The 230,686-nt window shown below is 47.7% G+C and carries 212 protein-coding genes and 4 pseudogenes (2 of these 216 only partly in view); 144 read left to right on the forward strand and 72 right to left on the reverse strand.

Going from position 1 to position 230,686, the window contains the following annotated elements; translation table 11 throughout:
- Positions 1–1,014: the 3' portion of an SGNH/GDSL hydrolase family protein gene (locus ACFQ3J_RS16705; RefSeq protein WP_251583078.1), read on the forward strand. 120 nt of this gene lie to the left of the window's left edge; 1,014 of the gene's 1,134 nt are visible here — the last part of the coding sequence; its start codon lies beyond the left edge, outside the window; its stop codon occupies positions 1,012–1,014.
- A 79-nt stretch (positions 1,015–1,093) separates the two neighbouring features.
- On the opposite strand, the gene ACFQ3J_RS16710 is transcribed toward ACFQ3J_RS16705, so the two are convergent.
- Together ACFQ3J_RS16710 and ACFQ3J_RS16715 are read right to left on the reverse strand one after the other, a co-directional pair.
- On the reverse strand, positions 1,094–1,711 hold the full coding sequence (locus tag ACFQ3J_RS16710; protein ID WP_091159999.1) for an acetate uptake transporter: 618 nt from the start codon (positions 1,709–1,711) through the stop codon (positions 1,094–1,096).
- A 127-nt stretch (positions 1,712–1,838) separates the two neighbouring features.
- On the reverse strand, positions 1,839–2,750 hold the full coding sequence (locus tag ACFQ3J_RS16715) for a phosphatidate cytidylyltransferase (RefSeq protein WP_091160000.1): 912 nt from the start codon (positions 2,748–2,750) through the stop codon (positions 1,839–1,841).
- A 267-nt stretch (positions 2,751–3,017) separates the two neighbouring features.
- Here ACFQ3J_RS16715 and ACFQ3J_RS16720 point away from each other — a divergent pair, with 267 nt between their 5' ends.
- The 6 genes and pseudogenes from ACFQ3J_RS16720 (at position 3,018) to ACFQ3J_RS16745 (ending at position 8,060) form a co-directional block, all read left to right on the forward strand.
- Positions 3,018–3,563 (forward strand): hypothetical protein, encoded by a 546-nt coding sequence (locus ACFQ3J_RS16720; protein WP_091160002.1) that lies wholly within the window; start codon positions 3,018–3,020, stop codon positions 3,561–3,563.
- Between the two features lie 84 nt (positions 3,564–3,647).
- Positions 3,648–4,112, forward strand: coding sequence for a DUF6944 family repetitive protein (locus ACFQ3J_RS16725; protein WP_251583077.1), 465 nt, complete (start codon positions 3,648–3,650; stop codon positions 4,110–4,112).
- 340 nt (positions 4,113–4,452) lie between these two features.
- Positions 4,453–5,208, forward strand: coding sequence for an SDR family NAD(P)-dependent oxidoreductase (locus tag ACFQ3J_RS16730; RefSeq protein WP_091160004.1), 756 nt, complete (start codon positions 4,453–4,455; stop codon positions 5,206–5,208).
- Between the two features lie 231 nt (positions 5,209–5,439).
- Positions 5,440–6,162, forward strand: coding sequence for a YdeI/OmpD-associated family protein (locus ACFQ3J_RS16735; protein ID WP_251583076.1), 723 nt, complete (start codon positions 5,440–5,442; stop codon positions 6,160–6,162).
- Positions 6,123–6,308, forward strand: a pseudogene (locus ACFQ3J_RS16740) (LLM class flavin-dependent oxidoreductase); the annotation flags it as partial. The gene ACFQ3J_RS16735 and the pseudogene ACFQ3J_RS16740, both read left to right, overlap by 40 nt.
- 189 nt (positions 6,309–6,497) lie before the next feature.
- Positions 6,498–8,060 (forward strand): histidine kinase N-terminal 7TM domain-containing diguanylate cyclase, encoded by a 1,563-nt coding sequence (locus tag ACFQ3J_RS16745; protein ID WP_251583075.1) that lies wholly within the window; start codon positions 6,498–6,500, stop codon positions 8,058–8,060.
- A 3-nt stretch (positions 8,061–8,063) separates the two neighbouring features.
- On the opposite strand, the gene ACFQ3J_RS16750 is transcribed toward ACFQ3J_RS16745, so the two are convergent.
- The gene (locus tag ACFQ3J_RS16750) at positions 8,064–8,954 is read right to left on the reverse strand and encodes a diacylglycerol/lipid kinase family protein (protein WP_091160008.1); all 891 of its coding nucleotides are present in this window, start codon (positions 8,952–8,954) and stop codon (positions 8,064–8,066) included.
- Positions 8,955–9,153: 199 nt separating this feature from the next.
- On the opposite strand from ACFQ3J_RS16750, the gene ACFQ3J_RS16755 reads away from it, so the two are divergent.
- Both ACFQ3J_RS16755 and ACFQ3J_RS16760 read left to right on the forward strand, forming a co-directional pair.
- The gene (locus ACFQ3J_RS16755; RefSeq protein WP_251583074.1) at positions 9,154–9,957 is read left to right on the forward strand and encodes an alpha/beta fold hydrolase; all 804 of its coding nucleotides are present in this window, start codon (positions 9,154–9,156) and stop codon (positions 9,955–9,957) included.
- A 269-nt stretch (positions 9,958–10,226) separates the two neighbouring features.
- Positions 10,227–11,441, forward strand: coding sequence for an MFS transporter (locus ACFQ3J_RS16760; protein WP_251583073.1), 1,215 nt, complete (start codon positions 10,227–10,229; stop codon positions 11,439–11,441).
- A 163-nt stretch (positions 11,442–11,604) separates the two neighbouring features.
- Here the strand turns inward: ACFQ3J_RS16760 and ACFQ3J_RS16765 are convergent, their stop codons facing one another.
- From ACFQ3J_RS16765 to ACFQ3J_RS16780, 4 genes are all read right to left on the reverse strand, one after another.
- A complete protein-coding gene (locus ACFQ3J_RS16765; protein WP_251583072.1) occupies positions 11,605–13,536 on the reverse strand; it encodes an FtsX-like permease family protein in 1,932 nt (643 codons plus the stop codon).
- Positions 13,533–14,288, reverse strand: a complete 756-nt coding sequence (locus tag ACFQ3J_RS16770) for an ABC transporter ATP-binding protein (RefSeq protein ID WP_251583071.1) — start codon at positions 14,286–14,288, stop codon at positions 13,533–13,535. Before ACFQ3J_RS16770 ends, ACFQ3J_RS16765 begins: the two co-directional genes overlap by 4 nt.
- A 103-nt stretch (positions 14,289–14,391) precedes the next feature.
- On the reverse strand, positions 14,392–15,396 hold the full coding sequence (locus tag ACFQ3J_RS16775; RefSeq protein WP_251583069.1) for a sensor histidine kinase: 1,005 nt from the start codon (positions 15,394–15,396) through the stop codon (positions 14,392–14,394).
- A complete protein-coding gene (locus ACFQ3J_RS16780) occupies positions 15,393–16,082 on the reverse strand; it encodes a response regulator (RefSeq protein WP_091160015.1) in 690 nt (229 codons plus the stop codon). The genes ACFQ3J_RS16775 and ACFQ3J_RS16780 overlap by 4 nt, the downstream gene beginning before the upstream one ends.
- Positions 16,083–16,385: 303 nt before the next feature.
- On the opposite strand from ACFQ3J_RS16780, the gene ACFQ3J_RS16785 reads away from it, so the two are divergent.
- Entirely contained in the window at positions 16,386–16,517 is a 132-nt protein-coding gene (locus ACFQ3J_RS16785; RefSeq protein WP_280142877.1) for a hypothetical protein, read from the forward strand.
- 70 nt (positions 16,518–16,587) lie between these two features.
- Here the strand turns inward: ACFQ3J_RS16785 and ACFQ3J_RS16790 are convergent, their stop codons facing one another.
- On the reverse strand, positions 16,588–18,003 hold the full coding sequence (locus ACFQ3J_RS16790; RefSeq protein ID WP_251583067.1) for a multicopper oxidase domain-containing protein: 1,416 nt from the start codon (positions 18,001–18,003) through the stop codon (positions 16,588–16,590).
- A 191-nt stretch (positions 18,004–18,194) separates the two neighbouring features.
- Positions 18,195–18,257, reverse strand: coding sequence for a hypothetical protein (locus ACFQ3J_RS27090; RefSeq protein WP_449290101.1), 63 nt, complete (start codon positions 18,255–18,257; stop codon positions 18,195–18,197).
- 236 nt (positions 18,258–18,493) lie between these two features.
- On the opposite strand from ACFQ3J_RS27090, the gene ACFQ3J_RS16795 reads away from it, so the two are divergent.
- The 4 genes from ACFQ3J_RS16795 to ACFQ3J_RS16810 all read left to right on the forward strand — a co-directional run bounded on the left by ACFQ3J_RS16795 (position 18,494) and on the right by ACFQ3J_RS16810 (position 22,531).
- A complete protein-coding gene (locus ACFQ3J_RS16795; RefSeq protein ID WP_091160019.1) occupies positions 18,494–19,861 on the forward strand; it encodes a leucine-rich repeat domain-containing protein in 1,368 nt (455 codons plus the stop codon).
- Between the two features lie 241 nt (positions 19,862–20,102).
- Positions 20,103–21,566: a copper amine oxidase N-terminal domain-containing protein gene (locus tag ACFQ3J_RS16800; protein ID WP_251583065.1), complete on the forward strand. Its 1,464-nt coding sequence runs from the start codon at positions 20,103–20,105 to the stop codon at positions 21,564–21,566.
- Between the two features lie 166 nt (positions 21,567–21,732).
- On the forward strand, positions 21,733–21,987 hold the full coding sequence (locus tag ACFQ3J_RS16805; protein ID WP_251583063.1) for an alpha/beta hydrolase-fold protein: 255 nt from the start codon (positions 21,733–21,735) through the stop codon (positions 21,985–21,987).
- 148 nt (positions 21,988–22,135) lie between these two features.
- On the forward strand, positions 22,136–22,531 hold the full coding sequence (locus ACFQ3J_RS16810; protein WP_091160024.1) for a rhodanese-like domain-containing protein: 396 nt from the start codon (positions 22,136–22,138) through the stop codon (positions 22,529–22,531).
- Positions 22,532–22,638: 107 nt separating this feature from the next.
- Here ACFQ3J_RS16810 and ACFQ3J_RS16815 read toward each other — a convergent pair whose 3' ends face one another.
- Positions 22,639–23,019: a winged helix-turn-helix transcriptional regulator gene (locus ACFQ3J_RS16815; protein WP_251583061.1), complete on the reverse strand. Its 381-nt coding sequence runs from the start codon at positions 23,017–23,019 to the stop codon at positions 22,639–22,641.
- 48 nt (positions 23,020–23,067) lie between these two features.
- Here ACFQ3J_RS16815 and ACFQ3J_RS16820 point away from each other — a divergent pair.
- Positions 23,068–23,268 (forward strand): annotated as a pseudogene (locus ACFQ3J_RS16820) (aldo/keto reductase); the annotation flags it as partial.
- Between the two features lie 284 nt (positions 23,269–23,552).
- Complete coding sequence (gene rlmN, locus ACFQ3J_RS16825; protein WP_091160026.1) at positions 23,553–24,641, forward strand: 23S rRNA (adenine(2503)-C(2))-methyltransferase RlmN; 1,089 nt, start codon at positions 23,553–23,555, stop codon at positions 24,639–24,641.
- 115 nt (positions 24,642–24,756) lie between these two features.
- On the opposite strand, the gene ACFQ3J_RS16830 is transcribed toward rlmN, so the two are convergent.
- Together ACFQ3J_RS16830 and ACFQ3J_RS16835 are read right to left on the reverse strand one after the other, a co-directional pair.
- A complete protein-coding gene (locus ACFQ3J_RS16830; RefSeq protein ID WP_091160028.1) occupies positions 24,757–24,966 on the reverse strand; it encodes a hypothetical protein in 210 nt (69 codons plus the stop codon).
- A gap of 251 nt (positions 24,967–25,217) precedes the next feature.
- Positions 25,218–26,708, reverse strand: coding sequence for a peptide MFS transporter (locus tag ACFQ3J_RS16835; RefSeq protein ID WP_251583059.1), 1,491 nt, complete (start codon positions 26,706–26,708; stop codon positions 25,218–25,220).
- A gap of 521 nt (positions 26,709–27,229) precedes the next feature.
- Between ACFQ3J_RS16835 and ACFQ3J_RS16840 the strand changes: the two genes are divergently transcribed.
- Positions 27,230–28,138, forward strand: coding sequence for a helix-turn-helix transcriptional regulator (locus ACFQ3J_RS16840; RefSeq protein ID WP_251583058.1), 909 nt, complete (start codon positions 27,230–27,232; stop codon positions 28,136–28,138).
- Positions 28,139–28,223: 85 nt separating this feature from the next.
- On the opposite strand, the gene ACFQ3J_RS16845 is transcribed toward ACFQ3J_RS16840, so the two are convergent.
- The 4 genes from ACFQ3J_RS16845 to ACFQ3J_RS16860 all read right to left on the reverse strand — a co-directional run bounded on the left by ACFQ3J_RS16845 (position 28,224) and on the right by ACFQ3J_RS16860 (position 33,113).
- Complete coding sequence (locus tag ACFQ3J_RS16845) at positions 28,224–29,420, reverse strand: M20 family metallopeptidase (protein ID WP_285850149.1); 1,197 nt, start codon at positions 29,418–29,420, stop codon at positions 28,224–28,226.
- A gap of 80 nt (positions 29,421–29,500) precedes the next feature.
- Entirely contained in the window at positions 29,501–30,856 is a 1,356-nt protein-coding gene (locus ACFQ3J_RS16850; protein ID WP_251583057.1) for a helix-turn-helix domain-containing protein, read from the reverse strand.
- 169 nt (positions 30,857–31,025) lie between these two features.
- Entirely contained in the window at positions 31,026–32,072 is a 1,047-nt protein-coding gene (locus ACFQ3J_RS16855) for a FecCD family ABC transporter permease (RefSeq protein WP_091160036.1), read from the reverse strand.
- Positions 32,073–33,113: a FecCD family ABC transporter permease gene (locus ACFQ3J_RS16860; RefSeq protein ID WP_251583056.1), complete on the reverse strand. Its 1,041-nt coding sequence runs from the start codon at positions 33,111–33,113 to the stop codon at positions 32,073–32,075.
- Positions 33,114–33,302: 189 nt separating this feature from the next.
- On the opposite strand from ACFQ3J_RS16860, the gene ACFQ3J_RS16865 reads away from it, so the two are divergent.
- Positions 33,303–34,100: a hypothetical protein gene (locus tag ACFQ3J_RS16865; protein ID WP_251583055.1), complete on the forward strand. Its 798-nt coding sequence runs from the start codon at positions 33,303–33,305 to the stop codon at positions 34,098–34,100.
- Between the two features lie 31 nt (positions 34,101–34,131).
- On the opposite strand, the gene ACFQ3J_RS16870 is transcribed toward ACFQ3J_RS16865, so the two are convergent.
- A complete protein-coding gene (locus ACFQ3J_RS16870) occupies positions 34,132–34,989 on the reverse strand; it encodes a helix-turn-helix domain-containing protein (protein WP_251583054.1) in 858 nt (285 codons plus the stop codon).
- A gap of 216 nt (positions 34,990–35,205) precedes the next feature.
- On the opposite strand from ACFQ3J_RS16870, the gene ACFQ3J_RS16875 reads away from it, so the two are divergent.
- The 6 genes from ACFQ3J_RS16875 to ACFQ3J_RS16900 all read left to right on the forward strand — a co-directional run bounded on the left by ACFQ3J_RS16875 (position 35,206) and on the right by ACFQ3J_RS16900 (position 47,559).
- Positions 35,206–36,087 (forward strand): sugar phosphate isomerase/epimerase family protein, encoded by an 882-nt coding sequence (locus ACFQ3J_RS16875; protein ID WP_251583053.1) that lies wholly within the window; start codon positions 35,206–35,208, stop codon positions 36,085–36,087.
- A gap of 16 nt (positions 36,088–36,103) precedes the next feature.
- Positions 36,104–37,120: a Gfo/Idh/MocA family protein gene (locus tag ACFQ3J_RS16880; protein WP_091160044.1), complete on the forward strand. Its 1,017-nt coding sequence runs from the start codon at positions 36,104–36,106 to the stop codon at positions 37,118–37,120.
- Positions 37,121–37,485: 365 nt separating this feature from the next.
- Entirely contained in the window at positions 37,486–38,406 is a 921-nt protein-coding gene (locus ACFQ3J_RS16885) for a macrolide 2'-phosphotransferase (RefSeq protein ID WP_251583052.1), read from the forward strand.
- Positions 38,407–38,600: 194 nt separating this feature from the next.
- Entirely contained in the window at positions 38,601–43,790 is a 5,190-nt protein-coding gene (locus tag ACFQ3J_RS16890) for a rhamnogalacturonan lyase family protein (RefSeq protein ID WP_311286835.1), read from the forward strand.
- Positions 43,791–43,978: 188 nt separating this feature from the next.
- On the forward strand, positions 43,979–46,072 hold the full coding sequence (locus tag ACFQ3J_RS16895; RefSeq protein WP_251583051.1) for a catalase: 2,094 nt from the start codon (positions 43,979–43,981) through the stop codon (positions 46,070–46,072).
- Positions 46,073–46,440: 368 nt separating this feature from the next.
- Positions 46,441–47,559: a mechanosensitive ion channel family protein gene (locus ACFQ3J_RS16900; protein WP_091160049.1), complete on the forward strand. Its 1,119-nt coding sequence runs from the start codon at positions 46,441–46,443 to the stop codon at positions 47,557–47,559.
- A 125-nt stretch (positions 47,560–47,684) separates the two neighbouring features.
- Here the strand turns inward: ACFQ3J_RS16900 and pepT are convergent, their stop codons facing one another.
- Entirely contained in the window at positions 47,685–48,914 is a 1,230-nt protein-coding gene (gene pepT, locus ACFQ3J_RS16905) for a peptidase T (protein ID WP_251583050.1), read from the reverse strand.
- A gap of 236 nt (positions 48,915–49,150) precedes the next feature.
- Here pepT and ACFQ3J_RS16910 point away from each other — a divergent pair, with 236 nt between their 5' ends.
- Positions 49,151–49,564, forward strand: coding sequence for an SRPBCC family protein (locus ACFQ3J_RS16910; protein ID WP_251583049.1), 414 nt, complete (start codon positions 49,151–49,153; stop codon positions 49,562–49,564).
- Between the two features lie 5 nt (positions 49,565–49,569).
- The gene (locus ACFQ3J_RS16915) at positions 49,570–49,911 is read left to right on the forward strand and encodes an ArsR/SmtB family transcription factor (RefSeq protein ID WP_251583048.1); all 342 of its coding nucleotides are present in this window, start codon (positions 49,570–49,572) and stop codon (positions 49,909–49,911) included.
- A 60-nt stretch (positions 49,912–49,971) separates the two neighbouring features.
- On the opposite strand, the gene ACFQ3J_RS16920 is transcribed toward ACFQ3J_RS16915, so the two are convergent.
- From ACFQ3J_RS16920 to ACFQ3J_RS16935, 4 genes are read right to left on the reverse strand one after another with little or no spacing between them, the layout of a single operon-like run.
- Entirely contained in the window at positions 49,972–50,928 is a 957-nt protein-coding gene (locus ACFQ3J_RS16920; protein ID WP_251583047.1) for a DNA-3-methyladenine glycosylase 2, read from the reverse strand.
- Positions 50,888–51,436: a methylated-DNA--[protein]-cysteine S-methyltransferase gene (locus tag ACFQ3J_RS16925; protein ID WP_251583046.1), complete on the reverse strand. Its 549-nt coding sequence runs from the start codon at positions 51,434–51,436 to the stop codon at positions 50,888–50,890. Before ACFQ3J_RS16925 ends, ACFQ3J_RS16920 begins: the two co-directional genes overlap by 41 nt.
- A gap of 35 nt (positions 51,437–51,471) precedes the next feature.
- On the reverse strand, positions 51,472–51,681 hold the full coding sequence (locus tag ACFQ3J_RS16930; RefSeq protein ID WP_379293470.1) for a helix-turn-helix transcriptional regulator: 210 nt from the start codon (positions 51,679–51,681) through the stop codon (positions 51,472–51,474).
- Positions 51,666–52,043, reverse strand: coding sequence for an Ada metal-binding domain-containing protein (locus tag ACFQ3J_RS16935; protein ID WP_379293472.1), 378 nt, complete (start codon positions 52,041–52,043; stop codon positions 51,666–51,668). The genes ACFQ3J_RS16930 and ACFQ3J_RS16935 overlap by 16 nt, the downstream gene beginning before the upstream one ends.
- A 256-nt stretch (positions 52,044–52,299) precedes the next feature.
- On the opposite strand from ACFQ3J_RS16935, the gene ACFQ3J_RS16940 reads away from it, so the two are divergent.
- Positions 52,300–53,361, forward strand: coding sequence for an LCP family protein (locus ACFQ3J_RS16940; protein WP_251583044.1), 1,062 nt, complete (start codon positions 52,300–52,302; stop codon positions 53,359–53,361).
- Positions 53,362–53,467: 106 nt separating this feature from the next.
- Here the strand turns inward: ACFQ3J_RS16940 and ACFQ3J_RS16945 are convergent, their stop codons facing one another.
- The gene (locus tag ACFQ3J_RS16945; protein ID WP_251583043.1) at positions 53,468–54,298 is read right to left on the reverse strand and encodes an AraC family transcriptional regulator; all 831 of its coding nucleotides are present in this window, start codon (positions 54,296–54,298) and stop codon (positions 53,468–53,470) included.
- A gap of 205 nt (positions 54,299–54,503) precedes the next feature.
- Between ACFQ3J_RS16945 and melA the strand changes: the two genes are divergently transcribed.
- On the forward strand, positions 54,504–55,802 hold the full coding sequence (melA, locus tag ACFQ3J_RS16950; RefSeq protein ID WP_091160064.1) for an alpha-glucosidase/alpha-galactosidase: 1,299 nt from the start codon (positions 54,504–54,506) through the stop codon (positions 55,800–55,802).
- Positions 55,803–55,910: 108 nt separating this feature from the next.
- On the opposite strand, the gene ACFQ3J_RS16955 is transcribed toward melA, so the two are convergent.
- Positions 55,911–57,371, reverse strand: a complete 1,461-nt coding sequence (locus ACFQ3J_RS16955; RefSeq protein WP_251583042.1) for an alpha-amylase — start codon at positions 57,369–57,371, stop codon at positions 55,911–55,913.
- A gap of 270 nt (positions 57,372–57,641) precedes the next feature.
- Between ACFQ3J_RS16955 and ACFQ3J_RS16960 the strand changes: the two genes are divergently transcribed.
- Both ACFQ3J_RS16960 and ACFQ3J_RS16965 read left to right on the forward strand, forming a co-directional pair.
- Entirely contained in the window at positions 57,642–59,048 is a 1,407-nt protein-coding gene (locus ACFQ3J_RS16960; RefSeq protein ID WP_251583041.1) for an MATE family efflux transporter, read from the forward strand.
- 303 nt (positions 59,049–59,351) lie between these two features.
- A complete protein-coding gene (locus ACFQ3J_RS16965; protein ID WP_251583040.1) occupies positions 59,352–60,530 on the forward strand; it encodes an acyltransferase in 1,179 nt (392 codons plus the stop codon).
- 227 nt (positions 60,531–60,757) lie between these two features.
- Here the strand turns inward: ACFQ3J_RS16965 and ACFQ3J_RS16970 are convergent, their stop codons facing one another.
- The 3 genes from ACFQ3J_RS16970 to ACFQ3J_RS16980 are packed head-to-tail and all read right to left on the reverse strand — an operon-like array spanning position 60,758 to position 62,693.
- Positions 60,758–61,432 (reverse strand): hypothetical protein, encoded by a 675-nt coding sequence (locus ACFQ3J_RS16970; protein ID WP_091160070.1) that lies wholly within the window; start codon positions 61,430–61,432, stop codon positions 60,758–60,760.
- Entirely contained in the window at positions 61,432–62,325 is an 894-nt protein-coding gene (locus tag ACFQ3J_RS16975; protein ID WP_251583039.1) for an ABC transporter ATP-binding protein, read from the reverse strand. The genes ACFQ3J_RS16970 and ACFQ3J_RS16975 overlap by 1 nt, the downstream gene beginning before the upstream one ends.
- Positions 62,326–62,327: 2 nt before the next feature.
- Positions 62,328–62,693: a GntR family transcriptional regulator gene (locus tag ACFQ3J_RS16980; protein WP_091160071.1), complete on the reverse strand. Its 366-nt coding sequence runs from the start codon at positions 62,691–62,693 to the stop codon at positions 62,328–62,330.
- A 333-nt stretch (positions 62,694–63,026) separates the two neighbouring features.
- Between ACFQ3J_RS16980 and ACFQ3J_RS16985 the strand changes: the two genes are divergently transcribed.
- From ACFQ3J_RS16985 to ACFQ3J_RS17005, 5 genes are all read left to right on the forward strand, one after another.
- On the forward strand, positions 63,027–64,484 hold the full coding sequence (locus tag ACFQ3J_RS16985; RefSeq protein WP_379293478.1) for a circularly permuted type 2 ATP-grasp protein: 1,458 nt from the start codon (positions 63,027–63,029) through the stop codon (positions 64,482–64,484).
- Complete coding sequence (locus ACFQ3J_RS16990) at positions 64,485–65,486, forward strand: alpha-E domain-containing protein (protein ID WP_251583038.1); 1,002 nt, start codon at positions 64,485–64,487, stop codon at positions 65,484–65,486.
- 7 nt (positions 65,487–65,493) lie between these two features.
- Entirely contained in the window at positions 65,494–66,372 is an 879-nt protein-coding gene (locus tag ACFQ3J_RS16995; RefSeq protein ID WP_251583036.1) for a transglutaminase family protein, read from the forward strand.
- Positions 66,373–66,459: 87 nt separating this feature from the next.
- Positions 66,460–66,600, forward strand: a complete 141-nt coding sequence (locus tag ACFQ3J_RS17000) for a hypothetical protein (RefSeq protein WP_251583034.1) — start codon at positions 66,460–66,462, stop codon at positions 66,598–66,600.
- Positions 66,601–66,716: 116 nt separating this feature from the next.
- Positions 66,717–67,325, forward strand: a complete 609-nt coding sequence (locus ACFQ3J_RS17005; protein ID WP_251583032.1) for a TVP38/TMEM64 family protein — start codon at positions 66,717–66,719, stop codon at positions 67,323–67,325.
- Here the strand turns inward: ACFQ3J_RS17005 and ACFQ3J_RS17010 are convergent.
- Together ACFQ3J_RS17010 and ACFQ3J_RS17015 are read right to left on the reverse strand one after the other, a co-directional pair.
- The gene (locus ACFQ3J_RS17010) at positions 67,301–67,822 is read right to left on the reverse strand and encodes a cupin domain-containing protein (RefSeq protein ID WP_091160081.1); all 522 of its coding nucleotides are present in this window, start codon (positions 67,820–67,822) and stop codon (positions 67,301–67,303) included. The two genes, ACFQ3J_RS17005 and ACFQ3J_RS17010, sit on opposite strands and share 25 nt — an antisense overlap.
- Before the next feature lie 137 nt (positions 67,823–67,959).
- Positions 67,960–68,112, reverse strand: a complete 153-nt coding sequence (locus ACFQ3J_RS17015; RefSeq protein WP_170862523.1) for a hypothetical protein — start codon at positions 68,110–68,112, stop codon at positions 67,960–67,962.
- Positions 68,113–68,296: 184 nt separating this feature from the next.
- Between ACFQ3J_RS17015 and ACFQ3J_RS17020 the strand changes: the two genes are divergently transcribed.
- From ACFQ3J_RS17020 to ACFQ3J_RS17060, 9 genes are all read left to right on the forward strand, one after another.
- Entirely contained in the window at positions 68,297–68,761 is a 465-nt protein-coding gene (locus ACFQ3J_RS17020; protein WP_251583030.1) for a DIP1984 family protein, read from the forward strand.
- Between the two features lie 871 nt (positions 68,762–69,632).
- Positions 69,633–70,067 (forward strand): DUF1641 domain-containing protein, encoded by a 435-nt coding sequence (locus ACFQ3J_RS17025; protein WP_091160084.1) that lies wholly within the window; start codon positions 69,633–69,635, stop codon positions 70,065–70,067.
- A gap of 36 nt (positions 70,068–70,103) precedes the next feature.
- Positions 70,104–71,285 (forward strand): NAD(P)/FAD-dependent oxidoreductase, encoded by a 1,182-nt coding sequence (locus ACFQ3J_RS17030; RefSeq protein ID WP_091160085.1) that lies wholly within the window; start codon positions 70,104–70,106, stop codon positions 71,283–71,285.
- Positions 71,286–71,590: 305 nt separating this feature from the next.
- Entirely contained in the window at positions 71,591–72,235 is a 645-nt protein-coding gene (locus tag ACFQ3J_RS17035) for an SDR family oxidoreductase (RefSeq protein ID WP_251583028.1), read from the forward strand.
- A 50-nt stretch (positions 72,236–72,285) separates the two neighbouring features.
- Complete coding sequence (locus tag ACFQ3J_RS17040; RefSeq protein ID WP_251583026.1) at positions 72,286–73,002, forward strand: response regulator transcription factor; 717 nt, start codon at positions 72,286–72,288, stop codon at positions 73,000–73,002.
- The gene (locus ACFQ3J_RS17045; protein WP_091160090.1) at positions 72,999–74,369 is read left to right on the forward strand and encodes a sensor histidine kinase; all 1,371 of its coding nucleotides are present in this window, start codon (positions 72,999–73,001) and stop codon (positions 74,367–74,369) included. The genes ACFQ3J_RS17040 and ACFQ3J_RS17045 overlap by 4 nt, the downstream gene beginning before the upstream one ends.
- Before the next feature lie 78 nt (positions 74,370–74,447).
- Positions 74,448–75,227 (forward strand): PepSY domain-containing protein, encoded by a 780-nt coding sequence (locus ACFQ3J_RS17050; protein ID WP_251583024.1) that lies wholly within the window; start codon positions 74,448–74,450, stop codon positions 75,225–75,227.
- Between the two features lie 166 nt (positions 75,228–75,393).
- Positions 75,394–76,005 (forward strand): PepSY domain-containing protein, encoded by a 612-nt coding sequence (locus ACFQ3J_RS17055; protein WP_251583022.1) that lies wholly within the window; start codon positions 75,394–75,396, stop codon positions 76,003–76,005.
- 256 nt (positions 76,006–76,261) lie between these two features.
- Positions 76,262–77,875 (forward strand): alkaline phosphatase family protein, encoded by a 1,614-nt coding sequence (locus ACFQ3J_RS17060; RefSeq protein ID WP_251583020.1) that lies wholly within the window; start codon positions 76,262–76,264, stop codon positions 77,873–77,875.
- A gap of 1 nt (position 77,876) precedes the next feature.
- Here ACFQ3J_RS17060 and ACFQ3J_RS17065 read toward each other — a convergent pair whose 3' ends face one another.
- Positions 77,877–78,911: a Leu/Phe/Val dehydrogenase gene (locus ACFQ3J_RS17065; RefSeq protein ID WP_251583018.1), complete on the reverse strand. Its 1,035-nt coding sequence runs from the start codon at positions 78,909–78,911 to the stop codon at positions 77,877–77,879.
- A gap of 239 nt (positions 78,912–79,150) precedes the next feature.
- On the opposite strand from ACFQ3J_RS17065, the gene ACFQ3J_RS17070 reads away from it, so the two are divergent.
- The 8 genes from ACFQ3J_RS17070 (at position 79,151) to abc-f (ending at position 86,396) form a co-directional block, all read left to right on the forward strand.
- Positions 79,151–79,666, forward strand: coding sequence for a DUF2179 domain-containing protein (locus ACFQ3J_RS17070; protein WP_091160098.1), 516 nt, complete (start codon positions 79,151–79,153; stop codon positions 79,664–79,666).
- A gap of 273 nt (positions 79,667–79,939) precedes the next feature.
- Positions 79,940–81,373 carry a pectate lyase family protein gene (locus ACFQ3J_RS17075; protein ID WP_251583185.1) on the forward strand — a complete coding sequence of 478 codons (1,434 nt, stop codon included), beginning with the start codon at positions 79,940–79,942 and terminating at the stop codon, positions 81,371–81,373.
- Between the two features lie 216 nt (positions 81,374–81,589).
- On the forward strand, positions 81,590–82,357 hold the full coding sequence (locus tag ACFQ3J_RS17080; RefSeq protein WP_251583016.1) for a glycerophosphodiester phosphodiesterase family protein: 768 nt from the start codon (positions 81,590–81,592) through the stop codon (positions 82,355–82,357).
- 330 nt (positions 82,358–82,687) lie between these two features.
- A complete protein-coding gene (locus ACFQ3J_RS17085; protein ID WP_091160101.1) occupies positions 82,688–82,891 on the forward strand; it encodes a cold-shock protein in 204 nt (67 codons plus the stop codon).
- Between the two features lie 124 nt (positions 82,892–83,015).
- A complete protein-coding gene (locus ACFQ3J_RS17090) occupies positions 83,016–83,231 on the forward strand; it encodes a cold-shock protein (protein WP_091160102.1) in 216 nt (71 codons plus the stop codon).
- 141 nt (positions 83,232–83,372) lie between these two features.
- Complete coding sequence (locus tag ACFQ3J_RS17095) at positions 83,373–84,371, forward strand: glycosyltransferase (protein WP_251583015.1); 999 nt, start codon at positions 83,373–83,375, stop codon at positions 84,369–84,371.
- Positions 84,372–84,480: 109 nt separating this feature from the next.
- Entirely contained in the window at positions 84,481–84,621 is a 141-nt protein-coding gene (locus ACFQ3J_RS17100) for a hypothetical protein (protein ID WP_251583013.1), read from the forward strand.
- A 116-nt stretch (positions 84,622–84,737) separates the two neighbouring features.
- Positions 84,738–86,396, forward strand: a complete 1,659-nt coding sequence (gene abc-f / locus ACFQ3J_RS17105) for a ribosomal protection-like ABC-F family protein (RefSeq protein ID WP_379293489.1) — start codon at positions 84,738–84,740, stop codon at positions 86,394–86,396.
- Positions 86,397–86,538: 142 nt separating this feature from the next.
- On the opposite strand, the gene ACFQ3J_RS17110 is transcribed toward abc-f, so the two are convergent.
- Positions 86,539–87,438 carry a DUF6612 family protein gene (locus ACFQ3J_RS17110; RefSeq protein ID WP_251583011.1) on the reverse strand — a complete coding sequence of 300 codons (900 nt, stop codon included), beginning with the start codon at positions 87,436–87,438 and terminating at the stop codon, positions 86,539–86,541.
- A gap of 125 nt (positions 87,439–87,563) precedes the next feature.
- Positions 87,564–88,013 (reverse strand): DinB family protein, encoded by a 450-nt coding sequence (locus ACFQ3J_RS17115; protein ID WP_251583009.1) that lies wholly within the window; start codon positions 88,011–88,013, stop codon positions 87,564–87,566.
- 250 nt (positions 88,014–88,263) lie between these two features.
- Here ACFQ3J_RS17115 and ACFQ3J_RS17120 point away from each other — a divergent pair, with 250 nt between their 5' ends.
- From ACFQ3J_RS17120 to ACFQ3J_RS17130, 3 genes are all read left to right on the forward strand, one after another.
- The gene (locus tag ACFQ3J_RS17120) at positions 88,264–89,211 is read left to right on the forward strand and encodes a nucleoside hydrolase (protein ID WP_251583007.1); all 948 of its coding nucleotides are present in this window, start codon (positions 88,264–88,266) and stop codon (positions 89,209–89,211) included.
- A gap of 114 nt (positions 89,212–89,325) precedes the next feature.
- Complete coding sequence (gene lspA, locus ACFQ3J_RS17125; RefSeq protein WP_251583006.1) at positions 89,326–89,826, forward strand: signal peptidase II; 501 nt, start codon at positions 89,326–89,328, stop codon at positions 89,824–89,826.
- A gap of 181 nt (positions 89,827–90,007) precedes the next feature.
- Positions 90,008–90,922, forward strand: a complete 915-nt coding sequence (locus ACFQ3J_RS17130; protein WP_091160111.1) for a prenyltransferase — start codon at positions 90,008–90,010, stop codon at positions 90,920–90,922.
- A 108-nt stretch (positions 90,923–91,030) separates the two neighbouring features.
- Here ACFQ3J_RS17130 and ACFQ3J_RS17135 read toward each other — a convergent pair whose 3' ends face one another.
- On the reverse strand, positions 91,031–91,555 hold the full coding sequence (locus ACFQ3J_RS17135; RefSeq protein ID WP_251583005.1) for a nucleoside 2-deoxyribosyltransferase: 525 nt from the start codon (positions 91,553–91,555) through the stop codon (positions 91,031–91,033).
- A gap of 419 nt (positions 91,556–91,974) precedes the next feature.
- Here ACFQ3J_RS17135 and ACFQ3J_RS17140 point away from each other — a divergent pair, with 419 nt between their 5' ends.
- The 10 genes from ACFQ3J_RS17140 to ACFQ3J_RS17185 all read left to right on the forward strand — a co-directional run bounded on the left by ACFQ3J_RS17140 (position 91,975) and on the right by ACFQ3J_RS17185 (position 102,859).
- The gene (locus ACFQ3J_RS17140) at positions 91,975–93,183 is read left to right on the forward strand and encodes an ABC transporter substrate-binding protein (protein WP_379293608.1); all 1,209 of its coding nucleotides are present in this window, start codon (positions 91,975–91,977) and stop codon (positions 93,181–93,183) included.
- A 19-nt stretch (positions 93,184–93,202) separates the two neighbouring features.
- A complete protein-coding gene (locus ACFQ3J_RS17145) occupies positions 93,203–94,069 on the forward strand; it encodes a carbohydrate ABC transporter permease (protein WP_091160114.1) in 867 nt (288 codons plus the stop codon).
- On the forward strand, positions 94,069–94,899 hold the full coding sequence (locus ACFQ3J_RS17150; RefSeq protein WP_091160116.1) for a carbohydrate ABC transporter permease: 831 nt from the start codon (positions 94,069–94,071) through the stop codon (positions 94,897–94,899). Before ACFQ3J_RS17145 ends, ACFQ3J_RS17150 begins: the two co-directional genes overlap by 1 nt.
- A 412-nt stretch (positions 94,900–95,311) precedes the next feature.
- On the forward strand, positions 95,312–96,205 hold the full coding sequence (gene trhO / locus ACFQ3J_RS17155; protein WP_091160117.1) for an oxygen-dependent tRNA uridine(34) hydroxylase TrhO: 894 nt from the start codon (positions 95,312–95,314) through the stop codon (positions 96,203–96,205).
- Positions 96,206–96,246: 41 nt separating this feature from the next.
- Positions 96,247–96,873 carry a helix-turn-helix transcriptional regulator gene (locus ACFQ3J_RS17160; RefSeq protein WP_251583003.1) on the forward strand — a complete coding sequence of 209 codons (627 nt, stop codon included), beginning with the start codon at positions 96,247–96,249 and terminating at the stop codon, positions 96,871–96,873.
- A 416-nt stretch (positions 96,874–97,289) separates the two neighbouring features.
- Positions 97,290–98,339 carry an ABC transporter substrate-binding protein gene (locus ACFQ3J_RS17165; protein WP_251583002.1) on the forward strand — a complete coding sequence of 350 codons (1,050 nt, stop codon included), beginning with the start codon at positions 97,290–97,292 and terminating at the stop codon, positions 98,337–98,339.
- Between the two features lie 99 nt (positions 98,340–98,438).
- Positions 98,439–99,362, forward strand: a complete 924-nt coding sequence (locus tag ACFQ3J_RS17170; protein WP_379293610.1) for an ABC transporter permease — start codon at positions 98,439–98,441, stop codon at positions 99,360–99,362.
- On the forward strand, positions 99,362–100,156 hold the full coding sequence (locus tag ACFQ3J_RS17175) for an ABC transporter ATP-binding protein (protein ID WP_091160123.1): 795 nt from the start codon (positions 99,362–99,364) through the stop codon (positions 100,154–100,156). The genes ACFQ3J_RS17170 and ACFQ3J_RS17175 overlap by 1 nt, the downstream gene beginning before the upstream one ends.
- Positions 100,157–100,284: 128 nt before the next feature.
- On the forward strand, positions 100,285–101,457 hold the full coding sequence (locus tag ACFQ3J_RS17180; RefSeq protein WP_251583000.1) for a winged helix-turn-helix domain-containing protein: 1,173 nt from the start codon (positions 100,285–100,287) through the stop codon (positions 101,455–101,457).
- 61 nt (positions 101,458–101,518) lie between these two features.
- Complete coding sequence (locus tag ACFQ3J_RS17185) at positions 101,519–102,859, forward strand: MFS transporter (protein ID WP_251582999.1); 1,341 nt, start codon at positions 101,519–101,521, stop codon at positions 102,857–102,859.
- On the opposite strand, the gene ACFQ3J_RS17190 is transcribed toward ACFQ3J_RS17185, so the two are convergent.
- Positions 102,837–103,091 carry a hypothetical protein gene (locus tag ACFQ3J_RS17190; RefSeq protein ID WP_139237006.1) on the reverse strand — a complete coding sequence of 85 codons (255 nt, stop codon included), beginning with the start codon at positions 103,089–103,091 and terminating at the stop codon, positions 102,837–102,839. The genes ACFQ3J_RS17185 and ACFQ3J_RS17190 overlap by 23 nt on opposite strands.
- A 297-nt stretch (positions 103,092–103,388) precedes the next feature.
- On the opposite strand from ACFQ3J_RS17190, the gene ACFQ3J_RS17195 reads away from it, so the two are divergent.
- From ACFQ3J_RS17195 to ACFQ3J_RS17210, 4 genes are all read left to right on the forward strand, one after another.
- Positions 103,389–105,317 (forward strand): DUF6385 domain-containing protein, encoded by a 1,929-nt coding sequence (locus ACFQ3J_RS17195; protein WP_251582997.1) that lies wholly within the window; start codon positions 103,389–103,391, stop codon positions 105,315–105,317.
- An 84-nt stretch (positions 105,318–105,401) separates the two neighbouring features.
- Positions 105,402–107,588: a TPR domain-containing glycosyltransferase gene (locus ACFQ3J_RS17200; RefSeq protein WP_251582995.1), complete on the forward strand. Its 2,187-nt coding sequence runs from the start codon at positions 105,402–105,404 to the stop codon at positions 107,586–107,588.
- The gene (locus ACFQ3J_RS17205) at positions 107,581–109,404 is read left to right on the forward strand and encodes a glycosyltransferase (RefSeq protein ID WP_251582993.1); all 1,824 of its coding nucleotides are present in this window, start codon (positions 107,581–107,583) and stop codon (positions 109,402–109,404) included. Before ACFQ3J_RS17200 ends, ACFQ3J_RS17205 begins: the two co-directional genes overlap by 8 nt.
- Before the next feature lie 17 nt (positions 109,405–109,421).
- Positions 109,422–111,401, forward strand: a complete 1,980-nt coding sequence (locus ACFQ3J_RS17210) for a tetratricopeptide repeat-containing glycosyltransferase family 2 protein (protein WP_251582991.1) — start codon at positions 109,422–109,424, stop codon at positions 111,399–111,401.
- Positions 111,402–111,441: 40 nt separating this feature from the next.
- Here ACFQ3J_RS17210 and ACFQ3J_RS17215 read toward each other — a convergent pair whose 3' ends face one another.
- The 5 genes from ACFQ3J_RS17215 to ACFQ3J_RS17235 all read right to left on the reverse strand — a co-directional run bounded on the left by ACFQ3J_RS17215 (position 111,442) and on the right by ACFQ3J_RS17235 (position 116,545).
- Positions 111,442–112,092, reverse strand: a complete 651-nt coding sequence (locus ACFQ3J_RS17215) for a class I SAM-dependent methyltransferase (RefSeq protein ID WP_091160134.1) — start codon at positions 112,090–112,092, stop codon at positions 111,442–111,444.
- A complete protein-coding gene (locus ACFQ3J_RS17220) occupies positions 112,089–113,432 on the reverse strand; it encodes a glycosyltransferase family 4 protein (RefSeq protein ID WP_091160136.1) in 1,344 nt (447 codons plus the stop codon). Before ACFQ3J_RS17220 ends, ACFQ3J_RS17215 begins: the two co-directional genes overlap by 4 nt.
- A 2-nt stretch (positions 113,433–113,434) precedes the next feature.
- Positions 113,435–114,184 carry a glycosyltransferase gene (locus tag ACFQ3J_RS17225; RefSeq protein WP_091160137.1) on the reverse strand — a complete coding sequence of 250 codons (750 nt, stop codon included), beginning with the start codon at positions 114,182–114,184 and terminating at the stop codon, positions 113,435–113,437.
- Between the two features lie 11 nt (positions 114,185–114,195).
- Positions 114,196–115,392, reverse strand: a complete 1,197-nt coding sequence (locus ACFQ3J_RS17230; protein WP_251582990.1) for a hypothetical protein — start codon at positions 115,390–115,392, stop codon at positions 114,196–114,198.
- A gap of 193 nt (positions 115,393–115,585) precedes the next feature.
- On the reverse strand, positions 115,586–116,545 hold the full coding sequence (locus ACFQ3J_RS17235; protein ID WP_091160140.1) for an MraY family glycosyltransferase: 960 nt from the start codon (positions 116,543–116,545) through the stop codon (positions 115,586–115,588).
- 427 nt (positions 116,546–116,972) lie between these two features.
- Between ACFQ3J_RS17235 and ACFQ3J_RS17240 the strand changes: the two genes are divergently transcribed.
- The 7 genes from ACFQ3J_RS17240 to ACFQ3J_RS17270 all read left to right on the forward strand — a co-directional run bounded on the left by ACFQ3J_RS17240 (position 116,973) and on the right by ACFQ3J_RS17270 (position 125,354).
- Positions 116,973–118,286 carry an ABC transporter substrate-binding protein gene (locus ACFQ3J_RS17240; RefSeq protein WP_251582989.1) on the forward strand — a complete coding sequence of 438 codons (1,314 nt, stop codon included), beginning with the start codon at positions 116,973–116,975 and terminating at the stop codon, positions 118,284–118,286.
- Positions 118,287–118,384: 98 nt separating this feature from the next.
- The gene (locus ACFQ3J_RS17245; protein ID WP_091160143.1) at positions 118,385–119,263 is read left to right on the forward strand and encodes a carbohydrate ABC transporter permease; all 879 of its coding nucleotides are present in this window, start codon (positions 118,385–118,387) and stop codon (positions 119,261–119,263) included.
- Entirely contained in the window at positions 119,263–120,144 is an 882-nt protein-coding gene (locus tag ACFQ3J_RS17250; protein ID WP_379293503.1) for a carbohydrate ABC transporter permease, read from the forward strand. Before ACFQ3J_RS17245 ends, ACFQ3J_RS17250 begins: the two co-directional genes overlap by 1 nt.
- Positions 120,145–120,661: 517 nt before the next feature.
- Positions 120,662–122,179, forward strand: coding sequence for a DUF4127 family protein (locus ACFQ3J_RS17255; protein WP_251582988.1), 1,518 nt, complete (start codon positions 120,662–120,664; stop codon positions 122,177–122,179).
- Positions 122,180–122,209: 30 nt separating this feature from the next.
- Positions 122,210–122,929 carry an N-acetylmannosamine-6-phosphate 2-epimerase gene (locus ACFQ3J_RS17260; RefSeq protein ID WP_091160148.1) on the forward strand — a complete coding sequence of 240 codons (720 nt, stop codon included), beginning with the start codon at positions 122,210–122,212 and terminating at the stop codon, positions 122,927–122,929.
- A complete protein-coding gene (locus ACFQ3J_RS17265) occupies positions 122,907–123,731 on the forward strand; it encodes a MurR/RpiR family transcriptional regulator (RefSeq protein ID WP_251582987.1) in 825 nt (274 codons plus the stop codon). The genes ACFQ3J_RS17260 and ACFQ3J_RS17265 overlap by 23 nt, the downstream gene beginning before the upstream one ends.
- Before the next feature lie 36 nt (positions 123,732–123,767).
- On the forward strand, positions 123,768–125,354 hold the full coding sequence (locus ACFQ3J_RS17270; RefSeq protein ID WP_251582986.1) for an FAD-dependent oxidoreductase: 1,587 nt from the start codon (positions 123,768–123,770) through the stop codon (positions 125,352–125,354).
- Positions 125,355–125,474: 120 nt separating this feature from the next.
- Here the strand turns inward: ACFQ3J_RS17270 and ACFQ3J_RS17275 are convergent, their stop codons facing one another.
- Genes ACFQ3J_RS17275 through ACFQ3J_RS17285 form a run of 3 tightly spaced genes read right to left on the reverse strand, consistent with a single transcriptional unit; the run spans position 125,475 to position 128,564 of the window.
- Positions 125,475–126,302 carry a carbohydrate ABC transporter permease gene (locus ACFQ3J_RS17275; protein ID WP_091160153.1) on the reverse strand — a complete coding sequence of 276 codons (828 nt, stop codon included), beginning with the start codon at positions 126,300–126,302 and terminating at the stop codon, positions 125,475–125,477.
- 15 nt (positions 126,303–126,317) lie between these two features.
- Positions 126,318–127,259, reverse strand: a complete 942-nt coding sequence (locus ACFQ3J_RS17280) for a carbohydrate ABC transporter permease (RefSeq protein ID WP_251582985.1) — start codon at positions 127,257–127,259, stop codon at positions 126,318–126,320.
- A gap of 45 nt (positions 127,260–127,304) precedes the next feature.
- Positions 127,305–128,564: an ABC transporter substrate-binding protein gene (locus ACFQ3J_RS17285; protein ID WP_251582983.1), complete on the reverse strand. Its 1,260-nt coding sequence runs from the start codon at positions 128,562–128,564 to the stop codon at positions 127,305–127,307.
- 406 nt (positions 128,565–128,970) lie between these two features.
- On the opposite strand from ACFQ3J_RS17285, the gene ACFQ3J_RS17290 reads away from it, so the two are divergent.
- The gene (locus ACFQ3J_RS17290; protein ID WP_251582981.1) at positions 128,971–129,729 is read left to right on the forward strand and encodes a GTP cyclohydrolase II; all 759 of its coding nucleotides are present in this window, start codon (positions 128,971–128,973) and stop codon (positions 129,727–129,729) included.
- Between the two features lie 111 nt (positions 129,730–129,840).
- On the opposite strand, the gene nagE is transcribed toward ACFQ3J_RS17290, so the two are convergent.
- Positions 129,841–131,316: an N-acetylglucosamine-specific PTS transporter subunit IIBC gene (gene nagE, locus ACFQ3J_RS17295; protein ID WP_251582979.1), complete on the reverse strand. Its 1,476-nt coding sequence runs from the start codon at positions 131,314–131,316 to the stop codon at positions 129,841–129,843.
- A gap of 332 nt (positions 131,317–131,648) precedes the next feature.
- On the opposite strand from nagE, the gene ACFQ3J_RS17300 reads away from it, so the two are divergent.
- A complete protein-coding gene (locus ACFQ3J_RS17300; protein ID WP_091160161.1) occupies positions 131,649–132,215 on the forward strand; it encodes a glycerol-3-phosphate responsive antiterminator in 567 nt (188 codons plus the stop codon).
- Positions 132,216–132,230: 15 nt separating this feature from the next.
- The gene (gene glpK, locus ACFQ3J_RS17305) at positions 132,231–133,724 is read left to right on the forward strand and encodes a glycerol kinase GlpK (protein WP_251582978.1); all 1,494 of its coding nucleotides are present in this window, start codon (positions 132,231–132,233) and stop codon (positions 133,722–133,724) included.
- A gap of 516 nt (positions 133,725–134,240) precedes the next feature.
- Here the strand turns inward: glpK and ACFQ3J_RS17310 are convergent.
- The 6 genes from ACFQ3J_RS17310 to ACFQ3J_RS17335 all read right to left on the reverse strand — a co-directional run bounded on the left by ACFQ3J_RS17310 (position 134,241) and on the right by ACFQ3J_RS17335 (position 139,063).
- A complete protein-coding gene (locus ACFQ3J_RS17310; protein WP_379293510.1) occupies positions 134,241–134,477 on the reverse strand; it encodes a hypothetical protein in 237 nt (78 codons plus the stop codon).
- Positions 134,478–134,652: 175 nt separating this feature from the next.
- Positions 134,653–135,666: a tyrosine-protein phosphatase gene (locus ACFQ3J_RS17315; RefSeq protein WP_251582977.1), complete on the reverse strand. Its 1,014-nt coding sequence runs from the start codon at positions 135,664–135,666 to the stop codon at positions 134,653–134,655.
- Positions 135,667–135,710: 44 nt separating this feature from the next.
- Positions 135,711–136,550, reverse strand: coding sequence for a phosphonate ABC transporter, permease protein PhnE (gene phnE, locus ACFQ3J_RS17320; RefSeq protein ID WP_251582976.1), 840 nt, complete (start codon positions 136,548–136,550; stop codon positions 135,711–135,713).
- Entirely contained in the window at positions 136,547–137,338 is a 792-nt protein-coding gene (gene phnE, locus ACFQ3J_RS17325; protein ID WP_251582975.1) for a phosphonate ABC transporter, permease protein PhnE, read from the reverse strand. The genes phnE (ACFQ3J_RS17320) and phnE (ACFQ3J_RS17325) overlap by 4 nt, the downstream gene beginning before the upstream one ends.
- A 1-nt stretch (position 137,339) precedes the next feature.
- On the reverse strand, positions 137,340–138,107 hold the full coding sequence (phnC, locus tag ACFQ3J_RS17330; RefSeq protein ID WP_091160169.1) for a phosphonate ABC transporter ATP-binding protein: 768 nt from the start codon (positions 138,105–138,107) through the stop codon (positions 137,340–137,342).
- 35 nt (positions 138,108–138,142) lie between these two features.
- Positions 138,143–139,063 carry a phosphate/phosphite/phosphonate ABC transporter substrate-binding protein gene (locus ACFQ3J_RS17335; protein WP_251582974.1) on the reverse strand — a complete coding sequence of 307 codons (921 nt, stop codon included), beginning with the start codon at positions 139,061–139,063 and terminating at the stop codon, positions 138,143–138,145.
- A gap of 237 nt (positions 139,064–139,300) precedes the next feature.
- Between ACFQ3J_RS17335 and ACFQ3J_RS17340 the strand changes: the two genes are divergently transcribed.
- From ACFQ3J_RS17340 to ACFQ3J_RS17350, 3 genes are all read left to right on the forward strand, one after another.
- A complete protein-coding gene (locus ACFQ3J_RS17340; RefSeq protein WP_251582973.1) occupies positions 139,301–139,957 on the forward strand; it encodes a GntR family transcriptional regulator in 657 nt (218 codons plus the stop codon).
- Positions 139,958–140,236: 279 nt separating this feature from the next.
- Positions 140,237–141,892: a glycerol-3-phosphate dehydrogenase/oxidase gene (locus ACFQ3J_RS17345; protein WP_251582972.1), complete on the forward strand. Its 1,656-nt coding sequence runs from the start codon at positions 140,237–140,239 to the stop codon at positions 141,890–141,892.
- A 364-nt stretch (positions 141,893–142,256) separates the two neighbouring features.
- Positions 142,257–143,237, forward strand: a complete 981-nt coding sequence (locus ACFQ3J_RS17350; protein WP_251582970.1) for a Gfo/Idh/MocA family protein — start codon at positions 142,257–142,259, stop codon at positions 143,235–143,237.
- Positions 143,238–143,411: 174 nt separating this feature from the next.
- Here the strand turns inward: ACFQ3J_RS17350 and ACFQ3J_RS17355 are convergent, their stop codons facing one another.
- The 4 genes from ACFQ3J_RS17355 to ACFQ3J_RS17370 all read right to left on the reverse strand — a co-directional run bounded on the left by ACFQ3J_RS17355 (position 143,412) and on the right by ACFQ3J_RS17370 (position 145,563).
- Positions 143,412–143,723, reverse strand: coding sequence for a winged helix-turn-helix transcriptional regulator (locus ACFQ3J_RS17355; RefSeq protein ID WP_091160177.1), 312 nt, complete (start codon positions 143,721–143,723; stop codon positions 143,412–143,414).
- Between the two features lie 150 nt (positions 143,724–143,873).
- Positions 143,874–144,410 (reverse strand): AbrB/MazE/SpoVT family DNA-binding domain-containing protein, encoded by a 537-nt coding sequence (locus ACFQ3J_RS17360; protein WP_091160179.1) that lies wholly within the window; start codon positions 144,408–144,410, stop codon positions 143,874–143,876.
- A 111-nt stretch (positions 144,411–144,521) separates the two neighbouring features.
- Positions 144,522–145,196, reverse strand: coding sequence for a CidB/LrgB family autolysis modulator (locus tag ACFQ3J_RS17365; RefSeq protein WP_251582967.1), 675 nt, complete (start codon positions 145,194–145,196; stop codon positions 144,522–144,524).
- The gene (locus tag ACFQ3J_RS17370) at positions 145,132–145,563 is read right to left on the reverse strand and encodes a CidA/LrgA family protein (RefSeq protein WP_311286773.1); all 432 of its coding nucleotides are present in this window, start codon (positions 145,561–145,563) and stop codon (positions 145,132–145,134) included. The genes ACFQ3J_RS17365 and ACFQ3J_RS17370 overlap by 65 nt, the downstream gene beginning before the upstream one ends.
- A gap of 167 nt (positions 145,564–145,730) precedes the next feature.
- Here ACFQ3J_RS17370 and cidR point away from each other — a divergent pair, with 167 nt between their 5' ends.
- From cidR to ACFQ3J_RS17390, 4 genes are all read left to right on the forward strand, one after another.
- Entirely contained in the window at positions 145,731–146,618 is an 888-nt protein-coding gene (cidR, locus tag ACFQ3J_RS17375; protein WP_091160185.1) for a cidABC operon transcriptional activator CidR, read from the forward strand.
- Positions 146,619–146,698: 80 nt separating this feature from the next.
- Positions 146,699–147,553 carry a carbon-nitrogen hydrolase family protein gene (locus ACFQ3J_RS17380; protein WP_251582965.1) on the forward strand — a complete coding sequence of 285 codons (855 nt, stop codon included), beginning with the start codon at positions 146,699–146,701 and terminating at the stop codon, positions 147,551–147,553.
- Between the two features lie 21 nt (positions 147,554–147,574).
- Positions 147,575–148,237 (forward strand): GNAT family N-acetyltransferase, encoded by a 663-nt coding sequence (locus tag ACFQ3J_RS17385; RefSeq protein ID WP_251583182.1) that lies wholly within the window; start codon positions 147,575–147,577, stop codon positions 148,235–148,237.
- A gap of 71 nt (positions 148,238–148,308) precedes the next feature.
- On the forward strand, positions 148,309–148,980 hold the full coding sequence (locus ACFQ3J_RS17390; RefSeq protein WP_091160189.1) for a GNAT family acetyltransferase: 672 nt from the start codon (positions 148,309–148,311) through the stop codon (positions 148,978–148,980).
- A gap of 145 nt (positions 148,981–149,125) precedes the next feature.
- Here ACFQ3J_RS17390 and ACFQ3J_RS17395 read toward each other — a convergent pair whose 3' ends face one another.
- A complete protein-coding gene (locus ACFQ3J_RS17395; RefSeq protein ID WP_091160282.1) occupies positions 149,126–151,024 on the reverse strand; it encodes an LTA synthase family protein in 1,899 nt (632 codons plus the stop codon).
- A 306-nt stretch (positions 151,025–151,330) separates the two neighbouring features.
- Positions 151,331–151,813, reverse strand: coding sequence for an antibiotic biosynthesis monooxygenase family protein (locus ACFQ3J_RS17400; protein ID WP_091160191.1), 483 nt, complete (start codon positions 151,811–151,813; stop codon positions 151,331–151,333).
- Between the two features lie 273 nt (positions 151,814–152,086).
- Here ACFQ3J_RS17400 and ACFQ3J_RS17405 point away from each other — a divergent pair, with 273 nt between their 5' ends.
- A complete protein-coding gene (locus ACFQ3J_RS17405) occupies positions 152,087–152,914 on the forward strand; it encodes a glycerophosphodiester phosphodiesterase (RefSeq protein WP_091160192.1) in 828 nt (275 codons plus the stop codon).
- A gap of 184 nt (positions 152,915–153,098) precedes the next feature.
- Positions 153,099–155,420, forward strand: a complete 2,322-nt coding sequence (locus ACFQ3J_RS17410) for an ATP-dependent DNA helicase (protein ID WP_091160194.1) — start codon at positions 153,099–153,101, stop codon at positions 155,418–155,420.
- On the opposite strand, the gene ACFQ3J_RS17415 is transcribed toward ACFQ3J_RS17410, so the two are convergent.
- Together ACFQ3J_RS17415 and ACFQ3J_RS17420 are read right to left on the reverse strand one after the other, a co-directional pair.
- Positions 155,401–155,673, reverse strand: coding sequence for a hypothetical protein (locus ACFQ3J_RS17415; protein ID WP_091160195.1), 273 nt, complete (start codon positions 155,671–155,673; stop codon positions 155,401–155,403). The two genes, ACFQ3J_RS17410 and ACFQ3J_RS17415, sit on opposite strands and share 20 nt — an antisense overlap.
- Positions 155,663–156,445 carry an MBL fold metallo-hydrolase gene (locus ACFQ3J_RS17420; RefSeq protein WP_251582963.1) on the reverse strand — a complete coding sequence of 261 codons (783 nt, stop codon included), beginning with the start codon at positions 156,443–156,445 and terminating at the stop codon, positions 155,663–155,665. The genes ACFQ3J_RS17415 and ACFQ3J_RS17420 overlap by 11 nt, the downstream gene beginning before the upstream one ends.
- 350 nt (positions 156,446–156,795) lie before the next feature.
- Here ACFQ3J_RS17420 and uxaC point away from each other — a divergent pair, with 350 nt between their 5' ends.
- The 5 genes from uxaC to ACFQ3J_RS17445 all read left to right on the forward strand — a co-directional run bounded on the left by uxaC (position 156,796) and on the right by ACFQ3J_RS17445 (position 163,106).
- Positions 156,796–158,223 (forward strand): glucuronate isomerase, encoded by a 1,428-nt coding sequence (gene uxaC / locus ACFQ3J_RS17425; RefSeq protein ID WP_251582961.1) that lies wholly within the window; start codon positions 156,796–156,798, stop codon positions 158,221–158,223.
- 262 nt (positions 158,224–158,485) lie between these two features.
- The gene (locus tag ACFQ3J_RS17430; protein WP_091160200.1) at positions 158,486–159,121 is read left to right on the forward strand and encodes a MarR family winged helix-turn-helix transcriptional regulator; all 636 of its coding nucleotides are present in this window, start codon (positions 158,486–158,488) and stop codon (positions 159,119–159,121) included.
- Entirely contained in the window at positions 159,118–160,845 is a 1,728-nt protein-coding gene (locus tag ACFQ3J_RS17435) for an ABC transporter ATP-binding protein (protein WP_251582959.1), read from the forward strand. The genes ACFQ3J_RS17430 and ACFQ3J_RS17435 overlap by 4 nt, the downstream gene beginning before the upstream one ends.
- Positions 160,842–162,695 carry an ABC transporter ATP-binding protein gene (locus ACFQ3J_RS17440; protein ID WP_285850144.1) on the forward strand — a complete coding sequence of 618 codons (1,854 nt, stop codon included), beginning with the start codon at positions 160,842–160,844 and terminating at the stop codon, positions 162,693–162,695. The genes ACFQ3J_RS17435 and ACFQ3J_RS17440 overlap by 4 nt, the downstream gene beginning before the upstream one ends.
- Positions 162,696–162,731: 36 nt before the next feature.
- Positions 162,732–163,106, forward strand: coding sequence for a DUF2750 domain-containing protein (locus tag ACFQ3J_RS17445; RefSeq protein WP_091160205.1), 375 nt, complete (start codon positions 162,732–162,734; stop codon positions 163,104–163,106).
- A gap of 143 nt (positions 163,107–163,249) precedes the next feature.
- Here the strand turns inward: ACFQ3J_RS17445 and ACFQ3J_RS17450 are convergent, their stop codons facing one another.
- Positions 163,250–163,777, reverse strand: coding sequence for a hypothetical protein (locus tag ACFQ3J_RS17450; RefSeq protein ID WP_091160206.1), 528 nt, complete (start codon positions 163,775–163,777; stop codon positions 163,250–163,252).
- A 176-nt stretch (positions 163,778–163,953) separates the two neighbouring features.
- Between ACFQ3J_RS17450 and ACFQ3J_RS17455 the strand changes: the two genes are divergently transcribed.
- Together ACFQ3J_RS17455 and ACFQ3J_RS17460 are read left to right on the forward strand one after the other, a co-directional pair.
- Positions 163,954–165,303 carry a serpin family protein gene (locus ACFQ3J_RS17455; RefSeq protein WP_091160208.1) on the forward strand — a complete coding sequence of 450 codons (1,350 nt, stop codon included), beginning with the start codon at positions 163,954–163,956 and terminating at the stop codon, positions 165,301–165,303.
- A gap of 124 nt (positions 165,304–165,427) precedes the next feature.
- Positions 165,428–166,327 (forward strand): diacylglycerol/lipid kinase family protein, encoded by a 900-nt coding sequence (locus ACFQ3J_RS17460; protein WP_091160209.1) that lies wholly within the window; start codon positions 165,428–165,430, stop codon positions 166,325–166,327.
- Positions 166,328–166,337: 10 nt separating this feature from the next.
- On the opposite strand, the gene ACFQ3J_RS17465 is transcribed toward ACFQ3J_RS17460, so the two are convergent.
- Positions 166,338–166,955: a TetR/AcrR family transcriptional regulator gene (locus ACFQ3J_RS17465; RefSeq protein WP_091160211.1), complete on the reverse strand. Its 618-nt coding sequence runs from the start codon at positions 166,953–166,955 to the stop codon at positions 166,338–166,340.
- A gap of 70 nt (positions 166,956–167,025) precedes the next feature.
- Between ACFQ3J_RS17465 and ACFQ3J_RS17470 the strand changes: the two genes are divergently transcribed.
- The 20 genes from ACFQ3J_RS17470 to ACFQ3J_RS17565 all read left to right on the forward strand — a co-directional run bounded on the left by ACFQ3J_RS17470 (position 167,026) and on the right by ACFQ3J_RS17565 (position 186,999).
- Positions 167,026–167,178 carry a hypothetical protein gene (locus ACFQ3J_RS17470; RefSeq protein WP_170862529.1) on the forward strand — a complete coding sequence of 51 codons (153 nt, stop codon included), beginning with the start codon at positions 167,026–167,028 and terminating at the stop codon, positions 167,176–167,178.
- Positions 167,179–167,269: 91 nt separating this feature from the next.
- Complete coding sequence (locus ACFQ3J_RS17475) at positions 167,270–168,223, forward strand: nucleoside hydrolase (RefSeq protein ID WP_091160212.1); 954 nt, start codon at positions 167,270–167,272, stop codon at positions 168,221–168,223.
- A 238-nt stretch (positions 168,224–168,461) separates the two neighbouring features.
- On the forward strand, positions 168,462–169,184 hold the full coding sequence (locus ACFQ3J_RS17480) for a hypothetical protein (RefSeq protein ID WP_251582957.1): 723 nt from the start codon (positions 168,462–168,464) through the stop codon (positions 169,182–169,184).
- A 518-nt stretch (positions 169,185–169,702) separates the two neighbouring features.
- Positions 169,703–170,047, forward strand: coding sequence for a hypothetical protein (locus ACFQ3J_RS17485; RefSeq protein ID WP_047911316.1), 345 nt, complete (start codon positions 169,703–169,705; stop codon positions 170,045–170,047).
- A gap of 219 nt (positions 170,048–170,266) precedes the next feature.
- Positions 170,267–171,307 carry an ABC transporter substrate-binding protein gene (locus tag ACFQ3J_RS17490; protein WP_251582955.1) on the forward strand — a complete coding sequence of 347 codons (1,041 nt, stop codon included), beginning with the start codon at positions 170,267–170,269 and terminating at the stop codon, positions 171,305–171,307.
- Between the two features lie 86 nt (positions 171,308–171,393).
- Positions 171,394–172,335: a nucleoside hydrolase gene (locus ACFQ3J_RS17495; RefSeq protein ID WP_251582953.1), complete on the forward strand. Its 942-nt coding sequence runs from the start codon at positions 171,394–171,396 to the stop codon at positions 172,333–172,335.
- The gene (locus ACFQ3J_RS17500; protein ID WP_091160218.1) at positions 172,336–173,157 is read left to right on the forward strand and encodes an ABC transporter permease; all 822 of its coding nucleotides are present in this window, start codon (positions 172,336–172,338) and stop codon (positions 173,155–173,157) included.
- A 5-nt stretch (positions 173,158–173,162) separates the two neighbouring features.
- Positions 173,163–173,951, forward strand: a complete 789-nt coding sequence (locus ACFQ3J_RS17505; RefSeq protein WP_091160220.1) for an ABC transporter permease — start codon at positions 173,163–173,165, stop codon at positions 173,949–173,951.
- A 21-nt stretch (positions 173,952–173,972) separates the two neighbouring features.
- The gene (locus ACFQ3J_RS17510; RefSeq protein ID WP_251582951.1) at positions 173,973–175,034 is read left to right on the forward strand and encodes an ABC transporter ATP-binding protein; all 1,062 of its coding nucleotides are present in this window, start codon (positions 173,973–173,975) and stop codon (positions 175,032–175,034) included.
- A gap of 243 nt (positions 175,035–175,277) precedes the next feature.
- Entirely contained in the window at positions 175,278–175,547 is a 270-nt protein-coding gene (locus tag ACFQ3J_RS17515; RefSeq protein WP_251582950.1) for a hypothetical protein, read from the forward strand.
- A 196-nt stretch (positions 175,548–175,743) separates the two neighbouring features.
- Positions 175,744–177,450 carry an adenine deaminase gene (locus ACFQ3J_RS17520; RefSeq protein ID WP_091160283.1) on the forward strand — a complete coding sequence of 569 codons (1,707 nt, stop codon included), beginning with the start codon at positions 175,744–175,746 and terminating at the stop codon, positions 177,448–177,450.
- A gap of 428 nt (positions 177,451–177,878) precedes the next feature.
- Complete coding sequence (locus ACFQ3J_RS17525; RefSeq protein ID WP_251582949.1) at positions 177,879–178,631, forward strand: HAD family hydrolase; 753 nt, start codon at positions 177,879–177,881, stop codon at positions 178,629–178,631.
- Positions 178,632–179,124: 493 nt separating this feature from the next.
- Positions 179,125–179,604, forward strand: coding sequence for a Dps family protein (locus ACFQ3J_RS17530; protein ID WP_091160226.1), 480 nt, complete (start codon positions 179,125–179,127; stop codon positions 179,602–179,604).
- Positions 179,605–179,778: 174 nt separating this feature from the next.
- Positions 179,779–180,945, forward strand: coding sequence for a nitric oxide synthase oxygenase (locus tag ACFQ3J_RS17535; protein ID WP_251582948.1), 1,167 nt, complete (start codon positions 179,779–179,781; stop codon positions 180,943–180,945).
- A 167-nt stretch (positions 180,946–181,112) separates the two neighbouring features.
- The gene (gene rocF / locus ACFQ3J_RS17540; RefSeq protein WP_251582947.1) at positions 181,113–182,018 is read left to right on the forward strand and encodes an arginase; all 906 of its coding nucleotides are present in this window, start codon (positions 181,113–181,115) and stop codon (positions 182,016–182,018) included.
- Positions 182,019–182,322: 304 nt separating this feature from the next.
- Positions 182,323–183,459 carry an ABC transporter ATP-binding protein gene (locus tag ACFQ3J_RS17545; protein WP_091160231.1) on the forward strand — a complete coding sequence of 379 codons (1,137 nt, stop codon included), beginning with the start codon at positions 182,323–182,325 and terminating at the stop codon, positions 183,457–183,459.
- Positions 183,449–184,270: an ABC transporter permease gene (locus tag ACFQ3J_RS17550; RefSeq protein WP_244533508.1), complete on the forward strand. Its 822-nt coding sequence runs from the start codon at positions 183,449–183,451 to the stop codon at positions 184,268–184,270. The genes ACFQ3J_RS17545 and ACFQ3J_RS17550 overlap by 11 nt, the downstream gene beginning before the upstream one ends.
- Entirely contained in the window at positions 184,257–185,060 is an 804-nt protein-coding gene (locus ACFQ3J_RS17555; protein WP_091160232.1) for an ABC transporter permease, read from the forward strand. Before ACFQ3J_RS17550 ends, ACFQ3J_RS17555 begins: the two co-directional genes overlap by 14 nt.
- The gene (locus ACFQ3J_RS17560) at positions 185,057–186,127 is read left to right on the forward strand and encodes an ABC transporter substrate-binding protein (protein WP_091160234.1); all 1,071 of its coding nucleotides are present in this window, start codon (positions 185,057–185,059) and stop codon (positions 186,125–186,127) included. Before ACFQ3J_RS17555 ends, ACFQ3J_RS17560 begins: the two co-directional genes overlap by 4 nt.
- Positions 186,128–186,381: 254 nt before the next feature.
- Entirely contained in the window at positions 186,382–186,999 is a 618-nt protein-coding gene (locus tag ACFQ3J_RS17565) for a nitroreductase family protein (protein ID WP_251582946.1), read from the forward strand.
- An 86-nt stretch (positions 187,000–187,085) separates the two neighbouring features.
- On the opposite strand, the gene ACFQ3J_RS17570 is transcribed toward ACFQ3J_RS17565, so the two are convergent.
- The 6 genes from ACFQ3J_RS17570 to ACFQ3J_RS17595 form a co-directional block, all read right to left on the reverse strand.
- A complete protein-coding gene (locus ACFQ3J_RS17570; RefSeq protein WP_091160238.1) occupies positions 187,086–187,268 on the reverse strand; it encodes a hypothetical protein in 183 nt (60 codons plus the stop codon).
- Positions 187,249–188,409, reverse strand: a complete 1,161-nt coding sequence (locus ACFQ3J_RS17575) for a hypothetical protein (RefSeq protein ID WP_251582945.1) — start codon at positions 188,407–188,409, stop codon at positions 187,249–187,251. Before ACFQ3J_RS17575 ends, ACFQ3J_RS17570 begins: the two co-directional genes overlap by 20 nt.
- Before the next feature lie 18 nt (positions 188,410–188,427).
- On the reverse strand, positions 188,428–189,624 hold the full coding sequence (locus tag ACFQ3J_RS17580; protein ID WP_251582944.1) for an MBOAT family O-acyltransferase: 1,197 nt from the start codon (positions 189,622–189,624) through the stop codon (positions 188,428–188,430).
- A gap of 388 nt (positions 189,625–190,012) precedes the next feature.
- Positions 190,013–190,942 carry an aldo/keto reductase gene (locus ACFQ3J_RS17585; RefSeq protein ID WP_251582942.1) on the reverse strand — a complete coding sequence of 310 codons (930 nt, stop codon included), beginning with the start codon at positions 190,940–190,942 and terminating at the stop codon, positions 190,013–190,015.
- Between the two features lie 154 nt (positions 190,943–191,096).
- Positions 191,097–191,618: a hypothetical protein gene (locus ACFQ3J_RS17590; RefSeq protein WP_251582940.1), complete on the reverse strand. Its 522-nt coding sequence runs from the start codon at positions 191,616–191,618 to the stop codon at positions 191,097–191,099.
- A gap of 261 nt (positions 191,619–191,879) precedes the next feature.
- Positions 191,880–192,188, reverse strand: a complete 309-nt coding sequence (locus ACFQ3J_RS17595) for a hypothetical protein (RefSeq protein ID WP_251582938.1) — start codon at positions 192,186–192,188, stop codon at positions 191,880–191,882.
- A 257-nt stretch (positions 192,189–192,445) separates the two neighbouring features.
- On the opposite strand from ACFQ3J_RS17595, the gene ACFQ3J_RS17600 reads away from it, so the two are divergent.
- On the forward strand, positions 192,446–193,477 hold the full coding sequence (locus ACFQ3J_RS17600) for a helix-turn-helix transcriptional regulator (protein WP_251582936.1): 1,032 nt from the start codon (positions 192,446–192,448) through the stop codon (positions 193,475–193,477).
- A 116-nt stretch (positions 193,478–193,593) separates the two neighbouring features.
- Positions 193,594–194,387 (forward strand): annotated as a pseudogene (locus ACFQ3J_RS17605) (SDR family NAD(P)-dependent oxidoreductase).
- Positions 194,388–194,493: 106 nt separating this feature from the next.
- Here the strand turns inward: ACFQ3J_RS17605 and ACFQ3J_RS17610 are convergent.
- The 4 genes from ACFQ3J_RS17610 to ACFQ3J_RS17625 form a co-directional block, all read right to left on the reverse strand.
- The gene (locus ACFQ3J_RS17610) at positions 194,494–195,717 is read right to left on the reverse strand and encodes an NAD(P)/FAD-dependent oxidoreductase (protein WP_091160245.1); all 1,224 of its coding nucleotides are present in this window, start codon (positions 195,715–195,717) and stop codon (positions 194,494–194,496) included.
- A gap of 81 nt (positions 195,718–195,798) precedes the next feature.
- Positions 195,799–196,758, reverse strand: a complete 960-nt coding sequence (locus tag ACFQ3J_RS17615; protein ID WP_251582934.1) for a DUF4097 family beta strand repeat-containing protein — start codon at positions 196,756–196,758, stop codon at positions 195,799–195,801.
- On the reverse strand, positions 196,759–197,406 hold the full coding sequence (locus ACFQ3J_RS17620) for a DUF1700 domain-containing protein (RefSeq protein WP_091160248.1): 648 nt from the start codon (positions 197,404–197,406) through the stop codon (positions 196,759–196,761). It lies immediately after the preceding gene.
- Positions 197,403–197,729, reverse strand: a complete 327-nt coding sequence (locus ACFQ3J_RS17625; RefSeq protein ID WP_091160249.1) for a PadR family transcriptional regulator — start codon at positions 197,727–197,729, stop codon at positions 197,403–197,405. Before ACFQ3J_RS17625 ends, ACFQ3J_RS17620 begins: the two co-directional genes overlap by 4 nt.
- Before the next feature lie 204 nt (positions 197,730–197,933).
- Between ACFQ3J_RS17625 and ACFQ3J_RS17630 the strand changes: the two genes are divergently transcribed.
- Positions 197,934–198,314: a YrhK family protein gene (locus ACFQ3J_RS17630; RefSeq protein WP_091160251.1), complete on the forward strand. Its 381-nt coding sequence runs from the start codon at positions 197,934–197,936 to the stop codon at positions 198,312–198,314.
- 169 nt (positions 198,315–198,483) lie between these two features.
- Here ACFQ3J_RS17630 and ACFQ3J_RS17635 read toward each other — a convergent pair whose 3' ends face one another.
- On the reverse strand, positions 198,484–200,040 hold the full coding sequence (locus ACFQ3J_RS17635; RefSeq protein WP_251582932.1) for an FAD-dependent oxidoreductase: 1,557 nt from the start codon (positions 200,038–200,040) through the stop codon (positions 198,484–198,486).
- Positions 200,041–200,126: 86 nt separating this feature from the next.
- Positions 200,127–201,377, reverse strand: a complete 1,251-nt coding sequence (locus tag ACFQ3J_RS17640) for a DUF418 domain-containing protein (protein WP_251582930.1) — start codon at positions 201,375–201,377, stop codon at positions 200,127–200,129.
- A gap of 278 nt (positions 201,378–201,655) precedes the next feature.
- Here ACFQ3J_RS17640 and ACFQ3J_RS17645 point away from each other — a divergent pair, with 278 nt between their 5' ends.
- The 14 genes and pseudogenes from ACFQ3J_RS17645 to ACFQ3J_RS17710 all read left to right on the forward strand — a co-directional run bounded on the left by ACFQ3J_RS17645 (position 201,656) and on the right by ACFQ3J_RS17710 (position 219,364).
- Entirely contained in the window at positions 201,656–203,284 is a 1,629-nt protein-coding gene (locus tag ACFQ3J_RS17645) for an extracellular solute-binding protein (RefSeq protein ID WP_251582928.1), read from the forward strand.
- Between the two features lie 132 nt (positions 203,285–203,416).
- On the forward strand, positions 203,417–204,340 hold the full coding sequence (locus tag ACFQ3J_RS17650) for an ABC transporter permease (RefSeq protein ID WP_091160934.1): 924 nt from the start codon (positions 203,417–203,419) through the stop codon (positions 204,338–204,340).
- 11 nt (positions 204,341–204,351) lie between these two features.
- Positions 204,352–205,233, forward strand: coding sequence for a carbohydrate ABC transporter permease (locus tag ACFQ3J_RS17655; protein WP_091160933.1), 882 nt, complete (start codon positions 204,352–204,354; stop codon positions 205,231–205,233).
- 32 nt (positions 205,234–205,265) lie between these two features.
- Positions 205,266–206,387: a glycoside hydrolase family 88 protein gene (locus tag ACFQ3J_RS17660; protein WP_251582926.1), complete on the forward strand. Its 1,122-nt coding sequence runs from the start codon at positions 205,266–205,268 to the stop codon at positions 206,385–206,387.
- 224 nt (positions 206,388–206,611) lie between these two features.
- Complete coding sequence (locus tag ACFQ3J_RS17665) at positions 206,612–208,948, forward strand: helix-turn-helix domain-containing protein (RefSeq protein ID WP_251582924.1); 2,337 nt, start codon at positions 206,612–206,614, stop codon at positions 208,946–208,948.
- 15 nt (positions 208,949–208,963) lie between these two features.
- Positions 208,964–210,613, forward strand: coding sequence for an extracellular solute-binding protein (locus ACFQ3J_RS17670; RefSeq protein WP_251582923.1), 1,650 nt, complete (start codon positions 208,964–208,966; stop codon positions 210,611–210,613).
- A 134-nt stretch (positions 210,614–210,747) separates the two neighbouring features.
- Positions 210,748–213,171 carry an EAL domain-containing protein gene (locus tag ACFQ3J_RS17675; RefSeq protein WP_251582922.1) on the forward strand — a complete coding sequence of 808 codons (2,424 nt, stop codon included), beginning with the start codon at positions 210,748–210,750 and terminating at the stop codon, positions 213,169–213,171.
- 121 nt (positions 213,172–213,292) lie between these two features.
- Positions 213,293–213,481, forward strand: coding sequence for a hypothetical protein (locus ACFQ3J_RS17680; protein ID WP_251582921.1), 189 nt, complete (start codon positions 213,293–213,295; stop codon positions 213,479–213,481).
- Positions 213,459–213,653, forward strand: coding sequence for a hypothetical protein (locus tag ACFQ3J_RS17685; RefSeq protein WP_251582920.1), 195 nt, complete (start codon positions 213,459–213,461; stop codon positions 213,651–213,653). The genes ACFQ3J_RS17680 and ACFQ3J_RS17685 overlap by 23 nt, the downstream gene beginning before the upstream one ends.
- Positions 213,584–213,868, forward strand: a pseudogene (locus ACFQ3J_RS17690) (DUF350 domain-containing protein); the annotation flags it as partial. The gene ACFQ3J_RS17685 and the pseudogene ACFQ3J_RS17690, both read left to right, overlap by 70 nt.
- 208 nt (positions 213,869–214,076) lie before the next feature.
- The gene (locus ACFQ3J_RS17695; protein WP_091160922.1) at positions 214,077–215,033 is read left to right on the forward strand and encodes an aldo/keto reductase family protein; all 957 of its coding nucleotides are present in this window, start codon (positions 214,077–214,079) and stop codon (positions 215,031–215,033) included.
- Positions 215,034–215,184: 151 nt separating this feature from the next.
- The gene (locus tag ACFQ3J_RS17700) at positions 215,185–217,041 is read left to right on the forward strand and encodes a spore germination protein (protein WP_251582918.1); all 1,857 of its coding nucleotides are present in this window, start codon (positions 215,185–215,187) and stop codon (positions 217,039–217,041) included.
- A gap of 1 nt (position 217,042) precedes the next feature.
- Positions 217,043–218,257, forward strand: coding sequence for a Ger(x)C family spore germination protein (locus ACFQ3J_RS17705; RefSeq protein WP_170862564.1), 1,215 nt, complete (start codon positions 217,043–217,045; stop codon positions 218,255–218,257).
- A 3-nt stretch (positions 218,258–218,260) separates the two neighbouring features.
- On the forward strand, positions 218,261–219,364 hold the full coding sequence (locus ACFQ3J_RS17710) for a GerAB/ArcD/ProY family transporter (RefSeq protein WP_251582917.1): 1,104 nt from the start codon (positions 218,261–218,263) through the stop codon (positions 219,362–219,364).
- On the opposite strand, the gene ACFQ3J_RS17715 is transcribed toward ACFQ3J_RS17710, so the two are convergent.
- Complete coding sequence (locus ACFQ3J_RS17715; RefSeq protein WP_251582916.1) at positions 219,281–219,604, reverse strand: hypothetical protein; 324 nt, start codon at positions 219,602–219,604, stop codon at positions 219,281–219,283. The genes ACFQ3J_RS17710 and ACFQ3J_RS17715 overlap by 84 nt on opposite strands.
- A gap of 161 nt (positions 219,605–219,765) precedes the next feature.
- On the opposite strand from ACFQ3J_RS17715, the gene ACFQ3J_RS17720 reads away from it, so the two are divergent.
- From ACFQ3J_RS17720 to ACFQ3J_RS17775, 12 genes are all read left to right on the forward strand, one after another.
- Positions 219,766–220,161 (forward strand): Fur family transcriptional regulator, encoded by a 396-nt coding sequence (locus tag ACFQ3J_RS17720; protein ID WP_091160915.1) that lies wholly within the window; start codon positions 219,766–219,768, stop codon positions 220,159–220,161.
- Positions 220,140–220,952: a response regulator transcription factor gene (locus ACFQ3J_RS17725; RefSeq protein WP_170862563.1), complete on the forward strand. Its 813-nt coding sequence runs from the start codon at positions 220,140–220,142 to the stop codon at positions 220,950–220,952. Before ACFQ3J_RS17720 ends, ACFQ3J_RS17725 begins: the two co-directional genes overlap by 22 nt.
- 256 nt (positions 220,953–221,208) lie before the next feature.
- Positions 221,209–222,672 (forward strand): catalase, encoded by a 1,464-nt coding sequence (locus tag ACFQ3J_RS17730; protein WP_091160911.1) that lies wholly within the window; start codon positions 221,209–221,211, stop codon positions 222,670–222,672.
- 183 nt (positions 222,673–222,855) lie between these two features.
- Positions 222,856–223,272: a BlaI/MecI/CopY family transcriptional regulator gene (locus ACFQ3J_RS17735; protein ID WP_091160910.1), complete on the forward strand. Its 417-nt coding sequence runs from the start codon at positions 222,856–222,858 to the stop codon at positions 223,270–223,272.
- Complete coding sequence (locus ACFQ3J_RS17740; protein WP_091160909.1) at positions 223,272–224,144, forward strand: M56 family metallopeptidase; 873 nt, start codon at positions 223,272–223,274, stop codon at positions 224,142–224,144. Before ACFQ3J_RS17735 ends, ACFQ3J_RS17740 begins: the two co-directional genes overlap by 1 nt.
- 26 nt (positions 224,145–224,170) lie before the next feature.
- Positions 224,171–224,584 (forward strand): DoxX family protein, encoded by a 414-nt coding sequence (locus ACFQ3J_RS17745; protein ID WP_170862562.1) that lies wholly within the window; start codon positions 224,171–224,173, stop codon positions 224,582–224,584.
- A gap of 186 nt (positions 224,585–224,770) precedes the next feature.
- Positions 224,771–226,444 (forward strand): spore germination protein, encoded by a 1,674-nt coding sequence (locus ACFQ3J_RS17750; protein WP_251582915.1) that lies wholly within the window; start codon positions 224,771–224,773, stop codon positions 226,442–226,444.
- A gap of 8 nt (positions 226,445–226,452) precedes the next feature.
- A complete protein-coding gene (locus ACFQ3J_RS17755; RefSeq protein ID WP_251582914.1) occupies positions 226,453–227,634 on the forward strand; it encodes a Ger(x)C family spore germination protein in 1,182 nt (393 codons plus the stop codon).
- A complete protein-coding gene (locus ACFQ3J_RS17760) occupies positions 227,631–227,858 on the forward strand; it encodes a hypothetical protein (protein ID WP_091160904.1) in 228 nt (75 codons plus the stop codon). Before ACFQ3J_RS17755 ends, ACFQ3J_RS17760 begins: the two co-directional genes overlap by 4 nt.
- 23 nt (positions 227,859–227,881) lie before the next feature.
- Positions 227,882–229,063 carry a GerAB/ArcD/ProY family transporter gene (locus ACFQ3J_RS17765; RefSeq protein ID WP_251582913.1) on the forward strand — a complete coding sequence of 394 codons (1,182 nt, stop codon included), beginning with the start codon at positions 227,882–227,884 and terminating at the stop codon, positions 229,061–229,063.
- A gap of 145 nt (positions 229,064–229,208) precedes the next feature.
- Positions 229,209–230,030: a uroporphyrinogen-III synthase gene (locus ACFQ3J_RS17770; RefSeq protein WP_251582912.1), complete on the forward strand. Its 822-nt coding sequence runs from the start codon at positions 229,209–229,211 to the stop codon at positions 230,028–230,030.
- Between the two features lie 262 nt (positions 230,031–230,292).
- Positions 230,293–230,686 carry the 5' end (the start) of a hemolysin family protein gene (locus ACFQ3J_RS17775; protein WP_091160899.1) on the forward strand. The gene runs 938 nt beyond the window's last position, so the window shows 394 of its 1,332 coding nt (coding positions 1–394); its start codon is at positions 230,293–230,295; the stop codon falls past the right edge of the window.

Raw genomic sequence — 230,686 nt, forward strand, 5'->3', positions numbered from 1 at the left:
GAATTGAATAGCACAGGCTCCGAGCTCTGGCTCGAAGTCGAAGTGGATTACAGCCAGCATGAACAGTGGATCTCTATTCTGATCAACGGGGTACCGGCAGCGAGACAGATGCTCACGTATGGCAGATACTGGATCTGCTTATTCAGAGGCATGAATGATAATACGGTCAAAAATATGCGAATCATCAAAGAGGTTCAGGCTATGAGTGCTGATCCGGATGCCCTGCTGCAATTTCATGCTGTCAAGGGCGATGGCCAGTTTATGCCTGTCCCAGAGCGGGCTTTGAAGCTGGAATTTATCGGCGACAGCATTACTTCCGGGGAAGGGGCTGTTGGCGCAAAGTCGGAGCAGGACTGGATTCCGATGTGGTTTAGTGCTGTCAGCAATTATTGCGCGATGACTGCAGCAGCGCTCAATGATGCGGAATACCGTATCCTGTCCCAGAGCGGCTGGGGTGTGCTCACAAGCTGGGATAACAATCCGAAGGCCAATATGCCCCGGTATTACGAGCAGGTCTGCGGCCTCCTTCCAGGGGAGAGGAACCGGGAGCTTGGTGTGCAGGAGCAGAACGATTTTGCCGCATGGCAGCCGGATGTCATTGTGGTCAATCTGGGTACGAATGATGGAGGTGCCTTTCACTCTCCTGAGTGGAGGGATGAAGCAGGTAGAAGAAGCCACAAGCAGCGGTTGAATCCGGATGGTAGCTATCATGAAGAGGACTTACAGGCATTCGAAAACGCAGTAGAGCAGTTCCTTGTCACCCTTCGAAAGAACAATAAGAATGCCCATATCGTCTGGGCCTACGGCATGCTCGGAATACCGATGATGCCGGCGATTTATCGGGGAGTGGATGCATACATATCGAGGTCGTCGGATCGCAAGGTATCTGTCTTCCAGATGCCGAATATGACGGAAGCTGCCATGGGTGCGAGAAGTCATCCCGGCGCATTAGCTCATGAGGAAGCAGCCACAGCATTAGCGGGTTATATTAAAGGCATCCTTCAATCTGAATAGCAGGATATAAACAAACAGGCCGTCTCCCTTATATCGGGAAATGGCCTGATGCACATGGATTTAAATCGACGGCAGCTTATTATTTTGTGAAAATGCCAAATGCTCGTCCTACAGGCAGGAAGGTCCGCCCAAAGTGCGTGTTAAGCACGGCGGCGCCCGCTCCATATAAGGATAGAAGTCCGATACCCAGCTCTGCATAGGCTGCCAGCGTGTGGAAGACGTGTGGCGCAATGCCGAACGCATCCAGCGTCAGACCGAGGAAGAGCAGGTCGATCAGAACGAAAATAAAGAACAGCACTTTATGCGTCTCCATAGCTCCAATGGTCATAAACAGACTGAAGATCAAATAACCGGCAAAAGCAAAGCCCAGCTGTCTGCCATCTGCTGCACCTGCAAGCGCCTCCCCGAACACGCCCATGTTCGTCAGCCAGCTGGCGGCTGTAGCGAACCAGAAGAAAGCGTAAGCTCCAAAGGCGGTCATGCCGAAGGTGTTATTGTGTTTGGCGTCCAGCATGCTTGCGAACAATTGAGCGAATGCTCCTAGAAAAATAGCCCATGGGATGACGAGGCTAAGTCCCTCGGTCAGGCCCAGCTTCTGGGAAGAAGCGACCAGTGTAACAATAGCCAGGCCGAATAGGCCGATACCGCTGGGATCAGCCGTCACGATCTTAATTTGAGTCGATGATGTATTTGACATGTTGTTTGTTAAAGCCTCCAGTAATCTAATATATGGTGCATCCATTTGATCTATTTCTGAAAAGTTATGAAAAAGATTCATGCTGAATCATTTTAGCGCATCATGACAATTTAATCTACTACAAATGTTACATGAAATCGAAGAAATACCGGATAAAGTGAAACAGAACCGGAGAAGTGTAGGTTAAGCTGTCGATTTGGCTGAGATAGCCTTTTTTTGGTGCCTCCGGCTTGTCATCACCGAGCAGTAAATCCCGCTTAAGCACAGAAATCGTCAAGCTGCCGAAAAATCCGCTGAGGCTGATCAGCATCCCTGTAATAAGGCCGAACTTCAAATCGAACGGCGTCAGGTGCGGATAGGCAAAATAAGCGGCGGCTGTCGTTACGAGAAACGCGCAGGCAAACCCTTCCCAGGTTAAATAGGGATTGGATGTGGGTACAATTTTCCGCTTGCCAAAATAAAGAGATGCCAAATAATGAACGACATCACCGAGCTGTGTCAGCAGCACGAGATACAAGACGATTCCAGCTCCATATTCGGGTGCAGCGAACTGGTAATAGGCCAGGTGACTGAGACCGAACACCATCAGCATAAGTCCCCACTGGGTAGAGCTGACACTGCGTACAAATCCAATGGTGCCTTTGTTGATCAGTCGCGGCAGCGGAAGGAAGAGAAACACATACACGGGAATAAAAATAATAAACATGCCGTACCAGCCAATGTAAATCCAATAGAACTGTACCGGAATCGACAAATACGCCCATAGAAACAGTCTGCGGTCTGCCTTTCTCGTCTTGATCATGGAGAAGTATTCCCTCAGTGAGAAAAAACAGAGCACCATAAGCGATAAGAGCGAAACCGCTGGGGTGAACAGGGTTGCCAGACAGAAGATGAAGAACATGCCCCACCAGGTCTTGATACGCTGGCCGATCGCCTTATAGTCCTTGTCAGGCTGAACCTTGCCGATGATATGATAGATAATATGAATTGCAACTAACAACGTAAGAATAACGATAAGGGTATGTAAAGAACTGCTCAATGTGATGTCACCAACTTCTTCATATTCTCGAATATAAGGAATGAAAACTACGGACAGAAGGAATCAATTTCATATACATTTAGCTGCTTAAATCAAGAGTATATATAGATCAAAATGATTTAATTTGTCTATATATAGTTTCGAATACACCTTTTTAATGAGTTATGAAATTGATTCAGAAGACCTTGATTATTCTAAAATTCCACCATTAGGATCATATGTTATTATGAAGGAACAGGTCAATCTTGATAAGGGGAAATTTGAAAAATGGAAGCTTCGCGTTCAGTTTATATATTGCTTACGAATACAGGGACGCTCTTTACGAAAATGATCCAGAGTTATACAAGGGCCCCCTATAATCATGCCTCCATTTCGTTTGATCGGGAGCTCTCAGAGCTGTACAGCTTTGGCAGAAAGCATCCGAACAATCCGCTGAATGGCGGATTCGTCAAGGAGGATATTAAGACCGGTACATTCAGCAAATATCCCAATACGACATGTGTTCTATATGAGCTAAGGGTCACAGACCGAGAGGTAGTGAAGATGAAGAGAGTGCTGCAGATCTTTATTCGCAGTCATCGTAAATATATTTACAATATCCTTGGCGTAATTGGTATTACGCTCAAAGAGCCGGTGGAGTTCAGCAACTCCTATTTTTGTTCCCAGTTTGTCGCTGAAATATTGCAGCGGTCCGGAATCAAGCTATGGAATAAGCTGCCTGCACTAGTGACACCGGATGATTTTCGCCAATGTGATCGGCTGAAGCTGATCTATGAGGGCAAGCTCAGCGAGTATGAACCTGACAAAGGTTGAATTCTATCAATATAATGATCCTTGTGGACACGACCTACATATACTATAAAAACGACAGTATTCAGAAGAAAGCAGGGATGTACTGTGCCCGCTAAGCGACAGCAGCAGAAGCGGCTGGAGCGGCGCCAGCTTCCACGGCAGAAGAAGAAGCTGCCACAGCCGAGCAAGCGGAACAAATTCAATAAGTCCCCGCAAAAGAGGCAGAAGGGTCAGCAAAACCAGGCTAACAAGCAGTCTCAGCAGCTCCAGCAGGATATTAATGTACAGCTTGCTATCTATACATGGCTGCAGGCAATCGGCACGAACATCGCAGCCATCGGACAGACCAAGATCCTATCCAAAAGCACGGAGACACAAGACGAGGGACAGAATCTCGTTATTATAGGCAACTATATCCAGTCGATTGCCAATGGGGTCCAGGCGGAGCTTACCTTGCAGCAAACTCCCTTTGTCACGAACAAGAGCGCCAACAACTGGAATGCCTTCGGTAACTTGCTGCAATCGATCGGGAATTCAATAGAGGCGATCGCGACAGAAGCGTCAGATTAAGAAATAACATAACCATAGAAATAGATAAGAGCATAACGACAGAATGGAGCAGGCGGATCATTGATCCGTCTGCTCTTGGTGCTTCACGTACAAAAGAGTTCAATATTACAGTCACACCATTGATGTAACGTTTGGCTTGTCTGCACAGTATTAAGGTAAATGAAATTGCCCTAATTGGAGAACATATAAACAATAGGGCTGCGTTCATGACTTTAGTCACGAAGATTCCAACTAATAAAGTTCGACTATATTTGACAAAACTGTGACATGGAAGTATAATACAAATAGTTAGTAACTATATTAAATATACTTAATTTTATATGCAAAGGAGTCCAGAATTATGTCTGAATTAAACGGAAAAGTGATCGTCGTTACAGGTGGAGCAAGTGGTATCGGCAGAGAAGCTTCATTGCAGTTATCGGCTAAAGGGGCAACGATCGTTGTCGCCGATTTTAATGAAGATGGTGCAAAGAAAGTAGTATCCGAGATTGAAGCGCAAGGCGGTACAGCGGCTGCATACAAAGTAGACGTATCCAAAGGCGATGAGATCAAAGCGTTGATCGATTTCACGGCTGAGAAATTCGGAACCTTCAGCGGTATTTTCAATAATGCGGGTATTGGGCTTGTCAAACCATTCCTTGAAATGGATCCTGCATCCTATCATCGTGTAATTGATGTTGATCAGCACAGCGTATACTACGGTATGTATTACGGTGCTAAGAAAATGGTCGAGCTTGGCGTAAAAGGTACAATCGTGAATACAGCTTCCATCTATGGAACGATTGCTGCAGTCGGCAGCTTCAACTATAACGCAGCCAAAGCTGCTGTGGTGATGATGTCCAAATCCGGTGCGCTTGAGCTGGCTGAGCATGGAATCCGTGTAGTGGGTGTTGCTCCTGGGTTCATTAATACGCCGATTCTTGGTGAAGATGAAGCAGCGAAGAAATTCCTTGCTGAACAGCATATGCGCGGCGAACTGATTGAGCCGGCGAAAGTAGCGAGCGTTGTAACCTTCCTGTTTACCGATGCTGCTTCTGCGATTAACGGAACAACGCTTCCAGTAGACGATGGTTTCCTGAGCTTCAAAACAAAATAAGAGCAGCCTCAATAGCTTGCACATGGATCGGTGTATAGACGTTAAGATCGTTTATGCGCCGTTTTTTTAATTTGACCCAGAATGAATCAATCTCAACATACCTGAGTTTCTTTAATAAAGAGTAGTTGATTTTGTTTACTCGTGTTTATGTATTTCGTTCGATATAATCTCTAGTGAAAGTTTTTGCTGCTTTTTTTTCACAGAATATAAGAATGGATAGGTGAACTGAAGATGACTAAAACAATCGTTCAAAAGCTGAATTTACATAACTTTACCCGTAAGGCTGTGCTGAATTTGCCTGCAGACATCGATTATTTTGCAGAGCTTGGGGCGTATGATCATGAGCTGACAGAGAGCAAATATGATCTCATTTTTGCCTTCGTGCTGGATATGGAGCAGATGAAGTCACAGGTGAGAAGGGTAATCGAGGAGGATTTACTGGAAGAGAAGGGTTACCTATTCTTTGCTTATCCCAAGAAGGGCAACAAGGTATACTCTACATACATTCACCGTGACGAGATCTTGGGAGGAATAGGGACAGACGAGGACGGCTATGTAGGGACAAGCAGCATCAAATTTGCACGTATGGTGGGCATGGATGACGTATTTACCGTGGTAGGGCTTAAGAAGGAACAGCGGAAGAGCAAGGAGACCTCCAGAGCAAGCCAGAGAGTGGAGGATTATGTCGCCATGATTCCAAATATTGAGCAGGATTTACAAAATGAGCCGGAGCTGCTCGCCTTCTACCTTACCCTTACACCGGGATATCAGAAGGACTGGGCGCGCTACGTATACAGTGCCAAGCAGGAGCCAACGAGGGAGAATCGGCGGGAAGAAATGAAAATGATTCTGGGAAAAGGGTACAAGAGCCGCGAGCTGTACCGCCAGGATCAAGGGCAGATGCGCCGCAAGGCTATGATGCAGCCCGCAGTCTTGAAGGGGCTCTATGTGTAGGTGACCCGGATACGGTGAGCGAGAAAATCGTGTATTTACGTAAAAATGTCGGCCCCCTTGGAACAATACCGCATGGGGAGTTCATGACGGCCATTGAGCTGATCGGTACGAAGGTTAAATCAGTGAGATTGTTCTACAGTGATTGATCATATAAGATCTTCAAGCCTTCCCTGAGTGTAAGGAGTGAGGATCTTTTTTGCGTTACAAAAATAGCAATCTACGACTAGTCCTATCATGATATAGTAGAATAAAGTCGTTTTATGTAGATTTATGGCTAGAGAACCGAAACAACCTGTTTTATAATTTATAAAAAAGCAACCATGGAGTAGATGAAGATGGCAGAAGAGCTGCGCATACCGGTATTCATGATTACGGCTGGCGGCAGTATAAGTATAATTTTATGCATATACGGATTGCTGAGACTTAAGAATGCACCTGGCGGGATGTACTATGTCTGGATGACATTTATGGCATCCCTTTTTTCATTTGCCTATGCGGCGGAGCTCACCAGCACGACATTGATGCAGATCAAGTTCTGGATCACGGTCGAATATATTCCGCTTCCGCTTATTCCTGCATTCATGCTGCTGATGTGTACACAATATGTCGGCGTGGCATTAAATAAATGGGTTTATTATTTCCTGTTTGCGATTCCAGTGACGACGACACTTATACAAAGCACGAACGAGCTGCATCATCTGTACTACACCTCCGTGACGCTCCGGGAGAACGCTCCTTTTCCGATCGTAGAGCTCACTTATGGACCGTGGTTCGCGGTGCACTCGGCTTATCTGTACGGATGCATTATCGCGAGTGCTGCAATTCTGCTTGTACAATGGGGCAAGGCAGCGCCTGCCTTTCGGAGGCAGATTCTTACGATGGCGGCTGGGAATCTTGTGCCGATTATCGGCGCTTTTTTCTACTTGGCTGGTATGAGTCCTTACGGGATAGATCTCGGGCCTGTCTTTATTAGTCTGTCCTTTGTATTTCACAGCATCGCCCTGTTCCGGTTTCAGATGTTCAGCGCAGTACCTCTGGCCAGAGAGATGGTGTTTGAGCATATGAGGGAAGGGGTTGTCGTCTTGGATGACAAGGACATCATCGTTGATTACAACCAAACGGTACTAATCGTGTTTCCACGAATGACCAAGGAGGTCATAGGGCAATCGGCATCGGCAGCGCTTCAGGATTATCCTGAGCTGGAGGAGTCGGTTCGTCGTGGACTGGAGTTTGACTATATGCTCAAAGTAAATGGAATGAATCAGCATTTTCACGTCAGATTTACGCCGATGATGAAGCAAGGGATGCAATTTGGCCGCATTATTACCTTTGTAAATATCACAGAACGCATTCATATGCAAGAACAGCTCAAGAAGCTGGCAGATACGGACGGATTAACCCAGCTCCTGAACAAAACAGCACTATTGAGAGAAGCGGATAAGGTCATTCGTGAGTACACCCAGCATGGGGGGGAGCTCTCCGTTATAATGTTCGATATCGATCTTTTCAAAGAAGTCAACGATACATACGGTCATGAAGCGGGAGATATCGTGCTGACTCATGTGGCGGATGCGATTCATTCGACACTTAGAGGTGTAGGCTTTGCGGGTCGTTACGGCGGAGATGAGTTTATTCTGTGGCTTCCGGATACCTACCTGACTGAAGCGTGTGAGCTCGCGGAATCGATTCGTGAGAATATTGCTGGACGCCAAATGCTCGTAGAGGATCAAGAAGTTCGTGTAACCTCCAGCTTTGGTGTAGCTCATGCCGGTATCGTCCCTGGCGAAGGACAGCATTCCACTCAGTCCCTCATGAGGGAAGCAGATAAGGCACTGTATACCGCCAAGAAATCGGGGAGAAACAGTGTTTATCCGCTTAGAAAATGGATACAAGTATAGAATCTAATCTTCCTCCGGAACGATCACATCAATATGACGGGATAAAATACGCAGATGGAGGGGCAGAGAAGGACCGACTTCACCATCTATATTGGTGGACAGCGACTCCTCGGATCGAACATGAACTTCCTTCGCTGTAAAATACACCACGTCGGAATGCTCCTTTAAATTCCCGAGCAAGAGCGAAGTGCCGACAGAAAGTGTGTTAAAGACATTTATATCTTTGATGATGAAGCAGTGAATTAGTCCATCATCCACGGAGGCATGAGGCACCATCTTTTCAAATCCGGCGACAGAGTTGGTTAATGCAGCCACGAACAAGGGGGATTCACCCACCCATGTTTCATCATCATGCTCAATAATCAGATGATTGGACGGGCTGTTCACGAGGCGTTTAATGCCTTCTTTGTAATAAGCGAACGCACCGAGCTTCGACTTTTGCTCTGAGCTCACATCAGCCAAGACTTCGGCCAGCATGCCGACCGCAATGACGTTGGCAAAAATGCGATCATTGATCAATCCGATATCAATCGGCTTCAAGCGGGTGGAACGGAGCGTACGGATCGCCTCAGCCGGATCAAGCGGGATATGAAGCGCTCTGGCAAAATCATTGACAGTGCCGAGAGGGACAATACCAAGCTTGGGCCTGTGTGCTTGATCCATGTAGCCATTCAGGGTCTCATGCAGGGTACCGTCTCCTCCAATGGAGACAACCAGATCATAGCAGTCCTCACAGGCAGAGATGCAGAATGCCGTTGCATCATGTTCCTTCGCCGTTTCATTTACGGCAGTCTGATAGCCCTGCTCCTCCAAGACCGCCTGTACATCTTTGAGATAGGCAAGTGCTTCTTCCTTACCGGATGAAGGGTTGATAATAATCATAGCCTGCTTCATATCGTTATTCCTTCCTTGGTTATCATTTTGATAATCTTTACCCGAAGAACTCCCCTAGTGAATACTCTCCAAGCAGACATCCGCAAAAAATAAGAAAAAATCGTCCGAATACCTTCTATTTTTCACAAAAGCATTTGCCGTTATCATCATATATAGATTAAGCCATGCTGTTTGCGAATAATAAGAGAGGTGCGTTGATATGACTACTACTTCTTTAACGGATAAATATATAGATTCCTGCACTGCCGTCACAGGCTTTCCTCCGATACCAAACCAAAAGATGCTGTCCGATTACGACAGCCATTCCATAGCTCCACCTGGAGAGCTTGTTCAAGTGGGAGATCGCTTTCTTCACACACTGATTACAGGGTCGGGCGATCAGACCATCATCCTGGAAGCGGGTATGGGCGGCTGCTCACAAGATTGGTCATGGATACAGCCTGAGCTGTCCAAACATGCGGTGGTGCTCTCCTATGATCGTGCAGGATTTGGCTGGAGCAAGGGAGAGATGAAACAGCGGAGCTGCCGAGATGATGTAGAGGAGCTGCGGGCCATATTGTCTGCCAAGAAGCTGAAGCCTCCCTATGTTCTCGTTGGAACTTCGTTCGGCGGAATGACGATAAGGCTGTTTGCTTCCATGTATCCGGATGAAGTGACTGGATTGCTGCTCGTTGATTCGATGCATGAGGGCATGAATATCAAGACTGTATCCCCAGGATATCGCCGTACTGCATTTGGAGCCGACCCTGAGCTTTGTTATGCTCGTGAAAGTGCCCTCCAGCTGTATAATGCAGCTCCCCTTCGACCATCCATGCCTGTCATCGTACTGATTGCGGGCAAGCAAACGGAAGAGTGGAGGGACAGTCAGCAGGCACTGTATGAACTGACCAATTGCACAATACCGTTAACCGTTCAGGACAGCGAACACGACATACAGATTCATCAGCCGGAAGCGGTCATTGATGCGGCGCTCTCCCTCGCTATACTCGGGCATCGTGGATAGTGAGAATGAACTGAGTTTCTTCAAGTAAGTAAGGATTCCTGCACCCATAATGGGATGTAGGAGTCCTTTTTTGGTACACCGCACACACCTGGACATATGTAAAAAAGTACATTATAATAATTATGTAATATAGTTACCGAAGGTAACTATATAGTGTTTTTGATGAACCCGGCCTTTTGTATCTAAAGAGAAGCTTATTTGCAAAGGACCAGACTTGCACCTATGCGGGAATGGTCTTTTTTTGTGATCTATAGAAAGGGGTTATTGTAATGAAACAGACGGTATCAAAGGACCGTTTATGGACAAAGGATTTCTTCATTGTTTTCGGAGTGAACTTTTTATTATTCCTATGCTTCTATTTGCTTGTCGTTATTATGCCATCTTACGCAATTAACGAATTTGGGGCATCGGAGAGCATGGGTGCATTTGCATCCAGTATTTTTGTGATTGGTGCATTGATTGGCCGGCTGGTTGGTGGCAGCACGATTGAGAAGGCGGGACGGAGACGGATGCTCTTGACCGGGTTGATTTCTTTTGTCATATTGACCTTCCTTTATTTTGTCACCCCCAATTTGGGCTTGCTCCTGATCGTCCGCCTGCTGCATGGGATTGCCTTTGCGCTAGCTTCTACAGCGACAGGGACCATATCGGCGAGCCTCATACCTCATTCAAGAAGAGGAGAAGGAACCGGATATTACGGTGTCAGCATCATTATTGCCTCTGCCATTGGTCCGTTTATCGGATTGTTGGTCAAAGAACACGGCAGCATCACATTAAACTTCATTCTATGCGCGGTTCTTGGCGTGTTATCCTTGGCCTCCTCTTTCCTGATGAAGGTTCCTAAGCTTACACTGACAGCGGAACAACAGAAGGATCTAAAAGGCTTCAAGGTATCCAACCTGGTTGAACCGAAGGCTATTCCGATCTCGATCATCAGCTTCGTCATGGCGTTTGGATATTCCAGCATTCTAACGTATCTCACCTTGTTTGCCGAAAAAATAAACCTGGTGGAGGTCGCAAGCTTCTTCTTCATCGTCTATGCGATCGTCGTCATTCTGACCAGACCCTTCACAGGAAAATGGTTCGATAAGCATGGAATCAACGTGGTCATGTATCCCGCCATTATGCTGTTTGCCATTGGTCTCGCTATTCTGAGTCAGGTGCACAGCGGTCCATTACTGCTGCTATCCGCTGTTTTTGTCGGACTGGGCTACGGAACGACGCAGGCCAGCGCTCAGGCGCTTGCCGTCAAGAGATCTCCGGTTCACCGGATTGGGCTCGCCACTTCGACCTACTATATTTTTGTTGATGTCGGGATCGGCGTCGGGCCTTTTATTCTCGGGTTCCTCACACCGGTCATCGGCTACAACGGCATGTATATCACAATGGCGGCTCTAATGATTGTTGGATTTGTCCTTTATTATGCGCTGGTCGGCAGAAAAGAAGCTGCAATGCAGAATTCGGAGCTGAAAATTTTGAATTAACTCTTTCAGTTCATTGGTACCTGCAGGAATTCTGCGATAAGCTTCTGGCTTATAAAAATACTCCCTGCCGTATTTGGCAGGGAGTATTTTTAATGATAGTGCATTTTGGCTCGACACTATTTCTTGTATGGCAAATATTTTATTGCTGGCTGCTACGTTTTGTTTACAGCGAGCCTTTGATCACCCGTTTGTAGTAATTGACAGACAGAATGCCAAAGATCGAATAGAGCACGGTGTACAGCCCCATCACGATCAGCATCGGCGCCATGAGCTCGGTACCGAAGAGGAACCAGCCTGATTTGACAGCGAAGTAGCTGTGGAACAGACCGACAATGAGCGGAATACCGAAGTTGAACAGCTGCTTGAACCGGATGCCGCGCATCAAGTTGCTCTCTGTAAAGCCCAGCTTGCGCAGAATTGTGTAGTTTGGACGTTCCTCTTCACTCTCATCCATCTGTTTAAAGTACAGAATACAGCCGGAGGTAATAAGGAATGTCAGTCCAAGGAAGCCAACGATGAACATGATTAGTCCCATGTTATTACGCTGATTGATGAGAAGCTCATATTGGGAGAAGCTTGGAGCGGATAGCTCCATGTCCGTGTAAATCTCATATGCTTCTGTGACCTGTGAGCGGTCCTTGAGCTGAATTCCGTAGTAATCTGAACGTTCATCAGTTTGGAGCTCAGGGTCCAAATCTGAGCGAAGCTGCTGATATACAGTATCGTCTACAATGACAGTGGGAAAGCCGCCGCCGTAATAGTAAGACAGCACCGAGTCTTCCTTGCTTCCGATCAATTTTTGATGAATTTCCGCTCCGCTTCCTCCAATAAAACTGAATTCACCTGTACTCGCAATAGTCATGAAGCCTGATAATGCATCATCGTATCCCATGAATAGAGCTTCACCAGTTTCAAGCTCGACACCTTCAACCATCGCTTCACTGAGCACAGGTGTCTGAATTGCTTCATCGGCAAACGTACTATTTGATATGAGTTTACTTGCATCTATCTCAACTTCAATCGGCTGTCTGTGAATGACTTCATAAGCAATCAAATGTGAGTCTAGCTCGGATATGAATTCCTCTTTGACTTGCTCATCTGCAAAGGAGAAATCATGAGGCACACTGTTCGTGGCACTCGCTCCAGCAGAATAATAAGAGATATAGCTGAGTGACAGCAGGCCGATCGCGAGCGCCGAGACCGTCGTGATGACCGTGAGAAGCATGGCATTCGATTTCATCCGAAACATGATCGATGAGAGCGACAGCACCTCGCCGATGGACAAGTACCCATTCTTGCTCTTGCGGATCGCGTTGAATATGAAGCTGACCGAGCCTTTATAGAATAGATAGGTGCCGATAATAACCGAAGCCAAAATAAAGATCATGGCCCACATCAGTTCGTTCATTTCCGTAAATTGTCCCCCGAATAATTCAGTGGATACATAATAGCCGCTTAGAATCAAAGCGATCCCCAGTACGCCAATTAGTATTTCGAACAGTGACATCTTACTCACCCGCTGCTGTGCGATGGATACGACCCGGAACAGGGAGAGTATGCTCTGTCTGACAATGAACAGATAGTTCATGATCATGATCAGCACGTAGATAAGCCCAAATACAATAACGGTCTGCATGAGAGCCTCCGGTGAAAAGCGAAGGGCTGCCAGCTCATCCACACCCAGTATTTTGAACAGAATCATGAGAATAAGCCGCGAAGCGGCAAATCCCGCTGCAATACCGATAACCATGGAGCCAAAATACAGAATCAGGTTCTCTGCCGTCAAGATTCGGAAGATGCGGCCTTTCGTCAGTCCAATCAGCTGGAACAGTCCGATTTCCTTGCTCCGGCGTTTGATGAAGATCGTATTGGCATAGAGCAGGAAGACAGCGACAATCGCAACGAGCAGAACGGAAGCCGCTCCCAGCGCAGCCGCCCCTTTGACCGTACCCTTGGCTTCATCCATGGACGGATCGTACTGCAGCGTTACGAAAGAGAAGTACAAGCCCACGCTGAAGATAAGAGCAAATACATAAAGATAATAATTTCGTAGGTTCTTCTTCAGGTTTCGAAAAATAATGGTATTCAGATTCACGCTTGAACACCGCCCAGCACGCCTTGGGTTTTCATAATATCGCTCAGGAAGGAGGATCTTGGCTGCTCGCCTTTATTCAGCTGCGAGTAAATCTGTCCGTCCTTGATGAAGATGACCCGGCTGCAGTAGCTTGCCGCTACGGGATCATGCGTCACCATAATGATCGTTGCCGCATGCTTCTCGTTCATGTCATTTAGCTTATTCAGCAGATCTGATGCGGATTTTGAATCGAGGGCCCCTGTCGGCTCATCTGCAAAAATAATGCCTGGATCATGGATGAACGCTCTGGCAGCAGAGGTACGCTGCTTCTGTCCGCCTGAAATCTCACTTGGGTACTTATCCGCCAGCTCGTAAATGCCAAGCTCGGATGCGACGGCCTTGAACTTCTCAAGCGCTGCCCGCTTGGATACTTTCTTAATGGACAATGGAAGGAGCACATTTTCCTTGACCGTCAGCGTATCAAGCAGATTATACTCCTGAAAAATAAAGCCGAGATGGTTCTTGCGGAATTCAGCGAGATCCTTCTCCTTCATGCCTGTAAATTCCTTGCCCTCAATCTCAATCGTCCCCTCGCTCAGCTTGTCGATGGAGGACAGCACGTTCAAGAGGGTGGTCTTGCCTGAGCCGGAGGCGCCCATGATGCTGACAAACTCTCCTTTGTTTACTTTAAGATCGATACCTTTCAGCACTTCCTGCTTATTGAATTTGTTGCCGTATATTTTGTGAATTTTGTTTGCTTCCAATATAACCACAGGTTTCCACTCCTTATGTTCTTTATGAATCCATCATACCTGGCTCACGTAAAATTCTCCTTCGATTCAGCGAACAAAGCACAAGAAGCATGTGACAATATTGTCACATGCCTGCAAGGTGATCAAAATCATTAGGAACAGGAAAGGTAAGATAGAAGGCCGTGCCATGCCCTACAGAAGACTGAACCTCTATATGAATCAGAAGGGATTCGGCCGATTTCTGTGCCAAATACAGACCCATTCCCGTGGCCGCGCTTTCCTGATGCCGGGTCGTTGATGTGAACCCCCGATCAAAAATGCGGGGCAGATCCTTCGGATCAATGCCGCGGCCAAAATCCTGGATGGTCAGAAGGACATGTCCGTTCTCTTGCCGGCTCTCTACGATAATATCGGAAGCTTCGCAGTATTTGACGGCATTGGTCAGGATCTGCCTGAGGATGAAGCCGAGCCATTTGGCATCCGTGAGCACCTTAGGCTCTTCCAGTGATACGTCAAAGCCGATTCCTTTTTGAATGCACCATGATTTGAGGTCCCGAATCTCCTTGTAGATAATAGGTTCAAGCGAAGTCTCCTCAATATACAGATCATTCTCGATAAAAGGAATCCGCTTCTGATGAAGCTGCTGATCCAGGAGGTGGTGAATCCGCAGCCATTCGAATTGAAGCTGGTTCTTGAGCGCATCGTCAGGCAGCCGGTCAATCATGAGCCGCATCGCGGTCAGCGGTGTTTTGACCTCGTGAATCCACGAGAGCAGTTCATCCTTCTCCTGCTCAAGGAGCAGAAGACGGCCGGATGCTTCTTTTTTATAATGCAGGGTCTGCATCGTCACTGCATCCTCCACAACCTGCTCGAAGGGACTCTCGGCGCTCTTGAAGGCTGCAAGATCATAGGTGTGATTCCAGGCCTGCACCTGCCGGAAGAACTTCGTTTCCTTATGATACCGAATAAAGAAGAACAAAATACAAAGCATGGAGGACAGCAGTGTAATATACAAAATTGGCAGCAGTGGAACAGAGGTATCGATATAGGCGACAAACAGCGTCAGCAGCTGCAGGACGAGGATCATCAGCAGCCAGCTGCGCCGTTCAATGATGAACTTGCGAATCATGGGGCAGCCTCTTCCGTTGCCATATAACCCTGTCCAACTTTGGTTTCGATATAAGCACCAAGGCCGATCGTTTCGAGCTTCTTGCGCAGGCGGTTCACATTAACGGTGAGCGTGTTGTCGCTCACAAAATGCTCGTTGTCCCATAGGCTCTTAATCAGCTCTTCCCGGCCGATGATTTGGTTCTTCTGCTCAATCAGCATCTTGAGGATGAACATCTCATTTTTCGTCAGCTCTGCTGTACCCTGATCATTTGAAATGGTGTTCTTCACATATTCTACAGCTGCTCCCCTCCAGGTCTTAAGCTGGATCGGCTCTGTATTGTAATTGTAGACACGGCGGAGCGTGGCCTGGATCTTGGCGATCAGGACATCGAAATGAAACGGCTTCTGAATGAAGTCGTCAGCGCCGAGCTGCATGGACATGACCATATCCGTCGGATGGTCACGGGATGACAGAAAGATGATGGGAACGTTGGAGTGGGCCCGAATCATGCGGCACCAATGAAACCCGTCGAATTTGGGAAGCTGGATATCGATAATGACAAGATCGGGCTGGGTATCTGCAAACTCCTGCATGACTTTATCAAAATTTTGTACACCGTATGTATTATAAGACCACTGCGATAAGCGGTTCTTTATTTCCTGAAACAAGGTCAGATCATCCTCGATGAGCATGATTGTGAACATAAGACAAGCCACCACATTTCTATATAGATTACTACAGTCAGTGTATAGGAAATTCTTTACTGATTAAAGATACTATAATTGAAGTGCAAATGGATATCCTTAAGTCAATTGAGAGAGAATTAACACAATCTACTTCTCCTATTTATCAAGCCATCTTAACTCTAAAGTCAGCTGATCATGTGTATGCTGATATTCAAAATCAAACGAGAGAATATTATGAGGCATACTCAGTGCTAGGTTCAATATACTGTAAAGGGTTAATAATGAGCATACGCACAACTTTACAGAAAAGAGGGCTGCATCATGGTAAATAAAGATACCCAAAATAATGAAGAAGACAAAGCCATCCGTGATGATGAACCGGACCAATTCGAGAAGACCGGCAGTAGGACGGGCGAGGACGACGAAGAGAAGTCGGAGCAAAACAACGCGTAAGCCAAAGACCAAACACCCTTTCGTGGATAAGACGAGAGGGTGTTTTTATTAAACGGCTTTATTCTGATCCTTACTCCACAATAACGCTGGCTTCCATACTCGGATGCGTAGCACAATAGTATTTATAGGTACCTTTCTCATGGAAGGTATAGCTGAATTCCTCCCCAGGTCCGAGATGGCGGCTGTCGAAGGCACCTGCCAAATTTGTCACCGTATGAAAGACAGGATCCTGGTTCTCCCAGGTTACGGTTGTTCCGGCTTTGATTCGAAGCTCCTTGACTGAATACTTCATGTGGCTGATCGCTACCATAACTTCTTCCCGGGCCTCTTCTGAGGGGGAGACAGGAGCCATGATTGCACCTGTTATGCTGCTATGCTGTTCTTGCTCTTTATGATCCCCATGCCCCTCATGTCCTGACGCAGGTCCTTTATCACCGATAATGACCATCGTATGCATGCCGCCGGGATAGGCTCCATTGTTGGTATTGTCGACAACGTTATGGCTGTGGAAGGGGTAGGTGCCTTCCTGAATGAATGTAATGAGCAGATCGTATCGCTCGCCTGGTCCAACATTTACAGTGTCCTTCTCAAGCGGGGCAGGCAGCGGCCTGCCGTCGGATGCGATGACCTGAAAATGATGCCCGTGCAGATGCATGGCATGAGGCAAGTATCCGGAATTGATGATGCGGACGAGCACCCGTTCCCCAAGCTTGCCTGTGATCACCGTACCTGGGTCCTTCTCGGTGTCAGGATAGGCCTTGCCATTGATTGTAAAATAGGTAGGCTTGAAGTCGGTACGGTCATACTTTTTCCCCTCCTGCACGGCCTTATGCCACACCGGGTCAATCTCGTTCAGTACGAAAGAGTATTCTTTATCGTATTTCGGACCACCAGTCCATGCCTCATTAGCTCCATTCTTTGCTTTGACAATAAAAGCGCCGGTCATCCCCATCTGGAGATGCTCGATCGTATCGACATGACAGTGATAGAAGTAGGTTCCTGCATGCTCGGCCTTAAATTTGTAGGTGAAGCTGTCTCCGACCAGCAAATCTTTAGAGGTATGCGGTACACCGTCGTTTGCCTGATCCGTATCGAGCCCATGAAAGTGAATCGTATGCGCCACCTGTTTGATTCCCTTCTGGGAGGTACCTAGATTGGTTAAGGTAACCTCTACTTGATCTCCTTCATTAACGGTGAGGGTAGGGGCAGGATATCCGGCAGACCCCTTTTCTCTTTGCTCACTATAACCCCACACGTACACAGATGTGTCATCCGGGAGCTTGAGAGTGCCGTCGGTAGCATAGAGGTGGAAATGCTTGGTCGCCTGAAGAGACGTATTCTTCTCGCTTGGGATATGAGAAGCAGCCGCTGCAGAGATACCAGGCTCAGATCGGAGCATTATATTTATATTTGAAAATAAAAACATAACCATGAGCAGGATTACGACTGTACGGAACAGAAGTGCTTTTCTGGATGAATTTATCATATATTGTTCCTTTCCCCTTGAAATTGGGTACATGTAACAGAGATATTGAACACTCCCACCATGAGGCGGGGGATTCTTGGATTGTCAAACCCATCGGTTTGAAGTTGCCCTGCTTGTGTCATCCCGATCATGGCACGTCCTGCAGGATGGACAACTCCATTCCCGTATAGATAGAAGTTTGACCTCTGGATTCACACAAAGCCGCAAAGATGGCAGGCTTGGCTTGTGGGTGCGATCGTGTCCGCAAATTTCAAGGTGCGTTCATACCATTTCGCTTTATAAGTAAGCGTTCAAACTCACCCTTGCAAGCCTTTTTTACCAACATGCCTAAATCGAAACATTTGATCACGCTAAGCGTCTATATATTTAGGATACTGGCATGCAGTTTAAGTCAAAACCTTCTTTAGATTATTTGTTAGGATGATCGAATTTATGAGTTCTGCTTGAAAATAGATAGCCGCAAGGATTTAACAGGGGAGGAATATGCGCAGTGGGGAAATACATATCCATAATACTTATTTTCTTAATCATCAGTATGAGTGTTGCCGGACAAGCCTCCTTTGCCAAAGCGTACAACGAAGAGATATTTATTGAAGATGAGGCACTATCCTATGGGTTAAAGTCCATTCTTAATAAGCCGGCAAATGAGCCGCTCACGGCAGAAGATTTGGCCTCCTTGACTGTTGTTGATCTGCGGAGCCTGGGAATCAAGAGCCTGGCTGGACTGGAGCATGCGGTAAACATGACTCATCTGAGGCTCTCCGGCAATGAAATATCGGATCTTGCACCCATAAGTGAAATAGAGACACTGCGGGAAGTGGATGTAAGGAATAACTATGTCACTTCAATCGAGGAGTTAGCAGGGCTTACGGATTTGGGAAGACTGTACATAAGCAATAATGGAGTTGCATCAATTGAGGCCGTCAGGAACTTTCCCCGGTTACATACCCTTCTGATCAGTGGCAATCCGGTACAGAGCCTGAACGCGCTGGAAGAAGCCAAGGCATTAAGCTGGCTGGAAGCGACAGACAATGGAATTACAGATATTTCAGTGCTCGCTGAGCTTCCAAGCCTTCGGTATATTCAGCTGGACAATAATCATATCGAAAATTTGTCCCCTCTTGAGCATCTGACAGAAACGCTTGAGGGAATCAGTATGAACAATAATGAAATCACCGATATAGCACCTCTTGCAAGCCTGACGAGCTTAAGGTCGATTAAGCTGGCCAATAACCAGATCTATGATCTGGCACCTCTGGAGGATTTGGCAGAGCTCAGTGAACTGCAGCTATCAGGCAATCGAATATGGGATATTTCGCCCCTTGCAGATCATGACTTTATTTATTTTCCGGCAAACAGGAATGGAAACGTACAAGAATACTATTCCTTGGGACTCGCTGACAACTATTTGGACTTAAGCGAAGGAAGCGATACATTAGACATTTTTGAGAAAATAACGGCGAATGACAGAGACAAACGATCTCAAGGCGAGCTGCAGCGCTTAATCATCGGATCAAGCACAGCCTACGCCGGAAGCGTGGGGTTTCCTTTGGAAAGCGCCCCTTACATAAGCGACAACCGCACCTACGTGCCGCTTCGTTTTGCAGCAGAGCAGCTGGGGGCTGACGTTGAGTGGAATCAAGATTTGAGTGAAGTTACGATTCAGAACGGAGAAACAACGATTCGCTGGAGGGAAGGGAGCAGGCAAGTGGATGTGGATGGAAGAATTGAACGGTATGATGTGCCGCTGATGAAGCAGCATGGCAGTTTGTTCGTTCCTGTCCGCTTCATATCCGATCAGCTGAATGCAGACACGGCTTTTATCAACAAAACGAAGACGACGCTTATTTTTGACTGATGAAAATATTAATATATCCGTGAAAAGTAGAGCTATAGAGCGGATTTATAGCTAATCAATGTCTACTGTCATCATTTCTCAACAATTGATGTACAAGGATATTTATGCATTTCTTATAAAAATAGGTTTACATATTTTCCCTCTAAATATAGTATGAAGGAGTACGTCCATAACATTTAAGGGGGAGAGCAATATTATTAATCGTAAATCTTTTAAGTGGCTTGCCGCGCCACTTATTCTGATGCTGGTCGTATTAACCGGCTGCCAGTCAGTAGGTGGATTTGATGTCAATTCAGCAATACTAGGAAGCAAGGATAAATTATATCAGCCGATGGAGTCTCGTGAGACGCTCGAGCTGGAAGTTACACCGTCTGCAAATGCAACTGCAGAAGACAAAGAAATGATAGATTTATTAAACTCCATATCTGTACATATTGATAGCGCGAAAACGGAAGATATGGATAATGCTTCGGTTACAGGCTCTGTATACTATTTGGATAATGAAATCCCGTTCCTCTTTAGCATGGATAAAGCAGGGTTTGCTCTAGATATTGAGGGTGCGGAGAAGCCGGTCTACTTCTCATTGGGGGAAGAGACAGAAACACCAGAGATGACAGAATATTATGAGCAGGTAGAGGATGTAACCTGGCAATTGGCAAGCTTCTTAGTGAAGCATTTGCCTAATCCAGACACGATCTCGGTTGCGAAGGCACAAGAGACGGTTAACGGGGAACGGCTTGATCTCACTCATCTTCACGTGGAGATCAGCGGCACGGAGATGGTCGAGCTTATTCGTCCTTTCCTGGCCTCTGTTGCTGAAGATGAGGAGGGCTTGAAGCAGCTTATCGGCAATCTCTACGATGCGATCTCGGTCATGTTTGTTGCGATTGAAGCAGAAGATGAGTCGCTTGAAGGAGCTTCGGAATTCCTGTCTCCGGAATCCAAGGATACGACTGTAGCGATGATTCATGGTGCGATTACAGGGTATCTGGATGAGCTCCTTGTGGATTATGATCAGGAAGTTGAGAAATTGTTCAATGAAACACCAGAGCTGAAGACAGTATTCGGCGATGATACGAATCTTACAGTAGATTATTATTTCGACAGCGAGCTGAATGCCCGCAAAGCAGCTGCAGAGCTGAAGGTAGCCATTCCGGCATCGGATGAACTGCCTATCAGTGAAATTAAGCTTGCAAGTACCTCTGAGATATGGAACCACGGAACAGAAGTCAAGGCGGATAAGGTCGACACTTCAAATGGCGTTCTTGATGTGATGTATGGTGAAGCAACTACAGGCGAAATCCTGCGTAATTTTGAAGGATCCGCGCCGGTGCATGAGCTGCTGATGAACTCCGGCATGACCAGCATGTTCACTTATCTTGATCCGGAAGACGAGTACTACGGAGTGGTGAATAACGACGGTACCGGGTTCGTAGCCCTTCGTAATTTCGCAGATCAGTTTGAAGCGGATGTGAAATGGACCAAAGGTTCGAATCAAATTGTAGTTACAAATGACCTGACGCTTGAGCAGTCCACTTATACGCTGGGCTCCGATCAAGCTGTCGTCAATGGAGAGACGGTAACCCTGCCTTCTGCGCCTTATATGGAGCATGGGATGGTCTATGTTCCACTGCGTTCCATTGCAGAAGCATTGGATGCAACGGTTACGTTTGAAGACGGCTGGTATACCGTAGAACGCATGTAATAGCATGGTATTGTAAAATGAGCACATAGCTGATCAATGCTGCCGATGGCGGTATTGATCAGCTTTTTTAATATTCAGCTCAAGAAAAGTCTGAGAAGGAAAAAGTCCATGTTTTGTCCGGGTCGAATACTCTATAATGGCTAGGCAAGTAGGGAGGAGGAGAGGTATGGAGACAGCTTCAGTGATGCAGGTCACACTTTCTGCAACGAAAGAATGGATCATGCATTCCCGATTTAACGGACAGGACTATCGAATTTGTGTGTATTGTCCAGTAGAGGAGCCTCCAGCAGAAGGCTTTCCTATCATTTATACACTGGATGGCAATGCGACCTTTGCGATGACATCGGAAATGATTCGCATTCAATCGGTGAGACGGGAGAAGACGGGGGTCGTTCCAGCGATTGTGGTCGGTATTGGCTAATAGGGACAGGGGTAGTGCAGGGCTCCTGTCCTTTTTTATAAGCCCATCGGTTCATTCATTTCGCATAATTGAATCGTGCATGATAGAATGAAGAAGGCGCTAAGTTATGACGTGCCAATCCCCATACGGAAAAAGGAGTGTATGACGAATGGCTTTGACATTTAAGAATATGATTGAAGAAGCACTGAAGCATGTATCCGGGGTTAGCTCCCAGGAAGCAAAGCAGCAGATTGCTGACAAACCGAACACACTGGTGATCGATGTACAGGATGCGGCTGATGCCGGTGCTTGCGGCCTGATTCCGAGCAGTGTCAACATCTCTCTTGGTATGCTGCCGATCCGTGCAGATCTTGAGCTGCCAGCCGAGCTTCGTGATGAGCGTCTATCTGATCGCAGTCGTCCTGTCCTTGTTACCTGCGGTGCAGGCGGACAAGCTACTCTAGGTGCTTATATTTTGCATCAAATGGGCTTTACTGACGTTCATTTTATTGATGGCGGTACAGCGGCCTGGAAACAAGCAGGCTTTGATGTAGAAGCATTGTAAGAGATGTAGACCTATCGATCACATAAAAGTAATAAGAAAGAACGCCGGGCACCCTTTTTCTAAGATGGGCAGCCGGCGTTCTTTTGCGTTCTTTTATCAGGAATAGACTAATTGACCGAATGCTCTTCCTTCTTGTTCAAAATGCTGTCCTCCAGCATGCCGGATAGACTGCCATGCTCTTTGATGATGTGGCATTCTCCCCAATTGCACATGGAGTCCAGAATCGGTTTGAGGCTCCAGCCATACTCGGTCAGCTCATATTCCACCCGCGGCGGGACCTCGTTATAGCTGATACGGTTTACGATACCGTCCTCCTCAAGCTCACAAAGCTGCTGGGTCAGCATTTTTTGCGTAATGTTGGGCATCAGCCTGCGAAGATCACTGGTTCGCTTCCTGCCGTGAGTCAGATGACAGAGAATGACGCTCTTCCACTTTCCACCGATGACCTCAAGTGTTGCTTCCACAGAGATGTTATATTTCTTAGTCATGTACTTCTCATCCCTTTCCAAAGGCACTAAAAAGTACCTATAGTACTTGGCCGTTCAGCAGCACAAGTCATCTTGCGCTGGGATCTTCAGCATGGAATTGTCACGATTCCAAAATCCACGAAAGAGCACCGGATTATAGAGAATGCCAACGTATTTGACTTTACACTGTCTGATGAAGAGATGGCACGGATAGATCAGCTGAATCAAAATCACCGGGTTGGTCCGGATCCCGATCATATTGATTTTTAAAACATCAAATTAAGGCGGTTCCTAATCTTATAGGAGCCGTCTTTTTTAAGTTCCAAGGATTAAGCCTTGTTTAAACGTGAAAAGTTTGGGACAATAATAAACGGATTACGCATGAATGCAGAGTCAAACTGCAGGTTGTTTGGACCTGATTGATAGTTTGTCTGTACGGGCATTTCAAATTCATCGTTTTAATGATCGCTTAAATATATTGAAGTATGAGGATTCTGCTTAAATAACACGGAATGATGCAAAATCCTGGTATGTGAAAAGAGGGCATAAGATTCATGATTAAACCATCCATCTATGGATTAACACTTGATCAAATGGGAGCCTGGCTCGAAGAGAAGGGTCACAAGAAATCCCGCGCCACCCATGTATGGGAATGGCTCTATAGAAGAAGGGTTACAGAATTCGACCAAATGGAAGAAGTCAATAAAGACTGCCTCCAGCTGCTGTCAGATCACTTCTCTATTCAAACATTAACGGAGCATACACGTCAGGAGTCCATCGACGGGACGATTAAATTCTTATTCCGTTTGTCCGATGGCAACTTGATTGAAACCGTGCTTATGCGCCACAAATTTGGCTTGTCCGTCTGCGTGACAACGCAGGTTGGCTGCAACATCGGCTGCAGCTTCTGTGCGAGCGGATTGCTCAAGAAGAGCCGGGATCTGAGCAGCGGCGAGATTGTGGAGCAGATCATGAAGGTGCAGCTGCACCTCGATTCGCTGGGTACGGGTGATAGAGTAAGTCACATCGTCGTTATGGGGATCGGAGAACCGTTTGATAATTATAAGAATATGTCTGATTTCATTCGTGTCGTGAAGGATCACAAAGGGCTTGCGATCGGAGGACGGCACATCACGGTTTCAACCAGCGGACTGGCTGGCAAGATCAAGGAGTTTGCGGATTCCGATCTGAACGTCAACCTTGCGGTATCGCTGCATGCACCGAACAATGATCTAAGAACACGTATTATGAAGATTAACAAGGCCATCCCGATTGAGAAGCTGATGGACGCTCTTGAGTATTACTGGGATAAGACCAATCGCCGGATCACGGTCGAATATATTTTGCTGAAAGATGTGAATGACCAGCCGGAGCATGCATTGGAGCTGGCAGAGCTGCTGAAGCATAGACGAAACCTTGCGATCGTCAACCTCATCCCATATAACCCTGTAGATGAGCACAGCCAGTATCAGCGGAGTGAGAAGGACTCGATCACTTCCTTCTACGATACACTCAAGAAGCAAAATATTAGCGTAAGTGTGCGGCTGGAGCACGGAACCGATATTGATGCAGCTTGCGGACAACTGCGCAGCAAGCAGATCAAGAAGGACATGGACGGCAGCCGGGAGAAGGTACTCTCTTAAACTTGTAATCAAGATCCTATGTGATGACATAGGGTCTTTTTTTATGCTGCAGACAACGAGGCTGCACCAAAAAAAGAAAGGGATTTCTCCCTTTCTTACGGCAGTACGTATTATATTAGCTTGAGCTATGTTTTCTGCTCTTGTAATAAGAGGAGCCATGACGATTGTGTCTGTGCTTGTAATCGGACGAGGAGCCTCTGCGTGAATAACGATGAGAGCTGCTCGAGTAACGTTTACGGGATTTTCGGTCTGAGCTGCTGTATCGTTTACGTCCATGACTGTGCGAAGTGGAGTGAAGAACCTTGTCGATCAATTTTCTAAGCATAATAAACACCTCTTTTATCGAATAGCGTATTCGCATCCTTGACGGGATATGATGAATAATATAACCCACTCGGGCCTTCCCCTAAACAGAGCGAAATTTGCTAAATACCATTTTATTATAGGTGACCAAGCTTAATGCACCCTTAAAATAATGTAATCGCTATGTAAAATTTAGTATGTGTCGGGTAGTATAAAAAAAGCTGTCTCAAGTCAATAAGATGACTGTAGACAGCTCTTTATTTATGATAATCGTTATCTAACGCCCTTCATTGCACGCTGGATGATCGGTGAAATAGCGAACAAGATAATCGCGAGTACGATGGAAATTGCCCCGATAATACCGAAATAAGCCATTTCAGACTCAGGAGAGTATAGCTTTACGACCTGAGCATTGATCGCCTGAGCAGCGGCATTCGTCAAGAACCACAGACTCATCGTTTGAGCCGAGAAGGCGGCAGGCGCTAGCTTCGTTGTCGCGGACAGACCGACCGGTGACAGACACAGCTCACCAAGCACGACGATGAAGTAGCTGAGCACGAGCCACAGCGGATTTACCAGAGTATCGCTTCCGCCGAAGTAGGCAGGCAGGAGGATGACAAGGAACGATAGACCTGCGAACAGAAGCCCGAGCGAGAACTTTTGCGGAATCGACGGCTGACGGTCTCCAAGCTTAACCCACATCCATGCGAATACCGGTGCCAAGATAATGATAAACAGCGGATTCGCTGATTGGAACCAGGCTGGTGCAATCGTAATACCTGCGAATTCCAGCTGAGTCCGATTATCTGCGTAAGAAGCAAGAATAGTTGAGCCTTGCTCCTGAATGGCCCAGAACATGACAGAAGCAATAAAGAGCGGAATGTACGCGAGTATACGCGAACGCTCTACCTTGTTTGTTTTGGGACTATTGTACATCACAACAAAGTAAGTAGCTGGAATCAGAATACCGAGAATCCCGACGATGAAAATAAAGGAGTCGAACGTAAGGAGACCGGTCTGAATACCTGCAACCGCAATAATAACAACGACAATAACTCCGATCAGAATTGAGCTATACAGCTTTTTCTTCTTTTCAGGAGCGATTGGGTTAGCTACCACTGTACCCGCAAGACCGAGGTTCTTCTTCTTGGTCAGCATAAATACGACGAGACCAAAGAACATACCTACTGCTGCAACACCAAAACCAAGGTGATAGTTGTACTCACCCAGCGTACCTACGATTAGCGGAGCAAGGAAGCCCCCCAGGTTGATCCCCATGTAAAAGATACTGAAACCGGCATCGCGGCGATCGTCATCCGTCGCATAAATATCGCCAACGACACTCGACACGTTCGGCTTCAATAAACCGGTACCGAGTACAATCAGTACCATAGAGCCAAAGAATGTGGCCACACTGCCTGGAATCGCAAGCAGGATATGACCGAACATGATAAGTATACCGCCGTAGAAGACAGCCTTGGACGTGCCAAATACCCGGTCGGCCAGCCAGCCGCCTATAATTCCGGACATGTATACGAGTGAACCATAGATAGACATGATGGACAACGCAGTAGATTCGGCAATGCCAAGTCCACCGTTTGTTACCGTATCGTACATATAGTAGAGAAGGATTGCTCTCATTCCATAGTAGGAGAAGCGTTCCCAGAACTCTGTAAAGAATAAGGTGAACAACCCTTTAGGATGTCCAAAAAATCCTTTCTGCGGGACACTGTCGACAATGTCCTTTTTCGTGATGTCTGACATGAAATAACCTCCTGTGACTTTTGCTAATCATACCGTTAGATGTTTTTACCTGTCAAAAGCTTTCCAGGAGGTAATATTAAGCATCTACCTGCCAATAATCATGAACAAAGTAAAAAAGGACTGAATACTTCCTGAAATAACAAGTAAAAATTCAGCTAACGGTGGTTTGTCTCCTATGTAAACGAGAAAGGTATACCCTTCCGTTTATTTATACCCATGTGCAGTAAAAAATTAACAAAGCAGCCGAATCTATTTCATAATAACGTTAGATTCATCCAATGAATTAATTTCATATGACATTACCATATAATGTGCCACCGACAGCACCAAACAATGCAGATTTGCTTAATCTCTGGATTGCTTTGTAACTTTAATACACAAAAGCTAAAATAGGATAAAAAAGTCCATGTCATCTCAATCCGTCTATTGTCATTATCAATAATACGGTTTAAAAGGCATGAAACTGGGTTCTCAGACAGGGCCCGTAAGCTTCTGAAATCAACAAAGGTGGAGGTATGCTGATGAATCGCAGAAGACTTGCCATCATGAGATTATTGAATTCTCGCAAGAAATATACGGCCCGAGAGCTCGCGCAGCGGTTTGAGGTCTCTATCCGTACAATACAGCGGGATCTGACTGCTCTGCAGGAGTTAGGGATGCCTGTGTATACCGAGGTCGGAGCCCATGGCGGATATCAGGTCTTGCAAAATGGTATTTTACCACCTCTTCAGCTTCGTTTACAGGAAGCATATGGAATCTACCTGATGATGGAATGGTTGGAAAAGATTCAGGACATGCCTTACGGCAGTATTAGAGAGGCACTGTCTGAATATTATGCGCATGACCTTCCCTCTGAAGTTCAGGATAGAATTGACCGTACAAAAGAGCATATCATGTTCATCCCGTCCGTCAAGGCGAGGCCAGCTCCATATACGACGGAGGTGCTGAATGCAGCAATAGATAGAAGGAAGCTGAAGTTTACTTATGCCGGAAGAACAGGCATGAAGCAACACGAGGTATTCCCGTTAGGACTGTACTACGATCATGGCTTCTGGTATATGCCGGCACAGAAGGACGATGGGAAGACGCTGCTGTTCAGGTTGGATCGGATGGATGCGGCCGAGATGCTGGAGGAGAGAGGTGGAGCGGTTCCTTCCTTGAAGGAGTGGTTTCATCGAAAAGAACGGCCTCAAGGGCATGCTGCGGTTATTGTCTTTACGGATATCGGACAGAGGCTGGCTGAGAATGATCCCATATTCGCGGACTTGAAAGAAGGGGTATGGAGAGGGGAAATCCCGGAATCAGAGCTGGCCTATACTGCGCGGCGATTGCTGTCCTATGGTCCCGAGGTGAAGGTGCTTGAGCCTGATCCGCTTAAAGAACAAGTCCGATTACTACTAATACAGAGCTTGAAGCAATATGAAGAATAGCCGCTATACCAGCGGCTATTCTTCATAATTATATTGACGAATCTGAAGATTAATTGTTCCAATGCAGAGAGGTTATATCATCATATCAAGTCCATCTCAGCAGCTTCTCGGCTGTTCTGACAAACACCTGAACTCCATACCCGAGCGCGTCATCGTCTATATTAAAGCGGGCATGGTGATGAGGATAGATAATGCCCTGCTCTTCATTACGGGAGCCCACTCTGAAGAATACACCAGGGGCTTCTTGCTGATAAGCTGAGAAGTCTTCCCCGCCCATCGCAGGTCGGATCATAGAGATACGCTCTGGACCGAACAGCTCTTCGGCAGCCGTCTGCACGACTTGAGTCACCTCTGTTTCATTCACGACGGGATGGTAGCCGTACTCATAGTCGAGTTCATACTCGGCATTATGGGCTTCCGTTATTCCGCGCAATATTCGATGCATCAGCTCCGGAACCTCACGACGCACTTCAGGAGTGAAGCTGCGAACCGTTCCAGCAAGTTCAGCAGAGCCGGGAATCACGTTATATGCGGTGCCGCTAATAAATTTGGTGACAGAGACGACCAGATGATCGATCGGGTCTATGTTACGTGATGCGATATGCTGTAGATTGGAAACGACCTGTGCTCCGACAGCAATAGGATCTACCGTCATATGAGGATAGGCTGCATGCCCGCCTTTGCCGGTGATGATGAGACGGAACGTATCGGGTGAAGCCATGGCCGGGCCATAAATAATGCCAATCTGACCGGTAGGGAGACTCGCATCCAAATGGCTGCCAACGACATAATCAACACCTTCCATCACGCCGGCCTTGACCATCTCCTGTGCTCCGCCCGGCAGCAGCTCCTCCGCATGCTGGAACAGAAACCGGATTTCGCCATGGAGGGAATCCTTACGCTCCGCGAGGATCTTCGCAACTCCGAGCAGCATGGCGGTATGACCGTCATGTCCGCACGCGTGCATTACACCTTCATGAATCGAAGCAAAGGGGATGTCATTCTCCTCCGTAATCGGCAGGGCGTCCATATCGGCGCGAAGTGCCAGTACTTTGCCCGGGAAAGGCCCAATCAGCCTTGCCATCACGCTTGTAGGCGTTGGTCTGCTCAGTTCAAGACCCGAAAATTGGCTGAGTGTATCAAATATGAATTGTGAGGTTGCGAATTCTTCAAAAGAGAGCTCCGGGTGCTGGTGCAAATGTCTTCTCCATGTAATAATTTGCTCCTTCAGCTCTCCAGGGAGAGCACTGGACATACTGTGTGATACCGCATCAGTGGACATAGAAGATCCTCCTCCATTTATCAAACGATATCTATATTACATTCGCGCTCTCTTGCTGCACACCTTCTTCACTTTAGATGTTAGGTAGAGGGCACCTCAGAAGTTACCGCTGATAAATGGATCGAGTAGATTTTTTTGGGGCGACCCCGCAGTTTCTCCTGCTTCTTGTTAGAGAGCGACGCAACGCCTTTCTCCACAAGCTTACTTAATATACGGTTTGCGCTCCGCACGGTGATGCCTAAATGATAGGCCATATCCTCCGAAGTGAGCTCATTCGTGTCCGTCTTGGCCAGTACTCCCCAAATCTTCTGCAGCTGAAGAGGGGAAATGCCTGTAGAACGGCTGATATCCTCAATGTAAGGAGCAAGCTCACTTGAATAGGATAAATGGCTCCCCGACCCGAGCGGACCGATGACGTGCCCATTTGCCTGAAGGACGAACGTCCCTTGGATGAGGCTCTCTGCAGACTGCTCGCTGGCAATCATCGCGTTTTTTCTTGCTCGGTACATCGTATCTCCGGTACCCCATCCCAGATTAACCCGAAAAGGCAGGTTATCTTCAAGGAAGGACATGAGCCGGCAGTTTGTAAAATTATCGGTGATCATCTGCAGGTCTTTGAGCGAGCTGATACACTCAAGTCCGTTACCTGTTTTTTGAATGACGAGCGGAATTTTGGCTTCGATGGTAAACTCCAGAACGCTTTTGTGCAGCAGCATAAGCTGCAGCTCCCGCTGCTCTTGCGGAGTATCCTCGGGCGAGGGATTGGTGAAGCTCAGGTGACCTATAACAATTTGATTATCTGCAAGCTGAATCATCTCAATCTCGGTAATGATCTGCTTAATCTGCTGGGAAATGGATTTCTCAGAGGGCACAAGGTAGATGTGGGGAATCCCGTTCTCCCGCAGAATCGGAACGATATTACCGAACCGGGTAATGCTGAAGTCGATCTGTCCTTCATGCCATAAGTTAAGGTGCCTTGCGGCAATTTCCTTGTAGACATGCTGGTGAGAAATCTCTTTCTCCAGCTGCATGTAAGGAACGGTGATTGGAAAGTCCGTATCGGATACCACATGACGAAGACCCAGGTAATCATTTTCCTCCCATACAAAATCAATCAGCACCCGTGAGAACTGCAGATCAGGCTGACTCAGGCTGATTTGGAACAGGCATTTATATAGATCAGTTTCACTGATTTCATAGCAAAAGGTGGGGATGGTGAAGCCGCCCCATTTGCCTTCCAGGTACATATAAGCAAGCTCCGTAAGCACGATACCGTCAGATAGAGCACCAACCTTAGGATACAGCTCAAGCAGCTCTGACAGCTTGCCGTAGGTATGAAGATGGAGCTCGCAGGTGCCATTCTGCTCCAGGCGGTACTTCATATTCTGCATCTGTGAAAGAAAGGGCTCGGCGATAATGACGCCTAAACGAATCAATAGTGACAAACCTCCTCGTCCATGACTTGACTAGCCTATATTATACGCTTCTATGGAAAGCATTCACAATGATACGGATGGCTTACTGGCTTCAAAGAAAAGATAGCTTGATATAAAAAAACAGGCATGAATCATATGGCGATTCATGCCTGCTGTTTGTCCCGGATGCTTACATTCTCGAACGCGAAAGTAAGTATAAGAAATAGGGAGCCCCGATAATGGCGACCATGATCCCTGCATGGATTTCTGAAGGCTGGAGGATGGAGCGTCCAAGTGTATCGGCCACCAGCAGGAGCAGCGCTCCGCCGAGTGCCGAGGCTGGGAGCAGCATGTTATGGCTTGGACCAACCAGCCTGCGGGCCAGATGAGGGGCAATCAGCCCGACAAAGCCGATGCCTCCGGTAAAGGCTACACAGGATGCAGCAAGCCCTACAGCGATCAGGATAAGAAACAGCCTTTCCTTGTTCAGTCCGACACCAAGAGACATCGCCACATGCTCATCCATCGACAGGGCATCCATCATTCTGGAGCGAATGAAGGCAATGATAATGAGCATGAGCACCCAAGGGACAAGGACAATGACCTGATTCCATGTCGAGCCCCAGATGCTTCCTGCAAGCCAGCTGGCGATGATGTCATACTTCTCTGGATTCAGCCTGAGCATCAGCACAATCATGAGCCCGTTCACGGCTGCGGTAATGGCAATACCGTTAAGCACCATACGGTTGGGATTGAGGCCGTCTTTTTTGCTGTATGAGAGGGCATAGATGATCGCCGCTATCATGAGTCCTCCGATGAGCGCAAGGATGGGAAGAAGAAAGGCAGGCGCATCTGAGTTGCTTGAATAGAACGATACATAGATCACGACAACGAAGCCTGCACCTGTGGTAATGCCGAGTATACCGGGATCAGCCAGAGCATTGCGGGATACCCCCTGCAATATACATCCGGAAACGGCAAGACCTGCGCCGACCAGCATCGAAATAATAATCCGCGGCATACGGAATTCAAATAGGATGAGATTCTGTTTGGCCGTGCCGTTTCCCAGCAGCGTATTTAGAACCTCAACCGGAGTCAGTTTGGAAAATCCGGTATTTATACTGATTAGCGTAAATACGATTATGAGCAGAGAGAAGCTGCTGAGTACGATCCATTGCTTCGTCCTTTTCTTATTCTTACTAGATTGAATTTGCTGTCTAAGTGATTCCTTGACCATTTATAGTCCCCTCCCTGTTTTGCGTGCGATGTATAAGAAGAAGGGAACGCCGACGAGAGCGAATAAAGCACTGATTGGTGTTTCGTGAGGAGGATTAATAGTTCGTGCGCCGATATCCGCGAGGAGCATGAGCAGTCCGCCCAAGACAGCCGAGCACGGGATGATATAGCGATAATCTACCCCTACGATATAACGTACCATATGAGGCACGACCAGACCGACAAAGCCGATCGGACCGGCAACGGATACGGAAGCTCCCGCGAGAATAAGCACAATAATCCCGCCGAATAGCTTGACGAGGCCTGTTTTTTGACCAAGACCGGAGGCAATGTCGTCTCCTAGACTGATCAGTGTGATGGATTTGGAGATCAGCATTGCACCGATGAGCGCCCCGACAATCCAGGGAAGTACCCCGATGAGCTGGGACATCTTGATGCCTGCTACACCGCCCGCAACCCAGTAAGCGAGATCCTGGCTTAATCTGAAGTGAATCGCAATTCCTTGGCTGAGTGCCGTTAATAATGAGGTTATCGCAGCACCCGCCAGCACGAGACGTACAGGTGTAATCTTGGCCTTGCCCAGATAGCTTGTCCCATAGATCAGACCGGTCGCCATAGCCGCTCCAACAAAGGAGAAAAGGATGGTTCCTCCATACGACATGCTGGGGAAGAAAGCGAGCGACAGAGCAATCATAAACGTAGCACCGGCATTGATGCCAAGAAGACCAGCGTCTGCGAGCGGATTGCGCGTCATTCCCTGCATGACCGCTCCCGATACAGCGAAGGCGGCGCCGATAAGCACATCTGCCAAGGACCTGGGAATGCGAAGCTCATGAATAATATTATGCTGAGTAGAATCAGGATCAAACTTAATGATCGCATCAACAACAGTCTGCAGATGAATATCGGCTGCTCCAACAGCAATAGATACCCCAATGAATAGAATGATGGCTGCCAGGCCGAGGACAATGGTGAGCAATGCTCTGACAGGGCGCGCTTGAATTTTAGGTTTATTCGGAGGTTCAGTGGTTTTTTTGTACACGTTATATACTCCTATGTTATCATCAATAATGAGTATCATTATCAATTAAAGATCTTAAGTTCACTCTATATAGTTATATAGGAAAAAATAATCGAGTTCCATGGACTATTGTAACTATAGCACACCCCGCACTTTTTATGAAAACCTACATATAGTATATAGAATACGTGGCAATAAGGAGGGCTTGCAATGCCTGTTGTATCAACAATGAATGTATTAAATCAAGTGGTACAAGGTGTCCGGCCTTATAGCCAAGCACTCATTAAGATCATTAACAACGACGATTCAGCAGGAACCTGCTACCTGACGGGAGCGGTGAACAGTACGGGAATCCAGGGATTATTTGCAGAAGATCTGTTCCTCATCAACCCGGGCGAAATTGTAAATAGGACGTACCAAGTGCCCTACGATTTCTTTCAATTTGATGTTACATGCTCACTGCAGGGGATAGAAGTAGCCATATACGGAATTAGTCCGGACAGCTTCTACAGTCCGCTTTCTTTGCGGGAGCTTAATATAAGCCGAATTACATCGGAGATTCGCTCTGATTTCTCGGTAGCGGATGCGTATTTCCCGGCAATCAGCTTTCAGCGCATACCTTCCTTTGCCTTGCCTGAAGGAGTCGCTGCTGCCGTGTATCCACAGAGCTTTGATATTCTGTCCAAGCAGCCCGTCCGCTACATGCTGGTCGAGGGAGGAACGATGGACGGGTCCTTTGTCAATTTCCCTACATCGACAACGAGTATACCGACGAACGATACCGTGCTTCAAGTGAACACAACAGCCACGACAATTACCGGCGGAAGAGTGCTGACACAGGGAACCTCGGCAGGCTTGTCGGGTGCGTATGCGAATACGACGGTTTATTTTCCGGCTCAGGATCTCGCATATGCGCTGAATTCGGGTATCATTCTTACTTTGGTTGTCAGCTCGTTGACGGGCAGTGATGATTTGGTCGTTACTTTTCGAATGCAAGAGGAATGGTAGAGAAGGGCGTATACTTTTATCCGTGAGAGGTTCATACCGATTTCATTTTGCGGACATCCGATGGGGGGATGTTCTTTATTTTTTTAAAGATCCTCCCAAAGTAAGTTAAATTTGAGAAGCCGACCGCTTCTGCAATTTCACTGACCCGATAGTCGGTCGTAAGCAGCAGCAACTCGGCTTCCTGGATACGCAGCGTATGCACGTATTCCTTCAGGGTCTTTCCAGTCATTTTTTTGAACACGCTGCAAAAATAGTTCGGACTCAGGTTTACCTGCCTGGCGGCCTCCGTTACGGATATATCATCACGATAATGCTCGCGCAGCAGCTCTAGTAAACTAGATAGATTATGGGTATCCCGCTGGTGGAACATTCGGATCTGTGATCCTTCCTGCTGGGCATGGCGGAAATACCGTCCAAAAATATGGAGAAGCTCACTCTTGACGATAAGCTCATAGCCAGGCTGTTTATTCTCAAACTCCTCAATAAGTCTCAAGAAGGACAAGCTGATGGGCTGCATGCAGCTCTCCTGATTTCTTACAATTCTAGGCCACTGATGCTTCAGATGCAGATAAGGAAGAAAGTAGTGATGCTCGGTGATGTCCAGACCATTCCCTCTCACGAGTGCCTCATTAAACACAATACATACAAGCTGGGTGTCTGGTTCAAGCTGTTCAGCTCTATGGAGCTGTTTGGAATGAACAAAGGCCAGATCCCCTTGCTCCAAAATATCGAAATCACCGTCGATCTGCAGCCGTACTCTTCCTTTCTTTACGTACACCCATTCCAAATGATCATGCCAGTGCAAATAAATGTCATTCACAAAAAATACATTGATCGGAAACGTTCGATCGGGTATCCAAGTATTTTCCTTATGCGGATTTGTCGTCATCGGATAGGCCTCCTAATTTAGAGAGTTACCAGAGGGTGCGGAGCATTCAACCATTTCTCTCAATATAGGTAGCAAAAATACCTATGTCAACGTTCTCATGAAGTAAAATTGCGTAAGATTGTGCGAATATATCGTTAATTAGGATATAGCAGAGGCAAGGCTCCATTAAGTACCATAGTACTCAGTTGAAATCCTACTTTAATGGAGGTTACTCTAATGCATCATATTCGAATTGGAACATTGGTTAACGGAGGGGATGCAGTACGTGTACTGCCTCAAATTATCCCTCACGGGTTTGAATCCTTTTCGCTCACTTTCTGGCAGACAACTGCCGGGACCGATGTAAAGGAGCTTGCCAAAGAGGTGCGGGAATTGCTAGATGCACATAATATTCCAGTTACGAGCTTATCCATATTTGGTAATCCGCTCACTGGAGAAGGAAAGAATGCGGATACACTGGCTAGTTGGAAGCGGCTGATCGAGCATGCCTCCGACTTTGGCACAGATCTTGTTACTGGATTTACCGGTCGTATGCCCGGCGCAATTGATGAATCCATACCGCGGTATGTAGAGGTGTTTGGTGAGCTGGCCCGTTTTGCTGAGAGCAAGGGAGTTCGCCTAGCCTTTGAGAACTGCAGCATGGATGGAGATTGGAAGAGTGGAGACTGGAACATTGCCCATCATCCGGCAGCATGGGAGCTTATGTTTAACGCTCTGCCGATGGAGAACATCGGACTGCAATGGGAGCCCTGTCACCAGATGGTCGGCCTGATTGACCCAATTCCGCAGCTTAGAAAATGGGTAAGCAAAGTGTTTAATGTACACGGCAAGGATGCTACCATTGCCTGGGATGTCATTAAGGAGCATGGAATTCATGGTCCGGAGCCTTATGTATGGCATCGCACGCCAGGCTTTGGCGATACCAACTGGACCGATGTCATCATGATCTTAAGACAGGCAGGCTACACAGGCAGTATTGATATTGAAGGATGGCATGATCCGGTATACCGGGGAGAGCTGGAGATGACCGGTCAGGTTCATGCACTCCGGTATTTGAAGCAATGCCGCGGGGGAGACTTCGTGACGAATCCGGTATAGAGGGAGGGAGAGTCTTATGTCCAAGCACAAAATCATCGTTGCGGGATGCGGCGGGATGTCCAATACTTGGCTTGATTATGCTGCAGAAAGAGAGGATGCGGAGATTGTTGGGCTGGTTGATCTATATGAAGACAGTGCAAAGAAAATGGCGGAGCGAAGGAATTTGCAGGTGCCGACTTTTACCGAGCTGTCAGCCGCTCTTCAAGCGACCGATGCCAATCTGGTGTTCGACTGCACCATTCCTGCCAGTCATAAGGAGATCGTTACCCGCGCGCTGAAAGCAGGCTGTGATGTGTTCGGCGAGAAGCCGATGGCGGAGAGCTTTGAAGATGCAAAGGAGATCGTAAGCGTTAGCAACGAGACGGGAAAACGGTACTCCGTCATGCAAAACCGCCGGTATTTAAAACAAATCAGGACGCTTCGCGATTTCGTGCACAGCGGTAAAATCGGCCAGCTGGGTTCCATACATGCCGACTTCTTCCTTGGACCGAGGTTTGGCGGATTCCGCGATTTGATGAATAGTCCGCTGATCGTTGATATGGCGATCCATACCTTTGATCAGGCCCGTTTTATTACAGGAGCAAAGCCGGTGTCAGTATATTGCCATGAATATAATCCGGAGGGATCGTGGTACCAGGGAAATGCATCTGCTATTTGCATATTTGAAATGAGCGACGGTTCGGTATTCAGCTATCGCGGCTCCTGGTCGGCCATCGGACTGAATACATCCTGGGAAGCTGATTGGCGGGTGATCGGAAGCCAAGGATCTGCTCGCTGGGACGGGATTCGGATGCCGGTCGGTGAGTATATGAAAGACGAGGGCGGTACGGGCTTTTTCCATGATGTAGAGCATATCGATCTCGAAGGAAGCTGGACCGGACGTGAGGGTCACGCTGGCTGTCTCGACGAAATGTTCTTGGCACTTTCGGAGGGAAGGCCGGCTGAAACAGATTGCACCGACAACATTTACAGCATGGCCATGGTATTTGGTGCGGTCGAAAGTGCAAACACGGGAAATAAAGTTTATCTATAGGGATCTGGCTTAGATTGATTTAAACTGTTTTTTACTGCGAAAGGGCTTGTCTGGGCGTTGTTATCTTCCGAATTGCATGCTAATCTTGGAGTAACTTGAATTGGAACGGAGGGTTATGTGTGCTGATTGCTTATATCCGCTTGAGAAATGCTCGGTGCTAAGATGAAGCGGGATAAGTATGTCCACATGTAGATAACTCCTAATGAAAGTGTATGCCGCAGGAATGAGACATGGATTCGGGTTAGCTTTGCCCCGCATCTAGAGCTTATATGTGGTGTGCTCATGAATGCAATCTATCCCATCATCGAACACAGGCAGCAGGTTGTCTGTGTTTTTTTATTTTCATAACTCAGGAGGGAATGTAAATGACAAATGGATACGGAGAGCAGCAGCACGAGGGAGTGGCTAAGGAGCTGCTGAGTCTTGCTCGTCAGCATGGATTACAGTTTGCTTCAGACGAAGCTAAGGTAACAGAGTCTGGGATGGACTTTCAAGTAGCGATGGCAATGGATACGTCGAATGTAGACTGGGTGATTCGCAAGCCAAGAAGGTCAGATGTACTAGAGCGTGCGGTGAATGAGAAGAAGGTGCTTGATTATATCAATGGCAGACTGCCCGTGAATGTTCCGGAATGGCAAGTATTCTCTGACGAGCTCATCGCTTATCCAAGGCTTGATGGCATCCCTATGGCTGACGTATCGACAGCGGGTTATGATTGGAATATAAATCATGAGGAATTAAAGGACGAATTTGTGCGATCTTTGGCAGAGGCGCTTGCAGCCCTGCATGCGATAGACGGGACTCAGGCAGCGGCAGCGGGACTACGTGTGAAGACACCGGAGGAAGTAAGAAGCCATTATGCCTCCCAGGCACAGGAAGTGAAGGAGAAGATCGGGGTGAAGGAGGAGCTGTGGGACCGATGGCAGGCCTGGCTCTCCGATAAGACGTATTGGCCTGATACATGCGGACTGATCCACGGAGATCTTCATCCGCCTCATATTCTGCTGGATGGTGAACAGCGGGTTACCGGACTGATTGATTGGACAGAGTCTGAGGTGGCTGATCCAGCTACGGACTTTACAATCTACTATGCAATTTTTGGCGAGGACGAACTTCAGCGAATGTTAACTAATTATGCAGCAGCTGGAGGTAAGGTATGGCCGAGAATGAAGGAGCATATTGTGGAGCGTTACGCGGCCTACCCGGTTCTAATGGGACAATTTGCTCTACTATCAGGAGATGAAGGGATTATGACGATGGCGCGAGGTGCACTCGGCTTGGATTAAAGACCTTTTGACAAAGATTCCTGAGACACTTCAACACCGCAAGTCTTCCGAAATGGAGACTTTGCGGTGTTTTTTTACGTAGATGAAAACACTGATTTTTGTGTAAAAAACACTGTTTTTTAAATGTTAAATCACCAGACGGAGCGCTAATATGAAAGGGATTATATTCCATTCTCAAAGGAGGCCGCGTTTAAGTGAACGGGAAGAGCAAGCACCGAATCGGTAAACGGCGTTTTTTTATTATTTTTCTAGTCATGATGATGGTGCTGTCCACGATGATTACACCGGGTGAATGGGGGGGTCAATACGTGCAGGCCCAGGAAAGGAATGAAGATGCCTCAAATACAGCGCCGGAAGGAACGGAGCAAGGCGAGGAATTGCCAAATGGGGAAGTGCCTGAGGTAGAAGTACCAAGCGAGGAAGCACCGGGTGAAGAGACAGGGGGGGAAGAAGGAACTAACGAAGCAGGGCAGGAAGAAAGTGAGACAGAGGAGGGCTCATCGCAAGAGGAGGGCATTAATGAGGAAGGAGCTCCAGCTGAGGAGCCGAATGGATCAGAACCATCTAATTTGCAAACGCTTACGGAAGGGTTGTACCGTTTTGATTTTGGGAATGGAGCAGGAGCAGAAGGTTATACCCAGGTTGCTGAGCCGATTGCCTACACATCAGAAGCGGGATACGGATTTAATGATCCTTCGCAAGTCACGATGACAGACCGGGACGGAGACGATGCAGTCAGATCCGATTATGCCCTCATTCAGGACGGCGGCCAGTTCCAAGTCGATTTACCAAATGGGGATTATACAGTATCGCTCATAGCGGGTGACGCTGCAGAAGTGTCTGAGATTGCTATGGCTGTAGAGAGCATGCAAAAAGTACAGCTGACACCAAAAGGGGCTGGAGCGTTCCTTGAGATGAACTTTGACATTGCTTTGGTTGACGGTCAGCTAAATTTTGGATTCAGCGGGTCAAGCGCCAAGCTGAATGCTCTGGTAATTACGAAGCTGCCAGACCGCACAGCAAGCGAGTATCCATTGGTTTATATCGCGGGTGATTCTACAGTGCAGACCTACGATCCTTACTGGAAGCCGGAGGCGGGTTGGGGACAGATGCTGCCACGGTATCTAAGTGAAGAGATCACAGTTAAGAATCACGCGATCGGGGGGCGAAGCACCAAGAACTTTATTGCGCAGGGGCGGCTTGATGAGATTCTACGGGTTATTCGTCCATCCGACGTGCTGCTGATTCAGTTCGGTCATAATGATGCGACAATTTCAATTCCGGACCGTTATGCTTCGCCTGAGGATTATAAGGTGTATCTCAAGACGTATATCGACGGAGCAAGGCAGCGCGGAGCAGAACCGATTCTGGTGACTCCGGTAGGACGCAGGGACTTTAATTCGGATACGGGCAAGTTTAATGTAAGCTTCCCGGAATACGTACAAGCCATGAAGGAAGTGTCTGAGGAGCAGAACACCCTGCTCATTGATCTCAGTGCGCTGAGTGTCGCCTATTATGACTCCATTGGGCCTGATGAGGCCAAGTCCGTGTTCTTGCATGTGGAGCCGGGTGTATACGAAGCCTTTCCAAATGGTGCGGAGGACAATACGCATTTTCAGGAGTACGGTGCAATTCAATTGGCAAGAATGGTTGCCGAAGCGATTCAGGAATTGAATATTCCTATTTCTGCATTTGTACAGGAGCAAGCTCCACCGGAATCTGTGCCAGGGCAGCCGACAGGGCTTGCTGCCGGGAATATTAGCAACAGCGGTGCGATGCTGAAGTGGAACGAGGTTCAAGGCGCCGATATTTACCGGATCTATGTGAAGGGAGCGGAGGAGGCAGAAACGGCTTATAAGCTGGCCGGAACCGCCACGATACCCAGCTATAATATAAACGGCCTCCAGGAAGGGGCGGCTTATACGGTAAGAGTTACTGCGGTGAACAGCAGAGGAGCTTCCGTGCCGTCGGAGGAGCTTGCGATCGGAACCAAATCAGCAGCACTCCGATATGACTTCGGACCTGTAGGTTCGCCTGTTGCGGAAGGATATACCGAGGTCAATCAGAAGGTGTTGTATACCGCTGAAACAGGGTACGGTCTCAAGCTGCTTGAAGGTGCATTTGCAGATCGGGATCGCGGAGGTGCGACCGATGCGCTGCGCCGGGACTTCATCATTAACTTTGGCGGTCGATACGAATTCAAGGTGGATCTGCCGAACGGAACATACGCGGTTAAGACGTATACAGGCGACTGGATTGGTTCGGCAAGAACCAATATAAATATTGAAGGCAAAGATTACGGGACAGCCAGCTCGGGTAAGGAGACGATTGCGGAGAAGGTTCACAGCCCGATTACCGTGTCGGACGGACAGCTGAATGTGCTGATATCGGGACAAACCGCTCATCTGAACGGTATTGAGATAACGCCGCTGCTGCTCGGGCCAACAGGATTGCAGCTGGAGAAGACGGACCTGGAGAGCGAGCCTCCATCAGCACATCTTAGCTGGCAGCGTTTAGAAGAAGCCGCGCTCTATCGCTTGTATCGTCAGGCGGAAGGAGAAGAGAAGTCCTCATTTATCGCTGAAACGAGTGAACGCTCCTATATCGATCAGGGTATTGATATCGGAATGAATTATGTGTACACCGTCACGGCAGTCGATGGAGCAGGTCTGGAATCGGTACCCTCGGCGGAGCTGGCGGTATCGATGATAGATCCTGGTGTAGAGCAGGCTGGCACTCCTCAAAATCTCCGTGTGGATGCGATTCATAAGAACGAGGTTTCACTGTCATGGAGCGCCCTGCCGGCAGCAAAATACTACAATGTATACCGCTCGAAATCAGAGGATGGGGAATATGCCCTGATTGGACAAACCAAGGATCCCTTATATACGGATAAGGATATTCTTAGCACAATACCTTACTACTACAAGGTTGCCTCTGTGAACGCAGGCGGCATCTCCGAGCCGTCCGATGTGCTCTCCACTCCTGCTGTGACGACACTGTATCGCCAGATGGAGAAGCTCGATCGTGCACCGGTAGCGGTGCAGACGGAGGAAGGTGTGCTTGTCAGCTGGAGGATGCTCGGACTTGATCCTGACTCTATTGCTTTCAACGTTTACAGGGACGGTGTACTCATTACGAGTAATCCGCTGGCAGATCGCACGAACCTGCTGGATCCTGAGGGTAAGGTGGATTCCGTATACAGAATCGAACCCGTGCTGAACGGAGTAAAGCAGGAGAGCATTGAGACGGCTGAGGTATGGCAGAATGGATACAAGAGCATTCCACTGGATAAGCCGCAGGATGCCTATACAAAAGACGGTCAGCCTTATTCCTACTATGCCGGAGATGCAAGTGTAGGTGATCTAGATGGAGATGGACAGTACGAGATTGTCATGCTGTGGTCACCAACAAACGGCAAGGATAATTCTCAGGCAGGTTACACGGGCGAGGTGTTGATGGACGCCTACAAGCTGGATGGGACCAAGCTGTGGAGAATTCAGATGGGGCCTAACATTCGGGCAGGAGCGCATTATACACAATTTCTTGTCTATGACCTGGATGGCGATGGAAGAGCAGAGATTACGATGAAGACAGCCGATGGTACAAGGGATGGAGCTGGACAAGTGATTGGTGACGGCTCGCTGGATCACCGGAACAGTTCTGGGTATGTGCTTCTCGGTAATGAGTACCTGACGGTGTTCGAAGGGTTGACAGGAAAAGTAATCAACACCGTACCGTATGATCCGCCGAGAGGCGACGTCAATTCATGGGGGGACGGATATGGTAACCGGGTAGACCGCTTCCTGGCTACTGTTGCGTATTTGGATGGAGAACATCCAAGTGTTGTCTTTTCTAGAGGATATTATACGAGAACGGTGCTGGCAGCTTATGATTTCGCGGGTGGTGAGCTTGTAAAGCGCTGGCGCTTCGATACGAATGATGAAGGCCTCGGCAGCTATGCTGGGCAAGGTAACCATAACTTGTCGGTCGGTGATGTAGATAATGACGGCAAGGACGAGATCCTGTTCGGCGCAATAGCGATCGACGATGACGGAACACCGCTGCACAATACCGGACTCGGGCATGGCGATGCAATGCATTTCGGCGACTTGAATCCAAATCGTGAAGGCCTTGAAATCTTCAGTGTGCATGAGAATGCAGGCGCAGCCTACGGTATGGAGGTTCGGGACGCACAGACAGGTGAAATTCTGTGGGGCATTCCAATGGGAAGGGACGTCGGCCGAGGGATGTCCGCCGATATTGACCCGAATTATCCGGGTGAAGAGGTGTGGGCTGCCACAATTACGAATGAGCAGCATATTCCGCTCAGCCCGCTCTACAGTATTACAGGCGAGCAGATATCAAGTGAAATTCCTTCCTCCACGAACTATGGAATTTGGTGGGACGGAGATTTGCTGAGAGAGCTTCAGGATGATATTCGTATCGACAAATGGGATTACGAGAATCAGACGACGGTGAATCTGCTGACGGCAGAAGGAGCAGCGTCGAACAATTCGACCAAGGCAAACCCGAGCCTCCAAGCAGACCTGTATGGAGATTGGCGGGAAGAAGTCATCTGGCGCTCCAGTGACAGCTCTGAGCTGCGTATTTATACGACAACGGATGAAAGTGAGCACCGGATTCGCACGCTCATGCATGATCCAATCTATCGACTTGGTGTTGCTTGGCAGAATGTCTCTTACAATCAGCCGCCTCATACCGGATTCTATCTGGGGGCAGGGATGGAAGAGCCCGCCGCTCCGAACATCCGTTATGCAGGAGCGGAGGAAGAAGGACTTGCCAAGGGTAAACCGGGAATTCCAGTACTGTCAGATAATAACGGACATGACCATGGACTTCTGGACGGAGAGTACACCATTACGATGAATATGTGGTGGGGGGATAACGGAACCCGTTATAAGCTATACGAGAACGGGAAGCTCATCTATACCGAGCTTCTATCCGATCACACCCCTGGGGCTCAGAGTATCCAAGTACCGTTATCCGGAAGAGGGAATGGAACTTACACGTATACCGCAGAGCTGGCTAACCAGCATGGGGTAACGAAATCAGCGCCGCACACGGTAACTGTCAGAGATGCCGCACCTGGCAAGCCGAGCATTTCTAGTGACAATTGGGATGGAGACGGCAGCTACGCCATTACGATGAACATGTGGTGGGGCGTTAACGGGACAACCTACCGTCTCTATGAAAATGGAGAATTGATAGATACGCAGGAGCTTGCTGCCCATACACCGAATGCACAAACGGCATTCACCGAAATATCAGATCAGGCGGCAGGAACCTACGAGTATTACATTGAGCTGGTAAACGAGCATGGCAGCACAAGAAGTGAAGCAATCCGCGTAGAAGTGAAGTAACAATGAAATAAAAATGAACAAACCATGAGAAAATGATGATCATTTTCTCATGGTTTTTTTGTTGGTGATGAATCCGTTTGACGGTATCCTGCTTAGGGTACTTATTTAGAAGTTTAGAGCTTTGGATTTGCGTAAATTTCGAGGACATCTTTTTTGACGATTAGATAATCAAGAGGAGGACGACCAGGATGAGTAACGAAGAAAAGCGCATGAATGAAAACGCCAAGCAGGAGCAGCTGGATTCTTTTCGCGTAAGTAATGACGGAAAGAAGCTGACCACCAATCAGGGACTGAAGGTATCTGAAGATGAACATTCCTTGAAAGCAGGAGTCCGCGGTCCGACCCTGATGGAGGATTTTCATTTCCGTGAGAAGATGACGCATTTTGACCATGAGCGTATTCCGGAGCGGATTGTGCATGCCCGCGGATTTGGCGCACATGGTTACTTTCAGGTGTATGAGCCTTTGACCTCCTTTACCAAAGCCAAATTTTTGCAGGATCCTTCTGTAAAGACGCCTGTATTTGTCCGTTTTTCCACAGTGGCTGGCTCCCGAGGCTCATCTGATACGGTGCGCGACGTCAGGGGCTTCTCGACGAAATTTTATACAGAGGAAGGCAACTATGATCTCGTAGGAAATAACATACCGGTATTCTTTATTCAGGATGCAATGAAATTTCCTGATTTTGTGCACGCCGTCAAGCCTGAGCCGCACAATGAGGTGCCGCAGGCTTCTTCTGCACATGATACTTTCTGGGACTTTATCGCTAACAATCATGAATCAGCGCATATGATGATGTGGGCGATGTCTGACCGAGCATTGCCGCGGAGCTATCGCATGATGGAAGGGTTCGGTGTACATACTTTCCGTCTGGTGAATGAGGAAGGGGTCGGCCACTTCGTCAAATTCCACTGGAAGCCGGTACTTGGCGTTCACTCCTTGGTCTGGGATGAGAATCAGAAGGTAGCGGGTAAAGATCCGGACTTCCATCGCAGAGATTTGTGGAATGCGATTGAGACCGGCAATTATCCGGAATACGAGCTTGGACTTCAGATTATTAAGGAAGAGGACGAGTTTTCATTTGACTTTGATATTTTGGATCCGACTAAAATTTGGCCAGAGGAGATCGTCCCTGTGCGCAGAGTCGGCAAAATGACGCTTAATCGCAACACAGACAATTTCTTTGCGGAGACGGAGCAAATTGCCTTCCATCCGGGCCATGTTGTGCCAGGGATTGATTTCAGCAATGATCCCCTTCTTCAAGGGCGCCTCTTCTCCTATACCGATACGCAAATCTCAAGGCTCGGCGGCCCGAACTTTCCGGAAATTCCAATCAACCGTCCGGTTGCACCAGTGCATAACAACCAGCGTGATGGCATGCATCGCATGACCATCAACCAAGGTCCGGTGAGTTACCATAAGAACAGCATTGCGGGTAACACTCCTTCGCCTGCTTCCCCGCAGGAGGGTGGATACCAGCATTATGCGGAGAAAGTGGAAGGGCACAAGATCAAGGCAAGAAGCAGCAGCTTCGAAGATTTTTACAGCCAGGCTCTGCTCTTCTGGAACAGTATGTCAGAGCCGGAGAAAAAACATCTCATCAGCGCATTCCAGTTTGAGCTTGGGAAGGTGCAGCGGATGGAAGTGCGTCAGCAGGTGATTCATCTGCTGATGAACATTGCTCCCGAGCTGGCTTCTGCCGTAGCTCCTAAAATTGGTGCCCAGCTGCCAGAGTCTGCCGAGAATCCAGCCAAACCGCCGATGATTCCATCTTCACCAGCTATAAGTATGGCGAATACGATTCATTCCGCGAAGACTCGTAAAGTGGCTGTACTGGCCGGAGACGGTTTCGACCAGCATGTGATCACCTTGATTAATGCTCTGACCGAAGCAGGCGCTATGGCCGAAGTGGTCAGCGATCATCTTGGCCCCGTTTCGGGACAAGGAGGGGTGAGCATTGAAGCAATGCATACCTTCCTCACGAGCGATTCGCTTCTATTTGATGCGATCTATGTTGCAGGCGGTGAACAAAGTGTACAGGCTATTTCAGCCGATCCTAATGCGGCGGAGTTTATTAAGGAAGCATACAGGCACTACAAGCCAATCGGTGCGGTAAATGAAGGTGTTTCCTTCCTTGTGAAAGGTCTGGGTATGGCATCTGATTCTGCTGCTGCCTCAGCTCCGGGAATCGTAACGGCTGCAAGTGGAGAAGAGCTGGGAAGCTTCGCTGAGAAATTCCTGAATGCTGTAGCAGCGCATCGATTCTGGGATCGAGTGGTTTAATGCATTGAATATATAAGGAAAATTACGATAAATAAGATTACAAGACAAGCAGAAGCAGCTGATCGTCGGCAGCGGTGAGATCTGCTTGTCTTGTTTGTTTTTGTAGTATTCAGCAACTCAGGGTACTATTCAATTGATTCACATAGATGAAATAATCGGTCTTTTGTTCGAATACAATAATCATGTTACAATAGCCTCAATTTCATAACTTATCAAAAGTGTGGACTTGAAACTATATAGACAAATAAAACCATTTTGATCTATACATACTCTTGATTAAAGCAGCCAATGGTATTATGAAATTGATTCAATAGCAAAAAGTTTTTAACGGCTATGTGCTGTAATAAGTGGTAAAGGTGTGTCAATTTTTGAATTTAAACAGTATTACTGAATTTGTAGAAGGTATTAATTGGATTCGCTTAGCATTAGCCATATTGTTCCTTCTGGTCTTCACCATATTTAACAAATGGACATCAGCTCGTTTGTTTCGTTTGCTGAAGCGCGTATTCGGCCAGAAGTGGGATAACCTGTATCTCACGCTCCGTAATCCCATACGTGCCCTCATGATTTTGATTGGTATTTATGGTGCGGTTCTGTTTTACTTTGCTGGAGGCGGTCAGTGGCCTTTGTTCTCTCATCTCATCCGTACGGGCTTTATCGCTATTATCGGTTGGGGGCTGTATAATCTGTCCGGTCGATCTTCTCGTTTCTTTACTGGACTCAGCACCAAGTGGGGCGTAGAAGAGTCGGATATGATCATTCCCTTCTTGTCCAAAGTACTTCGGTTCTTGGTCATTGCACTGACACTGACAATTATCGCAGCAGAGTGGGGTTACAGTATTAATGGTCTAGTCGCAGGACTAGGACTCGGAAGCCTTGCCGTCGCGCTGGCGGCTCAGGATACACTCAGCAATCTGATTGCAGGGGTCATTATCGTTACGGAGAAGCCCTTCTCCAAGGGTGACTGGATAAGTACAGATGTGGTAGAAGGTACGGTAGAGGACATCTCGTTCAGAAGCTCGAAGATTCGTACTTTTGCGGATTCTGTTGTCATCATCCCGAACAATATTCTTGCCAAGGCGGCGATTACGAACTGGAGCCGGATGGGTAAGAGACGGATCACGTTTGATCTGGGTGTAGCAATTGATACAGATCAGAAGAAGCTTGCTGCAGCCGTTGAACGACTTCGTGAGTATATTGAGAATCACCAGGAAGTCGACAAGGATATGATTATGGTACGTGTCAAAGGGATGACAAATGATCAGATTACAATCTTCTTCTACTTCTTCACGTACACAACCATCTGGGTGGAGCATATGCGGGTGCTGGAATCGATTAATTTTGAAATTTTAAACATTTTGGAAGAGGAAGGCATCAAGCTGGCTATGCCGGCACAGCGCTTGTTCGTAGAGAAAAACATGAACCTAGAGATGGATACAGATGCCGAGAACGAACGTCTCTATGCACGCAGTAAGATGTACGAATAAGCCGAATGTTATATGTAATTCTACAGTATGACAAAAATGGAGCGGTCCTGTTCTGTCTTTAGGTGACAGAATGGGCCGCTCTTTGTGTTAAACTGCTAAGCTAATGAGCAGATAGAGGCGAATCTTTAGCGCTGTTCAAACCGCTCGATGATCCCAATGATCACCTGCGTTGCTTTGACCATATGATCTACTGATACATATTCGTAACGTCCATGGTAATTCTCGCCGCCGGTAAAGATATTCGGTGTCGGTAGTCCCATATAGGAGAGCTGCGAACCGTCGGTGCCTCCACGAATCGGAACAATATGAGGCTGAATGTCGAGACTCTTCATTGCTTCGCCTGCAATATCGACAATGAATTTGACGGGTTCAATCTTCTCACGCATGTTGTAATATTGGTCGCGCAGTGTAAGATGGACGCGGTCCTCACCGTATTTAGCCTGAAGCTCTCCGGCGATACGTTCCATGTTTGCTTTTCTGGCCTCAAAGCTGGCACGGTCAAAGTCACGGATGATAAAGCTGAGCGTTGTCTCCTCCACGTCTCCTTGTACAGCGTTCAGATGATAAAAACCATCGTAGCCGTCCGTATGCTCGGGCGCTTCCTCTACAGGGAGCAGGCTGTTAAATTCCATAGCGATTTTGGCGGAGTTAACCATTTTATTCTTGGCAGTGCCGGGATGAACGTTTTTGCCCTTGAAGACGATCTTGGCCGCCGCCGCATTAAAGCTCTCGTATTCCAGCTCTCCAAGTGGTCCACCGTCAACAGTATAGGCATATTTCGCGCCAAAAGCTTTGACATCAAAAAGGTGAGGTCCACGTCCAATCTCTTCATCTGGCGTGAATGCGACGCGGATCTTGCCGTGCTTAATTTCCGGATGGTTCAGGAGATAGTCCATGGCGGTGATAATTTCGGCAATGCCGGCTTTGTTATCTGCACCGAGCAGGGTTGTCCCGTCCGTTGTAATCAAGGTGTGTCCTTTATAGTTCGCAAGCTCCGGAAAATCTTTGGGTGACAAAATGATATTCTGCTCTTGGTTCAGCACGATATCGTTACCATCGTAGGATTCGATGAGCTGAGGATTTACGTTCTTGCCTGTGAAGTCGGTTGCCGTGTCCAGATGGGCTAAAAAGCCAATGACAGGAACTTCCTTGTCCGTATTAGCAGGCAGGGTTGCCATGACATACCCGTTGTCATCCATCGTGACTTCTTGCATACCGATATCCTGAAGTTCCTCCACAAGCCTGCGGCCTAGTTCAAGCTGGCCCGGCGTAGACGGACAGGTCTCGCTGTTCTCATCCGACTGTGTATCCATACGTACATAACCGGTAATGCGCCGAATCAGATCTTCCTTCATATGTTCCTCATCTCCTTATTATGGCGGGATGAATTATCCCTTGTTCAATATTCCCATTTTATCATGAACGAACAAGGATTCATAAACGAACAACTGATGTGAGATAGATTTAATCATCTAAAAAAGGAAACCTTTAGGTTTCGCTTTACATGAAACCTAAAGGTGTCATATAATCGTGAGAGAAATTGAACACACTTATAAACTACAAATAAGATTTTCGAAGGAGAAGAGAATAGATGACACAAACATTGCCGGATATTCAGAAGACGATCGTCATTGATGCGCCCATCGAGAAAGTATGGAGTACAGTGGCTACCGCTGAAGGTATTGCCGCCTGGTTTATGCCAAATGACTTTGAGCCGGTGCTTGGGCATGAATTTCACCTGCAGGCAGGTCCATTTGGAAATTCGCTGTGCAAAGTGACCGAGCTCGATCCGCCTCATCGGCTCTGCTTCAAATGGGATAAGGATTGGATCATTACGTTCGAGCTTGCAGAGAAGGATGGACGGACGGAGTTTACACTTACACATGGTGGCTGGAGTATAGAAGAGAAGACTTCCTTCGGCGAAGATCACAGCGTTGTACGCGACCGGATGTCGGGCGGCTGGACTGGAATCCTCAGCAAACTAGCAGCGCAGTTTGGAGCGTAGCATTCATGTCAGCTGCACCTAAGCATGATGTCTTTCAAGCTATCGCAGATCCTACCCGCCGGGATTTGCTTCAATTGCTAAGCCATGGGGAAATGCCGGTTGGTGCCATCAGCGAGCGTTTCCCCATAAGCCGAACGGCCGTATCCAAGCACCTGCGCGTGCTGTCTGATGCGGGACTGGTGAAGGACCGTAAAGTGGGACGCGAGACCAGGTATCGACTCGATACCGAGCCGCTGACAGAGCTTAAGCGCTGGCTGTCTTACTATGAACGGTTCTGGGACAACAAGCTCATGCTGCTGAAGCGAATTGCTGAAGAGAGTGAGAGCGATGGAAATTCCGCAGAATGAAAAAGAACGGAGAAGCGACAGCCGGTTGCCGTTTCGGTCGTTTCCTTACATGCATTCTCACTACAACGTGAGACTCCTCCATAAATAGAATACGGCATAAGCTTCATAGCCTTCCCAAGGCTTGAATACCTCACGGATCCGGTCAGGAGCGGGCTTCACGCTGAGCCCTAGCTGCCGCTTCAGCGCAGCATGAAGTCCAGCATCACCGATGGGGAAGGCAGCGGGATCACGCAGGCAGCGCATCAGCACATAATGTGCCGTCCAGGGACCGATCCCGCGAATCCGGGTGAGCGCCTCTTCGGCTTCGCGGAAACCTGAAGCAAGAAGGATGCTCTTCTGGAGCACGCCGCTGTCGAGCCGCCTGGCCAGATCCAATATATATTCGCTTTTTTTGCTCGTAATCTGCAGCTGCTTCAGATCCTGGACGGATGCTGTCAGCACCGATTGGGGTGTTGGGAAGAGGTAGTATGTCCGCTCTCCGAATGAATGCTGCTCCCCATAGGCCTCGATAAGCCGTCGTTTTAATGTATACGCAAACGTCAGATTGATCTGTTGTCCGAGCACAGCCCAGCATAAAGCCTCGAATAGATCAGGCACACCAACGATACGCAGACCCCTTAATGAGTCGGAAAACTTCGAAAGGATAGGGTCCGCTGTTACACGTGCTTCCACAGGAGAGAGATCTCTGTCCAGATCCAGCCATTCTGTTATATAGGTGACAGCTGCTTGGCATTCATCAGCACGGAGTGGTTCTTCAAGCAGGGAGCGGACAACCAGTGCATGTGCCTCTTGATTATACTCCAGTTGAAGCGGGATCGCGGCTTCATTCACTTTGATCAGCTTATATATCCTCTCATGATCCACTTGATGCAGACATTCGAGCTTGGACCGGTTCAAATAATACAGAATCTCGTCATAGTTAAACAGCTCAGGCAGAGACAGCTTGAAGCTGTTGTCTGCTGAATTAAAGTCTATTCTAGAATTGGAACCGGGCATGTCCTGCTGCGGTATATCCATGGTATCCCTCCAAGTTAAGAAGCGCTTCCTTTACTTTCAATCCGCCTGCAAATCCCGTCAGTGTGTTGTTCTTACCAATGACGCGGTGGCAAGGGACGATGATGGGCACAGGATTTGCCCCGTTAGCCGTACCAACGGCACGCACGGCTTGAGGGTGGTCAATCCCATACGCAATGTCTGAATAGCTGCGTGTTTCGCCAAAGGGAATTTGCTGCAATTCCCGCCATACTTTCGTCTGAAACGCTGTGCCTCTCAGGTCCAGCGGCAGACTGAAGCTCTGTCTTGCTCCGTCCATATATTCGATCAGCTGAGTGAGATAGGGCGCGAGCTTCTCGGGATTCTCTATCATTTCTGCTCTTGGAAAACGGCGATAAATCCAGTTCATAAGCACCTCCATTGAATCCGTGGGCCAGGTCACTTTGCACAGCCCATTCTCTGTTGCTGCTATATACATCGTCTGATTCTGAAATAAGGAATGTCTGAGCTCTGCCCAGTACACGGTCTCCATGCTGCATGCCTCCTATCTATTAGAATGAATAACCTCTATGTGATATCCCCTTTGCGGTACTGCTGGGGTGTAACACCTGTTCTTTTTTGGAAAACACTGATGAAGTGTGAGACGCTCTTAAATCCTACGATTAATGCCACATCCTGAATTGATGAATCAGACATCTTCAGCTGTTCCTTCGCATGTTCAATGCGAACATGCTGCAGCTGCTGAGCGGGCGTGGTCTCGGTTACTCTCCTGTACACCCTCTGCATGTGATATGGGCGATACTGAGGGTTGAAGCAATCCGCTCAAGGGTAAGCGGCTCTCTGTAATGAGCGTAAATATAACGGGTAACCCGTTCTGCAATATCAGCATCAGGGTTAATGAGCTCCTGTTTATTCGGCTGGCACCTCTTGCAGGCCCGATATCCGCTGCGCTCCGCCTCATGGGTGCTGGCATAGACAATGACATTTTCCGGCTTCGGCGTTCTGGAGCGGCAGGAAGGTCTGCAATAGATACCGGTCGTTTTGATCGCAGAATAATAAATGCCGTCATAGCGGTCACTCCGCGCAAGTATTGCGGCATACACTTTGTCAAACAGCTCCTCATCCCTCACTTCTACCATCCTCCATATCCGAATTTTCGTTCGAGAAGAAATTGTTCTTCCTAAATCACATTATAGGCAACATTGCTCCTAAAAGGCACGTTATAGAAATAGGAAAGCAAGATTTCGACATTCTGTGAAACGCATATTCCTCAATATGGAAATATGTAGTATATTAGATGAGTTATCGAATTAAAATCTGACCAAAAACATCAAATTTTATTAAAAATAAGATAGATTGCGTCGACATAAAAGATAGTGAGGAAAGGAGAAGCTGATGAGCGATCTTGAATACCCGTTGACACGGAGCAACCGGAAGAAAGCCGGCAAGAAGAAAAAAGCGAAAAAGAAGACGAAAAAACCATTAATAATATCCTTCATCACCCTGCTGCTAGTGGGCTCATTTGCTTATATTTTTCATAAGGAACTGGGATGGGCAGCGCTGCAGCTGTTTGTAGAGAAGCCGTTCAAGACGGCACTCGATGATTCCTATGAACCACTTGATGAAGTCACCGGACCTGCAGTGGCAGAAGAAGAGAAGGATCTGGACCCGTTCAGCATGCTTCTCCTTGGCGTAGATGAGCGTGAAGGGGATGTCGGCAGATCTGATACGATGATCTATGCGGTATTTCGTCCAGAGGATCACCGGATGCTGCTCTTATCAATCCCAAGAGACTCCTATGTCCAGATTGCCGGGAGAGATAGAAGAGATAAGGTGAATGCAGCTTATGCCTATGGTGGAGCCAGGATGAGTGTGGAGACGATTGAACAGCTCTTGGAGACAGACGTAGATTACTATGCGAAGGTGAATTTCAACGCACTTATTGAAGTGGTCGATGCACTCGGCGGCGTCGAGCTGCCAATCACAGAACCGATTCAGAACAAGTACAAATACCATATTCCCTTATACATTGAGGCAAACAAACCCATCTACACTGGGGAGGATGCACTCAATTATGTCAGATACCGTGAGGATTCCGACTTCAAACGGACGGAGCGTCAGCGTATCTTTCTCAAAGCTGCAGCAGAACGGATGCTGCAGATCGGAAACATCGCCAAGATTCCAGAAATTCTGTCCATTGCGAGCAGCAATATGAAGACAGATATGACCTCAGACTTCATCATGGATCTGGGCAAGCTGTTCTATGATAAGGAAGCTGTTCCGCAGATGACCAGCTATATGCTGGAGGGAAGCGGCAAGAGCGATGGAGCCTGGTATTACATGCTGGATGAAGATAAGCTGGAATACGCGCAGCAATTAGTCGACAACTGGACGGATGCATCCATTACAAGTGATCGGTTGATGGATCCGGAAAAAGAGGAAGAGCCAGCACAATAATGTGAAGGGCCTGTCTGATAGGACAGGCCCTTTTTGTGATACTGACACAAGTGAAATGCCGTTTCCATAGTGCTCAGGAGCTGCCGGACATGTGACTATGCCCGGCTCAGAGGAGCTGCCGGTAATGGCGCGGAGAATGTCCCTGGTTCTTCTTGAACATCTTGGAGAATAAGAATGCATCGTTATAGCCTACGGAGTGAGCGACATCACTGATTGACAGCTCCGGATTGCGTAGCAGCTCTGCGGCCCGTCTCATCCGGTATTCAAGCAGATAGGACTGAAGCGATACGCCAAAATGCTCCTTGAAGAGACCTGATAGATACGTACGGTCAAGGCCTACGGCCTCTGCAATATCCTGAATCGTCATCTTCTGACTGTATCCGTTCTCAATGAAGCGGAGGGACTTCCGAATATAGCTGTCCCGTGAAGGGGAGGACATAGTGTATGCAGCCGGAGCGGGAGCACTGCGTATGAGATCACCCAGCACTTTATATAGAATGCCCAGACTATGAATATCTCCACCGGCATGATGACGAACATGAATGAGATCGTTATAGAAAGAAGAGAAACAGGTTCCGGGTGCAGCGGAATAGATGGGATGCTCGGGCGTACAGCTTCCGCGTTGCAGCAGGGATTTGGCATATATTCCTCTGAAACCGATCCAGGAATAAGTCCAGGGGTCCTCTTCATCGGCAGTATAATGAATGCGTTCATCTGGGAAAATGACAAATCCCTGTCCGGGTCCCAGCCGAGTCCACTGATCTTCATAACGAAAGCTTCCATGACCCTTATGTACGTAATGGAGAATGTAGGCATCCCGCAGTCCGGGACCCCAGCTGTGCCCTGGTTCACACTCCTGAAGGCCGAAGAAATCCATACGCAGCTCCATCTTCTCCTGCGAATCCTGAAGGGTTAAATGGACTTCATTGATTGGCATAGTGAATATCCCCTTTTGCACGTATATAGCTGTATTATAGCAAAAAGAATTGGTGATTCGCCTATAATTGTACGGCTGTCTCTAATCGATCAACTGGGATTATGACATGTTTATCTTGGACTATTCCATGTTCTCACACCCTTGGTGAAGCGTATAGTTAGGCTGTATTTAATACAGCGGTTGCTGACTATGGGAGGCAGAAAAAATGTCCAAAATTACATTCATTGGTGCGGGGAGCACAGTTTTTGTCAAAAATGTACTTGGCGATGTGATGACAACCCCGGCTTTGCAGGATTTTGAGCTTGCTTTGTTTGATATTGATGAAGAGCGGCTGCGGGACTCCGAGCGGCTGCTAAACAGCATAAAGGAAACGCTCGGCAGCACCTGCCGAATCACAGCTTATCATGACCGTAAAGAAGCGCTTCGCGGTGCGAAATATGTCATTAATGCAATTCAGGTCGGCGGCTATGATCCGTGTACGATCACCGATTTTGAAATTCCGAAGAAATATGGCCTGCGCCAGACCATAGCGGATACGCTTGGAATCGGGGGAATCTTCCGCAATCTTCGGACGGTTCCGGTGATGCTGGATTTTGCCCGGGATATGCAGGAGGTCTGCCCGGACGCCTGGTTCCTGAACTACACCAATCCGATGGCTGTGCTTACGAATGTGATGAATACGGTAGGCGGAATTAAGACCGTTGGGCTCTGCCACAGTGTGCAGCACTGCGTCTCTGATCTGTTCCGCTCGCTTGAGATGGATACAGCGGGAGTAGAATCGAAGATTGCGGGCATCAATCATATGGCCTGGCTGCTTGAAGTGAAGAAGGACGGCAAGGATCTGTATCCGGAGATTAAACGCCGGGCGGCCGAGAAGCAGAAGGAGAAGCATCATGACATGGTGCGCTTTGAGCTGATGCTTCGGTTTGGCTATTATGTAACGGAATCTTCGGAGCATAATGCAGAATATCATCCCTACTTTATTAAGAAGAACTACCCTGAGCTAATCGACAAATACAATATACCGCTTGATGAGTATCCGCGCCGCTGCGTCAATCAGATTAATGGCTGGAAGGAAATGCGGGACAAAATATTTGCCAGCGAAAGTATTGAGCACACACGATCTGCCGAGTATGCCTCATACATTATGGAAGCGATGGAGACAGGTAATCCGTTCAAGATTGGCGGCAACGTCATGAACACCGGACTCATTACGAACCTTCCGAAGGAAGCCTGTGTTGAAGTGCCGTGTCTGGTAGACCGCTCCGGTATTACGCCGACCTACGTCGGGGATCTGCCGCCTCAGCTTGCTGCACTGAACCGTACAAACATCAACACCCAGCTGCTGACGATTGAAGCGGCGGTGACCCACAAGAAGGAGCATATCTATCATGCAGCGATGCTTGATCCTCATACAGCTGCCGAGTTGTCCTTGGATGATATTACAGCCCTGTGTGATGACTTGATTGAGGCTCATGGTGACTGGCTGCCGAAATTCAAATAATACGGAAAGATTGCCTGCCAAAAATAAATAATAAAATCCCCTGCCGCTCATATTGTTAGAGGGCAGGGGATTTGTGCTTCGGTATAATTTTTCGGCTCAATGACGAGCTTAGTCTTTTGATTGCTGAACCCATACCGATACGCTTCCACCGTTCACAGGGAAGTCGGCAAAGCCGTCTTTGCCAATCTTGATCTGATCTGTCCGGTTGCCCGTAATATCAATATAGGTCTGCCCAGCCCGTTCTGATCCGACTTTCATGCGCTTCTTGCCTACTTCACCATTACCGATAACGACGGCACATCCGGAATGAGGGAACTCAGCCACACCACGTCGCACCCAGCCAATCGTATTCGGGTGGTCGAAATAGTCCTCCTGAGGACCGTAGGCGTAATGATATCTGGCGTGAAGCAGAGGATCGATCGCATCCTTCTTCGGAGGAATCGGGTGGTCACCGGATATTCCATAATAATCACCGTAAAATACACAAGGATAACCACCTTGACGCAGCAGAATCAGCGCATAAGCACTCTGCTTGAACCAATCATCAATCCATGATTCCAGTGCCTCTTCTGGCTGAGAATCATGATTATCTACGAAGGTTACAGCATGGGTCGGATGAGTATTGACGAGTGTATCCTGGAAGATTGTGCTGAGATTGAAGTTCTTTCCAGCCTGGGAGGCTTCATGCAGCTTATAGTGGAGAGATACGTCAAACAGGTCAATCTGATAATCGACAGTGTCCAGAAAATCCTGACAAGCCGCGAGATCCGGCTTCCAGAACTCGCCGACAATATAGAAATCCTGTCCTCGTTTGTCAATCATCTCTTTGGCGAATTCCTTGATGAATTCATGGTTGATGTGTTTAATGGCATCGAGGCGAAAACCGTTGCACTGTAAAGTGTCAATGAGCCATTTACCCCAGCGGATCATTTCCTCTCTGACTTCAGGGATGCTGTAATCAATGTTAGCGAACATGAGATAGTCATAGTTACCGAATTCATCGTCTACATTTTCGTTCCAGGCTTTGTCTTCCCCCGCCATGCGGAAAATGCCGGTCCGATTGGTCTTGGCATCATAATCCGTGCCGTTGAAATGGGTATGATTCCATTTGAAGCTGGAATACTTGTCTCCCCGTCCAGGGTAGTCGAATTTGGTCCAGCCTTCAATTTCAAATGGCTTGGAGATGTCCTTGGTACGGTTGTTAGGGTCCACTTCAATCACTTTGAATCGTTCCGTTGCATCGGCTCCAGCCTTATGGTTCATGACCAGATCGACGTATACGGCAATGCCGTTCTGCATACAGACAGCCAGTGCTTCGAGCAGCTCCGCTTTGGTTCCGTATTTGGTTCGAACGCTCCCTTTTTGATCAAATTCACCGAGATCGTATAAGTCATATACTCCATATCCCGTGTCTTCAGGCGAAGAGCCTTTCGTTACCGGGGGGATCCAGACGGAGTCAATTCCTTGTGCCTTCAGCTCGGGAGCCTTTTCGGCCAGTCGTTTCCAATGGGAACCGTCCGGTTCAACATGCCACTCAAAAAACTGCATCATCGTATGATTTCGTTTCATGGTATGTTCCCCTCTCCATATTAAAAATCTCGTGCATCCTATATGTATTTCTTAAGATCGCCGGAAAGGCGGAACTCCAGAACACATAAATGCTTTTATTGTAGAAATAACCCTGATAAACCTATGACTAAACGAGGTCCCATAAAAATATTTTTGTTTATAGGTGATCAAATGAAAATTCTATGATAAGATACCTATGTTTTTCATCACTTCCAGAAATTTTTTGAAAGCTGGTTTTTCTTAATCTATTGAGTCAGCAAGGGAGAAATTATGACGACAACAGCAACAGGTGGAGGCGCCACCGAAACTAATAATCTTAAGCTTTTTGCCTTAACTTGGCCCATTTTTTTAGAGCTGCTTCTGTTCATGCTCATGGGTACCGTCGATACATTTATGCTCAGCGCGGTATCCGATGAAGCCGTTTCAGCCGTCGGTACAGCGAATCAAATCGTAATCATCGCCATTCTTATTCTTGAGGTCATCGGTAATGGAGCAGCCATTGTCGTTGCCCAGTATATCGGTTCAAGGAAGCTGGCAGAAGCATCAAGAGTATCCGCCATCGCAATTACCCTGAATTTGTGTGTTGGGCTTGCGATCAGTATATTGTTTGTATTTGGAGGGCGCTCCATACTACAAGCGATGAATCTTTCGGGTGAGCTTCTTGCGCTCGGTCAGGCTTATTTAACCATTGTGGGGGGAGGGATATTCCTCCAAGCCTTGATTAATATTCTTGCTGCCATCATTCGGACATACGGATATACGAAGCAAACGATGCTGGTCTCCTTAGTGATGAATGTTATTCATCTTGTCGGTAACTACGCGCTTATATTTGGACATTTTGGCTTTAGTCCGCTGGGTGTTCAAGGTGCGGCAATCTCGACCGTATTCAGCCGTTTAATCTGCGTCGTCATCTTTTTCTGGCTTCTATATCGGGTGTTGTCTGTTCGTATCGAGTGGAAGCATTACTTCACCATTTCCAGGAATTATGTAGGGAAGATTCTGAAGATCGGCATTCCGTCGGCTTTTGAGCAGATCATTTATCAGGTCTGTCAGCTTGTCTTCTTATATTATGTCACTTATCTGGGTACGGAATCCCTGGCCACAAGGCAATATGCTGCTCAAATTTCACACTATATCTATTTGTTCAGCATGGCGGTCTCGATTGGTACCTCCATTCTCGTGGGGCGCTTCGTCGGTGCAGGGAATCCGGAAGAAGCTTATGCCCGTCTACGAAAAAGTGTCAAGATCGGGCTCACCTCTACGATCATTATGGACTTAATCATTATTGCGCTGCGGGAGCCGCTGCTTGGGATCTTTACGGATAGCGCCGAGATCATTCGTCTTGGATCTCAGGTGATTTTGTTCAGTATCGTGCTGGAGACAGCCAGAACCTGCAATATGATTATGATTAATTCGCTCCGTGCTGCTGGAGATGCGCGTTTCCCGGTTTATATGGGTCTCATTTCCATGGTCGGTATAAGTCTTCCGCTAGGATATGTGCTCGTATTCACTCTTGATATGGGCTTGCTGGGTGTATGGATGGCAAATGCAGTGGATGAGTGGATCAGAGCGATCATTATGCATTTCCGCTGGAAGAGTGGTGCTTGGCGCAAGCATGCGTTGGTTGAGCATTCACCTATACAAGAACAAGCACAGCCTGCATCGACACATTCATGAAAGATGTCCACGTTGATTGCGGTTCCATGCAGCTGGCACCAATCCAAAAATAGCTAATATTTAAAAAAGCCGCCAATAGGTGGTTTTTTTACTAACAAAAATACAAATAAATCATGTTATCATATACAATAGATTGGGCAGAGCGATATGGACGTTTATCCGGCTTTAAAAATAGATTAAGAGATTCTTAAGGTATACAGATCATAAATGATCTATGATAGATGAAGCGCTGCGAGTCGGCAGCTCCTGTTCATGATAACAGGCTGCTGAACTCTATCATATAGAAACAAGGAGTTTTAAGTGATGAGTCAAACACTATTAGAAAAAAGGGAACGCATTCCCGAGCTGAACCTGGTACGATGTATGGCGATTCTCGGGGTATTGACTGTGCATTCGTCTTCATTTGCTACATTAAACATGATTGATTCCGGCATGTACGGTGTATACAACTTCTTTAATATTTTCATGAAGTTTGGTACACCGACATTTATTTTTCTAAGCAGCTTTGTATTGTTCTACAATTACTACACAAGACCGCTGGACAAACAGCTGGTATCAGGCTTTTATAAGAAACGGCTGCTCTACATCCTGATCCCGTATTTTATGTTTTCTCTCTTTTACTTTGGGATCCTGCATGTGACGCATTACCCGGACCGTTCCTTTGCTGATACGATAACAAGCTTCATTGACAAGCTGTTAACAGGTAAGGCATATACGCACTTATACTTCGTCTTTATTAATATGCAGTTCTATATTTTATTTCCGCTTGTGCTGTGGCTGTTCAAGAAGGTGCCGTCGCTTGTCAAATGGGCAGTCCCAATCGGTCTCGCTATTCAATGGGGATTTATTCTCATGAACAAATACGGAGTGATCTCTGTTGCGAATAAGGGAAGCTGGTCGCCGTCTTATTTTGCTTACTTTATGCTGGGTGCATTCCTCGGCGTATATTTCCCTAAGATCAAACAGTGGATTGTGATGAAAAGAGAGCATGCCACGCCGGCCAAAATTACCGCCTGGATTGGTTTGTGGGTGGTTTGGCTGGGTGCAGGGATTGCCCATGCGCAAATTTGGTACCTGAACCGTAAAGGAATCGCGGTATATGATTCGCTCTGGTACGAATTTTTGTGGAACCTGCACACATTTGCAGCTGCTCTGGTGCTCTTCCAGATCGCCTTCCTGCTATATAACCGTGGTCAGAACACCATTGTACGTGGGATGTCTCGGATTGGGGGACTGTCCTTCGGGATCTACTTGATTCACCCGTTCTTCCTGCTGATCTACCGCGAGTTCCCGCCTCAGACGGGGATCTCCATGCTGCACCATCTGTGGTACGTCGGCGGCTTCCTAGTGGCACTGATCGGTTCGTATATCGTCGTGACGCTGGCTTCTCGAATTCCACAGTCGTGGATTCTGTTCGGTAACCTGCCGAAGCCGAAGAAGAAAGAACGTCCAGTCGGGGAGAAGAGAGACCTGCCTGCATAATTTATGTTTACCCATATAAAAAGCATGCCGTGTGATTTAGCGGCATGCTTTTTATATGTGCTAAACTAACCATGGTCGATTGACTTGATGAAGACCATGATATCTTCCCACCCCAATCTGAATTTTTAGAGAGCGGATCAAAAAATGTAACGACCAGAAGCTAATTAAGAAAATGAAGCTCTCGATCTACGTCGCAACCGGAGAGAGCCAGCCAAAAATGGAGCGGCTTACTTGACAGTCGACCTGCGCAGCAAGAGATAGGCAATGGCGGCAAACAGCAGTGTGAAAGGAATCAGGTACCATATCGAATCCGTCTGATAAGTTGCAAAGAATCGGCCGACTTCATCCCACAGTTCATAGAACGTAACGAGCACGCTCGCAATTCCCAGCACAACGAACATAAGTACAAGCAGCGCAGCCAGCACAAGGGCACCGAATCTGCGGGCGATGCTGGGGAGTAAGAAGCCGAAGAAGCAGAAGAATGTGAAAACGACAAAGTTAAGTGCGAGAAACTCCAGGAAACCCAGCTCGTTAGTAAAGGGAAAGTTAAAGAATCCAAGCCCAGTCCCCCAGGAGGTGGCCTTCTCTATTTCTCGCAGCACAGCGAGAACGATCGAGGCGACGAGCATATGGACGGTCAACCAGATAACGGTGCCTGAATAGTAATCTTTTCTTCTGACACCGAGGCCAAGCAAGAACGAGAAGTTCATGGGCACGGTTATTATTCCAAGCGTCATCATAAACACATAAATGCTCATCACACCTCCAGACGTATAGGGTCCGGTAAAGGTGCTAACGATTAAATTCGTCAAAAAATTAAATATCATAATCGTATAGGGCATGTAAACCCACAGCCACCGATCCACATGGTGGGTTCTAATGACATTGCGTATACCTGGCATTATAGAATCACCTCTTCCTTTTGAGGGTTTTTGGTCAAATGCACAATTAATTGCTGAAGAGTGACTGGGGTTACGTCCAGATGTTTGCTCTCGGCTTGTTTACGGAAGTCCAGTATCCCTTCACTTCGCACCGTGACTTGAAGCATAGAACCTAGCGTCTCGGTGTGAAGGACCTTTTTGCCTTGAATGAATGCTTCCACATCCTGCTTCTTCCCTTTGATCGTATAAGCAGCTCCTCTTAGCTTCTCTGCCTCTTCACTGAGCAGAATTCGGCCGCCATCAATGACGATGACATGCTCAAGCATGGCGCTGATCTCATCAATGAGATGGGTTGATAAAATAATGGTGCGAGGATGCTCCATATAATCTTGAATCAGCCGGTCATAGAACATTTGTCTTGCGGTGGCATCCAGTCCGAGATAAGGCTCATCGAAGATGGTGAGCGGAGCACGGCTGGCCAGCCCGACCACGATACCTACGGCAGAGAGCATCCCCCGGGACAGCTTCTTCACTTGACGTTTCAGGGGAAGATTGAACTCAGTAAGCAGCGTGTCTGCGAGCTTCTGGTCCCAATTCGGAAATTGGTAGGAAGCGATGGATATTACATCTCTGATCCGGAAGGAATCCGGATATTTCTGGCTCTCTTTAATAAAGCACGTTTGATTCAGTACCTTGGCATTCTCGTAGGGCTCCTCACCAAACACCCGCATTTCGCCGGACGTGGGGAATAACTGTGCAGTCAGGATGTGCATCAAGGTCGTTTTACCGGCTCCGTTCCTGCCCAGAAGTCCATATATTTTGTTTTCATCTATTTTCAGACTAATGTCATTTAACGCGGTAACATCTTTTCCGAAGCTTTTGGTCAGATGCCGGATTTCCACTATCGTCGTCATTATCACTTCTCCTCCCTTTGAATCATGATGGACAGCTCTTCTTTGCTAATACCGAGCTTGTGTGCTTCCTGGATCATCTTCGTGACATACTGCTCATAGAATTGCTCTCTGCGTTTCTCCATAACCATCCCCCTCGCGCCTTTGGCTACAAACATGCCGATTCCTCGTTTCTTGTACAGCACGCCTTGATCGACCAGCAGATTGACGCCTTTGGCGGCTGTGGCAGGATTAATCTGATAAAAAGAAGCAAACTGATTCGTTGAAGGGACCTGAGCTTCTTCTTCCAACCCACCTTCAATGATGTCGTCTTCGATTCGTTCTGCGATCTGTATAAAAATGGGGCGGTCATCATCCATTTGCAGTCCCATGTGCCACCTCTCCTCATTGGTTAGTTACTCTTGTAATTAACCATACAAGCAACAAGGTAAGAAGTCAACTATTTTACAAAAAATAGGCATTGTGTTGTCACGGTTGGACTTCATTCCATTCAAGTTATCGTTTCGGATTACAAAATTTAGGTGTAATATAATCTAACGTATTGTATAATGATTAACACAAATCAACTGATTTCAAGTAATTAGTCACACTAATTTCGCAGAAAATATTACATTATTCATCATGAAGCCTTAGTAAATACGACGTTGTTCTGCTTCAATAGGCAGCTTCCCTGACATGAGAAAAAGACAAAAGGGGATGACGCTGTGCTGATTCCGTATCCAACGGATCCGTTTTTTGATGAGATGTTTATGAAGGCAGGTGAGCCAAGGCTTCATTATGCCGAGTTCTATCGCAGACTAAGGCGTTTTACAGCCGAAGAGCTGAAGGAGAAGCATGAAACTGCACAGCTATCTTTTCTAAGACAAGGAATCACTTTTACGGTATACAACAATGAGATTGGTACCGAACGTGCGATGCCTTTTGATTTCATTCCCATCATCATTCCCCCTAGAGACTGGGAGCTGATTGAGAGGGGAATGATTCAGCGTACAGAAGCCCTCAACCTCTTTTTGGAGGATATCTACGGAGAACAGCACATGATTCGCGACCGGCTCATTCCCAAAGAGTTAATTATGAACAACCCCTACTATTACCATAAGCAAGTGAAGGGAATTGACATTCCACTGAACAACCATATCTTCCTCGCGGGTATTGATCTGATTCGTGATGATCAGGGGAAATATCATATTCTCGAGGATAATCTGCGGAATCCATCCGGCATGTCCTATGTGTATCAGAACCGCTACGTGATGCGTCAGGTTTACCCTGAATTTTTTGCGCGGCACTCGATTCACCCGCTTGAACATCAGCTTGTTCATCTATATAAAGCTCTGCTCGACCATACACCGCAGTCTTTCGGCTTCTCCTCCTCTCCCTGTGCGGTGCTTCTGACTCCAGGCATGTATAATTCGGCTTATTATGATCATGTGTTCTTAGCCCAGCAGATGGGTATTCCATTAGTAGAGGGAAGAGACCTTACGGTGTTGGATGATATCGTATATATGAAGACGATTCGCGGACTTCGAAGGGTTGATATTATATATCGCCGCATCGACGATGATTTTCTCGATCCGCTTCATTTTCGCAAGGATTCTGTCCTTGGTGTTTCGGGTCTGCTCTCCGCTTATCGCAAAGGCAATGTTGCCATATTAAACGGCATTGGAAACGGGATTGCCGATGACAAAGCAATCTATGCCTACGTCCCAGATATGATTCGTTATTATCTAAACGAAGACCCTATTCTGTCGAATGTTGAAACGTATCGTCTGACCGAACGCTCGGAGCGTGAGTGGGTGCTGGACCATCTGGAGGAGCTGGTCGTCAAGAACGTCGGTGCCTCCGGCGGCTATGATATGCTGATTGGTCCGCATGCTACAGGCGAAGAGATCGATAGGTTCAGGTTAAAAATTATGCAGCAGCCTCATCAGTATATCGCCCAGCCCACCATTCGATTGTCCAGAGCACCGTCCTTTCAGAACGAACGTTTTTATCCGTGTCATGTCGATTTACGCGTATTCGTCATTCGGGGCCGGAACACGCATGTGCTTCCCGGCGGACTCTCGCGAGTTGCCCTTAAGGAGGGATCGCTTATAGTCAATTCTTCGCAAGGCGGCGGGGGAAAGGATACATGGATTCTGAGGAGAGAGGGAGGAGAGGTGTAGATGCTGAGCAGGGTGGCGGATTGTTTATATTGGATGTCTCGTAATATTGAACGGGCAGAGAGCAACGCGCGTATACTGAATGTACAATTCATTCAGATGCTGGAAGCCTCAGAGGAAGAGATTCTTGCCAAGCATGACTGGGAGATGATCTTCGAAATCTGTGCCCGGACCGATCTGTTCCATGAAGCGATGCAAGAGCGGATGGGGTCCGATCAAGCATTTATACAACAGCTCGTATACGCAAGGACCAATGCTAATTCTGTCGTGAACTGTGTCCAATATGCAAGGGAGAATGCGAGAATGACGAGGACCCAGCTCCCGGACGACCTATGGGAGATCTGGAACGACGTTTATTTGGATATGAGCAGCATGAACAAAGGGGAAGATATCGATAGCAGAGATGTGAAGCGCTGCCTTGAGCGGACGAAGATTGCTTCCCTTACGGCCAGAGGAATTATCGAATCTTCGATGTCACGCGGACCTGCCTATCATATGATCAACATCGGCAAATGGCTCGAACAAGCAGAGAAGACAGCTCGAATTCTGGATGTGGTGAGCAGCTATATCTATGCAGATCCGGCCTGCAGAGGACAAGGAGAATCGTATTACTGGCGTCTTGCCCTGCAATTCGCAAATGGATATGAAGCATTTCTGAAGCGTCATCCACCGGCCATGGAACCGGGTGCGATTCTCGGCTTTCTCGTCGCGGATGATGCTTATCCCAAATCGATTCGTTACTGCATAAGCCAGGTGCGTGAGTCTGTTCAAATTCTGGAGTATGGCAGAGTATCTCATTATTCTTGGGAGATGTATGCTTCCCTCGATGATCTGCTGGGCATGCTGGATGAGGTCAGTATCACTGAACTGAGAGGACCGGAGCTGGACTTCTTCCTCAGCCAGTTTCAAGAGAAGTGCAGGGAGATCGGGCATGTGTTCTCGAAGACTTATTATTTAATAGATACAGGAGAGCGGCAGTTTCAATTACACTACGCAGGAGACTAGAGAAGTGATGAAATACAAAATTGTGCATACCAACACGTTTAAATATGACGATCCGGTGGATCAAAGCATGAATACGATCCGGCTTCGTCCGCTTGAGGATGAGTGTCAGCAGTTGATATCGTACCGCACAGATATCCATCCTCTGGCAGTGACGAAGGGGCATGAGGATGTGTGGGGAAATTATGTTGAAGAATTCTTCATCGCGGAACCTCATTCTTCTCTGGAAGTCATAACCACCTCCATTGTGACGGTGCAGCGGAGCCCTTTTTTACAAGAAATTCGGTATTCCCCTGACATGAAGGCGTTATTCGAGTCTCCATTATATAAAGAGCATTATGCTGCTTATCTGGCGGAGACGGCTTATACGAAGCTATATATGGAGCAGGTTCAAGCGGCTCAGAAGGAAGCAGGCAGCATGAAGGATCCGCTCAGCTATGCAATACAAGTTATGGAGTATCTGTACAGAAGCTTCACCTATGACAAAGACTTTACCAACGTAGAGACAACGGCAGAGGCTGCTTTTGAACACAAAAAAGGCGTTTGCCAGGATTTTTCCCATGTCATGCTGGGTATTCTGCGAGCTAGCGGCATTCCATCACGTTATGTGAGCGGCTATTTGTACGTAGGTGAGGATTCGGCGCTGAAGGGAGATGCTGCATCACATGCCTGGGTCGAGGTGATGGTGCCTGGCATAGGCTGGGCGGGTCTTGATCCGACGAATAATGTGGAGGCTCTATCTAATCATATAAGAGTAGGCACGGGCCGTGATTATGCAGATGTAAGTCCCTTGCAAGGGAAGTATCGGGGAGGCGAGTCCATACTGGATGTTCGTGTTTCTGTGCAGCGGCTGGATGCAGACGAACCGATTGAAGAGCTGCAGGGCTGAAGCGAGAAAGAATCGTTTCGTGAGGATGCATCACGGTTAATAAGAGGAGGATATGAAAGGTACAAATAGAGAATAGGTGATAACTTGATGAAATGTCATATTTGCGGTAAATCATTAAACGATGTATTGGAGCATGTTGAACATATATTGCATGAGTGCAGCCAGATCCAGGAGGATCAAACGTTGCAAGCGGATCATGAGCAGGAAGCGAGATATGATCGAGCTTAGGATAAATAAAATTAGAACCTGCCATGGGCAGGTTTTTTAATGGGCAGCGATGTTTTAATCGCTGTGATTGAGCTATACTATCCTTAAATTACCAGAATACCTGGGAGGCTTCCTCAATGTACAGTTGGTCCATTACGGATATCATGTCTTATTTCACGGAAGAGAATATTATCATGCTGCTCGAACGATTCCGTTCCTACGGACCGCTGCCCGGCATTCTAATCACATTCTTGAAATCCTTTATCCCACCGCTGCCAACCCTGCTGATCGTAGGAGCGAACGGCGTTGTTTATGGCTGGGCTGGATTCATCTACTCGTGGATTGGCCTGGTGGGAGGCAGCTTCCTGACTTTTCTGATCATTCGCAGAATTGCACTGACTTCCTACATCCAGCGCTGGACGCAGAAGCCCAAGGTTCAGAAGAGCTTGCGATGGATACGCCGTAATGCGTTCAGTTACGTATTCCTGCTCGGGATGTTCCCGATGGGACCGTTTGTACTGGTGAACATGGCGGCAGGGGCAGCTCAGATGCGTCCCGGATTATTCCTGCTCGCGGCAGGGGTCGGCAAAGGAATCATGATATTTTATGTGACCTATATCGGCACCAATCTGGAGGAGATTATCCAGCATCCCCTCATTCTGGTTGGCGTCGTGCTGTTTATCATTTTGACCATTGTGGCAAGCAAGAGAATAGAAGCTTATTACACTGAATCTTCTAATCGATAATAAGTGTGGAGCGGTCCGTTGATTCCGAATACGGGATCTTGATCAGGCAGAGGAACTTGCTTGATGTCCTGAAGAACCTTGGGCCGCTCTCCTGCTTCGCCTGTATAGGTATCATATTCGATTCCATCGGGATAACCGCCCACCACCTGAAAATCGCTGCTTGCTTCAATCTTCTTGTGGCCGGTGCCAGCAGGAAGAACGATGACATCTCCAGCAGAAGCAGTAACCATGATGCCTTTCTCCCCGCCGAGATGCAGCTTGACTGACCCGCTGATTACACCGAGGACCTCATGTGTATTGCTGTGATAATGATGATAGGGAAATACGCCGCCCGTCCAGGTATTCTGCCAATTGTGGCTGTTGAATATGGATTCCATCTCCTGTTCTCTGCCTCTTAGAACGCCAGGATATAATAGAACAGGTAAATTCGGGTGGTTTGGAATGATGCCATCATCCTCGAAGCGATAAGCCCGTGTCTTGAACTGTGTTTGTGCCATTTGAGATGTCCTCCTTCTATTTACTTGTTGAAGGCCTTATATTAAACAAGCCATGAACAAGGGATAACCTCTGATCATGGCTCGCAGCTGTGTCACATAACGTTACTGCAGCTTATTTTTGGCCTGTTCTATTAGAATTATGACTGCTTCAGATTATCCTCTGATCGAGGATTCCAGTTCTCGGCTTGAGGCTCCACGTCCTCATGCTTTTTCATTTTGTCTACTTGCTCCTTGGAGTCTTTCTCCTTGTCCGCTTGATTGCGTACCTCTTCGCTTGATGGTTGTTTCATCGTGAATGCCTCCTTATTCGAATTGGATATAGTTATTACATACCCGGTTTGTAGAAAGGCAAACATGATGCTGAACAGGGCTTTACTAGGCTTGAGGGATAAATTAATATATTAGGAATTACATATGGAAAAATATAACTAAAGAGGATACAATAGCGGAGATACTTAACTGTGGAGGTACGTTATGAAACTCGCAGAAGCACTTATATTACGTTCGGATATACAAAGAAAGATACAACAATTAAGATTTCGTCTGGAAAGTGTCGTTAGAGTACAGGAGGGGGAGGATCCAGCAGAAGACCCTGCTGAGTTGTTCGCTGAGCTGGAGGATTGCTTGACTCAATATACGAAGCTGATTCAGGATATCAATCGCACCAATGCGAAGACTATGCTCGAACCGGGTCTTAGTATTGCGGATGCACTTGCTCTTCGGGAGACTTCTGTGAAGCATCGGGATGTGCTCTATGATGTTATCAGGCAAGCTACCATTCGTCTTGAGCGGACGAGCAGATCCGAGATCAAGTTCGTTACCACCGTTGACAACAAGAAGCTGCAGAAGCAGGTTGACGAGCTCGCGAAGGCTCACCGCGTGCTCGATACGAAGATCCAGGAGAAGAACTGGACGACGGATCTAATCACTGCGCCTTAATTACGAATTTAGAATAGTAGATCAAGATCTCGGTTAGTTGGTAGCCTGCCTGAAGAAAGCGAGCATTAGCCTACCAAGACAGGCAAGGTCTTGGAACCCATTCGAATATTAAAATCGTCGAGAGCCGGGGACTCCATTTATCACAATTTATCCTCAGTACAACGTACATATCACATGTAACAAGTTAATGTTATGACCAAATGCTGATTTTTCAGGTACAGGCGAGGGTGGGCCAGGGGACATTACCGAGATTGCAAGACTGCGAATGCAAGAAGGCATTGCAGTCTTTTTTTATTGGGATTGAGAGGACTTTGCATGATAGGTAAATCCATTCATAACAAAGGTTGAAATGGATTCATGCAGTTAAAAATTAACAAGAGTGAGAATAAAACTTTATGGAAATTTTAAGTGTATACGTTGATACATATAGTAATCAGTACGCTCTTTGACACCGTATATAGTATCGAATAACGGAGACAGGCTATTCTTGGATTGATATGAGGCCTTTACTCGTCGTATTGACAAAAAAGGTGTATTTGTTACAATGTTCACAAGGTATTCACAATTGCCAAAATATTTATTTCATGTTCACGTGTAACAAGTGTAATATTAGGGTATAGGATCCGTTTTTATGACCTGTTCGGTAAGTTTGTTATTGCGATAGAATGATCATATTCATGTCAGCAATAGATCCATGGAATACATCACACTTCTACTGTAGAGCTGCCTGAGCCGCCCTTAGTGGCAACGGCTCTTTCTTTGTGTGAAAATTGTTACATTACAATTATGTACTTCCTTGATCGACTAGATTGCTTAGCAGAAATGTCAGGCGAGCGGGCTTATAACCCAAAGTAAAGGAGGACGTTCTCTTATGTCACAACCGACGCAACAAGAAGTACCTGCTACAGGTGCTCCTCAAGCACAAAATGATGTGCTCGATCAATTGATGAAGCCGGAGGTTCAGGAGTCTCTTACTGTTCTGGTTGAGAACTTGCCTAAACTGGCTGAAATGGTAACAGCAATGACTACAGCTTACGACTTTGCTCAAGGGCTGGCGAAGGACCAAGTATTCGTAAACGACATGAAAGTTGCCTTTGGCGAGTTTACTACTCCAGTAGTAGAAAAAGCAAAAGGTGTTGCTTCTGCAGCCATCGAAGCTGGCGATCGCGCTCAAGCGGAACAGTCTTCTGTTGGCTTGTTCGGCATGCTCAAAATGCTGAAAGACCCTAACGTACAACACACGCTTCGTTTTGCCCAAGCTTTCTTGAGCATTTTGAACGAACGTCAGCAAAACAAACAAGACTAAGATTTTTTCATACGAAAGTAAGAACGGAGGATGGATATGTCGAAGCAAATTTTGATCCTGGGCGGCGGCTACGGCGGATTGCTTAGCGCACTTGCAGCGCGTCAATACCTGTCTGCTGAAGAAGCAACGATTACGGTTGTGAACCGCTTCCCGACTCACCAAATCATTACAGAATTGCATCGTCTGGCTGCAGGTACGATTAAAGAGAAGGCTGTTGCTCTTCCACTTGAGAAGCTGCTTCGCGGTAAAGACGTGAATCTTAAAATTGATACGGTTGCCGAAATCAAGCCTGACGAGAACAAAGTCACAATGAAGAGCGGAACCATCTATAGCTATGACTACCTTGTTGTTGCATTGGGTAGTGAAACAGCATTCTTCGGTATTCCAGGACTTCAAGAGTACAGCTTTACGCTGAAATCGGTTGAAGAGGCGAACAATATTCGCGCTCACGTGGAAGCTCGTCTGGATGCATACAAGAAAACAGGCGAGAAAAAGGATGCTACCATCGTTATCGGCGGCGGCGGCTTGACAGGTATCGAGCTTGTTGGTGAGTATGCAGACGTGCTTACTGAAGTTTGTAAACAAAAAGGCATCAACCGCAGCGAAGTGGAGCTCTACAGCGTAGAAGCAGGTCCTTCGATCCTGGCAGGATTCCCGCCAGAGCTGGTTGAGCGCGCTCAAACAAGTCTTGAGAAACGCGGCGTGAAATTCATCGTTGGCGTAGCGATCACAGAAATGCAAGAGCATACGGTATTCCTGAAAGACGGCAGCTCCATCGAGACAAGCACTCTGATCTGGACTGGCGGCGTTCAAGGTAATAGTGTAGTCGCAAACTGCGGTATCGAAGTGAACCGCGGACGTGCAACTGTAAAAGAAACACTGCATTCCACATCCCATGAGAATGTGTTCATCGCTGGTGACAGCGCAGTTGTTATTCCGAGCGAAGGCGCTCGTCCTTACCCTCCAACAGCACAGCTTGCTTGGCAGATGGGTGAGACGATCGGACATAACCTGGCAGCTACCATCAAGGGCGGCGAGCTCGAAGTCTTCACTCCTGTCTTCTCCGGTACATTGGGAAGCCTTGGACGTAAAGACGCGATCGCAATGCTTGGAGGAAGCCAGACTCGTCTGAAAGGTCTTCCTGCAACACTCATGAAAGAAGCAAGTAACATCCGTTACCTGAAACATATCGAGGGTCTGTTCGCTCTGGCGTACTAAGTTCCTCATTTACAAGGCGTCCCTCAGGGGGCGCCTTTTTGCATATCATCATGTTGTAAGTACGGAACTGCATTACATCATTTCACGATTTTGCATAATCGGGGTCATGAATCAGCCTGTAGTGGACCAGCCGGACAGAGTTCTGTATATTCATCTTAGGTAAGAGGCCTTGATTGATTCATAGGTTACAAGGCGACTAGGGGATATAACGGATGCAATACGTCGTTCAGATTGGGTAAATAGATAGGACTACCTTTGTATAGCATAAGGGTATGCATAATTGAATCGAAGGGAGCTATTACATCATGAATGTACTCGTAATTGGAGCCAACGGCCAAATTGGAAGACATCTAGTATCTCAGCTGAAAGAGAACCCGGGACATACCGTTAGTGCTATGGTTCGTAAGCAGGAGCAGTTAGAGGCGCTCGATAAATCAGGTGTAGAGGCGGTGCTTGCCGATCTGGAAGGCACGGTAGAGGAGCTGGCTGAAGCCATGAAGGGAATTGATGCTGTTATCTTCACTGCCGGGTCAGGAGGAAACACAGGTGCAGACAAGACCTTGCTCATCGACCTGGATGGTGCGGTGAAGACGATGGAAGCGGCAGAGAAGGCGGGCATCTCTCGTTACATTATGGTGAGCGCCCTATATGCAGAAGACAGAACCAAGTGGCCTGACTCCATCAAGCCATACTATGTGGCCAAGCACTATGCAGATAAGTGGCTTGAGAGTTCATCCTTGAATTATACGATTATTCGTCCTGGAGGGCTTAAGAATGAGCCGGGCAATGGCAAAGTGACTTTAAATCCGGAGGCAGGAGAGAGCAGCATACCTCGGGAAGATGTAGCTGCTGTCATTATCGCCGCGCTGGATGCGGACAACACATACAGAAAGGCATTTCCGCTCGTATCCGGAACAGAACCCATTAACGAGGTGATTGAACAAATCTAGTCAATTTATTGTTGATTATATTCATATATGAATGAAGCGGGGGAGTCGTCATGAGTGCATCTATTCTCATTGTTGAGGATGAAGAAAAAATCGCTCGATTGCTTGAAATCGAGCTGGAATACGAGAATTATAAAGTGCATAAAACGACGAATGGCACAGAGGGGCTTACTGCATTTCAACAAGGGGGATATGATCTCGTTCTGCTCGATGTAATGCTGCCGGGACTCAGTGGAATTGAGGTGCTGCGCCGAATTCGCAGTCAGGATGAACATACGCCGGTTATTCTCTTGACAGCTAAGGGATCTGTGGAGGATAAGGTGTCCGGGCTTGATCTGGGGGCAACGGATTATATAACCAAACCGTTTCAGATTGAAGAATTACTTGCTCGTGTACGGGCTGCGCTGCGTCTGAGCAGTAAGATGCAGCCGCAAACGGCAGCAACTTCTAACTCCGGAGAGTGTGAGACGTGGCTCACGGCAGGTAATCTGCGTGTGAATGAAGCAACTAGAGAGGTCAAACGCGGGGATGGCTCTATTGAGCTCACTCCCCGCGAATTTGATCTGCTTGTCTATTTGCTGCGCAATCAGCGCCAAGTCTTAAACCGCGAGCAGATTCTTGAAGCCGTGTGGGGTTACGACTATTTGGGAGATACCAATGTAGTGGATGTCTATATTCGTTATGTCCGCAAGAAAGTGGATCACGGTCATGAAACAGGACTTATACATACAGTGCGCGGTGTCGGTTACGTGCTTAAGGCGGACGCATGAAGCTGAGAACGACGATTTACGTTTATACGTCCGTATTTTTTATGATACTTCTTCTGTTGATCAACGCATTTATCTATATCCTGTTTGATCGAATGTCGATCAACACGCAGACGGAGCGGGCCGAAGCAGAAGCAGGTGCGATTGTAGAAGGGATAAGGAGCGCAGCAGAGAATGTTGCCCCGGATGATCTCCTTCGTGCTTATGTTCCGACAGATGGTATGCTCCGTCTTGTTCGGATGTCGGGTGAGGGGCCAGTCGTGACGTCTCAAACACAAAAGCACTTAGGTAATCTTGAAGTAACATACCATCCGAACAAAATATCACAGGTCACTGAGGTCGAGGGAGCAAGGTACGTATTTGTATCAATGCCGGTCATCTGGGTTGACGGTGAGGTCGTGAATATACAAATTACCGAAAGTCTGGCAAGTGCAGATAATAATCTGCGTGTCCTGCGCAACGTACTATTCTCCGTCTCTGTTGCAGCGCTGATTGCTGTCATTATTTCCAGTCGTCTGCTCAGCGGGATCATTATCAAGCCGATATCAAGGATGATCGACACGATGAAAAATATTGAACAGGGCGGCGGCTTCAAATCCATCAATATGGAGAAGAAATCCAAGGATGAGCTGTTTGAGATGGGCAATACGTTCAATCGCATGATTGACAGGCTGGAGATGAATTATGAGAAGCAGGAGCAATTCGTATCCAACGCCTCCCATGAGCTGAAGACGCCTTTAACCGTTATTGAGAGCTATGCGAGTCTGCTTAAACGCAGAGGAGCAGAGCGGCCTGATCTGTTTAACGAATCGGTTGAGGCCATCCATTCTGAGGCGGTCAGGATGCGTGAAATGACAGAGCAGCTGCTGCTCATGGCAAGGCAGACTGAATCTGCAGAAGTGAAGCTTGAACCCTGCAATATCGCAGATATGACGCGGGATGCAGCCCGGTCCTATCAAACGGCCTACCGCAGAGAGGTGAATGTGCACACTGAAGCAGCTGATGAGCAAATGTTCGCGATCACGGATCTCAATAAAGCCAAGCAGCTCCTTATTCTGTTCCTCGATAACGCGAGGAAATACAGTGAAGAGCAAATCGATATCCATGTTGAGAAGGAACAGGGTTATATTAAAGTCTCGATTAGAGATTACGGCATTGGCATGTCGGAAGGTGAGCTTGCCAAAGTATTCGACCGCTTCTACCGTGTTGATCAGGCCAGAACACGCAAGCAAGGCGGATCAGGGCTTGGACTGTCGCTGGCCAAAGAAATTGCCGGCCATATCCAGGCAGAGATTGAGCTTAGCAGCCGTAGTGGAGAAGGCACAACAGCCATACTGCGCTTCCCCTCGTTTCTCAGCAAATTCTCATAAAGCTCCGCTATAATGGCTCTTTATAAGCCATATATGGCTGTCTTGTGATATGAAACTTAAAGAGGAGGTGTTCTCCTGGTGAACGTTAAAAAGTGGGGTTTATATGGCGGTGTGGCAGCCATTCTGGTGCTAGCGATAGGTCTTTATTATTTTCAGCCATGGAATAAATCAGATATATTATCGGCTGAGACGGTATCTGAGAGCGTGCTTCAGCAGTATCCAGACTCCAAGATCGAGGATAACCGATTGCAGGGGAGCGAATATCACCTTCGTCTGGTTACAAAGACGGGTGGTGAGTACCGTTTAACGGTAGATGCCGAGAGTGGGAGCATTCAAACGATTGAGCAGATTTCACAGAGCGAAGTGAATACACCGGTAATGCAGAGCAGAGAAGATATTAAAAAAGTTGTTCTGGCTGATACTCCAGGAGATCTGCTGTTTCTGGAGCTCGTTCCTGAATCCTCAGGAGGGAAGCGCTACAGAGCAGAGGTACAGACAACGGATCAAATTGTAGAATTACAGCTTGATCCGTACAGCGGAGAGGTTCTGTCACGATCTGAGCTGAAGCCTCAGGATCCGAATACAGGCAGTGGACAGCCGGCTGATCCACAGGAGCCAATCCGGCTCATCAGTGAACAGGATGCCATTGATATTGCCTTAGCTGAGGTGAATGGAGAATTGGAGGACATTGAGCTGCGTGCCAGAGAATCGGATATTCCGTATTATCTGGTTGAAATTGAGGATGTGAGCGGTGAGGAGATGATCGTTCAAGTGCTTGCCATTACGGGCAAGGTCAAATCTGTTATGCATGAGGATGCTTTTGATGACAATGATGATCAAGAAGATGAGAATGAATAATCATTAAAATCAATATCATTAGAACCAATATCATAAAGATGTGAAACCACTTCATTTTCTCATCAAATTCTAATCTTGCTCTTTCTTTGTTCTCATTTTGCGGGAGTAAGATGGTGTTGTAAGGGAGAACAAACAACCCAATAACATGAAATGGAGCTGATGAGTGATGAAGAAGCAAGTCGTATTGAGCGGGGTGTTGGCTGTAGGTTTGATCGCTGGAGGAACGGCAATTTTCGCCGCAAGTAATAGTGAAGCAGCAACTACAACGGGAAACAGTGAAGTATCCTCTGCTTCCTTTAACCCGGAAACGATGATTAACTTCGGTCAGGCGAAGAAAGCGGCGCTTAAAGCCGCGGGGAACAAAGGTCATATCGATGATATCGATTTGGAGAGATACAATAACAAAGCCTTCTATGATGTAGAGATCGAGCAAGGCGACAAAGATGTCACTGTTCATATTGATGCTTATACTGGAAAGACACTCGATGTATTCACGCATGATGATGATCGTTATGATGATGACCGCTATGACGATGATGATGATCGTTACGAGTCTGAAGCCATCGCTTCGGTGAAGCTGTCTGCAGCAGATGCGGAGAAGATTGCGATTAAGCAGTTGAGTAACAGCAAGGTGGTACAGATTGAGCTGGACGAGGATGACAATCGGCTTCAATATGAAGTAGAGGTCGTTAACTCCAAGTATGAAGCAGAGGTTGAGATTGACGCGAACACCGGCAAGGTGCTGTCCATAGACAAAGATGATCGTGACGACGATTAATCGTTAACAATAGCATTCTAATTGATGACATTAAGTTAATCACACACACCCAAATAGCCATAGATGCATGATTAGAAGGCCCTCATGAGAGAGGGTCTTTTTTTGATGTCATGAGAGGTATAAGTGTGACCGCACTAATTTACATAATATGCTAGTAAGATTCTTTTGCTTAAGGATCACTATAACTATAAATATTCCAATGCTTGTCCTGGTTTAAAAGGATCGATATCTGACAGATGAGAGGGTGCGCACTTACATGATTAAAATAGGATACACATTGCTGCTAATCATCCTCATAACATGCTTGGCAACAGGGTGTCAGTACCAAAGCTCGCAATTCGAGGATCAAGATCTGCTGCACGTGAAGTCTGCGAACAGAGATCATTCCAAGAAAGTCATGTTCTTGCTGGTCGATTCGTTAATGGCAGAAGCCATTGATCAGGGAATCCGGCAGGGTGAGCTGCCCAGCTTCAAATACTTAATCGATCACGGTCAATATTACAGAGATATGGTTACCTCCTTCCCTACGATGTCTGTGTCTATCGACAGCTCTTTGCTGACCGGTTCATATCCTGATGAACACCAAGTTCCAGGGCTCGTATGGTATTCTGCACAGGAGAAGAAATTGATCAATTATGGATCCGGTCCTATGGAGATCTGGAAGCATGGCATTAATAGAACGCTGTCCGATGCTATCGTGAATTTAAACGGTAACCATCTGAGTCCGAAACGGTCTACAATCTACGAAGATTTGGCACGAAAAAATCTAAAATCCGGTTCAATAAACGGGTTGATCTATCGCGGTCTGTCAGATCATACGCTTCAGCTTCCCGCCTGGGTGTATGGTCCGTCATCATTACCGCAGAAAATCCATGTCAAGGGTCCAGATTTGCTGGCTCTGGGCTCAATGGCTAATCCATTAGAGAACGCGTCTGAGGATGCGTCCACGCATAATCTGCCTGATGGTCTTCCCGATCGGATGGGCCTCACGAACAAATACTCGGTAGAAGCAGTAAAATATTTGGTGAAGCAAAATAAACTGCCTGATTTCTTATTTGCCTATCTACCGGACCTGGATCAAAAAATGCATAAGAGCGGCCCGCCTGGACTGGAGGGAGTCAAAGAAGTGGACAGGCAGCTTGAGGAAATGCTGCAGGCTTTTGGATCGAGAGAGACAGCAGTGGATAAGACGGTTTTTATTATTGCTGGAGACAGCGGGATGACGAGGCTGCTACCCGAGGATCAGAACGCTGTGATTGATCTTCCTGATCTGTTCACAGATTATAAGGTATTGCGTGCAGGTGAGGAAGTCACAGAAGAGACAGATATCATTCTCGCTGTGAATGAAACAATGGCTTATGTGTATCCGAACAATACGGCGAAGCCCTATGAAGAATGGGCTCGTGTGATGACAGCAGACCCCCGTATCGATTTTGTATCCTGGAAGGAGGGTGGATGGATCCATGTACTTCAAGGGGAGACGAACAAACGGCTGATGTACCGAGTTGGCGGGGGCCTTGTCGATCCCTACCAGCAGAATTGGACGATTGAAGAGGCGCCGGAGGTGCTGGATCTGAATATAGATCAAGGGAGTGGATCGCTGAAATATGGTGACTATCCTGATGTGCTGCGGCGATTATCTAGTGCGCTTCACTCCCATCAAGGAGATTTCCTAGTTGTCACAGCAAAGCCGGGATATGAGTTAGCGGATCGCAGCTCGCCGACACATCATGGTGGGGGCGGACATGGGTCCATTCGTAAGGACGAGTCTCTTGTCCCTCTGATTATTTGTGGAACGGATCAGCAGCCGCCCAAAGATTTAAGAATCATTGATTTAAAGCTGTATCTGCAGAAGCTGCTCAAGGACTGATTCAAGCGAATTTCGCTTCGGCAATTGTATCCGCTGCTGAAGCAGTTGTAATGCCATTCTTACGAGCATACTCGTACAGATGCTTAAGGGTACCTGGTATCTTCTCAACCGCTGCTGTGGCTCCTCGGGCCCCGGTTCCGGCAAGCTCTGCGCCAGTACTGAGAATTCCACCTGCATTGATGGCATAATCAGGGGCATACAGAATATTTCGCTGTTCCAGCATGTCACACAGCTGTTCATCAGCTAATTGGTTGTTGGCTGCACCGGCAACAATCCCGCAGGACAATTGGGGAATGCTCAGATGAGTGAGCGTTCCGCCCATAGCGCAGGGAGCATAGACCTCACAGCTGTGCAGATGAATATTCTCGGATGAGACGGGTAATGCATTAAATTTTTGCACAGCTTGGCTTATTTTTCCCGGATCAATATCAGATACAATCAGCTGAGCTCCAGCCTGATGAAGACGTCTTGCCAAGGCATATCCGACTTTGCCAAGCCCTTGGAGCGCGATTCGAACTCCTTTCATATCGGTCAGCCCATATTTGCAGGTTAACGAAGTCTGTATGCCAAGAAATACACCATAGGCAGTCATTTCGGCAGTGAAATTTCCGGTTGCTCCCAGTGTTCCGCTCTGATCGGTCACATGCCTGGTTTCACGGTTAATCTGGTCCATATCCTGTGGAGTCGTTCCGAGATCGACCCCGGTAATATATTCTCCATGCAGCCTCTCTATGAATCGACCGAGTGCAGCAAATGCCGCATCCCGCTTCATACCGACATGCTTCAACACCACGGCCTTGCCCCCGCCGTATGGCAGGCCAGATATAGCTGCCTTATAGGTCATGCCTTTAGCAAGCTTCATGGCATCTTCAATGGCTTCCTGTTCCGAAGCATATGACCATAAGCGGCAGCCCCCCAAGGCAGGTCCCAGCTTGGTACTGTGCAAGGCGATAACGGCTTTGAGACCGCTCTTCTGATCCTGACAAAATATGAGCTCTTCCATCCCGTGGTCCTGCATTGCCCTCCAGACATCCATGTCTGATGCGCCTCCTCCATTATTCTATATCCATATATTTGTCTAATATATTCGAATCGTCTCTTGAAAGCGCATGGACAGATGTACTGATTATTGGTGCATCGCAAGAAATGGCTTGTTTCAGTATAATAATACAGGTGTAATACAATTGGATATGCTGTATTTAGGAACATTCGGATGAGGCGCCAGATAAGAAGAGCGTTTGGTGCTAACAGCTTGGCAGATAGGAGTGTGATGACATGGGCACAACGTTGCTTTTTATTTTTGCGATCCAGATTGTATATGTATCAGCTTACACGCTGCGAATGATTCTGACGCTGAAGGGCCAGAAGTATATCGCGGCACTGATCAGTATGATGGAAATCGTCATTTACGTGCTTGGCTTAAATCTGGTGCTTAGTTATTTGGATCAGGCTGCCGCCTTGATCGTATATGCGCTCGGTTATGGTTTAGGTATCCTGATTGGAGCTTGGATTGAGGAGAAGATCGCGCTCGGTTATGTGACGGTCAAAGTGATCTGTGATCAGGCAAGAGGAACGATAGTAACCACACTTAGAGAAAAAGGCTACGGTGTTACCTCATGGCTCGGCAATGGCCGAGATGGTGACCGGCTTGTAATGGAAATACTGGCAAAGCGCAAAAATCAGAAGAGGCTGTATCAGTCCATTCTGGAGCTCGATCCCAAAGCATTTATTATAACGGTGGAGCCTAAGCAGTTCCATGGCGGCTTCTGGACAAGATCCATTAAGAGATAGCGGAGAATAGCTTCATCCCAAAAAAGATTCGATAGAAATGAGATAATGATTGTAAGTTCTTAATGATCTAGTAGTCCAAATAATCTAAAAGAGCCTGGCGAGCACCCTAGCGGCGTGAGCGGGCTCTTTTTCTATTGCAGAGCATGTGAAGAAATGATTATTGTCTTGCCGAGTGAGTGCATTGTTCAGCTCACAGCTGTTCTGCTGATTATTGCTGTAATCTATTCCATTGATTAAATTGAGAGCAATTCGAAACAGAGGAGGCGATGAATGATGAAAAGAAAGCACAAACCCTGGAGTACACTGTTTGCAGCGGTGATTAGTCTCGCGCTTGTCATAACGGTTGTCCCTCTACAGCAGACGGTTGCCGCAGGAAATGCAGATTATAACCTGACAGGATTCTCGGCCGGTAATGCGGGAGGAGGCATTGTCAGCGAGACCGACACAGCGAAGTATCGGAAAGTTTATAATGCCACAGAACTGGCGGCCGCATTAAAGAAAGGCTCTGGCGTAAAAGTAGTAGAAATCATGAACGATCTTGATTTGGGCTGGAACGAGCTCCCTGCCGCTGCCCAGAAGTCGCCTTTTGCCGAGCATAATGATGCCCTAACACACCCGGTTCTGAAGCAGACAGGTGTCAGCAAGCTGACCATTGACGGCTTTAACGGGCTTACGATCTTCTCTGCAAATGGAGCCGCCATCAAGCATGCAGCCATCAGCGTGAAGCGCAGCCAGAACGTGATTATTCGGAACCTTGAGTTTGATGAGCTGTGGGAGTGGGATGAGTCCTCCAAGGGAGATTACGACAAGAATGACTGGGATTACATTACCCTGGAGGAGACCAGTAAAGTGTGGATTGACCACTGCACGTTTCATAAAGCCTATGACGGGCTGGTCGATGCAAAAAAAGGAACGAATGGTGTGACGATCTCGTGGTCTGTATTCAAGGGAGATGACAGAAGTGCAAACAGCTGGGTTACACAGCAGATCAATGAACTGGAAGCAAACCGTTCATCCTATCCGATGTACAACTATTTGCGAAGCACCGCCGTAGGTCTGAGCAAGGACGATATTATTGCGATTGCTGCCTCTCAGAAAAAAGGTCATCTCGTCGGCTCCACCTCTTTTGATTCAGGAAACCCGAGTCTGTCCATTACAGTACACCATAACTACTACAAGGATGTTCAGGACCGTCTGCCGCGCCTGCGGGGCGGAAATGCGCACGCCTACAACATCGTTATGGACAGCGGGGAAGCGAGGCTTGCCAAGCAGCGAATTACACCGGCGATGGCTTCCGCTATTTCATCCAAAGGCTATAAGTTTGATGTAACGAGCAATGGAGCCATCTCAACAGAGGGAGGCGCCGTATTGGTTGAGAAATCAAGCATTATCGGCATCCAGTATCCGATGCGCAACAACCAGACGGACCCATCCGACGCTTCATACACCGGTAAAATTCGAGCTGTGGACACGATGTATTCGCTAGACGGCTCCTCGTTCCGGGGCAGCAGCGATACGGCAGGTAGTCCGCTCGCACCTGTACCTGCGGTAATCATCCCGTTCAGCTGGAGCGGTATGAGCTCGCTGCCTTACAGCTATACGATGGATGATCCTTCGACGCTCCAATCAAGACTCACGGGAGCGGCAGGAGCGGGAGCAGGCATACTGAGCTGGAGCAAGGATAACTGGCTGAAGACAGCGTACTAAATGTAGTGTCACTCCATATTTGTTGAGATCATACAGCCCAGTGAGCACCGCTAATCAGAGCTCGCTGGGCTTTTTTTGTTAAGTTATACATGGATCCTTCTCCATAACTCATTTAAATGATGACATATATTTCACACTCCGTTAACAGTCTCCTTTAAAAATCATCGTAATATGTAATTTAAGACCTAGATGTTGATAAGGAGGTTATATACAAAGATGATTGAGCAACTGGAATCCATAACAGGCATGGTCGTGGCAGGACATCGGGGTTATAAATCGGCTTACCCGGAGAATACGCTGCTATCCTTCAAGCGCGCTATCGAAGTGGGTTGTCACATGCTGGAGTTTGATCTGCGCATGTCGAAGGACCGTGAGGTCGTCGTTATTCACGATGCAACAGTGGACCGCACGACGAATGGCAGCGGTGAAGTGAGGGAGAAGACGCTCGCGGAGCTGAAGGAGCTGGATGCCGGAGGCTGGTTCGCTCCGGAGTTCGAAGGACTTAGAATTCCTGCATTTCAAGAGCTGTGCCAGCTGCTTGCCGGATATCCGGACATGTTGCTGAACGTGGAGATCAAATCCAGCGCGGATGCGAAGGACACAGCCGATGCTGCAATAGAGCTGCTGCATGAGCATGGTCTGTACGAGAGGTGTGTCTTTACCTGCTTTGATGCTGATATTATCGCTTACCTGTATGATCAATACGGAGCCAAGACCCAAGGATTTAAGGGTGAGGTTATGCGTAATTTTGTTCCAGGAGAGGACGGTACTTACTCCAAAATGTGGGCTCTAGCGATGGAGCTGGCGATCCTGAATCGGGAAGATGTACAAGCATTCCGGAATATGGGGCTGCAGGTGTGGAGCTACTGTCCAGACACGAGTGACAGTGTACTGTATGCAGTCGGCTGCGGAACGCAGATGATGACCTGCAACGACCCACTTCCTGCTTTGCGCATTAAACAGCGGCTGGAAGGCACAGCTTAAAAATATGCCAAATGCTGTGGTATGCCGAAGCCTGAACTGGGGAATAATGAAGAGGCGGGGAATGTCAGAGGCATGCCACAGGCATGCCACAGCTTACTTTTTTAAGCCAGCATCATACGTCAAATATAAGAACAAACAATTTAGTTTGGTAAATAAAGTAATTTTTTCTTAATTTCTATTGCATTGTTGATTTAAATATGATAAGGTATATGAAACGGTGTAATTCACATTTTGGAAAGAGCTTCATTTCGAAATGGCACTTTTTCCAATATGTGAATTTTTTTAAATGAAAATAACCATATTAATATAGTGTAAAGGAGAATGACCCTAATGCAAACAGGTACAGTTAAATGGTTTAACGCAGAGAAAGGCTTCGGTTTCATCGAAGTTGAAGGCGGAAGCGACGTTTTCGTACATTTCAGCGCAATCACTGGCGACGGTTTCAAAACCCTCGACGAAGGACAACGCGTTGAATTCAACGTGGTAGAAGGAAACCGCGGACCACAAGCAGAGAACGTAGTAAAAGTATACTAAGCCGACCTGCTAAACTGCCTTTAACTGACAAGTTGAAGGCAGTTCTTGTTTTCACTCCAAAATAGCGAATGCGGGATAGACGGAATAGAGCCGTTTATTTGCGTAGATAGGAGGGGAAGTATTCATGTACAGACGTCAAGTAACAGAGGAAATCCCCGAGGAAAACACAAAAGTGTGGTCATGTACCAATGATGACTGCAAAGGCTGGATGAGGGACGACTTTACGTTCGAGAGCGAACCAAGCTGCAGTCTATGTTCCTCGCCAATGGAGCGGCAGATGAGAATGTTGCCTATACTCTCCAACGCAACCAGTGATCTGAAAGCAATGAAAAAAGGTTAGTTTTTTGTATGTTGATACAAATGGAATACAAGAAATAGCATAGCTCTGTAAGTGTACCGCGATAAGGTAAGGTTACTCCTTCCCCTATGGCGGTTTTTTCTATATTATATTTATCCATATGACGATAAGGGGAGAAGGTTATTGGATAAGGTTGGACTCGTGATGCGCAAAATTCAGTTTACCGAAGCACAGGGACCCCGGGTGTTTGCAGACAGGCTGCAGAGCATCGGACGGGAGCTGGGTGTCGAGATCGTGTTTATATCGCCGGAGCGGCATGTCAGCGGATATGACTGGGTTCCAGGCTATGAGCACGAGAAGGGAGATCTGGTTAATTACGATATCGTGCTGGATCAGATCTATTCTCAACATATTGAGCATGTCATTTATACCGTATCCGGATTTACTTTTCTGAAAATGTTTCTGGAGAACAGCGTGCTTTTCCCGCACAGCTTCCCCGATCCTGCTCTGACCGGCTATGAGATGATGAAGCCATTCTATTCGATTGTGGACAAGGCGATCGTGCAGACGGAATTTCTGAAGCGGGAAATGAGCTCGAATTTCGGTGTTCGGGACATTACCGTCATTCCGATTGGATTCGATGAAGAGCTGGCGAGGAAGCATTATGATCCGTCTGCCGTCGTTGATAACCGGGTCATGTGGATTGGCCGGGATGAGGCCAATCGCAGGCCGGATCTCGTGCTGGAGTATGCGAGACAGAATCCGGACAAGGAGGTCTTCATGGTGTTCGGTGGAGGCCGGTATGAGGAGAGCATGAAGAAGTATGATATTCCGGATAACATCAAGCTTCGCTTTGCTCTGACCCAAGATGAGGTGTTCGAGCTGATGAATTCCTCCAAGGTATACTGGAGCTCTTCTCGCTTTGATACGTTTGCGATGCCGCTGACAGAAGCGCTGGCGATGGGCAAAATGGTAGTGAAGCCCGAGCATCCCTGCTACGGACATATCAATTCTACCCATGCCTTCAGCGGAAATGATCGCAACTTCTTCGAGCTGGTGAACATGGCTTGCGCCTCTCCGCGTAGAACGTCTGAGGAAAATCGCGATTATGCCTTCAGTGCATTTTCCAGAACGGTGATGAAGGAAGGTTATCACAGGTTCTTTGAAGCATGGCTTAAGTAGTTGGCTTGGTAAAAAACAGCTATAGACATTTTTTCCGCACGAGCCTGGTGTGGTAACAATCCTTTTTATGGTATAGTAACAGTAACTTTGATGAGAGGAGGTGAGGTAGGTGAATTTCGAATGGGTAAACAACCGCTTGAGCCAGCTGCCAATGGTGCTGTCTGGCATCTTTTTCAGAGGTTTCGTAATACGGGAGAAGTCTGTCCAATTGTCCCATATCGTTACCCATTCGAGAAGATGCCTGCCATAACCTCTAGGAACGGATCAGTAGTTGTTTCCGAAGAAGGGTCACGGGGCTTGTTCCCGCGGCTCTTTTTTTTTGCGGCTAAGGTCAGGGTCTTCTACACCATAGGAGGATCCATAGAAATGATTATAATGAACGGTCAAAACATACAAAAATATCACGGTGCCAATCGGGTACTGGCAGACGTAACTATTGAAGTGCATGAAGGCGAGAAGGTAGGCCTTATCGGTGCGAACGGAAGTGGCAAATCAACGCTGCTGTCACTCATTGCAAGATTAGAGAAGCCGGATGACGGTATGCTTACGGTGAAAAAGGAAGCCCGCGTCGGGTACTTACCGCAGATTCCCGTTGCATTTGAGAAGCTGACGGTTTACGAGGTGCTGTCGCATGGCTTCAGCAGACTGGCTGACTGCCGGCAGAAGATGTCCCGGATGGAGCAGCGAATGAGTGATCCGGCTGCAGCAGCTGATCCAGACTCACTTGAACGGCTGCTGCATAAATACGCTGTGCTTCAGGAGGAGTATGAACGAGGTGGAGGCTACGAGATCGATGCAAGCATTGATCAGGTGGCGACAGGGCTCGGCATTATGAAATTTATGTATACTCGGCCATTCGACACACTATCCGGCGGGGAGAAGACCCGGATTGTGCTCGCATCTCAGCTGATTATGAAGCCGGAGCTGCTGTTACTCGATGAACCGACCAACCATCTGGATCTGAAGGGGATGGAGTGGCTGGAGCAATTTTTGCGGCAATATTCAGGGGCGTGCATTATTGTATCGCATGATCGCTTCTTCCTCGATCGGGTTGTGACCAAAATTGTTGAGATAGAAGATGGTGAAGCGAGCACATTCCTGAGCAGTTATACAGGCTATGTCCGTATGAAGGAGGAGCGTGTACTGCAGCAGTTTGCCGAATATCAGGAGCAGCAGAAGCAGGTCAAGAAGATGAAAGAAACGATTCGTCAGCTCGAGGAATGGGGACGGATTGGCGGGAATGAGAAGTTCTTCAAACGTGCAGCCTCCATCCGTAAAGCGCTGGCTCGAATCGAACAGGTGAAGAGGCCGGTGCTGAATCCCAAGCATGCTTCCTTTGATCTGGGGACGAGAGATCGTTCCGGACAGGTCGTGTTACTATTTGAAGCGCTGTGTAAACAATTCGCGGATAAACGGATTCTTCAGGATGTGGAGGGAATGATTGAATTTCGGGACAAAATTGCCCTGCTCGGCACCAATGGCTCTGGCAAATCGACCTTCTTCAAGCTGCTGCTCGGTGACGAACAGGCAGATGAGGGATATATTGAATGGGGCAGCGGAGTTACGATCGGCTATCTTGCTCAGCAGGAAGAGAGGAAGGCGCCCAAGAAGACGGTGCTTGAATTTTTTCGGGAAGAGGCAGGTATGGAGGAAGGCGCCGCAAGAGGAATCCTTGCGAAGTATATGTTTTATGGACCTGATGTGTTTCGGGAGATCGGCAAGCTGTCAGGCGGAGAGTGGTCGAGGCTCAGGCTCGCCGTCCTCGTGAATAATAAGCCTAATGTTCTGCTGCTCGATGAGCCGACCAATCATCTGGACATTTCTTCAAGGGAAGCGCTTGAGGAAGCGCTCGAGGATTACCAAGGGACCGTGCTGGCTATCTCTCATGATCGTTATTTTATCAATCGGCTAGCGGGGAAGGTATGGGAGCTGCATGAAGGGGCTCTCAAGGTGTATCTTGGCAACTATGATTACTATGCAGAGAAGAAAAAAGAAAAAGAAGATGGTGCATCATTTGTAACTTAAGCTGAGCCATTCAGGTTACAGCACAAAAATACACCTTCAAAGCAGGCTTCCGGCAAAGCAGCTTCAAATGCTGACTTTGCCGGATCGCTCTTGTATAGAAGGTGTTTGTTCGCTGTTTTTTCAGAAATCTAGCTTACCGACATTACTGTGCTGCTGGAGCATCAAGAACTTCTTGTGGAATTTCAATTCCATCCAGTTCATTATACTCGGAGAAGGAGCCGTCCATTGCCATAACGATGGTTACATTTTGGCCTTCCATTTCCATGCTCATCTCCATGTTGTAGGTCATATCGGCAGGATAATAAGTCTCCTTGTTTACACTGTAGGATAGATCAATGCTCTTAATATCCATCTGCTCCATCATGGCTGCCATTTGCGGATCAGCCGCACCCTGCTGTGCAATCATTTCTTGAGCCAAGTCCTTAACGCCATCGCCAGATAGATTTGCTTTTAACCAATACACATCTCCCTCTTCCGTCACCTCGATCTCGCTTGCGATGGAATTCAGCTGATCATACTGTTCGGCAGCACTACCTTGGGCCTTAAATTGCTCGACTAATGGGCCAATGGACTCCTGAGGGAGCTTCATCCATGAACCATCCACTTGTGAGTAGATCGCGTCCTCCGTTATGTATTGCATAATCTCTTGATCGCCGCCTAGTTCTGGCATAGAGGTGGTTATTTCTTGATAAACCGCTATTGGCGAGAGAACCATGTCCTGCTTCATGTTCATTTCTACATCTTGAGACTGCTCTTGACCTTCGACAGCCATCGTAATATTTTGAGTGATATTTGTATCCATAGAGTAGCTCTGAATACTGCTGCTGGACTCAGACACTTGCTTCAGAAGCTCTTCAGCTGTTGGGATTTCACCTGACGCTTCTTCTACGGGCGGTTCTGTTGATTCCTCGATGTTATCTACACCTGTTGTCGCTCCTGTGTCTGCTTCATCCGTAGGTGTGACTTCCTGATTCTCTGTGCCGCAGGCAGCCAGCATAAGGACGAGGATCATCCCGATGATTGAACATTTCCATTTCTTCAAAATATGAGACCTCCCAGAAAGTTGGTCTCCATATTTAACCATAAAAAAGGTATGTGAATCAGTCAATATAACAATATCCGAGTCGAATGACTCGGATATTGGGTGAAACACATAACCTATTAAATTTACATGAAGAAAGGCAGCTCTTTAACGCCTGCAATTCGCGCATACGTTAGTAATTGACCCTTATGGTGAATCTCGTGATCCAGCGCATTACTTAAGAATACATGAGCTTGCGCAGTCTTACCGAAGAACGAAATTTCTGCTTCCAGCTGCTCGTCTGTAATGGACCCAAGAAGCTCCTTCGTCGCTTCCGTGTACTCATGCACAAGACGTTGTACGTCTTCGAGCGTACTCCATTCATCTTTGTTCTGAGAAGGAGTGAATTCTCCTTTGATAACCATATTCGCGAATATCTGCGTAGAACTGGCGATGTGCAGGGCAAGAGTTCCGTAGCTCATTCCACCTTCCCATGGGGTAAAGTGAACAAGATTGGCTTGATCCAGAGTGACCAGCTTATGTAGGACCTCACGATGGGTCAACCAACGCCGTGTATAGCTATCCATATTTAACATACAAAAACCTCCAATTTATAAAAAAAATGATTTATGTGATTCTATTTCATAGTTCATCAAAAAGGTGAGTCAAATCTATTATAGATATTAGCGATTTAAACTTCTAATTGCAAACTTACCTGATTGAAGTCATTTGTGTGTGGGAGATGCTATGAAGCATACGTTATTTTTAGCTTGCAGGCCGTGACGTTATAATGGTTCAATAATGAATGGCGGCAACATGAACAAGACACGTGAGGGGGAATTACATATGAAGAAAGTAATTATTGATACAGATACTGCTGGAGATGACACGATTGCGATTCTAACGGCTCTTCGTTATTTTGACGTGCAGGGAATTACGATTACGGGCGGGAATGTTGAATTCAATCAAGAGGTCGAGAATGCGCTGTACACAGTTCAGGTTGCGGGCAAAGGCGGCCAAGTGCCTGTATATAAGGGCTATGAGCGTCCAATGCTTACACTAGGCTCAGGACAGCATCGTTATGTCGATGATGTACACGGAGATGACGGAATGGGAGGGGCACATTTTCCACTAGCAGAACAGCGCCCCGAAACAGGACATGCGGTAGATTATATCATTGAAACGGTGCATGCGAATCCGGGGCAGATTCATCTTCTCGCCATCGCGCCACTGACCAATATTGCGATGGCTATTCAAAAGGACCCGAGTATCGCTCCCTTAATTCCTCATATCTATATTATGGGCGGAGCCAACAATTCGCTGGGTAACATCACGCCTGCAGCAGAGTATAACTTCTATACAGATCCTGAGGCAGCTCGGATCGTGCTGCATTCCGGTATTCCTATGACGATGGTAGGCTGGGAAATGTGCACTCGTTACTCGATCATGGATGATCAGGATCATGAGGAGATTGCGGCACTCGGTACTTCCGGGGCTCGATTTTTTAGCGATATTAACAAGGTCGTTATGCAGTTCAACAAGTCGGTGCACAGGCTTTCTGGAACGACGCACCCGGATACGCTGCTAATGGCCGCTGCTGCAGACGAGTCGATCATGACAAGAACCGGCCACTACTTTGTAGATGTTGAAGTGGGCGGTCAGTATACAAGAGGATACAGTGTGGTAGATATTAATGGACGGCTGGGGCAGGCAGCGAATGTACGTGTATGCGAAGAGATTGATCGCGAAGCCTTCAAGCGAATGCTGCTAGATGTGCTCTCATCCATTAAATAAACAAATAGGTGACCAGCAGGAAGGGGCTTCCCATAACTTTTAGAAGAAGCCCTTTTTTGCTGTGAGTAAAATGGATGTGCAGAATTTGGATATGCACAGACTGGCTGTGTTAAAGTGAAGAAGGCAAGAGATGAGAAGAAGGTGGAAAATCATATTATTTTATATTACGGCAATCCTTATATTGATAATAGATCAGGCCAGCTATGGGTACGAACGTATATGGACATTGGCGAAGTGATTCCTGTCGGAAAGCTGGTCTATCAATTCGAGCATTATGAGAACTCGGGAATGGCATTTAGCTTGTTTCAGGGGTATGCGCGATTATTTGGTGTAGTTGCTCTTGTTTTTATCCTATTGATTCTGTATTACAGGCATAAGGGAGAGATTCAAGGTCGGCTGATGAATGTAGGTGCGAGCTTTCTGGTCGGAGGGGCGGCTGGGAACATGGTAGATCGATTCCTCCGAGGCACGGTAACCGATTTTCTTAAATTTTCGGAAGAGGGAGGAATACTGAACTTTGCAGATGTGGCCTTAAATGTGGGTGTGCTGCTGTTTATCGCAGGAGCCGGACTTGACTGGCTGAGATCCCGGAGGGTGCAGCGACCACACTTTTGACGCTTGTGCTCACACAGGACTTCTCCGATCAACTAAACGCAAGCCCTGCCTTCCCAAAGTACCGAACCGCAAAATTTTCCGCTTACAACTCCGCTAATTTGGTGTATAATCAAACATTGTGTGAACGTTGTCACAAAGTGTTGAGATTATTGTCATATTTAGGAGGCTCAAAAAATACATCATGAGTAACTGGACTTTTTTTAGAAGAATGACCCGATTTTTTTCAGTGACGGTCATGATTGTTCCTGTTGTTCTTGGCACGATTACAGCCTATGCGTTCGATAAGGAATTCAACTTCCTTTTGTTCTTACTGACCTTGGTCGGGGCTGTATCTGCTCATATATTTTCGAACATGGTTAACGATCTGTGGGATTACCGCAACGGAACAGATACGGAGGCGGCTGAAACGGAAGGTGCGATTTCGACGAATTCTGGATTCCTGACTACGGGTACGATGTCTGAGAAGAGGTTTGCCGCAATTACATGGGGATTTCTTATTCTGGCTGCCGTGTGCGGGCTGATTCTGACCCTTGTCAGCGGCTGGCCGATTCTGGTACTTGCACTGATTGGTGCGCTCATCGCTTACTTCTATGTTGCACCTCCGATTAAATTTGGATACCGCGGCAAAGGCTACAGCGAGATCGGTATCTTCATTTCATTCGGGGTACTGCCTGTGCTTGGGGCTTATTATGTACAGACAGGTGAATTTGCGGTTGCACCACTGCTCTTGTCACTGCCTGTCGGAATGCTGACCACGATGCTGCTGTTTAACCATCATTTTCTGCATTGGCGTGCGGACCGTGAGATTGGCAAGAAAACGCTGGTCGTGATGTGGGGGGAAGAGCGTGCGCTGCGACTGTCCAAAATAATGACAGTTCTAGCCTATGTACTATTAATTGTAAGTGTCGTGTTTGGTGCATTGCCTGTGTATGGACTTCTAGCCATTGTCTCTGTCATCCCTATGTACAAAGTGTATAGATCCTTGGGTAAAGTAAATCCGTCTGAGGCCTACCTTCCGCTTATGGGGGCTTCTCAGCAATCCTCTGTGTTCTGTGGTCTGATTATGTGCATTGGACTATTGATTTCAGGAATATAATATAGCCATATTGTCCGGTTCTTGGCTGATATGATGACAGCTAAATAAAAAAAGAACGTTCATGACGAACGTTCTTTTTTTTGACTCTGAAAGATATAGAGAGACGACTCAGGTATCCATATCCAGATCTGCGCGCAGTCTCTTCAGTGAATCCTCTAATGTCCCCTCGACAATGGTAACGGGAATGCCGAGCATCAGGTTATTCGGCAGATTGAAGTTCTCAATCGTCATACCGTCTTCGTATAGTCCTGTCGCAGGATCTGTCGCAGGCGCCAGCTTCTCTCCCATTGTGCGTCCATCAAGAACATGAGCATACAGCTTCTTGCCGAGTCCGTATCCAAGCCCACATTCAAATACCGTGCCGGAGTCCGGCTCCTGTCCGCGGAAGGGATTCAGATTGGCGATGATGACATCGCATTTTTCAATCAGTCTCACATTACCTTCAAATATAGCGACCGCAGTCTCATGCCGTGTAGGCTGGGGCTTAATATCCTTGTCTAGCGGAAAAATACCTTCAAATCCATATTCAGCACACAGTGCCTTCATCTGTAGTCCCAGCTCGGAAGCATCGGTACGGAATACCTCAAAGCCAGCCATATAAATACGAAGAGGTCTTGTTTCTACGGAGTTCATGTTCTTGTTGCACCTTCACTTTCTTCATCAGACGTTGGGAATGCTATAGAACCAATTATATCACCCCTCTGATGGGTGGAGCTGCTGAATATATTATTTCAGAAAATTGGGCATTAGTTAGTTATGAGTGGATAACTTGTTTCATGGGAATTTATACAAAATTATCACCCCTGTGTTTAAAAGGGGGAGCAGGCTGTTTAATAAATAGCACTCGTTTTTTTTCTTGTCAATCGAAATCGGTTTCGATTGATAAGACTTCAATGGAACGATATACATAAATTATAAAGTTAGACATTTATAGACATTGGTTATTAAAAACGAGTATGCTATGCTTTACACCGAGTGGAAATGTAAGCACTTTTATCAGAACAGGATAGAGGGGGTACACCATGAGATTTCAATGGCTTAAGCGTTGTAAAATGCTCCTCATTGCCGGTGGAGCAGCGTTAATGCTTACCGCATGCGGCAACAGTGAAGGGGCATCTGGCAAAGTCCAAATTGAATTCTTCCAGAACAAGCCTGAGGCAAAAGAATCATTCGACAAGCTTGTCGAAAAATTCAATCAGGAGCAGTCTGAAATTGAAGTGACGCAGGTCAATCCACCAGATGCAGAAACGGTGCTGAAGACCCGGCTTGTAAAGAATGATGTTCCGGATATTATGGCGCTGGGCGCTACGGATACATTCTCCATGCTGTCTCAGAGCGGTGTGTTCATGGAACAGACCGATCAGGAAATGATCGACTTGATCAATCCGAGCTATATTCAGATGGTTAAAGACGTAAGCGGTCTTGAAGAGCTTACAGGGATTCCATTTGCAACAAATGCAAACGGTATCATGTATAACAAGACGCTGTTCCGCGAGATGGGGCTTGAGGTTCCGAAGACTTGGGATGAGCTCATCGCGACAGCTGAGACAATTAAAGCTGCAGGAAAAGTACCTTTTTACCTGACTTATAAAGACGACTGGCAGACGAACCTTGCTTTTAACTCACTTGCACCGAACTTGGAGGGGATTGACTTCTATCTGCAGCGCAGAGAAGGTGAAGTTACGTTCCAGGAGCGTTACCGCGAAATAGCTGAGAAGCAGCTGAAGATTCTCGATTACGGGCATAGTGACAACTTTGGCAAGACCTATGCGGACGGCAACCGTGCCTTCGCGAACGGAGAGGCCTTCATGTATATCCAAGGCACATGGGCCATTCCAGAGATACGCAAGGCCAATCCGGATATTGAGATCGGCTTCTTCCCTTTCCCGACCGGGAATGACCCTGAAGAGATCAAGCTGGTTAACGGAATTGACACGCTGCTTACGGTCTCTGAAGATACAGAGCATCAGGCTGAGGCCGTTGAATTTATCAAATTTCTGCTGCGCGAAGATAACATGAAGCAATATATTGACGAGCAGAATTTGTTTGCGGCAGTAGAAGGAGTAACGCAGGATGATCCGAGCGTAGCCGAGATTCTTCCTTATATCGAGAGCGGCCAGGTCACCGACTTTGCTGACCATTACATTCCATCTGCTGTACAGCTGAATTCAATCGTACAGGAGTTTTTGCAGGTGGGGGACATTGATGCTTATCTTAATAAGCTGGACGAAGAGTGGGATAAGGTAGCAAATCGAAGATAGGATACGAGGAGGAACAAACATGAAGAATCGGCTTACTCCGTTCTACTGGATGACATTGCCGGCCGTAGCACTGTTCTTTGTGTTTATGACCCTGCCTGCATTGCAAGGGTTGTATTACTCATTTACGAACTGGAACGGCTTCGGCGATCAATATGATATGGTTGGATTTAAAAATTATATTAATCTGTTTGCAGATGAGAACGTGTGGAATGCTTACGGATTTACCATTAAATATTCTATTGTGGCGACCATCTTCATTAACATTATCAGTTTGCTGATTGCGCTGGGATTGAATGCAAAGATCAAATACCGAAATTTCTTTCGGGCGATTTATTTCCTTCCCAACATTTTGAGCATTCTGATTGTCGGATATATTTTCAATTATCTGTTCTCGAACGTATTCCCAATCTGGGGCGAGAACTTAGGACTTACCGCTTTATCAACCAATATTTTGGGTAGTCAGGACCTCGCTTGGGTTGGAGTGGTCTCGGTTGCGATCTGGCAAGGGATTGCATTTAACACCATTTTATATCTTGCCGGGCTGCAGACCATTCCTACGGACCTGTACGAAGCGTCCAATCTGGACGGAGCCAGCAAATGGCGCGAATTCTGGAGTATTACCTTCCCGCTCATCGCTCCATTCTTTACGATCAACATGGTTCTTGCCATGAAGAACTCTCTTATGGTCTTCGATCTCATCGTAGCCATGACGAACGGGGGGCCAGGACGGGCAACACAATCCATCGCGCACTTAATCTATACCGGCGGTTTCGAAGGCGGCGAATTTGCTTATCAATCAGCGAACGCCATCATTTACTTCATTCTGATTGCCTTTATCTCGATTATTCAGCTTCGATTCCTGCAGAGAAGGGAGAGTGACATGTAATGAAAAAATCACGCTCACGCACCAATTGGCCGATCACGCTGCTCGTCGCGCTCGGTACGATTGTGATCCTGTTCCCTCTCTACATGACGTTAACGATTGCGATCAAAAATCCGGAGCAGATGCGTCAGTCCGTCTTCTCCTTTCCCGCAGATATCCAGTGGGATAACTTCTCTCGTGCCATCGAGATGACAGGCTTCTTCAATGCACTGGGCAACAGTGCGATCGTGACGATATCGACAGTCGTCCTAACCCTGCTGACCAACTCGCTCGTAGCCTATGCGATTGCGCGTAACATGAACCACAAATTTTTTAAAGGGCTGTACTTCTATTTTGTCAGTGCGATGTTTATTCCATTCCAGATTATTATGCTGCCTGTCGTTAAATTAACTTCTAATCTCGGGATGACCAATCTGGTAGGACTTATCCTGCTGCATACGGTATATGGGCTGGCTTTCAATGTATTTATCTATGTAGCCTATATCCGCTCTATTCCAATCGCTCTGGAAGAAGCAGCCAAGGTCGATGGAGCAACGACATGGGGCACATTCTGGCGGATTATCTTCCCGCTGCTTGCTCCGATGAGTGCAACGGTCGGAATTCTGACCTGTTTATCCACCTACAACGACTTCCTGCTGCCGCTCATTATGATCAGCGACCAGGATCAATATACGCTGCCGCTTGTGCAGTACATCTTCCAAGGACAGTTTAATACCGACTTCAACCTGGCGTTTGCTTCTTACCTAATGGCGATGCTACCGATGATCCTCATTTATATTTTCGCACAGAAATGGATCATCAATGGTGTAACTCAAGGCTCGGTCAAAGCTTAATTCACAATAAGAGCACCAGCGGAATCACATGATTCCCTGGTGTTTTTGTATGTTAGGATTTTGCAACATCCTCATGTGTATGAAGAAAAAAACGGATGCTCTTCCAGCAAGCTTTATCCCCCTTTTGATACATAAATATTGACTAAGCTTCGCTGTTTTTATAGACTTAATATATAAATTGCCCGAGAACTGACGGTAGCGGCGGAAGGGAATCCCTTTTTTGCGGCTGCTTCTTGTCGTTTACAATAGACAGGATGAAATGATCCGGGTTAATTAAAATCCAATTCAAGTTTTGGATTTTGCATAATTCGGTTTGTATGATCGATTGCTTGTTATGTTTTGAGATTTATGCAAAATCCTCGTCTAATTCATAGCTTGGAACTATAAATAAAGACAGGTGGAAATGAAGAAAATGAGTAATTCTAATTATCGTGTATTGTTGTACTACAAATTTGTCCAGATTGAAGATCCTGAGGCTTTTACACAGGAACATTTAAAATACTGCAGAGACCTTGGTCTCAAAGGGCGGATTCTGATTGCCAAAGAAGGAATTAACGGCACTGTATCCGGTACCTACGAGCAGACCGAGCAATATATGAACGACATGAAAGCCAATCCGCTGTTCAGCGATATTTGGTTCAAGATTGACGAAGTCGAAGGGCATGCATTCAAGAAGATGTTTGTTCGTCATAAGGAAGAGCTCGTTACCTTCCGTTATGAAGAAGAACTTGATCCGAATGTGATCGGCGGCAAACGCCTCAGCCCGAAAGAATTCTATGAGCATCTTCAACGCGATGATGTCGTCGTAATCGACGGCCGCAATGATTATGAGTATGAGATCGGCCACTTCCGCGGTGCGATCCGTCCAGACGTCAAGTCCTTCCGTGAATTTCCGGAATGGATTCGCGAGAATCTGGGCGATATCAAAGACAAGACCGTCATCACTTACTGCACAGGCGGTATCCGCTGCGAGAAGCTGACCGGATTTCTCATCAAAGAAGGCTTCGAGGATGTAGCACAGCTTGAGGGCGGTATTGTGACTTACGGTAAAGACCCGGAAGTACAAGGCAGATTGTTTGACGGAAAATGCTATGTATTCGACGAAAGAATATCGGTGCCGATTAATCGTACGGAAGAGGATATTGTCATTGCTTCCTGCTACCACTGCGGAACAACGCATGACCAATATGTGAACTGCCCGACATGCAATCTCCAGTATGTATCTTGTGAGGCATGTGAAGAAGAGCACCAGCATTTCTGCTCCGATGCTTGCCGGGAAGAGGCGCACGCGAAGGCTATATCTTAATCAGATCGGCACCTTCACTGACATGAAAGCAGGTGGTTGTAATGCGCGTGCCAAAAGAGAAGTCCACACGTCAGCGAATCCTTCATATGCTGAAGGTTCAAGGTCCCTTAAGTGCTCGTGAAATTACAGCTGAACTGGGCATTACGGAAATGGCCGTCCGCAGGCACCTGGCGACACTCGAGAAGGATGGACATATCGCAACTAACGAAATTCGGCAGACTGCCGGTCGTCCATCCGCAGTATTTGGTCTTACCGAGCTTGGAGAGGGGCTGTTTCCGAAGACGTATCCGAAGATAACGCTTGATCTGCTGGGAGAGCTCACCGAGGAGTCGGGTGAAGAGATGATCGACCTGTTGTTTGAGCGGAGAAGAAACAAGCTGTACCAGCGGTATGCCTCTGAGATGAAGGGCAAGGACCTGGCTGGCAGGGTTCAATCTCTTGCTCGCATCCAGAATGACAACGGCTATATGACCGAGCATATGGAAGAGGAAGAGGGCTTCGTGCTGAAAGAATATAATTGCCCTATCTCTGAAGTGGCAGATGCCTACGGGCAGGCCTGCCGCTGTGAATTGGAGCTGTTCCAATCCCTGCTTGAGGTTTCGGTCTCCCGTACGGAGTGTCTTGCCAAGGGCGGCCGATGCTGCACTTATAAGATTGGGATGTCTTAATATCGATACTTAGGCTGACTGGCCGAAGTATCTTAGAAGGATGATAAGCTTATTGAGGAAGCGTTTCGGCGGAATTGCCCGCCGGATGCTTCTTTTTTTACATGACAGAATCAATTTCATCTTTTAAATGAGTTATGAGATTGATTCGCAGTAAAAGTATTAATTGACGAATAGTACAAGCGCCCTTAATATTAGGGAAAAGTTATATCGACCGCACGTCAATTATATCCATAATCCAGCATGTTCTGCGTTTAAATACTTTAGTGCAGTTAAATATAAAAGCGCTAATGCTATTATGTGACACTGCATGTTAGAGGAATAATATGGAATTAAAATGTGCGAACAAGAAGCTGGAATTGGAATGGGTCTAATGAAATGTAGGACAGAGAATGTGAATGAAGAGAGGGGAAGCAGGAATGAGCAGAAAATTGTGGATGTCATTATTGGTAACGGCTTCAATTGCGCTGGTAGCGGGATGCGGTAACGATCCTGAGGGTACTTCCGGTTCAGCAGGTACTGGAGGCACTGGGGGCGGAGAGGAAGCAGAAGGGAAAACATATTCCATATCAATCTCTCAATATGTGGAGCATCCGTCACTGGATGCAACACAAGAAGGCTTTATCGCAGCACTGAAGGATGCAGGGCTTGTAGAGGATGAGAATCTAAAGATTGATTATAACAATGCACAGGCGGATGCAGCGAATAACAACTCCATTGCTCAGAAGATCGCAGCTGACAATAGTGATCTTGTACTCGCCATTGCCACACTTTCCGCACAGGCTGTTGTAAGCCAGGTGAAGGACAAGCCGGTATTGTTTGCAGCTGTAACTGATCCGCTGGATGCCAGACTCGTATCGGACCTTAAGAAGCCGGGCGGTAATGTAACGGGTGCATCAGATACGAACCCGGAGGCGATTGTGAAGCTGGCTGACTTTATCGCGGATCAATTACCGGATATCAAATCTGTCGGTCTCGTGCTTAATGAGGGCGAGCCGAACGCTGTAGTTATGGCTGATAATGCAGAGAAAGCACTTGCTGCACATGGCATTGAGCTGGTGAAAGCAGCAGTTACGAATACTTCCGAGGTTCAGCAGGCTGCCGCCTCGCTTGTAGGCAGCGTTGACGCATTATATATTACGCTGGACAATACGGTCGTAAGTGCGGTGGATACTATTATCAAGACGGCAAATGACAATGACATTCCGTTCTTCTCCAGTGACCGGGATACGGTAGAGAAGGGCGCCTTTGCTACAGTTGGCTTCAAATATTATGATCATGGCTACCAAGTAGGGGAGATGGCGGCGGATATTCTTCAAAACGGAACGAATCCGGGAGATCTTGAGGTTACCGTGCCAGACAAGCTTGATCTTATTCTTAACCTTGCAGCTGCTGCAGAACAAGGAATTGAAGTGACGGATGAGATGAAGGCAGCGGTAGAGGATCAAGAGAACAACATTATCGAGTAATATATTTTTTACGCTAGTATGCTGAATGCTCGGAAACAGGGTGGACGACATACCACCCTGTTTTTTTGGTAAATAGGAGGAAAACACATGTTGGAAACGATGCTTAGTCTGCTGAAATCGACTCCTGGAGCCATTGAACTGGGACTCTTGTATGCATTAATGGCTCTTGGTGTATACATTACGTTTCGCATTCTTGATTTTCCGGATCTTACGGTGGATCAGAGCTTTACTACGGGGGCGGCAATCGCTGCCATTATGATTACGAATGACTTCTCACCTTGGCTTGCGACACTCGCAGCCTTTGGAGGAGGGCTGATCGCCGGGGCATGTACAGGTCTCTTGCATACAAAGGGTAAGATCAACGGTCTCTTGTCCGGGATTCTAATGATGATTGCCCTGCATTCGATCAACATGAGAATCTTGGGTGCACCGAACATATCTCTGCTAAATATCGATAATATTTTCTCGAGTATGTCTGTTCTACTGTTCATGTTTATTGTGGCGTTCGTTATTAAGGTGCTGCTTGATGTGTTCTTCAAAACAGATTTGGGTCTCGCTCTCCGCGCAACAGGAGACAATGAACGAATGATTCGCAGCTTTGGAGCGAATACCGATACAACCAAGCTAATCGGTATTAGTCTGTCGAATGGACTGGTGGCTTTATCTGGTGCCTTTCTCGCGCAGCATCAAGGGTTTGCGGATATAAGCATGGGAATCGGGATGATTGTCGTTGGACTGGCATCGGTTATTATCGGGGAAGCGATCGTGGGCAAGCGAAGCATCTTTCTTGCGACACTGTCCGTTATCATTGGCTCCATTGTATATCGTATCGTCGTTATGATCGCCTTGAGAGTCCCTGGATTTGAGACTTCGGACTTGAAGATTATTACGGCTGTCATCGTTATTCTGGCGCTTCTTATTCCTTCTGTACAGCGCAATATTCGCCAGAAGAGCATGGCGCGGCGAAGAACGACAGAGCTGTTGTCAGGCACTGGTGGAAAATCAATGGGAGGTGACCTGTAATGCTGCATATCAATCACGTGTCTAAGCTGTTTAACCCAGGTACCGTGGATGAGAAGGTTGCGCTTATGGATGCCCATTTAACCTTGTATGAAGGAGATTTTGTCACGGTAATCGGCAGTAATGGCGCAGGTAAGTCCACTCTGATGAATATTATATCGGGTGTCATGAAGCCGGATGCAGGCGAGGTGCAGATTCGGAATCAGACGATCAGCCAGCTGCCTGAATACAAGCGCAGTCAGTGGATCGGCCGGGTGTTTCAGGACCCGATGGCGGGGACCGCACCGATGATGACGATTGAGGAAAATTTGGCAATGGCATACCGGCGCGGGAAATCCCGCGGCTTGTCCTTTGGCATTAACCAGAAGACCCGGGCACTGTTTCAAGAGCAGCTAGAGAAGCTCGGGATCGGTCTTGAGAACCGCGTACGAGCTAAGGTTGGCTTGCTGTCCGGGGGTGAGCGTCAGGCGCTCAGCCTGCTCATGGCGACATTCACCCAGCCGGAAATTCTGCTGCTGGATGAGCATACCGCTGCGCTTGATCCATCAAGAGCAGAGCTGATTACGAATATTACCGAATCGCTGGTCCGTGAGATGAATCTGACCACACTGATGGTTACCCATAATATGGAGCAGGCCATCAGGCTTGGCAACCGGCTTATTATGATGGATAAAGGCCGGATTATCCTTGATGTCGATGCGGAACGCAAGAAGACATTAACCGTACCGGAGCTGCTTCAGGAGTTTGAGAGAATCAGCGGAACGAAGCTGTCAGATGACCGGGTTGTACTCGGTTAATGATATATGTATCAGATCTCTCTTATGCCCCCTCACGCATCGATCGTGCAGGGGGTTCTTGACGTGCGTGCAATTTTTGGCTCGCCCGATATACAATAGAAGCAGCTTCAGGCAAGGGGTGAACGAGCATGGCTCACATTTATTTTCATGAAGGAGATTATACCGTAAGTGGTCCAGGTGGAAAGGCTGCCTTGTTGTCCAAGGAGTTCGCGCTTCTTTATTTTCTGTATCGGAACCAGGGGAAGACCTTTACACGGGAGCATTTGCTGGACCAGGTATGGCCGCTTGAATATCCCGGAGAACGAACGGTGGATGACCACATCTACAGGCTGCGCAAGAAGCTCTCCTTCATCCCGGAAATTAAAATACATACCGTTAGAGGCTTGGGATACCGTCTTACGGCTGCCCAGCATTCCTTAAATGCCCTCAATCCTTCGATGGCAGATTCGGAGCTCCAGTCGGCGGTCTATAGTTTATTTCAAAAGTATCATCTCTTCGGTCAAGGCAAATCCATCACCACGCTGATCGCTCAGCAGGAGGCGCTCGGGATCAAAGTCGCCCCTTTCTACGAGAACTATTTGCACTTTCTGGGTGGTGATCTCAGTTGGTTTATGAGCCGTGATGACCTTAAGGCTGAAGACAGGCTGTACTGGCTCCTAATCTTGTATGGCGTGATTGCGTCCCCTCAGGAAGGGCTTCAGCTCTGCCAGAAGGCGCTGTTGCATTCCAGACTAGAGCCAGCATATCACAGGGAAATGTACTATTTAAATATCATTGATCTCTATGCCGAGAATGGCATGTATTCCGAAGCTGAAGAACGAATTGCGGCTTCCTACCGACTGCTTGACGAGCAGGACGACTTGGAGAGCTTTCGTATTCCACTCATGTTATCTGAGCTGCTCCTGTATATTCATGAAGCGGATTGTGCCAGAGTCGAGAACAGTATCCAGGAGATCAGCCGATCGCTCAAACATAAGCCCTACCTTCGGGAAATTTGTAGGTTTCACTATATGCAGGGAATGTGGCATTACCGACAGGGACGCATCAGGGAGGCCTCAGCAGCGGTGGACGATGCGCTTGAAATTTACAGTCAATCCGGTTTCGTGCCTCACATTCTGCTGTCTGTGCGTCAATTCTTGTATTATATGGAATTGCATCCTCCTGTTCAGGCGGATAAGGCGGTTACAGGTCTAACATCCAAGCTGCTGAGCATATTTCAAGATCTGGACAATCAGCACCACTATACCTCGCGAAAAGAAGCCTGCTTCTACCTAATTCAAAGTTTGCTGTCTTCTGTCTGATATTCCTCTGATATTCCCCCGTTATGCTCGGATGTAAATCCAATTATAGCGGGGGAACGTTATGCTACAAAAACGGTTGAATATTAAATTGCAGAGCCGAGGCCTGCTCTCAAACAAGATATTTAGAAGGCTGTTCTGCGCCTATGCGACAGCTTCCTTCGGCGATTGGTTTGATGCCATTGCCATCCAGGTGCTGCTCGTATATCGGTGGGGCGTAACCCCGATGACACTGGCAATGGTTCCTGTCACCATAGCGCTTCCGGGTCTGTTACTCGGTTCTCTCGCAGGTACGATTGCGGATCGAGTGCCCAAGGTAAGACTTATGCTGCTGTGTGACTTATTAAGCGCTGTTCTGACACTGTGCCTGCTCGTTGCACCGAGTATCTACTGGATTATCCCGATTCTCATGCTGCGGTCTGCCGTGTCGACCTTCATGATGCCAGCCCAGCAGGCGATGACTAGACAGGTCGTTAAGGATGAGGAGCTGCTACAAGCGACGTCGCTTAACGGGCTGGTCAATCAGCTCTCCAAAATTGCGGGCCCGCTTCTCGGCGGTGTGATTCTCGTGGTGTTTACACCTCAGATATGTATTCTAATAGGCGCAGCAGGAAGAATGGCCTCCTGTGTTATGCTCTGGACGATTCGGTATGCTTCAGATGATGTGAAGAAGGCGGAGCCGGTAGCGGAGCCATATATGGAAACGGTAAGGTCCAGAGGAGCCAAGGGAAATCAAGTCCAGAGAGGATCTGTCTGGAAAGAGTGGAAGGAAGGCTGGAAGTATCTAATGCAGCATCGTATATTGCTGCATACGATGATCTATAGCTTTTTTGGCCTGACGGCCTTGTTGATGGTCGATTATCAGTTTACTGTTTTGCTGCGGGAGATTGCCCCTAATCAAGAATCGTTGCTGGGCATATTGGTAGCTGCAATTGGGCTGGGTGCTGTTATAATGTTGCTCATTGTGAACAGGCAGGAGCATATGGAATACCGGTTTGGCCTTGGTGCAGGTGCGATGGGAATTGGCCTCGGGATTGCCGGGCTTGGACTTATTCCAAGCGGCAGTTCTTCGTGGGTTATCACCGGACTTTCACTCGTTATTGGGCTGGGAAATGGCCTGTACATGGTCACGAATCAGACGATTATGCAGAAGGAGAGCAGCACAGAAATGGTAGGGCGCGTATTCGGCATTAGTAATACGTTGATGAGTGTTGCGCTCGTCACTGCGCCTTTGGCAGGAGGGGCGATCATTGAGCTGGCAGGTGTCGGGAGTGCCTTTTTCTGGATTGGATTAATCGTCGCCATCATTGGACTCATGGGTTTGCTGTTCGGAAGGAAGTGGTGGAGAGTTCACCAAGTGATAAGCGAGGAGCAACATGAATCTAAGCAGGCAGCATTACATTAAGGACTAAGCCTCCCACCACATCACGTTGGCTGTAGAAGCGAGCCGGGTTAACGACTTGAAGCAGCAAGTTAGCGCCTCCGCCACTGACATTACCTGTAGTAAGTGTAAACAGCCTGCCGGCAGAGGCGGCGCTGAGATCAGGCATAAATTCAGTAGCAGGAGACACATATGTGTTGGTCTGCTGTACATAAATGGGCTTGTTGGCTGTATTGAATACAGAGTAATACATCATGTAATCCTCCTCCCTCGCATTTTTGAACAATTCAGTGATAGAGCAGCTGCCGTTCACGACTAACTTGGATTATATATAAGCGAAGCTTGACGGACGGGTTTGGGTTGTCTCTCTAGATGGCGAAAGAGAAAATGATGTAGATGTTAAAATAAGTTGATAGTTGTCCTCGATGATGAATGGGTTAGGCGTGCTATTTCTGCTTGTGCCGTTACCGCGTGTCCTCCATTTGCATACTGTACGGTAGCACTCTATATGTGTGAACCCTTGGTTAAGCGATAAGGAGGTGCAATGTGAGAAATGCCGAACTTTTCAACCTTTAATTTGAATCCGGATAATTTGAGAAGTTTAATTTACGGGACTGATGATGCAAATGTCAGCCATCCGGTCCGAACGGATACAAGTGGGAACCTGATTGGTGTTATATTGGACGGAACAATCAGCAATATGCCGAGCATATCGAACGTAACAATCACGGCCGGAACACTCACAAGCCTGCTGGATGGAACCATCTCAAATGTGATGGGAGCGACCATTACAGCGGGAACGATTACGAGCGTACTTGGGGCGACGATCACGGCAGGTACAATCACAAGCGTACTGGGAACAACAATTACCGCCGGAACACTGACGAACCTGCTGGATGGAACGTTGACCAGTGTACTCGGGGCGACGATCACGGCAGGTACAATCACAAGCGTACTGGGAACAACGATTACCGCGGGGACACTGACGAACCTGCTGGATGGTACGTTGACCAGTGTGCTCGGGGCGACGATCACGGCGGGTACAATCACAAGCGTACTGGGAACGACGATTACTGCCGGAACGCTGACGAACCTGCTAGATGGAACGTTGACCAGTGTACTCGGAGCGACGATCACGGCAGGTACAATCACAAGCGTATTGGGAACGACGATCACCGCCGGAACGCTGACGAACCTGCTGGATGGGACGTTGACTAGTGTACTTGGGGCGACGATCACGGCAGGTACGATCACAAGCGTACTGGGAACAACGATCACCGCCGGAACGCTGACGAACCTGCTGGATGGAACGTTGACCAGTGTACTCGGAGCGACGATTACGGCAGGTACGATCACAAGCGTACTGGGAACGACGATCACCGCCGGAACGCTGACGAACCTGCTGGATGGAACATTGACGAGTGTGCTCGGGGCGACGATCACGGCAGGTACGATCACAAGCGTACTGGGAACAACGATTACTGCCGGAACGCTGACGAACCTGCTGGATGGTACATTAACGAGTGTGCTCGGGGCGACGATTACCGCGGGGACACTGACGAACCTGCTGGATGGAACGTTGACCAGTGTACTCGGAGCGACGATCACGGCGGGTACAATCACAAGCGTACTGGGAACGACGATTACCGCGGGGACACTGACGAACCTGCTGGATGGTACATTGACGAGTGTGCTCGGGGCGACGATCACGGCGGGTACAATCACAAGCGTACTGGGAACGACGATCACCGCCGGAACGCTGACGAACCTGCTGGATGGTACATTAACGAGTGTGCTCGGGGCGACGATTACCGCGGGGACACTGACGAACCTGCTAGATGGAACGTTGACCAGTGTACTCGGAGCGACGATCACGGCAGGTACAATCACAAGCGTATTGGGAACGACGATTACTGCCGGAACGCTGACGAACCTGCTGGATGGGACGTTGACCAGTGTACTCGGGGCGACGATTACGGCAGGTACAATCACAAGCGTACTGGGAACGACGATCACCGCCGGAACGCTGACGAACCTGCTGGATGGAACGTTGACAAGTGTGCTCGGAGCGACGATCACGGCAGGTACAATCACGAGTGTACTAGGCACAACGATCACCGCCGGTACACTAAGCAGCGTTACCTCCATTTCACAAAAGAGCTTCACAGAAACTCAGGTGCTTAGCATTCCTACAGCGGATGCGTTCACTCCGCTGGGTCCGGTAAGCACCAGCGTATTCGGAACGTACTCCTTCTTCGTATATAATGCAGGCCCTGCGAACAGTGTGGATGCAAGGGTAGAGATCAGTGCCAACGGAACAAACTGGTTTGCCGATGTCGATACAGTTACCGGCATTGCTGCAGGGTCGGTAGACGTGCTTGTGCCCCAGCGCTTTCTCAAATACACCCGGCTTGCCTATCGTTCAAGTACACCGGGTGCTGCAACGACAATTGATGTGTTTTTCAACGGACAAGGAACATAAGACAGCCGTATTTCATATAGGTACAGGGAATCTCTATATACGGGGAGCCTGTACCTTTTTTGCGTGTGAAGGAGGAAAGACAAGATGAGACGGCCTACACTAGGTGTTCACATGATTATACGTAACGAGGAAGCACGCCTTGCAAATTGTCTGGCATCCATTCAGTCGATCGCGGATGAGCTTGTTATTGTGGATACTGGGTCTACGGACAGATCTATTGAGATCGCCAAGCGGTTCGGGGCCGTTGTCGTATGCAGCACCTGGCAGGAGGATTTCTCAAAGGCACGGAATGAAGGGATATCACTGGCGGGGACCGATTGGATTCTAGTGCTGGATGCAGATGAAGAACTGTCGTATGGCCAGGATGAGATCAGGGCTTTTTTACAGGAGACACTTGCTGATGTGTGTACCATACAATTGGAGAATTGGACGGGAATGCAGCCCGAAGATCGGACGTTCTATGAGGCGGAGCGATTGTTTCGCAATCGATGCGGTTTTTATTATAAGGGAATAATTCATGAACAGCTTATTCGTGATGACAACATGAGGCCAGAAGGAGTAGCCGACCCCCGTATCGTCAAAAGTCCGATTCATGTGCGGCATTACGGCTATCTTCCAGCGGTTCTTCGGGAGAAACGAACAGTTAGGCGAAACCATAGCCTCATTCAAAAAGCATTGGAAATCGATCCGAAGGATTCGTTCCATTTCTATAACCTAGGGGTCACCTGCTGTCAGCTTGGCATGTGGGAACAGGCGAAGGAGGCCTTTGGGAAATCACTGCAGGACTGCCCATTAGCAGCGCCTTACCGTGCAACACTGGTTCGTGATCTTGCCAAGCTGCTGCAAACACTGGAGCTATACGACGAGGGGAGAGCTTTGTTATTGACGGAGCTGTCTCATTATTCGGATTATGCGGAGCTGCACGTTGTGCTCGGGATGATCGAACAGTCACAAGGCATGATGGATCTCGCCTATGCGTCTTTTCAAGCGGCGCTTGAGGTAAAGCCAGCTGGCTCCTATGTTACTGACGCGGGAATGAACAGCTATGTGCCGCAGGTACATATGGCAGATATAGATAAGCACAAAGGGCGATGGACGCAGGCTGAAAGGCGATATTGTTCCAGTCTTCAGGATTGCCCGGGATACATGCCTGCAGCGCTTGGCCTTGCGGATCTTCTACATCTTCAAGGGGAAAAAGACGCAACGATTGCTCATCGCTTACTGCAGCTGATGACGCCGTCGGATCCGATAATGCTATACAAAGCAGCCTATGCCCTGAGCCTGTGTGGAGCGTATGAAGCTGCATTGTCCATTCTGCCTGAGGGCAGCACTCAGGCAGGTGATGAGGCTTGGGTGCGTTTATGCCTCATGCAGACAGAGCGTTACCCGTGGTCAGCCGGGCGTGCGCAGCAGCACATCAACTTACTGCAACAAGCACAAGCACAAGCTGCAGATCATAAGGAAGCCGAAGATACGGTTACGTTCGGAACCGAAGGGAAGAGAGAAGCAGAGGCAAAGGCATTGGCAATGGAGCTGGCGGTAATGGATTGGAGTTTATCCGAATGGATGCTTGGGGCGAGATTGCCGGAGACTCTTGTGAGTGTGCTTGCTGCACAATCAAGAGAGTATCTTCAGATTGAAGCCCGATTGTTTCCCTGCGAGCAGCAGACTGATCCGAGCGGCGAAGGCGGACCCGATGTGGATGCTGAGCATGCTGCAACGGATGCGGGTGCAGCTTATGTAAAATTCGAGGGAGCTTCAACGAATTCACCCGCTCTGGCTGCTCTAGCTGTCTGCTTGTGTGAACGGGCGGCGGAATGCGGATTGAAGAAGTTTGTTCTTCAAATGAAAGATGCCGGACTTATCACATCAAGACAGACCGCAGGCATCCTGTATCGTTACGGCTACCGCTGGAGTGCGGTAGACCAGTATCTGGAGCTGCTGGCTCAAGACCAGCTGGATGCAGATGGAGGGTTTGAGCTCGCTGAATTTATGTACGATCAGAAGCTTTATGCCAAATCGGCGGCATTGTTCGATAGAGCAATCCAGCTAAATCCACAGCATCAAAAATCCCGTGCCGGTGCAGCAGCGAGTTACTTGCAGCTGGCCCACACCACTGCAATCCAGACGCTGCACTCAGCAGGGCGGCTCCCAGGAGCTTCAGGGCTGCAGAACGATGCTCAGAAACTGAGCGATTCTATTGCTCAAATCATGGATCTGGGATGGCAGACGCGGCGATCCGGTCGGGAGCGGAGGAATGAACATGTCTAATGGCCGAGTCTCCTTATGCATGATAGTCAAGAACGAAGAACGCAGCTTACCTTCTTGTTTGAATAGTGTAAGAGGAGCGGTCGATGAGGTGATCGTGGTTGACACCGGATCAACCGATCAGACGGTACAGCTTGCAAGGCAGCAAGGTGCTGCTGTAATTCCATTCAATTGGTGTGATGATTTTGCTGCCGCCCGCAATAGGGGACTGGCGGCTGCAACAGGGGATTGGATTCTGTTTCTGGATGCAGATGAAATTTTGGATGACAAGGCGAGGGTGGAGCTTCCATTATGGAGCACACAGAAGGGAGTAGACGGATTTTTTCTGCAAATTCACAATTACACCGGCAACGGATCAGGCGGTGTCACCATTAATCCTGTATTGCGGATGTTTCGCAATCATCCGGAGCATCGTTTTTCCGGCCGCATTCATGAGCAAATCGCTGAATCCATTGTGAGCCATAATCCGAAGGCGCATTTTCATATGACAGACATGATCATTCATCATTACGGCTACAGTGAAGAGATCGTGCTGGAAAAAGACAAGGTCAGCCGAAATACACGCCTTCTTCAACAGGTGATTGCTGAGGACCCGGATAATCCTTTTCACCGTTATAACATGGGGGTTGAATGGCTGAGGATCGGCCGATTGGAGGAAGCATTAAGCTCTTTTCGCCAATCGTGGAATGGCCTTGATCCGATAAAGGCGAGCTATGCGCATTTGGTGCTTAAATACGAGATACGATGTCTGCAGGCGCTTGGCAGATGGGAAGAAGCGGAAGCGCAGATTATGGAGGGACTGCAGCTGTATCCGGATTATACCGACCTATTGCACTGCCGAGCGTTGACCGAGGAGGCGTTCGGCAGGGAGAAGCAGGCGGAATCTGCCCTCAGGGAAGCACTGCGTATAGGCCCGGCACCTGATCTATATCATACGGAAGAGGGAATCGGCACCTATCAGACGTATTACCTGCTGGGATTAAATGCAGAGAAACGGGAAGCACTGGATGAGGCAGTTGACTGCTATGTGAAAGCCATTCGCTGCAAGCCAAGCTTAACTCCGCCGCTCTATCGGATATTTCGGATTATGCAGGCTGCACTTCAAGAAGAACACATTCCGGAACTGCTTCAGGCGAGGTTTTCATTCTCGACACCGGAGAGCACATGGAAAGTGATTCACATTCTGAAGGAATGCGGCTGCTATTCGTCAGTGATAGATATACTGCATCAGATGGAGCGGGAGAGTCCTCCGCATGCTCGAAAGCAGATTCGTGTCCATCGACTGGAAGCCATGTGGAAAGCGGGGGAATGGAAGCAGGCCGGGCGATTGCTGCGCAAAGCCCAAATCCCGTCCTCCTCTTCTCTATCTGAGCTTATGAACTGGAGTATGGACATACGAAGTAAGGATGAGGCTTATCAAGATCCAGCCATTCAGCTGCTTCGGAATAAGCTTTCCCTATCGGAAGCATTGGGCGGCAGAGCCGAACAAGGTGTACCTGCGGGCACCCATCGGGAGAAGCAGCCGCAGATATGGAGTTCACTGGCGAGCTTGTGCCAGGCGGCGATGAATGCGGAGAGGCAGGAGCTGTACTCATCGGTTCTAGAAGGCTGGATCGAAGCGGTTGACCAAGGCTTACAAGAGAGCGAATTAAATTCTATGTCCGGGGTCAATATGCTCCTCCATACGATGATCAGCGCCGCGGACCATCATTTGGCCCATATGACCACACTTCAGCGCGGGCAGGAGCATCGAGGCAAGGACTGGCGAATCATCCAGCGACTTCGACTTACAATGCCATGGAGCGATGGTCATCATTGATGAGGAGGGCGCGGGGCATGAATAACAAATTACCTATTTCCTTATGTATGATTGTTCGTGATGAGGAGCTGTTTCTGGAGCAGTGTCTGGCTTCGGTAGCGAGTGTCGTCTCCGAAATGATCATCGTCGATACCGGGTCCACCGACCGGAGTATCGATATCGCTAGAAAGTATGGAGCAACGGTTGTCCTTATGGAATGGAAATCGGATTTTGCTGCAGCACGGAATGAATCACTTCGCCATGCGACACAGCCCTGGGTCTTGATCATGGATGCGGATGAACAATGGGCTGAAGGTCAACAGAACCGGCTCTTTTCATTACTCGAAGCAAGTGAAGAGATATATGGATTTGAGGTGGAGATCAGGAGCCTGCTTGGTCGTTCTGGAGAGGAGTCCGTAACGGACAGTGCCTGCCGGCTCTTCCGGAATGATACGAGAATTCAGTTCAAAGGCCGTATTCATGAAGAAGCGGTCACCTCTATACTTGCACTCGGAGCAAATGCGCTAAGAACCTCAGGGCTTCAGCTCCTGCATTATGGGTATCTTGATGAGATCATTAAACGGAAGAATAAAAGCGAACGAAATTTCCAGCTCATTAACGAAGCTTTGCTGCAGGAGCCGGACAGTGCAGTATTGCAGTATGCTCTGGGTACGGAATATTTTCAGCTGGGAGATTATGATGCTGCCGTTCGCATACTGGAGCCGCTTCTGGATGAGGTGCCGGCGGAGAGCGGATATGCTTCGGATGTATTTCTTAAGACGATGTTTGCTCTACGTGAGAAGGGAGAGCTGCATCAAGCGGTAAAGAAGGTGGAAGAAGGGATAGCCAGGTACCCGGGGTTTGCCGATTTACAGGAGCTGAGGGCCGTTCTGCTTATGGATCTGGGGAGAGACGATGAGGCGCTGGTTGTACTGTCTAACATAAGTCGAAGCAGGGAATATACCTCCGTGTCAGGCGCAGGTACCTATCGTTCCTCTTATCTTACAGGGATCGTCTATGAGCGTAGGGGGGAATGGAAGCTTGCTTGTGAAGCTTACGAGAAAGCCGTGGAGGCAAACCCTGATTATGTGCCGGCTTGGCAGCGCTGGATTCCGCTTGCTGTATGCAGCGATGAGCTCACTAAGGTAGAGCATTGGATTGGAAAAAGGGGACTTGCAGCGAAGGTGCAGCATGTTGTTCTATATCAGATGCTTGATATGCAGCAATCTGTATGGATATTGAAACAGAAATCCTGGCTGCAAGAAGCCTTTATAACCACGCCTTGGGCAGAAGCCATCCTACTGGCTCAGCTTGGGGAGCGGCGTGTTGCGGCAAGGATGCTTCAACCATGGCATACTCATCGGGACATGGCGCAAGAGATAGGCATTTATCTTCAAGCGCTTTGCCTAGATGCTGCTGGCAGAGGGCAGCTGCTCAGCTGCGATCCTGGCCTATCCGTTACAGTGGATAATAGTCGTTGGATGGGGGAGCAAGCCGAAGCATTCATCCGGCTGGGGGCATGGACTGGATTCACTGTCTGGCTGCAAGAGGTAGAGGAGCCGGCTGCTGTGCTGGCTCAGCTGTCTCCTTCTGCAAGATCAGGACTGCTGCATGCCCCGCTGTCTGTCCGCAGGAAGCTCTATTCCTTGCTGCAGGAGCCAGGTGGTGACCGAGAAATGATGGAGATGCCAGCCGGATCCGAAGCAGCATACATGGAGGGGGCGTCAGAACATCAATCCGGCGCCGCTGAGCAGGAAGGAGATTCACCTGACCGAGCGGTGCAGCGCATACAGCTGTTTATGAGGCTTGCCCTGAGAGCCAGCTTCATGGAGAAGGGGGAGGAGGGTGCAGGTCTCTCGAACTTTGAGCAGGAGGCAGCCCAGATTCTGAAGCATAAACCCGCATCTCCTATAGAAGCAGCCCAATACGGATGGAACGCATTAGAGCTAGTCATGAAGCAGAAGCTTCAGCGCGCTGAAGCCAGATTCCAAGCAGCAACACAGCTTATGCTGATATAAGCCGGTCATTTGCGGACGGTCTGGCCACCACAAGTGACCGTTATGCTCTCTTTTTGATCAGAGCCCGGAAGCAGTAGATGGCTGGACCATACATGGTTGTGTATACAGCATCTTCAGGCCGTTCGGTGCTCAGCGGACCATCTATAGCCAGATCTGCTTCGGATAGGAGAGTGGTAAGCTGTTCCGGCTCAATTTCAGGCACATCAAAAGTGAGCACGAGTCTGCCGTCAGGTCTCAGAACCCGGGCAAATTCCTGGAGCGATTTCAGCCGTGTGGAAGGATCTAAATGCTCCAGTACAGAAATGCAGTAAACTGTATCAAATTGCTCATCCGGATAAGGCAGTGCAGCTAAATCGGCCTGGGCCCGTTCAACATTCTCGATGTAATGCTCTGGCAGAATTCTCGATATTTGAATGCCAAAATCGTCCGCGACTGCGGATCGGATCGCTTCATTTGATAAGATTCGCGGGTCCAGATCACAGGCGTATACTTTACGCACACGGTCGACGAGCCAGAATTTGAAAGGATGAGGAATGCCGGAGGCAGCGTCCAGTACAGTATCTTCCGCATGAGCGAATTGACGGGCCCAAGCATATTCATATGGTCTGCTCCACCAGGCTGGATGCAATGGAACAAGAACAGTATCCATCCGCCCATCATCACGCCGTATATATCTTGAGTCGAGTGTCATCGCAGCAGTATACGCTCCTTCCGGGCCTTGCGGCTGAGGTGGTTTTGAAGCACCGTTTTCCAGGCAAGTTCCCACTTGCGATCATCATAAGCAAGTGCAGTTTGTCTTGCCTGATTACCCATTCGATGTCTGAGCTCATCATCATCGATCAGCCTGCATATGGCGGCTACAATGTTCTCTTCTACCGGAGGAACAGACAGTCCATTTAGTCCGTCCTGGACGATATCATTTAATCCTCCGACATTGCCTGCGACAACGGGGAGCCCGCAGCTCATGGCCTCAAGACAGGCATAGGAGGTTCCTTCTGAGAAGATCGTCGGAATCACTGCGATATCCGCTTGCTGATAAGTCAGCAGCATTTCATCAAATGTGTACCTTTTCGCAAATATACGATCTTTGTGCGGATGATGCTTTCTCCATATCTCGAATGTCTTTCCTATCGTGCTGCCCTCAACCCGCTCGCCTGCAAATTCAATGACGAGAGAGGGATAGGCGCCTAGCAGACGATCACTGGCCAGCATCATAGGAATGATGCCTCGTTCCAGGCTGATTCTTCTTGGGAATAAGAGCCGGATGCTCTTCTGGTTAGAGGCAGCGTCAGCAGCCTGCAGATCCGATGCTTCTATCGCAGCGTTGAAGTCAGCGGGAAGATGGAAGTCTTCATTGAGATCATTATCTTGGAGATCTTCGTCTTGCTCTTCGTCTACATGATGAAGGTAGGCAGTCCGGCCCTTTACTTTTTTGCGCAGTGCTTCTTCATCAATCGCCTTGTCCTCTTCGGCGTCTCCGTGCATTAGGTGCACAGGCTTGAAATAATGGGTATCTACACTGTTCGGAATGAGCACAACCTGATGGGGATTCTGATAGGTGCATGCGGCGCGACAGTAGGTAAGAAAGTGCGAATCAACCGACACAAGGGTATCGAGCTGGTCTAGAGCCCTTTGAATGGAGCCGGCAATCTCACTTTTGGCAGTTGCCGGCAGGTTATGACGATCCCAGTTAATGCCGTGGCAGATACCCAGGCTGCCCGGAGCATAGTTCAGCGGGTGCCATATGCAGCTAGCATAGATGAGCGGACCGCGGGCGCGAGAGGCCATCTCGTCAAAAGCTTGTGGTATATGGTCCGGATCATAGGGGTAACCGAACACCTCGATCTCTTCTATGGTTTTGTGGAATGCTTCGTAGTAGGAGAGCTGGTGCACTTCCGGGACATGGCCGATATCTCGAATAACCTGACACAGCCGAAAAATGTACCGTTCCAGCCCGCCGCCAAACAGCCGCTCGAAGTCACGATTATAGCCATCTGCGAAGCTATGCGTAAGCACACTAATATACCCCATGCTTAGATCTCCTCCTTCCACTCCACGAGGCTTGGGGAAAGATCCAGAATGGATTCATACTGCGCAGTATTCCCCCATTTGCCTTCTGGATCGAGCTTTTTGTAACGGATGTACTTCTGAACGCGCTCCTCAAGTGGTCCTGCCCAGCCCAAATGCTTGATCCGCAGATCTGTCGTTAATCCCTGCAGAGCAGCGCAGGTGGATGGCAGACGGGGAACATGATGCGCCCTTTCGGGATAGGGATAAGGGAAGCCTGGAAAATAGCGGACAAGCGTCATGGTCTGCCGGCGATGCGCCTGCCACAGCTCATCCTCCCGATAATACTGCCTGCTCCCCCACAGATCATATAATCGGAAGCTGACCCAATCGTACCGATCCTGATTAATCAGGTTTCGAATACTCCGCTTCGCACGTTCTTCATATAGCTCGTCGGCATCAACGGCAAGTATCCAGTCGGGTGAAGTAGAGACCGTGGTCTGCCACAGGATTGAGCGGAGCTTCCACTCCTCATCAAACAGAGACGCTGCCAGAGTAACCAGCTTCTCTACCTTGGCGCAGGATTTGCATATTTCAAGTGTGTGGTCTGTGCTTGCATCGTCTACAATCACGATGTTATCCACGAAGGTAGAGAGATCCTCAAGCACTTCCTCCAAATAGCGGCCGCCTTCATTACGAACTTGAAGCATGGCCGTCAACTTATTGTTTTCCTTTTTCCGGACAGGCGATATAGGTGGTGAATTGGATATTGTCATCGTCTCTAGGCTCAGCTCCCTTGCTCCAGAATTCGAAGCTCCTCATCGAGCGCATCCAGTGCCAAAATTTGCACGAGCGCATCCTCATCGCTCTCGGCAGCTTCCATGAACAGGCGGATTGCGGTATGCCGGTCACCTCTCATTGCTTCTACACTGCCTGACAGTATGCGGAATTCCCTTCGGTCCTGCTCGGTTTGCAGATCGGAGGCTGCAACCTCTCCGAGTGCTTTTTCCAGGCGGCCTGTTTCCCGGTACAGCTGAAAGGATAGATGTCTTGCATTTTGCTCCGGCAGCAGGTCCAGTATGGATAAGGCTGCGCGATAATCATCATTGAATCGATAGATATGGAACAAGGCAGCCGTTTCTTGCCCATCGGCCATTAACTGAAGAAGGGAATGATATTTATTCATGTCCGCATCACTATAAGCTGTAATTCCGTAAGTGTTGACAGCCTGACGAAGATTGCCCTGCTGTGCATAGATGGCCGAGATAAATCTATAGTGTGTAATCAGAGCGTTATTTCTGCCCTGCATGACAGCCTGCAGGAAGGCCTCCTCTGCATAGCGAAGGGACTTCTTATCCTCCAGTAAGTACATATAGACCGACAACAGGAAGGAGACCGTCTCATGAGGACCGGATTGTTCTCGTAACGATTCATAATAAGCAGCTCGCTCCGACCACTGACGACGATGCACCGCTGTGAGTGGACTGCCTGTAAGCTCATGAACGGCTTCCTGAAAAAGCACATCATAGACGGTCGATTCCTCCTGAAGGAGCAATGCGGAGAAACCTCGGAAGGACCAGTCCAGACATTTCATCTCCGAAGCAGAGCATATAAGCTGGGATAACGCCGTCAATTGCTGCATACATGCTATATAAAGTCCTTCATCCGACTTATCAAGATGGGCAGACTCATATGTAATAATGTGCTTCGGATGCAGGGAGGCCACTGCATGGACCCAGTATGGATGGGCCACGAATGCAATGGTATTCTCATTCCAGAGCTGTGCCAGCTCGCTCCTGAGTACATAATTCAATGCCTCGGGCCAAGCTGGCTGCCCCGGTTCGGAGTGTTCATGGAATTCCACTTTGGATCGGCTTGTAACATAGTATACAGGGGCTGACTCACAGAGAAGGGCTAGAAGTCGCTTCAGTATCAGATCTGCTGTGTTGGGTGGTGGAAATATGACAAATTGAAGAGTGTCCAACTTCATCCGCTCCTTAAATAGTTATACTGATACGTAGGCTGCTGCCTGCATCTATATACTGTATGGGAGCAGAGGGAGGTTCATGAACAATTTCTTATGCTGCGCATTAGGAGCGGCGGCTTCCAAGTACACAAAAAAAGCATGATCTGAGTGAAGACTCAGGGACCATGCTCTTGTTGATATGAACTTATGCTTAAATCTGTACCAGCATCAGAATGATCGAGGACAAGCACAGACATACACTCACGAGACATAAGACTGCCAGGGTCTGCTTATGGGTCAGGCCTGCTCTCAATAATCTGTAATGAGCCTGGCTCGCATCTGCCTGATAGATCGCTTTTCCTTCCAGGAAACGCTTGATGACGACAAACAGGTTATCGAAGATCGGAACACCTAATGCCAGAATCGGAATAAGGATGGATAGAATCGTTGCCTGCTTGAATGCCCCATCCAAGGCGATGACGGCGAGAATAAACCCGAGGAACGTCGCTCCCGCATCTCCCATGAACACTTTGGCCGGCGGTTTGTTGAATTTTAAGTAGCCTGCAGTTACACCAACAAGTACGATTGCGAGCATGGCCGAGTGGCTCTGTCCCATTGTTAATGCCACGATAAACAACGTCGTCCCCGAGATCGCTGATAATCCTCCCGCAAGCCCGTCCATCCCATCGGAGAAGTTAATGACCGTGGTGACGCCGAAGATCCACAGAATGGTCAGTGTAAATTGAAGCCAAACAGGAAGAGAGATATATTCCTCGCTGAAGGGGTTATAGAATCCGGTAAAACGAATACCTGCAAAATATACAATGACAGCAGCCGACACTTGAACGAGCATTTTGGGCAGAGCAGGAAAGTCCTTGCCTCGGGTCTTGTACCAATCATCGACAGTTCCAATGACGAGCAGGAGCAGTCCTCCGGTAAACAAGGCTGCCGTCTGCCAAGTATATTCGCCCGAGAATAGCAGATAGGTGATGAAAAATCCGGCAAAAATCGCATAGCTTGCGGTAAGCGGGATTGGTTTCTTGTGCAGCTTGCGCTCCTCATTCTCTCTTGGCTTGTCCACGAAATCAATCTTAAGAGCGATCCTTCCTAGCGGAGGAATAAGCAGCACGACAATGAGCAGGGATACGATAAAAGCACCAGCGTACAGCATAGAACAGAAATCACCACTTTTCAGCATTTTTTTGACAGATCACTAGATGTATTATTCATCCATTGAATCAATTTCATAATACCTTTAGTTGCTTAAATCAAGGGTTAGATCAAAATGATTTTGTTTGTCTATATATAGTTTCAACTTCACCTTATTAATGATTTATTCAAATTATAGCTGTTTGTTTCGGGAATTGTCGATTGTTTTCTTCAGCCGCTTATATTCCGAGTAACAAGAGCGTGTTAGTACAAAAGAAAAAATATTCCGCTTTTTAAATAAATTTAGGAAAAAATCTTTTTTATTTTGGTTTTGTTTGCTATAATTTCCCACAAAGAGAAGCGAAAGGTAAAACTTCCGTGCTTTTATCACATCATCACGTCTTTCTCTTCGCAAATGACTCTTGTCTACTATGAAGGGGGAAAAAGGAATGAGAAGAAGCAGAAGAGGTTTCAAGCTGTCGTGTTTAACCCTGTTGTTGCTATCGTTATTGCTCAGTGCATGCAGTGGTGGAGGCGGAAATAATGGAGCTGACCCGGCGCCTGCTGATCCTGGATCAGGAGGAACGGAAGAAGCCAGTGAGCCGATTGAGCTTGAATTCTGGACCATTGCCCTTCAACCTACGTTTAACGACTATTTTAACGGATTGATCGAGGAGTACGAGGCAGCACATGAGAATGTGACGATTAAATGGAGTGATTTTCCGTTTGATGCGATCACGCAGAAGCTGCTGACGACGACAGCGAATAATGAGAGTCCGGATGTCGTGAACCTTAACACCGAATTTGCCAGTCAAATGGGTACCAAGGGTGCGCTGGCTGACCTGAACGAACACCTCACTGATGAAGAGAAGGCCGTATATTTCGACGGAATCTTCAATTCCACCATCATTAATGACAAAGCTTATGCTCTCCCATGGTACACCGGTACCGAAGTGCTGTTCATGAACAAGAAAATAGTGGAGGAGGCTGGACTCGATCCGGCAAATCCGCCGCAAACCAGAGAGGAACTGGCAGAGTGGGCTCGTACGGTTAAAGAAAAGACCGGCAAAGCCGGATACGCTGTGCAGCTCGTCTCGAAGCTCCTGCCGATCGACGGTATTCAGATCCTGAACGAAGACAAGACCGCAGCTGCGTTCAACACGCCTGAAATGGTGGCTATGATCGAGAACCTGCAGGGGTTGATGGAGGAAGGTCTGGTGGTGAAGGAGGATGCTGAATTCTCCAAACAGATCCAGTTCTACTCGGCAGAACAGACCGCTTTTGTACTCGCCGGACCAACCTTCATCAATTTTATCAAAACGTCCGCACCTGATGTATATGAGAACACGATTGCTGTATCTTTGCCGACAGGCAAAGCAGGCCTTAGATTGTCCAACTCCATGAACATTGTCGTACCTTCCAAGACCGAGCATCCAGAGGAAGCGGCTGAGTTTGCCAAATTTATTACCAATGCAGCCAATCAAACCGCCTTCTCCAAAGTAGCCAATACACTGCCTTCCACGAAGGAGTCCGTTGAAGATCCATTCTTCAAGGAATCCGATGGATCGCTTGAAGCCGAAGCGAAGCTGGCATCGAGCCAAAGCCTCACGGAAGCGACAGACTATATGGTCGGCGTACCGAATGCAGGCGATATCAACTCTGCGATTGCACGCGGACTGCAGGAGATCTTGCTGAACGGTAAAGAAATTCAGGCCACACTGGATGCAGTTGAGGCCGAAGTGAACAATATCCTGAAGCAGTAGCAAGCAAGGAAGGGCAGGCATAAGAACAACTGGAATGACGTTAAGTGAGGCAAGGAATGTGTTTCTTGCCTCATCTAATTCACAAGGGGGGAATGCAAATGAGGTGGGTTCGTTCTGAATCTTTTGCAGCCTGGGCATTCATGACCCCAGGTTTACTCATTATTGCCGTGTTTGTATTTTGGCCGATTATTTATGGAATACCACTGTCCTTAACGAATTATTCCGTCATTGGGGAAACAAAGTATATCGGTTTGGACAACTTCAAGAATGCATTCCTGGATAAGAACTTCACCATTTCCTTATGGAACTCACTGCTGTACGTCATCGTGGTTCCGTTTATTCAGATTTTTTCTATATTAATGGCGATTCTCGTGAACAGTCGAATTCCTGGGATTAAGCTCTTCCGTGCGGCTTATTACATTCCTGTTGTCACCTCTATGGTTGCTGTAGCCCTGATTTGGAGCTGGCTGCTGAGCAGCAATGGGGTCGTCAATTACCTGCTGATGAAGGTGGGAATCATTAGTGAGCAGGTATCCTGGCTGTCAACCAGCGAGACGGCACTGGCTACGCTCATGTTTATTACGATGTGGAAAGCACTCGGATATTACATGATGCTGTATCTCGCAGGTCTACAGGGCATTCCGAATGACCTCTACGAGGCAGCGAGAGTGGATGGAGCGAACCGAATGCAGCTCATTTGGTCGATTACATTACCACTCCTGCGGCCACATATCTTTTTCTGTTCCTTGATCTCCGTGATGGGGGCGGTACGTGTATTTGACGAGGTATATATCTTGACCAAGGGCGGACCGGGAACCTCGACGCTGGTATCAAGCGTGTATATTTTTGAAAAAGGACTGGAGCAATTCAATTTCGGCTATGCCTCTGCGCTGGGACTCATTGTGAGTGTGCTGATTGGCGGACTTAGTGTCATCGTGTTTAAGCTGAACCAGAAGGGCGGTGTCAATTCATACTGATGGAGACCGTTAAGTTAATCGAAGCTGACAAGTTGATGGAGACGAGCAGGCGCAAGAAAAAGACTGCACGGTTCATCCGCATGGCCATTACGTACCTGATGCTGTTCCTCCTGGCTATCTTTATGATGGGACCGTTCTTATGGCTGCTGAGCGTGTCGCTGATGCCCGGCCGTAATATTTTCTCGTCACCACCAGCCATCTTTCCGACCTTTATTGATTTTGAGAACTATGTACAGGTATGGCAGTTCATGAACTTCCCGAGGTATATGTGGAACACGGTTGTAATTACAGTGCTGGGTGTGGTGTTCAATATCATTTTGTCATGCATGACAGGGTACCCGCTCGCTGTATTCCGATTTAAGGGGCGGAACTTCGTGTTCGTTACCTTGATTGCAACGATGATTATCCCATCCTCCACCGCGATGATCGTGCATTACCTGACCATTCAGGATTTGGGACTAGGCGGCTCATACATGGGTGTTGTTCTGCCTGCGGCGGTGTCTGTCTTCAACATCTTCCTAATGCGGCAGACATTCCTGAACATCCCGATTGATGTGCGCGATTCTGGAAAGATCGATGGCGCCTCCGAATTTCGTATTTGGTGGCAGCTGATATTGCCGCTGGTGAAGCCAGGGATTGCCGTTATTGCCCTGCTGGAGTTCATGTCGTTCTGGAATAGCTTCCTGTGGCCCATGGTCATTCTGGATGACCCATTGAAATATCCGCTAGCGTCTGCATTGACAACGCTGAACGGTCAGTTCTCGTATAACTTCGGCTGGATCGCCGCTGGCACGATGATCTCGGTAATTCCGATCATCGTCGTGTTCCTGTTCACCCAGCGATACTATATGGAGGGAATCGCCGGAGCGGTGAAGGGTTAGAAGCTGCCTCTGTCCCGAAGGAAGAGGGACAGAGCCACGCCGAAGGCTGCAGGGGTTCAGAACTTCTCTGTCCCGTGAGGGAAGACAGAGCCATGCCGAAAGCTGCAAGGGTTCAGAACTTCTCTGTCCCTGTAAGGAAAGACAGAGCCACGCCGAAGGCTGCAGGGGTTCAGAACTTCTCTGTCCCGTGAGGGAAGACAGAGCCATGCCGAAGGCTGCAAGGGTTCAGAACTTCTCTGTCCCGTGAGGGAAGACAGAGCCATGCCGAAGGCTAAAAGGTTTTCAAGTATTCTTAATCTTTCATCTCTTAACTAACTAATATCAGGGCAAGGGTGAGGCGAAGCCAACCCGCCACACCTTAGCGCCAAGCGAGTGTTCTGGATTCTGAGCGACTTTTGGCTTTGAATGCATGAACAACTCCGAAGCCATGACTCCGCATTCAAAACAAGTCGGAGCGAAGAAGTCAGAACAGGAGCGTCCAGAAGTCAGAATACGAGCGTTCAGGAGCGTGAAAACTATGCACACCATCTTTGTCCCACTCGACGAAAGGCCATGCAACTATGAATTTCCGTACATGCTGGCAGAGGGCACGGAGCTCACAGTAGAGCGGCCTCCACTGTCCATGCTCGGATTGAAAAAAAGACCGGGCGATATTGAACAGCTGTGGACCTGGCTTGAAGAGAAGGCCAAGGGTGCAGGAGGAGCTGTCATCGCACTGGATACCCTTTTATACGGAGGAATAATCCCTTCCAGACTTCATGAATTTACGGAAGATGGGCTCATTGCAAGGCTTACAAGGCTGCGCAAGCTCAAAGAGCAGCATTTGAATCTCAAAATTTTCGCATTTCAGCTCATTATGCGCTGTCCGCAGTATTCCATATCGGATGAAGAGCCGGATTATTATGCGGATTGGGGACGTGAAATTTTCCGCAAAGGCTATATTAGTCACCGAGAGGAGCTGAATATAGCCACAGAGGAAGAGCTTGAAGAGCTCAAGGATATTAACAGCCGCCTTCCAAAGGAGGTGCTGGATGATTATTTGGGAAGAAGAAGCATCAACATCCAGGCTAACCGGGCAGTACTGGACTTGGTGAAGGATGGGGTCATTGACTTCCTCATCTTCCCGCAGGATGACTCAGCACCGTATGGATATACGGCGAAAGATCAGCAGGTGGCGAGACAGCGGATCAGTGAGCTGGACCTGGAGCTAAAGGCTTATATGTATCCTGGGGCTGATGAAGTCGGCTGTACGCTGATAACTCGGATGTTAAACGAGGCTAAGGGAGTAAAGCCGCTTGTATACCCTAGACTATCCTCTATTCAAGGTGCATTTGTTACACCGGTATATGAAGATCGATTTTTCTACGAGACACTAAAGTATCAGATCACAGCAGCAGGAGCTTTAATTGCGTCCAGTGCGAGTGAAGCGGATCTTATTCTGCTTGCCAGCACACCGGGTGAGACGATGATGGAGGCAGTGTCGCAGGAGCATCCATTTTTTAGCTATGATGTCTACCGCAATTTAATGGAGCTGATCGAGTATGGAGCCTACATGATGAAGGAGCAAGGCAAAGCTGTAGCCGTTGCAGATGTGGGCTATGCGAACGGTGCAGATCTCAAGCTGGTCAAAATGCTGCGTCAAAAAGGCATTCTGTTTGATCTGGCAGGCTATGCAGCCTGGAACACCAGCTCGAATTCGCTTGGAACCGTCATCTCGCAGGCTCTCATTTATACAATGTACGGGCGAACTCAGGAGCATCTTGATTTCCTCGCGCTTCGTTATGCGGAAGATGCATGCTACTGTGCTGCGGTTCGCAAGGAAATGAATGCGGGAGTTGTGGAAGAGATGGGCTACAACAAATTTCTGTTGGATGGTCCGCGGGGCAAGGTGGCAGAACGCGTCGAACAGCGGCTTGCTCAGGTATTGGAGGAGAAGATCAACGGTCCGGAGGGCCGAATTGAGATTATGGATTGTTACATGCCGTGGAATCGTACCTTTGAAGTTGGACTGAAAGTGAAATATCATGCCGTATGAATCAGGCAGGAGTAACCAGGAAGAGGGTGTATGCTAGTGAATCCCGTATTGGAGCAAATACGATATGGACTGATTGCATCATGCCAAGCTTTACCGGGTGAACCGCTTCATGGTTCGGAGACGATGGCGAAGATGGCCAAGGCAGCAGAAGAAGGAGGGGCAATCGCAATTCGCGCGAACAGCGCTGAAGATGTAAGGGCGATCAAGCAGGCGGTGAGCCTTCCTGTCATTGGAATCGTCAAACGAGATTATCCGGATTCGGAGGTATATATTACGCCCACGACGAAAGAAGTCGATGAACTTATTGAGGCAGGGGCGGATATGATCGCACTGGATGCTACGCGAAGAAAGCGGCCGGGTCAGGTCACGCTGGAGACGATGGTGGAGTACATGAAGTCTCGGGATATGCCAGTGATGGCCGATATCTCAACCTTGGCAGAAGGGCTGTACGCCGCGTCCCTCGGTGTCAGCTGTGTGTCAACCACGTTGTCGGGTTATACTCCCTACTCTCCAGACCTAGCAGGTCCTCATCTCGAATTGGTTAAGGAGACTGCTGAGCGGCTTGTCATTCCGGTGATCGCGGAGGGGAGGATCAGTGAGCCGGCTCAGGTGGAGGAGGTGCTTCGGCTCGGCGCATATGCCGTCGTGGTCGGTTCCGCTATTTCCCGTCCTCAATTAATAACGAAGCGGTTCGCGGAAGCCGCACGGAAGGCAGTGATTTCAATCCATGGAAATGAAAGATCGCATTAATACCTACTATCCTTCGCTGACCAAGTCGGAACAAAAAGTAGCAGAATGCGTACTGCAGAATGCCGATGATCTAATGTATTACTCCGTCACAGAGCTGGCCGATTATGCTGGAGTTGGGGAGACAACGGTCATGCGTTTTTGCCGGAAGATTGGATTCAAAGGTTATCAGGATTTCAAGCTGTCGCTTGCTCAGAATGCAGGGGCAAAGAAGCCGGGGGAACAGGACGAGGACAGCAAGGATTTTGTCCGTATGGTCTATGAGAACAACATCGATATCCTGCACTCGAGCATGAGTCTCTTGAACAGGAGTAAGCTGGAGCAGGCGATCGAATGGATCGACCAGGCGGGCAATGTGCAGTTCTTTGGCGTAGGTGCTTCCGGCATTACAGCGCTTGATGCCAAGAACAGACTGCTACGGATAGGCAGACGGTCTGAGGCGGTTGCAGACAGTCACATTCAGGCGATGATGGCGGTCAGTATGAGGGAAGGGGATGTCGCATTTGGAATTAGTGTATCCGGCAGTACCCTCGACACCAACGATATGCTGCTCAAGGCGAAGCAGAACGGAGCGAAGGTCATTGCCATTACGAACTATGCGAAGTCGCCGATTACTTCCATTGCTGACCTGGTGCTGCTGACGGCCGGCAAAGAAATGCCGCTCGAAGGGGGTTCAATTGGAGCTAAGATTTCGCAGCTGTTCATTATAGATCTTATCTGTGAAGGACTTGCAAGAACAAACATAGTAGAAACGAAGAGAATGAAGGAAAAGACAGCAAGGTCCGTTATTGATCGAAGCTATTGATATTTATGCGGGGCCTTGAGGAGAGGAGACCAGGAAATGACGTTAGTATTGCATGCAGATGTCATTGTAGTTGGGGCAAGTCTCGGGGGAACGATAGCAGCAAGAGCAGCAGCAAGAGCAGGTTTGAATGTTATTATGACAGAACAAACGGATTGGATCGGGGGACAGCTTACCTCGCAGGCCGTTCCGCCGGATGAGCACAGATGGATCGAATCCTTTGGCTGTACAGCGAGCTACCGGGAGTTTCGGGACCGGGTGAGGGAGTACTACAGACGGAATTATCCTCTGAACGATGTGGCCATGAATGATCCTGTTCTAAACCCGGGCAATGGATGGGTGAGCCGGATTGCTCATGAGCCGAAGATTGCCTTAAGGGTACTGGAAGACATGATGGCAGCATACATCAACTCAGGCCAAATTCGTATCTTATACCATACGGTGCCGAATGGAGCCGATTGTAAGGGCGACCATGTGCAGAGCGTCAGTGTAAGACATGTGCACACCGGCGAGGAACTCGTGCTGACAGGCGAATACTTTCTGGATGGTACCGATAACGGTGATTTGCTTCCAATCGTGGGCGCAGAATATGTAGTAGGTGCTGAATCGGGTGAGGAGACAGGCGAGCCGCATGCGCTCTTCAAGGCTGACGCCTGTGATATCCAGTCTATTACACATGTCGCAGCGCTGGAATATGTGGAGGGCGGCAATTTTATGATTGAACGTCCTGCATCTTATGATTTCTGGAAGGCTTATACGCCACTGCCGGATCGGATGCCTTTGTTCAGCTGGTTCGCAGGAGACGCGAATGACACAACGAAGCAGAAACAGTTTACGATGTTTCCCAATGACCAAGGAATAACTCCGTTATGGACCTATCGCCGAATTGTAGACCCGTCCATATGGCGGGAAGCGCTGCCGACAGGAGAAGTGACGCTGCTCAACTGGGCACAGAACGACTATTATTTGGCGCCGATCATTGGTGTTGGGTCGCAGAAGCAGCGGGAGCATGAGGAACAAGCACGAGATCTGACACGCTCGCTCGTCTACTGGCTGCAGACAGAAGCACCGCGCTTGGATGGAGGCGCAGGCTATCCCGGAGTCCGGCTGCGCGGAGATATTCTGGGGACAACCGACGGTCTGGCCAAAACGGCATATATAAGAGAGTCACGAAGAATCAAGGCACGCTACACGGTTACCGAGCATGATGTCAGCAAGGAGCTGCGTGGCGATCAGGGCATCAAACAGTACAGAGACAGCGTCGGCGTCGGCAGCTATCATCTGGATCTGCATCCGACAACCAAATCGCTGAGATCCTTTTACATACCTAATTATCCTTATGAAATCCCGCTCGGCTCACTCATTCCGATTCGTATGAAGAACCTGCTTCCTGCCTGCAAAAATATTGGAATGACCCAGATCGCGAATGGCTGCTACCGTCTTCATCCAACGGAATGGAACATTGGAGAGGCAGCGGGCTATCTGGCGGCTTATTGCCTGAGACACGGCATCCAGCCTGCTCATGTACTTGATTCAAGTGAGCATCTGGAGCAGTATCAGCTTCTGCTTACTCATCAGGGCGTCGAGCTGCACTGGCCGGATGAGGTGTATGATACGATGTACTAATAGTGACGAAGCAAGTGACAAATAAATTAGCGACCCCATTAGCGGAAATGCCGTGGGGTCGCTTTTTTGAGTTAGGACTTTGCCTAATTCGGTTCTACTAAGTTAAGAAACGTGATCGGGTTAGTCCTTGATCGCCCCTGCGGCAATGTCTGAGATGAACTGCTTACTGATAAACAGGAACAGGATAATGAGCGGAATAATCGCCAGCAGCGTTCCGGCAATGATCATGGCATAATCTGTGTTGTACAGTCCGTTTAGCTGGGACAAGGCGATCTGAAGGGTATACCTGCTCTCGTCAGTCAGCACGATGAGCGGCCAGAGATAGTCGTTCCATACCCCAATGAAAGTGAAGGCACCGAGAAAGGCGAAGGCAGGACGCAGAATCGGCAGAGCTACATTGAAGTACAGTCGGAAGAAGCCGGCGCCATCCATCCGTCCTGCATCAAGCAGCTCCTTCGGGATCGAGCCTTCCGCATATTGCCGAATCCAGAAGATTCCGAAGGCATTGACCATGCCGGGAACAATGAGTGCCTTGTAGGATCCGACCCAGCCGAGCTCAGCCATTATAACGAAGGATGGTACGAGCGAGAGCTGGGATGGCACCATCATGGTGGCGAGCAGAAGAACGAACAGCCACTTTTTACCCGGGAATTCAAATTTGGCAAAGGCAAAGCCGGCGAGTGAATCGAAGAACAATACGAGTATTGTGACGACAGCAGAGACAAACAAGGTGTTAAGAAAAGCTCCGACAAAATCAATCTGTTCCATGACTCTTGTGAGATTGTTCCAGAACTCTCCCCCAAACCACAGCTTTGGCGGGAAAGAATAGATGTCTGCAGTCGTTCTCGTCGACATGACAATCAGCCAATAGAAGGGGAACATCGAGATAACGAGACCAATGGCTAAGCCGACGTATAGACCGATGGATTTGAGTCTTGCCTGTATCATGAAGCCTCACTCCTTCTAATTGGATGATTTGCCTTGAACGAGCTTCCAGTTAAGAATCGAGAACAGTGCAATAATGATGAACATGCCCCAGCCGATAGCTGCACCATATCCAAAATAGTTGTTAATGAAGGATTCACGGTACAGATACAGAACAATCGTCATTCCTGCTCCACCGACCCCGCCATCATTGCCGAGCAAGATTTGCGGTTCGGTAAACAGCTGCATACCGCCGATCGTGGAGGTGATGACCGTGAACAGAATTACAGGACGGAGTAGTGGAATCGTAATGCGGAAGAAGGACTGAGCGCCGGTAGCGCCGTCAATCTTAGCTGCTTCGTACAGATTCTGTGGAATGGCTTGAAGTCCGGCCAGATAGATGACGGCATTGTAGCCTGCCCAGCGCCAAATGACCATGGAGGCAATCGCCGTCTTAATTCCCCAGCCTGTATCTAGCCATTGCACCATGGGAATCCCGAAGAGATTAAGAATATAGTTGAATATGCCGTAATTGTTCGAGAACAGGGCAGCAAAGATAATCGATACGGCAACAATGGACGTGACGTTGGGAAGGAAGAAGCCGACCCGGAAGAAGGTCTTGAATTTGACGAATGGAGCGTGAAGCAGGAAGGCAATGACAAGGGCGATGAACAGCATTGGAACGGTGGAATAGATCCAGATAATGAAGGTGTTCCCAACCGCTTGCCAAAATTCCGGATCCGTCACCAGGTAGCTGAAGTTGTTCAATCCGTTATACGTCATTTCACCGATGCCGTCCCATTTCTGGAAGGCAAGATATAGAGAGAATCCGATCGGGAACAGACCGAATATGGCAAACACAATATAGAAGGGAGAAATGGCAGTGTATACGGCTCGATTTTTCCAGATTTCCGACCATAGCGATTCTTTTTTGGCTGTAGGCACATAGGATGAGCCTGTTTTCGGTTCCAGAGATTGCATATCGGTAGCCTCCTTTTGTAAGTGAGGAATACGTGCAGGTGGTTCCTATCGCTTCAATTCCCGTTCGATCCTTTGCAGCGCTTCATCAAAGGCTGTTTCCTGATTCAGATTGGCGATGTTCTTCAGCCAGCGGGTCATGATGCCATGCACGGCAGGGTAACGTTCGCCGAAGAAGGAGACTTTAACGTTGCTCGCCGATGCTGCAAATACTTCTCCGGTAACCTGACCGCCAAAAAATTCTTCTTCCTTCTGAACCGTTTCGCTGTCAAATACACCCGGTGTAGACGGGAAGAGGTTGAGATTGGATAGCGCTGTCTCTTGGTTCTCTGGGCTTTGCAGCCATTTGATGACCTCGAAGGCCTCCTGCGGATGCTCACTGGATTTAGGGATGGCGAGGAAGGAACCGCCGACATTTCCATCTCCGCCAGGTGCCCTTGCTACCCGCCATTTCCCTGCACTGTCTGGAGCCGCTTCAAGCAGTGGCTGCTTCATCCATACGGCACCGACATAGGAAGCGATCGTTCCTTTGTTAATTCCCGCATTCCATTCGGGTGTCCAGTGCTCAGCGTTTGCAATGAGGCCGTTATTGGAGAATGCAACAGCTGTATCCCATGCGTATTTGATCACCTCGTTCTGATCCCCGATGTACTGCCCATCCTCCGTAAAATATTTTTGCTCACTTTGCGAAATGATCTGATTGTAAACGTTATCAATATTGTCGGTCATAAATACCTTGCCATCAAAGGTCTCCTTGACCTTCAGGCCTGCATCAATATAGTCTTCCCAGGTAGACAGGGCCTGGCTGACCTCATCCGGATCGGTTGGCAGTCCGGCCTGCTCAAATAGATCTTGGCGATAGAAGAGTGCGGTGGGACCGGTATCCATCGGAAACGCGATCATTTTGCCGTTTGGCGTAACTCCTTGCTGCCATTTCCAGTCAAGATAGAGGTCTTCAACTTCGGCAGCTCCGAGCTCATATAAATCGTAGAATCGGTCCTCACTCGGAAAGAGCTCCATGACCCAGTCGTTCAGGGCAACGATATCGGGCTCTCCGGATTTGGCGGCAAGCGTGGTTTTCAGCTTCGATTTGAAATCACCGCCGATTTTTTGAGTGACCAAATTAATGTGTGGAAATTGTTCCTTTGCTTTTGCAAGAAGCCCATCATCAATACTTCGATTCCAATACCATAATGTAAGCGTTATCTTTTTGCTGGATACGGAAGAATCCTTAGATGCACCAAAGCTGCAACCGCTCATGACAAGCACAAAAATGAGACTGACAATAATCAAGGACGTCCGTTTCATAGATTTTCCCCCTTGGTAGTCTTCGTTTGTTACTCGCATAACTATGGATATGAGACAAGAAGAAAGATATGAGGTTTTTCTGTAGAATCTAAGATGTTTGTTACATAATACCATAAAATCCCCGAATTGTTAGTCGCTGAATCAATTTGGTATTTACATTTTAACGGCTGAGGAAATTATTCTAGTGGATATTGGTTTTATTGGTTTTCTGTGAATTAAGCATATACAAATAATTATTATTCTTAGTTGTTTACTCTGTTTTATATTGACAGGTGTGACTAATCTATTTTATAATTACTTACGTAAAGTAACTAAAGGAAATATGGCACATACCTTGTGGCAATTAATACGATAAATATATGGTTCCATATAGCGTACAAGTAAGACCTGAATTGGGGGAGCATAAATGATCACGAACGAAACGATCCAAACATTGAAAAATAAAATAAAGACGATCGGCGGCGATGAAGGCGAGAAGCACATCTATCTGGTCGGTCCTGTACATCTTTCGGTGAACATCGAGGATAATACATTAGAGTTCAAGTGGTATAGCTGGATCACCTCAGAGAAGCAGATGGATGAGCAGGAGCTCATCGCCTCCCTTGCAAATGCGCAGCTTGCTGATCAGCAGCAATCGAGTGTACTGGTGTATGGGGATTTTGATAACCATCCGGATGCGATGATACGGATGCACAGCATCTGCCATACGGGTGATATCTTTGGAAGCAAGCGCTGTGACTGCGGCTTCCAGCTGCAGGAGTCGATGAAGATGATCGCTGCTCACGGCGCAGGTGCAGTCTTCTATCTGGCCAATCACGAAGGACGCGGTATTGGCTTGTTCAGCAAGACGATGGCTTACCTGCTTCAGGAAGAGGGTTATGATACGGTCGATGCCAATCTGGCGCTTGGCTTTGCCGATGATCAGCGGGATTACAGTGAGGCCATCCGTGTGTTAAGAGCGCTGAGGGAAGAGCCGGTACGCCTGATTACAAACAATCCGCGCAAGCTAGCATCTCTGCAGAAGGCGGGAATGCTGGTAAGCGGCAGAGTTCCGCTCTGGGGTGATCGCTCGGCCTATAACGACAAGTACTTGAAGACAAAGGTGAGTCGATCGGGGCATTTGGAGGAAAATGCGGAATGGGTTCGAGATGTACTGCTGTCTTAATCAATCCTATCATGCTTCGAATGAAGAAAACCTGCTGAAAATTTCAGCAGGTTTTCTTATATCATGCTCTATTTGAAAGGAGGGCTAACTTGAATCAAATCATCAATTGACTTACATTTTCTTCTTGATCTCATCCTTGAGCGCTTCGGATTGGGTACCGAAGATAACTTGGACCGCACCGTTGCCTAGACGCATAATTCCCGCCGCACCCAGCTTCTTAAGCCCAGCGTCATTCACAACCTTCTCATCGCGAACGACAAGCCGCAGTCTTGTAATGCAGGCATCAATGCTCTCGATGTTATCAGCGCCGCCGAGTTGATGAAGCACTTTATCTGCCTTTGTGTCTCCTTCTGCAGAGTCAGAAGGTGCTGCAGGCTTATCAGAGGCATCTCCCGTTCCCGTACCTTCTACAAGTTCATCATCATCTTCTCGTCCTGGTGTCTTCAGGTTGAATTTGACAATAACGAAGCGGAACAGGAAGTAGTATACCACCCCGAACGCAAGCCCCACCGGTATGAGGAGCAGCGGATTCGTTGACAGCTTCATGTTGAGCAGGTAATCAATTAAGCCTGCGGAGAACGCGAAGCCCAGCTTGACGTCCAGCATATACATAATGAATCCGGATAAACCGGTCAGAACGGCATGGATGACATATAGTACTGGTGCCAGGAACATGAATGAGAACTCAAGCGGCTCTGTAATCCCTGTCAGGAAGGAAGCAATGGCCGAACCGATAAAGATCGAGCCTACCATTTTTCGCTTGGACGGCTTCGCGGTATGAATCAGCGCGAGCGCTGCTGCCGGCATGGCGAACATCATGATCGGGAAGAACCCGGACATGAACATCCCTGCTGTTTTGTCTCCTGCAAAGTAACGTGTCAGGTCACCGTGCACAACTTCTCCTGCCGCATTCGTAAAGTCCCCGATCTGGAACCAGGCGATCGAATTCAGAACATGGTGCAGACCGATCGGTACAAGCAGCCGGTTGGCCGTACCAAAGATAAATGCACCGATACCTTCAAGACTAACTACCCAATTACCAAACGCAGCAATCGCATCCTGAATTGGGCTCCATATCATACCGAGCAGTACGGCAAGCACAATAGTTGCGATTGAAGTAATGATGGGAACAAACCGCTTACCTGAGAAGAAGCCCAGCCATTCCGGAAGCTTGAGCGTATGGAATCGTTTATATAAATACGCAGCCAGCAATCCGGTCATAAATCCGCCAAGCACGCCTGTATCGAGCACAACATCATCCGGGATATATCCGAAGACAAGCGGAACCTGCTCCAGAACTTTTACCAGAATGAGATAAGAGATGACGGCAGACAGCGCGGCTACGGCATCCCCTGCGAGACCAATGGCAACACCGACGGCAAAAATAATTGGGAGATTGCCGAAAATCGTTCCTGCACCCGCATTCAGAAATGGGGTGATGAATTGGTTAATGAAACCGCCTACAGCTCCGAGCGGAATATCCTGTTGGTAGTCTATTAAAGCAAAAGCTTGGAGAATACCTGCTGCAGGCAGAGTGGCGACCGGAAGCATCAGCGACTTGCCGAGCTTTTGAAGACCTTTTAACATGCTTACTGCACTCCTTTTTGATTAGGATTTTTGCATAGTCGATTTAGCTTTCTTTTTGGGTTTTATGCAAAATCCCTAAATAGATGAAAAAAGTTTTCGTTAAATTGGTATAAAAACAGAAAAGTATTTTTGCGACACTTGCTATTATAACTATATTTGCGGAAGATGGAATAGGACTTTTGCATCTTGCATGTGCCCTGTATTGACTTCTTCACTTCAACCGGATAGATTAACTATGAAAAAGATCACTAAAATCAAGACTTTACGCCCGTTTTCTTTGAAAGCGCTTCATACGTATATGACAACAATTACCTTTATTAGGGGGAGGGCATATGGCTTTTCATTCGCTGCCTATTTTACCTGCCGTCAAGAGTATAAAAGAGCTGGAACGAGTATTAAACAGTCCTTATATGTATATCGTTCTTCTCGATTCTCATGTCGCTCAGCTGAAGCATATTGTTAAGCTTGCAGAGCAGCATGGCAAAAAGATACTTCTTCATGCCGATATGATCAATGGGCTCAAAAACGATGAGTACGCTGCCGAGTTTCTATGCCAAGAGATTCGTCCCGCCGGTCTCATTTCGACCCGTGCTGGGGTCATACGCGTTGCCAAGCAGAAGGGATTGATCGCGATTCAGCGCGTCTTTTTACTTGATACCATTGCACTTGAGAAGAGCTACGCACTGATCGAGAAGACTCAGCCCGACTATATTGAAGTTCTTCCTGGTATTATGCCCCATATTATCAAAGAAGTTTCATCCAGAACCGGAATACCGATATTTGCGGGCGGCCTGATCCGGACCGTAGAGGATGTAGATAATGCCATGCAGGCGGGAGCCACATTTGTAACCACATCAAATCATGAGCTTATCGCTCACTATCAAAATAGCGCCGTTTAACAGGAGGTAGAGCAGATGGAACAGTACATCATGTCATTAGATCAAGGAACAACCAGCTCGAGAGCCATTCTATTCAATAAAAAAGGGGAGATCGTATACACCGCTCAGCGGGAGTTCCCTCAATATTTCCCACAGCCCGGGTGGGTTGAACATAACCCCAGTGAGATCTGGAGCTCGATTCTCGCTGTCATTGCGACTTGTCTGGCAGAAGCGGAGGTGAAGCCTTCCCAGATCGGCGGAATCGGAATAACGAATCAGCGGGAGACAGCGGTCGTGTGGGAGAAGGACACCGGTCATCCGGTGTATAACGCGATTGTATGGCAATCCAGACAGACGGCGGATATTTGCGCGGATCTAAAAGCCCAAGGACACGAAGATATGATTCGTCAGAAGACAGGGCTGCTCATCGATCCTTACTTCTCCGCAACGAAGGTCAGATGGATATTAGATCATGTGGAAGGTGCAAGAGACAGAGCAGAGCGGGGCGAGCTGCTGTTCGGGACCATAGACAGCTGGCTGATCTGGAAGCTGTCAGGCGGTACAGCCCATGTAACCGATTATTCAAATGCTTCCCGCACCATGATGTATAACATTCATGAGCTGGAGTGGGATCAGGAAATATTGGATCTGCTTGATATTCCAAGAGCGATGCTGCCCGAGGTGCGCGGATCTTCCGAAGTGTATGCACATACGGTTCCGTATCATTTCTTCGGCTCACAGGTCCCGATTGCAGGTGCTGCAGGAGACCAGCAGGCTGCACTGTTTGGTCAGGCTTGTTATGAAGAAGGCGCAATCAAGAATACTTACGGTACAGGCTGCTTTATGCTGATGAATACGGGAGAACGGGCCATTAATTCACAGCATGGACTCATTACGACGATTGCGTGGGGGATTGATGGCAAGATTGAATATGCTTTGGAGGGCAGTATTTTTGTAGCGGGCTCGGCGATTCAGTGGCTGCGAGACGGGCTTCGCATGATTAAAGACTCCAAGGACAGCGAGCTGTATGCCTCCCGTGTGGATTCAACGGAAGGCGTATATCTGGTGCCTGCCTTCGTTGGACTGGGGAGTCCGTATTGGGACAGTGAGGTTAGAGGTGCCGTATTTGGGCTGACACGTGGAACGAGCAAAGAGCATTTTATTCGTGCCACGCTGGAATCACTGGCCTATCAGACGCGGGATGTACTGAATGCGATGCAGCAGGATTCCGGAAATACCCTTGCTAAGCTTCGAGTCGATGGTGGAGCGGTGAAGAACAATCTGCTGATGCAGTTCCAGAGCGATATTCTGGGTGCCCCGGTAGAACGGCCGGTCATCAGTGAGACAACGGCGCTCGGAGCGGCTTATCTTGCTGGCCTTGCCGTTGGATTCTGGAGCAGCAGGGAGGAGATATGTGAGCAGTGGGCATCGGAGCGGATATTTGAGCCGGGGATGGCTGAAGAGCAGAGAGAGCGGCTGTATGCAGGCTGGCAGAAGGCTGTGGAGGCTGCGATGGTATTTAAGGTGTAGATGTATGAGATGACGGTGAAAGAAAAGATGGAAGAGATGTAGTGCAGGACCGTTCCTGTGCTGCTCCGGTAGTGAATATTCCGTACGATCGTTCTTGGACAGGAATGGCAGTGAACTAGGTTATAAGGAAGCCATTCCTGTCCAAATACGACCGCTGTCGCTTCTTCCTGAATTATTCACTTCCTCCGCAAGTGGAACCGTCTATATGGAGCAATCCCCTCCTCAAACTGGGGGAGGGGAAAGTTAGAGTCCGGCTCGGCAATTCGCGGCCGGACTTTATTTTTGGTAGGGTTCATTTGAGCTGCTCCGGTAGTGAATAATCCGTACGATCGTTCTTGGACAGGAATGGCAGTGAACTAGGCTATAAGGAAGCCATTCCTGTCCAAATACGACCGCTGTCGCTTCTTCCTGAATTATTCACTTCCTCCGCAAGTGCAACCGTCAGTAAGCAGCCCCCCCTCCTCAAACTGGGAGAGGGGAAAGTTAAAGTCCGGCTTGGCAATTCGCGGCCGGACTTTATTTTTGGTAGGGTTCATTTTGACTTGCGTAATGAACTAGAACTAGAGCTGCAAGAGCTATAGAGTAGAGAGCTAAAAAAGAACTAAGAGCGATGCCAGAGAGGGACGGTTCTTGAGCTGCTCCGGTAGTGAATAATCCGTACGATCGTTCTTGGACAGGAATGGCAGTGAATGGGTTATAAGGAAGCCATTCCTGTCCAAATACGAACGCTGCGCTTCTCCCTGAATACTTCACTCCCTCCGAAAGTGGAACCGTCAGTAAGCAGCACCCCCTCCTCAAACTGGGAGAGGGGAAAGTTAAAGTCCGGCTTGGCAATTCGCCGACCGGACTTTGTTTTGGCTCTGGTTCATTTGACTGCATAATGAACCAGAGCTAAAAGATGGGGTATGTTTATTGTTTGTTGAATGGTTTACACCAAGTACTTGTTCTTAAGCTGTGTTCTTTCTTCCTCTGTAATGCCAAGGCCCTTGTGGAGGTAGTTCTCGAATGATCCATAGTTATCGTCGATGGCCTCCAGTGAAGCCCGTATGAAAGCTGCCTTCATCATCTCCGGTACTTCTCCGTTCCAGTCTTTCTTCATCTCTTCAGGCAGTTGATCGATATGATCCTTGTTATTTCCGGAGAGGAAACGCTGCAGGAGTCCATCTATCGCTAGATTGGTCAGCTCGTAATCTTCAATGACGACCTCGCGAGGTACGCCAAGCGTCAGAAGAATCAGTGCGCATACGACTCCAGTACGGTCTTTACCGGCCGCACAGTGGAACAAGGAAGTACCACGATCTTCTGTTAGAAGCTCATGCAGAATGAGGGAGCATTTGTTAGTGTTCAAGATCATCGCCTTATAGCCTGCATTCAGATCAAGTCCAATCTTCTGCATCTCTTGCGGACTCGCTTCCGCCATGAAAGGGATATTGGTGTTGATCGCTTTACCAATTGCAGGACTCGGGCGGCTCGCGACTTCAAAATCACTGCGAAGATCACAGATCCAATCGATTCCCAGCGCATCTGCGGTCTTCAGATCCTGTTCACTTAGTTCATGCAGATCTGCGGAACGCAGGAGCATTCCCCAGCGAGTTGTCCGTCCATCTTCTGTATGATATCCCCCCATATCACGGAAATTAACGACGCCATCGGTATGAATCATCCGGTCGGTTACGGTCGTAACGGAGCCGTCGTTAAACTTCACATGATAATAGCTTCGCCCAGGGAGTGGTGTTCTTGTAAAGGATGCACCTACCGGCTCAATCTGAACCTCAAGCGGTGTGCTATTGTTCTCATCAAATTCAGGACTTGCAGAGAGGTAGATCGCTTCAGCCTCAAGGCTCTCTGGCATATTCCAGGCGAGTGTAATGATATTATTGCTGGTGTATTTCGCTTGCACGATAGGTCCTTGCTCTAATGAGGGGTTGAATGTTGACATCATAAATCCTCCTTCGGATTTCACGTTAGTATCATTAAACAAATCTGCTAACTCTTACGTGTCTTAAGCTTCATTTTGTACCGGTTTGCAATAAATTCCACGCTGAACACCATGACGAAGACGACCAGGCCGACAAACAAAGCTGCCGCAAAATTGTACGATTTCATCGCATGCGTCATTTCAAATCCGATCCCGCCGGCACCGACTGCACCGAGGATGGTGGATTCAGCAATACCGCCTTCGAGCTGAAGCACACACCAGGCAATGAACGCCGTCTTCACAGTCGGCAGGATTCCTTGCATTACGATCTGGAGCCAGCTGGCACCGGTTGCCCGCATCGCCTCAAGTACGCCCTTGTCGATCTCCTCAAGCGACTGTGCGAATACCTTGACGAGCATGCCTGCGGCAGAGACGGCGATGGCCAGTACCCCTGGAAGCGGACCAAGTCCGACAGACACGATGAATATGAGTGCCCACACAATAGTAGGAATCGCGCGCAGCAGGGAGGCTGCGCTTTGGATCACCCATGCAAGCAGCGGATGAGGTGTAAGGTTGCTCGCCGCGAGAAAAGACAGGAAGAATGCAATGACAATGCCAAGCACTGAGCCGATAATGGCCACCTGCAGTGATTCTACTGCAGCAAGCAGGACATGCTTCCAATCGGAGAAGTCAGGAGGGAACATCGTTCCCATATAACCCCACAGCTTCGTGAAGCCTTCGGCGATCTTGGCGTAATCGAACTGCAGCTGCAGGAGACTGAATACAAACAGTATAGCAACCAGCGGAAGACCGATCACAAGCAGCTTGTCTTTCTTCGGCTTCGGCGGCTCGACGGCCGATGTCATCACCGTAAAGGATGATTTATGTTCGTTTAGCTGCATACTCATATGATCCGCTCCCTTACGCGATTGGTAATCGTTTCAACGATAAGGACGATGACGAGCACGAGCAGAACGGCCATGCTGGCTTCCTGGTACTGAAACAATTTCAATTTCGATTGCAAAATAAATCCGAGACCTCCTCCGCCGACCATGCCGACGATCGTGGAGGCGCGTACGTTAATTTCAAAGTTGTATAAGGTCCAGCCTATAAATCCGGGCAGAAATTGCGGAACAACGGCTTGAGACAGCACTTGAAAATAGCTTCCGCCAGATGCACGGACGGCTTCAACCTGTCCCATATCAATCTCTTCAAGCACTTCGGCGAAAGAGCGGGTCAGCATCCCGATCGAGATCAGGATCAGCGACATCGTTCCTACGACCGCACCGAGTCCAAACGCAGCGACAAGCAGGATGGTCCAGATAATAACCGGAATATTCCGGAAGAGTGAAGTCGCCGCTCGAACGAATACTTGCAGGTAAGGATGCGGACTCGTTGTGGCAGCAGCCAGGAAGGACAATAGTCCAGCAACAACAGATCCGATAACCATCGCAACGACGCTCATATATAATGTCTGCAGAGCAGGCTCGACGAGCTGGGACAGGGATGAGAAGTCCGGCGGTAAAAAGTCGAAAAAGATAAATCGGAAGCTCTCGCCAACTCCTGTAAACAGAGCTCCCAGTGTAAACTCAGCACCGATGGAGGACCAGATGATGAGCGCAAGCAGCACGATGACAAACAGTATCGTTTGGGTGCGTTTCATTTTACGGGCAGATTGCATTTGTGCCGCATTCATGTCAGGCGGTCTCCTTCACTTGGGGATTGGTCTGGTTGTAGATCAGCCGGATCATATCATCCGTAAGCTCATCTGGTGTTCCATCGAATACTTTGGTTCCTTTATGGATGCCGATAATACGGGATGCATATTTCTTCGCAATGTCTACCTGATGCAGATTGCATAGACAGGCAATGCCTTCCTCATTACAGATCGTGTACAAATAGTTCATGATCGTTTCCGATGAAGCGGGATCAAGACTCGCGATAGGCTCATCTGCCAGAATCAAATCGGGTCTTTGCGCAAGTGCGCGGGCAATACCTACCCGCTGCTGCTGTCCACCGCTCAGCTCGTCGGCCCGCTTGTACATCTGTTCGAACAAACCGACGCGCTGCAGCATTTTTTTCGCAGCTTCTGTATCTGATTTGGAGAAGAGGCCAAGGGCTCCCTTGAACGCATTCATGTAGCCCAATCGGCCATGAAGCACGTTTCTTAGTACGGACACACGGGTGACAAGATTATATCCTTGAAAAATCATACCCATATGACGGCGCAATTCGCGCAGCCTTTTGCCCTTAATCCCCATGGTCTCGCTGCCTTTAAACTGAATTTTGCCGTTTGTTGGCTCAATCATGCGGTTCAGGCTGCGAAGCAGGGTGCTTTTTCCTGCTCCGCTCGGCCCGATGACGACAACGAATTCTCCTGGATTAATCGTAAGATCGAGGTTATCAAGCGCCTTTGTTCCGTCTGGATATACTTTGGATAAACCTTCCACTTGTAGTAGTGTCATATTAAAAAATCCTCCTCACGTTTCAAATACTCCGCTTATTTGCTTAACAGTTCTTCTGGAGACATATCAAGAGCCTCTGCTACATCACGAATCGGATCAAAATCGCTGTCACTGCCTTCTACAAAACGAGCAGCACCCACACTTTCCAGGAAGCTAGGGTTTTTCTCATGATAACCTACCATAAGCTCACGCAGCTGTGTTACTAGTTCTTCAGGCAAATCGTGACGATATAATAGCGGTGCTCCGCCGACAATCGGCTCTGATTCAGCAATGACACGGAAATCATCTTCATTCACAAGACCGGATTCTGCCATCATTGGCACCATGAGGCTTGAAGTACCGATCGCATCTGCATTGCCGTTAGCCAGCGCAAGCAGGGACTTATCATGTCCGCCGGAGAAAGCTACACTGCCGAAGAAGGAATCCAGTTCTTCATTCGTCAGGCCAAGCTCTTTCATCAGAGTTGCACGCGGGTACAGATTTCCGGATGTGGAAGCCGGATCAGCAAACAAGAAATCTTTTCCTTCGAGATCTTGTACCGTTTGATAAGGGGAATCCTTCTGAACCAGGATCACGGTATTTGATGGTTGATCACTTTCTGAACGGACAAGCAGCTTGGCATTAGCACGTTCCGTAGCAATGATATATCCGAATGGGCCGATCAGCCCGATTTCAATTTTGCCTGCACGCAGTGCTTCAATAACCATGTTGTAATCTTCAGCCACAAAAATTTCAGCAGGAATGCCGGTTGCTTCTGTAATGTCTGCGGCTAGCTGATCCTGCGAACGGTTCATCTCGCCTTCTTCACTTGGCATCATGCCGATTCGAATCACTTCAGGCATCCCTCCCTCACCCTCAGCAGAGGTTGAGCCTGCTTCGGCTCCGCAGCCGGACAGAATAACGAGCATAAGTACAAGTGATACGATCAAGCTTTGACGACCCCTATTTTTTAACATGATATATCCTCCCGATTTTGAAGTTCATATTCTGTGGTACACAAGTAGGATACAAGTTGAATGTAAGAGGAATGTCTTGGCAATTTTGAGGATTTGTAAAATATTTGGGAGGGTTGCGGCAATTCTACGCATACTGTTAAGATGAGGTAAAATGATTCATATATAATAGATATTTTGTTCGAATTATGATAACAATCGAGTGTGAGTATAAGTCATGGGCAGAAAGGGACTACATAAATGATGAAGAAAAACTCGCTGGTTGATACGGCATACACGCTGCTGCGTGATCAAATCGTCCGAGGTGAATTAATGCCGGGTACACTGCTGTCGGAGAATGAGCTGTCTGTAGAGTTTCAGATGAGCCGGACGCCTGTCCGTCATGCGATTGCTCGTCTCGAATCGGAAGGATATGTAACAGCACTGAAGAATCGCGGAGTGCTGGTCAGGGAAATCAACAGCAAGGAGTTCATTGATTTGAATGAACAAATTCAATCCATGCTCTTCTACTGCTTTCAAGTGATGAAGGACCGCAGCAGAGATATTTATATAGATCTTGAATCACTGGCTGCCCATGTAGAGGCACAGCGGCTTGCAGAACAGAATAATGATTATGCGACTTATATTGATCATCATTTTCTGTTCATGAGGGAGATCGTAGAGTCGATTGGTAACAGCGTAATGCTGAGTACCTTTGACTCCTTCAAGGATAAACTAGGTATGTATGCCATGGTTCGGTTCAAGCTTACACCCAACATTAAGCATTATAGTGCGATTGGAATTAATCGGGATACACTGAAGGTGATAGCGGAGCAGGATTATGATGCTGCCCAGGCGGTTGTGCTGTCGCTGGGCCGTTTGTCGAGGGAGCGAATGCTGGCTACTGGACAGTTCTAGTGAAAGAGAGCAGAGCATTCTTTTTCGTCAATGGAGCAAGAATGGACACACTTTCAAACAAAGGCCAAAGAAGGCCAAAGGCCGCAATATAAAATGTCATTTACCAGTTAGAGGTTTGCATAACGGGTAACCCGTGTTATGATAGTCGTAACAAGTTAATAGTTGTCAGGAGACGAGGAGAGACCGCGATTACATTTGAAGGCGCTATGCCGATAATGTTTATTTCGTGGTCTCTTTTTCTGTTTCTGTTTATAAATACAAGAAGCGGAGGTCATACGCATGACAGGATTTGCTGAACTGAACAGAACGGACGCCATAGCGGCGATGGGTAAGGATCAATTTGATTTATTGATTATAGGAGGCGGAATAACAGGGGCTGGTATCGCACTGGATGCCGTGACTCGGGGGATGAAGGTCGCTCTCGTTGAGATGCAGGATTTCGCTGCAGGCACATCCAGCCGTTCCACCAAGCTCGTGCATGGAGGACTGCGTTATTTGAAGCAGCTGCAGATCGATGTTGTGGCTGAGGTCGGCAAGGAACGTGCCATTGTATATGAGAATGGACCTCATGTGACGACGCCCGAGTGGATGCTGCTCCCCTTCTATGAAGGGGGGACATTTGGCAAGTTCATGACCTCCATTGGGCTTCGTGTCTACGATTTTCTGGCTGGGGTGAAGCGAAGCGAGCGACGGGTCATGCTCAGCAAGGAGAAGACGCTCAGCAAGGAGCCTTTATTGAAGAAAGAAGGAATGCTGGGCGGCGGCTACTACGTGGAATACCGGACGGATGATGCGAGACTGACGATTGAAGTCATGAAGGAAGCCGTGAAGAACGGTGCTCTCGCTGTCAACTATGTCAAGGCGAACTCGTTTGTTTATAAAGACGGCAGGGTGTGCGGTATCCATGCGAAGGATCTGATCGGAGGCTCCGACTTCACCATTCATGGAGCTAAGGTTGTGAATGCGGCTGGACCATGGGTCGATGAACTGAGAGAGAAGGATCAATCCAAGCAAGGGAAAGTGCTTCAGCATACAAAAGGCATTCATCTTGTCATCGACCAAAGCCGGTTTCCACTGAAGCAGGCGATCTATTTTGATACACCGGATGGACGAATGGTATTTGCCATTCCACGTGACGGCAAGGCGTATGTAGGTACGACGGATACCGTATACAAGGGTGAGCTCGCGAATCCCGTGATTGAGAGAGAAGATGCCGAGTATGTCATTAAAGCGATCAACTACATGTTTAGTGATCTGGACATTACGATTGATGATGTCGAATCCGGCTGGGCGGGTATTCGTCCCCTTATTTTTCAGGAAGGGAAGAGCGCCTCGGAAATATCACGGAAGGACGAAATTTGGCAGTCTGCTTCGGGCCTCATTACGATTGCAGGAGGCAAACTGACCGGTTATCGCAAGATGGCGGAGAACGTTGTGGATTTGACCGCGAAGTTGCTGCATAACGAAGGAAAAGGGCCTTTCAAGGCATGTCAAACTATCCGTATGCCGATATCGGGCGGCCAAGTCGGCGGAAGTGCAGGCTATCCTGCGTATGTTCAGCGTATGACGGAAATCGGTATGCGGCATGGACTGACACATGCGGATGCGGCACGGCTGTCACAGATGTACGGGGCGAATGCAGAACGGTTATTCCAGCATACAGAAGGAAGTGAATATTCTCTTGGCGTAAACCTGCCGATTGAGGTGCTCATGCAGCTGAATTATGCAATGAAGGAAGAGATGGCCGTAACGCCAGCCGACTTTTTCATCCGCCGCACAGGAGCGCTCTTCTTCCATATGGATTGGGTTAAGAAATATAAGACTCCCGTCATTGAATACATGGCGATGGTATATGGATGGACAGATGTCGAGCAGCAAATCTACACACAGGAGCTCGACCAGCTTATTACAGAGGCCAAGCCGGCAGCAGGCTAAAACCATCAGACCATATGAGCAATCCAGGATAATGTGACTCTGTCACACTTATCTCATGTCTCATGTCTCATGTCATATGCCGCAGTGCACCCATGCCAGCCGCTTATACACAATAGCGGTGATTAAGATGCCCTCGAAAAAAGGGCGTTTTTGTATCAATACTAGCGTATATCTAGTTGAAGCGTTTCAATGCTGCTAGTGCAGCAGGTTATCCATTGTTCACATAGAGATCAGAGCCTAAATTTGTTATCCTTAATAAGGAAATGATGATAACATACGGAGGCGTTTCATGGGTTGTCTAGGCTGACTGTTTGTACCGATCATTGTGTAATCGCTATCTTAACTTGAAAAGGGGAATTTGAAGATGACACTCAGAATTGGAATTATAGGCACAGGCTGGTTCAGCAAGGTGCACGCCGGGATTCTGCAGCAGATGGAGGGCGTTAAAGTTCAGGCAATCCTTGGGACAAGCTTGGAGAAGGCAGACCGAATGGCAGCAGAATATGATGCAAATGGATACGATCAGCTTACGGACATGCTGGATGCTGAACAGCTGAATGCGGTATATATTTGTGTTCCGCCAATGTCTCATGGTGAGATCGAGCTCGCACTTATTGAACGAAACATCCCGTTTCTGGTTGAAAAGCCGCTGGCGACCGATCTTGCTCTGCCACAGAAGATGGATGCTGCCATTCGGGAGAAGAGGCTGCTGACATCGGTGGGCTATCATTTCCGTTATCAGGAGACAGTGGAACTGCTCAGGAAGGATCTGGCCGGGCAAACCATCGGCATGGCAAGTGGAGCATGGAATGGAGGCATGCCGGGAGTAGCTTGGTGGCGGCGCCAGGAAGGATCAGGCGGACAATTTATTGAACAAACGACGCATATTGTGGATTTGCTGAGATATGTAGCCGGAGAAGTAGTGGAAGTCCAGGCAATGTACGCAAACCGGAGTCTCCACGAGCTGCATGAAGGTGTAAGCGTGCCTGATGTAGGAACGGTCAATTTACGGCTTGGTAACGGTGCGGTAGCGAATATTTCCAATACATGTATTCTGCCGGATGGTGTGCCGGGTAGTAGCGGGCTGACCTTCTATTCATCTCATGGTGTATGGGATTGGAATCCGGAGAGGCTGCAAATTGCTCAGCCCGAACCTGCAGGAATGACGACAGTAGAGAATAAGGGTAACGCATACCTGCTGGAAAATGAAGCCTTCATCCATGCACTGCGCACAGGCGATCGAAGCCGTATCCGCTCGGATTATTCGGACGCGGTTCGTACTCAAGCGGTCACTGTTGCTGCCCTGAAGTCTGCGGAAACAGGGGAACGCGTATCACTTCTATGACCTTCAGTGTTCAGTGAATGTACTTTCGACATATCGAACAGCCCTGCGCAGATACAAATCTCATTCATTCCGCACAGGGCTGTTCTTCATCAATCTATCAAGAGCAGCCGAGAGTACTCCGGCTTCTATAAGCGGTGAGGTGAATCGGCAAGCGTTGATAAGTGGCGGGAGTATTCATATAATCCACTGGGTGGACCATTCGTAAATTTCTTTAATGACAGGCTCAATTGCGAGGCCCTTATCCGTAAGCTCATATTCGACACGGGGAGGGATTTCCGGATACATTTTGCGGGTAACAATACCGGTCAGTTCCATCTCCTTCAGTCTCTCGGACAGCAGCCTTCCGCTGATGGCCATAGCAGCTTCCAGCTCCGTAAAGCGTTTCGGACCAGATAGCAAATGATACATGATGAGGACAGCCCATTTCTTGCCTAAGAGGTTCATCGCCTGGGTAATCGGGCATAGCTCGTTGTTTTGGGGCTCCATGAGATCACCTCGAATTTTGTTAGAACAGGTACTTATAGATACATATAACTCTATTATACTAGATAATCCGTTTCGGTGGGAAAGTCGGAATAAACGAAACCCTCCCGATATTACCGAGAGGGTCATTGTGATTCATAGGGCTCATTATAATTAGAGAAGCTTCTTGAGCTGAGATACACGGCCTTGACTAATTCCTAATTTCTCAGCGATTTGATTTTGTGAAATACCTGGATTGCCCTCTATAATTTCTTTCATCCTGCGAAGCATCTGGGCTGTCTTGGGACGTACATCACGGGCAAATTCATCCGATCCAGTAGAATAAAGATGTTTATGTACAGCTGATGACCCTGCGTATTTCGGATCTGTAAACTGGGATAAGCGTTGCTCTTGATTAGAATTAGTCGAACTTTGTCGATTTGATAGAGGCATGTCCACCGAATGATCCGTAAACTTCAGTTCCCGGGCACAGCTCTTGCAAATAAATTGTTCTTTGAAATACATCTCCGTGTCCACATTTCCACAAAAAATGCAAAGAGTGGACTTGTATTTACGAAGAATCAATTCTTTACCTTCAATAAAAAACTCCAGCGGATCTCCGATATCGATCTCCATTGTATCGCGCATTTCCTTTGGAAGAACAATACGGCCAAGACGGTCGAGCGCTCTTTTCATACCGGTTCTTTTCATGGGTAATCTCCCCCGCTAATCAGCAGATATTATCATTTCTTCATTTTAAGGGAAGAATGTACTGCAATACAATAGGTTTTTTCAATAATTAGCCAGTAATATAGATTAATATTATAGAAATACCGAAAATAAGGGGGAGACCATGAGTGTAACGAGAGCGGCGAGAACCATGGAAATGCTCGATATCGTTCCTGTCAGCGGGCTGTATTCAAATGCTTTGGAAGTCCCAGTACCGTGCGCACTTGTGCCATAAGCGATTCCTCTAGCAATTTCTCCATCGATTTTCAGCCATTTTACCACATTGGGTCCGATTAGCATTCCGGTGAGACCTGTAATGACAACGAAAACAGCTGTTATTTGCGGAATACCGTCGATCATTGTCGAAATATCCATTGCTATCGGTGTTGTGATGGAGTGAGGGAACAGACTGGATTCCAGCTCAGTGCCCAGATTAAACAATCTCGCTGTAATCAAGGTGGAGATGATTGCTGTGAGCGAGCCGAGTGTAACCCCAACTGCAATCTCTCGCCAGTTCTTCTTCAAAGCTTCAAAGTGCTTGTAGAGCGGTATCGCAAAAGCGATGGTCGCTGGCTGAAGCAGCAGTGTAATCAGACTGCCTCCCTCGTTATATGCCTCATAAGGAGTGCGGGTTAGAAGCAGAACGACCACAATCACCGCAGGTACAATGAGCAGTGGAGAGAGGTAGACCTTAGGGAATTGTTTATACATTTTTTTGGCCAGCAGATATATGGCTATTGTTAACAGGAGACATAACAGGGCTGTCATACCGAGCAGCCTCCTTTCTTCTCGTGATGGCTTGAGCTGCAAGTCCAGAGACGGCCATGACGATAAATGTGCTGATGAGAATGACGAGCAGAATGCTGAGACCGCTCTGCTTCATGAGATTCAGATGATTCATGATGCCGACAGCGGAAGGAATGAAGAATAGCAGCATTTCAGCAAGAAGCCAGCTGGCACCGGCCTCGATCCAGCGCAGCTTAACGATACCTGTCTTCAATAACAGGAACAGCAGCAGCATGCCGATGATGGAGCCGGGGATCGGTAGCTGCAAGAGCTGTGCGATCCCATTTATCAGAAGTGAGATGAAGAGCAGAACCACGACTTGAGATACGATAATTACCGTTTGTTTCATGAGATGAGTCCGCCTCCTTTATATTAACGATGTCTTCAATTCGTTGTATATCATCTTAGAATGTATCTTAGTGGTTACTGAAATTTTACATGATTCATTTTCATGAGTAAAATGCATAATAAGCATGCCTACCATTCCATTTTTCTATAGAAGGAGATCTTAATTCGATGGATATTCGGCATTTGCAATATTTTCTCGAGGTGGCAAGACAGCACAGCTTCACGAAAGCGGCTCAGGTGCTGTTCATTACGCAGCCAACCATCAGCAAGACGGTCAAGAGCCTTGAGGATGAGCTCGGTGTGACCTTGCTTGACCGTTATGGCAAGAACGTGAAGCTGACCGATGCAGGTGAGGTGTTCGCCCGACAAGCCCAGGAGATTGTGACTTCATTCCACAATTTGTCTTCCGAGCTGGATGACCTGATGAATTTGAAAAAAGGGCATATTCGCATTGGGCTCCCGCCCATGATCGGCGCTTCTTTTTTTCCAAAAGTGATTGGAGCATTCTATAAGCAGTATCCGAACATTACAATCCAGCTATTTGAGGATGGGGGAAAGAAGGTCGAGAATGACATCCTTACGGGCGCACTGGACGTGGGGGTAACAGTACTGCCTGCAGATGAGTCTTTGTTTGATAGTTATATCTTCGTTGATGAGTCGCTGCGGGCTGTACTTCACCCATCGCATCCATTGGCAGAACAGGATGAAATTGGGCTTACCGAGCTTAGCGAGGATGGATTTATTCTGTTCCGGGAGGATTTTACACTGCATGACCGGATTATTGGAGCTTGTCAGAAGGCAGGATATCAGCCGCGAATTATTTATGAGAGCGCACAGTGGGATCTGATCAGCAACATGGTTGCCGCCGGACTTGGGGTTGCTCTCCTGCCGGAGACGATATGCAGGGAGCTTCGCCAGGAGGAGGTAAGGATACTCAAGCTGAGGGAGCGGATTCCGTGGGATCTCGGGATGGTGTGGCGCAAGGATCGCTACCAGTCATTTGCGGTACGAGAGTGGATTGCTTTCTCGGAGAAAATGCTTAAGCCCAAGGACTAAACAGAAGGTATATTCCCTGATACAATGACTTTGAAGTAAAGAATAAGAAATAATCAGATATTTTAAGGAGGAACGCCTTAATGAAACTGCGTGTATCTGCAGTGCAATACAAGCTACAGACCATTACCAGCTTTGAGCAGTTTGCAGCCCAAGTAGAGCATTATATAAAGACTGCTGAAGAATTTGATGCCGAGTTTATCCTGTTTCCCGAGTTTATGACAACACAGCTGATGTCCATCGGAGATAAGGACGGCAATGCACTTGGTATCGAGGATTTGCCGAATTTTACGGAGGCTTACGAGGCTTTGTTTACGAAGCTCGCCAAGCAGTACAGTGTTCATATTATCGCAGGCACCCATGTCATCAAGAAAGATGACAAGCTGCTGAATACTGCACATCTATTTTATCCGGATGGTCGAATCGGCCGGCAGCCGAAGCTGCATATCACGCCTACGGAAGTGAAGGAATGGAATATGGGAGCGGGCGAGGGACTAACGGTATTTGAGACGGATAAAGGAACGATTGCCGTGCTGACCTGCTACGATATCGAGTTTCCTGAAATTGTCCGTATGGCCAAAGCCAAGGGAGCGGATGTGATCTTCTGTCCTTCTTGTACGGATGACCGTCACGGATTCTATCGCGTACGATACACAAGCCATGCGAGAGCTGTAGAGAACCAAGTATATGTGGTTCTGACCGGAACCGTTGGAAGCCTGCCGACCGTTGACTTCATGCGGGCCAATTATGGCCAGGCTGCGATTATTACGCCGAATGATATTCCGTTTCCACCGCGTGGAATTATGGCCGAGGGGGAAATCAATGGCGATATGATCGTAACTACGGATCTGGATCTTGATCTGCTCTATGAAGTGCGGGAGCGCGGAGCGGTTACAACCTGGCGTGACCGCCGGGTGGATCTGTACCCGGACTGGTAGAGAGGGCAGGTGAGCTTGGCGGTGTATCGTAAAGAAATGTATATTCTAAGTGAGGGTAAGCCGGTTCCTGTCGTAGTTCGGAATTACACCGAGACCGACTTTGATGAGCTGATTGCTATCCAGGCAGAATGCTTTCCGCCGCCATTTCCATCAGAGCTGTGGTGGAGCAAAGAACAGCTGAGCAGCCATATTACCTTATTTCCACAAGGTGCGCTTACGGTTGAGGTGGACGGCATACTAGCCGGTTCAATGACGGGGCTTCGCACGAGGTTTGACCAGGCACATCCTGAGCATACTTGGGCAGAAGCAACCGATGAAGGTTATATTCGAAATCACCAGCCTGATGGTGATACATTATATGTCGTAGATATAAGCGTCCGTCCTGCTTATCGCAAGCTCGGAATTGGACAGCTGCTTATGCAATCCATGTACCATGTCGTTATACAGGAAGGCGCTCTGCGACTTCTGGGAGGCGGCAGAATGCCTGGGTATCATATAGTAGCGGACAAGATGAGTGCTGCGGAATACCTGTCTGCGGTCGTTGGCGGTGAGCTTCGTGATCCCGTCATTTCTTTCTTGCTGCGCTGTGGACGGACACCTGTGGCCGTCACCGAGAATTACCTGGATGATGAGGAATCTTGTCACTATGGAGCACTGATGGAATGGCGTAATCCGTTTAAGTAAAACGGAATTGATGCCAAGCCTGGAATTGAAAATTTGGCCTAGTAATCAAACTGAATGAGGAGGTAGTCATTATGGAATATATTCGTATTGTCTCTATCAAGGATCCGCTCTTTGCACAAATGCATGAGCTGATGCAGGAGGTATTTCCCCCGGAGGAGGTGCTTGAATTCTCGCTGTGGGAAGATCCATTAAAGGATCCGGGTATCCGGGTATTCGTTGCGGTGCTGGATGACAAGGTGGTTGGAGCAACGGAATACCGCTATTATCCGGACTGGAATGTAGCTATGACCGATTTTACGATCATCGGGCGTGATGGACTCGGGATCGGACCGTTTCTGGCCAATGCGCGCCGGCGCGATCTGAGAAGCCTGGCACAAGCGGAAGGCAAGGAGCTCTTCGGCATGTTTGCCGAGATCTATAATCCCTATATATCGGATGAGCATGAATTTGGGGGCATCAAGTCGATGAATCCTTATGTCCGTAGAGAAGTGCTGTCGCACTTGGGTTATAAAAAGATTGATTTCCCTTATGTCCATCCTTCATGGCAAGGTGATGGACAGGCGGTCGGCGGGCTTGATCTGTGCTTCATGCCGACCGACGATACACTAAAGGCAATATCCAGCAAGCTGGTAGCGAACTTCCTGAAGCGTTATTACGCAGTGCTGCCTGTAAAGCCGGCTGAGTGGACATCCATGGTGGATAAGCTGGATGAGCAGGAGGAGCTGGCGCTGCTTCCGCTCTAAATGGCTTCCATAGCGAAGCTGAATGATATACGGACAGATATTATGCTTAGCTTGAAGCAGATATCTGGGATGAATATAGAATAGAAATAAGCCTTCTGCTGCTGGCAGAGGGCTTATTTCTTATTATTATATTATTGTATATTTATCATTCCTCTGTTTGAGTGCGCTCAGGCAGCTGTGTTACATAGCTGTATGAATAATGAACTAAGGCAAGGGCTCGTTCGTATTGATCTTGGCTTACGTCAGGGAGCCCTGTTCCCGACACTTCCTTCGCTAGTAGAGGATCTTCAGGCAGCTGAAGGGAATCTATAAATTCCTTGGATGCTGTTTCTTCAATCTCGGGCAGCTTATGCTGCGTGCCATCTTCAAATCCACTGCCGGGGATGAACATTCCCTCCTGGCTGATGAATGATCCGGTCGGCAGATAATAGCGTTCAGGCAGCAGATTCGGCTGTCCGCTCAGCAGATCCTGACCGAAATGAATATAATCGTCCATCGATATGCCCAGCAGGCTTGCAACCGTAGGCACAATATCGACTTGACCGCCAAGCTGATCGACTCTAGCACCATCAATGGCACCAGGGACAGAAATAACAAGCGGAATATTGATCATGTCTGCCTTGGAATATTCGCGTCCGTATATTTCCTTCATCAGTGCTTTGTCATCGGATTCAAGCGAGTAAATTGGCAGACCCAGATGATCGCCATACACAACGATGAGGCTGTTATCCCAGACGCCATTCTTCTTCAATTGATCTATAAACAGGCCGAATTCATAATCGGCGTAATTCTGTGCGCGAATATAATTGCCTACCAGTGTATCCTCGAAACGATCCGGCAGGTCCATCATGTATCTGTCCTCAGGCAAATGGTATGGATGATGGGCAGACATGGAAATGACCTGTGAATAGAAAGGCCGCCCTTCCTCCTGCAGTGCTGCGAGCTCCTCCGCGGTCTTGCGGTACAACACAGCATCTGATGCCGCAAATGCAATCATATCCTCTTCCCCGAAGAAGTCATAATCGTAGTAATCTCCAAAACCGAGAGCAGAGTACATCTCCAGCCGGTTCCAGAATTCTACATGGTTCGTATGGAAAGTGGTTGTATTATAACCGTTCTCCGTAAGCAGTCTCGGCAGACTTGGCACTTCATAATCCGCATACTCCTGCGATGCTGCTCCACGTGGAGGAATGTAATAGGAGGAATTGACGACAAATTCGGCGTCAGATGTATTCCCTTGGCCGACCTGCTGATAAAAATGCGGAAAATACAAGCTCTCCTGCGCCAATTTATTCAGATTGGGTGTAATTTCTTGGCCATCAATATTCAGCCCGACCAGGAAATTCTGGAATGATTCGAGCTGTATGATAATCACATTGCGGCCCTTGGCAGCATCCCAGTAGCTGGATTGGGCAGACTCTGGTGAGTTGATGCCCTTAAGCTCATTAATGTTCTCTTGTGTAATCTCTTTCTGAGGCACCGGGTCTTCGGGTCTGTCTGAAGCAATCAAGAATGCTTCGTAATTGAGTATACCCATAGATTCCGCTTGATTCAGCTCATTCATACTCGCCCGGTTCGGCCAGATATTAAATACCGTGATTAAGGCCGAGACGACGAATATCCCAGCAGCGGTTCTCCTCCCCAGTCGAGGCAGCTTCTGCGGTGTGTAGAATATCTGCTTATTCTGACGAATGCGGCGTTGAATGAAATATACAAGCAGTACAATAATATCCACAAAAATAAGCAGATAATAAGGAGCGAGCAGCGAGAAAATACTGCTGTTGACCGAAGTAACCTGATTCACCTGGGCAAGAGCATGGTAGGTAACAATGACTCCATAATATTTGTAATACATAATAGCAGCAAAAAAGATGATCGTTATGATGAGATTCGTGAGCATATAGTAACCGATTTTTCTCTTGTCTGCGAAGCGTTCAATAACAGCAAAAATCAGCCATACAAAAGGGATCTCGGTTAAGAGGGGCTGCCAGAATGGGATATTATCAAATATAGCATACCAGGTAAGGTAGCACTTGATCAGCATGATTATGGTAAAGAAAACAAACGGCTTGGTCACGAATGTCCTCCATGCGAAGCGTTCCAAATGTACCGCCTTCCTTCCACTTGTAAGCAGTCTGAAATGTAAAATAATGGTATTAGTATACAATAAGATGGGGTGCTTGTTACAGCACAATGCAATATAATATTATCCTATGGATTTAAAAAATTGTCAAAATCGGTCAAAAGGGAAGTGGACGTGGAATAGCCCGCATCCACAAGGTCCTGAAGATCAGGATCAGGCAGAAGCGGGTATACATTAAACATTAAGTCACAGTTAATCGTTCGTTAGTTATTCAACTGTGTAAGTAGTAATAAACGAAGGACGGGCAAAGATCGAAGTCGCCTGAGCCTTTAGCCCCTCTTCACGCTTCTGATGCGCATGTGCAAAGGCTTGGGATTGCTGCCAAGTCTCAAAGCTTGCTTTGGAATCCCATGCGGTAAGAATAACATACGTATCGCTGTTCAGCGGGCGTAGCACGCGGATACCTGCAAAGCCCTGCTCGTCTTCTACTTTCCGTGCACGGTTCATAAATCTCGCTTCAAACGCTTCCCTTCCATCCTCTGTGACAGGGATGTTGTTCATGACGATGAACTTGCTCCCGGTAAGGCTCCCGCTTGCATCAATCGCTTCATAGGCAGGAATGGCCGGGTCGTTGTCGACCATAGTATCCAGTTCTATCACATATCGCGTATCTTCTTCATTCTGAAGCGTGAAATAAGGGTGCTCCTTGAGTGCGTCCGAAATGGGTGATGACAAAAAGTACATATACATAACGCAGACCTCCTGTTACTTGATTTTTGTAAATCCAATATAGCCATAACTTGTTCTCTCCTCTATTTTACTAAACAGATCAAAGGAAACAAAAACGATGCCGATCGCATGAAGCACATTTCGGGTGAATCCGTTTCATCACTCAAGGTACTGTGAAACTTGATTCCGGGTATATAACAGTAAACTCAAAATCTTTACACTCACATACAGCAGTTAATGATAGGTCTTTACATTCTCTTGTTATGTTGAGGTAAAAAGGAGAGATGAGTAGACGTGGTCAAAACCTTGAGAACTTTGCTAATCGCTTCCATTATCGGAATTGGTGGAGATACGGATCATATTGCCGCTGCGAACTCCGCTGAGACCGTAGTCGTCGCACATCGGGGAGCTGCGGGGTATGCACCGGAGAATACGATGGCTGCTTTTGAATTGGCATACCGGATGCAGTCGAGCATGATTGAGCTGGATGTACAGCGAAGTCTGGATGGAGAGCTCGTCGTTATTCATGATCTCACATTGGATCGGACAACGAGCGGGACAGGGGAAGTGAGAATGCATACGCTGGCGGAGCTGAGGAGCCTGGATGCGGGAAGCTGGTTCGGAGGAGAGTATAGCAGCCAGCAGATTCCCGCGTTTGAAGAGGTTCTGGCACATTACAGCGGCAAGAATATCGGATTTCTAATAGAACTAAAAGCACCTGAGCTGTATCCGGGCATCGAGAGACAAGTGGCGGATTCCTTAATAAAGTACGGATATGACAAGATGGGACCCGGGCAGGTTGTCGTTCAGTCCTTCAACCATGAATCCATGTCGACATTTCATGACATGCTGCCTGCCGTACCAACGGGCGTGCTGATCGAGGACCCTGCAGATCTGGAGAATGAGAAGCTGGATGAATACCGTACCTATGCTTCGTATGTTAATCCACATATCTATACGGTGGAGCATTCCCTCGTTCGACAAATCCATGCTAGAGGAATGAAGATTTATGCCTGGACACTGCGCAGCCGTGAGGAAGCAGACTATCTGCTTGATCTAGGGGTAGATGGAATTATTACAGACTATCCTGATTATGTGCCTTACAAGGAAGCAAAAAAATAAGTTCGAGCATTTAGTTCATAGCGTTTAGTGCATAGAAGCCCCTATCAGGCTGCCGCGTTCATGTGGTCTGAGAGGGCTTTTTGTAGTTATTTTAGGGAATCGGATGAGCTATTGAAGAACTGGTATCTTCACCTTCATTTTGTTAAAGTGGAAAGACGAAAATGAACAGGAACGGGTGAAGCGCATGCCATATGAAATTTCTATATCCGTCAGACCTCTGGTGGAGTATGTATATCGGAGCGGCAGCATCACGGGTGGATTCCGGACGAATGCCACGATGCACGAAGGGACCCGGATTCATCAGAGCATTCAGAAGACCTATGCAGATACGGATCAAAAAGAAGTGTTCCTCAAGGGTGAGATCCCCTACGGAGATCTTCTATTCAAGGTGGAAGGCAGATGCGATGGACTTATTCAGCTGGATGGGGCATGGACAATTGATGAGATCAAATCGACAGCAGCTCCGCTTGAGGACCTGGAGGGCGGGCTTCCGGTTCACTGGGCACAGGGTAAAATGTATGCATACATGTACGCCAAGGCAGAAGGGCTCTCAAGTATGCAGGTCCAGCTGACCTATGTACGAACAGGCAGCGGAGAGCAGAAGAAGATGCTCGTTACCCACTCTGTGGAGGAGCTTGAGACTTTTGCACACGAAGTCATTGAGGCCTATGCGCCTTATGCCGAGATGCTGAGGGAGCATGAAGAGAAGCGGCAGCCGTCCATTGAAGCACTCGGCTTTCCTTTCCCGTCTTACCGTGCGGGACAGCGTAAGCTGGCTGGCGCCGTATTCAAAACGATCTCCGAGGGTGCCGGGCTGATGGCGAAGGCGCCGACAGGGATTGGAAAGACGATGTCGACTTTATTTCCGGCAGTCAAGGCGGTTCACGCAGGACATATCAGCAAAATTTTTTATTTGACAGCACGGACGACGACTCGGGCAACGGCAGAGGAAGCCTTCGCGCGAATGCAGGCTCAGGGGCTGTATATGAACTCAGTGACGATCACCGCCAAGGACAAGATCTGCTTCAAGGAAGAGGAAGCATGCGATGCCAGGCAGTGCAGGATGTGCGAAGGATATTACGACCGGATCAACGGGGCGGTACTGGATATCATGAAGCACGAGACCATCATGACTAGACCGGTCATTGAAGCGTATGCCCGCAAGCACCAGGTCTGTCCTTTTGAATATTCGCTCGACATTGCTTACGCCGCTGATGCGGTTGTCTGTGATTATAATTATATTTTTGATCCGCGAGTATCCTTGAAGCGATTGTTTGAGGATCAGAAGAAGAAGACAGCCGTGCTGGTCGACGAGGCTCATAACCTGGTCGATCGAGGCCGGAATATGTTCTCGGCTGAGCTCGTCAAATCCGTCTTTCTCGGGATCAAGGATGAGTACAAGACGGCAAATGAAGGGGTATCCCGTGCTGCCGGAGAGGTTAACTCCTTCCTGTATGCAGTCAAGAACAATTGCAACAGTGAGGGACGTATCATTCAGTCTGAGCTGCCGGAGGAGCTGATCAAGCGGCTTGAGAAGTTTGTGGAGGCTGCAGAAATAGAGCTGGTCTCCGGCTCTTCTGCGGACCGGGTCAGTATTGAAGCGCAGGAAGAGCTGCTCGGTACGTATTTTGCCTCACAAAACTTTATTCGGATGGCCAAGCTCTATGATGATCATTACCTGACATATGCGGAGATCATTCGCAGCGACTTTCGAATCAAGCTGTACTGTCTCGATCCTTCTGAGCAGCTTCGCCAGGCAGGCAAAGGCTATCGATCTATCATTCATTTCTCTGCCACACTGTCACCGATGAATTATTACCGGGATATGCTGGGTGCTGGAGAAGAAGATTACACCCTTAGCATTCCTTCGCCGTTTAGCAAGGAGCAGCTTGATGTGCAGCTGGTGCCGCTGTCGGTCAGATACAACGACCGGGAGAGGTCGAGAGGAGCGATCGCAAGACTTCTGCAGCGGGTCGCTGAGGAGCGGCCGGGGACGAATCTGCTCGTATTCTTCCCGTCTTATTCCTATATGCAGGAAGTATATGAAACCTATATTCAGGATGAGGGCAAGGGTGTCGATGCAATCATACAGCAGTCTTCCATGAGTGAGGAGGAGAGGGATGCCTTTCTGTCTGGCTTCCAGCCGAACCCCGAGCGCACTCGGCTTGGGTTTGCGGTGCTTGGGGGCGTATTCTCAGAAGGAGTTGATCTTCCCGGTGACAGGCTGAACGGTGTAATCGTCGTGGGTACCGGTCTTCCTCAGATTGGACTGGAGAACAATATGCTGCGTGATTATTTTAACCAGACCGGGCGGAACGGCTTTAACTACGCCTATGTTTTTCCGGGAATGAACAAAGTGCTTCAGGCAGGGGGAAGGCTCATCCGTACAGAGGAGGACGAGGGCGTGCTCGTGCTGGTCGATGATCGTTTCGCACAGGAGCCTTACCGCTCCTTGCTGCCTGAAGAGTGGAGGGAGTACAAGCAGATTAACCCTGCTTCGATCTAGTATAGCTTCGGACGAGCTTGATGAAGTAGAAGAGGAAGATCCAGGGCAGGATGTATTTCGTGAGCCATTCAATACAGTTCATTAAGATTGTGAGGATCACTGCAATACTTATGCCACCTATGCCTGCAGAGGCGATGAATAAAAGAATAAAGATCATGACGATGTAGAATGAGTTCTTAGCGAGAAGATTTGAAATCAGGCCTGTTGAAGTATGCTTCTGATCGACGGAGTGCTCCTCCGGATTATTGTTCATGCAGCCGAATCACCTCCAGTGGTTGTACGAGCTTGGACACGGCACTCTGGTTGAATTGCTCACGGGCGTCAGAAGACGCATAGCCGTCGTGGTAATGCATGAGCTGGATTTTGGCCTGGATCGGCAGCGGAAGAGACTTGATATCGTCCAAATGAGTGTGTGATGAGATGGTCACGTCCTGCAGATGGCACTCATAGAAAATAACCTGCACCTCGTCAGCAATGTGCTCAAGCAGCTCGGAATCCATCGTCGCATCTCCGCTGTAATAGAAGTACCCCGGAGCATACAGGCCGCAGCTCAGCATGCCGGGTACATGCTTCGTCAGTGTAAGCTCATATGTAACTCCTCCAATGCTGAAGGGCTTCTGTTCACGCAGCGGGATCAGCTCGAAATAATCTTCAAAGACCCGCTCTCCCTGTACGGTATAACGCATGCCGGGCTCAAGTGAACGCCAGAGCGGTTCAATTAACTCCTCATGAATGTAGAGCTTGGGTTTCTGGTTGCCAAATACTTGTGCATAATAACCGAGCTGCTGCAGGCCATTGATGTGATCATCATGCAGATGGGTTATAAACACATCCTTGATCTCATTCAGTTTGATTCCCATATGATGCAGCACCTTTGCATTCGATTCAGGAAAATCAATAATGAGCCGGGTGTCATTGTATAGGATCATCGCGCTGTTGTGGTCTTGTTCGAAGCTGAACATATCTCCGGTTCCTAGGAATGTAATTTGCATTTGTACGATACACCTCTTTTTCTTTTTCCTCAATTATACCCTCCCCAATATAGAAGAACGTCAAAATTCAGAAAAAGTTGCCTCCCGTAGACCAATGTGATCATTCACCTGCGTATTGGATATAATTCTTGCCATCTAGAATCCACCCTGTTCAAATCCCTTAATTGAATTCTTCTGCTAATAAATGCAGATATGCCAGTCAACAGTCATTTACTTTGCTGAACGCGCGAAATTTGTCAGTGAGAGGACGCATATCCATCGGGAGAACATTTTTGATAGCGTTCTCATTTTGTTGTTGAACTTTTAATGGAAAGGGTGTAGCTTAGAATTTGAGAATAAACCTGAACGAACCAAAATCAACCTAAAGGGAGTGGGTAAGGAAGATGAAGTCTTTTTTGGATGAGCAATTTCTACTTACGAATGATACAGCGGTTGCGCTGTACGAGAAGTATGCGAAGGATATGCCGATTATCGATTATCACTGCCACCTGAGTCCCAAGGAGATTTATGAGAATAAAACGTTTCGCAACTTAACCGAAGCCTGGCTGTACGGTGATCATTACAAATGGCGGCTGATGCGGGCAAACGGGGTTGAAGAGAAGTATGTAACAGGAGGCGAGGGAGTCAGTGACTACGATCGATTCCTCGCCTGGGCAAGAACGGTGCCGATGACGATCGGCAATCCGGTCTATGCGTGGTCACACCTGGAGCTGCAGCGATTCTTCGGCGTCTATGAGCTGATTAATGAGAAGAATGCACCGATTATTTGGGAGAAAGTAAATGCCAAACTGAACGGCGAAGGCTTTGGCGCGCGTGATCTGATTACGAAGTCGAACGTAACCGTAGTCTGCACGACAGATGATCCGGCTGATACGCTGGAATATCACACAGCTATCCGGGATCTGAACGATTTTGATACAGCGGTACTCCCTTCATTCCGTCCTGATAAGGGTCTTGAGATTAACCGCGAAGGGTTCGGTGAGTGGCTCTCCCGCTTGGAGCAGACCGCTGGGCGCTCGATTACGAGCTACGACACTTTTCTAGAAGTGCTGGAGGCAATGGTGGATTACTTCCATTCCGTTGGAGGACGTGTATCCGACCATGCGCTCGATTATGTACCGTATGCGGAGACTACGCGAGAGGAAGCGGCCGGCATCTTCGCCAAGGTGTTGAATGGTGAGCGCGCGACGCTGCTGGAGGAGCAAAAATATAAGACGTATACACTGATATTCCTCGGTAAGCTGTACGCGGCGCGCGGCTGGGCAATGCAGTACCATATCAATGCAGCAAGAAACAATAACTCCCGTATGCTCGGTCTGCTTGGCCCGGATACCGGCTATGACTCCGTGAATGACAGCCCGCTTGCCGGTCCGCTTGTGAAGCTGCTGGATGGACTTGCTAGTGAGGATTCGCTGCCAAGAACGATTCTGTACTCGCTTAATCCTCGTGACAATGAAGTGCTGGCCGCAATCGCTGGCAGCTTCCAGGGCGACGGTATTCCTGGCAAAATTCAGCTTGGTGCTGCATGGTGGTTCAACGATACCAAGGACGGCATGCTCGCCCAGATGAAGGCATTGTCCAATGTGGGGCTGCTCAGCCGGTTTGTCGGCATGCTGACCGATTCGAGGAGCTTCCTGTCCTACACAAGGCATGAGTACTTCCGCCGATTGCTATGCAATCTTCTCGGAGAATGGGTTGAGGACGGAGAGGCGCCGCATGACCTTGAACTGCTCGGCAGTATCGTGCAGGGTATATCTTACGAGAATGCGCGGACTTATTTTAACTTTGAGAGTGCTTATAGCAAGGTATAGCAAAGTGTGTGTGACGGCACTGGATTAATCTGCGACAAGAAGAGTTAAGAATAATAGATTTGCGATGGGCGGCTGTGACTATAGAGTCACGGTCGTCTTTTTTTATATAGATTACGAGAATGTGACGGTCCAAGAACAGCCAATATATAGATTAAGGGTTTTGCTAAAAGGTTCCGGTTTGACACTTAGGAGTGTAAAGGCATATAATCTGCATGGATTTATAATTAATTAGGAGACCTAATTAATTCGAAAACATCGCAATATGGTCATTAATCGCAATATGGTCATTATTAGTGTTCAAATAAAAAAAGTGGGTGAGGCATTGAAAGAGAAGGATATACTAGCGCAAAATTTGCTCATTGCATTCATGAGATTTAACCGAAGCAATTGGAAGCAGCCTAAGACGGAAGGGCGCAATCCGAGCGAGATTGTGCTTCTGGTTACATTAATCCGAGGGAAGGAAACGACTGAGAAGCACGATCCTGCTGTGGTTGGTCGTATGATCAGGGATTTTCAGGAGAATGGCCCGACGACGAAGGATCAGCTTGAAGGGCTTAAGATATCCGAGATCAGTGAAATTATGCGGGTCAAGGCACCGACTATTACTCCTGTCATTCAGGGGCTGGAGGAGCAGGGGTTAGTCGAGAGAAGAATGGACCAGTTTGATCGCAGAGTGATGCGGATAACGATAACGGAAGCAGGGCGAGAGGCCGTCCGGGACGTTCACCGCGAGCTCATGAGCAATATGAAGGAAATGATTGAATATCTAGGTGAAGAGGATAGTATTCAGTTAGCCAAACTGCTGACTCGGGTGTACGAGTATAAGGAACAGAAGCGGACAAGTGCTGAACAGCACTGTAAAGACAGATTTTCCCCAAAAGGGAGTGATCATACATGATGAAACTGCTGCGGATGCTGAATCCGTACAAGGCGGGTGTAGCTCTCGTCGTTTTTTTACTTCTGCTGCAATCGTTGTCTGATTTATTCTTGCCTACACTGATGTCCGATATCGTCAACTTTGGAATACCAGAGGGTGATGTTCCTTACATATGGAAAATCGGCGGTGTAATGCTCATTGTTGCTCTACTGGGTACATTGTGCTCTATTCTCGTGAGCTTCCTGTCCTCCCAGGTTACTGGCAAATTTGCACGTGATCTTCGCAGCCGGTTATTTAGACATGTAGAGAACTTCTCTCTTCATGAATTTGACCAGGTGGGAACGGCTTCACTCATCACCAGAACGACGAATGATATTACTCAGGTTCAGAACGTACTGCTGATGATGCTGCGGATGATGATCAGTGCGCCGCTGATGTTTATCGGCGGCCTTATTATGGCCATATCCCAAGATGCCAAGCTGTCTGTTGTTCTTGTTGTGTCCCTTCCGATACTCGCAGGAGCCATTGCGCTGATTGCCTTCAAGGGGCTGCCGCTCTTTAAGGCCATTCAGAAGAAGCTGGATCGTCTGAATCTGGTCCTGCGCGAACAGCTGACTGGTATTCGGGTCATTCGGTCATTTAATCGTACCGGCTATGAGAAGGAACGCTTCACAGAGGCGAACGGCGATCTCACCGATACCGTGATCAAGGTGAATAAGATCATGGCCTTCATGATGCCTGTTATGATGCTGGTGATGAATTTCTCCGTCATCGCTATTATTTGGTTCGGCGGCCTTCGCATTAATACAGGTGAGATCCAGGTAGGGAATATGATGGCGTTTATTCAATATGCCATGCAGATCATGTTCTCTCTGCTGATGGTGTCAATCATCTTCGTTATGCTGCCGCGGGCAGCAGCTTCTGCAGCTCGGATCAATGAAGTACTGACGATGAAGCCAGAGCTTGCAGATCCTACAGTGTCCAAGCCAGCCGGCAAGCTGCATGGGACTCTTGAATTCGACAACGTGTCCTTCAAATATCCGGGTGCTGAGGAATATGCACTCAAGGATATTAGCTTCACGGCACAGCCGGGAGAGATTACCGCCATTATCGGCGGGACAGGGTCGGGCAAATCGACGCTGCTTGCGATGATCCCGCGATTCTACGATGTCACTGAAGGCAACGTTCGCGTCAATGGCATGGATGTAAGAGATGTCGCTCAGCAAGAGCTGCGCTCGAAGATCGGATATGTTCCACAGAAGGCGGTACTATTCACAGGTACAATTGCGGACAACATACGCTACGGCAAAAAGGATGCTACAGAGGAGGAAATCCGGCATGCCGCTGAGGTCGCTCAGGCCGCTGAGTTTATCAGCGGGATGGAGGATGGATATGAGAGTATGATCTCGCAAGGGGGAAGCAATGTATCTGGCGGACAGAAGCAGCGTCTGTCCATAGCGAGAGCCCTGGTGCGAAGACCGGAAATCTATGTGTTTGATGACAGCTTCTCGGCCCTTGATTATAGGACGGATGCTAAGCTCAGAGCCGCGCTTGTAAACGAAACCGTCAACTCAACGGTCATTATCGTCGCACAGCGCGTAAGCACAGTAAGAGATGCGGATCGGATTCTGGTTATGGATGAAGGCGTAATTGTAGGCAGCGGAACTCACGACGAGCTGCTCCGAAATAGTGAGGTATACCGAGAAATTGTGTTCTCACAGCTGTCAGAGGAGGAGATTGCATGAGTCGTAAAAATAAAGCTTTCCAGAATCCGGCTAGTACGGCAGGGCCGAAGCATCCGGGCGGTCATCTCGGCCGTGGACCGGTTGAGAAGGCCAAGGACTTCAAAGGCACGATGAAGAGGCTGGTCCGTTATTTGAAGCCGCAAAATACAATACTGGTCGTTGTGTTTATTATGGCTATTCTGAGTACCGTGTTTACCATTGTTTCACCTAAACTGTTGGCGGTGGCAACGAATATTTTATCCGAGCCGCTGTTTGATCCGAATGCGACGATTGATTTCGTAGAGATTGCCAGAATCCTGATGTGGCTTGGCGCGTTGTATCTATTAAGTTCGCTGTTTGCCTATATACAGCAATATTTAATGGCCGGCGTCTCGCAGCGTGTTGTATTTGACATGCGGGAGCAGATTAATGGCAAGCTATCACGGCTTCCGCTCAAATATTTTGATGGAAAAACTCACGGCGAAATTCTTAGCCGGGCTACGAATGATGTGGATAATATCAGTAATACGCTGCAGCAGAGTCTCGCGCAGTTCATTACTTCATTTGTAACATTGGTGGGTGTCATCATCATGATGCTTACCATCAGTCCATTGTTGACACTGATAACGGTTCTTACGCTCCCGCTTAGTCTCATTGTGGTTGCACTGGTCGCTTCACGTTCACAGGGTTATTTTGTCGGTCAGCAGAAGAGACTCGGGGAACTGAATGGTCATGTTGAAGAGATGTATACCGGGCACAATGTCATTAAGGCATTTGGGCGGGAAGAACAATCGATCCAAGACTTTGACAAGATCAATGAGGAGCTGTATGAGACCGGCTGGAAGGCCCAGTTCATCTCAGGTCTGATTATGCCGCTCATGATGTTCATTGGTAACATTGGATATGTACTGATCTGTGTGGTTGGCGGGATACTCGTATCGACCCGGACATTGAATGTCGGCAGCATATTGGCGTTTATCCAATATTCCCGTCAATTCTCCCAGCCGATTAATCAGCTGGCTAACATTGCGAATGTCATTCAATCCACGGTGGCTTCTGCAGAGCGGGTGTTTGAGCTGCTTGATGAGAAAGAAGAAGTGGCTGAACAGAACACAGCGAATATCTCAAGTAAGGTGCAGGGTGCAGTAACGTTTGAGCATGTGAAATTCGGCTATAGTGAAGACAAGCCGCTCATAACCGATTTGAATGTCGATGTGAAGCCGGGTCAGACCGTTGCCATCGTAGGACCGACGGGTGCGGGCAAGACAACACTCATTAACCTGCTCATGCGCTTCTATGAAGTACAAGGCGGCGCCATTAGAATTGATGGTGTGGATATTACAGATATGCCGCGAAGCAGATTGCGGAGCATGTTCGGGATGGTGCTGCAGGATACATGGCTGTTTAACGGAACCATCTATGACAACATTGCATACGGCCGCGAGGGAGCGTCAGAGACTGAGGTTCGGCAAGCGGCGGCAGCAGCAAGAGCAGACCACTTCATCCGCACATTACCGGATGGATATCAAACGGTGCTCAATGAGGAAGCATCCAATATATCTCAAGGCCAGAAGCAGCTGCTGACTATTGCCCGTGCTATTCTTGCGAATCCTTCCATCCTTATTCTGGATGAAGCGACAAGCTCGGTGGACACCCGGACAGAGACCTTGATTCAGCAGGCCATGAACGAGCTGATGAAGGATCGTACAAGCTTTGTTATCGCGCACAGACTGTCTACGATTCGGGATGCAGATGTGATTCTGGTCATGAACCATGGGGATGTAATTGAGAAAGGAACCCATGAAGAGCTGCTTATGGCAGGAGGATTCTATGCTGAGCTATATAACAGTCAGTTTACCGAGGTAGGCTGAGCTAAGGATGTAAGATAATAAGTTCGAGGTCGACATATGAATAATAAAGAGTTTGAGGCTGTAATTAAATTACCTGCAAATGTTCGATATGAATATTTTATTAAAAGAATCGCTGACGCTGAAGAAGTATGGGGTCTGTATGATAACGGATGGGCTGTAACAGCTGATGAGAGGGGAAACCTATTACTTCCCTTTTGGCCGAAAAAAGAATTCGCAGAGGCATGTGCTATTGAAGATTGGAAGAGTTATAAAGGGAAGTTAATTGATCTAAGTGAGTTTGTAGTTGAATTCCTGCCCCAGCTTAAAAAAGATGGTATAAGACCCTCTATCTTTTTTAATAATGAAGATTCTGCTGTGCTGGAAGTGGATATTCTAATAAGAGATATAGAAGCTGAGCTAGAAAATTATTAGTCAGGTTCGAACTCTCTAAAATAGTTCCACAATAATAAACACCGTATTCTCTCTTAGCTGAGCAGGAGTGCTCCTCTCAAGAGAATCCGGTGTTTTGTTATTCTAGCCAATGGATCAGTAATCTTTGAATGGTCGTTATCCGCTTATACCTTAACCGTATCTTCTACAATAACGGCATCGGCTGGTATTTCCAGTTCTTTCGCTCTTCTCTGCTCGATCAGCTGTCTCGCGACGTTATAGCAGTCCTCTACATGTTTATTGCCTACGTAACGCATGGCAGAGAAGCTTAGTGCCGCGGAGAGGGCGTGACCGGCGATGGGGATTATGCGAGCCGCTTGTTTGGCCGCCATCCGTACACCAACCTTCTGTAGAAGCTTGATGACCAGTTCCCGGGTGATGAGTTTACCAATCACCGCGCTCCCCATGGACATTACCAGTCCGTACACCGCAGCTTTGGATTCCGCATCCATGCCGCCGAGCTGCTTCTCGGACAAGCCGAATTTATCGTTAATGGCAGGCAGGAGCTGCATCAGCATGCCGACATCCGCGACAACATCCGTTCCGGGAATGGGTACAAGCGCTGTGCCGCCTGATGCGAAGGCTCTCGTATTCACCATGGAACGGCACTCGCGCCGAATGGCTTCTAGTTCTTCAAGCGTTGCTGGAATCATAGGTACACTCCTCCTAGTCGTGGATATCCATTTTACAACTTCATTACCCCATCAAGCGATCTAAGACACGTTGGAATCCAATAAATATAACACCATTTTTGTAAATTTATATCCAATTCATTGGAACAATCCTGTGAGTGTGTAAGTCTACCTTTGTAAAAGAAGGGGGAATACTTATGAATTCGTTGAATTCGCCGAGCAATAGAGGGGCAGCAGCTAGACACAATAGAGGGATGGCAGTTACTCATAAGCAGCTTCTTGCCATCGCTCTGATGCTCGGCTTAAGTGCTTGTGCACCACCGACAGGCAGCGATGCAGAGATTCCGCACAGTTTGTCCACGCTGCCTGCCCATATGGAGCAAATCAGCGATGAGGAGCGCTCAAGACTTGCTGCAACATTGGATTCTGCACTGATTGAGTCTCAGAACACTCTCGGTATCCAACTGATGGATGAGCTTCGTAATAAGGAAGGAGCACACAAGAATATATTTTTCTCACCTTACAGCATTGCTTCTGCATTAACGCTCACTTATAACGGTTCAAAGGGTGTGACGGAGCAGGAAATGGCGGAGGTACTTAGGCTCACAGGCTTAAGTATGGAGGAGGTGAATGAGGCCAGCCGGATTTATATGCAGCTGCTGAACAGTCCGGGCCAAGGTGTGGAGCTGCTGACAGCGAACTCGGTCTGGGTAGATGCAGAATACGCATTAAAACCCGCTTTTCTTGAAACGGCAGGAACCAGCTATGGGGCAGAGATCTTGAAGGCAGAGCTGTCTTCTGCAGAAACGATGGATTCCATCAATGCCTGGGTCAGTGAGAGAACAAAGGGTCTGATTAAAGAGATACTGAACAAGCCTCTGGATAGCGCGGTGAGGGCTTATTTGCTGAATGCCTTGTATTTCAAAGGAACCTGGCTGCACACCTTTGATGAGAATCTTACACAGGATGGTGTTTTTACAACCGAGGAAGGTACTAAGCTGAATGTGCCGATGATGCACGATACCCATCTGTATGGATATAAGGAGACAGGGGAGTGGCAGGCAATACGGCTGCCTTATCGTGATTCAAGCATGAACATGCTGGTAATTCTTCCGGCTGAGGGCACGAGCTTGGCTGATATAGAGAAGCATTTGATGCAGGACCCTGCGGCATTCAATGGTCCATTTGAAGAGAATATGGTTCAGTTGTCCATGCCGAAATACAAGGTCGAATACGAAGCAGGGCTCGTAGACACGCTTAAGCATATGGGGATGAAATCGGCATTTGGTGAGGGGGCTGACTTCTCTCGGATGTCAACGGGGAACTTATTCATAAGCGACGTACAGCATAAAGCCGTACTCGAAGTGAATGAGCAGGGCTCCGAGGCAGCGGCAGCAACTTCCGTGGCTATGCAAGAGTCATCGTTAATGATTACAGACAATAAGGTGATGAATATCAATCGGCCCTTCTATACGGTCATTGAAGATGAGGTTACGGGAGCCTGGCTGTTTATGGGGTCCATTTATGATCCAGCAGGTGCACAATAATATGTAAGCTAAGACTATTGGTTTTTTACCTCCATCCACTCTAACGAGCCAGGCTTGTTTTATTTCTTCCGCTTTTCGGGTAGATATAGGAGTAAAGACTTGATTTGGTGGGGAGGAGATCAGAATGGATATTCAAAAAGCACTCCTCATCCATAACGAAGCAGCGGGAGCGGCTGTAAGTATGGTCGGCGGAGCTGTGTCTGCGCTGGCACCTGTTATTCCAGAGCTTGTTGTCCTCAAGACTCAGGCAGCGGGCGATGGTGAGAAGATATGCCGTCAGCGAGGCGAAGATGTGGATGCGGTCTTTATTCTTGGCGGTGATGGTACCGTCCATGAATGCATTAATGGGCTGGCACAGCTTGATCATCCGCCAGTAGTAGGCATTTTGCCGGGTGGTACCTGTAATGATTTTGCACGAACGCTGGGTATTCCGATGAATGTGCCGGAGGCGGCGGAAGCTTTGATCAATGGAGACGGGGCATCCGTGGATCTTGGAATGGCCAATGATCGGGTATTCACGAACTTCTTCGGTGTTGGGATTATAACGGAGACCTCTGAAAATATTGATCCTGCACTGAAAGGATCGCTCGGCAGACTCAGTTACTTCATCAGTACACTGCAGACCATTCGTGCTGCCAAGCCTTTTCGTTATCAGCTGAAGACGGAGAGCATACAGATCGAAGATGAGGCTGTCATGATCTATGTATCAAATGGCAGATCACTAGGCACCAGCACGCTGCCATTTGCCAAGGATTCACTTACGGATGGACAATTTGATGTGCTCATCATACGCCAGGCCGGCATCCCTCTTCTGCGGGAGCTGCTGGCCCGGAAGCCGGAAGGCAGGTGGGAGCCGCATAACGATAGTCTGAAGTACTTTAAGGCGAGTCAAATTCATCTGCAGACAGAGGAAGAGATGCCGGCAGATACGGATGGAGAAGTCTATCTCTCTGCACCGGCAGAGATAAGAGTACTTGAGCGCAGACTGAAATTTCTAATGCCAAGGAACGGAGACTCGCTGTGAGCTCCGTTCCTTATTGCTGTGCAGCGCCTTGCAGGAACAATTGGACCAGCACTTGGGCCAGGTCAAGCGGGGCGGGATACTGAATTCTTGTGTCTTCCCGATTCCCAAGCATCAGCATCGCAGTGAAAGCCTGAGCGAGAAGAATGGCATTGCCTTTCTTAAGCACACCTTGTTCCATCGCCTTCTCAATATGAACTGCCATCACCTCATAGATGCGGTACTCTGCATCTCGAATTTCCTTAATCTGCTCCGGGCTTAAGAATGCTTCGGCTTCACGCATAATTGTCTCCATCTCCGCGTGAGGTCTTGCGATCTTGGCCTCGGCCACACGAAGCAATCCTTGTTCAAACGTATCGGCCTCTTCGAGGAATCTTGCCGTATGCTTGTACCCATTCGTCAGCATGGTCGTCACAGATATTTTGAAGAGTTCAGGCTTACTTGTGAAATGATAGTAGATGGATGCTTTGGTCACATTGCATATTTTGGCGATTTGAGCAAGCGATACCGGTTCATAGCCGTTCTCCATAAAGAGCATGGAAGCCGTCTTAAGTATCGTCTCCTGAATCGGAATTTGATCATTGGTTTGCTTGGGTCTGCCCGGAGTTCGCGGGCTTCTTGTATTTTTCATATGAATCCTCCTGTGAACATTTTATGACAAGATGCGGATTTTATCAAAAAATAGGAGTGGACTATAATGCATGAATCCGGTCCGGATTATAGTTCCGCTGCATGAGCTGCCATCGCCGGCACTGAATGCCCAGCTGTCGGAAGACCGCAGCACGGTGCATGTTAGCAGAAGCATGGAAGCTAAGGTGCCCTTTTACATACGTAAGGAGATGAATATCACCTGAATGGTTGCATTCGCAATAGGATAAGACTTAAGATGGATGAAGTTTAACCAGATATTATGCATCAGACTAGATAAGCAGGGGGATTAGCAACATGACAAAGAAGGCAAAAGTATATCTTAACCACGACGGCGGTGTCGATGATCTTGTTTCACTATTTATGCTGCTGCAAATGGATAATGTAGAGGTAACCGGCGTATCTGTCATCCCGGCGGACGGCTATTTGGAACCGGCAACAGATGCAAGCCGCAAAATTATAGATCGATTCAGCACATATCCGGTGGAAGTGGCGAAATCGAATTCACGCGGTAAGAATCCTTTTCCAAGCGACTGGAGAATTCACTCTTACTTCGTTGATGCACTTCCTATTCTGAACGAGTCAGGCACCATGGAAGCCCCGTTGTCGGAGCTGCCAGCACACAAGCATATCATTGAGACGCTGAAAAATACGGAAGAGAAGACCGTACTCCTATTCACAGGTCCGCTTACCGATCTGTCACGTGCTCTTGAGGAAGCACCGGAAATCCAAGAGAAGATTGAGCGTCTGGTTTGGATGGGCGGTACGTTTGAGAACGGGAATGTCCAAGAGCCTGAGCATGACGGAACGGCGGAATGGAACGTGTATTGGGATCCGGAAGCCGCATACCAAATCTGGCAGACCGACATTGAGATTGATCTTGTGGCGCTGGAGAGTACGAATAAGGTTCCTCTTACCCCTGCTGTACGTAATCTGTGGGCTAAGGATCGTAATTACGAAGGTGTGGACTTCCTGGGTAACTGCTATGCAGGAGTGCCGCCGCTCGTTTACAGCGAGACGAACTCTACTTACTATTTGTGGGATGTATTAACAACAGCTGCCGTCGGTCGTGAAGATCTGGTTACACGGAAAGTGGTTCATTGCACAGTGATTCCTGACGGTCCGAGCCAAGGGCGTACAGTGATCGATCCGAACGGTAAGCCGGTGAATCTGGTATACGATACGGATCCGGCCGCCTTCTTTGCCTATCTGGTAGAGCTTGCGAAGAAAGCAGCGCCTAAGCGTTACTAAGATCTTATATCTATAAGATCAGAATATGAGTGCTGATGTTTCCGGGCTGTTCCTGGGTTGGAATCATCCGCACTTTTTTTGTGCGCGACTTGGCCCAAGCTCCTCTTATACGTTTTCACATAAGGCGCTGTTTTGGTAAAATGAGAGGATGCGTCCAAATCATCCACGGCAGAATTAAGCATGGAGCTGAGGACGGGAAGTCACCTTAAGGTGTTGACGAGAAAGGATATTTTACAAAATGAATGATAAGCTAGTTATATGTATTCCAGGACAGTGGAAGGATCGGGACAAGCTGAAGCGTTCGGTTCAGAAGAAGAGCCGGGGTGAATATGTGCTGGCTGAAGATTTGCTGATGGACACGAAGCACAATCGCGCGTTTGAGATTCGATTCCAGGAGCATGATGCCAAGCTGTCAGAAGCCTTCTATTATTCGGAAAGAGGCATGATGAACGACAAGGCACTGCACAAATTGAACAAGCATACTCATGTGTTGTGGCTAATGAGCTATATGGGCAGCTTGGATTCTGTACAAAAAATAGTGCCGGCAGTGCAGCTTCTGCTGAAGAGCGGCGGGCTGGCTGTGAAGATTGAAAATTCAGGTAAAGCCTACACATCCGAGGAATGGGACAGGCTGACAAGTGAAGCCCGGGTCGATCAGCTGCTGCATACCTTTGTCAGTTATCGGCAGAATGAGCAATACTACTATTCCTGCGGGATGCAAATGTTTGGCCTTCCCGAAGCAGCGATCAGCATGGAAACCGATCCGGATGCTTCAATGCAGGTCATGTCACAATTCTTGTATGGCCTACTGACGCATGTTGAGGATCAGGGCAGCGCAAGCCAAGGCTTCAAGATCTATGGAAAAACGTATGCAAGTCAGCTCGAACCAGAATGTTTTAATGAAGAAGAACCTTATCTGCACAACCCAAGCGGTATGTACGTGCTTACCGAAGTAGTGTAGGGGAGTAAGAATAAGTGCATAGATAAATACAGTCTCCAAGAGCTTCTTGGAGGCTTTTTTATGTCTTTTTATAGATCAATGTAACCAGTCGTACGAGACCCGGCTCGTCTGTGTAAAAAAAGACAGTGTTTTTATATAAAGAAAGCTAACAACAGGGATTGAATGTCCATTGAAAATGTCGTACATGCATCTCAAGTTATCATGAAATGATTCATTAATTATGAAATTAATTCCGTTAAATTAATGAAAACCTTCGCTTAGTGGCAAACTAGATTTGGCGGCGCTAATGGGAGCTTATCTTGGTCTTGGCGAGAACCTATATATGTCGGCATATATAACATAATCAGGCGGTTCCGAATAAAATAAGCGAAAGACCCTTGATAATGTTCGTGTTTTATTAAACATTTATGTAATATATTCCTTATCTCTTGCCTGTATCCGAATGATTATGTATAATCAAACCTGTGAGATGTCCGAATGTACGGTAGTATCTTTCGAATAGTAAAGGTGGTATCTGAATGCAGCTGGACACGAACGAGAACAAGAAGAAGATGTGCCAGATTTATAATGAAGTATCCAAGGAGCTATTCGGATTCGGCACGACCCTCCTGAAGGCTAGTGTTGACGATCGGATAGTTACCTTCTATGCGAAGCACCGCCGTTCACCGCGTTCGGCTGCTCTTGAAGGGGAAGCCCCTGAACTCAAGCAGGAGGTTGATTTTCGAATGTCTCTTCTATACAAGAAGATATTTCGGGACAAGCTTGAGGAGCAGATGAACCTTGAGATAGAAGCATTGCTGAGAGATTATGACGCTCCGACACAGATTGCGATTACCACGCTGATCTTGCGCGAAGAGTCCTGACCATAGGGTGAGATCGGGTTTATAACTCTATCAAGCCCCACATATGACGGCAATCAACTTCGGATCAACTCTGGAGGAGAACCAGTGAATTTATAAGCGGGTGTCGCTATTTCTTTGTTTACGAAGAAAAGTGTTCTTGTACAATACAAGGATGCTTTTCTTTTTTTGTTTCATATTGGGTATTAAAAAAAACAAAAGATTCTAAGGGGGATATTTACAATGAAAAAGGTACTGACAGGAATAACAAGTGTTGCACTAGCTTCCATGCTGCTGGCTGGCTGCGGCGGCGGTGAAGGCACGGCGAAGGACAAGCTGGTTATCTCGACTTGGGGCTTCTCGGAGGAATTCTTCAATGAACAAGTGTACGCCCCGTTTGAAGAAGAGCATAATGTTGACATCGTAGTCGAGGTCGGCAACAACGCAGAGCGATTGAACAAAATTCGTCAAGGAACTTCACAAGTCGATATCGTATTCCTGTCCGACTATTATGCACAGCAAGGCGTTGCAGAAGGCTTGTTTGAAACAATCGATCGTGCGAACATCCCGAATATCGAACAAATCTATGATTCTGCGAAAGCACCGCTTGGTGAAGATTACGGGCCGGCCTACACGGTTGGACAGCTGGGAATCGCCTATAATCCGAACCTGATTACAAATGAAGTTACGTCCTGGAGTGATCTGTGGAGCGAAGAATTCGCCGGAAATCTGACTCTGCCGAACATTACAGCGACAGCAGGCCCTATGGTGCTTGATGCAGCATCCACAGTAGCAGGCAACACTGCATTCAATGAGGATGCCGCTTTTACTGAGCTGGCTAAGGTGAAGGAAGGCGTGGTGAAGTTCTACAGCCAAACATCGGAATATGTGAACATGTTCGCCCAAGAGGAAATTGCCGGCGGTCCGATTATGGAAATGTACTTCAAGGATATCCAGGCTGCTGTGCCTGAAGCGAAGTTCGTAACACCTAGTGAGGGTGCTTATGCCGTAATGAATACAGTGAATGTTGTCAAAGGAACGAAAAATAAAGAGCTTGCTGAAGAGTTCATTAACTGGCAGCTGAGCGAGGAAGTGCAGACCGCTTCTGCCAAAGCAAAGGTCGATTCCCCGGTTAACGTGAACGTTGAGCTGACAGAAGAAGAAGCCGAAGGCATTACTTACGGTGCAGACGTCGTAGACCAGCTGAAGCTTCTGGACATGGAGTTTGTAAACAACAATGCAGCTGTATGGACAGACCGCTGGAACCGTGAAATTGCAAACTAAGTCAACTGATTATCGAATCGAACAAATAGCAAATAAATAATAAGTGCAAATAGATGACGCGAACAAGCAAAAAGGAGACTCGTACGATGAATCCTATTCTTCTGGATGTAGACACAGGAATCGATGATGCGCTCGGAATCATGCTGGCGGTACAGACTCGCTTCGATGATATTGCGTGCATTACGACCGTATGCGGCAACGTATCATTGGATCAGGCTACAGAGAACACGTGTAAAATACTCGAGTTCATGCAGGCAGATCAAATCCCTGTATATCGCGGCTCCGAGAGCCCGATTATCCGCAAATCGCATTATGAGCACCGCGTGCACGGACAGGATGGTCTGGGCGGAGCACTCAAGGGTTATACCGCGAAGAAGCAGGCAGACAGCGGATTTGCCCCAGACCGCATCATCGAGACGGTGATGGAGAGACCGGGCGAAGTGACGCTGATCATGACAGGGCCGCTCACCAATCTGGCGCTTGCTCTGCTGAAGAAGCCAGATCTCGTTAAATATGTGAAGGAAGTGATCTTCATGGGCGGGGTTGTAAAGGGCATGGGTAACATTACACCCGTCGCCGAGTACAACACGTACGCCGATCCTGAAGCTGCACGCATCGTACTGCATGCCGGGTTCCCGAAGCTCACTCAAGTGGGACTGGATGTAACACGCCAGACGCTGCTGACCGAAGCTCATATCGAGCGACTCACGACGCCTGCCATTAAGGAATATGTTGCTGAGAGCACAGCTATCTATATCAAGCGCTATGAACAAATGAACGGTGTGCGCGCTTGTGCTCTGCACGATCCGCTCGCTGTAGGGGTGGCGCTGAGCCCTGACTTTGTAACAAGAAATGCGTATTACGTCGATGTAGAGACGGCAAGCCGCTTGTGTGACGGCCAGATGGTTTGCGACTTCCAGAATCGGCTGGGGCGTGAAGCGAATGTACTGGTCTGCGAGGAAGTGAATCAGGCTGCTTTTCTGGATCATTTTATTGAAGCACTTAACAAACCCATTGGAGCCTCTTAAATGAAGAATAAATACGCTTATTACCTTCTCTTGCCGGGGTTCCTGTTTCTGACGCTGTTCATGGTGGTTCCGATCGTGCTGACGATCGGCTCTACCTTTGTGCAGGACGGGAGCCTGACACTTGAGGGGTACCAACACTTTTTACAAGACACTTATTTTCTGAAAATATTGTGGACTACGCTGCAGGTCAGTGTGCTGACGACGGTGTTATGTATTTTGCTTGGATTTCCGACAGCCTACTATATCGCCAAGCGCAGCGCTCGTAAGAAATCCATCCTGATTGCACTGGCGATCTTTCCCATGCTGACAAGCCCGGTTGTTCGTTCCTTCAGCTGGATGATCATTCTGGGCCGCAAGGGACTCGTCAATAATGCACTGATAGGTATGGGTCTCATTAATGAGCCGCTCGATCTGCTCTATACGCCGATTTCCATTACGATTGGTCTCTTGCATCTGTTCCTGCCGATTATGATTATTTCACTGGTGGGTGTGCTGGAGAATATTGATACGGATCTGATTAAAGCAGCGGAGAGCCTTGGCGCTTCCCGGTTTACGGCGTTCAGACGCATCGTGTTCCCGCTGGCGGTTCCGGGTCTGGTGCTGGGTTCAACGCTTGTGTTCGTCGGCAGCTTGACCGCCTATACGACACCTGCGCTGCTGGGAGGGAAAGAACGGGTCGTTTCCACGTTCCTGTACCAGAACGCAATGACGCTGAACGATTGGTTCCTGGCGTCCGTTATCGCAACGATTATGATCGTCATTACGTTTATTGTCGTCGGTCTGATGAACAAGGCGGCGAACAAATTAAATCCGAAGGGGTAAACAACATGCGGGAGAAAAATATCGGGCTCAGCCTGATCAGTCTTGTGGTCTTCATCTTTCTGCTGGGCCCGCTTCTGATTATCGCTGCCAGTTCATTTGAGCCGGGGACGGTGCTGAAATTTCCGCCGGAGGGCTTTTCCCTGAGGTGGTATGAAAATATTTTTGAGCAAGGAAGCTTTGTACGAACCTTTATGATCTCAGTCATCATTTCGCTGGCGGGCAATGTGCTCGCGCTGCTCATCGGCGTGCCAGCTGCTTATGCAATCAGCCGTTTTCGGTTTAAAGGCCGGGATGCGCTGAATGCGATCTTTTTGTCCCCGGTGCTTATACCGGGAATTGTGCTTGGCTTTACACTCATGCGTTATTTGATCGTTGTATATCAGCTGCCGCTGTATGCGGGACTGCTTATCGGTCATGCCGTAATCATGCTGCCATTTATTATCCGGGTGATCGGCTCAAGCCTGTCGAACTTCGACTTTGCTATTGAAGAGGCGGCACTGAGCCTGGGTGCAGGACGGGTTGCGACCTTCTTCAAGGTAGTCCTGCCGAACATTAAATCCGGCATTATCGCCGCAATCTTGATCGCCTTCTTGGAATCATTTAATAACGTTGACATTTCCGTCTTTATGACCGGTCCGGGGGTAAGCACCCTGCCGATCCAGATGCTCACATATGTAGAGAATTATTTTGACCCGACGATCGCGGCGATATCCGTGCTGCTGATGGTCGTTACCGGCGCATTTATGTTCTTGATTGAACGGATGATGGGTCTGTCCTATTTCACGAAACGCTAATGACAGGAGGCACTTAAGATTATGGCATTGCTAACTTTGGACAAAGTCTCGGTGGCCTATGACAACAATTATATACTCAAGGATTTTGATCTGGCGCTTGAAAAAGGACAGCTCATCTCCCTGCTCGGCCCGAGCGGCTGCGGCAAAACAACAACACTGCGTCTTATAGCCGGCTTCCTTGAAGCCAAAGACGGCAAGTTTACATTTGACGGTAAGGATTACACACGGGTGCCCGTGAACAAGCGTAATTTCGGCTTTGTGTTCCAGAGCTATGCGCTGTTCCCGCATTTGTCGGTGTATGAGAATGTCGCGTTTGGACTAAAAATGCGGAAGGTCAAGGATGATGAGATTAAGAAGCGCGTGCTGCGTATTCTTGAGGTGGTCAGCTTGGCTGGCTTTGAAAAAAGGCTGCCGCAGGAGCTGTCGGGTGGTCAGCGCCAGCGGGTGGCGATTGCCCGTGCGCTCGTAATTGAGCCGGATCTGCTCTTGTTCGACGAGCCGCTGAGTAACCTGGACGCGAACCTGCGGGTGAACATGCGGGTGGAGATTCGCCGTATTCAGCAAGAGCTTGGTATTACGACGGTGTATGTATCGCATGACCAGGAGGAGTGCTTCTCGATCTCTGACCGTGTCGCAATTATGAATAAAGGAAATGTGGAGCAGCTAGAGCGCCCGGAGACAATCTTTAAGTATCCGGCGACCGAGTTCGTCGCACGGTTTATCGGCTTCCACAACTTTGTAGAGTTTGATGAGCGCAGCGAGCAGGATGGAATGATTGCGCTGCGTGTCGGCACTCGTTCGTTCACCGCGACGAAGAACCCGGGCACACTTACGCCGGGAGCACGTAAAGGGGCCATCCGCCCGGATGACATGATCGTAACGGCAGCGGATGACGGTGATGTGCCTGCAAATGCACTGCCGGGTGTAGTGAAGGTGAGCACGTACCTTGGACGCAGCTACCAGTATGTAGTGGAGACCGAGTTAGGAGACTTTACCGCGAACCAGGAGATGGAGAGCGCGTACCTGAGCGGTCAGCGGGTGAACCTGATCTTCCCGCCAGAGAAACTCGTACTTGTACAGTAATTCTTAGAGTTTAAGCTTTAGCATATTTTTATTTTTTATCTTTTTCTTTTATGCTATTGTTTTTTGTTTTTTATCTTTTGTCTTTTGTCTTTTGTCTTTTGTCTTTATGTCAGTCGCAAGACGAAGGAATACCGCTGACACGCCAAAGCAAGCGCATCGCGAAGGCAAGAGGTCTTTTCCGCAGCGAGCGAAGCTTCGCTGGCCCTCGCCGGAGCGGGCGAAGCGCGAAGGCAAGAGAGATCTTTGCCGAACTTAGGGACAGTCGAGCGAAGCTTCGCTGGCCCTGGCCGGAGCGGGCGAAGCGCGGAGGCAGGAGAGATCTTTGCCGAACTTAGGGACAGTCGAGCGAAGCTTCGCTGGCCCTGGCCGGAGCGGGCGAAGCGCGGAGGCAAGAGAGATCTTTGCCCGCGCTTGGAGGACAGAGAGCGAAGCTTCGCTGGCCACCGCCGGAGCAGACGAAGTGCGCAGGCTAAGCGCCTCTACGCACAAGAGCCATGCGGCAAAGCAGCCTGACGGATAATATTCGTCAGGCAAGCCGCATCGCGGCTCCACGCGCAACCGTAACCATAGCAAGTTTGAACAAAACTAATGAACCGCCAGTTCCGGGTGTCCAGAGGGCAGAGCCCTCTGGGGCCCTCCCTGTCAGGGAGGGTTTGGGAGGGTGACCTTCCGGTTTGGAAGGGTGTTTTTAAAGGAGCTGATTCCTGACGTGAGAATAGATCAATTGATCTTGAATGTAAAAATTTACAATAGTTACTATAAAATGTTTGAAGAAGGCAGTGTTGCGGTATGCGACGGACGGTTTTTATACATCGGACCTCGCGGGGAAAAAATGTTCACTGCGAACGAAATTGTAGATGGACGCGGTCATTACATGATTCCTGGGCTGATCGATATTCATCTTCACATTGAGAGCACGATGGTGACACCGGCGACGTTCTCCTACGGGCTGCTGCGCTGTGGGGTAACAACCATTGTCCCTGAGCCCCATGAGATGGCGAATGTATTCGGCATTGAGGGTGTGCAGCAAATGATGGAAGCGAGCAAGGAATGCACGGTCGATATGTTCTATGCCATTCCAAGCTCGGTTCCGGCTACACCGATGGAAACGACAGGCGGAAGCATTGAGATTGAGGACATGGACAAGCTGATGGCAACAGGCGAGATTATCTGCCTGGGCGAAATCATGAACTATGTGGATGTCATTAACAAGCCGGATAGCAAGACGAACCGCATTCTGAAGCATATGAAGAAGAACTATCCCAAGCTTGTCATCGAAGGTCACACGCCGAAGCTGATGGGCCTTGATCTGCACCGGATGATCTATGCAGGTGTAGACTCCGACCACACGCATCAAAGTATCGAAGGTATGAAAGCCCGTATCGCCGCAGGCATGTTCATCGAGCTGCAGGAGAAGTCCATGACCCAGGAAGTGATGGACTACGTGATTCATCATCCGGTATCCTCCCATTTCTGCTTTGTCACAGATGATGTCATGCCGGATTCGTTCGTGGAAAAAGGACATCTCGATCATATCGTGCGTAAGGCGATCCGGATGGGCATGAAGCCAGAGGATGCCATTTTTGCGGCAACCTATACGCCTTCGAAGCGGATGAAGATGGATGACCGGGGCAGCATCTCACCAGGTAAAGTTGCGGATTTTGTACTCGTATCTGACCTGTACCAGTTTGATGTCAAGCAGGTGTACAAAGGCGGGAAGAAAGTATTTGATCTATATGAGCATGATGTGCAGAAGAGTGAGACAGGTGCGTTTCCTGCTCATTTTTACAACAGTGTGAAGCTTGCACCACTCTGCCATGAAGACCTGACGGTGAAGGTGGATGTTCCGGACGGTCCTCACCAAGCACGGGCCATGATCGTCAAGAATGGTTCGACCTTCACTCAGGAAGCGCATGTCGATGTGACTGTTCAAGACGGAGTGCTGCAATGGGAAGATTCAGGCTATGGTCTGATTGCCACGTTTGAGCGCTACGAGAAGAACGGAAATCATGCATTCGGACTCATTGGAGGCGATACGATCAAGCGCGGAGCAATCGCAACAACGTATTCTCATGACAACCATAACTTGCTGATTATCGGTCGTCACTGGGAGGATATGCTGCTCGCAGCGAACACGGTCATCGAGAGTCAAGGCGGGTTCTGCGTGGTGGAGAATGGAGAAATTCTGTCCCATGTGGAGCTGCCGGTCGGGGGAATCCTGACGGAGGAGCCGCTCCATATTGTCGCGCATCAAGTAAAGGAGCTGCGTGAAGCGATGCAGTCGCTCGGATATGTACACTATAACCCAATCATGTCGCTCAGCACGCATTCGCTTGCGGTCAGCCCGGCTTTGAAAATTACCGATCATGGACTTATTGATGTAAACGAAGGTGAAATCGTATCTTTGATTGTTTAAGCATCTTGCAACATCAGATGGTATAATATGGTTTGCACAACGGTATCGGCTATAAGGCGGTCGGCTAGTCTCCTTTCTAGGAGGTGATGCTTGTGGAGGTTAAGGAAGCTCTGGCATTATTGAATGCAATTCCGCTAGTTTATCGTAGCGTTAATCAGATCAATCATCAGTATTGTCATTCCCATTGTAAACCGAGACAAAAAGAAATAGACCGCCCTTTCGTGAGGTGAACGGTCTATTCTTTGACATATAACCTAATGCCGACCGCTCTTACAGCGGTAAGTTGTGCAGGGAGTCGTGTGTAGGAGCACGGCTCCCTTTTCCTATTCTTATCTTAACTTATCCATATTTTAGACTTCAATAAACAAAAACACTTTTGCTATGATAATCTCATACAAGATATTAACGATATGGAGGGACAAGCATAGATGGAACATAGCAGCACGAGAGCAGGAACAAACGCTGCAAGCACAGCGGTATTCTTCGACGTTGACGATACTTTGTATGACCATCTCGCTCCACTACGAGAGGCTTTAATGCAGAGGCTTCATCTGCCGGGAACACTACCGTACGAGGAAATCTACCACCGATTCAGGTACTACAGTGACTTACTATCTGCGGAAAAGAACTTATCTGCCGTACCTGCACCGGAGGAAGTGGCAGACATGCGCAGACGCCGGTTTATGCTCGCTCTAGCGGAGTTCGGCATTTTTATTAACGAGGAGCAGGCAGAAGCAGCGCAAGCGGCATATCTTGATATGCAGTTTAGAATTAAGCCTTTCCCAGGTATGGTTGAGATGATTCAGCATTTAAGAGACCGCGGAGTGATCGTCGGCCTGATTACGAATGGACCGGAAGAGCATCAGATGGCGAAGATTAAAGCACTTCAAATGGAAAGCTATGTGGATCAGAAGCTGTTCTTTGTCTCAGGCGGAGTAGGCTACGCCAAGCCGGATGCCCAGCTGTTTCAGTATGTGAACAAGGTAACGGGAACGGCTCCAGAGAACTGCTATTATGTAGGCGATTCATGGAGAAACGATGTGGTAGGAGCGCTGGCTGCGGGCTGGACCGTACTATGGTTTAACCACCGGAGAGCAGAGCCAGAGTCAGAGCATAAACCTCATTCTATTGCTGAAAATGTGGAGCAGCTTGAAGCCATACTAATGAAGCTGATGGTCTAGATTTGATTGAATACAAATGATAAGAATTTATAAACATCGGGATCTCGCTAAAGAAAGGTGCGGGAATGACCGATGTTTTTTTGTATTGCGGCAAGGGGAATGCCTAGAAAAGATCCCAAGAAAAAATAATTCTAAATTACATGAATCAATTTCATAACTCATTAAAAAGGCGGAATCGAAACTATATATAGACAAATTAAATCATTTTGATCTATATATACTCTTGATTTAAGCAACTAAAGGTATTATGAAATTGATTCACATCATTAATTTTCAAAAAGCTATTTCTTTTTCTGGATAACATGTTATAATCATATCAGGATTTAGATTAAGTCTAAATCAAAGATAATAAAGTCATCATGATCATCGACACCAAGGAATCCAACTTGTAATTTTTATTTAAGCGAATCAAGCTCATGAGGATTATTCAGTTATGAAGTTGATTCAGTAAATGATTCGTTAATAAAATTCCAATTTAAAAGGAGAAATAAATATGACAACAACTCAAACAAACCAAGCTAACCAAGTAAAAGATGAGCAATTCCTGCACAGCTCCCTGAACCGCCAAATTGCCGGATGGTCTGTGCTTTATACGAAGCTTCACAATTTCCACTGGTATGTCAAAGGACCTCACTTCTTCAAACTGCATGAGAAATTCGAAGAGTTCTACAATGAAGCAGCGGAGAATCTTGATGTTGTGGCTGAGAGACTGCTAGCCATTGGCGGACGTCCAGCAGCTACCATGTCTGAGTATCTGAGCCTGTCCCCTGTTGAAGAAGCAGCTCAAGGCCTGAGCGCAGAGCAAATGGTTCAAGCGATCGTGGAAGACTATACGACAATGGTTGAAGCGATGGTGGAAGCACAGGAAGCGGCAGAGGCACTTGAAGATCAAGTAACAGCGGATATGCTGATTGGCATGCAGGCATCTCTGCAAAAACAAGTATGGATGCTGAATGCTTTCTTGGGTAAATAAGCAGGACCCTGCTCAACAAATAGACACATGGAAGTGTCCAACTGATGAACTTCCTCTTGCTCATGTAGTTTCATGAATTCTGGATGGGTATAATGGAACTAATTCAAAAGTCACGCTTGCCAGTAAAGTGTTAAATGGGAAGATGACGGAGAGAACGAGAGGTCGGCAGGAAGTATGACAAATAAGTCTGCACTTATTAAAGAAGCTGAATCGTTTATATATACAAGCTATGAAGAGCTGGGTCTGAGCCGTGATACGGCAAAGGCCCGGTTTGTTCGCATTCGTGAAGATATCGAAATAACAGGCACTTATGTACATACGAAGCAGGAGCTTGAGTATGGCATCAAGCTGGCTTGGCGCAACAGCAACCGCTGTATTGGTCGACTGTTCTGGGAAACGCTGCGCCTTGTGGATGCACGTGACGCCACCACAGCGGAAGAGGTTGCTGAGCTGTTATTTTCTCACATTCGGCAGGCAACGAACGGTGGCAAGGTTATTCCTATGCTGACTGCCTTCAAGCCTATGGATGCAGCCGGACGGGCTCCGGTTCGGATATGGAATCACCAGCTTATCCGATATGCAGGTTACGAAACGGAGCGGGGGGTCCTCGGTGATCCCGCTTCGGTACAGCTGACCCAAGAGGCGCTGCGGTTAGGCTGGCAAGGAGAAGGGACCGCATATGATGTGCTCCCTCTTATTATTGAGATCCATGGTGAGAAGCCGCAGCTCTTTGCAATTCCGAAGGAGCTGGTACTGGAAGTGCCGATCCGGCATCCGGAATATTCTACATTTGAAGAACTCGGCATGAAATGGTATGCGGTTCCGATGATCTCGGATATGCGGCTTGAGATTGGGGGCATTCATTACCCGGCGGCTCCGTTTAACGGCTGGTATATGGGAACCGAGATTGGAGCACGGAATCTGGCTGACGAATTTCGTTATCATATGCTGCCTCAAGTAGCGCGGCTGATGGGACTGGACACCTCATCTGAACGAACGCTGTGGAAGGACAAGGCTCTAGTCGAGCTGAATCTGGCTGTGCTTCATTCCTATAGGCTAGACGGGGTTAGTATGGTCGACCATCATACGGCGGCGAATCAATTTGCCAAATTCGAAGAACGGGAAGCAAATGCAGGACGGCAAGTCACAGGAGATTGGACATGGCTTATTCCACCCGTATCGCCAGCGACGACGCATATTTTTCATAAGTCCTATAACAATACAACGCTTACGCCGAATTTCTTCTATCAACAGGCTCCCTACCCTGCAGATAGGGAATTGGCAGACGATACAACGCTGCTGCAAGAGACCGTCCCTTCGGTAAAATGCCCTTTCCACTAGGCCCGGGCTAAATCTCATAAATAATTAGAACCGTCAGGCATGTTCCTGGCGGTTTTTTTGTGTGTTCATCTGTGAGTCACGGACGGAAGCATGTCATTCATACAGCAGTTCTGGAATAGATATAGTGAAAAGCTCTCGAATGATGATACACGAGGGAGGGGCAAGGAATGGACAAAAGCCAGTTGATTTCTCTGATTAAAGTGCCCTTTGGATATGGTGCGGGCCGAATGGGCAGTGAGCTTGGACCTGAGCGTCTGCTTCGATTGGGTCTGTTGGAACAGTGGAAGGAGCTTGGGTATGTGCTTGATGAGCCTTCCCGTATTATACTGAAGGATCAATGGAGCGATAAGGCAATGAGCGTGCACATGAAAAATGCGGCTAAGGTGTTGTCCATATGCACGGCATTAGCCAGTGAGGTTAAATTGAAAAGAGCCGAAGGGCATTTTCCATTCATCCTCGGCGGGGATCACAGCATTACGATGGGCTCACTTGCCGGATTGACAGCGGCTGGAGCGAGGCTTGGTGTCATCTGGATGGATGCCCACTCCGATCTGAATACAGAGGAGACGACCCCTTCAAGGAATATGCATGGTATCCCGTTAGCTGTCGGACTCGGCAGGGCAGCTCTGAAGCTGTCAGATATCTATGAAGGTGCTGCAGATATTGATGCCGCAAAGACCGTGCTGATCGCAGCCAGAGAGCTGGACCCCGGTGAGAAGGAGCTGATCAAGGAGCTGGGGATCCATTGTTACACGATGCATGAGATTGATAAGCTCGGCATACAGAAGGTGATCGATGAGGCGGTCGATATCACTAGCAGCGGAACAGACGGTGTTCATCTCAGCTTCGACATTGACAGTCTTGACCCGACAGAGGCACCGGGTACAGGTACGCCGGTTCAAGGCGGATTATCTTATAGAGAGGCCCATTTTGCCATGGAGCTGTTGTATGAAGCCGGAATGATCACTTCTTGCGACTTTGTGGAGGTTAACCCGCGGCTGGACCGGATGAATCGGACTTCAAAGCTTGCTGTCGATCTTATCGGGTCGTTATTTGGCAAACGGATATTGTAAGCTCGGATGTAGGTGGAGTAATGTGAATAAAGTTTTTGATACAGCATCTCATGGAGATCGTCATTCATGAAGGTGCTTTTTTTCTGATATTTGAATCCATTTCATCAATCGGATTTTCACCATTTAAATGATTTATGAAATCGATTTTCTGAAAAAATGTCAATCAGTTTAAAAAAAGAGGTTTGCGCATTGGAGTGTATTCTATATAATAGTTTCGATATGTGCCCGAACGAATATAATGACATATGTAAAACGAAATCGAAGGCGCAAGGCATATCCCCTCAAAAAAGGAGGTTTTCATTACATGACAAATCAGGAGTCAATCATCCGGTTTGAGAACGTCACGAAACAATATGATAGCGACGATCCGATCCTTAAATCGGTCAGCTTTGAAATTGAGAGAGGTAAATTCTACACCCTGCTTGGACCTTCCGGCTGCGGAAAGACGACGATTCTTCGTCTCATTGCCGGCTTTACCGAGCCGTCTGAAGGAAATATTTATTTTAACGGCAGCATTATTAACCGGGTACCGGCGCATGAACGTCAGGTTAATACGGTGTTTCAGGATTATGCACTGTTCCCTCATTTGAATGTGTATGAGAACGTGGCGTTTGGTCTTCGGATCAAGAAGATGAAAAATGCACAGATCAAGGAGAAGGTCAGCGAAGCACTTCGCTTCGTCAACCTGGCAGGATATGAGAACCGGGAAATTACGGAAATGTCCGGTGGTCAGCGGCAGCGTGTGGCGATTGCCCGTGCGATTGTCAATCAGCCGGAGATCATACTCTTGGACGAGCCTTTATCGGCTCTCGATCTGAAGCTTCGCACTGAGATGCAGTACGAACTGCGTGAGCTGCAGCAGCGGCTCGGAATCACTTTTATTTTTGTAACGCATGACCAGGAAGAAGCGCTTGCGATGTCGGATGAAATCTTCGTCTTGAACGAGGGAGTCATTCAGCAGAGCGGAACGCCGATCGATATTTATGATGAGCCGATTAACCGGTTTGTCGCTGACTTCATCGGAGAATCCAATATTGTGGCAGGAAAGATGAAGCAGGACTATTTGGTAGAATTTGCAGGCAAAACTTTCGAGTGCGTAGATAAAGGGCTGAAGAAGGACGAGCCCATTGAGATTGTCATTCGTCCAGAGGATCTCGAGATTACAACGGCAGACCTCGGCAAGCTCCAGGTGCGTGTAGATTCTCAGCTGTTCCGCGGGGTTCACTATGAAATCTCCAGCTATGATGATGCAGGGAACGAGTGGCTTGTTCATTCCACAAAACGTGCGGTGGTTGGAGAGACGATCGGGCTCTATTTTGATCCAGAGGCGATCCATGTTATGCGTTTTGGCGAGACAGAAGAGGAATTCGACAAGCGGCTTGAATCCTATGGCGAACTGTCAGAAGGAATTCAAGGACAAGGAGTAAGCCATGAATCGTAGCATGGGAACCCGCAACTTCTACCTGATCCCCTATATGCTGTGGATCGTGTTGTTCGTCGTTGCGCCGATTCTGCTGATCCTGTACTACTCTTTCTTTAATGTTGAAGGGCAGTTTACATTTGAGAATTATGCCAAGTTTTTTACACCGGTTTATTTGAAAATGACGCTGAGCTCGTTCTGGTATGCGCTGCTCATTACGTTCTTCTCGCTATTGATTGCTTACCCGACCGCGTATTTGCTGACTCGGACCAAGCATAAGCAGCTGTGGCTTCTGCTGGTTATTCTGCCGAGCTGGATCAACCTGCTGCTGAAGGCGTATGCGTTCATCGGGCTGTTCGGAACGTATGGATTCGCCAATGCGCTGCTTGAGACGATCGGAATTGGAACCCAGCAAATTCTGTTTACGGATTTCAGCTTTATATTTGTCTCGGTATATATCTTTATTCCGTTTATGATCCTGCCGATCTTTAACGCGATAGAGGAGCTAAATCCGTCCCTCATCTATGCAGCAAGGGATCTGGGGGCATCGCCCTTTACCACGTTCCGGCGGGTGATCTTTCCTCTGACCTTCAGCGGGGTGAAGGCTGGGATACAAGCCGTCTTTATTCCGGCGTTATCCCTGTTCATGATTACAAGACTGATTGCAGGTAACCGTGTCATCACGCTGGGTACTGCGATCGAGCAGCATTTTCTCGTGACACAGGACTGGGGAATGGGAGCCACCATTGCAGTCTTCCTGATCATTATTATGATCGCGATTATGTTCATCAGCGGTCAAGGAAAGCGGGGGGTGCCTCATGGGAAGAAATAGTAAGCTGTCCAATCTATATCTGTTTATCATCTTCGCCATTTTGTACCTGCCGATCTTCTATCTGATCTTCTACTCCTTCAACAGCGGTGGAACGATGCAGAACTTTGAAGGCTTTACTCTCGAATGGTATGAAGAAGTATTCGCAGACACAAGGCTGCTGATTATTGTACTGAATACTTTTGTTATAGCGCTGTTGTCCGCAGTAGTATCCACCGTATTGGGTATTGCCGGCGCACTTGCCATTTATCAGGTTCGGCGCAAGCGCAACAAGAACACCTTGCTCTCACTTAATAATGTGCTTATCGTGAGCCCGGATGTTATTATCGGTGCCTCCTTCCTGATCTTCTTTACGATGCTGGGCATACAGCTTGGATTCAGCTCGGTACTGCTGTCTCATATTGCCTTCAGCGTACCCATTGTCGTCTTGATGGTGCTTCCTAAGCTGCAGGAGATGAGCCCGACGCTGATTGATGCAGCGAGAGATCTAGGAGCCTCCGGCTGGCATGTGCTGACAAGAGTCATTCTGCCGTTTGTTAAACCGGGGATTTTTGCCGGATTTTTTATGGCTTTGACTTATTCGCTTGATGACTTTGCCGTGACGTTCTTTGTTACAGGCAATGGCTTCTCAACACTCTCGGTTGAGATCTACTCACGCGCAAGGCAAGGTGTGTCGCTGTCGATTAATGCATTGTCGACGCTGCTATTCCTGCTTACCATTGTGCTGGTCATTGGTTATTACTTCATTAACAGCCGGCAGGCCAAGCTTCAAGGAAAGGGGCTGAGACCATGAAGCAGCTGGTACAGACGTTCAGTGTCGTACTGATCGTCGCATTTCTGCTGATGTATCTTACATCGGTTCTCAACTCCAGTGAAGGTTATTCTGGCGGCAATACGCTTACAATCTATAACTGGGGCGATTACATCGATCCTGATTTGATTACAGAGTTTGAAGAGGAGAGCGGGCTTAGAGTCATTTATCAAACGTTTGATTCCAATGAGGCGATGATGACGAAGATTCAGCAGGGAGGTACGACGTATGATATCGCGATACCTTCTGAATATGCCATCAGCAAAATGAAGGAGGATGATCTCCTTCTTCCGCTGGATCACTCTCAAATACCAAATTTACAGTATATAGATGAGCGTTTTATGGATTTGTCCTTTGATCCCGGCAACGAATACTCCATTCCTTATTTCTGGGGAACGGTGGGCATCGTGTTTAATCCGGAGCTGACAGATCTCACCTTCAAGAGCTGGGACGATCTATGGGATCCAAGTCTCAAGAATCAGATCCTGCTTCTGGATGGGGCGAGAGAGGTCATCGGGATGGGACTTAACAGCTTGCATTATTCACTGAATGATACCAATGAAGACCATCTGCAGGAAGCGCTCGCGAAGCTATCCACCCTTACTCCCAACGTCAAGGCTATCGTAGGGGATGAGATCAAGATGCTCATCGCCGGCGAGGAGGCTGCGGTGGGTCTTGTCTGGTCCGGTGACGCATCCGAAATCATGAGCGAGAATGAGAAGCTCGACTATGTTGTTCCTGAAGAAGGCTCAAACCTCTGGTTTGATAACATGGTTATCCCGAAGACAGCGAGCAACATAGAGGGAGCACACCAGTTTATCAACTTCATTCTTGATCCTGAGAATGGGGCAAGAAATGCGGAGTACGTCGGTTATTCCACGCCGAATGCGGCAGCGCTTGCCCTGCTGCCTGAGGATATTTCTGGGGATGAGCGCTTCTATCCGAATGAGGAGCTTACCGAAAAGCTGGAGGTCTACGATAACCTGGGCAGACGGATGCTGTCCCATTACAATGATTTATTCCTAGAGTTCAAAATGCATCCAAAATAAGCATCGTCTTGAAGACTCGTTGTCCACATGTGGATAAACGAGTCTTTTTTCTTATTACCGGCTGAATATTTATGCAGTGGCTGTATATGTCAATTTTAGAAGCCTCTATTTTGATGGATAGCCTTATATCATTGTTATTAATTCAGCAGTAGTAATGTATTTTACATACTTATTTTCACTTACTAAATAATATATAATAAAGTACAAGCTTGTGGATACATACGAATCATATTTAAGAAGGTAGGGTTAACACAATGGGAAATTTACAGACGGTAATTAAAGAAAGGCGTTCCGCGATGAAGTTTAAGGAAGGAGCAGTGATTAGCAAAGAGGAGCTTGAGAAGATGTTTTCGCTGAATAAATATGCTCCTTCCGCGTTTAACCTGCAGCATGCGAATTATCTGGTGCTACAGAGTCCGGAGGACAAACAGAAGGCTTATGAGGCATCTGGTCAATATAAGACTTTGACCGCATCAGCAGTTATTATCGTGCTCGGGGATACCAAAGCATACCAGCAGGTGAAACGGCTGTACGAAGGTATGCTTGCACTTGGAATGATGACTCAAACCGAATACGACTTGGAGACAAGCAGTGTAATCGAGATGTACGAGACTAGAGGTCCTTCCTTCCAGCGGGATGAGGCAATTCGTAATGCGAGCCTGTCAGCGATGCAGCTTATGCTAATTGCGAAGGACATGGGATGGGATACCTGTCCGATGATCGGTTATGATGATCAGCAGCTAGTATCGCTGTTACGTATCCCAGAGGACCTTATACCCGTTATGATGATTACGCTGGGTAAAGCGGACGAGGAGAACTTAAGACCACGTGGATACAGAAAGCCTGTGGATGAATTTGTGAGTATCTATTAAGTTAAACTGTGGTATTTCCCTTAATGATGGGTTATCCACATGAGAAAGGTCTGACCTCTGCGTAGTGCAGTGTCAGACCTTTGTTGTTAAAAATTCATATAAATAAATTCCGTTGATTCTCCCGAGAAGAAGATGATCCCCAGCACGACGGCGATGATCACAAGCGCACCTGCAACGGATATCAATCCATAAGCCGCGATTCGAGCTACACGAGGTATCATATCAAAGAGATCGGGCTCTGTCCGCATTTTACTGCGCTGTAATTCCATATTGCAACAGCCTTTCGTATAAGATTTCCCCAAAGATTCGGCTTCCTTCATCTACCATGTGGGAAGAGTCGTGATAGAATTCATGCGGTATCAGGTTGCTCCCCCCTGCATTAAATTCAATGAAGGGATAGCCGCGGGATTCAATTAACTTCTGGTAGGCCCCCATAACGGAGAAATAGTCTGTCCAGTTCAGCATGTTGTGCCGTGTAATGAGGTCCTTGTCCAGTGGAGCCGTATAGAAGACGGCCTGCTTATCATGCTTGTCCACCAAATCAAGGGTCTTGTTCATCATGGTCAGTCCGAAGCTGCTCTCAGCATCAAATGGCCTGCTCCACGTATATAGCTTGGTAAAATGCCCAACGATACCCGCCTGCTGTTCAGCCGTAAGCTGGTCATAAGGTGTATAGGGGGGCGTGTAGGCAGTTATAATGCCTTGTCTCTCATTACGCTTCGCGGTTACTTCCCGGCGAAGCTTCTCAAGCGATGTACGAGTGGATAACAGCTGATAAGTCAGTACATCGCGGTCATGATACAGCGGCCAATGGCTCAGTATTTCGGTCGTCACGAAATCATGGACGGCATTCGGTACGGACTCCTCATTCTTGGCAGGAGAATGGCGAAGCCACGATTTTGGAATATTTTGATCCAGCTTGCTGAGTAACGAAGGGTATACGGATACCTCTGGATCGTTATCCGTAAGTGGAAGTATGCCGTAATTAATCTCATAGACGACATAATCGACTTCATCAATGATAGAGGCAAGGATGGCATACGTCTCGGCCAATCGAGCTCCCGTTAATCCGAGATTCAGCACGCGCTTGTCGCTTAGGTGAACCTGCAGTACGCCGGAAGTCGTGTTGCTGCTGTCTTTTACCGTTGTCCCATACACAGTGGAAGCTCCGAACAGCCCAATCCATGGCTTATGGTCATCCGGCTGGGCCTGTAAATGCTCAATCCACAGCGGTGTATATACAATGGAATCATAGGCAGGCACCCTCAGCTCCTCTTCTGCGTAGGAAACGATCTCCTGCTCTGACTCTTCAACAGCATGACCAGCCCATAAGGTTATAGCGCATAGACCAAGGACAGCGAGGGTCAGCATCGCCATTGTCAGTTTTTTAATAGGAAGCTTGTTTAACATGATCTTACATCCTCACTCTCAGGAGCCAAGACCAAATAGTCTTAGCATTAAATCCATTCCATCCGATACGGGCAGCACGAAGAACACCCGGCTCAGGGTGACGCCAAAAAAAGTAATGCCGACGGCAAGCAGCGTCGTTCCAGGTTTAAGCCAGACCGGCACGGGCCTCACAAGGGGCTTGACCTCCTTGATAAAGAAACGATGAATACAGAGCATCACGCCGTGAAACATTCCCCAAACGACGAAGTTCCAGGCTGCACCATGCCACATTCCTGACACGGTCATTGTGCACATCAGGTTTAAATAAATCCGTGCTTTGGATACGCGGCTTCCCCCGAGCGGAAAGTAGACGTACCTAGTCAGCCAGGAGCCCAGTGAGATATGCCAACGATTCCAGAACTCGGCAATGCTGCGTGCCAGATAGGGATTGCGGAAATTCTCTGGTATTACGATGCCGAATAAACGTGCTGTCCCGATTGCAATATCCGAGTAGCCCGAGAAGTCAAAATAAATAACGAAGGTGTAGGCGATCAGCGATACCCATAGTGTCCATGTGTCCGCACCGCTTATTCCCTCAGGTGAATAAACAGGCTGAGCAAGGATGTCAAGGGAAGCAGCCAGCACCAGCTTTTTGAATAAACCAAACCCGATACGGAGGATGCCGTTTCGAACATTGCTCCATTGAAAAGCTGCCGTCAGCTGAGGGTAGAACTGTTGAAACTGTTTGATGGGGCCAGCCACCATCGTCGGAAAGAAGAAGAGAAACGCCAGGAAGCTCACAGGCTTATGCTGTGGCAAATTCCCTCGTTTCTTCTCAACGACATAATGAATCAGCTCAAAGGTAAAATAAGAGATTCCGAGAGGCAGTATGAGATCATCTACGGTGGGAAGGGAAGGCTCATTTATAAATCCGAATAAGCTGTTCACCATGCTGCCCAGCCGGCTGCCGTATTTATAATATCCGAGCACTAGGACGATTAGAATTATGGTCGCAGGATAGACCCAGCGTTTACCGCGTTTGATAGATCTATGAATCAGCAGGAAGGCAATGATCGCCTCTGCGAGCAGCAATAGGACAAATGCGCCTGCATAATAGGAATAAAATGAAATTCCCGCTGCAATGAGAACAAGCGGTCTGATCCGATGAGGGCTGATATAGTACAGGACAATTGCTGCGAGTACAAATAGCCAATATAACCAGTCTGTGTACATCATGTTTTTTAAGTTTCCACCATTTCTGATTGAGCAATGCTCAATCTATCATAACTCGATCATAAATTCATTGATTCGGTTCACTTGATATTTATTCAAATTTCAGGCAGGAAGTGCCAAATATAAATTTTACCGCAAAGATGGACAGGCTGCCAACCACATTATATGGAATAACAGGATGGAATTAATTACACAACTTATTTAACAAAGAATTTGAAACTACATATAGACAAACTACACCGTTTTGATCTATCTATATATACTCTTGATTAAAGCAACTTGGGGTCTTATGAAATTGATTCGGATAGCAGAAAAAAAGCCGGATTCAGGAGTGTTATCCGCATAAAAAAGCCCGCAGTATCAATACTGCGAGCTTGATAGATCGAGACAATTAGGAAAAGATATGGCCGATCTCTGCAATTTCCGCTTCGTTCAGCTTCACTTCGAGTGTCTTCAGGTTGTTCAGTACTTGTTCAGGCCGCTTCGCACCAGGGATCAGTGCGTCGACAGAGTCCCGTGTCAAATACCATGCGAGCACCAGATGAGCGACCTCAACGCCTTTATGATCTGCAATCTTGCGAATTTGCTCTACTTTTTCAAGATTATGCAGATAGCGCTCTCCCTGAAATTCAGGATTGTCCTTCCTAAAGTCATCGAAGCGGGTATCCTTCGTATATTTGCCGCCAAGAAGACCCGATACAAGCGGGAAGTAAGGGATGAACGTAATCTGATTAGCCGCTGTATAAGGCAGGATCTCACGTTCTACCTCGCGATTGAGCAGATTGTATTCGGATTGAAGGACATCGACGTAACCATCCTTGTTCGCTTGCTTCAGCTGTTCCATAGAGAAGTTTGATACTCCGATAGATCTTATTTTCCCTTGGTCCTTAAGCTCCTTCAGAGCCCCAACCGCTTCATCCTTCGGCGTGTTCTCATCCGGAAAGTGAATATAATACAGATCAATATAATCGGTCTGGAGTCGATTCAAGCTGTCCTCCACCTGCTGCTTCAGAAAGGAAGGGGAGTTATTCGGTGCATAATTGTTATTCTCATCATGGGCGCCCTTCGTTGCAATGACGACTTGATTGCGGGCTCCCAGCTCTTTAATGACTTGTCCGATCAGCTCCTCCGAACGTCTTGGACCGTAGATAAAAGCTGTATCAATCAGGTTAACACCGTTTTGGATAGCAGTGCGAATGACCTCTTTTCCTGCCTCTTCATCCAGATTGGGATACAGATTATGTCCCCCGACCGCATTAGCTCCGAGTCCGATAGGATTTACATACAGTTCTGATTTACCGAGCTGCGTTGATGTAGTCAATTCATTAGCCTCCTTTTTTCTTACAGTATGGATAAGTTCTCCCCTTACTATTCTAAAGGGTGCAGTTACGTAAAGCAAAAAAACCTCTGCCTTGGACGAGGAGAGGCTTGCCGATGTAATATGTAGCCGAAGCCGAATAGACGTCTGACAAATATCATGAATAGAAATGCGGTTTCTTTTTGCGGCGAAACAGAACCAATACTCCACCCACGATGAGAATCAGCGCAATGAAAGGCTGGACGACGGAGAATCGATTCAGCATGGAGCCAAGTGAGAACGCAATGAAGAAGATGAAGGACAAGGCGGTTAGAATGTTGATCGGTATCAGCAAATATTTGTTTCGGCTGCCGAACCAATACAGCTCAAACAGCCCGGCTGCGACCGCAAGAATAAAGCCCGGCCACATCGTGATCCAGCTGTCGGTTACAATAGCAATCTGGCAGGTCAGTCCTGCGATGAGCAAGATCCCCCCGGGTACGAGCAGCCCGATGCCTCTTCCGATCAGCGAGAAATAAAGCCAGTGAAAAAAGATGCCTAGCGGGATGATGAAAAAGGATGGCCAGAAGTAGGCGAAGATGGAGCCTGCTCCGAGATGTTTACCTGAGTTGAGCAGCAGGAACACACCGACGATAATGAGCAGCGGGGCGAATAGACTTGCTTTGTTTTTAATGCTCAAGGCTAGACTCTCCTTTCCTCTAAATTTTATCTAACCAGAATCTTATCATACATAATATATGGTGTAATCGGTCTTAAGAAAGTGAAGGAGCCTGGACTTAAGTCTAGTATAATTTAGATGAATACCTCGGGAGATCGGGGAAGAAGAAAGGTGAGAGCATGTGGTTTCAAAATAGGGATGAGACGATCGGGATGATGGTGATTCTCTTTTATTCGAATAAATAAAGCAAGCCGCCAAGGGCAGCCTGCTCTATTATTCGTATCACTCCGGCTGAAGCTGAGGTGATGGTTTAATGAACTTTGTTAGCAAGAACCGTGAGACAGGTCCTACGATCAGCAGTTGTGCAGGGAGTGCAGCAATAATGTTTAAGCCCACTGTTTTGAGGTAAGCTGTGAGAATAGAACCCTTGCTTCCCATTCCCACCATTACAGATTTCATTATCATGCCATATATAGACATGATAAGAACCATCATCGGCACCATGCATACGGCGATGGCCAGAATGGAGTTAATTGGCTTCGATTTATCATAAGGCAAAGAAAATGCCAGTTTACGCGCTCTTGGTCCCACGATAGACTCAGCGAGAAAAGCAACAATAAAGGTTATGATAAATTGAACATAAAGATTATGATATATGACACACTGCCAGCCTCATAAGTGACGATTTTGTGTCTTTTTTAAAAGGATTCGTCTTAGCCGTTAAGTTGATTCACCAAATTCGGTCATATAACGGGTGCCATGGACCTCATTTTTGGGGCTTACTTTTTCAATGCGAGCCAAGTCATCAGGAGTCAGCTCAATCACCAGTAATAAAAGGAGGCAAGTGTATGACATCGCAAACATCTGCGCGTATTAAATTTCCTTCGGGATTCTGGTCCGGACTCCAACAGTTAGGAATCGATCCTCTGGACGTAGCTCGCAAAGCACGACTGCCGCTTACAGTCATCAGTGAGCCGAAAGTCACCACTAGCGAGTACTATGCAATCTGGCAGTCTTATTCAGATCTTGCAGGCGATATTGCCGGAAGTATCATCGGACTTGCTCAAGCCTTTGAAACCACACAATATCCACCGGCTGTCTTGGCGACATACCATGCTCACGATTATCGCGATGCTCTTTACAGAATGGCTAGGTACAAACAAATGTGTCCTCCTGAAGGCCTGCGTGTTACCGAGGCAGGCGAGGACTGTATTGTCGAGCTGGAGTGGCAGCATACGGACGAGCTTGGTCCACCGGTATTGGTTGGTATAACGCTCGCATACCTTCTGGAGCTGGGGCGCCGGGGAACAGGGCGTGAATTGACAGCACGCTGTGTTGAATTTGTGAATCCCATGGGTAATGTGCAGACATTGGAAGCTTATTTCGGATGTCCTGTCCGGGTAGGTAGAGACAGAAACCGGATTACAATGTGGCGACAGGACTTGGATCTTCCTTTTATATCATATAACGAAGAGCTGCTTGAAATTCTGACCCCGGTGATGGATCGAACGCTGGATGAGGAGCTGCATAACCGTTCGATTACCGAGACGGTGAAATGGATGATGAAACGGAGCCTTATGGGGGGGCATCCTGACATGCAGACTGTGGCGAAGGAGCTTAATATGAGCGAACGAACACTTCAGCGCAGGCTGACTGATGAAGGTACGAGCTTTAAGGGGCTATTAACGCAAACGAGACATGAGCAGGCAAGGGCATATCTGGCCGATCCCTCGCTTGAGATCAAAGAAGTGGCTTTCTTGGTTGGCTACGAGGACCAGAATTCGTTTTACCGTGCTTTCCGCCAATGGGAAGGAGATACCCCTTCTCATTGGCGTTCCGAACATCTAAGTAATGGGAAGAAGAGGTTTTTTGGCGTGTAATGCAAGAAATTTGACGTCCTGAGCCAGTTACATGATCAGCCTCACAAGGTAATATAATCCCTATCGCATCGATGGTTTTGCTAGTCTATCTAACAACAACTTAGGGGAAATGCATTATGGATATGGGATTACACAATAAGACAGCTTTAATTACGGGATCAACGAAGGGTATAGGGAAGGCCATTGCTATTGAACTTGCTAGAGAAGGCGTGAACGTACTCATCAATGGAAGAAATAACGAAGAGGTAGAACAGACGGTAAATGAAGTTCGGTCGCAATTTCCAACAACTTCTCCTCAAAATGCCACTGCCGATATTGTAGATGCTAAACAGATAGAGGCTCTGTATGAGAAATATCCACATGTGGATATCCTGGTTAACAATGTGGGAATCTATGAAATCATGCCATATGAGGACGTAGACGATGCAACTTGGGAAAAATACTTTCGTACCAATGTACTTGCAGCAAACGGCCTGTCTAAATTTTATTTACCTAAAATGCTGAAAAACGAATTTGGCCGCATGATCTTTATTGCGAGTGAGGAGGCAGTGATGCCCTCAGGTCGAATGCCACAGTATTGCATGACCAAATCGATGCTGCTGTCTCTATCGAAAAGTCTGTCCAAATTAACGGCAGGCACCGAAGTGACAGTCAATACAATTATGCCGGGACCGACATTATCGGAACATGTACAGCAGATCATTGAGGGGATTTATGCTGACGATAATATGACTTTCTCGGAAAAGGAGAAACAATTTATGGCATCAACCCTGCCTCAATCGGAGATTCAGCGATTCATCAGACCGATGGAAATTGGCAGACTAGCTGCATTTATCAGCAGTCCTTTTGCTTCCGCATTTAAAGGCTCTCCTATCCGTATGGATGGGGGATGGTGCCGACTATTTTTTAATGTAGTCTGTAATTATATATTTCTGTGGAAGATTAGTTCAAATAAACAGGTTGCAGCTATCGTGTACTTCTTGTGATGGCTGCCGCCTGTTTATTTTGTATAAGGGTTATTTCTGCGAAAGTGGTCTGGTGTTCAGATAGATGCTGAGGTCAGGGCTAGAGCCTTCGGTAATGACATCGGCCAGTATTCTGGACAGGACCGCATTATATACGATGGCGTTATCTCCGTAGGCCATCACCATGTGACAGTGTGGATACGCTTCATACTGGCCAACCATGGGAAGACCGTCATGCGTTACACTCAAGAAGCCGCCAAGCCAATATTCGGGCTCTGCCGGGATATCCGGAAACAGCTTGTGAAATGCCTCCATCAACTTGTCCCGGCTCCGCATGATTTTGCTATCTCTAGCCTCAGGGATGGTAGTATCTTTGTCCATTCCGCCAATGATGACGCGATGATCCGGTGTTGTCCGCAGATAGACATAAGGACGTGCGGTTTCCCAGATTAATGTACGCTTATACCAGCTGGAGAGGTCAGGCACCGGCTTGGTGATCACAGCGTAGGAGCTGACCATAACGGCATTCTTCTCCGATTGGAAATCACGATTCTCATTACCTGCAGCGATAATGACATGCTCTGCCTTGATCTGGTGCCGACGAGGAGCAGCGGTATAGAAGACAGCATCCTTAATATCCTTTCTTCTTCCCGTAATTTCAGTCTCACCGTAAATGGAACCGCCCAAAGACTTCACCTTCTCAAGTAATCCATATACGAATTGGAGCGGGTTCAGCTCAGCCTCGTTGTAGCTATACAGCGCTGCTGGTTTCCGGAAAGGATATACAGCTCTGATCTGTTCCTCATTCCATAACTCGACTTGAAGGCCAAGCCTGCTCAGGAAGTCGTACTCCTTATGAATGGAGGGAATATCTTCTGTGAAGGAAGCGTAATACAGGCTGTCTCTGCGAACAAACTGTGCATTGATCGGCAGCTTCGTACAAATGTCTTCCAGCTCATTCAGCGCTTGCCAGCATAGGTGTATATGTCTTGAGATGATCTGTTCACCAAAGTGGTTGGCCAATGTAACGAAGCTCTTCTCACCCGATAGCTGGATAACGGCTGTATTGGCGCTCGTACTGCCTTCACCGATCCTGCGTTTATCTACGACGGCCACCTTTAATCCCCGCTCAGCAAGATGATAGGCACACAGAGATCCTGAAATACCTGCTCCGATAACGAGTACGTCACACTGAATATCCTCTGCTAGAGGCGGGTAAACCGGAGGATTGCTGACGGTTGTGGGCCAGAATAATTTACCGCTTTGCAAATCCATATCTAGTCTCTCCCTTGATTCATGAAGTTGGTTCATATAGTATGGATTTTTTGCAGCACCTCAATGCAAGTCACTTGAAGCTTACGGCTGTTCGATTTGAATATTTCCGGAAGTAGTACGCACTTTAATCAGCTCTGTTCCGGTTCTTGGTGATTCAGGTGCATGAACACTTCCAGATACGGCTTGAACATCATAAAATCCGGCAAAATCATGTGCTGCTATAACATCCACATCGCCTGATACGGCCCGGATATCTAGATTCCCTCTCACGGATTGACTGACTTCCACATTCCCGGACTGTACTTCAATGCTGGCGTCTCCGTGCAAATCTTCAATTTCGATGTCACCGGAAGTGGACTTAACCTCTAGCTGGCCTTGAATTCCAGCCGCCTCTATACTACCTGATTGGAGCTTCACTGCAATTCTGCTTGAAGTGAGGTTCTCAAGCTCAATTTCTCCAGAGATCATATCGAAGCTTGCACTGTCCTTGGCTGTTACATCCTTCATATCCAGATTGCCTGATGATAGATTTACTGTAAGCTGATTGGCTTGAACATCCTCGAGGTTGAAATCACCTGAGGTTGATGAAATAGAAACATGCCTTGCCTGAACCCCGGTAATGTCGTTATTGCTTGATATATTATCCAGCACAAGTTCATCGAGCGTTTTGTCTGAAGGAATCCGAACCTCAATGCGATTGTCTGAGAAATCCAAATTAAATGATAGAAATTGAAAGGAATCCTTCGCTGACGTATCAATCGTAAGCGTGCTGCCTTCCAGAGCTGTCTGTTCGATTCGATTTATGGCATCCTGGTGCCATTTACCTTTGAATAATACTGAAATTTGTTCATCCTCACTCGGTACAAATTGGATATTCGTACTGCTGTCAGTTCGCATGACAAGGGAATGGGTGCCTGCTTTAGAAAACGCAAACTGTTTCTCATACGCAATCCGGTCATCTCCAAATTCAAATCCAAATATGGACATGCCGACAACGCCGACAGCAATGCAGGCAATCGCAAATCTTATCCAGTTCTTCATCTATTGGTCCCTTCCTTTCACCACTTTGAAATTCCATCTTACATAGCTGCGAGTAAGTACTCCAAGCTTCTTGGCAGCCCACAGCGAGAAGATACCGAGCAGGATGCCAATTCCGAGCATGGTGATACTGACAGACGCTTCTGCCCAGATCACACGCTTCTCTTGGAACATAAAATCGGCCAGGGCAAGAAATGGAGCCAGTACGCCAGCGGCCGAAGTAGCGGCAATAGCCAGCCACACGGACCATATGGTTGCAAATACCGGCAGGGCAAAGATGAGATTCAGAAAGAACATGCCGATCGCAGAGAAAAAGCTGCGGAAAGCACGGTGGCTTGATCTCGATTCTGTCATATAGGGCATACTGGCTGCGAATGGCATACCTGAATTATTAGATGCACCATAGGCATTGTTGTAAGTAATTTGAGGTGAAGCTGGCCCCTGTGCTGGGGAAACATACCGATCACCGAGGGCTTCTAGTGCAAGCTCTCTCGGATGACCAAGCTCTCTTGAAATGTCTTCTTCCGTCTTGCCTTCAGCCAAGCCCATATCAAAATGCTGCTCGTAATCACTTAACAACTCCATGCGTTCACCTTCGTCAAGCAGCCTAAGCTCGCGTTCCAGAGCAGTCATAAACATACGTCTGTTCATTCGCTATATCCTTCCTTAAGTAGATTGGTCACACTTGATACAAATAGATTCCATTCAAGCTCCAATTTCAGCATATAAGCAAGTCCAGAATCCGTTAATCTGTAATATTTACGCGGAGGTCCCTCGTTAGATTCACGCAAATAGGTGGTGCAGTACCCGTCTGCTACTAATCGGCGAAGCAAGGGATACAAAGCACCTTCGGCAATCTCAATATGTCTGGACACGGCTTGAGCCAGCTCATATCCATATCGGTCTTTACGGTGAATCAGTACAAGGACGCACAGCTCTAACGCACCCTTTTTAAATTGGATATTCACATTCAATCAGATTCGGGTCTCCTTTCTTGCCAAACGTTTAATTACACATAATTACTAAATTTAGATTAGTACTGTTTATTATATAGTAGTGAACAGGTAAATATTAACACTCAGTACTGAATAATGCAAGATAGTGATATTCATGCAGACATGCAGGCGTTTGAAACTCCTCTCCGCGGGTAAGGAAAGCAGAGAAGGAGAGGATCGTACATGAACAACAAGAATCAAGAGGCAAGTGAGCCAAACCAGCATAAGCAAGACTATTCCAAGAAAAAACACTCTAAGAAAAGAAGGATGGGTCTCCATTTCTATCGTAGAAGATCACTCCGATCTAAAAAAAGACTACAAATCCGCAATCGTTATGAAATAGCCCATATGATTAGCGAGATAGCGACATCGCTGCTGTTTCTGGCCGGCAGCTTTTGCTTGTTCTATCCGGAAGTCAAACTGATTGGCACCTGTCTATTTATTCTAGGGAGTATTCAAATGCTGGTCCGTGCACTTATTCGAATGTCATACATGCTTAAACTCAAAAAATGGGATTACATTGATGAAAATAGAGATCAGGAGAAGAACCACATCATGCACTAAACATCTGTTGAAAATGGGGGTTAACACATGTGTGGGCAAATCAAAGACCGCCTTAAGCTGACTGGATAAGCAGCATAAGGCGGTCTATTTACATTTTGTCGATTTCTTATTGGCCATGCTTATGAGACAGCTTCGAACGCAAGTAACGTGGCATGGGTGTCGTAACTCTCTATGACTGATGTGCATCAAGCTTGGGCAATGGTTCGACTGCAGGCCCTTCAAGGACGGAGCCGTCATAGGCATAGCGTGAGCCGTGACAAGGGCAGTCCCAGGAGGATTCGCCCGAGTTCCATTCCACCTCACAGCCCAAATGAGTGCAGGTCGTATCGACGAGATGCAGCGTTCCAGACTTGTCCTTATAGGCTCCGGCACGCTTACCGTCATGTCTCACCACAGCTCCTTCACCAGGCTGAATATCCTCAATCTTCGTGTGGACAAGACCCAGCTTGCCTGTGATGAGATGCTTCGCTACATCCAGATTATCCTTTGCGGCATTTTTAATCGAAGGGTCGGCCTTGAACCGCCCTGGATCGTACAATTCTGAATAAGGATTGTGCCTGCCCACGATAAGATCAGTGAGAAGTCTGCCTGCAACGGTACTCGTTGTCATTCCCCATTTACGGAAGCCGGTGGCGACCAGCACCCTTTCGTACCCACCGCCAATAGGTCCGATAAACGGCATCTTGTCGATAGTGACAAGATCCTGTGCAGACCAGCGGAAATGCACCTTTTTCACACCAAAATGCTGCCCGGCGAAATGAACCAGCTCCTCAAAATGCTGATGAGTGCTAATGCCTTGGCCAGTCTTATGGTTCTCGCCGCCAATGACGAGCAGCTTCTTGCCATTATATAGAGCTGAGCGGACAGAGCGCTCCGGCTTGTCATAGCTGACATACATACCGCCTTCAAACTCAGTTTCCGGCTCGATCGCAATGGCGTAGGAGCGCTCTGCATGCATACGGGCAAAGTACATTCGCGGATCATGGAACGGAAAATGACTGGCTACGACCACATGCTCACTTGTAATGTGATGGCTGCCTCTTTCCAGCATGACGGTTACCTTGTTATCTTCCTCTTTGAGGTCAGCAGCTGTCGTTTTTTCATAGATTTTAACGCCGAGATGAACCAGCTCTTCAACCAGCTTCTTAAGATAAGACAGAGGATGGAATTGTGCCTGATTTGGTACACTTATCCCTGCTACGGCCGGCACCGGGATCGGCAGTTTGTCATGCCACACACCCGGAATAGCCAGCTGCTGATAGGCGTCATATTCATTCTTCAGCTTCTTTAGATCGTCCTCAGACTGAATATAGACATAAGCGTCCTCTTCCGTCAGCTGACAGTCAATTTCTTTTTCGGTGATTACGCTTCGAATGAATCGCAGTGCTTCCTCGTTGGCTTCATAATACAGTCTAGCCTGTTCATGGCCGAAATGCTGAATCAGCTCGTGATAGATCAGGTTGTGCTGAGAGGTGATCTTAGCCGTTGTGTGGCCTGTCGTTCCATCCAGAATCGAGCCTGCCTCAATCAAGACAACTTTATAGCCTTCCTTGGCGAGAAGATAAGCGGTTGTAATACCGGTCATTCCGGCACCAATGACGGTTACTTCTGTTTCGAGGTTCTCAGATAATCGTTCAAATGAAGGCAAAGAGACCGTTCCGCGCCATAAAGATTCCCGGCTCTTCGGCAGCTCTGCCGCAGTAAATTCCTGATTCTTGTCATTCATATGGTTCAAATCCTCCTATTCAAGTACGGGCATAATATGTTCCGATTTCTCAATTATTACCACCCGGCACCTGATAGAAACGCGTCTTAGCCAGAAACATTCCGCTTAGAAGAAGATTTAGGAGAACGATAGGTAATTTTGCGAAGCAGCCATTCGACCGGCCCATTATGGAATCGCTGCAGATACAGATAGCTGAGCGCCGCTGTCAGCATGTAAATGGCGAGGGCAAGAAGGGTTCCAGCAACAAGACCCAGCTGACCGAATAAGCCTATTCCGTATCCATAGAAAATAAAGGTGCAGATCATGCTGTGCAGCAGATAGTTCGTTAAAGACAGCTTACCAACGGCGGTAAAGGCTTGTTTCATCTTTCCGGTTTCGCTCGTGCGTGTGTAAAGATAGGCAAATAGAAAGATGTATCCAAAGGCCAGAAGAGGTCCGCCATTTATAATCAGGGAATAACCGAATGATATCCCGCTCTCCTTCATCAGCACACCTGCGAGATTAAGCACGAAGCCGATGATTCCAAGAATCGCAGCGTATTTAATATAAGTTCCGCGTTTGCTCTCCGGGTTAATAAACCAGCCATGCCTTGCAGCAATCATACCGAGCAGCGCGAGAGGCAGGTAAATTAGAAAAGTGACGGGTGCTAAAATAAGTAAGGCATATCCCGGTATACCCTCCATTAGAGAACCCAGGAGTCTAAATTCGATAACCTCAAGGTAAATCCCATTACCCAGGGACATCTGTGCCTGCTCATAGTAATTTTGAGATTCCGCTAGGGATTCGGGCGTGCTTCCAGTGTACTCCGTATATATGGACAGCATTAATACACCCAGCACAATGGTCCAAGTGATCAAGGTCTTTGTTTTTTGATTGATGAATAGGAGAAGCACGAACCCTAGAACACCGTAGCTAAGGAGAATATCTCCGTCCCATACCAGAATGAAATGCAGTACACCCAGCAGAGAGAGCATGAGAAAGCGCCGACGCAGTGTAGCCTTTGGCCGATCATTAGCGATCCAGCCTTGCTGTATTAGGCTGGATTGGGGGATATCTTTTGCGGTCGTGAGCTTATACACAAGCTGTTGTGTTCCATATCCGAACAGGAATAGAAAGATCGGGTAGAAGCTTCCGATGATAAGCACTTCAAGTACATTAAACATCGTTTGGTTAAATGGATAGATTTCGGAAGTAGTGGTGGCGTCGAGGCCATACATAAATAAGGGCATGTTGGACAGCAGTATTCCCAGCAGGCTGAAGCCGCGGATAGCGTCAATCACAGGCTGACGTCCTTTATATGCGCCTCCCCGTTGAGGTGAAAATTTTTGGTTGTTCATTAAAATCTCCTTTTGACTGTAAATATGTAAATTATGAATATGTTTGAAAATATAGCATGGAAGCGGAGTTTAGGCTCTATCTTTATCGTAAAAATACCTTTTGAAGCTGTTATCAGAAGGCGTTTTTTTCGTTTTTGTCTATTGCAATTGCGAAATTGTCAGTTCAATTGAACAAAATAAACACCTCATTTGATGATTTGCACATATCGCTTCCTGGCGGCCATCCTTTAACCTGTCACTACAGCAATTCAATTCAATCTGAAGTGGGGGTCTGGTACATGAAACGTTGGTTTGCATCTACTCTTGTTACGGCGATGATGTCATCGCTATTGATCGGCTGTACTGGAAATGGAGGGAGTGCTGAAGAACCAAATGAAGGAGAACAAGAAGCTCCGGTGGTCACGGAAGAGACAACCTATCCAATTGAAACCGACGTGACATTATCCTACTGGGCCGAGCTCCCAGGCAACTTGGTTGGAGTCAAGGCTACACACGACGAAGTTCCTTTTTTTCAGGAGTGGCAAAAGGTAACCGGAGTTCCGCTGTCCTATACTGCGCCCCCATCCGGACAGGCTCAAGAGGCGCTCAATGTCATGCTTGCCTCCGGGGATCTGCCAGACATGATCGAGTACAATTTCCTAGGCTTTCCCGGTGGACCAGAGAAGGCGATCAAAGACGGCTATATTATCGAGCTGAATGATCTGATTGACAAGTACGCACCCAATTTGAAAAAGTTCCTCTCGGAGCATCCGGAGATCGACAAGATGGTGAAGACGGACAACGGCAGCTATTATGCCTTTCCGTTCATTAGAGAGGACGAATATCTGCGTGTATTCCAAGGGCCCATCATTCGCAAGGATTGGCTCGATGAGCTGGGCCTTCCTGTTCCAGAGACGATTGACGAATGGACAACGACGCTGCGTGCTTTTAAAGAACAGAAGGGTGCTGCTGCTCCGTTCTCGGTTGTCAGTAAGCCGAGGTTCTTTAATGACTCGGGAAATGGCGCATTTCTCGGTGCATTCGGCGTCACGAGAGGCTTCTATCAGGTAGATGGACAGGTAAAATTTGGACCGGCAGAGCCGGGATTCAAGGAGTACCTGCGTTTATTCAACAGCTGGTATACAGAAGGATTGATCGACAAGAACATCGCGACGACAGATTTGAAAGCGATTGACAGCAATATCGCTTCCGGCGAGACGGGAGCAACGGTCGGTAATACAGGCGGAGGCATCGGGAAATGGCAGCCGCTCGTTGAGGCAAATGATCCGGACGCCGTGCTTGCTGCTGCCCCTTATCCCGTATTAAACAAGGGTGAGGTGCCGATGTTTGGACAGCGGAATCAGGCGTATTCTTCTGAGGGGACTGTTGCTATTACCTCAACGTCCGAGAATCCCGAGCTGGCTGTGAAGCTGCTGGACTATGGATACAGTGAAGAGGGCCACATGTTCTTCAATTTCGGCAAGGAAGGCGTCAGCTATAATCTGACGGAAGACGGATACCCGCAGTTTACGGAATTGCTCTTGAAGAACCCGGACAATTTGGCACCCGCTCAAGCCATCTCCATGTATGCACGTAGCAACTATAACGGTCCTTTTGTCCAAGATAAGCGCTATATAGAGCAGTATCTTGCTCTTGAGACACAGCGTGAAGCTATAGAAATTTGGAATAAAACGGATTCAGAGAAATACAGTCTGCCGCCGATTACGCCAAACTCGGAGGAGAGCTCCGAATACGCGACAATTATGAATGATATCAATACACTCGTGGACGAGATGACTATTAAGATCATTCTCGGAACCGATCCTGTAGACGAGTTCGAGAGCTATGTGGCCAAGATGAAGCAGCTGAACCTGGATCGGGCAATCGAGATTCAAATGGCGGCACTAGAGCGCTACAACAACCGGTAACACTTGCGAGGATGACATTGGTATGAATGGCTTTGATATTGACGCAGTTCACCGATAGTTGGCTGACTAACCGAGCGGACAGCTGTCCGCTCCGATGAATTCTCTCAAAGAATGAGGTGAAATAACCGCCCCATGAACCATTCCCGATCTTTCAAAAGCCGGTTTATCCGGGATTTCATGTTGAATAAATACCTCTACCTCATGATGCTTCCGGTCGTCGCGTATTATCTCATTTTTCATTACACGCCGATGTACGGCGCAGTCATTGCTTTCAAAGACTATACACCCATCAAAGGCATTCTTGGCAGCGATTGGGTCGGTATGAAGCATTTCATAGATTTTTTTGACAGCTATTACTTTTGGCGGATTCTAAAGAACACGCTTCTGATCAGCCTATACTCCCTGTTGTTTGAATTTCCGATGCCCATACTGCTTGCTCTGCTCATTAACGAGGTTCGACAGCGGCGGTTCAAGCGAGTAGTACAGACGATTACGTATATGCCTTACTTTATTTCACTGGTCGTCATCTGCGGAATTATTACTGATTTTACGAATGCGGATGGTCTGATCAACCATTTATTCATGTGGCTTGGCTACGATGGGCAGGCGATGCTCCAGAGGCCTGAGCTGTTCAGGCCGATCTACATTCTGTCCGAGATTTGGCAGCGGATCGGCTGGGAATCCATCATCTACATTGCGGCACTTACGAGCATTGACCAAGAGCAGTATGAAGCTGCACGCATTGACGGAGCGAACCGTCTGAAGCAGATGTTCTACATTACCCTGCCCGGCATTCTGCCTACGATCACGATCATGCTCATCCTGCGGATGGGAAATCTCCTGAATGTCGGCTTCGAAAAAATTATCCTGCTATACAATCCGGTGACCTATGAGACAGCAGATGTCATCTCCTCCTTCGTCTATCGGAAAGGACTCTTGGAATTCGGCTGGAGCTACAGCTCAGCGGTTGGCTTGTTCAACTCTGTCATTAATCTGGTTCTGCTTGTGACAGCCAATTATATTAGCAGAAGAGTCAGCAATAACAGCCTATGGTGAGGTGAAGCGATATGAAAAAGGAAACAGGCTGGTTTGACCGGATCTTTGATCTCGTCAATTATACGTTCCTCCTGCTGCTGGTTACGGCGACGTTGTATCCCTTGCTCTATGTCCTGTTTGCTTCATTCAGCGATGCAGCGAAGCTCCTTCAGAATGACGGAATTTTGTGGCGGCCGCTAGGCTTTAATCTGGATGCTTATCGAAGTGTTCTCGCTAACCCAGGTATAGGACTGGGGTTTCGGAATACACTGTTCATCCTCGTGGTTGGAGTCAGCGTTAATCTGCTGATGACCTCCCTTGGGGCGTACGTGCTGTCACGCAAAAATGTGATGTGGAACAAGGTGTTTATGTTCCTGATCGTGTTTACGATGTTTTTCAGTGGAGGCCTGATTCCCCTGTATCTTGTGGTCAAGGGCGTCGGACTGCTGGATTCGCTGTGGTCTACCATTATTCCGTTCAGCATCAGCACGTTTAACCTGATCATTATGCGTACGGCATTTATGGGCATACCCGACAGTCTGGAGGAATCAGCCAAAATTGATGGTGCCAACCACTTCACCATTTTGTTCCGGATTATCATTCCACTGTCCATGCCGGTCATTGCGGTTATGATTCTGTATTATGCCGTAGACAAATGGAACGGCTGGTTCTATGCATCGGTATTCATTAAGAGCCGGGAGCTGTTTCCGCTCCAGCTGGTGCTGAGGGAGATCCTGATTGCCAACTCTACAGAGAGCATGTCCACCGGAGCCTCAGCCGGAGACCGTTATCAGATCGGGGAAACGATCAAATATGCCACAATCATCGTCGCAACCGTGCCCATTCTGTGTGTGTATCCATTTGTGCAGCGCTTTTTCGTCAAAGGCGTCATGGTAGGTTCGCTTAAAGGCTAGTTTCAAATCTTCGGAAAATGGAGGGATTGCTTATGGCGCAATTGCAAACAGCCGCAAATCAGGCGGTATGGGAACAAATCTGTAGAAAGGTAGATGCGGTGCTTCCCAGGATGGCTGACAAATGTCCTCATGTGGCGCAGAGTGACGGCATCTATGATGATACGAGGCTGGACTGGTGGACGTCCGGCTTCTGGCCGGGCATTCTGTGGATTATGCATGATATGACGGGTGAACAGCGGTATAAGGATGCGGCCTGGAGCTGGGATGAACGGATGGAGCAGCTGTTCCTGACGGAGAACCGATATGATCATGACGTGGGCTTTCAGTTTCTGCCGACTGCGGTCATCAAGCACACGATTACGGGGGACAAGGATGGAGCAAGGCGGGGATTGTTTGCCGCCAATTTCCTCGCAGGGAGGTTCAACCTGAAGGGGAATTTTATCAGAGCTTGGAAAGCAGATAAGACAGGATGGTCTATCGTCGATACGGCAATGAACCTCTCCCTCTTGTTCTGGGCTGCGAAGGAGAGCCAGGACCCAAGGTTCATGCATGTAGCCAAAGCGCATGCGGATACGGTAGTCAGGCATTTCATCCGGGACGACGGCTCTGCTTATCACATTGTCCGGTTTCATCCGGAGACAGGTGAGCGGGCAGATGCAATCGGCGGCCAAGGGGCAGCTCCGGATTCGGCCTGGAGCCGGGGAGCGGCATGGGCGCTGTACGGCATGACAAATGCTTATACTCATACGGGAGATGAGTCGTATCTCCGCGCTGCACAGCGTGTAGCCAACTTCTTCATCGCTCATCTGCCGGAGGATGGGGTTCCTTACTGGGACTTCAGAGCGGATGAGGAGGAAGGTGGTATTCCGAGGGACAGCTCCGCAGGGGCCTGTGCGGCTTCAGGTCTCATCGATCTTGCAGGACATCTTCCTGATCAAGAGGGGAGAGGATATCTTGCAGCTGCTGAACGTATTCTCGGTTCGCTGTATCAGTCTTACGGAACGTGGGACAACAGCGCCCATGAAGGAATGCTTCTGCAGGGTACAGGAAACCGTCCGGCGGATGAGAATGTCAACGTATCGCTCATTTATGGAGATTATTTTTTCGTCGAAGCGACAGCCAAGCTGAACGGATGGAAGCATCGCATATTCTAGTATTGCTGATATACAGCACAAGATAGTGTAGGACCCGAAGGACAGTATAACTGCTGCCCTTCGGGCTGTTTGCGTTCATGTTTTTTAAATCATGTTTCCAAGGATTGTACGTTTTGCTAATAGCATTGTAATTATTGTATATTCCGTACCTGCTCTTGTTTCGTTATAATGTAATCCACAGTCAGTGGAACTTCACAAAAAACGAATAATAGGGTGATGGACTATTGAGGAACATTCAACATTTGTGGCAAAAGCGTGAGAGCATCATTGTCACCTGGCTTGTTTCTTATACGGCAGTCCTTTTTATACCGATCATCATTAGTCTTGTAATCTACTTTCAGGCAAGCGGCACACTGAAGGGTGAGATCGACCGGGCGAATGATTCGCTTCTGAAGCAAGTCAGATATACAATCGATAACCAGATTGATCTGATGAAGCGTCTGAGTATGGAGATGACCTGGAATTCGAACCTGCAGACACTGATGTACTCCAATATTTCTTCTGAGGAATCTTCCTATATTTCCTATCAATTAGTTCAGCAGTTCAAGCTGTACAAAACATCCTATGCCTCTATTGACGAGTTCTACATTGTGCTGGACAGCGACCATTCTGTCCTCCGTTCGGGAAATGTCCGGGATATGGAAACGGCGTTTAGAACGCTGCATGATACAGGCACTCTCACCTATGAGAACTGGAAAAATACAGTCCAGCGTCCCGGCCCGAACCGGTTCGCGGTACTGCCTCATATGAATAACACGGAGCTTCCGTCATCGATTGCCTATATCACTCATCTGCCCAAGGGCTTAAATGGCAGAGATACCGGAAGTGTGGTCGTTATGGCCGATATAACCCGATTTCAGAAGCCGCTGGATAGCATTGCCGGCTTCAATGAAGGGCTGCTGCTCATTCTGAATGACAACAATGAAGTGCTGATGTCTACTCGTCCGGATGCACCTGAGCTTGCTCCATTCCTGAAGGGGGAACGGGTGGAGTTATCCGCATCAACAGCGGGCGAATCTGAAATATTCTACATTCCATCGGCCGTATCGGACTTGAAATATGCGCTCATTATCCCAAGCCGGATCTATTGGGAAAAAGCCGAATATGTCCGCAGCTTTACTTATATCAGCATCGCTGTGAGCATCATCAGTGCGATACTCATCACCTGGTTTTTCATGAGAAGGAACTATTCGCCGATCCAGCAGCTGGTACGTGCGCTGACAGATCACAATGGACCAGAAGAGCCCCAGGAGGGCAATGAGCTGCGTTTTATTCAAGAGGCTGTCTTACAAACGAGAACGAAGCATGATGAAATCACGATGCGGCTGCACAAGCATGAACAGGTATTAAGATCCAACTTGATTAATCGTTTGCTGAAGGGCAGACCGGATACACTTGTCCCGTATGAGGATGCCTTTCGTTCCTTTCACATGCCGCTGCAATCGCAGGATTTCGCTGTTATTTTGTTTGACGTGGAGAATGAAGAGAGCTTGTACGAGAAGCTTCCGGGTATTGATATTAATGAACGGAGAAAGCTCATCCAGCTTATTGTTTCCAATGTGGTAGAAGAATTGGTGCATACGCATCAGCATGTAGGATACGTAGCCGAGGTAGATGATATGATGGTTTGCCTCGTTAATTTGAAAGCGGATTCTTGCGAGGCGGCGGCTGATCTCCATGCTATTGCGTCAGAAGCAAAGGAGTTCCTGCATCGATATGAGATGGAAATAACCGTATCGATCAGCGGCAGACACAGCTCATGGATTGGGATCGCTACAGCCTATCAAGAGGCTGTGGATGCGATGGAATATAAGATGGTGCTCGGCAAGAGCGGGATCATCCAGCATGAGGATATCCGAATAGAGGGTGTCCTGGAAGATCAATACGGCTACTACTATCCGCTGCAGGTCGAGCAGCAGCTAATTAATCTGATTAAGGCCGGAGAAGTGGATCAAGCGACCGATTATATGAAAGAAATAACAGACCGCAACTTTAACAAGCCGGTAATGTCCTTAACGATTGCTCGGTGTCTGATGTACAACCTTGCTGCAACAATGATGAAGGCGATTAACGAGGTCGATCGGAGCATAATGGAGAGAAATCCGCGCTTCATTGAACACATTACCGATTGTGATACGATCCAGGAGATGCGTAAGGCGCTGGAGTCACTGTTAGAAGAGGTTTGCTCTTATGCAGCAGCCAAGCGTGCACTTAGTATCACGCAGGAGAGAGAAGACAGCCTGATGCGTTTAACGGCACAGGTCACGAGCTACATCGAAGAGAATTACCAGGATATGAATTTGAATGTGAATTCAATTGGAGAGCATTTCGAGCTGAAGGGGAGTTATCTGTCCAAGCTGTTTAGATCGCAGACAGGAGAAGGTCTGCTTGATTGCATCCACAAATATCGGATCGAGCAGGCCAAGAGGATGATTACTGCCAAGCAGGATTCGATCAATGATATCTCCAAGCATGTAGGCTATAACGATGCTGCAACATTCATCAGAGTATTCAAAAAGTACGAAGGGATTACGCCTGGCAAATACAAGGAGCTTTATTAGAAAGGAGGCACATGAATGGGAAGCTGGCTGCTACGATATCAGAGAGGTTGGATCGCTGCTCTAGCTGCTCTAACCATGCTCATGCTGTCCGCCTGTATGCTGAATATAGGAAAAAATGAATTTTCTCTAATGAGTATGGCTGAACTTGATCAAACTGATCCGGATGATGTCTTGGATGACGAGGCGAGTCTAACGTATTGGGCAGGCCTAAGCAATAACGCAGCAAGTATCAAATCCAATCTGGAGGATATTCCTTTTTTTCAGGAGTGGAAGCGGAGAACGGGCGTGAATCTTACGTATATTAATCCGCCCCTCAATCAAGGAAAGGAAGCATTTAATGTGATGATCGCATCCGGTCATTTGCCGGATATGATCGAGTATGAATGGATGAACTATCCTGGGGGACCGGAGAAAGCGATTCATGACGGCATTATCCTTCGATTGAATGAGCTCGTTGAGGAGCATGCTCCTCATTTCAAACAGTTTCTGGAAGACCATCCGGACATCGATCGTCAAATCAAGACGGCAGATGGAAGCTATTATGCCTTCCCGTTCATTCAGGCAGATGATAAGCTGCGAACCTATCAGGGCCCTATCCTACGGAAGGATTGGCTGGATGAGCTTAGGCTGCCTGTTCCTGAGACGATCGAGGAGTGGCATACAGTGCTGACAGCCTTCAAAGAGAAAAAGGGAGCCCCGGCTCCGCTTACCATCCTCGGTAATTCAAGCCCATTATCGGGAATCGAGGGCGGAGGCTTCGTTGGAGCCTACGGTATAAGAAAAGGCTTCTACATGGAGGAAGGAATAGTGAAATTCGGGCCCATGGAGCCTGAATATAAGCAGTTTCTGGCTTTATTCCAATCGTGGTATGCGGAAGGACTCATCGACAAGCATTTTGCAACAACCGATACCGAGACCCAGGATATGAACATGACCATGGAGAGGAGCGGTGCAGCTATATGGAATGCAGGAGCGGGTATTGGGACGTGGCTGCCGAAGATCAGAGAAGAGACGCCTTCTGCAGAACTGATCGCAGCTCCTTATCCAGTCCTTCGTGAGGGGATGCGCCCCAAGTTCGGGCAGCTTGCTCCTGTGGTGGGCAACAGCGGCGGGGTAGCGCTGTCAGGCAGCATTCAAAATGCAGAGGCAGCGGTACGAATGCTTGATTACGGTTATGGAGAAGAAGGACACTTGCTGTTTAACTTTGGAATTGAAGGCTTGAGCTATGAAATGATCGATGGATATCCGACTTACACGGATCTTATTCTGAACAATAAGGATAAGCTCTCCCCGTCACAGGCGCTCGCAATGTACACGCGTGCCAGCTATTTTGGACCTTTCGTACAGGACATTCGTTATTTGGAGCAGTATTACACATTGCCTGAACAGAAGGAGGCCATCCAGATCTGGGCAGATACGGATGCCTCACTTCATCTTCTGCCTGCACTGCCAAAGTCGGAGATGGAGAATGCGGAGCTGTCCGCAATTATGCAGGAGGTGAACAAGCACGTTGATGCAGTGTCTCTCAAGATGATCATGGGTATTGAGCCTCTTTCCGAGTTTGACAGCTATATACAGCAGCTGAAATCAATGAATATTGAGCAGGCCATTGCTATTCAGCAGCAAGCGCTTGACCGTTATAACAGCAGTGTGTGTATTCCTTAAAGAAGCCTTAGTTCGTTATTAAACGAATTAAGGCTTCTTTGTTGATTAAATGGTGACTCATAATGTTACTTTTTGCATTTTATTGGACGATATATTATTCATTGGTGCTTATGACAAATGAAAGAGGGACTTCCATGGAACACAATGAACATTCTGTTGACCAATTGCTCGTATTATTCTCGTATCTGATCGCTGTAGTCTCATCCTACAACGTATTGACCTTGGCGGGAACCCTTAACAGGTCGAAGAGAGCAAACCGGGCCTGGCTTGTGTACGGAGCCATTGTCTTGGGGCTGGGTGTATGGTCCATGCATTTTGTTGGTACAATGGCCGGATCTAATCACCTAACCATTAACTATGATTTAATGCTTATTCTGGCTTCTATTGTGGTCGGTATCGGCGCTTCGTTTGTCACCTTGTATCTAGTAGTATATGGATCATTGACCAAAACGCGATTATATCTGGGAGCAAGCATCATTGCAGCTGGGATCGCCTCTATGCATTATATGGGGATGGAGGCTATGGATATAGGTCTTTATTACAACCCGGTTTATATTGTTCTATCCGTTCTCGTTGCTTTTCTGGCTTCTGTTGCTGCCCTGTGGCTCTCCTTTTATTTTGTCAAACATACAAAGTATACGAAGAGTTGGTATTTGAAAAAACTCGGTGGTGCGTTCTTCATGGGAGCTGCGATCTTCGGTATGCACTATATCGGCATGATGGGAACAGAGTACGACATGAATCATACGCATATGAACCGAACGGGAGCTCAGCTCAATCAAACATGGCTTGGTTATCTCATTGCTGGCGGAGCCTTGCTTACACTGGGTCTCTCTATGATCGGGCTGTATGTGTCACGAAGATTCTCCACTCAGGAGATGGAAAGACGGGAACAAGAACGATGGTATAAGTCCCTCTATGATAACAATCAGGATGGAGTAATCTCGGTTAATTTGGACCATTACATTATTGGATTTAATCCTGCGGTCGAGCGAATCACGGGGGTAAGAGGAGAAGAGCTGAAGAACCTGCATATTAAAGAGATTCTTCCCATTTTTGACCCTGGTGAGCGAGAGAGAGTTCGGGAGATGTATAAGAAATCCGTAGCAGGAGAGAAGCTCAGCTACGAATCGGTCATCTATAATCGAATGGGAAGCCGTGTTGATCTTAACATGGTGCATGTGCCTGTCATCATTGAGGGGACAGTTACGGGGCACTACATCATCGTCAAGGATGTTACCTATGAGAAGCAAGTGAAGGAGAGAAATCAATTTCTTGCATTTCACGATGATCTGACCGGATTGCCTAATCGAAGAATGTTTAATAAAGTGCTTGCTGATCTCATTGACAAGGAGAACAGTGAGACACAGCCATTTGTATTAATGGTAATGGATCTCGATCGGTTTAAGATCATCAATGATTCGCTGGGACATTTATACGGGGATCTCCTTCTGAAGGAGATGAGCAAGAGGATCGTTCATCATACCATGGACAAGAGTGTGGTAGTGGGGCGAATCGGCGGAGACGAGTTCTCCATATTGTTGCTTGACTATTCAGATGAGTCAGATGCTGCAGAGCTGGCTGAACGGTTAATGGCAGTGATTAGTAAGCCTTATGATATGAAGGGAAACAGCTATTACGTCTCGACCAGTATTGGAATTACGGCATATCCCGTCCATGGGAAGGACGCTATCCAGCTAATGAAGAATGCCGATACGGCCATGTACGAAGCGAAGAAGAACGGGAAGAACGGCTACCGTTTCTTCTCCTGTGAGCTGAATGCCCAGGTGGAACAGCGGGTAGAGCTGGAAGCTGACCTGCGCAGAGCATTGGAGCGCGATGAATTTTTACTTCATTATCAGCCTCAGATCAGGGCCGACGATGAATCCATTATCGGGGTCGAAGCCCTTGTAAGGTGGAATCATCCGACGAAGGGTATACTGCCTCCAGGCCTCTTCGTTCCTGTAGCAGAGGATACCGGATTAATCATGGAGCTGGAGTCTAGGGTATTATACGAGGCGTGCCGCCAAATGCAGTCTTGGCATGCATCAGGTGGGCCGCTGATTTCAGTAGCCGTCAACCTGTCATCTCATCAGTTCTATCATTCGGGCCTGACACAGCAGATTAAGGATGTCATTGAGAAGACCGGACTTGAGGCCAAGTACTTGGAGCTGGAAATTACCGAAAGCCTGATGATGAATCCGGAGATATCCAGCGGAGTGCTCAAGGAACTAGCCAGCCTGGGCATTAAAATAAGTCTGGATGATTTCGGAACCGGCTACAGCTCGCTAAGCTACTTAAAAAAACTGCCCATCAACAAGTTGAAGATCGACCGTTCCTTTATTCAAGATATTGCCCACAATGATAACGATAAAGCGATTGTCGCGAGTATCATTGATATGGCGCATCATTTGAATTTGAATGTCATTGCGGAAGGAATCGAAACGAAGGATCAGCTGGATATTCTATGCCGGCATAATTGCAGAGAGGTTCAAGGGTATTACTTCAGCCGTCCTCTGCCTGCAAGTGAGCTGGAAAGAGTCTATCTTACTCCATGATCGTCAAACCGTTCTCAACAATCAAAATTTTGCATAAATCCATATCAATATAAAAGGTGTTAAAGGAAATTTTGAAAATTTTTGTAACCTCAGCACTGGTCTGAGTTGGATAAGAAAGTGATTGAACCGCTCACTCAGCTTCATGCCTCAAGATGAGCTGTTTGTCCGCAAGCTGGTGAATGCAACGATTATTCGCGGCGAGTTGTATGAGCATACGGCTAACGAATCTGAAGATGGACATCGTCATTTCATCTATGTGAAGAAATTCAATTCGGACGAATACAGCTATGGAAAAGCAAATAATGTATGAAGCCGCATTCGATGCTTATCAAGTATCGTCTGGCAGTATTGCTTGTGAATATACGTTGTGGAAGGGGCGTTCCTTCCAATCGACAGAGCTGAATATCCCTCGATTAGAGGCGGGAATGAAGCAGCAGGGGTATACATGGGCAGCAAGCTGCTTGGGCTGTGCATTATTGTAGCTATGGTCTCCTTCAGCACGCACTCTTGGGTGGATATGCTGATCTGGTCTGTCGTAGGTATTGTTGTACTTATTCTTGTATATCTTATATTTGATTTTGTAACGCCGAAGTTCAAAGTATGTGAAGAAATTGAGAAAGGCAATATGGCGGTGGCTCAATTACTTCGTTCAATTATTATCGGGGTATCCCTGGTAATAGGAACGTTTTTGTTATAAGTTAGACCTTATCCGGTACAATGGAGTACCGGATTTTTTCTTATTTCATCATCCTGTGGCAGATCGCTTACTGATACATATGCAAGCCCATCAGCCATTTGCTCTTATGCAGGTAATTTTACATATAGGATTTCCTTTTCATTTTAAGGCCGAAGGTTTATATTAAAAAGGAAATAGATACATATTTTTCAAGGGAGGAATGGCACGCATGAAGTACCGGAGATTAGGTGGCAGCGGTGTGAAGGTCAGCGAGATCAGTCTTGGAAGCTGGCTCACGTATGGAGGATACGTTGAGCAGGAGAATGCAGTTCGTTCCATTGAAACCGCATTCGATGCCGGGATTAACTTCTTTGATTCAGCCAATGTATATGAACGCGGAGCAGCAGAAGAGCTGCTGGGCAAGACGCTAAAGAATTACGCAAGGGAATCCTATGTGCTGGCTACCAAGGTATTCGGTAAGATGGGCGAAGGTCCGAATGATCAGGGCCTCTCCCGTAAGCATATTATGGAGCAATGTGAAGCAAGCCTTAGAAGGCTCGGCACTGATTATGTAGATATTTATTATTGCCACCGGTTCCATTCGGAGACGCCACTGCTGGAGACATTAAGAGCGCTGGATGATCTGGTTCGTCAAGGCAAAGTGCTGTATGTTGGAGTCAGCCAGTGGACAGCAGCTCAGATGGAGGCAGCGCTTGGTCTTGCGGATCGTTATTTGCTTGATCGGATCGTTGTGAACCAGCCTATTTATAATATGTTTGAGCGGTACATTGAAGATGAGATTATTCCGCTTGGAGAGCAGAAGGGGATCGGACAAGTCGTATATTCTCCGCTGGCACAGGGGCTGCTGACAGGTAAATATAACGTAACAGACCGCATTCCGGAAGACAGTCGCGCCGCAAAGCTTGGATGGGATGATAAGAAAATGAGCCCTGAGCGGATTGAGAAGGTTCAGCAGTTAATCGACATCGCTGGTGAGCTTAATATTAAGGTGGGGCAGCTGGCCCTTGCCTGGATTCTGCGTCAGCAAAATGTATCCAGTGCACTCGTGGGTGCAAGCCGTCCGGAGCAGGTGAAAGAAAATATCGACGCTTCTGGAATTGAACTGGAGGCGGATGTTCTGGAACGGATCGAAGGAATTCTCACCAGAACGTCAGTAAGTGGTTAATGCATAGAATTGTTCATTAGCTCAGCGTATATAAGCAGAAGCTTCCTGAAATATTCAGGAAGCTTTTTTGTCGTTTTATGAATCCATACATAAAGTAAATACTGGATGGTTAGAATCAGTATATACGTTTTTTGGAAGTGAGGGGAGCAGCATGAAGCGTCATCGTCGCAGTGAATATTTAAAAAAGCTCAAACCGAAATCGTCCAATGACCAACATACGACAGATTCAAGCGGGGATTCAGTCCAAAATAAGGAGCAAGGAACATCTCAGCATATAAGCAGCGATAACAGTCAGGACTATGATCAAAACGCAGCCCAGTCCGCGGAGGCTTCCACGGAGCAGCAGTCTCAGCAGCAGCTGGACGAGTCAGGGAGTCCTGTTATCCCAAATAACGAAGCTTCATCTGGCTCACCAGTTCCTCCAGACTCTCAAGCTCCTCAAGTTAAGCTAGATGAACTCAGCGGAAACCTTAACCAGATGCTTGACGGGATCCTTATCCAAAATGGGAACAGCAGTGATGTCACGGTTCGAAGGCTGGAGGTTGGAAGTCATCCCAGTATCGCAATTGCGATCGTATATATCAGTAGTTTGGTAAAGGAAGAAACGATTAATGACTTTATTATTCGTTCTTTACTGAATACTGAATTTAAGATAAATGAAATCACCGAAGGTAAAGATAGCAAGAGTATTCTGAAGGAAGGGCTGACGAAAAGAGTATTCAGCCTGGGTACTGTGGAGTACTGCAAAGACTGGGCAGATATGATGGACAAGCTGCTGCTTGGAAACACTTTGGTGTTGACCGAGGATAGCACGGATGTGCTTCATATCGTTACAGCCGGCGGAGAATTCCGTGCCATTACAGAATCACAGACGGAGTCCGTAGTCCGTGGACCGAAGGAAGGGTTTGTTGAGACTTTATCGATCAACGTATCCCTTCTGCGCAGAAGAATCCATAGTCCGGATTTGCGAGTTACCTACAAAACGATCGGCTATAAGTCCAACACACGTGTCGCCATTGTTTATATGGACGGAATTGCAGATGAAGATGTCGTGGCCGAGGTATTTCGGAGACTTGATGAAATTCAAATTGACGGGATCTTTGATTCTACCAACATAGAGGAGCTTATTCAGGATAAGTCGGTAACGCCGTTCCCAACGGTGTACAGCACGGAGCGGCCTGACACGACCGCAGTCCGTCTACTTGAAGGGCGGGTCGTTCTTGTTGTTGATGGGAGCCCATTTGTACTGATTGTTCCTACTGTGTTTATCCACTTTTTTCAAAGTGCAGCAGATTATTCGGATCGGAACGATATTGCGACACTGCTCCGCCTGTTGAGAATTATCAGCTTCATCATTTTGCTGCTGGGGCCTTCGCTGTATATCGCCATGACGACCTTTCATTATCAGCTGATTCCAAGCTCGCTCTTGTACAGCCTTATATCTCAGCGCGAAGCAATACCCTTCCCATCCTTCGTTGAGGCGATTATTTTGGAGACCATCTTCGAGCTCCTGCGTGAAGCAGGGGTGCGAATGCCGCGCGTCGTGGGTCAGGCGGCCAATATCGTCGGCGGTCTTGTGTTAGGTCAAGCGGCAGTAGAAGCAGGTATTGTGAGTCCACTACTCACCATTGTTATCGCGATGACAGGCATTGCGAGCTTTGCAATCCCCACCTATACAATGGCAATTGCAGGGCGCATATTCCGCTTCGGGTTTATTGTACTGGCTGCAACCTTTGGCTTGTATGGCATCATGCTTGGACTGATTGCACTGCTCGCCCACATGAATAGTCTGAGATCCTTCGGTGTTCCGTATATGACACCATTCAGTCCCTTCGTGCTTAAGCAGCAGAAGGACGCGGTGCTTAGGCTTCCTGTTTCTCTGATGAAGCAGAGACCTGGCAGCCGGAGTGGTGAATATAACGTGGTAACAGAGGATGGACCTGTTACAGCGGATAAAACGGATGATAAGAATGAAAGTGCAAGGAAAAACAAACAGAAAGGATCTTGATATGAAACGGAAGCTGCTGCTTATTTTCAACCTCATCTTGATGTCTGCCAGTCTAACCGGTTGTTGGGATGCGGTTGAGCTGAAGGATCGCCTGATTCTTTCCGGTTTTGCTATGGATCGTGGCGATGCTCCGGGACTATATGAATTTTCCTTTCAGGCCGTAGTGCCGAATGAGGTGTCAGGCAATAGGGGAATCGGCACAACGCCAGCTTTTATGTTCTCTGACCAAGGAAGATCCATGCAGGAAGTAATCAGTAAAATGTCGCAGAAGATTCCAAGGCGTTCATCTGGCTCTCATGCTGAAGTCGCCATTATCAGTGAGGATATGGCAAGGGATGTAGGGATCGGTAGATTTATCGATCTTATTGAGCGCGATCCAGAAACGCGAATGACGATGCAGATTCTGATAGCAAAAGGCTCCAAAGCTAAAGACGTGCTTGCCGTTACAAGTCCTGTAAGCCCGATTACAGCAAATAATATTGCGGAGAAGGTAAGGTTCTCGTCCAATCAATATTCTCATAACTTCTCTTCTGAGGTGGATGATACGATCCGGGGAATGATCGTTCCGGGCGGTGGACCCACGATCAGCGGTGTTAAGGTAAAAGGGGATAAAAGAGTAGGCACACAGAGAAAAAATACAGAGAGCTCCTATATTTCTGCCTATACGGAATTGGATGGTATGGCCATGTTCAAGGGAGATAAACTGGTTGGCTGGATGGAAGAAGACGAGCCCTTAGGTCTTGCAATTATTAAGAACAGATCGAAGAAATCAATGACCAATCTGACCTGTCATATCGATCCCGCTGAAGTGGTTGCGATTGAAGCCAACTTCTATAAATCCAGTATTAAAGCATCAGTTATCGACGGGACACCCCATTTTCATATTGATGTGAAGCAGGAAGGCACGATTAATGAGGTGACATGTCCTCTGAAACTGGATGAAGGCAAGGTTATAGAGATCTATGAAAAAACCTGGAGTGAGAAGACCAAAGAGATTGTCATGTCAGCTGTAACCGCAGCACAGAAGGCAGGCACGGATGTGCTTGGTTTTGGCTATGCGCTTGAGAAGGAGTATTCTCCTGAATATAAGGCTTGGGAAGAAAGTGATGACTGGTCAGAGAAATTTTCGAAAAGTGAAGTTGAAGTGGATGTAAAGTCGGTCATTATGAACACATTAACACGTACGAATCCATATAGCAGCGGAGGAGAGGATTAAGGGATGAATAGAAACCAGATCAGTACGGGGCAAATGATTTCCTTAATGTTTATGTTCGAAATAGGGGTCGCTGCGGTTCTTAATTTAGGTTTTTCGGCAGGCAGGGATGCATGGCTCGCTTCACTTATCGGTATGTTCTTAGGAGCAGCATTGTTCTGGTCCTATGCATCTATATCCAGGCATTTCCCTACACTTCCCTTGACGGCGATTAGCCGGAAATTGCTGGGTAAATATGTGGGGGTCGCCATCGGTTTATTGTATGTCATCTATTTCATGTACATTGGCTCCCGTAATTTACGGGATGGGTCCAATCTCATAAACATCATTTTGCTGAACAATACGCCCCTTGTCATCATTACAACACTCATGGTTTGCTGTGTGGCTTATGTAACCTATTTAGGTTTTGAGGTATTGGCACGAACAGCAGTACTATTGATGGTTTTTATTTTATCTATTTTCTTCATTATCAATATCCTGCTGTTTGCTTCGGATTCAGTTCATATCGATTATGTCCTTCCGATTCTGGATGATGGGATTGGACCCCTATGGGAGGCCATTACGACGGATACACTCATCGTTCCCTTTGGCGAAATGATTCTCTTTTTGATGCTGCTGCCTTATATGCGCAGACCTGAGAAAGGAGGCTATATCGGCGTAATTTCCATCATAATCGGAGGTTTGCTCATCTCGCAGACGATGTTTCTGAATATTGCTTCTTTGGGAGTCAATATAGCGAAGGGATCGCCTTTTCCCATATTATCAACAATTAGTACCATTCAAATCTCCGACTTTATCCAGCGGGTAGATATTTTGGTCGTGATGACGATGATTATTACTAACTTTTACAGAGTTGCATTATATTTCACGGCTGTACTGATCGGAGCATCGGATATTTTTAATGTCCCTTACCGTAAGCTTGTCATTCCGGTGGCCTTCATTTTCTTGGTATGGTCCTACGGCATGGCGAGAAACTATATCTTTCAGATCGAGTTCGGTGTACTCGCATTCTACTATGTACACCCTTTATTTTTGTTCTTTTTTCCCAGCCTGCTGCTTGTAGCCGCTTGGATTCATAAGCGAAGACAGCGGGGGAGCATTGGAACGTAACGGTTTGTTGATTAGTTTAAACAGATATAACAAACCTTTACCTATAGGCTTACCACAGAAGTGCAGGAAGACGACAGCCCCGAAAAGCTTCAGCGTGTTTTTCTCTGCCGGGCGGAGAATATAATTATCAATATTAAAGGCAGAGTCAATTGAACCGTGTCCGAATAAGAGATCGGTGGCAATATCAAATGCGATGGTAAGCAAGGACAAAACAATAAAAGCACCTGCAGCTTTGAGCATATGTGCATCTCCTCAATTTGGTTATGTGAATCCGGAAGGTTTGTCAGCCTATTTTTTGTGTTCATAATGGGATTTATACAGGGATTGACTACCTATGATATTAGATTTATACTTAATCTAAAAATAAGTTCTTTTCATATAGAAGGAGATCTGATGATCTTATGGCTAAAACATTAAATTTGACGACGCAGCGTCAAGCGGTTTATGATGTCGTGCGCAAATCACATAGTCACCCTACGGCAGCAGAAGTGATGACGATGCTGTCCCAAGAAGGATATAACCTGGCGTATGGTACGGTGTACAATTCCCTACGATATCTGGTGGAGAAGGAATTGATTCAAGAGCTCAAGCTGGGCGAAACAGCCAGCAGATACGATGCTAGAACAGATGATCATCAACATATTATTTGTGAAGTATGCGGCAAGGTTGACGAAGTGATGACGGATGTGCCTGACAGCTGGACTGAATCGGTAGCGAAAGAGACAGGTTATGAAATTGATTATGCACATGTTGTATTTGGAGGTGTATGTCCAGAATGCAAAAGCAAGCAGAAATAGCGAACGTAAATCAGTATCCTTACGCTTCAATTCGTATATCACAAGACAAGGCCGTTCAAATGTTTAATCTAGCAGAAGAACCTGTGGTGCCGTTCTGTGCTGTGACGAAGCGTATCCTGCTGGTAAGTCCCGTGCTGAATCAAGTTCACGATCTGGTGAAACTGCTGACGGATCGCTGCTTTGACGTAATGATGTTCCATCGGCTCGAACCAGATCTATACGGAAGCATTCCCCATGACCTCTTGATCTATGATGTGACGTCATATGATGAGATGGATGCACTTGATTTGCAGCTCAAGCTGAAGAATTCAACTTCTGGACAGACCTTGTTCTTGGTTAGTGAGAACTTCATTAGAGGAGCAGCTCCGGAGCTGCTTCAGGAAGAGCTGCTTGTTTGGCCTGGGCGTCCCCATGAGGCGCTGTATCATGTTCAGCGGATTATTAGCCGCGGGACACCTCGGAGTCACCAACCAGCCAAGCCGAACAGCAGTGATTGCATCGTCTGCAAGGACCTCAGAGTAGACACGGAACGCATGCTTGTGTATAAGCAGGACAACCAGATTCATCTGACCAAGACCGAATATGATTTGCTGCTCATTCTCATGAATGCGAGGGGTTCTGTCGTTTCTCGCGAGGAAATGCTCTCAAGAGTATGGGAGACGGACTTTACCGGAGGCAGCAATGTCGTTGATGTTCATATCAAGAGTCTACGCAAGAAGCTTGGTGATCAAGCAGTAGCACCTAAATATATCATTACCGTAAGAGGAGTCGGCTACCGGCTTGCCGACTAGAAGGAAGTCTTTAGATGACAGTTCACTCGACTGTTCATTTAAAGACTTCTTTTTATTTTGTGAACTGGGGATATTCATGAAATTTCCATAATCTTCACCATTCTTCATGTGATACAAATAAGGTTCATGCACCGCTCTCAAAAGTTCATTTGTTCCTCATGCAAGCCGATCGGCAGCCATGCTACAATCTATACATAAATTTAGATCAGATCTAAATACACATATAAATAAACTAAAATTAGAGAGGTGCAGCAGAATGACAAACCAACGTTTAACGACGAGCTGGGGTGCTCCCGTAGGAGACAACCAAAACTCAATGACTGCAGGCCATCGTGGGCCAACTTTGATTCAGGATGTGCATTTGCTTGAAAAACTGGCTCATTTCAACCGTGAGCGTATTCCTGAGCGTGTCGTACATGCCAAAGGCGGCGGAGCATTCGGTACTTTTAAAGTTACAAATGATATGTCCAAGTACACAAAAGCAAAGCTGTTCAACGGTGTGGGCAAAGAAACAGATATGTTCATTCGTTTCTCCACTGTAGCAGGTGAGCTCGGTGCAGCCGATACTCAGCGCGATCCACGCGGATTTGCTGTGAAGTTCTATACAGAAGAAGGTAACTACGATCTGGTAGGTAATAATACGCCTGTATTCTTCATCCGTGATGCGATCAAATTCCCTGATTTCATTCATACCCAAAAGAGAGATCCGCGCACACACTTGAAGAACCCGAACTCCGTTTGGGATTTCTGGTCTCTGTCTCCTGAAGCATTGCATCAAGTGACGATTCTGATGTCTGACCGCGGTATCCCTGCAACTTGGAGACATATGCATGGATTCGGAAGCCATACCTTCAAATGGGTGAATGCTGAAGGTCAAGCGGTATGGGTTAAATATCACTTCAAAACGAACCAAGGGATCAAAAACCTGGATAACGCTACAGCAGAACAAATTGCAGGCGTGAATCCTGATTATCATACAGAAGATTTGTTCAACGCGATCGAGAATGGGGACTTCCCTTCCTGGACGCTGTATGTTCAAATTATGCCGATTGAAGATGCGAATACGTATCGCTACGATGCGTTTGATGTGACCAAAGTCTGGTCTCAAAAAGACTATCCTCTGATTGAAGTTGGAACGATGACGCTTAATCGCAATCCAGAGAACTATTTTGCTGAAGTTGAGCAGGCTACCTTCACGCCGGGTTCATTTGTGCCTGGTATTGAGGCATCTCCTGACAAATTGCTTCAAGGTCGTTTGTTTGCATACGGTGACGCACACCGCTACCGTGTAGGTGCGAACCACAACCAATTGCCAGTGAACGCTCCTAAATGCCCGGTTCATCATCATCAGCGTGACGGCTTCATGGCGACAGGCGATAACGGTGGCCGTTCGATGTATTACGAGCCAAACAGCTTCGGTGGACCATTCGAGGATCCTAGCGCAAAACAAACTCCGTTTGAAGTTACAGGAGAAGCAGCACAAGTATCCTACAACAGTGATGATCATTACTCTCAAGCTGGGGATCTCTACCGTCTGTTAAGCGAAGATGAGCGTACTCGCTTGGTCGCGAATATCGTAGGTTCGATGATGCCGGTAGAATCCGATGAGATCAAACGCCGTCAAATCGAGCACTTCTACAAAGCAGATGCCGAATACGGAGCACGTATTGCAGAAGGACTGGGTTTATCTGTTGAAGTGAAAGTAACCGAAGAAGTTTAATTAAATCTATTAGAATCTATTTCATATATCTCTTGATGATAGCCACTAGTGCATTATGAAATGGACACATTATTAAAATAGCCATGCGGGAGATCCAATTCCTGCATGGCTATTATTGTTTGTCTCATACGGTTGACAACAGATCATATGACATTACAATGAGTAGTGTGGAAGGGGTGTGCCATGAAGATAAGTCACTTCAAAGTTGGAGAGCAGGGACTGAACCGTTTTTTTGGACCGCTGGAAGCAAGGATTATGGATGTATTGTGGAGTCATGGACCGCTTAGCATCAAGGAAGTGCAGATGAAGCTGGTCGAGGATAAGGTAATGAACTTTAATACCGTGATGACCGTCATGAACCGGCTTGTTGATAAGGGTGTGCTCCTGAAGAAAATGCAGGGAAGAACATCGATGTATGCTCCTGTCGAGAGCAGAGAAGAGTTCATGAACACTCAATCCAAGGAGCTTACACAGGAGCTTATGGATCAGTTTGGTTCCATTGCTGTTGCTCATATGCTGGATGCCGTCGAAGAGGCTGACCCAGATCTCATATCACGGCTGGAGCAAAAGATTGAACAGTGGAAGAAGGAGATACAGTGATGTGGACCCATCGTTCTCTCGCCTTATTCTCTGTCGGCATGGCGATCATGGCTGCGATTTTTACTCAGATGGGGCTGTACGGTCTTCATATGTTATGGGATATTCCTATTTCATTTAATTTGTTGACCTGGTGCACGCACTGGATGAATGAGCTTGGCTTATGGTCTCTGATTCACTTGTTGAATGTATTGGTAATGAGCACGTTCTTTCTCATGGGATTCTATATGTTCAAGCATGCTGTAAGAACAATGAATGTGCATAAGTACATACGGTGGCTTAAGGATGATACTATGTCCAAGAAGCTGGTTTCACAGTATAAACATCTTCACTTGGAGCATCAGCTGATCGTCATATCGGGTGCCGAGCCTGTTGCGCTTGCATTCGGTATGTTTCGTAGAAGAATCGTGTTGTCTACCGGGCTTATTGACATGCTGGATGAGCAGGAATTAACCGCAGTACTCTATCATGAATACTATCATCTGCGTCATTATGACCCGCTCAAGACTTTTTTGCTTACGCTCAGTGTATCCATCCTTGGATATGTACCTATACTAAAAAACATATTATCTAATTATAAGATTGTCAGAGAGATACTGGCCGACAATTATGCGATCAAGCAGTCAGGCTCTGCCGTTGGAATCGGAGGCGCATTAATCAAGATGATTAAATCTGATGCAGCTCGCCGGGATCACCCCATGTTTACTGGAGCCGTCGTTTCGCCATTCGCTGCAGATGTATCCATTAATGACCGAATCTCCAGAATTTTGGAGCCTGACAAAGAGCTGTTGCTTCCTTATTCCAAACGGAATATCGCAATATCCCTTATTGTCATGACTGCCTTATCCATACTGTTCAATTATGTACATTATTAACAAGCAGAAGGAGGAAATGAAATCAAATGTATAATAACAACAATTATAGCCATACCCGCAACATGGAGATTGGACTGTTGATTACCAGGCTGGTGCTGGGATTAATCTTCTTGGCACACGGAGTTGTCAAATTTCAGGGAATGGAAGGGACGGAGAGCTATTTTGTGACCCTTGGCCTTCCTGGCTTTATGGCAACATTCGTCGCTTTAGCTGAATTTTTCGGCGGGCTTCTGCTTATCATCGGACTGTTTACGAGATGGATCAGCCTCATTTTTGTCATCATTCTGGTTGTGGCGATCTTTACCGCGAAGACGGGTGCTCCGTTTGTAGGCGGGTATGAGCTGGATACCGCTCTAATTGGGATGGCGTTGACACTCGCGGTAGCGGGCAGCAGATATGTAGCAGCGGACAGCCTGTTTAGAAGACGAAGCCGCAGATAATCACATTTTATATAGCGTAATGGGAGACTCTGCATTGGCAGAGTCTTTTTTTTGGTTTTTCATAATTCAATTTTGTTAAGCTATGCAAAATCTCTGTTTGCATAAATTGGTGCTAATGGTTGCATGCTATCTTTCAGAAAATGGATGAAATTTAAAAATTCGCCGCAACAAGAGAGGTGAGCAGTCATGAGCAGCGAGAAGGACGAAGTGAAGCAAGGCTCCGAGGATGAAGTTTCAGAGAAAGAGAAACAATCAGAGAAGCATGATTCAGGAGAGTCAGGTTCCGAACAGGAGAATTCGAAGCAAGCTGCGGATACCTCCAATGAGGACAAAGGAGTTCCCGAGCTTCCACAGTTGAAATTACCTATTGTACAGGATTTGAAGTCGAACCTTGAGGTTCTTCAAGAGGTGTTCAAGGATTGCTCTGACTTCGTGTTCCGCGAGATCAAGCATGACGGATATCCTGACGTATGTCTTTCGTATTTGGAAGGAATCGTTAACTCTCTTGAAGTACAGGATCATATCATACTGCCTCTCGTAAGAGGAATTGATCTGGCAAATGATCAGGGAGCATCTCAGGACATCGAGCTTGAGAAGGTTCCTATTTCGCTGTCGCATGTGAAGAAGGCCAATATCTGGCGTGAAGCTGTAGATGGTGTAACCAATGGCTGTGTGCTTGTGCTGGTTGAAGGTAATGACGAAGCACTGCTGTTTGATCTAAAGGGTGGGCTTCGGCGTACAGTACAAGAGCCACAGACAGAGGGTGTTGTCAGGGGGCCGCGTGAAGGGTTCACTGAAATGATTCGTGCGAACACGGGGCTGATCCGATTCAAGCTGAAAACGCCCATGCTCAAAATGGAAAATTTCACGCTCGGGACGGAAACGAAGACAAGTGTCGTGCTTGCTTATATTAAAGGGATCGCCCGTGACGAGTTAATCGATGATGTTCGGCAGCGTGTTAAGAAAATTAATATTGATGGGGTGCTTGAATCAGGCTATATCGAGGAATTGATCGAGGATCATCCATTTTCTCCATTTCCTCAGCTCCACTATACGGAGAGACCAGACACGGTGGTTGCCAACTTGCTGGAAGGAAGATTCTGCATTTTGGTAGATGGGACTCCCTTTGCCTTACTCGGACCTGTAACGATGTGGCAGATGCTTCAGGCGAGTGAGGATTATTATGAACGATTCTTTATCAGTAACTTTTTGCGGTGGATCCGTTTCTTCTTCATGATGGTGGCATTATTTCTTCCTGCTCTATATATCGCGATAACAACCTTTCATCAGGACATGCTGCCGATAACGCTGATTATCAGTATTGCGGCTGCCCGTGAAGCCATCCCTTTTCCGGCACTAGTCGAGGCCATGGTCATGGAAATTTCGTTTGAAGCCTTGCGGGAGGCCGGCGTGCGCTTGCCAAAAGCAGTCGGACAGGCCGTGAGTATTCTCGGGGCGCTTGTGATCGGTCAGGCAGCTGTGACGGCAGGCATCGTGTCTGCTCCAATGGTTATCATCGTATCTATGACAGGGATCGCCTCCTTCACCATTCCGAGGTTTAACTTTGCGATTACACTTCGGCTGCTTCGGTTTCCGATAATGGTGTTGGCTGGAACCTTAGGTCTATTCGGAATCGTTATTGGTACAGTCTTAATCTCGGCACATCTGACACAGCTCACTTCATTTGGTCAACCCTACCTGCTTGGTTTGAGTCCTTACCGTAAAGGCGAAACAAAAGATATCATCATGCGGGTGCCTTGGTGGAAAATGGTGTTTAAGCCGTCTTCTACACCCAATCATGAACGCAAGCGCATGAGCAAGGGAATGAACGGGTCTCCTAACTCGGATGAAGGGTGGTAAGTGGGCTGATGAACAGATTGTCCAAAGCTATAGTTATAGTGCTTCTATGCACATTAGTAACAGGCTGCTGGGATCGCAGAGAGATTAACGATATCGCCTTTGTTGTTGGTACAGCGCTTGATAAAGAGGAGGATAAATATCGGGTCACCCTGCAAATCACCATCCCCGGTATGCTCGCGGGATCAAACGGTGGGAGTGGAGGTGGAGGTGGAAACAAGAATCCATGGTTCCTGAAGTCAAATGTCAGTGAAACCGTAAGGGGAGTAATTTTAAAGGAGCAAACGAGCACATCTCGCAAGCTGTATTTCTCCCATCGCAGATCATTACTGTTTGGAGAGGGGCTGGCCCGTGAAGGAATAGCGGAGGCCCTGGATTCTATTGGGCGCCTTCCGGAGAACCGATTATCCGCTCTTCCTGTCGTAACGGAAGGAAATGCATACGAAGTGCTTAATGGAGAACCAACCATTGAGCAATATCCGGGTGAAGTCGTGCGCGAGCTTGTCTTCTCGTACCTTAGCAAGCCTTGGACGCTCAAGACCGTAGTCAATCTTATGCTTGAAGACGGAATTGATCCGATTATGCCACTTGTGGAAACGGTAAACAGTGTGCCGGAAAAGATAGACAAGCCCCATAAAAATATCGGAATTGGTGGAGTCGCTGTGTTCCATGACGATAAATTGACGGGGATTATCAAGAAGCAGGATACTCATGGCATTCTCGTGGCGATGGATCAGGCCAGAACACTGGAGCTTCCGATAACAGTACCTCGTGGAGAAGGAAAAGTCTTCTTTCTAATCAGAGCAAATCATACGAAAATCAAGCCAATTGTGAACGGGGAAGATATTCATTTTCATATTTACACGGGTGGAAGGATGTCCATGACGACGAATGAATCCAACTACGATACCAATAACGAGGGTAATATTATGGAGCTTGAGCGGAAAATGAATAAACTGATGAAAGAGAAGATTTCTCATGATCTTAAGCTGCTTCAAAACTATAAATCTGATGTACTGGGTCTGGGTCGAATTATTAGGACGGAAAAGCCGCAGGTATGGTCCAAAATACGAGATCGCTGGTACGAAATTTATCCGAACATCACTTTTGATGTAGAGGCAGAATATCGGCTTGAGAATAATGGAGCGGCCACAAGTCCATTTGCTGTGAAAAAGGAGGATATTGAGAGATGAACCTCTTGGCCCTGTCGGCAGTGCTAGTGTTTAGTCTGATTATCGTGCTGAAGGATCACAAGAATTTGAAAAACTATAGGCCGATAAACCGCGTGATCTCTTATGTAATTATAGGATTAAGCATCGGAATATGGATCTATACGCTATCACCGTTTCCGGTAATCCATCCGGCATATCTGATCTCGCAGTGGATGTACCCCTACATTCCCGTCCCATCTGAGTAAGAAGAAAGGTAGGTGCAAATTTAATGAGTGAAACAAAAAAACAGGTCAAGAAAAATGATGCAAGGCCTATAACAGAAAGGCAGCTTGTTCTCATGATCATCATGGTCACACTGCCGATGACCTTGGTTCACTCTCCATCCGACATTGTGCAATTTGGACAGCAGCATGCCTACTTATGCATTATTCTGGTGTATCTCATCCTCCTGATTTGCATCTGGCTGCTGTCGAAGACACAGCGCCGCTTCGGCAGCCAGAATTTGTTTCAGGCTATGATCGGACGCCAGCCATTTATTGGGAGAGTGATTGTAGTGTTGTACATCTTCTATTATTTCTACATTTTGGCAAGGGATGCGAGACTGCTGACCGAATATGTGGATACTACGCTTCTGCCGCTTACTCCAGTCATGATTATTTTGCTGTGCATCTTCTCTATGTCCGGTTTTATTATTAGGGGCGGGATGAAATCGGTTGTCGGCATGACAGAAATTTTTATGCCCATTCTAATCATCACTATATTCACCATACCACTCTTTGTATCTGGAGCACTTGATTTTCACTATTTGAAGCCGTTCTTACCTGTGGATATGGTCGGAGTCATGAATGGTGCATGGTATTATTTCTCATACGCAGGAGAGGTCATTATATTGCCTTTTATTTTCGGTAGAGAGAGCTTTAAGCTGAAATCCGCTGTAAAAGGCGTCTCCTTCGCTTTTTTCCTTCTTGTATTAGATATTATTATTATGATTCTGATTATCGGATTGCCGATCATCCCCAGAATCACCTATCCGTCACACGAGCTTGTCCGTCAAGTACAGATCAGTGACTTTTTGGACCGGTTCGACATGTTTCTGGCTGCTGCGATTCTCCCTATACATATGACGAAGGTTGCTTTTAACACGTATGTTATTTGCTACGGTATGGGCAGTCTGGACAAAAATATATCAGGACGCATGATGCAGGGGCCGATTATATTGCTCGGATATGTATGTGCCTTCTGGTTCTTCAAGGATTCCATACAGCTGTTCAAGTTCGATCGGGAATGGTCAGCTATCGTGCTCTTCTTTACTGTAGTCATGCCTGTGCTGATCTTCCTTATCTTCTGGCCGTCCAAGAAGAAAAAGAACGAGACTAATCCGAATAAGCAGTCTGCTCAGAACGAGTCGTCTCAGAACCAGCAGTCCTACCAAAAAGGTAAAAACTCATAAAAAGGGGGCGCAAACCCGGCTTCAGGCTCCCAAGGCTCTTCATGAATCCATATATAACTTCTGGAATTACTTTCTTCTGGGCCAAGCTCCTTATATACTAGATACAAGACTTTGTATAGCTGTATAGAGAAAGGGGGTAAAAAACATGGCTCAGAATTTGCTTGGCAAAAAAGTAGCGCTGGCAGGTCCTCGAAAGTCAGAGGAAATGTCGATGATTATTGAGAAGCTGGGCGGAACTCCGGTGCTGCGCCCGGCGCAAGGTACTGTTTTTCTCGATGACGAGCATCTGGAGAGCAGCATAAAGGCCTGGGTGAAGCATCCGCCGGAATGGACCTTGTTGACAACGGGAATGGGGCTCGATGCTATCTTTAGTAAGGCGGAACAAATGGGCGTAGAGGAGGCTCTTACTGCGGCGCTCTCGAAGTCCCAAATTGCTGCAAGAGGATACAAGACGGTGAATGCTTTGCGCAAAAGAGGGCTTAAGCCGGTTGTAAGGGATGACGATGGAAGCACTTCAGGCCTTATTCGTGAGCTAGCGGCATATCCGCTTGAAGGCAAAAGAGTTCTTGTTCAGCTGCATGGTGAATCAGCGCCGCGCCTTATGGCATGGCTCTCCGATCAAGGGGTACACGAGATTATTCAGGTCTTGCCTTACCGGCACGTTCCACCTGAGGAGCACGACCTTGCTCTATTGTTATCCGAAATTTTGGATAAGCAGATTGATGCAATCACCTTTACCAGTGCGCCCCAAATCCGTTTTTTGGTGAAATATGCTGAACAGCATGGGAAGCTTGAGCAGATGAAACAGCGGCTTGAACATGACATTGTAGCGGCGGCTGTAGGCAAGGTGACAGCTCAGGCGATGATCGAAGAAGGGGTTGAACCCAAGGTCATCCCGGCTGAGGAGCGAATGGGCAGTATGATGGTTGCGCTGGGCAAGTATTTTGCAGAGCAGAAGACAGTATAAGGAAGCAGGCTTTGTCACATGCTATTCCTTATGACACCTTACCTGATGTTCAAGAGGTGAGGTGTTTTCTCTATTTTTCTTAGTACAGTAATCCTGGTTTGATGACTCAAAGTTTAAAGATCCTGTATTTGTGTTTAGAAATGAGTAAGAATTAGAATTCGATTTCATATTACCTTGAAAAATATACATATTTCGACGGATGACCTGATCTACCCGATATAGGCGCTGTCAGATTTATTGATATCTCTGGGAGGTGCAACCCTTGTTATTTGACATCATCGTCATCCTCGTGCTTCTAGTGGTCAATGCTTTTTTTGCTGCATCTGAAATGGCATTGATCTCCATCAATGATAATCGCATTCGGGTCCTATCCCTGGAAGGAAATAAGCGAGCTCAGAAACTCGAGAAATTAGTAGAGGAGCCGACAGGCTTCTTATCCACGATCCAGATCGGGATTACGCTGGCCGGGTTCTTGAACAGTGCCTTTGCGGCCGATAAATTCGCGTCCTTGCTGGTCAATTATTTGATCTCAATCGGAGTGGATGTTGCTCCTTCTCTTCTGTCTTCGATCTCTGTTATTGTCATTACACTCATTCTGTCATACTTCACGCTTGTATTCGGCGAGCTTGTGCCTAAACGGATTGCGATGAAAAAGG

The sequence above is a fragment of the Paenibacillus provencensis genome (assembly GCF_042678545.1).
Lineage (GTDB): Bacteria > Bacillota > Bacilli > Paenibacillales > Paenibacillaceae > Paenibacillus > Paenibacillus provencensis.

Excerpts from the sequence above, each read along its gene's own strand:
- ACFQ3J_RS17660 (WP_251582926.1), top strand. The coding sequence starts at position 205,266 with ATGGCGCAATTGCAAACAGCCGCAAATCAGGCGGTATGGGAACAAATC.
- ACFQ3J_RS17410 (WP_091160194.1), top strand. The coding sequence starts at position 153,099 with ATGCCATATGAAATTTCTATATCCGTCAGACCTCTGGTGGAGTATGTA.
- ACFQ3J_RS17175 (WP_091160123.1), top strand. The coding sequence starts at position 99,362 with ATGCTGCATATCAATCACGTGTCTAAGCTGTTTAACCCAGGTACCGTG.
- ACFQ3J_RS17630 (WP_091160251.1), top strand. The coding sequence starts at position 197,934 with ATGAACAACAAGAATCAAGAGGCAAGTGAGCCAAACCAGCATAAGCAA.
- ACFQ3J_RS17725 (WP_170862563.1), top strand. The coding sequence starts at position 220,140 with ATGCAAAAGCAAGCAGAAATAGCGAACGTAAATCAGTATCCTTACGCT.
- ACFQ3J_RS17140 (WP_379293608.1), top strand. The coding sequence starts at position 91,975 with ATGCTCCTCATTGCCGGTGGAGCAGCGTTAATGCTTACCGCATGCGGC.
- ACFQ3J_RS17600 (WP_251582936.1), top strand. The coding sequence starts at position 192,446 with ATGACATCGCAAACATCTGCGCGTATTAAATTTCCTTCGGGATTCTGG.
- ACFQ3J_RS16880 (WP_091160044.1), top strand. The coding sequence starts at position 36,104 with ATGTCCAAGCACAAAATCATCGTTGCGGGATGCGGCGGGATGTCCAAT.
- ACFQ3J_RS16800 (WP_251583065.1), top strand. The coding sequence starts at position 20,103 with ATGCTGGTCGTATTAACCGGCTGCCAGTCAGTAGGTGGATTTGATGTC.
- ACFQ3J_RS17335 (WP_251582974.1), bottom strand. The coding sequence starts at position 139,063 with ATGTTAAAAAATAGGGGTCGTCAAAGCTTGATCGTATCACTTGTACTT.
- ACFQ3J_RS17150 (WP_091160116.1), top strand. The coding sequence starts at position 94,069 with ATGAAAAAATCACGCTCACGCACCAATTGGCCGATCACGCTGCTCGTC.
- ACFQ3J_RS17645 (WP_251582928.1), top strand. The coding sequence starts at position 201,656 with ATGAAACGTTGGTTTGCATCTACTCTTGTTACGGCGATGATGTCATCG.
- ACFQ3J_RS17670 (WP_251582923.1), top strand. The coding sequence starts at position 208,964 with ATGGGAAGCTGGCTGCTACGATATCAGAGAGGTTGGATCGCTGCTCTA.
- ACFQ3J_RS16735 (WP_251583076.1), top strand. The coding sequence starts at position 5,440 with ATGACTAAAACAATCGTTCAAAAGCTGAATTTACATAACTTTACCCGT.
- ACFQ3J_RS17315 (WP_251582977.1), bottom strand. The coding sequence starts at position 135,666 with ATGATGTCAACATTCAACCCCTCATTAGAGCAAGGACCTATCGTGCAA.
- ACFQ3J_RS16915 (WP_251583048.1), top strand. The coding sequence starts at position 49,570 with ATGTCAGCTGCACCTAAGCATGATGTCTTTCAAGCTATCGCAGATCCT.
- ACFQ3J_RS17025 (WP_091160084.1), top strand. The coding sequence starts at position 69,633 with ATGTCACAACCGACGCAACAAGAAGTACCTGCTACAGGTGCTCCTCAA.
- ACFQ3J_RS17055 (WP_251583022.1), top strand. The coding sequence starts at position 75,394 with ATGAAGAAGCAAGTCGTATTGAGCGGGGTGTTGGCTGTAGGTTTGATC.
- ACFQ3J_RS17235 (WP_091160140.1), bottom strand. The coding sequence starts at position 116,545 with ATGCTGTACGCTGGTGCTTTTATCGTATCCCTGCTCATTGTCGTGCTG.
- ACFQ3J_RS16910 (WP_251583049.1), top strand. The coding sequence starts at position 49,151 with ATGACACAAACATTGCCGGATATTCAGAAGACGATCGTCATTGATGCG.
- ACFQ3J_RS17285 (WP_251582983.1), bottom strand. The coding sequence starts at position 128,564 with ATGAAACGGACGTCCTTGATTATTGTCAGTCTCATTTTTGTGCTTGTC.
- ACFQ3J_RS17115 (WP_251583009.1), bottom strand. The coding sequence starts at position 88,013 with ATGTTAAATATGGATAGCTATACACGGCGTTGGTTGACCCATCGTGAG.
- ACFQ3J_RS17525 (WP_251582949.1), top strand. The coding sequence starts at position 177,879 with ATGGAACATAGCAGCACGAGAGCAGGAACAAACGCTGCAAGCACAGCG.
- ACFQ3J_RS17635 (WP_251582932.1), bottom strand. The coding sequence starts at position 200,040 with ATGAATGACAAGAATCAGGAATTTACTGCGGCAGAGCTGCCGAAGAGC.
- ACFQ3J_RS16965 (WP_251583040.1), top strand. The coding sequence starts at position 59,352 with ATGAGTCAAACACTATTAGAAAAAAGGGAACGCATTCCCGAGCTGAAC.
- rlmN (WP_091160026.1), top strand. The coding sequence starts at position 23,553 with ATGATTAAACCATCCATCTATGGATTAACACTTGATCAAATGGGAGCC.
- rocF (WP_251582947.1), top strand. The coding sequence starts at position 181,113 with ATGGACAAAAGCCAGTTGATTTCTCTGATTAAAGTGCCCTTTGGATAT.
- ACFQ3J_RS17495 (WP_251582953.1), top strand. The coding sequence starts at position 171,394 with ATGAATCCTATTCTTCTGGATGTAGACACAGGAATCGATGATGCGCTC.
- ACFQ3J_RS17555 (WP_091160232.1), top strand. The coding sequence starts at position 184,257 with ATGGGAAGAAATAGTAAGCTGTCCAATCTATATCTGTTTATCATCTTC.
- ACFQ3J_RS17030 (WP_091160085.1), top strand. The coding sequence starts at position 70,104 with ATGTCGAAGCAAATTTTGATCCTGGGCGGCGGCTACGGCGGATTGCTT.
- ACFQ3J_RS17435 (WP_251582959.1), top strand. The coding sequence starts at position 159,118 with ATGATGAAACTGCTGCGGATGCTGAATCCGTACAAGGCGGGTGTAGCT.
- ACFQ3J_RS17545 (WP_091160231.1), top strand. The coding sequence starts at position 182,323 with ATGACAAATCAGGAGTCAATCATCCGGTTTGAGAACGTCACGAAACAA.
- ACFQ3J_RS17580 (WP_251582944.1), bottom strand. The coding sequence starts at position 189,624 with ATGATGTACACAGACTGGTTATATTGGCTATTTGTACTCGCAGCAATT.
- phnC (WP_091160169.1), bottom strand. The coding sequence starts at position 138,107 with ATGACACTACTACAAGTGGAAGGTTTATCCAAAGTATATCCAGACGGA.
- ACFQ3J_RS16945 (WP_251583043.1), bottom strand. The coding sequence starts at position 54,298 with ATGCCAATCAATGAAGTCCATTTAACCCTTCAGGATTCGCAGGAGAAG.
- ACFQ3J_RS16865 (WP_251583055.1), top strand. The coding sequence starts at position 33,303 with ATGCCTGTTGTATCAACAATGAATGTATTAAATCAAGTGGTACAAGGT.
- ACFQ3J_RS17490 (WP_251582955.1), top strand. The coding sequence starts at position 170,267 with ATGAAAAAGGTACTGACAGGAATAACAAGTGTTGCACTAGCTTCCATG.
- ACFQ3J_RS17470 (WP_170862529.1), top strand. The coding sequence starts at position 167,026 with ATGAATCCGGTCCGGATTATAGTTCCGCTGCATGAGCTGCCATCGCCG.
- ACFQ3J_RS17135 (WP_251583005.1), bottom strand. The coding sequence starts at position 91,555 with ATGAACTCCGTAGAAACAAGACCTCTTCGTATTTATATGGCTGGCTTT.
- ACFQ3J_RS16750 (WP_091160008.1), bottom strand. The coding sequence starts at position 8,954 with ATGAAGCAGGCTATGATTATTATCAACCCTTCATCCGGTAAGGAAGAA.
- ACFQ3J_RS17745 (WP_170862562.1), top strand. The coding sequence starts at position 224,171 with ATGTATAATAACAACAATTATAGCCATACCCGCAACATGGAGATTGGA.
- ACFQ3J_RS17020 (WP_251583030.1), top strand. The coding sequence starts at position 68,297 with ATGAAACTCGCAGAAGCACTTATATTACGTTCGGATATACAAAGAAAG.
- ACFQ3J_RS16925 (WP_251583046.1), bottom strand. The coding sequence starts at position 51,436 with ATGGAGACCGTGTACTGGGCAGAGCTCAGACATTCCTTATTTCAGAAT.
- ACFQ3J_RS16775 (WP_251583069.1), bottom strand. The coding sequence starts at position 15,396 with ATGATTCGCAAGTTCATCATTGAACGGCGCAGCTGGCTGCTGATGATC.
- ACFQ3J_RS17365 (WP_251582967.1), bottom strand. The coding sequence starts at position 145,196 with ATGACAGCCCTGTTATGTCTCCTGTTAACAATAGCCATATATCTGCTG.
- ACFQ3J_RS17275 (WP_091160153.1), bottom strand. The coding sequence starts at position 126,302 with ATGATACAGGCAAGACTCAAATCCATCGGTCTATACGTCGGCTTAGCC.
- ACFQ3J_RS17065 (WP_251583018.1), bottom strand. The coding sequence starts at position 78,911 with ATGGATGTCTGGAGGGCAATGCAGGACCACGGGATGGAAGAGCTCATA.
- ACFQ3J_RS17040 (WP_251583026.1), top strand. The coding sequence starts at position 72,286 with ATGAGTGCATCTATTCTCATTGTTGAGGATGAAGAAAAAATCGCTCGA.
- ACFQ3J_RS17360 (WP_091160179.1), bottom strand. The coding sequence starts at position 144,410 with ATGAAAAGAACCGGTATGAAAAGAGCGCTCGACCGTCTTGGCCGTATT.
- ACFQ3J_RS16835 (WP_251583059.1), bottom strand. The coding sequence starts at position 26,708 with ATGTCAGACATCACGAAAAAGGACATTGTCGACAGTGTCCCGCAGAAA.
- nagE (WP_251582979.1), bottom strand. The coding sequence starts at position 131,316 with ATGTTAAAAGGTCTTCAAAAGCTCGGCAAGTCGCTGATGCTTCCGGTC.
- ACFQ3J_RS16960 (WP_251583041.1), top strand. The coding sequence starts at position 57,642 with ATGACGACAACAGCAACAGGTGGAGGCGCCACCGAAACTAATAATCTT.
- ACFQ3J_RS17650 (WP_091160934.1), top strand. The coding sequence starts at position 203,417 with ATGAACCATTCCCGATCTTTCAAAAGCCGGTTTATCCGGGATTTCATG.
- ACFQ3J_RS17440 (WP_285850144.1), top strand. The coding sequence starts at position 160,842 with ATGAGTCGTAAAAATAAAGCTTTCCAGAATCCGGCTAGTACGGCAGGG.
- ACFQ3J_RS17395 (WP_091160282.1), bottom strand. The coding sequence starts at position 151,024 with ATGCTGATCAAGTGCTACCTTACCTGGTATGCTATATTTGATAATATC.
- ACFQ3J_RS17510 (WP_251582951.1), top strand. The coding sequence starts at position 173,973 with ATGGCATTGCTAACTTTGGACAAAGTCTCGGTGGCCTATGACAACAAT.
- ACFQ3J_RS17340 (WP_251582973.1), top strand. The coding sequence starts at position 139,301 with ATGATGAAGAAAAACTCGCTGGTTGATACGGCATACACGCTGCTGCGT.
- ACFQ3J_RS17205 (WP_251582993.1), top strand. The coding sequence starts at position 107,581 with ATGTCTAATGGCCGAGTCTCCTTATGCATGATAGTCAAGAACGAAGAA.
- ACFQ3J_RS17565 (WP_251582946.1), top strand. The coding sequence starts at position 186,382 with ATGGGAAATTTACAGACGGTAATTAAAGAAAGGCGTTCCGCGATGAAG.
- ACFQ3J_RS16935 (WP_379293472.1), bottom strand. The coding sequence starts at position 52,043 with ATGGTAGAAGTGAGGGATGAGGAGCTGTTTGACAAAGTGTATGCCGCA.
- ACFQ3J_RS17200 (WP_251582995.1), top strand. The coding sequence starts at position 105,402 with ATGAGACGGCCTACACTAGGTGTTCACATGATTATACGTAACGAGGAA.
- ACFQ3J_RS17560 (WP_091160234.1), top strand. The coding sequence starts at position 185,057 with ATGAAGCAGCTGGTACAGACGTTCAGTGTCGTACTGATCGTCGCATTT.
- ACFQ3J_RS17640 (WP_251582930.1), bottom strand. The coding sequence starts at position 201,377 with ATGAACAACCAAAAATTTTCACCTCAACGGGGAGGCGCATATAAAGGA.
- ACFQ3J_RS17240 (WP_251582989.1), top strand. The coding sequence starts at position 116,973 with ATGAGAAGAAGCAGAAGAGGTTTCAAGCTGTCGTGTTTAACCCTGTTG.
- ACFQ3J_RS17750 (WP_251582915.1), top strand. The coding sequence starts at position 224,771 with ATGAGCAGCGAGAAGGACGAAGTGAAGCAAGGCTCCGAGGATGAAGTT.
- ACFQ3J_RS17705 (WP_170862564.1), top strand. The coding sequence starts at position 217,043 with ATGAAACGGAAGCTGCTGCTTATTTTCAACCTCATCTTGATGTCTGCC.
- ACFQ3J_RS17075 (WP_251583185.1), top strand. The coding sequence starts at position 79,940 with ATGAAAAGAAAGCACAAACCCTGGAGTACACTGTTTGCAGCGGTGATT.
- ACFQ3J_RS17740 (WP_091160909.1), top strand. The coding sequence starts at position 223,272 with ATGTGGACCCATCGTTCTCTCGCCTTATTCTCTGTCGGCATGGCGATC.
- ACFQ3J_RS16855 (WP_091160036.1), bottom strand. The coding sequence starts at position 32,072 with ATGGTCAAGGAATCACTTAGACAGCAAATTCAATCTAGTAAGAATAAG.
- ACFQ3J_RS16810 (WP_091160024.1), top strand. The coding sequence starts at position 22,136 with ATGGCTTTGACATTTAAGAATATGATTGAAGAAGCACTGAAGCATGTA.
- ACFQ3J_RS17535 (WP_251582948.1), top strand. The coding sequence starts at position 179,779 with ATGACAAATAAGTCTGCACTTATTAAAGAAGCTGAATCGTTTATATAT.
- cidR (WP_091160185.1), top strand. The coding sequence starts at position 145,731 with ATGGATATTCGGCATTTGCAATATTTTCTCGAGGTGGCAAGACAGCAC.
- trhO (WP_091160117.1), top strand. The coding sequence starts at position 95,312 with ATGAGTAATTCTAATTATCGTGTATTGTTGTACTACAAATTTGTCCAG.
- ACFQ3J_RS17390 (WP_091160189.1), top strand. The coding sequence starts at position 148,309 with ATGGAATATATTCGTATTGTCTCTATCAAGGATCCGCTCTTTGCACAA.
- ACFQ3J_RS16980 (WP_091160071.1), bottom strand. The coding sequence starts at position 62,693 with ATGGGACTGCAAATGGATGATGACCGCCCCATTTTTATACAGATCGCA.
- ACFQ3J_RS16955 (WP_251583042.1), bottom strand. The coding sequence starts at position 57,371 with ATGAAACGAAATCATACGATGATGCAGTTTTTTGAGTGGCATGTTGAA.
- ACFQ3J_RS17400 (WP_091160191.1), bottom strand. The coding sequence starts at position 151,813 with ATGTATATGTACTTTTTGTCATCACCCATTTCGGACGCACTCAAGGAG.
- ACFQ3J_RS17485 (WP_047911316.1), top strand. The coding sequence starts at position 169,703 with ATGCAGCTGGACACGAACGAGAACAAGAAGAAGATGTGCCAGATTTAT.
- ACFQ3J_RS16745 (WP_251583075.1), top strand. The coding sequence starts at position 6,498 with ATGGCAGAAGAGCTGCGCATACCGGTATTCATGATTACGGCTGGCGGC.
- ACFQ3J_RS17620 (WP_091160248.1), bottom strand. The coding sequence starts at position 197,406 with ATGAACAGACGTATGTTTATGACTGCTCTGGAACGCGAGCTTAGGCTG.
- ACFQ3J_RS17130 (WP_091160111.1), top strand. The coding sequence starts at position 90,008 with ATGAGTAACTGGACTTTTTTTAGAAGAATGACCCGATTTTTTTCAGTG.
- ACFQ3J_RS16995 (WP_251583036.1), top strand. The coding sequence starts at position 65,494 with ATGAAATACAAAATTGTGCATACCAACACGTTTAAATATGACGATCCG.
- ACFQ3J_RS16920 (WP_251583047.1), bottom strand. The coding sequence starts at position 50,928 with ATGGATATACCGCAGCAGGACATGCCCGGTTCCAATTCTAGAATAGAC.
- ACFQ3J_RS17720 (WP_091160915.1), top strand. The coding sequence starts at position 219,766 with ATGGCTAAAACATTAAATTTGACGACGCAGCGTCAAGCGGTTTATGAT.
- abc-f (WP_379293489.1), top strand. The coding sequence starts at position 84,738 with ATGATTATAATGAACGGTCAAAACATACAAAAATATCACGGTGCCAAT.
- ACFQ3J_RS16760 (WP_251583073.1), top strand. The coding sequence starts at position 10,227 with ATGAAACAGACGGTATCAAAGGACCGTTTATGGACAAAGGATTTCTTC.
- ACFQ3J_RS17480 (WP_251582957.1), top strand. The coding sequence starts at position 168,462 with ATGAATGATAAGCTAGTTATATGTATTCCAGGACAGTGGAAGGATCGG.
- ACFQ3J_RS17210 (WP_251582991.1), top strand. The coding sequence starts at position 109,422 with ATGAATAACAAATTACCTATTTCCTTATGTATGATTGTTCGTGATGAG.
- uxaC (WP_251582961.1), top strand. The coding sequence starts at position 156,796 with ATGAAGTCTTTTTTGGATGAGCAATTTCTACTTACGAATGATACAGCG.
- ACFQ3J_RS16990 (WP_251583038.1), top strand. The coding sequence starts at position 64,485 with ATGCTGAGCAGGGTGGCGGATTGTTTATATTGGATGTCTCGTAATATT.
- ACFQ3J_RS17710 (WP_251582917.1), top strand. The coding sequence starts at position 218,261 with ATGAATAGAAACCAGATCAGTACGGGGCAAATGATTTCCTTAATGTTT.
- ACFQ3J_RS17185 (WP_251582999.1), top strand. The coding sequence starts at position 101,519 with ATGCTACAAAAACGGTTGAATATTAAATTGCAGAGCCGAGGCCTGCTC.
- ACFQ3J_RS17145 (WP_091160114.1), top strand. The coding sequence starts at position 93,203 with ATGAAGAATCGGCTTACTCCGTTCTACTGGATGACATTGCCGGCCGTA.
- ACFQ3J_RS17530 (WP_091160226.1), top strand. The coding sequence starts at position 179,125 with ATGACAACAACTCAAACAAACCAAGCTAACCAAGTAAAAGATGAGCAA.
- ACFQ3J_RS16710 (WP_091159999.1), bottom strand. The coding sequence starts at position 1,711 with ATGTCAAATACATCATCGACTCAAATTAAGATCGTGACGGCTGATCCC.
- ACFQ3J_RS17180 (WP_251583000.1), top strand. The coding sequence starts at position 100,285 with ATGGCTCACATTTATTTTCATGAAGGAGATTATACCGTAAGTGGTCCA.
- ACFQ3J_RS17225 (WP_091160137.1), bottom strand. The coding sequence starts at position 114,184 with ATGACAATATCCAATTCACCACCTATATCGCCTGTCCGGAAAAAGGAA.
- pepT (WP_251583050.1), bottom strand. The coding sequence starts at position 48,914 with ATGAAGGAAGATCTGATTCGGCGCATTACCGGTTATGTACGTATGGAT.
- ACFQ3J_RS16940 (WP_251583044.1), top strand. The coding sequence starts at position 52,300 with ATGAGCGATCTTGAATACCCGTTGACACGGAGCAACCGGAAGAAAGCC.
- ACFQ3J_RS16845 (WP_285850149.1), bottom strand. The coding sequence starts at position 29,420 with ATGTCCACTGATGCGGTATCACACAGTATGTCCAGTGCTCTCCCTGGA.
- ACFQ3J_RS17505 (WP_091160220.1), top strand. The coding sequence starts at position 173,163 with ATGCGGGAGAAAAATATCGGGCTCAGCCTGATCAGTCTTGTGGTCTTC.
- ACFQ3J_RS17060 (WP_251583020.1), top strand. The coding sequence starts at position 76,262 with ATGATTAAAATAGGATACACATTGCTGCTAATCATCCTCATAACATGC.
- ACFQ3J_RS16815 (WP_251583061.1), bottom strand. The coding sequence starts at position 23,019 with ATGACTAAGAAATATAACATCTCTGTGGAAGCAACACTTGAGGTCATC.
- ACFQ3J_RS17245 (WP_091160143.1), top strand. The coding sequence starts at position 118,385 with ATGAGGTGGGTTCGTTCTGAATCTTTTGCAGCCTGGGCATTCATGACC.
- ACFQ3J_RS17695 (WP_091160922.1), top strand. The coding sequence starts at position 214,077 with ATGAAGTACCGGAGATTAGGTGGCAGCGGTGTGAAGGTCAGCGAGATC.
- ACFQ3J_RS17500 (WP_091160218.1), top strand. The coding sequence starts at position 172,336 with ATGAAGAATAAATACGCTTATTACCTTCTCTTGCCGGGGTTCCTGTTT.
- ACFQ3J_RS17290 (WP_251582981.1), top strand. The coding sequence starts at position 128,971 with ATGATCACGAACGAAACGATCCAAACATTGAAAAATAAAATAAAGACG.
- ACFQ3J_RS16870 (WP_251583054.1), bottom strand. The coding sequence starts at position 34,989 with ATGACGACAAATCCGCATAAGGAAAATACTTGGATACCCGATCGAACG.
- ACFQ3J_RS17255 (WP_251582988.1), top strand. The coding sequence starts at position 120,662 with ATGCACACCATCTTTGTCCCACTCGACGAAAGGCCATGCAACTATGAA.
- ACFQ3J_RS17070 (WP_091160098.1), top strand. The coding sequence starts at position 79,151 with ATGGGCACAACGTTGCTTTTTATTTTTGCGATCCAGATTGTATATGTA.
- ACFQ3J_RS17195 (WP_251582997.1), top strand. The coding sequence starts at position 103,389 with ATGCCGAACTTTTCAACCTTTAATTTGAATCCGGATAATTTGAGAAGT.
- ACFQ3J_RS17455 (WP_091160208.1), top strand. The coding sequence starts at position 163,954 with ATGAATTCGTTGAATTCGCCGAGCAATAGAGGGGCAGCAGCTAGACAC.
- ACFQ3J_RS17730 (WP_091160911.1), top strand. The coding sequence starts at position 221,209 with ATGACAAACCAACGTTTAACGACGAGCTGGGGTGCTCCCGTAGGAGAC.
- ACFQ3J_RS17345 (WP_251582972.1), top strand. The coding sequence starts at position 140,237 with ATGACAGGATTTGCTGAACTGAACAGAACGGACGCCATAGCGGCGATG.
- ACFQ3J_RS17045 (WP_091160090.1), top strand. The coding sequence starts at position 72,999 with ATGAAGCTGAGAACGACGATTTACGTTTATACGTCCGTATTTTTTATG.
- ACFQ3J_RS16885 (WP_251583052.1), top strand. The coding sequence starts at position 37,486 with ATGACAAATGGATACGGAGAGCAGCAGCACGAGGGAGTGGCTAAGGAG.
- ACFQ3J_RS16790 (WP_251583067.1), bottom strand. The coding sequence starts at position 18,003 with ATGATAAATTCATCCAGAAAAGCACTTCTGTTCCGTACAGTCGTAATC.
- ACFQ3J_RS16895 (WP_251583051.1), top strand. The coding sequence starts at position 43,979 with ATGAGTAACGAAGAAAAGCGCATGAATGAAAACGCCAAGCAGGAGCAG.
- ACFQ3J_RS17715 (WP_251582916.1), bottom strand. The coding sequence starts at position 219,604 with ATGCTCAAAGCTGCAGGTGCTTTTATTGTTTTGTCCTTGCTTACCATC.
- ACFQ3J_RS17465 (WP_091160211.1), bottom strand. The coding sequence starts at position 166,955 with ATGAAAAATACAAGAAGCCCGCGAACTCCGGGCAGACCCAAGCAAACC.
- ACFQ3J_RS17380 (WP_251582965.1), top strand. The coding sequence starts at position 146,699 with ATGAAACTGCGTGTATCTGCAGTGCAATACAAGCTACAGACCATTACC.
- ACFQ3J_RS17035 (WP_251583028.1), top strand. The coding sequence starts at position 71,591 with ATGAATGTACTCGTAATTGGAGCCAACGGCCAAATTGGAAGACATCTA.
- ACFQ3J_RS17165 (WP_251583002.1), top strand. The coding sequence starts at position 97,290 with ATGAGCAGAAAATTGTGGATGTCATTATTGGTAACGGCTTCAATTGCG.
- ACFQ3J_RS16720 (WP_091160002.1), top strand. The coding sequence starts at position 3,018 with ATGGAAGCTTCGCGTTCAGTTTATATATTGCTTACGAATACAGGGACG.
- ACFQ3J_RS17300 (WP_091160161.1), top strand. The coding sequence starts at position 131,649 with ATGGCTTTTCATTCGCTGCCTATTTTACCTGCCGTCAAGAGTATAAAA.
- ACFQ3J_RS17090 (WP_091160102.1), top strand. The coding sequence starts at position 83,016 with ATGTACAGACGTCAAGTAACAGAGGAAATCCCCGAGGAAAACACAAAA.
- ACFQ3J_RS17675 (WP_251582922.1), top strand. The coding sequence starts at position 210,748 with ATGGAACACAATGAACATTCTGTTGACCAATTGCTCGTATTATTCTCG.
- ACFQ3J_RS16830 (WP_091160028.1), bottom strand. The coding sequence starts at position 24,966 with ATGCTTAGAAAATTGATCGACAAGGTTCTTCACTCCACTTCGCACAGT.
- ACFQ3J_RS17765 (WP_251582913.1), top strand. The coding sequence starts at position 227,882 with ATGAGTGAAACAAAAAAACAGGTCAAGAAAAATGATGCAAGGCCTATA.
- ACFQ3J_RS17260 (WP_091160148.1), top strand. The coding sequence starts at position 122,210 with ATGCTAGTGAATCCCGTATTGGAGCAAATACGATATGGACTGATTGCA.
- ACFQ3J_RS17430 (WP_091160200.1), top strand. The coding sequence starts at position 158,486 with ATGGTCATTAATCGCAATATGGTCATTATTAGTGTTCAAATAAAAAAA.
- ACFQ3J_RS17460 (WP_091160209.1), top strand. The coding sequence starts at position 165,428 with ATGGATATTCAAAAAGCACTCCTCATCCATAACGAAGCAGCGGGAGCG.
- ACFQ3J_RS17735 (WP_091160910.1), top strand. The coding sequence starts at position 222,856 with ATGAAGATAAGTCACTTCAAAGTTGGAGAGCAGGGACTGAACCGTTTT.
- ACFQ3J_RS17415 (WP_091160195.1), bottom strand. The coding sequence starts at position 155,673 with ATGAACAATAATCCGGAGGAGCACTCCGTCGATCAGAAGCATACTTCA.
- ACFQ3J_RS17350 (WP_251582970.1), top strand. The coding sequence starts at position 142,257 with ATGACACTCAGAATTGGAATTATAGGCACAGGCTGGTTCAGCAAGGTG.
- ACFQ3J_RS17570 (WP_091160238.1), bottom strand. The coding sequence starts at position 187,268 with ATGGAATTACAGCGCAGTAAAATGCGGACAGAGCCCGATCTCTTTGAT.
- ACFQ3J_RS17700 (WP_251582918.1), top strand. The coding sequence starts at position 215,185 with ATGAAGCGTCATCGTCGCAGTGAATATTTAAAAAAGCTCAAACCGAAA.
- ACFQ3J_RS17250 (WP_379293503.1), top strand. The coding sequence starts at position 119,263 with ATGGAGACCGTTAAGTTAATCGAAGCTGACAAGTTGATGGAGACGAGC.
- ACFQ3J_RS17220 (WP_091160136.1), bottom strand. The coding sequence starts at position 113,432 with ATGGGGTATATTAGTGTGCTTACGCATAGCTTCGCAGATGGCTATAAT.
- ACFQ3J_RS17370 (WP_311286773.1), bottom strand. The coding sequence starts at position 145,563 with ATGAAACAAACGGTAATTATCGTATCTCAAGTCGTGGTTCTGCTCTTC.
- ACFQ3J_RS17655 (WP_091160933.1), top strand. The coding sequence starts at position 204,352 with ATGAAAAAGGAAACAGGCTGGTTTGACCGGATCTTTGATCTCGTCAAT.
- ACFQ3J_RS16785 (WP_280142877.1), top strand. The coding sequence starts at position 16,386 with ATGGTAAATAAAGATACCCAAAATAATGAAGAAGACAAAGCCATCCGT.
- ACFQ3J_RS17280 (WP_251582985.1), bottom strand. The coding sequence starts at position 127,259 with ATGCAATCTCTGGAACCGAAAACAGGCTCATCCTATGTGCCTACAGCC.
- phnE (WP_251582975.1), bottom strand. The coding sequence starts at position 137,338 with ATGAATGCGGCACAAATGCAATCTGCCCGTAAAATGAAACGCACCCAA.
- ACFQ3J_RS17190 (WP_139237006.1), bottom strand. The coding sequence starts at position 103,091 with ATGATGTATTACTCTGTATTCAATACAGCCAACAAGCCCATTTATGTA.
- ACFQ3J_RS17005 (WP_251583032.1), top strand. The coding sequence starts at position 66,717 with ATGTACAGTTGGTCCATTACGGATATCATGTCTTATTTCACGGAAGAG.
- ACFQ3J_RS17270 (WP_251582986.1), top strand. The coding sequence starts at position 123,768 with ATGACGTTAGTATTGCATGCAGATGTCATTGTAGTTGGGGCAAGTCTC.
- ACFQ3J_RS17615 (WP_251582934.1), bottom strand. The coding sequence starts at position 196,758 with ATGAAGAACTGGATAAGATTTGCGATTGCCTGCATTGCTGTCGGCGTT.
- ACFQ3J_RS17080 (WP_251583016.1), top strand. The coding sequence starts at position 81,590 with ATGATTGAGCAACTGGAATCCATAACAGGCATGGTCGTGGCAGGACAT.
- ACFQ3J_RS17160 (WP_251583003.1), top strand. The coding sequence starts at position 96,247 with ATGCGCGTGCCAAAAGAGAAGTCCACACGTCAGCGAATCCTTCATATG.
- ACFQ3J_RS17610 (WP_091160245.1), bottom strand. The coding sequence starts at position 195,717 with ATGGATTTGCAAAGCGGTAAATTATTCTGGCCCACAACCGTCAGCAAT.
- ACFQ3J_RS17770 (WP_251582912.1), top strand. The coding sequence starts at position 229,209 with ATGGCTCAGAATTTGCTTGGCAAAAAAGTAGCGCTGGCAGGTCCTCGA.
- ACFQ3J_RS17120 (WP_251583007.1), top strand. The coding sequence starts at position 88,264 with ATGAAGAAAGTAATTATTGATACAGATACTGCTGGAGATGACACGATT.
- ACFQ3J_RS16780 (WP_091160015.1), bottom strand. The coding sequence starts at position 16,082 with ATGTTCACAATCATGCTCATCGAGGATGATCTGACCTTGTTTCAGGAA.
- ACFQ3J_RS16875 (WP_251583053.1), top strand. The coding sequence starts at position 35,206 with ATGCATCATATTCGAATTGGAACATTGGTTAACGGAGGGGATGCAGTA.
- ACFQ3J_RS17575 (WP_251582945.1), bottom strand. The coding sequence starts at position 188,409 with ATGTTAAACAAGCTTCCTATTAAAAAACTGACAATGGCGATGCTGACC.
- ACFQ3J_RS17170 (WP_379293610.1), top strand. The coding sequence starts at position 98,439 with ATGCTTAGTCTGCTGAAATCGACTCCTGGAGCCATTGAACTGGGACTC.
- ACFQ3J_RS17085 (WP_091160101.1), top strand. The coding sequence starts at position 82,688 with ATGCAAACAGGTACAGTTAAATGGTTTAACGCAGAGAAAGGCTTCGGT.
- ACFQ3J_RS17550 (WP_244533508.1), top strand. The coding sequence starts at position 183,449 with ATGAATCGTAGCATGGGAACCCGCAACTTCTACCTGATCCCCTATATG.
- ACFQ3J_RS17475 (WP_091160212.1), top strand. The coding sequence starts at position 167,270 with ATGACAAAGAAGGCAAAAGTATATCTTAACCACGACGGCGGTGTCGAT.
- ACFQ3J_RS16805 (WP_251583063.1), top strand. The coding sequence starts at position 21,733 with ATGGAGACAGCTTCAGTGATGCAGGTCACACTTTCTGCAACGAAAGAA.
- ACFQ3J_RS16840 (WP_251583058.1), top strand. The coding sequence starts at position 27,230 with ATGAATCGCAGAAGACTTGCCATCATGAGATTATTGAATTCTCGCAAG.
- ACFQ3J_RS16970 (WP_091160070.1), bottom strand. The coding sequence starts at position 61,432 with ATGCCAGGTATACGCAATGTCATTAGAACCCACCATGTGGATCGGTGG.
- ACFQ3J_RS17445 (WP_091160205.1), top strand. The coding sequence starts at position 162,732 with ATGAATAATAAAGAGTTTGAGGCTGTAATTAAATTACCTGCAAATGTT.
- ACFQ3J_RS17215 (WP_091160134.1), bottom strand. The coding sequence starts at position 112,092 with ATGACACTCGACTCAAGATATATACGGCGTGATGATGGGCGGATGGAT.
- melA (WP_091160064.1), top strand. The coding sequence starts at position 54,504 with ATGTCCAAAATTACATTCATTGGTGCGGGGAGCACAGTTTTTGTCAAA.
- ACFQ3J_RS17015 (WP_170862523.1), bottom strand. The coding sequence starts at position 68,112 with ATGAAACAACCATCAAGCGAAGAGGTACGCAATCAAGCGGACAAGGAG.
- ACFQ3J_RS16730 (WP_091160004.1), top strand. The coding sequence starts at position 4,453 with ATGTCTGAATTAAACGGAAAAGTGATCGTCGTTACAGGTGGAGCAAGT.
- ACFQ3J_RS16755 (WP_251583074.1), top strand. The coding sequence starts at position 9,154 with ATGACTACTACTTCTTTAACGGATAAATATATAGATTCCTGCACTGCC.
- ACFQ3J_RS17755 (WP_251582914.1), top strand. The coding sequence starts at position 226,453 with ATGAACAGATTGTCCAAAGCTATAGTTATAGTGCTTCTATGCACATTA.
- ACFQ3J_RS17265 (WP_251582987.1), top strand. The coding sequence starts at position 122,907 with ATGGAAATGAAAGATCGCATTAATACCTACTATCCTTCGCTGACCAAG.
- ACFQ3J_RS16975 (WP_251583039.1), bottom strand. The coding sequence starts at position 62,325 with ATGACGACGATAGTGGAAATCCGGCATCTGACCAAAAGCTTCGGAAAA.
- ACFQ3J_RS17000 (WP_251583034.1), top strand. The coding sequence starts at position 66,460 with ATGAAATGTCATATTTGCGGTAAATCATTAAACGATGTATTGGAGCAT.
- ACFQ3J_RS17010 (WP_091160081.1), bottom strand. The coding sequence starts at position 67,822 with ATGGCACAAACACAGTTCAAGACACGGGCTTATCGCTTCGAGGATGAT.
- glpK (WP_251582978.1), top strand. The coding sequence starts at position 132,231 with ATGGAACAGTACATCATGTCATTAGATCAAGGAACAACCAGCTCGAGA.
- ACFQ3J_RS17685 (WP_251582920.1), top strand. The coding sequence starts at position 213,459 with ATGGAAAAGCAAATAATGTATGAAGCCGCATTCGATGCTTATCAAGTA.
- ACFQ3J_RS17760 (WP_091160904.1), top strand. The coding sequence starts at position 227,631 with ATGAACCTCTTGGCCCTGTCGGCAGTGCTAGTGTTTAGTCTGATTATC.
- ACFQ3J_RS17450 (WP_091160206.1), bottom strand. The coding sequence starts at position 163,777 with ATGATTCCAGCAACGCTTGAAGAACTAGAAGCCATTCGGCGCGAGTGC.
- ACFQ3J_RS17355 (WP_091160177.1), bottom strand. The coding sequence starts at position 143,723 with ATGGAGCCCCAAAACAACGAGCTATGCCCGATTACCCAGGCGATGAAC.
- phnE (WP_251582976.1), bottom strand. The coding sequence starts at position 136,550 with ATGAGTATGCAGCTAAACGAACATAAATCATCCTTTACGGTGATGACA.